Source organism: Actinocorallia sp. A-T 12471, assembly GCF_033875155.1.
Lineage (GTDB): Bacteria > Actinomycetota > Actinomycetes > Streptosporangiales > Streptosporangiaceae > Actinocorallia.
In genome coordinates, this window is the sequence record NZ_JAWZTE010000015.1 from 1 (window position 1) to 172,637 (window position 172,637).

Sequence of the window (172,637 nt, forward strand, 5' to 3'; positions counted from 1 at the left end):
TCGGCCGCCGCACCGGGTGCGGCGGGTGGGTCGCTGCGGGGGCGGACCGTGCCGATGAGCAGGATGCGCAAGGTGATCGCCGCCAACATGGTGCAGGCGCTCAACACCTCGGCGCAGCTCACCACGGTGATCGAGGTCGACGTCACCGGGATCATGCGGACGCGTGCCGAGTTCGGCGCGGCGTTCGCACAGAGCGCGGGCGTCAAGCTGTCGCCGCTGCCGTTCATCGTGCGGGCCGCCGCCGAGACGCTGCGGGCGCACCCGACCCTGAACGCGAGCATCGACGCCGAGGCGGGCACGGTCGTCTACCACGACGCCGAGCACGTCGGGATCGCGGTGGACACCGAGCGCGGCCTGATGGTCCCGGTCATCCGTGACGCGGGCGGCCTCGACGTGCGGGGTCTCGCGCTGCGGATCGCCGACCTTGCCGCGCGGACGCGGAACAACGGGATCACCCCCGACGAGCTGTCGGGCGGCACGTTCACCGTCACCAACACCGGTTCGCGGGGCGCGCTGTTCGACACCCCGATCTTCACGCCGCCGCAGGTCGCGATCCTCGGCGTGGGGGCGACGGTCCGGCGTCCCGTCGTCTGGGAGGTCCCCGGTGAGGGCCCGACGATCGCGGTGCGCGACATGGTGTACCTGTCGCTGTCCTACGACCACCGGATCGTGGACGGCGCTGACGCCGCGCGTTTCCTCGCCGACCTGCGGACCCGTATTGAGGCCGCCGGGTTCGACGGCGAGCTCGGGCTGTAGCCCGTCTTCCGGCCGCGACGTCCCTCGGGGCGTCGCGGCCCACCCGTGGAAAGGAGCCGCAGGTGTCCGCTGTGTCCCCGGACGGCAGGAGGCTGCTGCGTCTTGAGGTCCGCAACGCCCAGGTGCCGATCGAGCGCAAGCCCGCGTGGATCAAGACACGGCTGAAGATGGGCCCGCAGTATCGGGAGCTGACGCAGCTCGTCAAGGACGAGGGTCTGCACACGGTCTGTCAGGAGGCGGGCTGTCCCAACATCTTCGAGTGCTGGGAAGACCGGGAGGCCACGTTCCTGATCGGCGGAGACCAGTGCACGCGGCGCTGTGACTTCTGCCAGATCGACACCGGCAAACCCGGCCCGCTCGACCGCGACGAGCCCCGCAGGGTCGCCGCGTCGGTCAGCTCGATGGACCTGAACCACGCGACCATCACCGGCGTCGCCCGCGACGACCTTCCCGACGGCGGCGCGTGGCTGTACGCCGAGACCGTGCGCCGCATCCATGAGGCGACGGCGTCGCGTCCGGCCGGGCGCACGGGCGTCGAGCTGCTGATCCCGGACTTCAACGGGCTGCCCGACCAGCTCGCGGAGGTCTTCGCTTCGCGGCCCGAGGTGCTGGCGCACAACGTCGAGACGGTGCCGCGCCTCTTCCGGCGGATTCGTCCCGCGTTCTCCTACGAGCGGTCTCTCCGGGTGCTCGAGGAGGCGCGCGCGGCGGGCCTGGTCACCAAGTCGAACCTGATCCTCGGCATGGGCGAGACCCGTGACGAGGCCGTCAGGGCGCTGGCCGACCTGCGCGCGGCGGGCTGTGAGCTGGTGACGGTCACCCAGTACCTGCGGCCGTCGCCCAGGCACCACCCGGTCGAGCGCTGGGTGGAGCCGCAGGAGTTCGTGGAGCTCGGCGAGGAGGCCGAGCGGATGGGCTTCGCCGGCGTCATGTCGGGTCCGCTGGTCCGCTCGTCCTACCGCGCGGGACGGCTGTACCGGCTGGCGACGGAACGCCGTCAGCCGCGCTGAGCCCGGGGAGCCTTCGGGGGACTCCCCGGGCCGCCGGGGTCAGCGTGCCGCGTCGCGCCAGGTGCGGATCGACAGCGGGACGAGGAGGGCGAGCAGGAGGACGGGCCCGAGGACGGCCGCGGGCATGGCGTGCCCGGCGAGCCAGGACGCGGCCTGGGTGGGCGCGCCGAGCAGGTCGCGCAGAGCGGTGGAAGTGGCGGACAGGGGGTTGGCGTCGGCGACGACGGCGAGCCAGCCGGGCATGGTCGAGGTGTCGACGAACACGCTCGACAGGAACAGTACGGGCCACACGGCGATCTGGACGGCTTGGACGGTCTCCGGCGTCTTCGCCTTCAGCCCGAGGTGGATGCCGAGGAACAGCATCGCCAGACGCAGCAGAAGCAGCAGCCCGAGGGCGATGGCGAGGGAGCCCGCGCTCGTATCGGGCCGCCATCCGAACGCCAGTCCGGCTGCGACCACGACGGCGAGGGAGACCAGGGAGTCGAGCAGGTCGGCGGCGGCCCGCCCGCCGACGACGGCGAAACCTCCGACGGGCAGGGACCGCAGCCGGTCGGTGACGCCCTTGGACGCGTCCGCCGCCACCCCGCCCATGGTCCCCTCAAGCCCGAAGAAAACGGTCATGGTGAGGACGCCGGGCATCACGAACGCGAGGTAGTCCCCGCCCGTCCCCGCGCTGAGCGCCCCGCCGAGCAGCGCGCTGAACATGCCCATCATCAGCACGGGGAACAACCACCCGAACACCTTCAGCCCTGGCCGGTTGCGCCAGTGCAGCAGCTGCCGCCATGTCATCGTCCAGGTGTCGACGGCGACCCGCCGCACCCCCGACGGCCCTTCCGCCGCCACGGTCACCGCGCTCATCGCGCCTCCTCCTTCGCAACACGGGCCTCGGCGTCGGGTCCGACAAGCCGCAAGAACACCTCGTCAAGCGTCGGCGCGGACACCGCGAGGTCGGCGAGCACGATCCCGTCGGCGTGCACGGCGGCGGCCACCGCCGGGACGGCCAGCGCGCGGTCGGCGACGGGGACGCTGACCCGCCCGTCCCCGGTCTCGACGGGTCCCGAGGCGTGCGGTCCGGCGAGCGCGGCGAGCCGGCCGAGGTCGGCGGGGTCGCGCGGCCGCAGGTCGAGGCGGTCCGCGCCGATCCGCGCCTTGAGCGCGGCGGGGGTCCCGTCGGCGGCGATCGTGCCGCGCGCGAGCAGCCAGACGTGGTCGGCGAGTGCGTCGGCCTCCTCCAGGTACTGGGTGGTGAGCAGGACCGTCGTGCCGCCGTCGGCGAGGGCGCGGACGGTGTCCCAGACCTCGCGGCGGCCTGCCGGGTCGAGGCCGGTGGTGGGCTCGTCCACGAACAGGACCTCGGGCGCGACGAGCAGGGCGGCGGCGAGGTCGAGGCGGCGGCGCATCCCGCCCGAGTAGGTCGCCGCGCGTCTTCCCGCGGCGTCGGCGAGCCCGAACCGTTCGAGGAGTTCTGCGGCGCGCCGCCGCGCGGCGCGCCGGGACAGCCGGGACAGGCTGCCGAACAGGACGAGGTTCTGCTCGCCGGTCAGGTCCTCGTCCAGCGCGGCGTACTGGCCGACGAGCCCGATGCGGGCGCGGACCTTCCCGCCTTCGCGGACCGGGTCGTGTCCGGCGACGCGGACGACGCCGGAGTCGGGCGCGAGCAGCGTCGTCATGATCTTGACGGCCGTGGTCTTGCCCGCGCCGTTGGGGCCGAGCAGGCCGTGTACCTCGCCGCGCGGCACGTGGAGGTCGAGTCCGTCGAGCGCGGGGCCCGACGGGTAGGACTTGCGCAGTCCTTCGGCGAGGATCGCCGGGGTCATGGGCAGCTCCCAGGGTTGCGTACGGCGTAGAGTACGCCGTACGCAAGAAGACTAGGGTACGGTGTACGCAACCCGCAAGTCGATCAGGGAAGAGTCGGTTCGTTGCCTCCGCGCCCGCCCGTCCAGGACCTCGCCCGCAGCGTCTACCTGCTGTGGGGGCACCATCCCGCGCCGGGCCGCTCGGGGCTGAGCGTCCCCGGCATCGTCGCGGCGGGCCTGGAGATCGCCGACGCCGAGGGCCTCGACGCGGTCTCGATGCGCAGGGTCGCCGAGCGCCTTGGCGTGGGCGCGATGTCGCTGTACCGGCACGTTCCGGGCAAGGACGACCTCACGGCCCTGATGGTCGATTCCGTCTACGCCGAGCTGTACGGCGACGACGTCACAGTTCCGGCCGACGCGGGCGACTGGCGCGACGGCCTGCGCCTCGTCGCCGCCCGCAACTGGGACCTGTACGCCCGCCACCCGTGGCTGCTCGACCTGCGCCCGTCACGCCCGAACCTCGGCCCGCACACGAGCCGCAAGTACGAGGCGGAACTCCGCCCCCTGGACGGCATCGGCCTCACCGAGGTCGAGATGGACGCCGCCCTCACCCTCGTGCTGTCCCACGTGGACAGCTCCGCCCGCGCGGCCCGCTCGATGTCCGGCGTGGAGGCGTCCACCGGCATGTCCGACGCCGAGTGGTGGCAGGCCGTCACCCCGGCGCTCACCCAGGTCATGACCGACCCGGACCTCACGGTCTCCGCCCGCGTCGGCTCGGCCGTGGGCGCGGAGTTCAACGCCGCCTACTCCCCCGCCCACGCCTACACCTGGGGGCTGGAGACCCTCCTCGACGGCCTCGCCGCCCGCCTGCCGTAACCCCGTCAGATCTGAGGTGGGCGTGCCTCGTAGGGGGTGCTGAGGACGATGGTGGTGCGGGTGTTGACGTTGGCGGCGGAGCGGATCTGCTTGAGGAGTTCCTCGAGGGCGGCGGGGGTGGCCACGCGGACCTTGAGGATGTAGTTCTCGTCGCCGGCGACGGAGTGGCACGCCTCGATCTCGGTGAGGTGCGCGAGGCGCTCGGGGGCGTCGTCGGGGGCGGCGGGGTCGATCGGCTTGATGGAGATGAACGCCGTCAGGGGCAGGCCGATCTGGTCGGGGTCGAGCCGGGCGGTGAAGCCCTGGATCGCGCCGCGTTTCTCCAGGCGGCGCACCCGCTGGTGGACGGCGGAGACGGACAGGCCGGTCTCCTTGGCCAGGTCGGTGAAGCTCATGCGGCCGTCTTGGGCGAGCAGGAGCAGGATCTGCCGGTCGGTGTCCTCCACAGGGAGAAATCTACCGTGATCGCCCGGGTCGGGCGGAAGGAGTGACCGGACCGCAACTCGCCCTGACCATGAGTTCCGTCGGCAGGACGACGGGACGGCCCGGCCGTCTGGCGGGCGCGCGCAGGACGAGTTCGCACGCGCGCTCCCCCATCGCCCGCGCGGGCCGCGTGACGACGGTGAGGGGCGGATCGCACAGCTCAGCCCACGGCACGTCGTCCACGACGATGATCGACACGTCGGCGGGGATGCGGAGGTTGAGTTCGCGGGCGGCGAGGATGGCGGCCTCGCCGAGCCGGTGGCCGCCCGCGACGATCGCGGTGAGGTCGGGACGGCTCTGGAACAGGCCCGCGGCGGCGGCGTAGGCCGCGTCGGCCGACGGCCTCGCCCGCACGAGCAGCCCCTCGTCGGGGGCCAGGCCGTGTTCTTCGAGGGTCGCCCGGAACGCCTCGCGCCGCTCGCGCGCCCCGCCGAGGGTGGCGTCGCCGTCGAGGTGGGCGATGCGGCGGTGGCCGAGCCCGGTGAGGTAGTCGACGGCCGTGCGGACGCCGCCCGCCTCGTCGGCGAGGACGGCGGGCATGCCGGTGAGGCCCGGCGGAATCCGCCCGGCGAACACGACGGCGACGTCGATCCTCGCCAGGGCCTGCCAGATGGCGGCGTCGCCGAGCACGGGCATGGCGATGACGCCGTCGACGCGCTGCTGGGCGAACCTGTCGACGATCTCTGCCTCCAGGGCCGGGTCCTCGCCCGCCGCGTCGAGCAGCACGTGGCAGTTCTCCGACCGCGCGGTGTCGAGGACCCCTGCGACGAACTCGGCGCAGAAGGGGTCGGCGGCGTCGGGGATGATCAGCCCGATCCCGCCCGTCCGCTGGGTCTTGAGCCCGCGTCCCAGCGCGCTGGGCCGGTACCCCATGGACGCCGCGACGGCCTGGACGCGCTCGCGCGTCGCGGCGCTGACCGATCCGGTGCCCGACATGACGCGCGAGACCGTGGCGACGCCGACGCCGGCCGCGGCGGCCACGTCCTTGATGGTCACTCCGGCCACCGGCCACCTCCGAGCCCCATCCTCCCACGCACCGCCCCGACGCCAAATTGGAAACGTTTCCATATCTTCCATAGCCCCACATTCTCTTGCACAACCACCCCTGCTGGGGTTAGACATAGGGCGACAGACCGCCGCAAGCCAGCTTGGAAACGTTTCCACTCCGGGTGCGGCGACCGGACAGACGCGAGAAAGAAGGCCGCACGATGGCGCGGATCGTCCTTGACGGCATCGACAAGATCTACGCGGGCGGGGTCAAGGCCGTCGACGGGCTGTCCCTGGAGATCCAGGACGGCGAGTTCATGGTGCTCGTCGGCCCGTCGGGCTGCGGCAAGTCCACCGCGCTGCGGATGATCGCCGGCCTCGAGGACATCTCCGGCGGCACCCTGGCGATCGGCGAGAAGGTCGTCAACGACCTCGCCCCCAAGGACCGCGACATCGCGATGGTCTTCCAGAACTACGCCCTGTACCCGCACATGACGGTCGAGCAGAACATGGCGTTCGGCCTTCAGCTCCGCGGCACGCCCAAGGCCGACATCAAGAAGCGGGTCGCCGAGGCCGCCGAGATGCTGGGCCTTGAGCCGTACCTGTCGCGCAAGCCCGCCGCGCTGTCGGGCGGTCAGCGCCAGCGCGTCGCGATGGGCCGCGCGATCGTGCGCGAGCCGCAGGCGTTCCTGATGGACGAGCCGCTGTCGAACCTCGACGCGAAGCTGCGCGTGTCGATGCGCGCGTCGCTGTCACAGCTGCACAAGCGCCTCGGCGTCACCACGATCTACGTGACGCACGACCAGATCGAGGCGATGACGCTCGGCGACCGCGTCGCGGTGCTGCGCGACGGCAAGCTCCAGCAGGTGAACACCCCGCAGTACCTGTTCGAGAACCCCGTCAACCTGTTCGTGGCCGGGTTCATCGGCTCGCCGTCGATGAACTTCGTGACGGCGCGGCTCGGCCGTGACGCCTCGGGCGCGGGCAGCGTGGACTTCGCCGGGTTCCGGCTGCCGGTCCCTGCCGAGGCGTTCGCGGCCAAGGTGGGCCTCGCCGACTACGTCGGCCGCGACATCATCCTGGGCATCCGCCCGTCGGACTTCGAGGACACCGAGCACGCCAGGCCCGAGTGGCCGCGCGTGCGGGTGACCGCGAGCGTCACCGAGGAGCTCGGCTCGGAGATCAACGTGATCTTCCCGATCGACGCCGCGCCCGTCCAGCACAAGGACACCGCGGACCTCGCCAGCGACGCCACCGACGGCGAGGAGGGCGACGGCGCGCTGCCGCTGCTGGAGAACAAGACGCTGTGGACCGCGCGCGTGAACGCCCGCTCGCACGCCCGTCCCGGCGACACCCTCGAGCTTGGCATCGACTGCACCCGGCTGCACTTCTTCGACCCGGCCACCGGCCTTTCGATCGGCCACCCGGACGCGGTGGCGACCGCGGCGCGCATCGGCGTCGCCAAGGTCTGACCGACCCGTCTCGGCCCGGTCGCCTCGGGGGGCGGCCGGGCCGACGGCTTTGCTGGCCCTTACTCGATGCTGCTTATCCGTCGATGACGACGAGGTCGCGCGGGGTGAGGTTCATCCGGTCCGCGCCCGTCCCGGTGCACACGACGATGTCCTCGATGCGCGCACCGTGCGCGCCGGGGTAGATGCCGGGTTCGATGGAGAACGCCATCCCCTCGGCCAGAGGCTCGGTGTTGCCTTCGACGATGTAGGGGTGCTCGTGGGTCTCCAGGCCGATCCCGTGGCCGGTGCGGTGCAGGAAGTACTCGCCGTATCCCGCGGCGGCGATGACGTCGCGGGCGGCGGCGTCGACGGCCTCGGGCGTCACCCCCGGCCGGACGGCCTCCACGGCTGCCTCCTGGGCGTCGCGCAGGACCGCGTAGTAGTCGAGGAAGTCCTGGGGCGGCTGTCCGACGCTGTACACGCGGGTGGAGTCCGAGCAGTACCCCGACGGCATGGTGCCGCCGATGTCCACCACGACGGGCTCGCCGCGTCCGATCACCCGGTCCGACAGCTCGTGGTGCGGGCTCGCCCCGTTGGGCCCTGAGCCGACGATGGTGAAGTCGACGCTGACGTGCCCTTCGGCGAGGATCGCCTCGGCGATGTCCCGCCCGACCTCGGCCTCGGTCCGCCCCGCCTTGAGCAGCTGCGGGACGATCCGGTGCACCCGGTCGATGGCCGCGCCGGCCTGCCGCAGCGCCTCGATCTCCGCGCCGGACTTGCGCATCCGCAGCTCGCGCAGCACCCCTCCGGCGGCGGTGAGCGCCGCGCCGGGCAGCGCGTCGCGCAGCCGGAACGCCATCGCGGCCCACATGTGGTCGGCGACGGCGACGCGGGCTGCCCCGGCGAGCCGCGCGGCGACGAGCGCGAACGGGTCCTCGGTCTCCTGCCATGAGGTGATCTCCAGGCCGAGCCCCCCGGCCGGGGAAGCCTCGGCGACGGCGAGCTCAAGGCGCGGCGTCACCAGGAACGCCTCGTCTTGCGCGGGCACCACAAGGCAGGTGAGCCGTTCGGAAAGGTGCGCGTCGTAGCCGGTGACGTAGCGCAGGTCGGGGCCGGGGGTGAGGACGACCGCGTCGAGACCGGCCCTCCCCACCGCCTCGCGCACCCGGGTGATCCGCTCGGGCGGGTACAGCGCCGTCGTCGTCACGACGTTCTCGCTGGCGGCACTGTCGCGGGCGTCGTTGTCCATCCCCTTAAGGTAGCCGAGCCGATCACGCGGCCGGGCGCTGTCACCCCCCTGCACTACGCTTGGCGCATGTCCCGTCTGATGCTGCTCGACACCCCCTCGCTGTACTTCCGCGCGTACTTCGGGGTGCCGGAGTCGGTGAAGGCCCCCGACGGGACCCCGGTGAACGCGGTGCGCGGCCTGATCGACATGATCGCCCGCCTGGTGGCCGACCGGCGTCCCGAGCGGCTCGTGTGCTGTTTCGACGCCGACTGGCGGCCGGCGTTCCGGGTCGCGGCGATCCCGTCGTACAAGGCGCACCGGGTGGCCGAGGAGCGGCCGGGCGGCGACGTCGAGGAGACCCCCGACACCCTGCTGCCGCAGCTCCCGGTGATCGACGCCGTCCTCGACGCGCTCGGCCTCGCCCGCTCCTGGGCCGACGGCTACGAGGCCGACGACGTCATCGGCACGCTCGCCGCCCGTGACGCGGGCCCGGTCGACATCGTGACCGGCGACCGCGACCTGTTCCAGCTCGTGGACGACGCCCGCGAGGTCCGGGTGCTGTACACCGCGCGCGGCATCCGCAACCTCCAGGTGTTCGGCGAGCGCGAGGTGTCGGAGAAGTACGGCATTCCCGGCAGGGCCTACGCGGACTTCGCGACCCTGCGCGGCGACCCGAGCGACGGCCTGCCCGGCGTCCCCGGCGTCGGGGAGAAGACCGCGGCGGCGCTGGTGACGCGGTTCGGGTCCCTCGCGGGCATCCTCGAGGCCGTCGACTCCGGCGTCACCGAGGGGTTCCCGGCGGGCAGCCGCAAGCGGATCGAGGCCGCGCGCGCCTACCTCGGCCCGGCCGAGCTGGTGTGCCGGGTCGTCACCGACCTCCCGCTGACGGTCGAGGACGCGCTTCCCAAGGAACCGAAGGACCCCGAGGCCCTCGTGGCGCTCGCGGACCGGTGGAACCTCGCGTCACCGGTGAACCGGCTTCTCGCCGCACTGTGATCGAGATTCTCGGTCGCTGTGTCAACGGGCACACGGTGAGCGCACGAGTCGGCGCACTCTGAAGGCAAGGACGGGTGTTCCCTTTGGGGTACCCCGCCGACGCCCAATCCGGAAGGTCGCCCCCATGGCTCTCATCCACAGCCGCCCCGCCGCTCTTCCCGACCGCCCCTACTCCGACGACGAACTGTCGGCCGCCGTCCGAGCCTCCAACCATGACACGTCGCTGGCGTCGTGGACCGTGGCGATGATGGCGGTCGGCGTCCTGGTCCAGGTCGGCCTGCTGGCCTCGGCCGAACCGTCCTTCGCCCAGCTCGCGCTGACCGTGCTGCTGATTCCGCTGATGGCGGCCGGGAGCCGGATCGTGCTGCTGCTCGACCGCGCGTCGGCGGCGCTCGGCGCGGCGGCGAACGCGAGCCAGATCCTCGCCGGGCTGGAGACCCGCAGCATGTGGACCTTCCAGGCGAGGCTGTGGAGTTACGGGACGGCCGCCGCGTTCTGCCTCTGGACGGTCGGCGTCCAGTTCCTGGCCCGCTGAGGCCCCCGGCGTCCCCCGCCCTGTCGCGAGCCTGCGACGACGGAGGGACGCCGGTCTTGCCAGACCGACACGTCCTGGTTTCTCCTGGATGCTGTATCCCCCGCGCACTGGAGACCGCGCCATGGCCGAGGACTCACCCCGCCCCACGTTCTGGACGAGCCTTGACGAGCCGTCCCGGCTCGTCCTGCTGCGCGGCGGCCGCCACCGCAGGTTCCGCGCCGGCGAGCACCTGTGCCGGCAGGGCGAGGAGCCCGACCACGTCCTGGTGATCCGGGAGGGGTGGGCGAAGGTGTCGGTCACCGGCGAGGACGGCCGCGAGGTCGTCGTCGCGGTGCGCGGCCCCGGCGACCTCATCGGCGAGGCCGGCCTGATCACCGGCGCGCCGCGCTCGGCGACCGTCACCGCGCTGCACGCCCTGCAGGCCCTGTCGGTCCCGCGCGTCCGCTTCACCGCGTTCCTGCACGACGACCCCGACGGCTGGCCCACCCTGTCCTCGACGGTCGCGCTGCGCCTCGCCCAGTCCGACCACCGCTTCGCCGCGGGCGGCGGCACCCACCTGTCCGGCCGCCTCGCCGCCTTCCTGTTGCGTCAGGCCGCCGACAACGGCCGCCGCCTCCCCGACGGCGGCGTCCTCATCCCGCCCCTGTCCCAGTCGGAACTCGGCAGCTGCATCGACGCCTCCCGCGAAACCGTCGCCCGCGCCCTGCGCGACTGGCGCGCCCTCGGCCTCGTCGAAACCGGCTGGCGCCGCACCATCCTCCGCAACCCCGCCGCCCTCCACACCCACACCACCACCCCCGACCGCTAACCTTCCCCGGGTCGTCTGCCGAGCCAGTGCGCACTCGTCGGATGCCGGTAGACGTCGAGGTAAGGGTTGGCGCTACTGGAGATCCGTACGATCCAGCCGACCATCCATCCCAGGGCGAGTCTCCCGGCATCCCCTTCGGCGGGGCCGAGGACTTCGGGGATCTCCGGCCGCTCCTCGCCGGTGACGGCGAGCCCGAGAACGCCGAGCGCCGCCGAGACGCTGACACCGACGAGCACGGCAGGCGTCCGCCAGCCGAACGGTTCCAGGAACGGTCCCGGGTCCGTCGCCAGCGTCAACGCCACGAGCGCGAGGGAGCACACGGTCGCGGTGATGCTCGTCCACCGTGCGAACGGGAACAGACTGAACCTGAGACCGCGCCGCTCGTCCCGCTCGAGCGCCTCGAACCAGTGCGCGGCGTCGGCGGCCTCGAAGAACCTGCTGGGCCGCGACGGAGCGACGCCGATGTGGTGCGCCCAGGCCAGCAGGGTGACGAGGTTGTGGTCGTGCGGGAGCGCCCGGTCGAAGGGGTAGGCCCGGCGCCGCAGCTCGGTGAGGAAGGAGGGCGCATAAGCGGGCTGCCGTTCCAGCTCGGCGAAGCCGTCGGGGTCGACCGCGAGGTCGAGCAGCAGTTGGAGGATGTGCGCGACCGCCGGCTGCCGCTCGATCCCGGGGCTCGCCAGGCACTGCCACAGGATCGGGACGAGTCTGGGGTCGTCGGCCAGCCCGCCGCTGAACCTCGGCATGAGCGAGGCGATCCGCGCGGTGCTGGTCCCGGCGACGGCGCCGAGGACCCGCAGCAGGTTCTCGTCGCCGCCGAGCCAGCCGACGAGCGCGTGGTCGGGCACCCCGAGCAGCAGGCTTTCGGCGTGCGCGACCGCGCGGTCGCGCACGACCGCGCGGGGCGATCGGCACGCCTGGAGGATCGCGGTGAGCACCGGTTCGATGTCCGCCGGGCCGGCCCACTCGGGGGCGTAGGCGTCGAGGATACGGACGCCGAGGGCGTTGACGTCGTCGGTGTCGGCTCCGGCGAGGCAGCGGACGGCGAGATCGAGGTCGCGTCCGGCGAGCCGTTCCAGGAACTCCCCGATCTGCGGCTGGTCGCCCGCCGCGTAGAACAGGGTGACCAGCCGCCACGCCCGGTCGCCCGCCCGCGCCAGGAGCCGTTCTGCTCCGTCGGGGAGCCGGTGCAGCTGGACCGCCGCCAGGTACTCCTGGATGGAGCGGTGCGCGAACGTCGCGTTGGCGTCGTCGCCGACGTCGGCCAGCAGCCCCGACCTGTCGAAGATCTCCTTGACGAAGTCCTCGGCCTGCGCCTCACGCACCTCCCGCAGGGACGGCGCGAGCCGCCGCGCCGCCGCGACGAGTTCCGCGCGCGTGAAGTCCTCGAACGCCCCGTCGCGTTCGGCCATCTCCAACGCGAACTCGCGGAGGAAGCGTTCCTTGTCCCTTGCCTGGAAGCGGTTGGACTTGGCGACGGGGTCGTCGGTGAAGTCGTGCCGCTTCAGCATCTCGGCGACCATCTGCCCGTACAGTTCGAGCGTGGTGTCGGGGATGTCGAGCCTCGGCCGCCGCGAAAGGTAGAGGCCGACGGACATGGCGAGGATGAGCGGGGTGCGGTGCAGGTCGAGGGTCTCGGCGGACTCGCGGACCGCGCCGAAGAACGCCTCGGGGCTTTGCGGCTCGGCGAACAGCGGGCGGAGGTTGTCGAGGTAGCGCAGGATCTCGGTGTCGCGCAGCGGGTTGAGGGTGTGCTCGTGCGCGGCGAAGCGGGGAATCCACTCGCCCCGCCATCCGATGAGGTTCTGGCGGCGGCACGTCACGATGATCCGCGCGTTCTCGGTCGGGTTGTCGGGGTCGCCGTTCTCGGCGAACGCGTACAGGGCGTTGCGGACACGCTCGTACTTGTCGTCGGGCACCTCGTCCAGCCCGTCGGCGAGGATGAGGCAGCCGCCCTTCTTCAGGAGTTCCGCGAGGTACGCCTCGGCCTGTCCGCGCGGGAACCGTGCCCGCCGCACAAGGATCTCCTCGACGAGGAACCTGCCGAGGTCGTCGCCGCCGCGGTCGAGCGCTTCGGCGAAGCGGCGCAGCGGCACGAAGAACGGTGTTTCCTTGCCGCGCCGGATGTGCCACAGGTCCGACCGATCGGCGAGGGTGCGGGGCGGCCGGCAGATGGCGACGCCGTAGGCTTTGAGGAGCGTCGACTTGCCCGATCCCGGGTCGCCGGTGATGACCAGGCGGCGGCTGTCGGCGTCGCCCATCACCTCGGTGGCGACGCGGCGGCCGTCGGCGTCCTCACCGACGGCCGACAGCGCCACGTAGGTCGTGCCGAGGTCGAGCTCGCTGCGTTCCCGCAGGTACACGTTGTAGACGACGCGGTACTCGGCGATGAACCAGCTCCGGTAGCGCCGTCCGGACCTGCCGAGCAGCCTGTTCAGGCCGTTCCTGGCGAGCAGCATGAAGCCGAGCACCGGCCCGCCGACGGCCACGGCGACGGTCGCCACGACGCCGAGCAGTGCGAGCACGTCCTCGCGGGTCCACCCCTCCACCGCGCTCTCCCTCCGCCACGACGCAGCATCGCAAGGTTCACTGCGCTTCGACCGGAAAGTCGGAGAATCACGGGTCTATTGATGGAAGATCGAGATGTACCCGAAAACGGGGAAACGGCCGGTCCGTGGGCCGTTTCCCCGGGGGATCAGGTTACGGAGGAGTAGGCGACTACGCCTCGGCGCATGGCTTCGGCGGCTTTGCGGGCGGTGGTGCGGACTTCGCCGTCACCTGCGGCGTCGGCGATCTGGCCGAGGAGGTCCATGAGCTGTTTGACGGAGCGGACGAAGTCGCCGGCGGTCATGCCCGCCTCGCTGAGGACCTCGTCGAGGTCCTCGCCGCCGGCCCAGCGGTAGGCGGCGAAGGCGAAGCCCAGGTCGGGTTCGCGTTGGAAGGCGACGTCGTTGTCCTTCTCGACGCCCTCAAGCTCGCGCCACAGCCTGACCATCGCGGTCAGGGCGTCACGGCTGCCCGGGGGGATGCGCGGCGGGGCGGCGTCCTCGGGCTGGCGCGACTCGTACACCAGCGCCGACACGCACGCGGCGAGCTCGGCCGGCGACAGGCCCTGCCACAGGCCCTCGCGCAGCGACTCGGCCGTCAGCAGGTCGAGCTCGGAGTAGATCCGGCCGAGCCTGCGCCCGGCGTCGGTGACCGCGCCGTCCTTCAGGTAGCCGAGCTGTTCCAGCACCCCGCACACCCGGTCGAACGTCCGCGCGATGACCTGCGAGCGCGACTCGACGCGGCGGCGCAGCCCGGCCGCCTCGCGCTCGAGCCTGAAGTACCGCTCGGCCCAGCGGGCGTGGTCCTCGCGGTCGGTGCAGCCGTGGCAGGGGTGGGCGCGCAGCTGGGCGCGCAGCCGCTGGATCTCGGCGTCGTCGCCCTCGCCGGCCCCGCCGCGGCCCCTGTGCCGTTTGGCCTCGGCGTGCGGGACCTTGTTGCGCAGCGTCGCGGCCATGTCCTTGCGGTGCTGGGGGTTGCGCGGCGAGAACCACTTGGGGATCTTCACCCGCTCCACCGGCTCGGCGGGCGCGAGGAAGTCGGCGAGGGTGAGCCGTTTGACCTGGCGGCTGTCCAGCAGCACGAGCGGCGCGGGCCCGTCGGAGCGCTTGGCGATGCCGGTGTCGAGGATCAGCGCGACGCCCTGGGTCCGCCCGGACGGCACGATCACCACGTCGCCGGGCCGCAGCCGCTCAAGCGACCTGGCCACCTCGAGGCGGCGCGCGCCCGCGCGGTCGCGCGACAGCCGCGACTCGGCGTCCGACAGGGCGCGGCGCAGCGCCGCGTACTCCATGAAGTCGCCCAGGTGGCAGGTCGCGGCCTCGGCGTACCCGGCCATCGCCTCCTCGGACTTGTGCAGCTGACGGGCCAGCCCGACGACCGCACGGTCGGCCTGGAACTGCGCGAACGACTCCTCGAGCAGGGTCGCGGCGCGTTCCCTGCCGACCGCGCCGACGAGGTTCACCGCCATGTTGTACGACGGCCGGAAGGACGAGTTCAGCGGATAAGTCCGGGTTCCGGCCAGGCCCGCGACCGCGCCCGGGTCGATGCCCGGCTGGTACAGCACGACCGCGTGGCCCTCGACGTCGATGCCGCGCCGCCCGGCCCGTCCGATGAGCTGGGTGTACTCGCCGGGCGTGAGGTCGGCGTGCGCCTCGCCGTTCCACTTGTCGAGCTTCTCGATGACGACGGTGCGGGCCGGCATGTTCACGCCGAGCGCGAGGGTCTCGGTGGCGAAGACCGCGCGGATGAGGTTCTTGGCGAACAGTTCCTCCACGACCTCCTTGAACACCGGCAGCATGCCCGCGTGGTGGGCGGCGATCCCGCGCTCGAGGCCGTTCAGCCAGTCGTGGTAGCCGAGCACGACCTTGTCGGCCTCGGGGATGTCGGCGGTGCGCTCCTCGGCGATCCGCCGGATCAGCTGGGCGTCCTCACGCGAGGTCAGCCGCAGGCCCGAGTGCAGGCACTGGCTGACGGCGGCCTCACAGCCGTTGCGGGAGAAGATGAACGTGATCGCCGGGAGCAGCCCGGCCCGGTCGAGCCGCTCGATCACGTCGGGCCGCGACGGCGGGCGGAACCTGACGGGACGGTGGTCGCGGCGGCGTCCCGACCGCCGCCCGGAGTTGATCTTGGCTTTGCGGACGTCGTCAAGGGAGATCCTGCGCAGCTCGGGGTTGACCTTCGCGCGGCCCTCCCGGGAGTCCTCCACGAACAGGTCGTAAAGCCGCGTGCCGACCAGCATGTGCTGCCACAGCGGCACCGGCCGGTGCTCGTCCACGATCACCGTGGTGTCACCGCGCACGGCCTTCAGCCACTCGCCGAACTCCTCGGCGTTCGACACCGTCGCCGACAGCGCCACCACCCGCACCGAGTCGGCGAGATGGATGATCACCTCTTCCCAGACCGCGCCGCGGAACCGGTCGGCGAGGTAGTGGACCTCGTCCATGACGACGTAGCCGAGCCGATCAAGGGTCTGCGAGCCCGCGTACAGCATGTTCCGCAGGACCTCGGTGGTCATCACCACGATCGGGGCCTCGCCGTTGACCGAGTTGTCGCCCGTCAGCAGCCCGACGTTCTTGGCCCCGTACCGCCTGGCGAGGTCACCGTACTTCTGGTTCGACAGCGCCTTGATGGGGGTGGTGTAGAAGCATTTACGGCCCTCCCGCAGGGCCAGGTGGACCGCGAACTCGCCCACGACGGTCTTGCCCGATCCGGTGGGGGCCGCGACCAGGACGCCGTCGCCGGACTCCAGCGCCCGGCACGCCTCAAGCTGGAATCCGTCAAGGTCGAAGTCGTACAGGCCGCGGAACTCCCGCAGCGCGGGCCCGTTCTCGGTGACGTTCCTTTGGTGGGCCGCGTAACGCTCGGCGGGACTGCTCATGCTTCCAGCCTATGGTTTCGCGGGAGCCGATTCCCACCCGGTTTTCCGGTCGTTAACGCCGGTCCTCGATCGGCTCGGGCTCGCCGATGTCGGACGGCTCGTCGTCGATCACCGACGCCTCGTCGTCTGACAGGCCCTCGTACAGGCTGGGCTGGGTGGCGCGCCTCTTGTCGACGAGGAAGGCGATCCCGTCGGACATCGAGAACAGGATGATCACCGGGATCGCGAGCGACACCATCGTGATCGGGTCGGCGCTCGGCGTGGCGACCGCGGCGAACACGAAGATCCCGAAGATGATCCCGCGCCGCCACTTCTTGATCACCGCGTGCGGCAGCACACCCGCGAGGTTCAGGATCGACACGAACAGCGGGAGCTCGAACGCGAGGCCGAACACCAGCAGCATGGTGATCACGAACCGCAGGTACTCGTCGACGGTGATCAGGGCCGCGACGTTGTCGGGGGTGAACCCGAGGAACAGCGCGATGCCCCGCTCGACCGTCAGGTAAGCAAGGGCCGCGCCGACGAGGAAGAGCGGGAGCGCCAGCGTCAGGAACAGCAGCGTCCAGCGCTTCTCCTTGCGGTGCAGGCCCGGCGCGACGAAGGCCCACAGCTGGTACAGCCACACCGGCGAGGACAGCACCACGCCGACGAGGAACGCGATCTTCACGTTCAGGAAGAACGAGGAGAAGATCCCGTTGACGACAAGGGAGCACTCGTCGCCCTTGAGGTCGGTGGACTGCGGGACCGAACAGAACGGCTCCCGGAGGATCTGCCAGACCTCTTCCTTCAGCACCCAGCCGATGACCATGCCGACCAGCAGGCCGAGCAGCGCCTTGACCGTGCGGTTGCGCAGCTCGCGCAGATGGTCAAGGAGCGGCATGCGGCCATCGGGGTTTGCCCCGCTCATGTCCTCATCCTCGGGGTGTTGTCTGGTGACGGGGAAGGGCCGGCGCTCAGGAGGTGCGGTTCACCTGGTCGGGGCTGACCGGGACGCCGCTGATGGTGGTCCCGTCGGCCTTGGGGGCGGGGATCTCCTGCGCGGGCGCGGCCTGCGGCTGCGCGGGCACGTCGTCCTTGTCGTCGTTCACCAGGCCCTTGGTCTCGGACTTGAAGATCCGCAGCGAGCGGCCCAGGGAGCGGGCGGCGTCGGGCATCTTCTTGGTGCCGAAGAGAACCAAGACCACAACGGCGATGAGCAGGAGCTCGGGCCAACCCAAATTCGGCATGTTCTGTCCTCACTGCGGGGCAGGGCTGTGACTCCTTGATGCTACGCCCCGCATGCCGTGGTGCGTAACGGCCCAAAGAGGTGAACCCTAAGCTTTCTTACCTATTCACCAGCGGTGAACTCAGGCCACACCCTACTCTCCCCGACCCGCCCACGTCCCCCGACAGCACACCCGAAACCAGGACTTAACGGACATCCTTAACTGTCGCGGAGGCGCTCCCGCAGCCGATCGAGCTTCCGCTGAAGCCGCGACCGCTTCGGATCGAGCCGCCGCCGCGTCCGCTCCACCGCCCACGCCAGCTCCCGCACCGCGGCGAACAGACGGAACCCGGCGAACGCCACAACACACATGCCAACGGCCGTCAGCGCCACCCACGTCATCGCCCACCCCACACCCCCCAACCTACACCGCCCACCCCCCGCGACCCCGCACACCGCCCTTCCTCGCAGTCCCTTCGGGACTGCGAGAAAAAGAGCCCGACGCACCCGACAGACCGGGCACTCCCCGCGGCCCCCTTCGGGACTGCGGGGAAGAGACCAGACGCACCCGACAGGCCGGGCATTCCGCAGTCCCCTTCAGGACCGCGAAAGAGATCAGACGCACCCCACAGGCCAGGGATTCCCCGCGGCCGCCTTCGGGACTGCGAGGAAGAGGACGGATGTACCGGGCGGGCCGGGCGTTCCTCGCGGTCCCCTTCGGGACTGTGGGGGGGAGGGGGTGGGTGGGCTAGGTGTAGAGGGCCAGGGCGCGTTCGGCGTCGGCGCGGACCCCGTCGACCAGTTCGGCGGGGGCGACGAGGCGCGCCTGGTCGCCGAGGCGCAGTGCCAGCGACCGCACCCAGCGGGCGTCCGACGCGCGCAGCACGATCCGCAGCCTGCCCTCGCCGATCTCTTCGGCGCTCTCACACGGGTAGTAATCGGCCACCCACCTGCCCTGCACGGTCAGCTCGAACGTCGCAAGGACGTCCTGGGCGGTGCCCTGGTACAGGCCGCCGTCGAGATCACGGCCGCGCACGCCGGCCGGCACCGACGACGCGGCCTCCAGCACCCGCACCGCGGTGATCTGGTCCATCCGGAACAGCCGGACCGCCTCCGCGCGACGGCACCAGCCCTCAAGGTAGGTGCGGCCGTCCACGACCAGCACCCGCATCGGGTCGACCTCACGCTCGGTGTGCTCGTCGCGGCCCGCCACGTAGTAGCTGAGGAACAGCCGGCGGCCCGTCCGCAACGCCTCCTGCACCTGGCCGAGCGCGCCCGCGCGGACGTCGACCTCCACCGACACCTGACGCGCCGCCTCCGCCGCGCCGCCCGCGGCCGCCTCCAGCTTGGCCACCACGCGGCTCAGCGCGTCGCGCTCGGCCGCGCCCGGCAGCTCCGCGAGCATCCGCAACGCCACGAGCAGCGCCGCCGCCTCGTCCGCGCCCAGGCGCAGCGGACGGCTGATCGACTCGGCCTCGGCGACGGTGATGTCGCCGCCCTCGTAGCTGAGGTCGATCGGGCAGTACGGGTCGGGCGAGCGCAGCTCAAGGCACCACAGCAGGTTCAGGTCGTCGCGCAGCTGCCGTTCGGTCACCCCGAACGCCTCGGCCGCCTCCGCGACGCTGACGGTGTCGCGCGAGACCACGTAAGGCACCAGCGCCAGCAGCCGCGACAGCCGGTCCGACGACGTCGTCGTCACGACAGCACCCCCTTCAGATGCCGGATGACCGCGTCACGCAGGTCCGGCGGATCGAGCACCACGAGATCGTCGGCGAAGCGGGCGAGGCTCGAGGCGGTCCATTCGGCGTCCCAGACGCTCAGGTCGGCCTCCTCCCACTGCTCGTCCACCGGCACCACGTCCGACGCCCACCGCCGCACCCCCTGCGCGCCGCCCTTGCGCAGCCGCACCCGGGCGGTGCGCCGCTCGGCGGGCCGCTCCCCGAAGTCGAACGCCAGCGCCCGGATGTCGGTGCCCGGCGGCACCTTCACCGACCCGTCCGGGCCCGCCGACGCCACCGCGCCCGCCACCCGCGACAGCCGGAACACCCGGTGCGCGCCGCGCATCCTGTCGAAGCCCACCAGGTACCAGCGGCCGCGCCGCGAGGTCAGCCCCCACGGCTCCACGACCCGCCGCTGCGCCTGCGACCCGCCCATCTTCACGTAGTCGAACGCCACGGGACGCCCGTCCCGCACCGCCTCATACAGCGCGGGGAAGGCAGGGTCGTCGGCCGCGACCCGCGACTCCAGCACCGGCGAGCCGCCGGGATCGGCGTCGATTCCGGCCGCGCGCAGCTTGAACAGCGCGCCCGAGGCAGCCTCGGCCATCGTCGTCTGCTGCCACACCCGCGCCGCGAGGCCGAGCACGGCGACCTCGTCCGGCGTCAGATGGATGTCCGGCAGCTCGTAGGCGTGCGGCGGGATCCGGTAGCCGACCTCGTTGTCGTCGTCCGAGCCGAGCTCGAGGGGAATGCCGAGCTCACGCAGCTCGTCCTTGTCCCGCTCGAACATGCGTTTGAAAGCCTCCGGCGAGTCCGGATATCCCGGAACCGCCCTCCTGATCTGCTCCGCCGACAGATACCGCCTGGTCGCCAGCAGGCACACCACCAGATGCAGCAGCCGGTCGGTCTTGCGCCGCGACATCTCCAGCGCCACCTCCCTCGCGGTGAAACGCTACCGTCTTCCCCGTGATCCGATGGCGTAAAGGCACAGTGCAGGGCGTCCGCCGCGAATGGCCGGGCGCGGTCGAACTCGACGTGACAGTCGACGGGCAGGGGGCAAGGGCCCTGGCCTACCCCGAACTCGTCGGCAGACCCGAGCCCGGCGACACCGTCCTGCTCAACACCAACGCCCTGGCGCTCGGCCTCGGCACCGGCGGCTACGCCATGGTCGTCGCCGTCCCCGACCGGCTCCCCCCCGACCCCCAAGGGCCGGGCCACCTCGTCAAGGCCCGCTACACGCCGCTACAGGCGACGGTCCTCGGCGCGGACGAACAGGACTCGCCCCACCACGCGGCCCTCGCCGACGCCGACGACCTCGAAGGCATGCCCGTCCTCATCGCCGACCTCCACTCCGCGCTCCCCGCCCTGCTTTCCGGCCTCCTGCTCGACCGGCCGGGCACCCGAGTCGTCTACGTCATGCCCGACGGCGGGGCGCTGCCCGCCTGGTTCTCCATGTCGATCGCGCAGCTCAAGGCCGCCGGGGTGCTCGCCGCGTGCGTCACGACCGGGCAGTCCTTCGGCGGCGACCTGGAGACCGTCACCGTCCACACGGGGCTGCTTGCCGCCCGACGCGTCCTGGACGCCGACGTCGCCATCGTCGCCCAGGGCCCCGGCAACCTCGGCACCGGCACCCGCTGGGGCTTCTCCGGCGTCACCGCGGGCGAGGCCGTCAACGCCGCCGCCGCCCTCGGCGGCCGTGCCGTCGCGTCCCTGCGGGTCTCCTCCGGCGACGCCCGCGAACGCCACGTCGGCGTCTCGCACCACAGCCTCACCGCCTACGGCAGGGTCGCCCTCGCCCCCGCCGACGTGCCCGTGCCCGCGCTGCCCGGTCCGTTCGGGGCCCGCGTCGCCGAGCAGGCCGCCACCCTGCCCGACCGGCACCGGCTCCTCACCATCCCCCTCGACGGCCTCGAAGCGGCCCTCAGAGCCGACGAGAGCGCCTGGGGGGTGCGCATGTCCACCATGGGCCGCCGCCTCGACGGCGACCTCGAGTACTTCCTCACCTGCGCCGCCGCGGGCCGCCACACCGCGACCCTCCTGTGACGCCCTAGTACGCGCCGAGCACGTCGATCACGTACACCAACGTGTCCGACGCCTTGATCCCGTACTTCGGCAGGCCCTTCACCTCCATGTCCTTGGCCCCGTAAGCCATGTCCGGCGGAGCCACCACAAGGAGCCTGCTCCCGACCTTCTTGCCGACCAGCGCCTCATCCCAGCCCTTGATCACCTGCTGCTGGCCGATCACCGCCGCGTACACCTTCCCGTCCGACCACGACGAGGAGAACACCTTCCCGTCCCGCCACAGCGCCCCCACATACTGGATCGCGAGCAGATCACCCGCCTTCACCTCACGGCCAGGACCTGTCTTCACCGTCTCCACCGTCAGCTTCTTCGGCGGCGACGCCTTCGGCACCCGCACCCCCGGCACGTCACCCCCCGAAACCTCAGGCAGCCCGTCCCCGCCCGCGAACGCCGGAGCGTCCGCCACCGAAGCGCCCTTCGGATGCGACCCCCGCACATCGAGCACGTACACCAGCGAGTCAGAGGCGGCGATCCCCAACCGCTCCGACCCCTGCGTCCCATAACCGTCCTTCGGCGGAATCACCGCCACCACACGGCTGCCCGCCTTCGCCCCCACCAACGCCCGCTTCAACCCCGGCACGAGATTCCACGACGGAAAAGCCGCGGGCGTACCCCCCTGAAAACTGTTCCCGATCAACTTCGAAGCCCCACCCGAAGCCCACGTGTAACCCACATAATCGGCCACCACAAGATCACCCTCCGCCACCGCACGCCCCTCACCCTCCACCACGGTCTCCACCGCGAACTCCTCCCCCGGCGCACCCCCACGCGGGAACTCCACCGACGGCACCACCCCGAACTCCCCCGACACCTCGACCTCAGGCTCCCCCGGCCCACCCCCACACCCCGCCGACGACGAGACCACCAACACCGAGGCTGACAAAACCGCGAGAAGACGACGCATCAACAACAACCCTTAAGGACAAACGAAAAGGACGGGCGCCCACCCTACCGATCAGTAAGTCCCCGCAAAAGAGGCTACGAACCGGAAGACGGACACCCGCCCCCACCACGGACCCGACCGTCACACCACGGCCGTCACATCCCCGCGATCAACTTGTCCACCCGCTCGTCCACCGAACGGAACGGATCCTTGCACAGCACAGTGCGCTGCGCCTGATCGTTCAACTTCAGATGCACCCAGTCCACCGTGAAATCACGCCGCTTCTCCTGCGCCTTCTTGATGAACTCACCCCGCAACCGCGCCCTGGTCGTCTGCGGAGGAACCGACTTCGCCTCGAAGATCGCAAGATCCTGCGCGACCCTCTCCACCGCCCCCTTCTTCTCCAGGAGGTAGTACAGGCCACGGTTGCGATGCACATCGTGATACGCCAGATCCAACTGCGCCACCCGAGGCGACGACAGCGGCAGGTCGTACTTCTTGCGATACCGCTCGATCAACTGGTACTTCGTCACCCAGTCGATCTCCCGCGCCACCATGTCAAGATCACCGGTCTCGACCGCCGTCAGCGTCCGATCCCACAGATCCAACACCCGGCGCACCAACGGATCAGCACCACGCCGATCCATGAAATCCTTCGCCTTCGAGAAGTACTCCCGCTGAATCTCCAGCGACGAAGCCTCCCGACCGTTCGCCAGCCGCACCTTCCTACGGCCCGTCATGTCATGCGACACCTCACGGATCGCCCGAATCGGGTTCTCCAACGTCAGATCCCGCATCACCACACCGGCCTCGATCATGCGCAACACAAGATCGGTCGCCCCGACCTTCAACAACATCGTCGTCTCCGACATGTTGCTGTCACCCACGATCACATGCAGCCGACGGAACCGCTCGGCATCAGCATGCGGCTCATCCCGCGTGTTGATGATCGGACGCGACCGCGTCGTCGCCGACGACACACCCTCCCAGATGTGCTCGGCCCGCTGCGACACGCAGTACACCGCACCACGCGGCGTCTGCAACACCTTCCCGGCGCCACAGATGATCTGCCGCGTCACAAGATAAGGAATCAACACATCAGCCAACCGGCCGAACTCCCCATGCCGCCCCACGAGATAGTTCTCGTGACACCCATAGGAGTTCCCCGCGGAATCCGTGTTGTTCTTGAACAGATAGATGTCCCCGGCGATCCCCTCCTCCCGCAGCCGCCGCTCGGCGTCCACCAGAAGACCCTCGAGGATCCGCTCCCCCGCCTTGTCGTGCGTGACCAGATCGACCACGCTGTCGCACTCAGGCGTCGCATACTCAGGATGACTGCCGACGTCCAGGTAGAGCCGCGCCCCATTTCGCAGGAACACGTTGCTGCTCCGGCCCCAAGACACCACCCGGCGGAACAGATAACGCGCCACCTCATCAGGTGACAACCGCCGCTGCCCGCGGAAGGTGCAGGTGACCCCGTACTCGTTCTCGAGCCCGAAAATGCGCCTGTCCACACCATGACCCTATGCGCCCAAAGCCCCGACCAACAGTCTCCGCACCCCACGATTCTCACGATTCGTGGGCGACCCATCGCACAAAACACACAACAAGCACAACAGGGCCACCCCGAGGACTCAACCCTCGAAGCGACCCCGCTGCGAACAGCCCGGCTAACCCTCCGCAGGCGGCTCCGGCAACTCAAGCGACTCGGCCTCGCCCGACGCGGCGGCCGACCCCGCCGACTCCGCCAGCAGCGCGTCGATCCGCGACGGCACCAACCGCCGGAACAACCGCCGGTCACGGTTACGGTCCAACACCGCGACCTCGAGCTTCTCCGCCTCGAGAACCCTCTCGGAGTCCTGCTGCTGCAACGCGTGCACCGCGACACGCAACGCCTCAGAAAGAGTCTCGCCGTCGCGATACCCCTCCTTCAACGCCGTCGCCACCGCGTCCGCCGCACCGCCCATCGCCACGAACCCGTGCTCGTCGGCCACCGACCCGTCGAACGTCAACCGGTAGATCTGGTCACTCGACGCGTCATCACCGACCTCCGCCACGACCAGCTCCACCTCATAAGGCTTCGTCTGCTCCGTGAAGATCGCACCGAGGCTCTGCGCGTAAGCGTTCGCCAGACCCCGCGCCGTCACATCCGACCGGTCGTACATGTACCCGTTCACATCCGCGTACCGCACCCCGGCCAACCGAAGCTGCTCGAACTCGTTGTACTTCCCGACCGCCGCGAAAGCGATCCGGTCGTAGATCTCCGAGATCTTGTGCAGCGCCCGCGACGGATTGTCCGCCACGAACAGAATCCCGTCGTCATACTGCAGCACCACCACAGAACGACCCCGGGCGATGCCCTTGCGCGCGTAATCCGCGCGGTCCTTCATCTGCTGTTCGGGCGCCACATAAAACGGCATCGACATCGCTTGTTGACCCTTCTCCAGCCTGACCCGGGACGATTACCGCAAGGGGGCGTTCGGACCGCCCGGCGACGAATACCGCGCCTGCACGACGGCCCGGGCCACGTCACCGACCTCCTCGTCCGGCACCCGCCGGAACCCGTCATCGGTGATCGACGCCAGCACCGGGAAGATCCCACGCGTCAGATCAGGCCCGCCCGTCGCCGAGTCGTCGTCCGCCGCGTCGTACAGCGCCTGCACGCACACCACACGCGCGTCGTCCTCCGACAGGTCAGGACGCCACAACTTCTTCAACGCGCCCTTGGCGAACACCGAACCCGACCCGATCGAATGGAAGTCGTGCTCCTCGTACCTGCCGCCCGCCGCGTCGTAGGAGAAGATCCGTCCGACACCCCGCTCCAGGTCATAACCCGCGAACAGCGGCACGACCACGAGGCCCTGCATCGCCATCCCCAGGTTCCCGCGGATCAGCGTGGCCAGCCGGTTCGCCTTCCCCTCGAGGGAAAGCAGCCGACCCTCCATCTTCTCGTAATGCTCAAGCTCGACCTGGAACAGCCGCGTCATCTCCAGCCCGATCCCCGCGGTCCCGGCGATCGCCACCGCCGAGTACTCGTCCGCCGGGAACACCTTCTCGATGTCACGCTGCGCGATCACGTTCCCCGCGGTCGCCCGGCGGTCACCCGCCATGATCACACCACCCGGGAACGTCACCGCCACGATCGTCGTCGCGTGCGGGATGTTCAGATGCTCCGCGCTCCCCGACACCATCCGGCCCCCAGGGAGCAACTCGGGCCGCCAGGCCCCCAGAAAGTCAGCGAACGACGACGGTCCCGAGTTCATGAAGACCCCCGGAAGACCCCCGCCCATCGGCACAGACGCCATGCGACTCCTTCCCCAGCACGCCGGTAGAACTGTCTCGACCCTACTGACATTCGACCGTCTTCCGCATGCCGCGAGATCTTCCCTCGCTCCGCCCTCGGCGAACCCCCCACCCGCCCCCCACTTCCCCCGACCCCCAAATCGTGACCAAGCAACCCCCGCCAAACCACCCCCAACCTCCCCACCACCCCCGCACACCCCCACCCCCCGACCAGCACTCCCCCACCAACCCCCCATCCCCCACCCACCCCGACCGAACGAAGCCAACTCGTCTCCCCGCCCCAGCGGTCCCGTCTCCACCACGGCCCCCACCCAGCCCCACCCCACGACGCCCTAACCACTGATCGCACACCACATACCGCGCTCATCGAGCCTCGCCCACGGACGCGCGAACTCCGCAGTGCAATAGAACGCCGCCGACCTCACGACCTCGGGATCATCGCCGAGCATCCCCATGCCGGAGTTGCAGCCCGTGCACAGCAGGCCCCGGAACACGCCGGTCCCGTGGTCGTGGTCCACGTGCGTGATCGGCGCCTCCATACAGATCGCGCACCTGCCGTGCTGGAGCCTGGACAAGCCGTCCACCCACGGCTCGCTGACCCCGTACTTGTGCCGCAGCTTGTACTCGCGCCTGCTCTTGCTCCCCTCACCCGGCCGGTTGCGCGGGAGCAGCCGGGAAACCCCCGACACCTCGAGCTCCTCGACGACCTGGTTCAGCCACTCCACCCGACCCTCCAGGTACAGGGCGGCCTGACGGAGCCGCCACGGGTCGTCGTCGAACTGGCCGAGCGCGCCGTTGCACGTGAAGCACAGGACACCCCTGACCATCGAGGTCCAGTGACAGTGGTCCACGTGGTCGGGCTCCGGACGGCGGCAGATCGCGCAGACCCCGCCCTGCCGCGCCACGATCGACCGGACCCCCGCCGACGTGACCCCGTAGCGGCGCTTGAGGTGGAAGTCCCGGGTACTCCCGTGCCGCTTCACCACGTTCTCCCTCGAGATCCGGTTGTGGCAGGGCAGGCAGTAGGCCGTCAGGCCGGACCTCGCCGCGCGGTTCTTCCCGAAGTTGGCGACGGGCTGGATCTCCTGGCACGCGGGGCAGTACTTCTGGCCCGCGGGGACGTCGAGGTGACGCCGGAAGGGGCGGACCGTCTTGCCCGCCTTCGCCTGCCTTTCCCGGTACCGGGCGGCGTTCCTGTCGCTCATGCACACCTTGCAGTAAAGGTGGATTCGGTCCGGGGACTGTCGGTATCGGCCGAACTCGGTGATGGCCTTGGACTCGCCGCAGTCGCGGCAGCGCTTTGTCGTCATGCGGGGGGTATTAAGGCCAACACAAAAGGCTCGTCCGCAGTTCTTTAAAACCGCGTACGAGCCTTTCCTAATTGCCCGAATTTACCCCAGGAACAAATCGGACATACTATCACTCTCCGCCTTTTTGCACGTACCCACGGACAAATTCCTCAGAATTCTCTTCTAGGACATTGTCGATTTCATCGAGGATCGCGTCGACATCGTCTGAGAGCTTCTCGGTGCGCTCCTGGACGTCGGAGGAGGTCTCGGTGGTGGTCTCCTCGACCTCTTCGGTCTGTCGGGTGGTCTGCTTCTGTCCGCCGGTGTCCTTGGTGGCCATGAGGGCTCCTCCCGTATGTGCCGCGTGTACGGCGACCTTACCCGGGGCTGCTACGGGCTGGCGTAGGTGGCGTTCCGCCCTGAGCAGAGTGACCGGAGGGGTCCCTACCGTTATCGCCCTTACGCGGCTTGCCGAAACGGGGTAAAGGGCACATCAAGGTGTGGTGGGAGATCGCCTTCCCCGCAGTCCCGAAGGGACTGCGGGGTGGGGTTGGGGGGTAGGCGGCCCGGCTGCTGACGGCGGTGGCGGTCAAGGGCCCGGGGGAAGCGCCGGGGCCCCGCACACGGGTGTGTGCGGGGCCCTGAGGGGCCGTCTGGGGGCCGGGGTCAGCCCTGGCCGGCCAGGACGGCGAGGAGGTCCGCGGCGGTGCGGCAGCGGTCGAGGAGCGCGCCGACGTGGGTCTTGGTGCCGCGCAGGGGTTCGAGGGTGGGGACGCGTTGCAGTGACTCGCGGCCGGGGACGTCGAAGATGACGCTGTCCCAGCTGGCGGCGGCGACGCTGTCGGCGTACTGGGCGAGGCAGCGGCCGCGGAAGTAGGCGCGGGTGTCCTCGGGCGGGTCCTCGATGGCGCGGGTGACGTCGTCCTCGGTGAGGAGGCGGTCGAACCGGCCGAGCGCGACGAGTTTGTTGTACAGGCCGCGGTCGGGGCGGATGTCGGAGTACTGCAGGTCGACGAGTTCGAGGCGGCTGTGGCCCCAGTCGATGCCGTCGCGGGTGCGGTAGCCCTCGAGGAGTTCGAGTTTGGCGACCCAGTCGAGTTCGCGGGACAGCTGCATGGGGTCGTCGCCGAGGCGGGTGAGGACGGATTCCCAGCGGGTGAGGACGTCGAGGGTCATCTCGTCGGTGTCGGTCCCGTATTTGTCCTCGACGTATTTGCGGGCCTGCTCGAGGTATTCCATCTGGAGTTGGACGGCGGTCATCTTGCGGCCGTCCTTGAGGGTGATGAGGTGTTTGCAGCTCGGGTCGTGGGAAATGGCGCGCAGGGAGGCGACGGGGGATTCGATGCCGCGGTCGGCGGTGAGGAATCCGTCTTCGATCATGGCGAGGACGAGGGCGGTGGTGCCGGCCTTGAGGTAGGTGGAGATCTCGCTCATGTTGGCGTCGCCGATGATGACGTGCAGGCGCCGGTATTTCTCTGGGTCGGCGTGGGGTTCGTCGCGGGTGTTGATGATGGGGCGCTTGAGGGTGGTCTCCAGGCCGACCTCGACTTCGAAGAAGTCGGCGCGTTGGCTGATCTGGAAGCCGTCGCCGCGGCCGTCGACGCCGATGCCGACGCGTCCCGCGCCGCAGAAGACCTGGCGGGTGACGAAGAAGGGGGTGAGGTGCCGGACGATGTCGGAGAACGGGGTCTCGCGCTTCATCAGGTAGTTCTCGTGGCAGCCGTAGCTGGCGCCCTTGTTGTCGGTGTTGTTCTTGTAGAGCTGGATGGGGTGGGTGCCGGGGACGAGGGCGGCGCGTCCCGCGGCGTCGGCCATGACGCGTTCGCCTGCTTTGTCCCACAGGACGAGGTCGAGGGGGTTGGTGACCTCGGGGGTGGAGTATTCGGGGTGGGCGTGGTCGACGTAGAGGCGTGCGCCGTTGGTGAGGATGACGTTGGCGAGGCCGAGGTCCTCGTCGGTGAGTTGGGTGGGGTCGGCGACTTCGCGGGCGAGGTCGAAGCCGCGCGCGTCGCGCAGGGGGTTCTCCTCTTCGAAGTCCCAGCGGGCTTTGCGGGCCCGTGCCGCTGATGCCGCGAGGTACGCGTTGACGACCTGGCTCGAGGTCACCATCGCGTTGGCCCCGGGTTGTCCCGGTACGGAGATGCCGTATTCGGTTTCTGTTCCCATGACCCGCCGAACGCTCATGTGTCCGAGCCTAGTGTGCTTCTCGCGGATCTCGGTGGGCGGAGGGCGGTTCGGCGCGTTTTTGCGTTGCGCTTGTGTGAGACGGGGGTTGCCGGTGTGTGAACGCGCGAAACGGCGGGCACACTGGGTGCCCGCCGTTTCGTTCGCCGGTGTGGCGTGTGGGGTTTACAGGTATTGGCCGGTGTTGGCGACGGTGTCGATGCTGCGGCCGGATTCGGCGCCCTTGGTGCCGGAGACGAGGGTGCGGATGTACACGATCCGTTCGCCCTTCTTTCCGGAGATGCGGGCCCAGTCGTCGGGGTTGGTGGTGTTGGGCAGGTCTTCGTTCTCGGAGAACTCGTCGACGCAGGCGTCGAGGAGGTGTTGGACGCGCAGGCCCTTCTGGCCGGTGTCGAGGAACTGCTTGATGGCCATCTTCTTGGCGCGGTCGACAATGTTCTGGATCATGGCGCCGCTGTTGAAGTCCTTGAAGTAGAGGACTTCCTTGTCGCCGTTGGCGTAGGTGACCTCGAGGAAGCGGTTCTCCTCGGTCTCGGCGTACATGCGTTCCACGGTCCGCTGGATCATGGCGTCGACGGTGTGCTGGTTGTCGGCGCCGTGTTCCTTGAGGTCGTCGGGGTGCAGGGGCAGTTCGGGGATGAGGTACTTGGAGAAGATGTCCTTGGCGGCTTCGGCGTCCGGGCGCTCGATCTTGATCTTGACGTCGAGGCGGCCGGGCCGCAGGATCGCGGGGTCGATCATGTCCTCGCGGTTGGAGGCGCCGATGACGATGACGTTCTCCAGTCCCTCGACGCCGTCGATCTCGGACAGGAGCTGGGGCACGATCGTGTTCTCGACGTCTGAGGAGACGCCGGATCCGCGGGTGCGGAAGATCGAGTCCATCTCGTCGAAGAAGACGATGACGGGGGTGCCGGCGGACGCCTTCTCGCGGGCTCGTTGGAAGACGAGGCGGATGTGGCGTTCGGTTTCGCCGACGTACTTGTTGAGGAGTTCTGGGCCCTTGATGTTGAGGAAGAAGGACTTGCCTTCCTGGCCTGTCTTCTCGGCGACCTGCTTGGCGAGGCTGTTGGCGACGGCCTTGGCGATGAGGGTCTTGCCGCAGCCTGGCGGGCCGTACAGCAGGACGCCCTTCGGGGGCCGTAGCTTGTGTTCGCGGAACAGTTCGGCGTGCAGGTAGGGAAGTTCGACGGCGTCGCGGATGAGTTCGATCTGGGGGCCGAGGCCACCGATCTCCTCGTAGGCGATGTCGGGGACTTCTTCCAGGACGAGTTCTTCGACCTCGGCCTTCTGGATCTTCTCGTAGACGTAGCCGGACCTTGTGTCGAGCATCAGCGAGTCTCCGGCGCGGAGGGTGAGTCCGCGCAGGGGTTCGGCGAGCTTGACGATCCGTTCTTCGTCGGCGTGCGCCACGACAAGGGCGCGTTCGCCGTCGGCGAACACCTCCTTGAGGGCGACGACCTCACCCTGCTGCTCGAATTCGAGGGCCTCGACCACGTTGAGGGCCTCGTTGAGCATGACCTCTTGACCGACCTGGAGGTCGTCGACCTCCACCGCCGGAGAGACGTTCACCCGGAGCTTGCGGCCCCCGGTGAAGATGTCGACGGTGCCGTCCTCACGGGCACTGAGGAAGATGCCGTAGCCGGATGGCGGTTGCGCCAGCCGGTCGACCTCCTCCTTGAGAGCGATGATCTGCTCTCGTGCCTCTCTGAGTGTGGACACCAGTCGCTCGTTCTGGCCTGTCACTGTTGCCAGATTCGCCTGTGCCTCATGCAGGCGCTCTTCGAGCACCCGCGTCTGGCGGGGGGATTCCGCGAGCTTCCGACGCAGAACGGAGATCTCTTCCTCCAGGAAAGAGAGCTGCGTCTGGAGGTCACGAACCTCCCTGTCGTGCGCCTTTCGCCCTGCGGCGTCATCACGAGCGGCCACGCCCCGTCACCTCCTCACGAAGAGCCGACGACCTACTCTGACCCTACCTATCTGGCGGGGATCCGTAACCTGACTATTGCATTTCCTTACCGTGGCGGTCCAGTTACGGCGCGCGGTTCGGGCAGGTCGGGACGGTCGGGACGGCTAAAGAAACGTCGGTGAAACAGAAAAATCACGGCGTGTCGCGGCAGGCGGGGGTCGATTACGCCGGAGGCGAACCGATTTCCGATTCTCCGCCCGTAACGTTCGCGGGGCCGGCGGGGAAGGCATTCTCGTTACCGCGGGTGAGTTCGGTTTCGGGGGTTTCTGGGTAAGCGCCCTTGGCCGGGCGGCGGCGGCGCAGCGGCGGGGTGACGCCGTCGGCGAGGCGGCGCGCGGTGATGAGGAAGCCGGTGTGGCCGACCATGCGGTGGTCGGGGCGGACGGCGAGTCCTTCGACGTGCCAGGAGCGGACCATGGTCTCGAAGGCGTAGGGCTCGGCGAAGGAGCCGTGTTCGCGCAGTCCTTCGACGACGCGGGACATCTGGGTGGTGGTGGCGACGTAGGCGCAGACCAGGCCGCCGGGGACGAGTGCCTTGCCTACGGCGTCGAGGCATTCCCAGGGGGCGAGCATGTCAAGGACGACGCGGTCGACGTCGGTCTCGGTGATGGCGTCCTCGAGGGAGCCGACGGTGAGCTTCCAGGAGGGGTGGGGGCCGCCGAAGAACTTCTCGACGTTCTTGCGGGCGACTTCGGCGAAGTCCTCGCGGCGCTCGTACGACGACAGGGTGCCGTGTTCGCCGACGGCGCGCAGCAGGAAGCAGGACAGCGCGCCGGATCCGGCTCCGGCCTCGACGACGCGCGCGCCGGGGAAGATGTCGGCCATGGCGATGATCTGGCCGGCGTCCTTGGGGTAGACGACCGCCGCGCCGCGCGGCATGCGGACGGCGAAGTCCTGCAGGAGGGGGCGGAAGACGAGGTAGTCGACGCCTCCGGTGGAGCGGACGACGATGCCTTCGGGGCGGCCGATGATGTCGTCGTGCTGGAGGTAGCCCTTGTGGCCGTGCCACTGCTTGCCTGCGGCGAGGGTGAGGGTGTTGATGCGGCCCTTGGGGTCGGTGAGCTGTACCTGGTCCCCGTCGCGGAGGGTGCCGTGGGGGGTGCGGGGGCCGGGTTCGTGGGTCGCGCTCATCGGGCCAGGTTATCGGTCCTGTGGGGGTCTTCAGGCCGGTGCGCGGGGGCGGTGGGCGCGGGGGTCAGGTGTCGGTGAGGGTGCGGTGGAGGTCGGCGGTGGACAGGACGCCGTAGACGGCTCCGGCGCGGTCGAGGAGGAGGTGTTCGGTGGCTCCGGAGGTTTGGACGGCTTCGAGGAGTTCCTGGCCGGAGATGTCGGCGGACAGGGTGGTGGTGGCGTCGAGGCCGCGTGCGACTTCGCCGGCGGTGGTCCAGGGGCGGCGGGCGGGCGGGACGGCTTCGACGGCGTGTTCGCTGACGAGTGCGGTGGGGCGGCCGTGGCCGTCGACGATGACGAGTGCGCCGGCTCCCGCGCCGCGTGCCTGGTCGAGGGCGACGGCGAGGGGGGTGTCGGCGGTGACGGTGGCGGCGCGGCGGGCGAGGCGGCGTGCGGTGAGCAGGGGGAGGCGGTCGCGGAGGCGTTCGGCGCGCAGGGACTGGGTGGCGGCGATCCACATGAAGGAGGCGAGGAAGGCGGCCCAGATGACGGTGATCCAGTCGATGCCGGGGGTGCGGGTGGCGAGCCAGGTGCCGCCGAGGAGGACGCCTGCGGCCAGGACGCGGCCGGTGTGGGCGGCGACGACGGTGCCGGTGCGGTCGCGGCCGGTGATCTTCCAGACGATGGCGCGGATGAGGAATCCGCCGTCGAGGGGGAGTCCTGGCAGGAGGTTGAAGACGCCGACGATGAGGTTGGTGAGGGTGAGCGCCTGGAGGAGGAGTGCGGGGACGGGGGCGGGTTCGGTGAGGATGAGGACGGCGGCTCCCGTGCCGCCGAGGGCGAGGGACAGGGCGGGGCCTGCGGCGGCGATGAGGAAGGACGCGCCGGGGCGGGCGGCTTCGCGTTCGAGTTGGGTGACGCCGCCGAGGAGGTGCAGGACGATGGCGCGGACGGGGAGGCCGAAGGCGCGTGCGGTGGCGGCGTGGCCGACTTCGTGGAGGAAGACCGACAGGTAGAGCAGGAGGGCGAAGGAGGCGGCGAGGGCGGTGGCGGCGGGTTGGGGGGCGACGCGTTCGGCGGCGGGCAGGAAGCCGAGGGTGATGAGGAAGGCGATGGGGAACCAGCTGAGGGAGACGTACACGGGGACGCCGAGGATCTTTCCGAGGGTGATTCCTGGCGGGCGTTCTTCGTCTCTTCGCACGTTGTCGATGCTAGCCAGCGGGTGGGGCGGTTCCGTCGTACGTGTCCCCTAGTCTCTTCGCCATGACCTCCTCGACCGGTTCTGAGCCCCTGGTGATCGGTTCGTTGTCGCCCTCCCGCGCGGGCGATTTCATGACTTGTCCGTTGCTGTACAGGTTCCGGGTGATCGATCGGATCGAGGAGCGGCCGTCGCCTGCGGCGGTGCGGGGCACGCTGGTCCACGCGGTGCTCGAACGGCTGTTCGACCTTCCGGCGGAGGCGCGGACGGCGGACGCGGCGCGGGCGATGCTCGAGCCGCAGTGGGCGGATCTCGTGGCGCGTGAGCCGGAGCTCGAGGCGCTGTTCGAGGGTGAGCCGGAGGGCGAGCGTGACGCGTGGCTGGCGCGGGCGCACGAGCTCGTGGACAGCTACTTCACGCTGGAGGACCCGCGCCGTCTTGAGCCCGCCGACCGTGAGCTTTTTGTGGAGACTGTGCTGGAGTCGGGGTTGAAGCTGCGCGGTTACATCGACCGGGTGGACGTCGCGCCGTCGGGTGAGGTGCGGATCGTCGACTACAAGACGGGGTCCGCGCCGCGCGCTGATTTTGAGGCGCGGGCGCTGTTCCAGATGCGGTTCTACGCGCTGGTGCTGTGGCGGTCGCGGGGGCGGGTGCCCGCGCTGTTGCAGTTGATGTATCTGGGGAACGGGGAGGTGCTGCGGTATCAGCCGGATGAGGCTGATCTGCGGGCGACGGAGCGCAAGCTGGAGGCGCTGTGGCGGGCGATCGCGCGGGCGGCGGAGACGGGTGAGTGGCGGCCGCGTCCCGGGCGGTTGTGCGACTGGTGTGATCACAAGGAGCGGTGTCCTGAGTTCGGGGGTGTGCTGCCGCCACTGCCGGAGGGGGCGCGGGCCGCGGCGGGAGGTGGGGTGATCCCGGCGCAGCGGGATTTCTCCGACGACGTGTGAGTTTCGGTCACCGGGGGGTCGCGTCCGTTACGGTGCGGGTATGGGTGCGCCCGATCTTTATTTCTCGTGTGACGTCGAGGCCGACGGTCCGGTGCCGGGGCCGTACTCGATGTCGAGTTTCGGGCTGTCGGTGGCGGGGGTGTTCGACGGCCGGGCGTTCACGCCCTACCCGCCGGCCAAGCACACGTTCTACGCGGAGCTGAAGCCGATCAGCGCGGAGTTCGTGCCCGAGGCGGCGGCGGTGAGCGGGCTCGACCGGGAGCGGCTCGCGGTCGAGGGGCAGGACCCGCGGGCGGCGATGACGGCGGCGGGCGCGTGGGTGCGGGCGCGGGCGCGCGAGGCGGGGGCGGTGCCGGTGTTCGCGGCGTATCCGCTGGGGTTCGACTGGATGTTCATGTACTGGTACTTCCTGCGGTTCGCCGAGGCGGGGTCGCCGTTCGGGCACTCGCGGGCGCTGGACATCAAGACGCTGTACGCGGCGCGCGCGGGCGCGCAGATCCGTGACGCGGTCAAGAGTTCGATGCCGCGTCGGCTGCTGTCGGCGCGGCCGCACACGCATCACGCGCTGGACGACGCGATCGAGCAGGCCGAGTTGTTGCAGAACCTGATGGTGTGGGACGGGGTCCGCTGATCCCGCGGGGGGTCGCGGGTCAGAAGTCGCCTTCTGCGCACTGCAGGACGGTGAGGCCGAGGGCGCGCCACATGGCGACGACCTTGGCGCGGTCGTCGATGACGCCCGCGGCGGGCCCGTACGCGGGGACGACGCGGTCGCGGTACAGGTCGGACTTGACGGTCTCGTCGGGCCGGTGGTCGCCGTCGGCGCGCATGAGCAGGTCGAGGCCGGGGACGGCGATGTGGTGGGCGATCCACGCCGACGTCGCCGCGCGGGCGCGCTCGCCCCTGCCCGACATGTAGACGATCGGGTGTCCGGCGGCCGCGAGGGCCCGGACGACGGTGATGACGGGTTCGTTGGGCAGGTCGGTGCCGACGAGGGTCATGTCGTAGGGCGAGCGCGGCCTTTCCATGGCCTGGTCGCGCAGCGCGACCGTCCCGTCGAGGTCGACGAGCCAGGGGCGCGCGCCGGGCGGGGTGGGCGCGGTGTAGTGGGCGGCGCGGACGGCGTGCAGCCACGCTTCGGCGGCCTCGGTGTCGGGTGCGTCGGGCAGGGGTGAGCGGGCGGCGGCGAAGGCGTCCTCGGTCGCGGCGAGCAGCGCGCGGGCCTCGCTCGTGTCGCCGGAGGCGAACCGTTCGCCGAACGCGCGGATCGCCTCGGGGTCGGCGAGTTCGACGGTGAGGCGGCCGGTCCGGTACAGGTCGAGGCCCTGGTGGAGCAGGCGGGCGAGGTGGCGGGCGGCCTTGGCGGTGCGGGCCCCCGCCTTCCCGGCCTCCGCGCGGCGGAACTGGGCGGCGGCGTAGCCGAAGTAGGCGTCGCGGACCCTTCCCGCCGACAGGAAGGAGCCGCGCAGCGCGGTCAGGGCGTCGCCGAGCGGGGTGCGGACGTCGTAGAGCCGGTCGGGCAGCCAGAGCAGTTCGGTCGCGGTCGGGTTGGCGTCGAGGGCGAGCGCGGCGTACTTGGCGGCCTCGTGCAGGGTGACGTCGTCGCCGCCCGGCCCCGAGGTGACGTGTGAGGCGCGCCGTCCGGTGGGCGGGGTGAGGCCGTGGAACGCCGAGGTGGGGGCGGCGTATACGGCGAGCCTGTCGAGGTCGGACGACGGGGTCGCCAGCCCGTAGGCGGTCGAGCCGACGGTTCCGGCGAGCAGCACGGTACCGGGACGCATGGCACGACTCCAGGACGGGACGGGAAAGGTCCCGTCAAGGTGCCAGATCCACGCCTTCCCGGCAAACCCTTTCCCCCACCCGCACCCGAACCCCGCGCCCGCGCCCGAACCCCGCGCCCGCGCCTGCGGCCGCGCCCGAACCCCGCGCCCCGCAGCCCCGTGCCCGCACCCCACGCCCCGCGCCCGCGCCCGAACCCCGTGCCCGAACCCCGCGCCCCGCGCCCGCGACCCGCGCCCGCGCCCGAACTCCGTCGCGCGGGGCGTCAGAAGGCTGTGGCCGGGGGTGGGCCGGGCGGGAGTTCCCCGGGTCCGCGCAGGGAGCGCAGTCGGAAGGAGGCGAAGATCAGGGCGAGGCCGACGAGGATGGAGAACAGGCCGATGATCCAGATGAGGGCGAGGCCGCCCGCGCCGGGCCAGATCAGCAGGAGCAGTCCGAACACGACGGACAGGACGCCGCCCACGATGTACCACCATTCGCCGTCGATCTGGCGGCGCAGCCACACCCCGGCGATGATCTCGAAGACGCCGGTGACGATGGCCCAGCAGGCGATGACGATCAGCAGGACGAACGCGGTGATGGCGGGCCAGAACAGGGCGATGAGCCCGGCGAGGACGCCGAGCACGCCGGTGAACGCCAGCCAGCCGCGCGACTGTCCCGGGACGCCTTTGATCGCGTAGTACAGGGCGGTGATGCCGTCGACGAGCGCGTACGCGCCGAACAGGATCGCCAGCGCGAGGACGGTGATGCCGGGCCACACCCAGGCGATCACGCCGAACAGGACGGCGATGACGCCGCGCAGGAGCACAAGCCACCAGTGGCGCGCGATTGTCTCGATCATCGCCGTTCCCCCGATCTTGGGCCGTTCCTCCAGGGATGCCGCGCGCCGCCCCAAGCCAACCGGCGGTGACCGCCACGAAACGGTCAATGCGCTTCGGGCCGGGCATGGGACGGGCCCCCGGCGGCGTCGCCGGGGGCCCGTCAGGGACCCACCCGTCAGGGAACCTCTGTCACTGCGTGGCGATGGCCTTGAGGACGTCCATGCGTCCGGCGCGCCAGGCGGGCCACAGGGAGGCGAGGATGCCGACGAGCGCGGAGAACAGGGCGCAGACGCCGAGGAAGACGTAGGGGATGGACAGGATCGCCATCTCCTCTCCCCCGCTGCGTTGCAGCGCGATGCCGAACACCAGGCCCAGGCCAATGCCGAGGAATCCGCCGAACACCGCGATGACGACCGACTCCAGGCGGATCATGCGGCGGGTCTGGCGACGGCTGAGGCCGACCGCGCGCAGGAGCCCGATCTCCCTGGTCCGCTCGGTGACCGACAGGGTGATGGTGTTGACGACGCCGAAGATCGCGATGATGACGGACAGGGCGAGCATGAGGGTGAAGAAGATGAGGATGCCGTCGAGTTGCGCCATCGTCTCCTCCTTCAGGTCGGCCTGGTCGAGGACCGTCGCGCCCGGGAAGGGGTCGACGGCGGCGTCGAGGGCGTCGTGGACGGCGGCCCCGGTGGTGGTGGTGTCGATGGCGAGCAGGACGGGCAGCGCCTTGGGGGTGTGGGCGCGCCATGCCTCGGGGCCCAGGAGGTAGCTGCCGATGAACTGGCTGTCCTGGTAGACGCCGGCGACGCGCAGCGTCTCGGTCTTGCCGTCGGGGAACGCCGCGGTGAGGGTGTCGCCGGGGCTGAGCCCGTCGTCCTTGGCCTTGGTCTCCGACAGCAGGATGCCGTCGCGTCCGGTCTGCGCGGTGCCGGAGACCAGGTCGCGGTTGAGGACGCCGAGCATGCCCTGCGGCTCGCCGCTGACGTAGAAGGCGTCCTTCCCGTCGAGGGTGAAGGTCCCCTGCCCGATCTCGACGACGGAGGTGACGCCCGAGGCGTCGCGGACCGCCTTGACCGCGCCGGGCTCGAGGCCCGCCGGGCTCATGGTCTGGACGATGTAGTCCGCGCCGAACTGGCTGTCCACGACGTCGGACAGCGACGCCTTGATCGAGGACGCCAGGACGTTGACCGTGGTGACGAGCGACAGGCCGATCATGAGCGCGACGGCGGTGACGGCGGTGCGGCGCGGGTTGCGCTGCGGGTTCTGGCGGGCGAGCCGCCCCGACACCCCGAACACCTTCGGGTACCACCCGGCGAGGACCCGGATGACGGGCTTGCCGATGACGGCCGCGAGGACCGACGCGGCGAGCCAGACGAGCAGGACGCCGACGCCGATGAGCGCGAGGGTCTCCTCGGTGCCGCCCGTTCCGGCGAGGCCCGCGGCGAGCGAGCCCGCGCCGAGCGCGGCGAGGACCGTGCCGATGACCGCGCGGACCCGCAGGCCGCGCTGGGGCAGGCTGACGTCGTCGCGCATGGCGGCGACGGGCGGGATCTTGGCGGCGCGCCTGGCAGGGAAGTAGGCGGCGGCGCAGGTGACGAGGATGCCGACGGCGTAGGACCAGCCGATCGCGGCGGGGGTGAGGGACAGGCCGCTGCCGAGGTCGAGTCCCTGGGTGCCGAACACCGACTTCAGCAGCGCGGCGATGCCCGCGCCGACGAGGATGCCGAGGGTGGAGCCGACGACGCCGACGATGACCGCCTCGCCGAGGACGGCGCGGGTGATCTGGCGGCGTGACGCGCCGATGGCGCGCAGCAGCGCGAGTTCGCGGGTGCGCTGCCCGATCAGCATGGTGAAGGTGTTGACGATGTTGAACGAGCCGACGACGATCGACACGATCGCGAACGCGAGCAGGAAGTTGCGCAGGAAGCCGAGCAGCGTGTCGACCTCGCTGCGGCTCTCGTCGGCGAGCTGGTCGGCGGTGACGGCTTCAAGCCCGGCGGGCAGCAGCGGCGCGATCCTGTCGCGCATCTCGGTCTGGGTGATCCCGTCCTGGCCCTTGACGGAGATGAGGGAGTACTGGCCGGGCTCGAGCAGGAGCTTCTGGGCCGTCGCGGTGTCGAAGAACACGAAGGTGACGCCGAGGTCGTCGCCGCCCGCGAGGCCGGTGACGACGGCTTCCTCCTGCCCGCCCTGCACGGCGACGCGCACCTTGTCGCCGACGTCGGCCTTGACGCGTTCCGCGGTCTTCTCGCCGAGGACGACCTCGCCCGCCTTGGTCGGGGGCGCGCCCTTGGTGAGCGGGGTCGACGGGTCGCCGTTCCAGGCGAGGCCCATCTGGGGCGGGCCGCCGCCGCCGACGAGGTCGCCGGAGGAGTCGATGAGCGCGGCGAACCCGTTGACCTCGCCGCGCGCCTCGACGACGCCGGGCACCTTGGCGATCTCGTCCTTGAGGTTCTCGGCGATGGGCACGCCGGTGCGGACCGCCTCGTCCTGGCCGCCGACGGACGGCTCGGCCCGCACCGCGACCGTCGTGTGCTCGAAGAGGTCGTCGAACAGGTTGTCGAACGACTTGTTCGCGGTGTCGGTGAAGATGAGGGTGCCGGACACGAACGCGACGCCGAGGATCACCGACAGGGCGGTGAGGACGAGGCGGAGCTTGTGCGCGGCGAGGTTGCGGAGGGTGACGCGGGTCATGGGGGCCTTGGTCATCATCGGGCCGCGACCTCCGGCAGGTCGAAGCCCTTCATGCGCTCGAGGACGGTGTCGGCGGTCGGGTCGTCCATCGTGTCGACGATGCGGCCGTCCTGCAGGAACAGGACCTCGTCGGAGTAGGCGGCGGCCGCCGGGTCGTGGGTGACCATGACGATGGTCTGGCCCATCTCGCGGACCGAGGAGCGCAGGAACGACAGGACCTCCGCGCCGGAGCGCGAGTCGAGGTTGCCGGTCGGCTCGTCGGCGAAGATGATCTCGGGCCGGGACGCCAGGGCCCGGGCGCACGCGACGCGCTGCTGCTGGCCGCCGGACAGCTCCGACGGGCGGTGCTTGAGGCGCGGCCGCAGCCCGACGGTGTCGACCACCCGGTCGAGCCACTCCTTGTCGGCCTTGCGGCCGGCGATGTCGAGCGGGAGCGTGATGTTCTCCAGCGCGGTCAGGGTCGGCACGAGGTTGAACGCCTGGAACACGAACCCGACCTTGTCGCGGCGCAGCCGGGTGAGGGCGTTGTCGTTCATGCCGGTCAGGTCGGCGTCGCCGATGAACACCTGCCCGGACGTGACCGAGTCGAGGCCCGCCATGCAGTGCATGAGGGTCGACTTGCCCGAACCTGACGGACCCATGACGGCGGTGAACCTGCCGCGCCTGATGCCCGTGGTGACGTCGTCGAGCGCCCTGACCTCGGCGTCTCCCGAGCCGTAGGACTTGGTGACGTGCAGGACGCGCGCCGCGAGGTCCTTGGCGGGCGGGACGGGTTCGGCGGGGGTGTGCGACACGGGGATCTCCCAGAACATTATGGATGCGGTGATACGCACAACGTTAGGGAAAAGGGGTGCCTTCGCGGATCGGCCTGGGGGACGGGCTTGCCGCTCCCCCGGGCGCAGGAGGAGGGGCCCGGTGATCCTCCCCCTGAAGGAGGGGGTCCCCCGAGACGCCGCCCCCGGCTTCTCGGGGATCGCGCCCGAGGCGTCTCAGGGTCGCCTCAGCCGTTGCCGGGGCGGATCACCCCGGTCTCGTAGGCGTACACGACGGCCTGGACGCGGTCGCGCAGCCCGAGCTTGGCCAGCACGTTGCCCACATGGGTCTTGATGGTCGTCTCCGAGACGACGAGCTCACGGGCGATCTCGGCGTTCGACAGGCCGCGCGCGACCTGCCCGAGCACCTCGCGCTCCCGCTCGGTGAGGTGGTCGAGGCCCGGCGGCGGGGCCTCCTCCCGGACGGCCGGCAGGCGGGCGGCGTAGGTGTCGATGAGGCGGCGGGTGACGCTCGGCGCGATGAGCGCGTCGCCGTCGGCGACGATGCGGATCGCGGTGACGAGGTCTTCGGGCGGCGCGTCCTTCAGCAGGAAGCCGCTCGCCCCGGCCCTGACCGCCTCGATCACGTACTCGTCGAGGTCGAAGGTGGTGAGGATGAGGACGCGCGGGTCATGGGAGGCGGCCCGGTCGCGCACGATCCTGCGGGTCGCCTCGATGCCGTCGACGCCGGGCATGCGGATGTCCATCAGCACCACGTCCGGCAGGAGGGTGCGGGTCGCCTCGACCGCGGCCGCGCCGTCGGCCGCCTCGCCGACGACGGTCAGGTCGGGTTCGGCCTGGAGGATCAGCCGGAACCCGGCCCGCAGCAGCGGCTGGTCGTCCACCAGCAGGATTCGCGTGGCCGCCGTGCTCAAGTCATGCCTCCAAGGGGAACGTCGCGCGGACCCGGAAGCCGCCGCCGGTGCGTGGGCCTATCCGCAGTTCGCCACCATAGAGGGCGACGCGCTCGCGCATGCCCACCAGGCCGTGGCCGGATCCGCCCGCCGAGGCGTCGATGACGCCGCGGCCGTCGTCGCAGATCTCCACCACGAGGCTCCGGTCGCCGTAGTCGAGGCGCACCCAGGCGCGGGCGTGCGGGCCCGCGTGCTTGAGGCTGTTGGTGAGGGCCTCCTGGATGAGGCGGTAGGCGGCGAGGTCGACGCCGGTCGACAGGCGGCGCTCCCGGCCCGCGACGTCGAGCTCGACCGCAAGGCCCGTCTCGCGCACCTGCTCGATCAGGCCGGACAGGTCCTCCACGCCCGGCTGCGGGGACAGCTCCGAGCCCGGCGCGACGGCGTCGCGGTCGGTGCGCAGCACCCCGACGATCCTGCGCATCTCCGACAGCGCGGTGCGGCCGACCTGCTCGATCGTCGCGATCGACTCGCGGGCCAGGTCGGGGTCGCGGTCGATGATGCGGCGCGCCGCGCCCGCCTGCACGGTCATGACGCTGACGTGGTGGGCGACGACGTCGTGCAGCTCGCGCGCGATCCGTGAGCGCTCCTCGACGCGGGCGGCGCGGGCGTCGGCGAACCGCGCCTTCTCCAGCCGGGCCGCGCGGTCCTCCAGTTCGGCGAGGTAGGAGCGGCGCAGGCGGGTGCTGCGGCCCACCCACCACACCGTCGCCAGCAGCGCCAGGTACAGGGTGAGGGAGACCGCGTGGACGCCGGGCGTCGCGGTGGCCAGCAAGGCCGCCGACACCGCGAACGCGAGGGTCCCGGCCAGCACGCTTCTGGCCAGGGGCCGGTGCGCGGCGACGGTGTAGACGGCGATGAGCAGCGCGACGATGTCGCCCGACGGCTTCTGCCCCGCCGCGCCCAGGTAGACCTCCCCGGCCAGGACGACCGCGAGGACCCCGACGGGGAACCGCTGCCGCAGCGCCACCGCGCCCGTCACCGCGACGAGGACGGCGTAGGCGAGCGGGCCCGGCGCGGCGTACGAGGAACCGCCGCCGCCGGACACGTCGGCGAGGGTGAGCGCGGCCAACACCAGTGCGACGAGCGCGTCGAGGGCTTCCGGATGGCGGGCTGCCCGGGCTCTGAGGTCGCGGATCGGGGTGGTCACCCCCTAAAAGTAGGCCCCGTCCAGGAGTGCCCGCCCCCTCCGGGATGCCGAACCGGACCCCCTCCTTTCGGAGGAGGACACGACCCCGGCATACCCCGGAGGCGGACGGTCAGGGTCACGCGTCCGCGGCAGTCGCGGACTCAGGGGCCGGGCACGGGATCGGGCACCGGGAAGTGGCAGGCCACCGCGTGCCCCGGCGCGGTGTCGGCGAGCGGCGGGACCTCGGTGCGGCACACGTCCTGCGCCTTCCAGCAGCGCGTGTGGAACGGGCAGCCGGGCGGCGGGTTCAACGGCGAGGGCACGTCGCCGGTGAGCCTGATCCGCGCCCTGTCGTCCCGCGCCGCCGGGTCGGGGATCGGGACGGCCGACAGCAGCGCCGTCGTGTACGGGTGTTTCGGCCTGGTGTAGAGGTCGGCCTGGTCGGCGACCTCGACGATCCTGCCGAGGTACATGACGGCGACGCGGTCGGAGATGTGCCTGACCACCGAAAGGTCGTGCGCGATCACCACATAGGTGAGGCCCAGCTCGTTCTGCAGGTCCTCAAGCAGGTTCACCACCTGCGCCTGGATCGACACATCCAGCGCCGACACCGGCTCGTCGGCGACGATCAGCTTCGGCTTGAGCGCGAGGGTCCGCGCGATCCCGATGCGCTGCCGCTGGCCGCCGGAGAACTCGTGCGGGTACCGGTTGTAGTGCTCCGGGTTCAACCCGACGAGCTCCAGCAGCTCCTGAACCGCCTTCTTCACCCCCTGCGGGGTCTCTATGTTCTGGAGGTGGAACGGCGCACCCACGATCGAACCGACGGTTTTACGCGGGTTCAGCGACGAATACGGATCCTGGAAGATCATCTGGATGTCGCGGCGCAGCGGACGCATCTGCCCCGACGAAAGCCCGGAGATCTCCCGGCCCTCGAAGGAGATGCTCCCCGACGTCGGATCCTCAAGGCGCATGATCATCCGGCCGGTGGTCGTCTTGCCGCAGCCCGACTCCCCCACCAGCCCCAGCGTCTCGCCCTTGCCGACCGAGAACGACACCCCGTCGACCGCCTTGACCGTGGCGACCTGACGGCGCAGCAGACCCGCGTGCACCGGGAAGTGCTTGCGCAGATCCCGCACCTCGAGCAGCGGCCCGTCGGACGCGCCCCCGCCGGATTCACCGGCCCCGCCGGAGGCAGGTGCCTTCTTCATGTCGGTGCTCATGCTCTCCCCGCTCCCCGAGCCGTCCTTCACAGCTTCGGCCTGATCTCGGCGTCCCAGACGCGGCGGCGCTCGGCCGCGTCCAGGTGGCAGGCCGCCCGGTGCGTCGGCTCGAGCTCCACCCGCAGCTCCGGCACCTCGGTCTCGCTCAGCCCGCACGTCAGCTCCGCGTAGGCGCAGCGCGGATGGAACGCGCACCCCGACGGCAGGTTGATCAGCGACGGCGGCGCGCCCTTCACCGGCATCAGCCGCTCCGACCGCGCCCGGTCAAGACGCGGCATCGACCCGAGCAGCCCCCACGTGTAGGGGTGCAGGGGCCGGTGGAACATGTCGTCCACCCCGCCGTACTCCACGCACCTGCCGCCGTACATCACCAGGACGTCGTCGGCGAGCTCGGCGACCACCCCGAGATCGTGCGTGATCATGATGATCGCCGAGTTGAACTCGCGTTGCAGATCGCGCAGCAGGTCGAGGATCTGCGCCTGCACCGTCACGTCGAGCGCGGTCGTGGGCTCGTCGGCGATCAGCAGCTCCGGGTCGCACGACAGCGCCATCGCGATCATCGCGCGCTGCCGCATCCCGCCGGAGAACTGGTGCGGATAGTCGTCCACCCGCTTGTCGGGCGTCGGGATGCCGACCCGGCCGAGCATGTCGATCGCGTGCTTGCGCGCGACCTTCTTCGACACGTCGTTGTGAATCCGGTACGCCTCGACGATCTGCGCGCCGACCGTGAAGAACGGGTGCATGGACGACAGCGGATCCTGGAAGATCATCGCCATGTCCCGGCCGCGCAGCCGCCGCACGTCGTCGGGGTCGGCCGACACCAGCTCCTTGCCGTTCAGCCAGATCTCGCCCGACACCCGCGCGTTCTTGCGGTTGTGCAGGCCGAGGATGCCAAGGCTCGTCACCGACTTGCCCGACCCCGACTCCCCCACGATCCCGAGCGTCCTGCCGCGCTCGACCGCGAACGACAACCCGTCGACGGACTTGACGAGCCCGTCGTCGGTCGGGAAGTGGATGCGCAGGTCGGCCACCTCGAGGAACGGCCTGCGCCCCTCCTCCGGCGGACTACTCGGCTCGGGCACAGCGGGCTCCGCCTCGCTCACGACAGCCTCACTCTCGGGTCCACGACGGCATACAGGACGTCCACCAGGAAGTTCAGGAACACCACAAAACCCGTCGCGACGAGGACCACGCCGATCACCATCGGCAGGTCACCGGAGAAGATCGACTGGATGGACAGCGCGCCGAGCCCCGGCAGCCCGAACGTGCTCTCGGTGAGGACCGCGCCGCCGAGCAGCACGCCCAGGTCGAGGCCGAAGATGGTGAGGATCGGGGTCAGCGAGGAGCGCAGCGCGTGCTTGCCGATCACGGTCCGCTCCGGCAGGCCCTTGGCGCGGGCGGTGCGGATGTAGTCCTCACCCAGCGTGTCGAGCATCCCCGCCCTGGTCAGCCGCGCGTACAGGGCGGCGGTCAGGAACGCCAGGGTGACCCAGGGAAGGATGAGGTTGTAGAACCACTCACCGGGACTCTCGGTCAACGGGATGTACTTCACGCCCTTCGGCCAGAGCTTCAGACCGTAGGCGAAGATCGTCAAGGACAGCAGACCGGTGAAGTAGATCGGCAGCGACACCCCGGCCAGCGCGGTGATCATCGCGGCGCGGTCGAAGAGACTGCCGCGCCGCAGCGCCGACAGGATGCCGATGCTGACGCCGAACACCACCCAAAGGATCGACGCGCCGAGCGCGAGCGACAGGGTGACCGGCGCGCGGTCGAGCAGGGTCGGCAGGACGGGCTGCGACGTGCGGAAGGAGTAGCCGAGGCACGGCGGCGGGCAGTGGATCTCGCTCGGGCCGTTGTCGTAGTTCTGCCCCGCGACGATGCCCTTGGCGAACCGCGCGTACTGCACGACGACGGGATCGTCGAGCCCGAGGCGTTCCTTGATGTCGGCGATCACCTCCTCGGTCGCGGCCTTGCCCGCGTAGGTCGCGGCGATCTGGTCGGTCGTCTGCCCGGCGAGCTTCGGCAGGACGAAGAAGATGCCGAACGTGACCATGCTGGTGACCACGAGCATGGCGACCGCCCCGAAGAGACGGCGGATGATGAATGACAACACGGGCGGCGGCCGGGACCCGGCCCGTCCGCGAACGGACGGGCCGGGCCGTGGGGCCTTTCACCTACCTTCTAGTCCAGCGTGCGGCAGGCGGTCAGCGGACGCCGATGTTCAGGTAGTCGTACATGCCGCCGTAACCCTCGGTGATGGTGAGGTTGGTGACGTGCGGCGGGCGGACCAGCAGGATCTTGGCGTAGATCAGCGGGAGGATCGTGGCGTCCTCCATGACCAGCTCGTCGATCTTGGTGTAGATCGCCTCGCGCTGGGCGATGTCGGTGTTCTTGGCGGCGTCGTCCAGGAGCTTGTCGACCTCGGGAAGCTTGGTCTCCTGGATGTTGGTGTTGCCGGAGTCGCGGATGGTGCGGCTGTCCACGATCTGCGACAGGAAGCCGTAGCCGGACGGCCAGTCCGGCGCCCACGCCATCGACAGCAGGCCGACGTTGTTGTCACGGATCCACTTGGGCGAGCCCGCGAACTTGCCGAAGTAGTCGCCCGCAGGGACGCTCTCGATGTCGACCTCGATGCCGACGCGCGCGAGGCCCTGCTGGACGGCCTCACCGGCCGCGACTTCCTTCTCACGGTCGGAGCGGACCGAAAGGGTCGTCTTGAAGCCGTTCGGCTGCCCGCACTCGGTCAGCTCCTGCTTGGCCTTCTCCAGGTCGCCGTGGTTGTCGGCGCCCGACGGGTAGACGTTCGCCTCCTTGTAGCCGGTGACGCTCGGCGGCAGGACGGTGCTGGCGATCGAGCCGCCCGCCTCCGGGCCGCCGTGCGCGGTCTGGGTGGAGACCTTGTCGAGCGCGTACTGGACGGCCCGGCGGCAGTGCACGTTGTCGAACGGCTTCACGTTCGGGTTGACGCCCAGGTAGCGCAGGTAGCCCGCGACCGGGTTGTCGGAGTTGGCGCGGTTGGCGGAGTTGCCGAGGACCTTCGGCTGTGCGCCCTGCTGGACGCCGGTGCCGGGCAGGTCGATGTCGATCGCGCCGGACAGGAGCCGGTTGTCGAGGTCGTCGGCGTTGATCTTGAGGGTGACCTCGATGTTCTCCGGCAGCGCCTTGTTCGCGCGGACCGGGTCGGTCGCCGGGTCCCAGTGGGGGTTGCGCGACAGCTTGAGCACCTTGCCGCGCTCATAGGAGTCGATCTTGTACGGGCCGGTGGACAGGATGGACTTCTCGTAGTCCAGGCCGGTGTCCTTGGCCGCGGGGACCGGCGAGGTCTGCATGGAGACCAGGTAGTCGAACTCCGCGAACGGCTGGTTCAGGTGGAAGACGATGGTGGTGTCGTCGGGGGTCTCGATGGACTCGAGGCCCTTCTCGGACTTGTCGTCATACGGGCCCTTGTAAGGCTCCTTGTTGTCCTTCAGGTAGCCCTGGAAGTAGTGCGGGCCCTGGGTGAGCTCCTTGGTGAAGTTCGACCGCTCGACCGCGTGCTTCACGTCCTTGGACGTGACGGGGGTGCCGTCGTCGTACTTGATGCCCGGCCGGATCTTGTAGGTCCAGGTGAGGCCGTCGTCACTGACCTGGCCGAGGGACTCGGCGAGGTCGGGGACCAGCTCCTGGGTCTTGCCGGGCTCCGGCGAGAACGTCGTCAGCGCCCTGCTGTACAGGCGGCCGAAGTTCATCGAGTAGGCGTAATACGTATTGCCCATGTCCGGCGAGTCCCAGTCGTCGGAGTGGCCGAACCGCAGGGTTCCGCCCTTCGCGTCGGAGGGGTTGGCCATGCCGGTCAGCGCGAAGTCGGCAGGCGACGTGTCGAAGGAGTCGCCGTCGTCGCCTCCGCCGCACGCGGAAAGGCCCGCGGACAGCATCAGCGCCACCGCGGCGGCCGCGACGGCTGTGAACCTGGTCTTCAACCGGGTTACCTCTTCCTGATCTGGATTTTCGTGGGGGGCGGGGGGTTCGGGGGCCTCCGGCGGGTCGCCGTCAGCGGGAGCGGGGGTCGAGGGCGTCGCGCAGGCCGTCGCCGAGGAGGTTGAACGCGAGGACGGTGAGGAAGATCGTGAGGCCGGGGAACACCATGAACAGCGGGGTGTTCTCGTAGCTGCCGACGGCCTCGCTGAGCATGCCGCCGAGCGACGGCAGCGGCGGCTTCACCCCGACGCCCAGGAACGACAGGGACGCCTCGAACAGGATGTTCGTCGGGATGAGCAGCGTGGAGTACACGATGATCGGCGCGACGAGGTTCGGCAGGACTTCCTTGAAGTAGATGTAGGAGTGGCTCGCGCCGAGCGTGCGGGCGGCGTCCACGAACTCGCGCTCGCGCAGCGACAGGGTCTGGCCGCGCACGATCCTGCCGATGTAGGGGCAGTTGAAGAACCCGATGATGAAGATCAGCACGCCGATCTTGAGGGCGTTGCCTTCGATCCCGTAGACCTCGCGGGGCAGGATGCCGACGAGGGCGATCGCGAACAGCAGCAGCGGGAACGCCAGCAGCGCGTCCATGAACCTGCTGACGACGGTGTCGACGATTCCGCCGAAGTAGCCGGCGAGGCCGCCGATGACCACGCCGATCGACACCGACAGCAGGGTCGCGCCGATCGCCACGAGCAGCGAGACGCGCGCGCCGATGAGGATGCGCGACAGCAGGTCGCGGCCGCTGGTCGGCTCGACGCCGAGCAGGTGGTCCCAGCTCATGCCCGAGTGCAGCCAGCCGCCGTGCGGGCGCTGCATCGACGGGTCGATGAGGTCCTGGTTGAACAGGTTGGGGTCGGGCAGGAACCACGGCCCGACCAGGGAGGCGATCACGAGGAAGACGATCGTGAACGCCCCGGCGATCGCGACCTTGTCGCGTTTCAGGCGGATCCAGGCGATCTGCCAGAGGGATCGGCCCTCGATCGCCTTCCCCAGACCCTTGACGATCTGCTCGGGATGGGCCTCGAGGTCAGACCCGGTCACCTCGATGGGCGCGGTCACGCTCACGAACCTCCACGCAGCGCGGGGCTGCCTTGAACTCTGTCGTGAAGCACAGTCGCCGCGCGGCGGTCGGCACGCCAGACCCCGTTTCCGGATCGTGATCTCGCCGAGATGGAAAACGCATGATGCCATGACAAAGAACGGACATAAGTGGCTTTCAACCACTTATGTCCGTTCTCACTCGGCGCGCACCTCAGGCGTGCACGCCGTAACAGTTGCTCCACCGGACGACCATCGACGCAGGCCGTCCGGCTCCCACGGTAATCCTCGGGACATTCTCCTGTAACAGCAATCGGTTTTTCGCTGATGTTATGGGTTGGTGTTATGGGGCCGCGGAATACGGCCCGCGGAACCCGTCAGCTTTCCGGGAAATGGCAGGCGACGCTGCGCCCGTCGCCCCGGTCGGTGAGCGCCGGGACCTCGGTCGCGCACTTCGGCTGCGCCTTCCAGCAGCGCGGGTGGAACGGGCAGCCGGACGGCGGGTTCAGCGGCGAGGGCACGTCGCCGGTGAGCCTGATCCGCTCGCGCTCCTTGCGGGCCGCCGGGTCCGGGATCGGCACCGCCGACAGCAGCGCCTTGGTGTAGGGGTGCTGCGGGCGGGTGTACAGGTCGGCCTGGTCGGCGATCTCGACCATCCGGCCGAGGTACATCACCGCGACGCGGTCGGAGATGTGCCGGACGACCGAAAGGTCGTGCGCGATGACGACGTACGTCAGGCCGAGCTCGTTCTGCAGGTCCTCCAGCAGGTTGACGACCTGGGCCTGGATGGACACGTCGAGCGCCGAGACGGGCTCGTCGGCGACGATCAGCTTCGGCTTGAGCGCGAGCGTCCGCGCGATCCCGATGCGTTGGCGCTGCCCGCCGGAGAACTCGTGCGGGTACCGGTTGTAGTGCTCGGGGCTGAGCCCGACGAGCTCAAGCAGCTCCTGCACCGCGCGCTTGACGCCGTTCGGCGTCTGGATGTTCTGCAGGTGGAAGGGCGCGCCGACGATGGACCCGACGGTCTTGCGCGGGTTCAGCGACGAGTACGGGTCCTGGAAGATCATCTGGATGTCGCGGCGCAGCGGACGCATCTGCCCCGACGAAAGCCCGGAGATCTCCCGGCCCTCGAACTTGATGCTCCCGGCCGTCGGGTCGAGCAGCCGCATGATCATCCGGCCCGTGGTGGTCTTGCCGCAGCCCGACTCCCCCACCAGACCGAGCGTCTCGCCCTTGCCGACCGAGAACGACACCCCGTCGACCGCCTTGACGGCCGCGACCTGACGGCGCAGCAGGCCGGCGTGCACGGGGAAGTGCTTCTGGAGACCGGTGACCTCCAGCAGGGGCGTGGAAGACAAAGCGCTCACCTTCTTCAGAGGTTCGGCCTGATCTGGGTCTCCCAGATGTCCAGGCGCTGGTCGGAGGTCAGATGGCAGGCGACCCTGTGGCTCGCGTGCGCGGCCGTCGCGGTGAGTTCGGGACGCGCCGTCGTGCAGGCGCTGCCCTGGCCGAGCGTGTGGGCGCAGCGCGGGTTGAACGCGCAGCCCGACGGCAGGTTGATCAGCGACGGCGGCGAGCCCTTCACCGGCATCAGCCGGTCCGAACGCGCCCGGTCAAGACGCGGCATCGAGCCGAGCAGGCCCCACGTGTAGGGGTGCTGCGGGGAGTGGAAGATCTCCTCGACGGTGCCCTGCTCGATCGAGCGGCCCCCGTACATCACCATGATCCGGTCCGACAGCTCGGCGACCACGCCGAGGTCGTGGGTGATCATGATGATCGCGGAGTTGAACTCCTGCTGGAGGTCGCGCAGCAGGTCGAGGATCTGGGCCTGCACGGTGACGTCGAGGGCCGTGGTGGGCTCGTCGGCGATCAGCAGTTCCGGGTCGCAGGCCAGCGCCATCGCGATCATCGCGCGCTGCCGCATGCCGCCGGAGAACTGGTGCGGGTAGTCGTCGACGCGCTTGTCGGGGGTGGGGATGCCGACCCGGCCGAGCATGTCGATCGCGTGCTTGCGCGCGACCTTCTTCGACACGTCGTGGTGGATCCGGTACGCCTCCATGATCTGCGCGCCGACCGTGAAGAACGGGTGCATCGAGGACAGCGGATCCTGGAAGATCATCGCCATCCGCTTGCCGCGCAGCCGCCGGACGTCGTCCGGGTCGGCCCCGACCAGCTCCTTGCCGTCCAGCCAGATCTCGCCGGCCATCCGGGAGTTCTTCCGGTTGTGCAGGCCGAGGATGCCAAGGCTCGTCACCGACTTGCCCGAGCCGGACTCGCCCACGATCCCGAGGGTCTGGCCGCGCTCGAGCGTGAAGTCGAGGCCGTCGACGGACTTGACGAGCCCGTCGTCGGTCGGGAAGTGGATGCGCAGGTTCCGGACGTCGAGGAACGCCCGCTGCTCGGTGCTCAACTCAGCCTCACCCTCGGGTCGACGACGGCGTAAAGGATGTCCACGATCATGCTGGCCGCCACGATGAAGACCGTCGCGAGCAGCACCACGCCCATCACCATCGGCAGGTCGCCCGACAGGATCGAGTCGATCGACAGCGAGCCGAGGCCCGGAAGGCTGAACGTCTTCTCGGTCAGGACCGCGCCGCCAAGCAGCAGGCCCAGGTCGAGACCGAAGATCGTGACGATCGGGGTCAGCGAGGCGCGCAGCGCGTGCTTGCCGATCACGGTCCGCTCCGGCAGGCCCTTGGCCCGCGCGGTGCGGATGTAGTCCTCACCGAGGGTCTCCAGCATCTGCGACCGGGTGAGCCGCGCGTACGTCGCGGCGTACAGGAACGCGAGCGTCACCCAGGGCAGCAGGAGGTTCCACGCCCAGAGGCCGGGATTGGCGGTGAAGTCGCTGTAGGCCACCCCGTTGGGCCACAGCTTGAACGAGTAGACGAACACGGCCATCGACACCAGACCGGTGAAGTACACCGGGAGCGACACTCCGGCCAGGGCCGTGGCCATGGCCAGCCGGTCGAAGACCGTGCCGCGCCGCAGCGCGGAAAGGATGCCGATGCTGACGCCGGCGACGAGCCAGATGAGCGACGCGCCGATGCCGAGCGACAGCGTCACCGGCGCCCGGTCGATCAGGGTCGGGAGGACCGGCTCGTTGGTGCGGAAGGAGTAGCCGAGGCACGGCGCGGAGCAGTGCTCGACGCTCGGGCCGTTGCTGAAGTCCTGGCCGGCGACGATGCCCTTGACGAACCTGCCGTACTGCACGGCGATGGGGTCGTCGAGGCCGAGCCGTTCCTTGACGTCCGCGATGGCCTCCGCGGTGGGGGCCTTGCCGACATAGGAGGCGGCGAGCTGGTCGGTGGTCTGCCCGGCCAGCTTCGGCAGCTGGAAGAAGATGCCGAAGGTGACCATGCTGACGATCACCAGCATGACGACCGCGCCCATGAGGCGCCTGACGATGAATGCGAACACGAGGAACGGCCCGGTGGCCCCGGCCCCCGCGAGGGGGCCGGGACCACCACTCGGCCTTCACCTGCCTTCGGTGATGACGAGCGGTGTGGGGAAGCCGGCCTTACTTGAGGCCGAGGTTGACGTAGTCGTACTGACCGCCCATGAACTCCGAGACGACCACGTTCGTCAGGTTCGAGGGGCGGTACAGGAGCTGCACGGAGTACGTGAGCGGGACCACGTCGGCGTTGTCCATCGACAGGTTGTCGATCTGCGCGTAGATCTTGGAGCGCTTGTCGGCGTCACCCTCCTTGGTGGACTTGTCGAAGAGCTTGTTGATCTTCGGCAGGTCGGTGGAGGAGATGTTGGTGTTGCCGGTCGGCTTGATGCTGCGCCCGTCGAGGATCTGCTGGAGGAAGCCGAAGCCGGACGGCCAGTCGGCGGCCCACTTCATCATCGCCATGCCCACGTTGTTGTTCTTGAGGAACGACGGGGAGCCGGCGTACTTGGTGAAGTAGTCGCCCGACGGGTAGCCCTTCAGGTCGACCTTGATGCCGGCCTTGCCGAGGCTCTGCTGGATGGACTCGGCGGCCGCGACCTCCTTGGGCCGGTCGGCGCGGTAGGTCAGCTTGGTGGTGAAGCCGTTGGGCTGGCCGCACTCGGTGAGCTGCTCCTTGGCCTTGGCCACGTCGCCGGCGTTGTCGGCCGACGGGTACTTGTTGAAGTCCTCGTGGCCGACGACGGTCGGGGGCAGCACCGTGGAGGCGATGTCGCCGCCGGTGATCGGGCCGCCGATCGCGGTCTGCACCGACACCTTGTCGATCGCGTACTGGACGGCGCGACGGCAGGCGATGTTGTCGAACGGCGCGACGCGGCTGTCGATCGTCATGTAGGTCAGCGCCGAGCCGGAGGCGGCGTCGGTGTTGGCCTTCTGGGTGCCGCCGAGGGCCTTGGGCTGCGCGGCGGTCGCGAGGCCGCCCGCGGCGAGGTCCATGTCGAGCGCGCCGGACATCAGACGGTTGTCGATGTCGTCCTGGTTCTGGTTCAGCGCGACGGAGATGGTGTCCGGAAGCGCCTTGCGCAGGTCGTCGGTCGCCGGGTCCCAGTTCTCGTTCCGGGACAGCTTCATCGCCTTGCCGACCTCGTACGAGTCGATCTTGTACGGGCCGGAGGAGACGATGTTCTTCTTGTAGTTCAGACCGTTGTCGGCGGCCTTCGGCACCGGCGCGGTCTGCGGCATGACGGCCAGGTAGTCGAACTCGGCGAACGGCGTGTTCAGCTCGAACACGATCGTGTACTTGTTCGGGGTCTTGATGGACTCAAGGCCCTTGGCCGACTTGTCCTTGTAGGGGCCCTTGTAGCCGCCGGGGTTGTCCTGGAGGTACTGCTTGAAGTACTTCGGACCGCCCTGGAGCTCCTCGGTGAAGTTCGACCGCTCGACGGCGTACTTGACGTCCTGGGCGGTGATCTCGGTGCCGTCGGAGAACTTCAGACCCTTGCGGATCTTGTACGTCCAGGTCTTGTTGTTGTTGGACGGCTTGCCCAGGTCCTCGGCGAGGTCGGGGATGAGCTCCTGGCCCTCGGCGCCCGGCGCGTTCTTGTACGTGACAAGGGAGCGGGCGTAGTAGCGGGCGAAGTTCCAGGAGAACGCGTAGTACGTGTCACCCGGGTCCGGCGAGTCCCAGTCGCTGGACATGGCGTACCGCAGCTCGCCGCCCTTCTTGTCGGAAGGGTTGAGGATCGCGGTGTTCGCCGCGTTCTGGACCGCCGTGGAGGAGGAGGACGTCGCTCCCGAGTCCGAATCCCCGCCACAGGCCGTCAGGCCGGCGGCGAGCACGGCGCACGCGGCGAGCGACGCACCGATCTTGATCTTGTTCATTGTGCTGGAAGCACCCTCTCTACAGAACTGGCAGGGAACTCGAACCCACCTGACGGGGGTCACCGGGCCCGGGGGTCGAGCGCGTCGCGCAAACCGTCCCCGAGCAGGTTGAAGGCCATGACCGTCACGAAGATGGCCAGACCTGGGATGATCATGAAGAACGGGGTGTTCTGGTACGTCGGCACCGCGAGGCTGAGCATCCCGCCCCACGACGGCATCGGCGGGATGACGCCGACGCCGAGGAACGACAGGGCCGCCTCGAACAGGATGTTCGTGGGGATCAGCAGCGTCGTGTACACGATGATCGGCGCCATCAGGTTCGGCAGCAGCTCCTTGAACAGCACGTGCGCGTGGCCCGCGCCGAGGCTGCGGGAGGCGTCGACGAACTCGCGCTCACGCAGCGACAGGGTCTGGCCGCGCACGATCCTGCCGATGTAGGGCCAGGAGAAGAACCCGATGACGAACACCAGGACGCCGATGCGCAGCCCGTTGCCCTTGAGGCCGAGGACGTCGTCGGGCACGACCCCGACGAGGGCGATCGCGAACAGCAGCAGCGGGAACGCAAGGAACACGTCCATGGCCCGGCTGATGACCGTGTCGACCCAGCCGCCGAAGTAGCCGGCGACGATGCCGAGCGTGGTGCCGATCAGGACCGACAGCAGCGTCGCGCAGAACGCCACGATCAGGGAGATCCGGGCGCCCAGCACGATCCGCGACAGCATGTCGCGGCCGGTCGTCGGCTCCACGCCGAACCAGTGGTCGGCGCTGATGCCCGAGTGCCCGATGCCGTCCCACGGGCGCTGCATCGTCGGGTCGATGAGCTCCTGGTGGTAGGCGTACGGGTCCTGGAGGAACCACGGCCCGACCACCGCCAGCAGGATCAGCAGCAGGATGACGCCGGCACCGCCGATCGCGGCCTTGTCGCGCTTGAGCCGCGTCCAGGCGATCCGGCCCAGGGAACGGCCCTGGATCGCCTCGGGGCGGACGCCCTTGAGGACGTCCTCGGGGTGGGCCTCGGCCTCACCCTTCGACACTTCGATCGGCGCGGTCACGCACGTTCCTTCCTCGCCACCTGACACCGCCACTCCGCGTAGCGGTGTACGTGCCCCTTGTACCGGCGGGTGCGGCTTCCTCCGGGCACGAGGGATGGCTTGTTTCACAGAAAGTTGCCACCCCGTGACGCGTCCGCCTCGACGCCTGACCCAGGGAAGCGGAACGTTCCATGAAGTCTTCGTCAATTTCGGACGCGCGGAGAGATGTTATACGTGCATCCGATATGAACCGCACGGGTACCGACCGAGCACGCGAAGATTTACCGTTCCGAGTCCTTCGCCGCACGTCTGCACCGGTCCAAGTGGGATGCGGCCGAAGAATATGCGTACTCGCGAGTACTTCGACCGGCCCTGGAGACCTGAGGGCATACCGCTTCCCATAACCCCCGGGCTATGGGCGGGCAGCGCAAAGGGCCCGCCCCCAAGGGGACGGGCCCTGTTCCGGTCAGCGCCGCGCGGCGCGCGGGGGCGTCACAGGCCCCTGCGGCGCAGGATCTCCTCGATCTCGGCCATCTCGTCGTCGATCGGCGGCGCGGGGCGCTTGCCGCCGCCCACCGCGGGCGCCTGGGCGTTGCCCGGCACCGCCCTGGGCGCCTTGGTCCCGCCGCCGCCCGTCGCGCGCAGCCGCACCCCGGAGACGACGTACATGACCCCGGCGAGCCCCAGGACCGCCACGCCCGCCCACTTGGCCGGGCTGAACACCAGGGACGCCAGGAAGCCCGTCAGGCCCGTCAGATAGAAGCCGAGCGGCACCAGCGACCACGCCGCGCCGCGCAGCCCCGAGGCCGCGCCCCGGCTCCGCCCCACCCGCCAGCTCGCCAGCAGCCCCAGGACCGTGACGGCCATACTCACCGTGAACAGCAGCGCGTCACTCATGGCGGCCACCCCTTCTTCTTACGACGCCGGACTCGGCTCTCTTTCCATACTCACACGCCAAGGCAAGGCCCTCCTCCTCCCCGAGAAGGGTTCCCGTCCCTGAGAGCGCGCAGGGGAAAGCCCCTACCGGGCCGCGACGATCTCCCGCAGCCGCGCCAGGCTGAGGTCGGCGAGCGCGGGGACGACATGGCGGTGCGGGCCCTCGGGGATCGGGACCACGTTCGGGATCGCGATCACCACGCAGCCCGCCGCCTCAGCCGCCGCGACGCCCGTCGGGGAGTCCTCAAGGGCCACTGTGCGGGCCGGTTCTGAGCCGAGCAGGCGGCACGCCTTCAGATACGGGTCGGGATGCGGCTTGGTGTGATCGACCTCGTCGCCCGTCACCGTCACCGTGAACAGGTCACGGCCGAGCGCCTCGATCGCCACCTCGGCGAGCTCGCGGAACGTCGAGGTGACCAACGCCACGGGCACGCCCTCGGCACGCGCGTCGGTGAGGATGTCCTTGGCCCCCGCGATGATCTCCAGCTCGGTGGGCAGCCGCTCCACCATGAGATCGAGCATCCGCCGCCCCACCTCCTCCACCGGCACGTCAGCGCCCGCGAGGGAGATCATGTAGCGGGCCGTCGCGTAGAGGGAGCCGCCCACCGTGGCGTCCTGGTGCGCGGGGCCCCAGGGGCCGCCGAGCCACGCCATCACGTCGCGCTCCACCGAGTGCCAGACGGGCTCGGAGTCGATGAGGGTGCCGTCGAGGTCGAAAGCAAGAGCCTGAAGAGTCACGTGACCCAAGGCTATGCGCTCAGGCGTGGCGGGAACACCGCCCGGCCCGCTAGCGTTCCCCGGACAACTACCGACTGGTAAGGAGCACCCCCCATGACGTACCGGTCCATCCTCGTCGGCACCGACGGCTCCTCGACTTCCTTCCTGGCCGTCGACCGCGCAGCCGACCTCGCCGCGGCCACCGGCGCGCGCCTCATCCTCGTGTCGGCCTACCATCCGATGCCCGAGCGCGAGCGCAACGAGGCGTCCGACCGCCTGGGCGACCTCGCCTACAAGGTGCAGGGCTCCACCCCGGCCGAGGACGTCCTGCGCGCCGCCCGCGACCGCGCGGTGGCCGCCGGGGCGACCGACATCGACCAGGTGGCCCGCGAGGGCGACGCCGTCGACGTGCTCGCCTCGGTCGCCAGGCAGGAGTCGGTCGACCTCGTCGTCGTCGGCAACCGTGGCCTCAACAGCCTCGCCGGCCGCATCCTCGGCTCCGTCCCCGCCAACCTCTCCCACCGCTCCCCGGTCGACGTGCTGATCGTGCACACCACCGACGGGAAGTGACGTCCATGTGACGAGATCCGCACCAAGGACGGATCACCTCATCCCTACCGCACAGGGATGACCCGCCTTCGGATGGGTAGGGGTTGGCCAGGACGTAGGCTGGGCTTGACCGTGATCCTCATCCGCATCCATCGTCGTCCCCGGTAGGAGGCCGAGTGCTCGAACTCGATTCCGTGCCCGCGCTGGACCGTCCGGTGCTCGTCGCGGCGTTCGAAGGGTGGAACGACGCGGGCGAGGCCGCCAGCGCCGTCATCGCCCATCTCGCCGAGAGCTGGGGCGCCCGGCAGATCGCCGAGATCGACCCGGAGGACTATTACGACTTCCAGGTGACGCGGCCGCGCGTGGAACGCGACGGCGACGGCCGCAAGATCGTCTGGCCGACCACCCGGATCTTCGTCGCGCGCCTCGATTCCGGGCGCGACGTCGTGCTGCTGCACGGGATCGAGCCGAACATGCGGTGGCGCGGCTTCTGCCGGGAGATCACCGACTACCTCGCGCGGCTCGGCGTCCGCTCCGCGGTGCTGCTCGGCGCGCTCCTCGCCGACGCCCCGCACACCAGGCCCGTGCCGGTGTCCGGCTCGGGCGGCGGCTCGACCTTCGGCGACGACCTCTCCCTCGAACCGTCGTCCTACGAGGGGCCCACCGGCATCCTCGGCGTGCTCCAGGACCGGCTCGAGGACGGCGGCGTCGAGACCGTCGCGCTGTGGGCGCAGGTCCCGCACTACGTGTCGTCCCCGCCCAACCCCAAGGCCACCCTCGCGCTGCTGCGCCGCGTCGAGGACCTCCTCGACGTCCCCGTGCCGCTGGGCGAGCTGCCCGAGCAGTCGCGCGCGTGGGAGGACGGGGTGAACGAGCTCGCCGAGCAGGACAGCGAGGTCGCCGAGTACGTCCGCACGCTGGAGGAGGCCAAGGACGCCACCGAGCTGCCCGAGGCGACCGGCGAGTCGATCGCGCGGGAGTTCGAACGGTACCTGCGGCGGCGCGGGATGGAACCGCCCGTCTGATCGGGTTCGTCCGTCGGTAAGCTTGCGGCATGCGTTCCTGGTCAGCTCCCCGGGTCCCCCGTCTCTCCGATCTGGGCCTGGCCTCCCCAGGCCCTGCCCTGCGCCTTTACGACAGCGCCACGCGCGAGGTCAAGGCGACGGACCCGGGCCCCGTCGCCCGCATGTACGTGTGCGGCATCACCCCGTACGACGCCACCCACCTCGGCCACGCCAACACCTACCTCGCGTTCGACCTCGTCGGACGGGTCTGGCGTGATCTCGGGCACGACGTCCTGTATGTACAGAACGCCACTGACGTGGACGACCCGCTGCTCGAGCGGGCCGAGGCGACCGGCGTCGACTGGCGGGAGCTCGCCGAACGCGAGATCGAGCTGTTCCGCACCGACATGGAGGCGCTGCGGGTCATCCCGCCCGCCCACTACGTCGGCGCGGTCGAGGCGATCCCGGTGATCGTCGAGATGATCGAGGAGCTGAAGACCGCCGGGCTCACCTACGAGCTCGACGGCGACCTGTACTTCCCCGTCACCGCCGACCCGAACTTCGGCGAGGTCAGCGGGCTGTCGGCGGCCGAGATGCTGCCGCTGTTCGCCGAACGCGGCGGCGACCCGTCGCGGCCCGGCAAGAAGGACCCGCTCGACGCGCTGCTGTGGCTGGCGCACCGGCCCGGCGAGCCCGCCTGGGACTCGCCCTTCGGCAAGGGCCGCCCCGGCTGGCACATCGAGTGCTCGGCGATCTCGCTGCGCCACCTCGGCATGTCCTTCGACGTCGAGGGCGGCGGCAGCGACCTCACCTTCCCGCACCACGAGTTCAGCGCCTCCCACGCCCAGGCCGCCACCGGCGAGCACCCGCACGCCCGCGCCTACGTCCACGCCGGCATGGTCGGCCTCGACGGCGAGAAGATGTCCAAGTCGCGCGGGAACCTGGTGTTCGTCTCCAAGCTGCGCGCCTCGGGCACCGACCCCATGGCGATCCGCCTCGCGCTGCTGGCCCACCACTACCGCGCCGACTGGGAGTGGACCGCTCCGCAACTCGACGCCGCCGCCGAGCGCCTGTCCCGCTGGCGCGCCGCCGTCGAACGCCCCACCGCCGCCCCCGCCGCCCCCGTCCTGGCCGAAGTCCGCGCCGCCCTCGCCGCCGACCTCGACGCCCCCGCCGCCCTCGCCGCCATCGACCGCTGGACCACCACCGACGGCACCGACCCCGCCGCCCCCACCCACCTCCGCGCCCTAACCGACACCCTCCTAGGCATAGAACTCTGACCCCACCGCCCCGCGCCCGCCCCACCCGGGCGCGGGCGCGGGGCCATGCGGGCAGAACGCGAGCCCACGCGCCGGAGTCCCCCGGCGTGCGCAGGCGGGGCCAGACCCAGCGCACGTGATCGCCCACCCCGCGCGGGCAAGGCCGCGGGCCGCTGCCCGACTTGGCGTACCCGATCGCCCGCCCCGCGCGAGCGGGGCCTCCGGGCCGTCCGGACGCAGGTGCAAGCGGCGGAGTCCCCGGGCATGCGCAGGCGGGGCCAGACCCGGCGCACGTGATCGCCCACCCCGCGCGGGCAGGGTCGTGGGGCCGTCAGGATGCGGGTCCAAGCGGCGGGGTCGCCGGGCGGGCGGGGTCGGAGCTGGCGTACCCGATCGCGCCGCGCGCCGGTGGGGTTGTGGGGGTTAGGTGGGGAGGATTCGGGTCCAGGCGGTGGGGGTGCCGGGGGTGGCGGAGAAGTCGTAGCGGGTGGTTTCTGGGGAGAGGGCTACGAGGGAGACTGAGGTTGTGCCGAAGGTGCGGCCGTCGTCTGTGGTGTGGCGGTGGAGGAGGGCTCGGGGGTCGTCGAAGGGGAGGGAGGCGCCGTCGGCCAGGGGGAGCCAGGGGCCCCAAGCGGACGATGTGGGGGCGTCGTCGGCGGGGTTGGGGCGGGGGGTGGATTCCAGGAGGGGGCGGAAGTGGGCCAGGCGGGCGCGGATGCCCTCGAGGGCCGCTTCGGGGATTGAGGACGGGCCGGGGCATGTGGCGTCCAAGCCGGTGTTCACGACCAGGTGGACGCCGGGGTCGAGCCAGCGGTCGGTGAGGTCGAGGCCGGTCCACGTCCACAGGCGGACCTTGCCCGGCTCGGCGCAGATCAGGTGGAAAGGGTCGAAGCGGGCGGGATCGAGCGGGCCGAGGTCGCCGTGCTCGGCGGCCCGCAGCGGCAGGTCCCCGCGCGACAGGCGGCCCTCGGCCGGGGCGGCGATCCCGCAGCCGTTAAGGACGACGCCGAGCCGGTGCGCGGCGGGGTTCACCGCGAGCCAGGTGCCGCCGGCGAGGCGGTCGCGGCCGCCGATCAGGCCGGGGCTGTCGGGCCAGTGCGCGGCGGGCGGGTCCCAGGCGCGGTCGGCGTACTCGTCGCGGACGCCGACGGCCAGGACGGGGACCGGTGAGTCGGGGTCGAAGCTCAGCAGGCACGTGCACATGGCGTGGACCTCACATCGGGGGCCAGGGGACGGCGGGCCAGTCCTCCGGGGGGTAGGGGTGGACCCGGTGCTTCAACATGAGGTCTACACGATGCCGGGTCGCCTCCACCTCGGCGGGGGTGATGTGCGCGGTGAGCCGTTCGCCGAGTGACCCGTCGAGCTCGGCCCTGACCTTGGCCAGCGCCTGGAGCGCGAGCGGCTTCAGCGGCTTGCCGCGCCACTGCCACAGGACGGTGCGGAGCTTGTAGTCGGTGGAGAACGTGACGCCGTGGTCGCAGCCGTGCACGTGCCCGCCAGGCACCGGGAGCAGGTGCCCGATCTTGCGGTCGGCGTTGTTGACGACCGCGTCGAACACCGCGACCCGCCTTACCGCAGGGTCGTTGGCGCGCGACAGCGCGACGAGATCGACCTCGGGGTCGGGCTCGATCCACAGCTGCACCATGCCGGGCCCGTACGGGCCGTCCCGGTGGACGGTCGGGGGCACGATCCGCATCCCCATCGTCTGGGAGACAAGGTAGGAGGCGACCTCACGTCCGGCGAGGGTGCCGTCGGGGAAGTCCCACAGGGGCCGCTCGCCCGCGATGGGCTTGTACACGCACTTGGCCCGCACGCCGTCGAGCTCGATGTCGCAGCGCAGCGTCGCGTTGGAAGCCTGGACGATCCGCCCTTCGACGGTCATGGTCCCGCTGGTGAGCAGCCGTTCCGCGGCTTCGGCGTCCTCCGCAAGAGACCGCGTCATATTGTCCTTAGGTGTCCGTTCTGCCGGGGGCAGACGTGTCCTGTGGCGTCGAGGGGCAGACCGCACAGCGGGCACGGGGGACGGCCCGCCGCGACGAGCTTCAGCGCCCGTTCGGCGAACGCGCGGGCGTGCGCGGCGGTGATCGACACCCGCAGCGTGACGCCCGACGGGTCAACCTCGCCCGCCTCGGCGTCCTCGGCCTCGGCGGCCTCCACGATGATCCGCTCGGTCTCCGGGTCCCAGGCCAGCGACAGCGAGCCGACCCGGAACTCCTCCTCGACGGGCTGGTCGAGGGGCGAGTCGTCGTGCAGGCCCTCGGGGGTGATCGCGGGCACGTGCGCGCTGCCGCCCGACAGGCGCAGCACCTCGTCGAGCAGCTCCTCGAGGCGTTCGGCGAGCAGCCCCACCTGGAACTTCTCGAGCGCGACGCTGGTGACCCGCGCGCCCTCGCGGGCCTGGAGGTAGAACGCCCGCTGACCGGGCTGGCCGACGGTACCGGCGACGAACCGGTCCGGCATGTCGTAGGAGATGACCGGCATGATCCGACCCTACGCGCCGCCGCCGACCGCCGCGTCACCGCTCCCCGGGTTGGGCGGGACGAGGCCCTCGACCCCTCCCCCGGTGTCGTTGAGGCGGACCAGGAACGGCCGCAGCTCGGTGTAACGGATGACGGTGACCGACGCGGGGTCGACCTGGATCCGCTGGAACTGGTCGAGGTGCAGGCCGAGCGCGTCGGCGGCCAGCGCCTTGATGATGTCGCCGTGCGAGCACACCGCGTAGACGGCGTCGGGCCCGAGCTTGTCGTTCCACGCCCGGACGGCCTGGACGGCCCGGTGCTGCGCGGCCGCCAGGGACTCGCCGCCCGGGAAGGTCACCGCGCTCGGGTGCGCCTGGACGACCTTCCACAGGGGTTCCTTGGCCAGCTCGGCGAGCTTGCGCCCGGTCCAGTCCCCGTACCTGACCTCGCCGAACGCCTCGTCGGTCTCCAGGCCGAGCGCGCGGCCCTTCAGGACGGCCCGCGCGGTCTCCTCGCAGCGCTGGAGCGGGGACGACACGACGGCGTCGAGCTTCAGCGGGGCAAGGCGCGCCGCGGTCCGCTCGACCTGGGCGAGGCCGCGCGCGTCGAGGGGGACGCCCGGGGTCCAGCCGGTGAGGACCGGCCCGGTCTGCGCGGTCAAACCATGACGGATAAGAAGAACTGTCGGCACAGGCTCACCTTATGCGCCGCCGAACCCTGTGCAGGGATGGGGGATGTGCCGGATACTTGCGGCGTGATCGTCGATTGCGCGATATACCGTGACGGGTTCCGCGAGAGCGTGACGGGGGACGTCGGCTCGGCCCTTGCCTCCGTCAGGGACCAGCCAGGCGCGTTCCTGTGGGTGGGCCTGCACGAGCCCGCCGAAGGCGAGTTCGACGAGGTCGCCAGGGAGCTGAGCCTGCACCCGCTGGCGATCGAGGACGCCACCGAGGGCCACCAGCGGCCCAAGATCGAGCAGCACGGCGACAGCTTCTTCGTGGTCATCAAGACCGTCGCCTACACGCGGCCCACGTCGGTCACCCTCGGCGAGATCATGCTGTTCGTCGGGGCCGACTTCGTGATCACCGTCCGGCACGGCCCCGCCAACCCGCTCGCGCCCGCCCGCGCGCGGCTGGAGGAGGACCGCAAGCTCCTGTCCGAGGGGCCCGGAGCCGTCCTGTACACCGTGCTCGACGAGGTCGTCGACACCTACACGGTCGTCGCGCACGAGCTCGAATCGGACCTCATGGACCTCGAGCGGCGGATCTTCACCCGGCGCGGCGGCGACCACACCGAGGACATCTACACCGTCAAGCGCGAGGTCCTGGAGTTCCGGACGGCCGAGGACCCCCTCCTTCCCGTCATGCAGGAGCTGGTCAAGGGCAGGATCAGGCTGTGCGCGAACCTGTCCGACAGGTTCCGCGACGTCCAGGACCACCTGCTGCGCATGGACCAGCAGATCGACGCGCACAACGAGCTCATCACCAACGTGCTCACCGCCCATCTCGCGCTGCTCGGCCGCCAGCAGAACGAGGACGTCCGCAAGATCTCGGCGTGGGCGGCGATCCTCGCCCTCCCCACCATGATCGCGGGGATCTACGGGATGAACTTCCAGCACATGCCCGAGCTGAAGTGGCCGATCGGCTACCCGCTCGCGCTCGGCGTGATGATCGGCGCGTGCCTGATGCTGTACCGCAGGTTCAAGCGCGGCGGCTGGCTGTAGCGCGCTACATGGGCGCGGGCCTGCGCGGGTTGAGGATCGCGTCGGTGCCGCCGTCGGCGAACACCACGGAGCCGACGAGCAGTGACGCGGCGTCCGACAGCAGGAACGCGATCAGCTCGGCGATCTCCTCGGCCCTGCCGGGACGGCCCAGCGCGGTCGGGTAGGCGTCGGCGAACACGCCGAGGACGGGGTCGCGGCGCAGCGCGTCGGTCATCGCCGTCGCGATGAGGCCGGGCGCGACCGCGTTCAGCCGGACGCCCGCGCCGATCCACCGCTCGGCGATCGCCTCGCGGCGCAGCCAGTACGCGAGCGCCGCCTTCGACGCCGGATACGCCTGGACGGCCTCGACGCGCGCCGCGACAGCGCGCGCCGCGGACTCGTCGCCGGCAAGGCAGGCGTCGGCGACGGCGGCGGGCCAGCCCGGCTGGCAGCTGACCGAGTTCGACGACAGCAGCACCACCGCCGCCCCCTCGGCCCTGACGAGTTCGGGCCTCAGCCCCTCCACGAGCGCGAGCGCGCCGAAGTAGTTCACCGACACCAGCAGTTCGGGGTCGACCCCGGTGAGCCCCGCGACGCCCGCGCAAGGAACGAGCCCGTGCAGGACGGGTGCGAGCGCGCGTACGCCCTCCACAGCCGTCGTCCTGCCTTCTGCGGTCGAGAGGTCGGCGACGACGTCGGCGTCACGCAGGTCAACCGTGACGACGGTGTGTCCGAGCCCGCGCAGCAGCTCCGCGGTGGCCGCGCCGATCCCGGACGCCCCGCCGCTGACGGCGTACACGCGTGACGTGCTCATTCGACCCCCAAGCGCGGCTGGTACGGCGACAGCAACGCCGCCCACAGACGTCCGTCGGCTTCCGGGCCGAGACGGACCCGGATACGTTCGATCGTGCCCCGCGTCGGCAGCGCGAACGCGAGCACCAGCGGGTACCCGAACGCGAACGCCAGCGCCATCGGCGCGAACGAGTCCGACGCCATCGCCAGCGGCAGCCCCGCGAGCACGACGCCCTCGGTGAGCGCGAACCGCAGGAACAGCGCGCCGCGGAACGCCTCGGACACGCGCCGCTCGGCCCGTGCGCCGTCCTCGGCCGCGCGGACGTCCGCGATGAGGGCGTCGCTCTGCGGGAGCGGCAGCGGCAGGCGCGGCGCGAGCCACAGCACCGCGAGCGCGAGCACCGGCACGACGGCGGCCGACCACAGCGGCGGGGTGTCCAGGATGTGCGTCTCGATCCGGACGATGAACGGCGACAGCGCGAGCACCACCACGGGCATCGCGCTCAGCATGAGGAAGGACCTGCGGAGGTGCCCGAGCGTGGACGGGGTGCGCAGCGAGGCGAGGTACCCCGGATCGCCCTGCGGCCCGGCCGTGTGATCAACCACAGCCGAACAGTAGCCTGTGACGGGCGATATCGACAGAGACCGGACGAGAACGGACGCACCGGTTCCTGGCACGTTCCCGGCCCACAGGTACGCCCACGACCCCGCCACCCGCGCCCCACCGGACGCTATAGCCTTGAGGACTCATGGAGCATCGTCAGCTCGGCCGCAGCGGGCTCATGGTGTCCCGGCTCGGTCTTGGCACCATGACCTGGGGCGAGGGCACCGACCCCGCCGAGGCCGCGCGCCAGCTCACCGCGTTCGTCGCGGCCGGCGGCACCCTCGTCGACACCGCCGACGTGTACTGCGACGGGCTCGGCGAGCAGATCCTCGGCAGCCTGCTCGGCAGCGTGGTGGACCGCGACGAACTCGTCCTGGCCACCAAGGCCGGGTTCACCCCGCACGGCTACGACTCCTCGCGCCGACACTTGCTTTCTGCGCTCGACCGCTCCCTGGACAGGCTCGGCGTCGACCACGTCGACCTGTGGCAGGTCAGCGCCTACGACCCGGCGACCCCGTATGAGGAGACGCTCGCGGCGCTCGACGAGGCAGTCGCGTCGGGGCGGACCCGTTATGTGGGGGTGTCGAACTACAGCGGCTGGCAGCTCGCCACCGCCGCGACCTGGCAGCGGGCCTGGCCTGGCCGCTGCCCGATCGTGTCGAACCAGGTCGAGTACTCGCTGCTGCAACGCGACCCGGAGCGCGAGGTGCTTCCGGCGGCGGTCGCGGCGGGCACGTCGGTGCTCGCCTGGTCGCCGCTCGGCCGCGGCGTGCTCACCGGCAAGTACCGCAACGCGATCCCCGTCGACTCCCGCGCGGCGCGCGACCGCCTCGAGCACTTCGTGGCACCGTATCTCGGCGAGCAGAGCGCGCGGATCGTCGAGTCGGTCGCGACCGCCGCCGAGGGCCTCGGCACCACCGCGCTCGCGGTGGCGCTGGCGTGGGTCCGCGACCAGCCGGGCGTCGCCGCGCCGCTGGTCGGCGCGCGCACCACCACCCAGCTCAAGGCCGCGCTCGCCGCCGACGAACTGACCCTGCCCGATGAGATCCGCGACGCACTGGACGACGTATCCGATGTCCTCTGACTTCTCACCTGCCGAACTCGTCGCCCTGGGCGTGCCCGAGGCGCTCGCCCCGCGCGCGGCCGCCCACCTCGGCGACGACGCCGCCGCCCTGCTGCGCGGCGACCCCTGGGAGCTGCTGCGGCTGCCCGGCGTGACGCCCGCGCAGGCCGACAGGTTCGCGCTCGCCGTCCTGCCAAGGGCCGACCCGCAGGACCCGCGACGCGGCCGCGCGCTCGTCGCGCACCTGCTCGCCGAGGCCGCCCGGCGCGGCGACACCGCGCTGCCCGGCGAGAGGGTGGTGACGGCTCTGCGCGAGATGCGCGTCACCGATCCCGTCGCGGCGATCAACGCGGCGCTGGACGAGGCGCGCGTGATGCTCTTCCTCGAGGAACCGGCCGATGTGCCCGAGGACGTCGAGGACTTTCCCGATCCCGAGGAGTGGCTGGCTCTAGCGCGCTATGGGCTTGCCGAGGAGACCGTCGCGGAGGGGGTACAGCGGCTCGCGGCCACCGCGCCGCCGCTCGACGTGCCCGACGACGGGAAGCCGCCGGAGGGCGAGGCCGCGGCGCAGGCGCTGTTCCACGGCGTCAGCGTCGTCACCGGGCCGGTGGGCGTGCTGCTCACCGAACTCGCCGCGACGGGGCTCGCGGTCGCCGTCACCGCCGTCACCGCGACGGCGGCGGGCGAGCACCCCGGCGCGGTGAGCCTGCACCGGCTCCTGGAAGCGCGCGAGGGGCACGGCGGGCTCGGATACGCGCGCGGGGAGCAGTGGCCCTTGGAAGCTGACGTGGTGGTCGTGACGGGGGCCGAGGCGCTCGACGTCGAACTCGCGGCCGCGCTCTTCGAGGCGTGCCCGGACGGGGTGCACCTCGTGCTGTGCGGGGACCCCGACGGGCTCGCGTCGCTGCGGCCGGGGCGGGTGCTGGCCGACCTCGTCGCGTCCGAGGCGGTTCCGGTGACCTCGGTTCCTCCGCTGGACGGGCCGCTCAGCGAACTCGCGGAGGGTGTGCGCGGGGGGAGCCTTCCCGTGGTGAGCGCGCCGGGGCGCGAGGTCGTCGTCGTGCCCGTCGCGGACGGGCGTGAGGCCGCGCACCGGGCGGGGCAGCTGCTCACCGACTCGATCCCGCGCGCGCTGGGGATCGCCACCGGGGACGTCCAGGTGCTGACGCCCGGGCTCGCGGGGACCGCCGCCTTCAACGCGGCGCTCAAGGCCGTCGTGAACCCCGGGCCCGGGGCCTTCGGCGGATTCGACGTCGGCGACCGGGTTCTCGTGGCCGTGCCGTTCGGGGACGCGGCGGCGGGCGAGACCGGGACCGTCACCGAGGCCGACGAACAGGGCCTCACCGTCGCGTTCCCCGACGCGGAGGTCAGGGTGCCGCTCGCGCGGGCCGCGCGGCTGCGGCACGGCTGGGCGATCCCCGTCCAGCAGGCCGCGGGCACCCGCTGGCCCGCCGTCGTCGCGGTGTTCCCGTCGGCGGCCGACCTGTCCGGCGCGCTGCTGCTGACCGCCGTCACCCGGGCGCGCGCCCACCTGTCGATCGTGACGGCGGCCGGCCCCGCGCTCACCCGCGCCGCCGCCGACCTGACCCCGCCCGCCCGCAGAACCCGCCTCGTCGGACTCCTCGCCTAGAACGCGGTTCGTTTTTGTTTGTTGCGGATGCGTGACTTGGACGCCGATGATCCGTTAAATAAGTCCGGAGAGATGTGTTTTCTCCCATCCGCACCCGAGGAGGAGCATGCACCCCGGACGACGTCCCCTCCGCCGTCTCGGCACGGCGAGCGTCCTGGTGTCGACGGGCGCCCTGCTCGTCCTCTCGGCCACCCCAGCGGCGGCCGCCGAGGACGAGTGCGTCAAGGGCGTCGACCCCCAGACGACCATCGACAACATCACCTGCCAGTGGAACAACAACGTCGAGCACATCAAGGGCGAGCTCGACAAGATGCAGGGCAAGGACAAGCCGAAGGACAAGCCCAAGGACCTCACCACGGGCAAGAACGAGGCCCCCAAGCCCAAGCCGAAGCCCAAGAACACCAAGCCCGTCGCCCCGCCCGCCCCCGCCGGCGCGCCCGCCGCCCCCTCCTCCTCCCGCATCCCCGCCCCCCAGACCTACACCGACCCCCTCCCCGAGGTGGCCTCCGCGACCCTCCCCGAACCCAAGGTCGCCGACGCCCCCACCACCCTCGCCCTCCCCGAAACCCACCTCGTCTCCCCCGTCGCCGCCATGACCCCCGCCCACTCCCCCTCCACCCGCGCCCTCTGGACCGCCGCCGCCGTCTCCGCCGCCGCCGCGGCCCTCATGGCCCACTTCACCCTCCTAGGCACCCACCTCCGCCGCCAAACCCCCTGACCCCCGGACGTTTGAGCGCCCGGAGGCCCGGCCCTTCCAAGACCGGGCCCACCAGCGCTCCCGCCCGAGGACCTCAGCTAACCGAGCGGGTATTCGCCTGATAGCTCGCGTCCGGTTCCGAGATGGTCTTTGGCGTACTCGGTGACATCGCCGTGCTGGTCCCAGTAGAAGTTCGTCATCGTCAGGACGCTCGTGCCAGGCTCCACCCCGAGCACCTCGGCGACCGCGGTGGACGCCGACTCGATGGAGACGACGTCACGCCGGTGGACCGCGCGGCGCTCCGTCCTTTCCTCGATCAGCCCGAACGTCATCTTCGGCAGCGGGTCGACCGAAACGAGCTCGGGCGCGGCCGCAGCGAGTTCCCCGGGAAGCCAGGACGTCGAGAACGCAACGACGCCGTCATCGTCGCGGTAGACGCGCTGACGCCGGATCACTGACGTCCCCTCGGCCACCCCGAGCGCCTCCGCGACGTCAGCCGGAGCCGGCGTGAGAGAGGCTCCGACGATCTCCACCCGCTCCCCCGGCCGGTAGCCGCTACCGGTCGCGCGCAGGAGCTGAAGCCGGTCAGGCCCCGTCGTTTGACGAGTCGCCAACGACACGAACGTCCCCTGCGACGTCGCCCTGACCAACCCCTCGCTCTGAAGCTGCTTCAGTGCCTTGGCCGAGGTCGCCGTGGCGACCGTCCACTCCTCCGAGAGCCTGGCGACCGAGGGCAACTGCTGCCCCTCCACCAGAAGCCCCTCAAGAATCGCCTTCCGATAGTGATCAGCGATCTGCAGATACGGCGGCCGACTCCGCTCAACCCTGGGCGACATCCGACTTCCTCCTTCCCCCTCGCGTACTAGCTCGCTTCCAGCCTACCCAGCAAACACCCATTGCCAACGTGTACTAGCATGCGTACTCTTCACGTAGCAGTACACAATCTCTACGCGAGCTAGCACAACAACGCCGCTCCACTGGAGGTCCGCTTGCGCAACGACCCCTCACCAGACAAGACCGACACCAGCCACCCCCCTTCCCTCCACCCGCAGAGCGCGCCGTCCGAGACCGACGAGGCCATATCCCATCTGGCCGCGCTCGCCACGGCCCTCAGAACCTCCGAACTACGCACCCGCCCCGACTTCACCCACCTCCCACCCACCCTCACCGTCTCCAACCCCCACAGCCCCGCGACGGCCACGCACTCCGGCGTCGCGCTCAGCGAGCGGATCTCGGCCGAGAAGCGGAACGGCCGCTGGACCTGGTGTTGGTCGTGGGGAGACGAGGTCGCGCCCGTGACCGACCCTGTGAGGGCCTCCGATCGCATCCGCCACGTACTGCGCATGCCGAGTTCTGTGTGAGGTCCCGGACACCCGGTCCTGACGGCGCGGACCCGGCCCGGCACTCGATCCACCCGCGCCGAACAACAGGAGGACAGATGAGCGACCCCCTTCCCTTCGGGCTGCGTCACCAGATGCGGCTTCCCGACACGTTCGTCCGGCCGCCCGCGCTCGTGGACGCCGTCTACGACCCGAAGCTCCAGCTCAACGTGATCGGCCAGGAGCCGCTCGTCTCAGACGACGGGCTGCTCGTGACCTGCTCAGTCACCTACGGCACCACCCCAGGCAACGACAACAAGACCGACGCGGGAGGCTGACGACCATGGCGACGGTGCTCGTCATCACCAGTCGGGACGACTACAGCTCCGACCTCGTCGTCCACGAGTTGAACCGGCGCGATGTCAAGGTGGTGCGGCTCGACCCCGGCTCGGACACCTTGCATCTGGAGGCCACCCTCGCCACGGGCGGATGGCAGGGACTCATCGGTGACGAGCACCGCGCCACGACCTTGAACGAGGTGACCAGCGTCCTGTGGCGCTGGCCGACCCCCTCACGGCCTATGGCCGCGAACTCCGCCGCTGAGTGGGCCGCCAAGGAGAACGAACGCGCGCTGTACGGCATGCTGCGTTCCCTGAACGTCCGATGGGTCAACCATCCGGACCGCGCCGCGGCCGCCACATGGAAACCCGAACAGCTCAGAACCGCGCGCGGTCTCGGCGTTCCCGTCCCCGAGACGCTGATCACCACACGCGGAGAGCAGGTCCGGGCATGGGCCGCGCGGCGAGGCCCGATCCTCTACAAGGCATTCCACGCGGGCGGGCTAGGCGAGGGAGCCATGGTCCCGGCTACCTTGATCACTCCACAGGAGGTTCCGAACGAACTCGGTAGCGCCGGGATCTTCCAAGAGGTCGTCCGGGGCCACGGCATCCGCGCGACAATGATCGGCGGTGACATCTTCGCCGCACGGATCGAAGGCGAACACCCCATCGACTGGCGGATAGCGCAGGACCGCCTCGACCTCACCCCCATCGAACCGCCGAGATCAGCCGCCTACCTTCTCCGGGCGTACGTTGCCGCGTACGGTCTGGAGTACAGCGCCCTCGATCTCATCGAGGACGAAGACACGGGCACCTGGACCTTCCTGGAGAACAACCCGACGGGCCAGTACGGATTCGTCGAGATCCAAACGGGATTGCCCATCACGGCGGCCCTCGCCGACCTGCTGTGCACTCCTGGCGCGGAAACCAGCGACGGCGTTGACCGGGTGGCAAGGTGGGGACATGCCGTTCCTTTCCGTGCCGAGTCTGGACCGCCACCTGCGCATGTCGTTCCTCGCGGCCCAGCGCGAGCACGTCGCGGAGACCGGGCACACCGACGCGGGCGGCCTCTCCCTGGCGGACCTGGCCTGCGACTCGATCTGGACCGGCTACATCCGGGGTCTCCTCGAAGGAACCCTCGGCCACCCCGGCATGCGCCCCCTGACCTGCTCCGAATGGTGGTGGCTCGACCACGGCATGGACGGCCCCGAGTTCATCGCCCGCGTCACCCTCTTCCGCTCGGTCACCGGAACCCGCCTCACCTGGTCCATCCGCCCCTCCCAACGCCCCAACCACCACACCGCCCCCCTCCTCGCCGCCGTCATCCCCCTCCTCTCCGCCCAGCACATCCCCGAACTCACCCTCGAATGCCCCGCCCACGACACCCCCACCCGCACCGCCATAGAACAAACCGGCGCCCACCCCCTCCCCTCCCCCACCCCCAAAGCCCGCTACTCCCTCCCCCTCCGTGTCCGCTGATTCCCTTCGGTGAGCCCGACACCCCTGCGACCGCCGGTCATTCAGCCCGGCCTGACTACCGCCCAAGGACCCAACCCACCCGATGCACCACAAGCCCACCGTCGCCAAAGCCCTCGCCTACATCACCAACGACGCAGGCGAACTCCTCGTCATCCGCCACGTCGACTACCCCTACGAACAAGTCGGCCTGGAAGTCCCCGGCGGCACCATCCGCCCAGACGAAGACCCCGCAGCCGCCGCCCTCCGAGAAGCCCAAGAGGAAACCTCCCTCCCCAACCTCTCGCTCGCAGCCTCCCTAGGCGAAACCACCTACGACATCACCCCCCTACGCCCCGAAATCCAACACCGCCACTTCTTCCACCTCCGAACCCCCGGCCCCCACCCACCCCGCTGGCCCAGCACCGAACTCCACGACGGCCTCCAACCCCCCACCCACCTCGAATGCCTCTGGCTCCCCCTCAACCACGCCCACGCCCTCTCCCTCGGCCACGGCGCCCTGATCCACCAACTCTGCTTAGTACCTCAAAACCCCAGCCAATAGCGCTAACCCCAGATGCCGTCCAAGCTCATCAACTTCAGAGCAGACCACGCCGGCTCTATCAGGCCGTGACATATCTGGCCTTCAGTACAAACTCCGCCTCTCGCCTGCCCGCCGGCCGAAGAGTCGAGTCCGCCGCCAAGCCGCACAAGCGACAGATACCTGAGCTTGCACATCGAGTGCCGCCCTGAACAAAGCGCCGTCGCGAAGCGGCGACGAAGATTTAGGGGGTTGGGGTGTTAGGGGGTTGGGGAGCTTGAGGGCCTGGGGAGCTTGAGGGCCTGGGGAGCTTGAGGGCCTGGGGAGCTTGAGGGCCCGGGGAGCTTGAGGGCCCGGGGAGCTTGAGGGCCCGGGGAGCTTGAGGGCCCGGGGAGCTTGAGGGCCCGGGGAGCTTGAGGGCCCGGGGAGCTTGAGGGCCTGGGGTTGCGGGAGTGCTGTGGATTGGGTGGGCGCTTGGTGGCAGTGGCTGGTTTTGAGGGAGGGAGAGGCTGGGGTGAGGGTTGCGGTTTCGGGGTGGAGGTGGAGGGGGCTTGTCTGTGGGGCGGGGTGAGGGCTTGGGCTGGGGTGTTGGGGGGTGGGGTTGCGGGGGTGCGTGTGTAGTGGGCTGGTGTGGGGGTGGGAAGGGTCTGTGGGGTGGGTGGGCTGACGGGCTTGGGCTTTGGGTGAGAGGGGGGCTTCCCGGGCTAGGGGGTTTTCCGGGTGGGAGATGAGGGTGGGTGGGTTTGTGCTTTGTAGGACTAGTGGGAGTGGGGTTAGGTGGGTGGGGTTGGGATGAAGCTTCGAAGTTTGGCGGGGCTGGGCCTGGAGCTGGGGCTTTGAGGGTTAGAGGGCGGCTGCGGCCTGGGGTTTGGGGTGGAGGGGCCTGTCTGTGAGGGCGGGTGGGGGCTTGGGCCTCGGTGAGGGCTGGGCTGTTAGGGGGCTGGGGTTGCGAGGCTTCGGGTGGGGAGGGTGGGTGGGAGGAACGGTGATGGAGGGGAGGTCGGGGGGACTGGGGCTCCGGCTGGCCTAGGAGCGAGGGCAGGTGGGGGTGGGGGAAAAGGGGGAGGCCCGGCTGGTGGGCCGGGCCTCGGGAGGTGGGGGGAGGGGTGGTTAGTCGAATTGGCCGCCCATGGCGTGGACGCCGCCGTCTACGTGGAGGATTTCGGCGGTGGTGGCGGGGAACCAGTCGGACAGGAGGGCGCAGGTGGCCTTGGCGGTGGGGACCACGTCGGTTATGTCCCAGCCGAGGGGGGCGGACTTTGACCAGCCGTCGGTGATGCCCTCGAAGCCGGGGATGGACTTGGCGGCCATCGTGCGGATGGGGCCCGCGGCGACGAGGTTGAAGCGGATGCCGTCCTTGCCGAGGTAGCGGGCCAGGTAGCGGTTGGTGGATTCGAGGCCGGCCTTGGCGACGCCCATCCAGTCGTAGACGGGCCAGGCGGCCTGCGCGTCGAACGTCAGGCCGACGACGGAGCCGCCGCCCTTCATCAGCGGAAGGCACGCCATCGCCAGCGCCTTGTAGGAGAACGCCGAGATCTGGACGGCGGTCGCCACGTCTTCCCACTGGGTGTTGAGGAAGTTGCCGCCGAGCGCGTCCTGCGGGGCGAAGCCGATCGAGTGGACGACGCCGTCGATGCGGTCCCAGCCGTGCGCCTCGAGGTTGGTGACGAGGCCGTCGAGGTGCTCGGTGTTGGTGACGTCGAGCTCGATGACGGGCGGCGGGTTGTCCGGCCCGGACGGGAGCTTCTTGGCGATGCGCGCGGTCAGCGTCGGACGGGGGAACGCCGTCAGGATGACGTTCGCGCCCTCCTCCTGGGCGATGCGCGCGACGTGGAAGGCGATGGAGGCGTCGGTGAGGACGCCGGTCACGAGGATGTTCTTGCCGTCGAGGATGCCCATGTCAGTGCCCCATTCCCAGTCCGCCGTCGACCGGGATGACGGCCCCGGTGATGTAGGAGGCCGCGTCGCTGGCGAGGAACCGCACGACCGCGGCGATCTCCTCGGGCTCGGCCTGCCGCTTCAGCGGGATGTTCTGCTTGATCGTCTCCTGGAGCTTCTCGGGAAGCTCCGCGGTCATGTCGGTGTTCACGAAGCCGGGCGCGACGACGTTCGCGGTGATGTTGCGCGAGCCGAGCTCGCGGGCCATGGACCGGGCCATGCCGACCATGCCGGACTTGGACGCCGCGTAGTTCACCTGCCCGCCGGACCCGGCGAGGCCGACGACGGAGGAGATGAAGATGATGCGGCCCTTGCGCATCTTCATCATGCCCTTCACCGCGCGCTTGGCGACCCGGAAGGAGCCGGTGAGGTTGGTGTCGATGACCGAGGTGAACGCGTCCTCGCTCATCAGCGCGACGAGGGTGTCCTTGGTGACGCCCGCGTTGGCGACGACGACCTCGACGGGCCCCTGCTCGGCCTCGATCTTGGCGAAGGCCGCGTCGACGTCCTCCCAGCTCGTCACGTCGCACTTCACGCCGAACAGGCCCTCGGGGGGCTGGCCCGACCGGTAGGTGACGGCCACGGCGTCTCCGGCGGCCTGGAGTTCACGGGCGATCGCGAGGCCGATGCCGCGGTTGCCGCCGGTGACCAGGACTGAGCGCGTCATGCGCGGGACCTCCTGAAGGGGTTCGAGTGGTAGCGGACGTCACATCGCGGCCGACACTACCGGTCCCTCCCTGTCCTGATAGCTGCCGACGACGACAAGATCCGGCCCCCCGGTTTGTCCCTCCCGCGCAACGGACGGCACGGAAGGGACCGTGGCGAGGGACGCGTCAGCGCTCGCGCAGGACCCACTGTTGCGGGAGCCTGTTGGGCGTGTGGCAGACGTCGAGGATCACGCTGTCGCCCCACTGGGTGAGGCACTGCCCTGTCTTGTAGGACCTGAGCAGCGAGGGTCCGCCGGACAAGGCGAGGCCGTGGCCTGCCAGCCGTGGGTGGACGGGAACGACTGGCAGGGCGCGAGGATCACCTCGGCGGGGGGCGGGCCGGTGACCGCGAGGCAGTCGCGGGTTCCGGTGTTGTTGATGCCCATGTACAGGCAGGCGACGCCGGGAGTCCAGATACAGCCGGAGTCCCACGCCTGGGTGGGGCTCTGGTCGCAGAACGCGACGTGCACGACGCCGCCCGCGGAGTCCAGGCACTCCCAGGCCATTTTGTTGTTGATCTCCTTGTTGTGGAAGCCGGGCAGGCTGTCGCGCATGGCGCTCGCTTCAGCGGGCGCCGCGGCGGCCAGCGCCGTCAGCGCGAGCGTCAGGGCTCCGACCATCCGGGCGAGCACGCGCCCCGTCCTGGTGATCTTCTGTCTCATCGCACCTCCGAATACGTGTTTCCGGTCGGGGCGCAACGCTAGGCAAGCCCGTCCGGGACGGACAGGGAGGCATGTCCCCGCCCGCGTCCCGTACCGGTCCCGAACCCCCCGGGACGGGCACGGGACGCCCCCGGGGCGCGCGGGACGCCCTGACCGGCATGCCGGAACGCCGGGCAGTCGCTAGGTTCGGGATGTGCATGAAATTGATCCGGCATTCACCGCCATTCCGTTGCGGCGTCTCGCGGACGCCGCGCTGTCCCGGGCCAGGGAGCTCGGGGCCTCGCACGCCGATTTCCGGTTGGAGCGGATCCGCAGCCAGACGCTCAGGTTGAAGGACGCCGTGCTGGAGACCGCCCTTGACGCCGACGACGTCGGCCTGTCGGTCCGGGTCGTGAAGGACGGGACCTGGGGGTTCGCCTCGGGTATCGACCTCACGCCGGAGAACGCCGTGGCCGTCGCCGAGCAGGCCGTCGCGGTCGCGGAGGTCGCGCGGTCGATCAACCGTGAGCCCGTGGAGCTGGCGGCCGAGCCCGCGCACGGGGAGCGGGTGTGGGTGTCGGCCTACGAGGTCGATCCGTTCACCGTGCCGACCGGGGAGAAGGCCGAGCTGCTGGCCGGCTGGTCGCGGGGGCTGCTCGCGGGCGGCGTCGACCATGTCGACGCGGCGCTGCTCCAGGTGAAGGAGAACAAGTTCTTCGCTTCCCTCGACGGGACTGTCACGACGCAGCAGCGGGTCCGCGTCCATCCGCAGCTGAACGCGGTCAAGATCGTCGACGGAGCCTTCGACACGATGCGGACGCTCGCCCCTCCCGTCGGCAGGGGGTACGAGTACCTGACGGGCACCGGCTGGGACTTCGCGGCCGAACTGTCCCGCATCCCCGAACTGCTGGCCGAGAAGCTGGCCGCCCCGACGGTCGACGCCGGGACCTACGACGTCGTGGTCGACCCGTCGAACCTGTGGCTGACGATCCACGAGTCCATCGGCCACGCCACCGAACTCGACCGCGCGCTGGGCTACGAGGCGGCTTACGCGGGCACCTCCTTCGCGACGCCGGATCTGCTCGGCAACCTCCAGTACGGCTCGAAGGTCATGAACGTGACCGGCGACCGCACCGCCGAGCACGGCCTGGCGACCATCGGCTATGACGACGAGGGCGTCGCCACCCAGCGCTGGGACATCGTCACCGGCGGGGTGTTCACCGGCTACCAGACCGACCGCCGCATCGCCAGGCTCACCGGCCAGGACCGCAGCAACGGCTGCGCGTTCGCCGACTCCCCCGGCAACACCCCGATCCAGCGGATGGCGAACGTGTCGCTGGCGGCTGACCCGTCGCCGGACGCGCCGTCGACCGACGACCTGATCGCCCGGGTCGACGACGGGATCTACATCGTCGGCGACAAGTCGTGGTCGATCGACATGCAGCGGTACAACTTCCAGTTCACCGGGCAGCGGTTCTACAAGATCAAGAACGGCCGCCTGGCCGGGCAGGTGCGCGACGTCGCCTACCAGGCGACCACCACGGACTTCTGGAACTCCATGGAGGCCGTCGGAGGCGAGCAGACGTACGTGCTCGGCGGCGCGTTCAACTGCGGCAAGGGCCAGCCGGGGCAGGTCGCGCCGGTCAGCCACGGCACCCCCTCGGCGCTGTTCCGGGGCGTCAACATCCTCAACGCGCTGAAGGAGGCGGGCAAGTGAGGCCCCAGGAAGCGGTGGAGCGGGCCCTGTCCCTGTCCACGACGACCGACTGCGTCGTCATCGCCGAGGAGTCCAGCGACGCGAACCTGCGCTGGGCGGGCAACACCCTCACCACCAACGGCGTCGGCAGGTCACGGCGGCTCACCGTCGTGGCGATCCAGGACGGGGCCGTCGGCGTGGTGTCCCGGGCGGGCGCGGGACGCGACGACGTCGCCCAGATCGTCAAGGACGCCGAGGAGATCGCACGCGCGGGCGAGCCGGCCGAGGACGCGGCCCCGCTCGTCACCGGGACGCACGGCGACTGGGACGCGGAGCCGGCCGTCACCGACATCTCGGTCTTCTCCGCGTTCGCGCCCGCGCTCGGCGAGCAGTTCGCGCGCGCCGAGGAGGGCGGGAACCGGCTGTACGGGTTCGCGCACCACGAGATGTCGTCGGTGTTCGTGGGGTCGTCAGCGGGGCTGCGGGCGCGGCACGACCAGCCGACCGGCAAGCTCGAGCTGAACGCCAAGAACACCGGGAGCTCGGCGTGGGTCGGCGCGGGCACCCGCGACTTCGCCGACCTCGACGTGCCCGCGCTCGGCGCGGAGCTCGGCCGTCGGCTGGCCTGGGGCGAGCGCAGGGTCGAGCTGCCCGCAGGACGGTACGAGACACTGCTCCCGCCCAGCTCGGTCTCCGACCTGATGATCTACCTGTACTGGACGGCCGGGGCCCGCGACGCCCACGACGGCCGCACGGTCTTCAGCTCGCACCCGACAGGCACCGAGCTGTCCAAGCTCCCGCTGCGCCTGTACAGCGACCCGTCGGCCCCCGGCCTTGAGTGCACGCCGTTCGTGACGGCGCTGGCGTCCGGCTCGAACTCGTCGGTGTTCGACAACGGCCTGCCGCTCGGCCCGACCGACTGGATCAAGGACGGGAAGGTCGCGGCGCTGACCTCCACGCGTTACTCCGCGGGCCTCACCGGCGCGCAGGTCACGCCGGAGATCGACAACCTCCTGATGGAGGGCGCGCCCGGCGGGGCGTCCCTGGAGGAGATGGTCGCGCGGACCGAGCGCGGGCTCCTGCTGACCTGCCTGTGGTACATCCGCGAGGTCGACCCGCAGAACCTGCTGCTCACCGGGCTCACCCGCGACGGGGTCTACCTCGTCGAGGGCGGCGAGGTCGTCGCGGAGGTCAACAACTTCAGGTTCAACGAGAGCCCCGTCGGGCTGCTGTCCCGGGTGACCGAGACGGGCGCGGCGGTGCCGACGCTGCCGCGCGAGTGGTCGGACTACTTCACGCGGGCGTCGATGCCGCCGCTGCGGGTCGCCGACTACAACATGTCGACGGTCAGCAAGGCGTCCTAGGTCCCGTTCCGGCCGCCGCCCACGGGCGGCGGCCGGATCAGACCTCGTCCGGGTCCTCGAGCCGGAAGCCGACCTTGAGCGTCACCTGGAAGTGGGCTACCTCGCCCTCCTCGAGCTGGCCGCGCACGGTCAGGACCTCGAACCAGTCGAGATGACGCAGGGTCGCCGACGCGCGGCGCACGCCGTTGCGGATCGCGGCCTCGACGCTCTCCGGCGACGTCCCGACGATCTCGGTCACCCGGTAGGTGCGGTCGGTCATGGTGGGCTCCTCCTGTTGTCCGCCTTTCCCGCACCCCTTCCCCGAAGGGCGTCGCCGCACCCGGACGCGGCGGGGGCACCCGGATGGCGGCATCGGCGGGTCGGGCATACCGTGGAGGGGTGAGGCTCAGCAAGCGCCGCAAGGCGCCCGTCTACACCGTCACCGAGGCGGCCCGCCCCCTGTCGGAGGACGTCGCGGGCCGCGAGCGGCGCTATCTCATCTCGATGGGCATCCGGACCGTCTGCTTCATCCTCGCCGTCGTGCTGTGGCGGCACGTCCACTGGATCATCGGGGCGCTGCTGCTCGTCGGCGCGATCGTGCTGCCGTACGTCAGCGTCATCTTCGCCAACGCAGGACGCACCCCGGAGAAAGCGGTCACTCTGGAGGACGGGGTGAGCACGCGCCGGATGCTCGAGTCGGGAGATGACACAGATTCCGGGTATGACGAAGAAATGTCTCCGTGACAATCTCTTGACTCAACCCGGGGGGTTTCGGTGTACGATTTGTACTCGACGCTCCGGTCCCCCGTCGGGGCGTCCCTTGCCGGTGTTCCGGGCCCCCGTCGGAACACCGATGTGCGGCACAGGGAGGGTTGCCCCCGTATCCTCCCTGTGCCGCTTTCTCATTTGCGCACCTCACCGGCCCTGAGGGCCCAAGGTCCCGCACCGGGCGCGCCCTACGGCCCTGGCCCGCTCCCCTCCCGCGCGCAAGGCTCTGATCACGTCCGAGCCAAGGAGGATCATGGGCCCCGTCACCGTCCATCCCGGGAACCGCATCACCCCGGCGATGGCCGCGCACGCCCACGCGCGGGTCGCCGAACTCCTCGACGCCCTCCCCGAACCCGTCCTCGACGCCACGGTCCGCCTCTCGGTCCTCCCCGACCGGGCGATCCCGAGACCCGCCCGCGCCCGCGTGAGCGTCCGCCTACGGGGCCGACGAATCCGCGCCCACGCCCAGGCCGCCAACCCGCACGGCGCCGTCGAGTTGATGCGCGCCCGCCTGGCCGCCCGACTCCGCACCCTCGACACCGACCCCACCTGACCCGAATGACAATTCCCAGGGTGTTTGCACAAAATGGCGAATTCCACCCGGAGAAAATCATGACCCCCTCGCAGTCCCTTCGGGACTGCGAGGAGAGGGCTGCGCCAAGCCCGATTGCGGGGTAAGGCCGCGCACGCCACCCCGCTCGCGAGGCGAGGGCGGGCCACGCCAGCCCGATCGCGAGGCGAAGACGATCCACGCCAGCCCAACGCGCTGAGGCCGGGCCACGCCAGCGCGACTGCTCGGCGAGCGCCACGCCCGGGCGATTGCGAATCGGCCCGCAAGGTGAGCGTTACGCCGTCGGGGCCGCAGGGCGCGGCTACGCCCGCAGGGCCGCGCGGAAGCGGGCCACGCGCAAGCGAGCTGCGCGTGAGGGCTGCGCCGGGGGATTGTGGGCGGGGCTGCGGGGTGGGTACTACGCCAGCGGGACCGTGGGGTGACGGCTGCGCCGACGGAATTGTGGGCGCGGTTGAAGGGTGAGGGGCCACGTGGCAGGGGCTGCGGGCGTGCTGGGGCGGGGGGGTGGGGTTAGGGGATTATGGCTACGGGGGTGTGGGCGTGGTGGAGGGTGGCGTGGCCTACGGAGCCGAAGACGAAGTGGCCCAGGGGGCCTCGGCGGTGGGTGCCCAGGACGAGGAGGTCGGCGCGGCGGGAGGCTTCGGTGAGGGCGGCGGCCGGGTGTTCGGTGACGACCTCCTCGGCGACCTTGACGTCCGGGTTGGCCTCGCGCCACGGTTCGAGGAGCTTCGACAGCGTCTCCATCGGGTTCACGACGACCGGGGCGGACTCGGCGTAGGGGGCGAAGACCTCGCCGGTGTCCCAGGCGTGCACTGCGCGCAGCACAGCGCCGCGCCGCCGCGCCGCGTCGAACGCGAACTCGAGCGCCGCGGTCTGGTCGAGGTCGAACGCCACGGCGACGACGACCTCGCCGCGCGGCCCGTGCGCGTCGCCGCGCACGACGACGAGCGGTCCCTTGGTCGTCCCGGCGACCTTGAGGCTCGTGGAGCCGAGCAGCAGTTCGGCGAACCTGCCCCGGCCGCGCCTGCCGAGCACGAGCAGGTCGCGCGGCGTGGACAGCTCGCGCAGGACCCGGGCGACCTCGCCGAGCACGTTGTCGGTGGTCACGTCGAGGCCCGGCCGGTCGCCGACGACCCCGACGGCCTCGGCGAGGATGCGGCGGGACTCGGCCGACCTTGCCTCGTCGGCCTCGGGCGGCGGGATGTCGGGCAGCCCGAACGTCGCCGACGGCTGCACGTGCACGATCCGCAGCGGACGGCCCGACCTGACCGCCTCGTCGGCGGCCCAACGCACGGCCGCCGCGGCCTGCGCGGAACCGTCCGTCGCCGCGATGACCGCCCCGGTCGGCTGCTCGCTCATGACTCGATCATGCGTCGCGGCGCGGGGGCGCGGCAAGGCCGTGACGGGGTCGGCGCGCCGTCCTTGGCCGGCTCATGCCCTCTTCGGGCCTGCCCGTGCCCGGCCCTTGGCAGAGCGCCGGTCAGCGCAGCGGGACCCGCCAGAACAGGACGGTGCCGCCGCCGTCGCGCTCCCGGGTCTCCATCGCGCCGCCCAGCGCGCGGGCCCGCTCGGCCATGTTCCGCAGCCCGCTGCGCCGGCCGCCCTCGGGGATGCCGGACCCGTCGTCCTCGACCCGCAGGATCAGGTCGTCGCGCACGTCGAGGACGACGTCGACGCGCCGGGCCCCGGAGTGCCTGACCACGTTCGACAGCGCCTCGGTGACGACGGCGATGAGCTGTTCCCCGACGTCGGGCTCGACGGCGGTGTCCAGGAGCCCGTCGAGGCGGATCGAGGGCGCGAAGCCGAGCAGGACGGCGGCGTTGTCGACCACGGTGTGGATGCGGCTGCGCAGGCTCTCGGCGTCCGGTTCGACCTGGAGTGCGAAGATTGTCGAGCGGATCTGCCGGATCGTCTCGTCAAGGTCGTCGACCGAGCGCTGGATGCGGCGCTGCACGTCGGGCTTGTCGGCGAGCTTCACCGCGCTCATCAGCGTCATCGCGGTTGCGAACAGCCGCTGGATGACGGTGTCGTGCAGGTCCTTGGCGATGCGGTCGCGGTCCTCGAGGAGGGACAGCCGCTCAAGGTCACGGCGGCGCGCGGCAAGTTCGAGCGCGACGGCCGCCTGCGCGGCGAACGCCTCAAGGAGCCGCTGCGTCAGCTCGCCGAACTGCAGCCCGCCCGGCGCGTTGATCACCGAAAGGACCCCGCGCGCCGATCCGCCGCTGCCGAGCGGCACCTGGAGGGCGGGCCCGATCGCGACGTCGCGGGAGATCCGCGCGCGGTCCGCCGACGGACGTGCGTCGGCCAGCGATACCGACTCGCCGCTGTCGTAGACGGCCGCGCCGAACGCCTCGTCAAAGGGCATCCGCAGGTCCGAGAGCAGGTCCGCGCCATCGCCCGCGGCCGCCTCGACCAGGAACTCACCCGCGACCTCGTCGGCGGTGGCCACGACCGCGAGGTCGGCCTCGCAGATCTCGCGGGCCCGGTTGGCGACGAGCCCGACGACCTCCTCGGGCGCGGTGCCCGACAGCAGCGCCGTGGAGATCTCCGTCAGCGCCTGCTGCCAGCGCTCGCGCCGCCGCGTCTCCTCGTACAGGCGGGCGTTCTCGATCGCCACGCCCGCCGCCGTCGCCAGCGCCGAGACGACGACCTCGTCCTCCTCGTCGAAGTCGCCGCCGCCGTTCTTCTCGGTCAGGTAAAGGTTGCCGAAGACCTCGTCGCGGACCCGGATCGGCACTCCGAGGAACCTGTGCATCGGCGGATGGTTCGCCGGGAACCCGACGGACTCGGGATGCGCCGCGATGTCGTGCATCCGCAACGGCACGGGCTCCTTGATCAGCAGCCCGAGGATGCCGTGGCCGTGCGGCCAGTGCCCGATCGCGGTGATCTCCTCGTCGGTGACGCCGATCGTGACGAACTGGACTAGGTGCTCGCCGTCACCGCTGATCACGCCGAGCGCGCCATAACGGGCGTCCACAAGGGTCACCGCCGCCTCGGTGATCCGGCGCAGCACGGTCTCCAGATCGAGGTCGCTGCCGATCGACACCACGGCCTCGAGCAGCGAGTGGACCCGGTCCCTCGTGGAGCGGACGGTCTCCAACCGCGCCTGCAGCTCGGTCAGGAGGTCGTCGAGCTGCAGCTGCGGCAGGATCAGCCGGGCCCGGTCCGCCCCGGGCCTGGATTCCGTTCCCACAGTGCTTCCTCCCGTCGGACGCCGTCACCGCCTATCCTGCCGGAGCCGGGGCGTACACCGGAACCGGGTCGCGGAACGGGACCTTCGTCCCGGGGGAAACGGTCGTTCGCGGCTTGGCCGGGGCCGACCGCCCGGATACCGTCGAAAGGCACCACCAGCCCGCTCCGGGAGGATCACGATGAGCAGCGACAAAAGCGCGGAAAAGCCGATCCGCGTCTTCCTCCTCGACGACCACGAGGTCGTCCGCAAGGGGGTCGCGGCCCTGCTCGAAGCCGAGGGCGACATCGAGATCGTCGGGGAGGCCGCCTCGGCCGCCCAGGCGCTCGCCCGCATCCCGGCCGCCGCCCCGCACGTGGCGGTGCTCGACGTGCGGCTGCCCGACGGCGACGGCGTCGCGGTCTGCCGGGACATCAGGGCGCGGCACCCGGAGATCAACTGCCTGATGCTCACCTCGTTCTCCGACGAGGACGCCCTGTTCGACGCGGTCATGGCCGGTGCGTCCGGGTATGTCCTTAAGCAGATTCACGGCTCCGACCTGGTCGGCGCGGTCCGCACGGTCGCCTCGGGCCAGTCCCTGCTCGATCCGCGCTCGACCGGCCAGATGCTCCAGCGGCTGCGCGAACGCGAGACCCGCAAAGATCCTCTTGCCGCGCTGTCGGCGCAGGAACGCCAGATCCTCGAACTGATCGGCGAGGGCCTGACCAACCGCCAGATCGGCGAGCGGATGTTCCTCGCGGAGAAGACCGTCAAGAACTACGTGTCGAACCTCTTCGCCAAGCTCGACATGCGCCGCCGCACCCAGGCCGCCGCGTTCGCCGCCCGCCTCAAGGCCGACGCCGCGCACGACACGCGCGAGGGGTGAGCCGATGGCGGTCCCTTCGCACCTCGAACCGTCCTTCGAGCCCGACCCCGGCGCCCTTGAACCCCTTGACGAGGCGGTCTGCCGGGTCCTGCTGAAGAGCGTCCCGATCGGCAGGATCGTCTTCACCCACCAGGCCCTGCCGCGCATCCAGCCCGTCTCCTACGCCCTCGACGGCGACGACGTGGTGATCCGCGTCCCGGCGGCCTCCAAGGTCGCCCAGGCCGTCCAGGACGCCGTCGTGGCGTTCGAGATCGACGACTTCGACGAGCCGAGCCGCACCGGGTGGTCCGTCGTGGTCGTCGGGCACGCGCGGCGCGAGGACTCCCCCGCCGCGATCGCCGCGCTGCGCCGCCTCGGCCTGCGCTCGTGGGGCGACGGGCCCGGCGACGCGTTCATCCGCATCGTCCCCGAGATCCTGTCGGGCCGCCGCGTCCGGGACCTTCGCCCCTGACGTGCGGGTGCGCCGCGCACGAGGATGGGCGGTATGACGGGAGAGCGACGCGCGGCCGAGACGCTGACCGAGGACCAGTGCCTTGACCTGCTCGTCACGGTGCCGGTCGGCCGGGTCGCGTTCACCGACCGGGCGCTTCCGGCGATCCAGCCCGTCAACTTCGTGATGGACGGGACCGACGTGGTGCTGCGCACCGGGCGGGGGTCGAAACTCGCGATCGCGATGCGCCGGGCTGTCGTCGCGTTCGAGGCTGGGGCGTTCGACCCGGTGACGCACGCCGGGTGGACGGTGACCGTGCTCGGCGAGGCCCGCACGGTCACCGACCCGGCCGAGCTGGCGCGGCTCGCGGCGCTGCCGCTGCGGGTGTGGGCGGGCGGCAGCCGCGACCACTACATCCGCATCTCCGGCCGGTACATCTCGGGCAGGCGGCTGTGGGAGGCGGCGGCCTGAGCCGCCGCCCGTACCAGACCGCCCGCCCTAGCGGCGTTCGTGCGCGACGACCACCGGGCAGTGCGCGTGGTGCAGCATCGCCTGGCTGACCGAGCCGAGCACGAGCCCGGGGAACCCTCCCCTGCCCCGGCTGCCGAGCACGAGCAGGTCCGCGCTCGCCGACGCGCCCGACAGCGCCCGCACCGCCCTGCCCCGCACGACCTCGGAGACGACCTCGACGTCGGGGTGCCGCCCCGCCCAGCCCGCGAGCGCCTCGGCGAGCACGAGCCGTTCCTCCTCGGCGACGAGTTCCGGATCGAACACGACGGGCTGCATCTCGCCGCGTCCGGTGGAGGCCGGATGGGACCAGGCGTGCACCGCGCGCAGCCGCGCCCCGCGCGCGGCGGCCTCGGCGAACGCGAAGTCCAGCGCCGCCCGCGCGCTCTCGGCGGTGTCGACGCCGACGACCACCTCGTTGTGCGTCGGCGGCTCGGCCTGCCTGACCACCGCGACGGGGCACGCGGCGTGCGCGGCGACCTGCCCGGTGACCGAGCCGAGCAGTAGCCCGGTGATCTCGCCGTGCCCGCGTCCGCCGACGGCCAGCAGCGCGGCCCGCTCGCTCTCGCCGACGAGCGCGGCCGCCGCGCCGCCCGCGATCAGCTCGGTCTCGACGGTGACGGTCCGCGCCGTCAGCGCCGCCCTGTCCGCGCCGCGCCGCAGCGCCTGCAGGCAGCCGTCGCGCAGGTCCTGGCGGATCGTCTCCGCGCCCTGGGCCGAGGTGTGCTCGAGCAGCCGCGCGGGGACGGCGTAGACGAGCCGTAGCGGCAGCCTTCTGCGTTCGGCCTCCGCCGCCGCCCACTCCACGGCGGCGTAGCCCGGTTCCGACCCGTCGACCCCCGCGACGACGGGCGCGCGCTCACTCATCGCGGAACGGCCGCGCGACCGCGACCGTGCACGGGGCGAGGTCGATCATCGCGCCGCTGACCGACCCGAGCCGCAGGTTCGGGTGCCCGTCGTCGCCGCGGTCGCCGACGATGAGCAGCGACGCGCCCTCGGCGGCCTCCAGCAGCACCTCGCGGGCGGGCCGGTGGACGAGCCGGGTGGTCACGTCGGCCGTCGGGTGCTTGGTGCGCCACGCGGAGATCTCGCGTTGCAGCCGAGCCCCCGACTCGCGGCTGAACTCCTCGTGCGCGCCCTCGTCGGACGGCAGCTCGGCCGCGTGCACCGCGACGAGCTCGCTCCGCCGCAACGCCGCCTCCTCGAACGCCAGGGTGAGCGCCGCTCCCCCGGCCCGCGAGAGGTCGACGCCGACGACCACCGGCCCGTCGGCGACGGAATCCCGCACGACGACGACGGGGCACAGCGCGTGCCCGGCGACCTGCCGCGCCACCGACCCCGACGGCAGCTCGGGGAACCCGCCCGCGCCGCGCGACCCGACCACGAGCATCACCGAGTCGGCCGCCTCGTGCAGCAGGGTCGCCGCGGCGGGGCCGCGCAGCAGCGCCTTGCGCACCTTGACGCGCGGCGCGGTCGTCTCGGCGATGAAGACGCCCTTGCCGAGTTCGAGGTCGGCGAAGCGCCGGACCGTCTCGTAGGACGCCGCGTGCATCGGGTCGGCGTACGCCCAGTGCCAGGCGTGGCAGACCACGAGGTCCGCGCCGCGCGATGTCGCCTCGCGCGCGGCCCAGCGCACGGCGCGCTCGCTGCCCTCGGACCCGTCGAAGCCGACGACGATCTGGCTCATGCCCCACCCCGCGTCTCAGGCCGTGCCGTGACGACCGCGACGGGGCAGTCGGCGTGGTGCAGCACCCCGTGCGACACCGAGCCGAGCACCGCGCCCTTGAAGCCGCCCAGGCCCCGTGAGCCGACGACGAGGAGGTCGGCGTGGCGTGACTCGCCGGTGAGCGCCGCGACCGGGTGCTCGAACGGCATGTCGCCGGTGCACTTGACGTCGGGGAACCGCTCGGCCCACGGCTCGAGCAGCGCCTCCATCCGGTCGAGCGGCCCCGCGCTGAGAACGGCGAGGTCGGGGGTGTCCCAGGAGTGCACGGCCCGCAGTGACGCGCCCCGCGCCCGCGCCTCGGTGAACGCCAGCTCGAGCACCGCCGCGTTGTCGCGCTCGAGCTCGATCCCCGCGACGACCGCGCCGCGCGTGCCGGACACGTCGCCGCGCACGACCACGACGGGGCAGGCGGTCCGTCCCGCGACGCGCAGGCCGGTCGAGCCGAGCAGCAGCCCGGCGAACCTGCCGGTGCCGCGGTGCCCGATGACCAGCAGGGAGCAGCCGGACGCCAGGTCGATCAGGGCGGGCGCGGGATGCCCGCGCAGCTCCTCGGTGGTGGCCGGGACGCCGGGGAAAAGGCCGGTGACCGAGGCGCGGGCGGCCGCGAGGATCACCCTGCCGCGCTCGTCCGCGCCCGACTCGCCGTCCGGGACCGCCTCCCCGTACCGGGGCTGCGGCTCGCGGACGTACACGATGTGCAGCGGCAGCCGCCGCCGCGCCGCCTCCTGGGCGGCCCATCTGACCGCGGTGCCCGCCGTGGGCGACCCGTCGGTCGCGACCGCGACGGGTCCGGCGGCGCCCGCGGCGCTCGCTCCGGTGCTGTTCGGTTCCATGACCCTAGTGTCACCTTCCGTGATCGTTCTGTCACGACCGGGTACCGGTGTCGGGCGTGCGGATGCTGCGAAGGACTCCCCCGCATGGGACCTTCGCCCCTAAAGGCGAAGACCGCGCCCGGACGAGACTTGTCGGCAACCGAGGCGAGGAGCGTTATGTCCAGTGAGGCCACCAGCGGGTCGCCGGCCCCGGTGAACACGTCGCATCTCGAGTCCCTCATCGGCGATCTCGAGGAGCGCACCGCGCGGATCACCGAGTCGCTGATCGCCGTCGCCGAGGCGTTCGAGCAGGCGCCGCCCGAGGTGCGGGCCGACGCCATCAGGCTCGCCGCCGAGACGCTGCTGACGGCGGACCGCTAGCGTTCGCGGGGCGTCCTCGGGCGGGCGCCCCGCGAGCTTGCCTTGTCGCCTTGCTTAGTCGTCCTGCCTAGTCCTAGTCGTCTTCGGGCGGGTGCACGACCGTCACCGGGCTCAGCGCGTGGTGGACCGCGCCCTCGCTCGCCGACCCGAGCAGCCGCTTGCGCAGCGATCCGAGCCTGCGCGCGCCGACGACGAGGATGCGCGCCCCCTCGCTCGCGGTGATGAGCTCGGTCACCGGGTCGCCGTCCACGAACCTCGTCTGCACCTCGACGCCGGGGAACGCCTCGACGCCGTCGCGCACGAGTGCCTCGAACCGCTCACGCGAGATGTCGCGAAGGTCGGTCTCCTCCACGAACGGGGTGTCCTTGACCTCGGCGTGCGGCGGGAAGACGCACAGCGCGAGCACCCGCGCCGACCTGGCCTTGGCCTCCTCGAGCGCGACGCGCAGCACGTCGCCCGACACCGCCGACCCGTCGAGCCCGACGACGACCGGCCCGCCCGGGCTGTCCTCGCCCCGCACGACGGTGACGGCCCCGCTGCCATGGGTGGCGACCTGGCTGCCGACCGTCCCGATCAGGGCCCTGCGGAACGCGCCCATCCCGACGTTCCCGACGACGGTGAGGACCGCGTCGCGCGACTGGTCGGCGATGTTGAACGCGGGCGACCCGCTGACGGTCTTGGTGCGCACGTCGAGACCGGGATGCGCCGCCCGCGCCTTCTCCGCCGCCGCCTCGACGAGTTCGGCCGCCGACTTCTCGACCGCGTCGAGCGGCATCATCACAAAGCCCGGGTAGACGATCTGCCAGACGTGGGAGACCGTCAGGGGCAGCCGCCGCGCCGCGGCCTCGTCGGCCGCCCAGGCCAGGGCGCGCTCACCCCCTTCCGAACCGTCGTAGCCGACGAGGACACCGAGGGACTCGGCCATGTGGATCAGGCTCCCTTTCGTTGGGAAACGCTTGGGTTAAGGGCACTATCTCTGGTCTGCGGACGGCACGATGACCGCGCGTCCGGTGAGCTCGCCGGCCGCGAGCCTCCGGTAGGCCGCCACCGCGTCCTCCAGCGGGAACGTCGTGATCTCCGGGACGAGCATGCCGCGCGCGGCGAGGTCGAGGACCTCGGCCAGCTCGGGACGGCTGCCCCAGTACGTCGACTGCACCGACACCTCGTAGGCGGGTGAGCTGAACGAGACGGGAAGACCGCCGCCCCCGATGCCGACGATCGTCACGTCGCCCATCATCCGGGCGGCCGCCCCCGCGATGTCGAGGGTCGGCTGTGCGCCGACGAAGTCGAAGACCGCGTCCGCGCCGCGCCCGTCGGGGGTGTACTTGCGGATCTCGGCGGCGGTGTCCGGGCCGGACAGCAGCGTGAGGTCCGCGCCCAGCGTCTCGGCGAGCTTCAGCGCCTCCTCGCGGGTGTCGACCGCGACGACCCGCGCCGAGGTCGTGGCCTTGAGGATCTGGACGGCCATGTGGCCGAGCCCGCCGACGCCGATGACGACGGCCGTCGCGGTGGGCGTCAGCTTCGGCCACGACCTGCGGATCGCGTGGTAAGGGGTGAGGCCCGCGTCGGTGAGCGGCGCGGCGACGACGGGGTCGAGTCCGTCGGGCAGCGGCAGGAGCAGGCGCTGTGCCGGGACGAGCAGGTAGTCGGCCATGCCGCCGTCGAGGCCGAGCCCGCCGCCGCCGACGGGCACCGGGGCCTCGGCCGGCTTCTCGCAGTAGGTCTCCATCCCGACCGCGCAGCGCTCGCAGTGGCCGCACCCCCACGGCCCGTAGACCGCGACGGGCTGACCGACCTCAAGGCCCCGGACGCCGGAGCCCAGCGCGTGGACCCACCCGGCGTTCTCGTGGCCGAGGGTGAACGGCGGCCCCCACGGCAGCGCGCCCGGCTCGAAGTCGTGCATCAGGTGCAGGTCGGAGTGGCATGCCCCGGCCCCGCCGATCCGCACCACGACATGGCCGGGGCCGGGCTCCGGCTCCGGCACGTCGACGAGTTCAGGTTCGCTCTTCCAGGCCGTCAGCTTCAGTGCGCGCATGCTCCGCCCCCGTGTTCGCCGCCTTGCGTCTTCTCCCGTGGCATACCCGTGTTTGACGGATATCTCCTCTCACATCGCGTGATGCGCCTCAAGGGCCGTGTCGCGGTGCTCGGCCGCGTCGATCAGCCTGATCCGGGTCGCCTGGAGCCTGCCGAGGATCACCTGGGTGAACCTCGCGTTCAGCTCCGCGCCGAGGCTCGGGTTGGCCGCCGCGTGCGTCCGCACGAGCGCCGCGTCGAACTCGAGGGCGGTCACCGGCATCGTCGCCGTCGCGCCGAACCGCCAGGTCCGGGGCGGGAACAGCCACGACCAGCCGAGGATCGAGCCGCGTCCGAAGAAGTCCACGGGTATGTGGCCCCTACCCGGCGTGAGGAGGTCCAACCTGACCTGTCCGGACAGCAGCGCCCAGAACCTGTCGGCCGACGCGCCCTCCCGGAAGATCCGGTGGCCCTCGGGGAAGACGACGGGGGTCGCGGTCGTGGCGAGCACACTGAGGTGGCCGCCCTGCATCCCCCGGAAGAACTCGTGTCCCGCAAGCAGTTTCGCATCCACGCCCATGACCGGCCTCCCGGTTGTCTCGTCCTGCTTCCAGCCCACCACCGCGGGCCCCCGGCCGTCAGGGGCGCACGTCCCCGGCCGTGAGGACCGTTCCGGAGGCCGCAGGGACCTTCGTCCCTGGCTCGGACCGATCTCCCGGAGGACGCTGTGGGGGTGGATCGGAGCCGAGGAGGCGGGCCCGTGGCGGGGCGGTACCTGGTGCGCAGCACGTCGCCGCGGCGTTACCGGATCGTGGACCGGTACGCCGCCGCGCCCGGCGAGCTGACGCTGGTGCTCGCCCCCGAGGGGGCCGACGGCGCCGAAGGGGATGACGGGACGGCCGCGCGCGCGTCCGTCCCGTCTGCCGCCGGCCGTTTCTGGGTGCTGCACACCGCCTCGGGCCAGCGGCTGCCCGCCGCCGACGTCTCCACCCCGCGCCTGCACGCCGACGGGAGCACCGCGGAGAGCTGCCTGGTCGAAGTGCGGGCGCTGCGGCTGCCGTGCGGCCCGCGCACGTGCGCGATCGGGGACGTCGTGGGGCTGTCGGGGCCGCGCGGGAGCGGCTGGGACCTCGACGCCGCCGCGGGCCTGGCCGTCCTGGTCGTGGGCTGGGAGCGCGGGCTCGGGCTGCTGCGGCCCGTCGTGGAACGGGTCCTCGCCGACTCCGCGCGGTACCGGGAGCTCCGGGTGTGGGCGGCGGGGGCGGTGTGGTCGGCTTCCGGGGGGCCGGTGGCCGTCGCGTCGGGGCGCGTCGCGCCCGGCGGGCCGGACGCGCCGACGCTGGGGTTCGACCCTGACGGGACAGTCGCGATGCTCGCCGGGCCGCTCGAGGAGACCGCGCGGACCGCCGCCGAGCTGCACGCCCAGGGCATGCCCGCCGAGCGCATCCAGATCGCCGCGCACGAGCTGCTGCGGTGCGGCACGGGCAGGTGCGGCGGCTGCCGGGTCGAGGCCGTCTCCGGGGCCGTCAGGGTCTGCGCCGACGGGCCGGTGCTGCGCTACGACCAGACGCCGCTCAGCGTCCGTTGCCCTCGGCCGACAGCAACACCATGATCATGAACGCGAGGAGGCTGGCGAACACCAGCAGCTGGAGGCCGACGATCCGCGCGTCCGGCGACAGGCCCGTCCAGGGGCGGCCCGCCGCGACGACGACGAACAGGGCGGCGACGCCGCCGATCACGCAGGCCGCCAGCGAACCGCGCTGCCGTTTGCGCCAGATCGTCAGGTCACCGGCCGCGAACGCGCCGCGCGCGCCCGCCCACAGCAGCAGCAGCCCGGTCAGGAACCCCGCCGACAGCAGCAGCGGGAAGACCACGAGGGCGCTCGCGTCCGCGATGTCGCCGTTCTCGGACTGCTCGAGCGGATAGCCGAGCAACACGGACACACAGAGGCCGAGGACGAACGCGCCCGCCCCCAGCACCAACGCGCTCGTGCCCGCCCGCACCCACGTCACTCCGTGTCTGCCCCCTCGGGCGGCGGACTCGGCACCGCGGCCGGACCCGGCCGTTCAGGGACGGTCGGGCCTTCCAGCAGCGCGAGAACCTGGTCGATGCGCTCGTCGGTCAGGTCGGGCAGCGCGCCGTGCCCGGAGAGATAACCATCCCGCATGGACGTCAGTATGTGCGGCCCGACCTGCGCCGACGCCACCGCGACACCACACCGGACCTGCGTTTTTACTGGAATATGACGACCCCTGGAGACGGCGACGGCCCGGCGCGGGGGCGCCGGGCCGTGCTCGAGGGGCCTCGAGGGGTCTCGAGGGATTGGGTCAGACCTGGGCCTGGCCGAGGATGAGGCGCTTCAGGTACTGCGGCGCGATCAGCGTGCAGTAGTGCTGGCCCCGGAAGTTCTCCGGGAAGATCGCCCACGCCCACGGCACGTTGAGGTTGCGCGAGGGGAGGTTGAGCTTGCCGTCCCAGCCGAGGAAGGCCACGGGGAAGTCCCACAGCCAGTCCGCGCCGGTGAAGGCGGGCCAGTCGAACCCGATGACCACCTTGTTGCGCGGGTAGACCAGGCTCGCCCGCTCCTGGTCGGTGAGCGAGGCGAAGACCTGCTCGACGGTGCCCGCGTTGATGACCTTGCAGTCCTGTTCCACGCCCGCGGTGCCCGCCCCGTACACCGTCTTGATGTGGTCCGAGGTCTTGGTCTTGCAGCGGACCTGCTTCGGCTGCGTCTTGGCCGCGTCCTCGTACGTGATGTACGAGCCGATGGTCAAGGGCTGCGCCTGCGGCTTCGACTCCTTGAATGCCTCGAAGTCGGCGTAGTCCACGTTGGTGATGCTGCCGCCCGCGGCGGTGAAGGCCCCCTCGTTCAACTGCGAGGTCTGCTTCTGGGCGCGGATGCACAGATCGTCCACCCACCCCGCCGCCGCCGCGGGAGCGGGGACCGAGACGAGGGCGGACCCCGCCAGTCCCAGGGCGAGGAGTACCCGCCCCGTGCGCTGTCGCATAGACAACTCCCTATCGGGAAACAATGTTTCGGCAGAGGATACAGTTCTCCACACGAACCGGGAATGGGACGGGAGAGGCGTAATGGACTTGGAACAGGATTATGCGGCGGCCGGGTTCGGGGGGAGCCTCCCGTTCGGGAAGCGGCCCGCGGTACTGGTGGTGGACATGGTACGGGCGTACACCGTGCCCGAATCGCCGCTTTACGCCGGGGTGGAGAAGGCCGTCGAGGCGGGGGCCGGGCTCGTCGCGGCGGGCAGGGAGGCGGGCGTGCCCGTCGTGTTCACCAAGGTCGAGTACCTGCCCGGCGGTACCGACGGGGGTCTGTTCTTCCGCAAGGTGCCCGCGCTCGGGGCGTTCGTGAAGGGCGGCGAGTACGGGGCGTTCGTCCCCGAGCTCGTGCCGGAGGAGGGCGACGTCGTCGTCACCAAGCAGTACGCGAGCGCGTTCTTCGGCACGAGCCTCGCCGCGACCCTCACCGCGCTCGGGGTTGACTCGCTGCTGATCTGCGGGCTGTCGACCAGCGGGTGCGTGCGCGCGACCGGCGTCGACGCGCTCCAGCACGGCTTCGCGCCCTACGTCGTCGCCGACGCCTGCGGCGACCGCGACCCCCGCCCCCACGAGGCGGCGCTGTTCGACCTCAAGCACAAGTACGCCGAGGTCGTCTCCCTCGCCGAAGCGATCGACCTGCTCCGCGCCCTCCCCAAGGGCTGACCCCTGCGCGCTCCGGGCCTGCGAGCAGGCCCGGAGGTAAGGGTCAGGGGAGGTCTTCGAGGGTGCGGAGGATCGGGGTGAGGGAGGGGAGGGTGTGGAGGGTCTCCAGGAGGGCGGCGGCACGGCCGAGTGACGCCTTGGCGCGGATGAGGGCGTCGAGGCCGGGGTCGTCGGGGCCGCCGGACGGACGGGGCACGAAGCCCTCGTGGCGGGTGCCGTCGGCAAGGCGCAGGGTCACCCGGGCGGGCTGCTCACCGGCCGGACGGGCGTGGTCGCCGGGGCCCGGCTTGGCGGTGACCCGGGCGGCGAGCGCGCGGATGTCCGGCCTGCGGACGTCGGCGTCGCGGGTGGGGTCGGCCTTGCCGTCGACGAGGATCGCCGCGACGTTCCATGCCAGGTCGAACCGCGCCTCGTGCGGGGTGCGCGGCGGACGGCCGGTCACGAACGGGAGCGCGTCGGGGTGCAGCTCGACCTCGACCTCCTCGATCGGGACCCGCCGCAGCCCGCGCCGCACCAGGGCGGCGGCGTCGAGGGCCGCGTGGACCATCCGGCACGCCGCGTACGGCTTCACCGCGACCCGCTCGATCTCCCACACCTCGCCGAGGCCCGCGACGACCTGTGACGGGTCGGGGACCTCGCCGAGCAGGGACCGGTACAGGCCGAAGTCGCCGTCCAGGACGTCGCGCGGACCCGTCAGGCCCGCCTCGGCGAGCCGCGCCGCGACGATCCCCGACTGCGCGGCGAACCCCGCGTGTGCCTGCTCGACGGTCCCGCCGCGCACGCACTCCAGCAGGCCGCCGGCCTGGCTTCCCGCGATGCCGAGCGCGTGCCGGGTCGTGTCGGCGTCCAGCGCGTACAGGCGCGCGGCGGTGAGCGCCGCGCCGAACACCCCGCAGACGGGCGTCGCGTGCAGGCCGCGCCGGTGGAAGCCGCGCGGCACCGCGAGCGCGAGGCGGCACATCAGCTCCATGCCTGCGCCCGCCGCCGCGACGATCTCCGCCCCGGACGCCGACACCTCCTCCCCCACCGCGAACGCCACCGGCAGCACGACCGCCGCCGGATGCACCAGCGCCTCGCCGTGCACGGGGTCGCGGCCGAGCGCGTGCACCAGGACCCCGTTGGCGAACGCCGCTGCGGGCGCGGAGACCCGCGTGGGGCCGGGCAGGACCGTCGCCTCGGGCGGGCCGCCGAGCGCCCGCGCGACGGTCAGCGCGGGCTGTCCCTCGCCCGCCCGCGCGGCGGCGACCGCGCAGCCGAGCCCGTCCACGAGCAGCCGGGTGACGGCCTTGGGCGGCGGCTCGGGCGTCCATTCCGCGAACGCCCGGGAGATCATGCCGACCCCCGCCGCGCGGTGCCGATCCGATCCGATCTCACAGCGCCCCCTCACACCTTGACGGGGCCGCCTCGCGGCGACCATGCTTGCACACCAGGAATGAAACACTGTTTCTCGATACGAAACAACCGACTCGGGGAACACGGGACCGGAAACACATGAGGGAGGACCGGGTGGAGCTGTCCATCGCCGGCGGCATCAGGGAGTTCGGGGCGAGCGCCGCGCACTCCACGGCCGTCATCGACGGAGACCGGAGGCTCACCTTCGGCGAGGTGCACGACAGGTCGAGCCGCCTCGGCCAGGACCTCCTCGCCGCCGGACTCGACCCCGGCGACCGCGTCGCCGTCCTGCTCGGCAACCGCGCCGAGTGGCCGGAGATCGCGGCAGGGCTCGCCAAGGCCGGACTCGTCATGGTCCCGCTCGGCACCCGCTCCACCGCCGCCGAGAACGCCTACATCCTCGACCACGCCGACGTACGCGCCCTCATCGCCGACGCGGCGCTGCTCGGCAACATCGCCACGCCGCCGCCCGTCGTCCGGCTCATCGACGGCGGGTACGAGGACGCGCTGGCCAAGGCGTCGGCGGAGGACCCCCGGGTTCCGGTGAGCGAGCGCGACCCGTTCACCATCGTCTACACCTCAGGGACCACCGGGCGGCCCAAGGGCGTCCTCATCAGCCACCGGTCGCGCTCGCTCACCTTCTACTGCTCGGCGCTCGAATGGGGGCTCGGGCCCGGCAGGACGAGCCTCGCGGTCGCGCCGATGTACCACGGGGCAGGGTTCGCGTTCGGGTACACGCCGGTGTTCGCGGGCGGGACCGTCGCGATGCTGCGGTCGTTCGACGCGCCGGGGCTGCTGGCGGCGCTCGCGGAGAGCCGGGCACAGAGCGTCTTCCTCGTGCCTACCCACGCGCACCAGCTGCGGGCGTCGGGACTCGTCGGCGAGTACGACCTTTCGGCGCTCGACACGATCTTCTTCAACGCCGCCGCGCTGCCGACCGCGCTCAAGGACTGGGTTCTCGAGGCGTTCCCCGGGGTCGGCGTCCACGAGCTGTACGGGTCGACGGAGGGCGGGATCGTCACGGACTGCCGGCCCGCCTACGCGCGGACGAAGCCGGGATCGGTCGGGCCCGCGTGGTTCATGACCGAGATCAAGCTCCTCGATGACGCCGACGCCGAGGTCGGACCCGGCGAACCGGGCGAACTCTGCTCACGCTCGCCCTTCCTGATGAACGGGTACCTCAAGGACGAAGCGGCCACCGCCGCCGCGCTCACGTCCGACGGGTTCTACCGCTCCGGCGACATCGCCGTCCGCGACGCCGACGGGTTCGTCACCATCGTCGACCGCAAGAAGGACATGATCATCTCCGGGGGCGTCAACATCGCGCCCCGGGAGGTCGAGGAGGTCGTCAACGGCTTCCCCGGCGTCGCCGAGACCGCCGTCGTCGGACTGCCCGACGACCGGTGGGGCGAGAGCGTCACCGCCTTCGTCGTCGCGCTGCCCGGCGCGTCACCCGACCCCGACGCGATCGTCGCGCACTGCCGGACCGTGCTGTCCGGGCCCAAGGTGCCGCGCCGCGTCGAGTTCCTCCCCGTCCTGCCGCGCAACGCGGCCGGCAAGATCCTCAAGCGCGAGCTGCGAAAGGACTGAAACCGAATCATGCGGCCTCATGTCGAACTGATCCAGGAGAACGACTACGTCTGGCACGGCGCCGAGCTCCCCGGCGGCGAAGGCCGGGCCAGCGAGCGCCGGCTCTCGGTGGACGAGGAGGACGGCTCGTGCTCCCTGCGCGTCGACTTTCACACCCGGTGGGGACGCGGCCCCGGCGTCCATCACGCGAACACCGAGTTCTACGTCCTCGACGGGACCATGACCTACGGCGGACGCGAGTACGGCAAGGGCGCGTACTTGTACGTCCCCAAGGGCGTCCCGGCGGATGCGCTCGTGTTCTCCGAGGGAAGCAAGGTGCTTCACTACCGCGAGTACGGCGACGCCGGCTATGACGAGGGCGCACGCCGGTGGGACGACGCGCGTGAGGAAGTCATCGTCCTCGACACCGAGGCCATGCAGTGGGACGCGGTGCCCAACGCCGGGCCCATGCCGGGACTGTTCATCAAGTACCTGCATGTCGACCCCGTCACCGGGTTCTACACGCGGCTCGTACACGCGCAGGAGGGGTGGACCGACCACAGGCTCGCCCACCACCCGTGCTACGAGGAGGCGTACACCACGCAGGGGCACATGGAGTACAACTTCGGCACCCTCGACCTCGGCACCTACTTCTTCCGTCCCGCGCGCGTGAAGCACGGCCACTTCACCACCCAGGAGGGCGGCGCGACATGGCTGCTGCGCTCCGACGGCGAACTCATGAACTGGTACACGCAGAACGAGTGGCTGCGCTGGGGCGGCGAGGCCGTCAACTACGGACCTAATGGCGGGCGTATGGCGTGGTCGATGTCGTCGCACGACCTCGGCCCGTCGGCCCGCACCGAGAAGGACTTCGAGGAGCTGCGCGCGTCCGTCGCCTACCAGGCGTCGGTCGGCGAGATCGACGCGCCGTTCTTCCCGCACGGCACGGGCCCGGACAAGTCGCTCATCGCGATCGCCAAGGCCCTCGACGCCGCGGCCCTCCAGGGCGGCCACGACGGGCACGGCCACTCGCACTCGCACGACCACGACCACGACCACGCGCACGACCACTCGCATGACCACGAGGTGCCGGCCGTCGACTTCGGTCCCGACCCCGGCACCCTCGAGCACGCCGACGAGCGCACCGACCACCTCAGCCACAACTGGGGCGCGGGCCGCGCCTGGAAGCAGGGCGACCCCATCCCCGCCCCCATCCTGTCGACGCTCCCGGTCCGCTCCCGCTCCACCGGCCGCTGGGACGGCGAAGGCATGTAACCCCCAAAGACAAGGCCCCGAGGCGCCCGCTCGGGGCCTTCCCCTTTTCTCCCCTGCCCGACGCCCCCGCCCCATACCCTGGCTCGATGCGTCCTCTTCGCTTCTCCATCAACATCACCCTCGACGGCTGCTGCGACCACCGCGCGGTCGTCCCGGACGAGGCACTGCACCTCCACCACGCCAGGAACCTCGAACAGGCCGACGCCCTCCTGTTCGGCCGCGTCACCTACCAGATGATGGAAGAGGCATGGCGCCTCCCCGCCCCCGAGGGCGCGATGCCCGCCTGGACCGAACCCTTCGCCCGCACCATCGACGCGGCGAAGAAGTACGTCGTCTCCACCACCCTCACCTCGGTCGACTGGAACGCCGAACTCATCCGCGACGACCTCGCAGAAACCGTCACCGCCCTCAAACACCAACCCGGCAACGGCATCTTCGTCGGCGGCCTCACCCTCGCCAGAACCCTCACCGACCTCCGCCTCATCGACGAATACGAATTCGTCGTCCACCCCCGCCTCACCGGCCACGGCCCCACCCTCTTCCCCGGCCTAACTAACCCCGTAGACCTAAAGCCCACCGCCCGCCTCGACCTCCCCTCCGGCGCCATCGCCCTCCGCTACGAACTCGCCAAGTGAGCGCCGCCTCGGCCGCGGGCGCCTGAGGCAGGACCCCGGCTTGGGCGGCGGGGTCCTGCCTGGTCAGCGGTGACGGCCTCGCCGTCCGTCGAGCGTCATGTGGCAGAGGGCCGCGGCGAGCGGGGTCGCCACGGCGGCAAGGAGCAGCGCGCCCGCCAGTCCGAGGGTCACAGGGCGCGCTCCCGGTCTTCCTGCTCGCGCAGCCGGTCGATGAGGGCGTCGAGGTCGTCCTCGATGAGCGTCGTGTGCAGGTCGGCGTCGAGCTCGGCGTCGCTCAGCCTCCTGCGCCGCGTCGCCCCGACCAGCCCTCCCCCGCCCGACCGCCACAGCCGCCACTCCGGGTGCCTCTCCGCGGCCTGCTCCAAGCTCATGCGTCTCTCCGTTTCTCCCCCGATGTGGACTTTCCGTGCCCACAGCGTCACGGAAGCGGTCTAGGCTTGGGCGCGAATCCGGCGCAGTGCGCCGGACACGCCGTCGTCCGGATCTGTACGGAGGTGTACGGAGCTTTGAGCGCGAGCCGCATGACGCCCCGCTCGTTCCTCGCCCGCGAACTCCAGCGCGCCCGCGAAGCCAAGAGCCTCACCCCCGAGGCGCTGGCCAGGACCCTGTTCGTCTCAGAAAGCCTCATCCGCTCCTGGGAGAAGGGCCGCCGCCTCCCCAGACCCGACACCCTCACCCACGCAGAAAGGGTCCTCGGCACCGGCGGCATCCTCACCCGCCTGCTCGCCGACCTTGTCGACGCCGCCGTCCCCATTGAATGGTTCGGCCCCTGGAAAGAGATCGAGCAGCACACTTCCGCCTTCTGGTCCTTCGAGCCGCTGATCATCCCCGGCCACCTTCAAACGCCCGACTACGCGCGCGCGGTGCTGAAGAGCGGCAACCACGCCGCCGACCTCGACGAGATGGTCGACGACAGGATGAAACGGCAGCTCCCGCTTGCCGACGAGGACGGGCCGATGCTCGTCTGCCTGATCGCCGAATGCGCACTCCGGCACATGGTCGGAGATCCCGCGGTGATGCACGCGCAGTGCGTCCGCCTCGCGGAACACACGGCACGCGAGAACGTCATCGTCCATCTGGTCCCGGAGACGGCGGCGGTGTGCGCCGAATTCGTCAGCGGCTTCATGCTCGCCGATTCCCGCATGGGACAGTTCGCTTACGTGGACAATCAACTCACCGGCGACGTTATCGACCGCCCCGAGGATATCGCCCGGCTCCGCCGCACATTTGATATTATCCGCGCAGACGCCCTGTCAAGGGAAGAATCAGCCGCGCAGATCGCAAGGACGGTACAAAAGTGGAAAGCCCGCTCTGGCGCAGATCTTCCTACACAGGCTCAAACGGCGGCAACTGCGTAGAACTCGCCCGAGCCCCCCGCACCGTCCTGGCCCGCGACAGCAAACACCCCCACCGCGGCCACCTCACCCTCACCCCCCACACCAGCCGCTCCCTCCTCACCGCCATCAAATCCAACACCCTGAACCCCTAACCCCCGGGCCTTCACCCCACCGACAAGCGCAAGCCGTCGGGTTCTACCTCGCCCGCCTGGCGTTGCGGGATGAGGCGCGCGGCGACTGTGCCGCGTGCTAGGACAAGGCCATGACCATTGAGCAGGACACGCACGCGGCCATCGCGGAGCTGACACGTCAGGTCGCCGCGCTCCGTGACGAGCTCGCCGAGGCCATCGCCGTGACCAGACCACGCCACCGGGCGATGCCGCACCGGCTCACCGCCGAAACCGTCCGGAACACCGTGTTCGTCACCACCCGCATGAAACCCGGCTACCACGCACCCGACGTCGACGACTTCCTCGACCGCGTCGAAGCGGAGATCACCCAACTCACCCACGAACGCGACACCGCCCGCACCGAACTCGAACAGCTGCGGGAAACCACCCTCCGACCCTGACCCCGCACGCCGGTCCCGCCCAGCCCTCCCCTGACGAGCCCGGCGCGTTCGCACCCTTGTGTGGATCGAGTGCAAACCGAACGGGCAATGGGGGTTTCTGCCGGACGCCGAGGACATCGCGTTCGCGGCATTGCTTCAGGAAGGGTGATGGGCACGGCGGGTTCGGTGGAGGAGAGGGCGGTGGGGGTTGGTTGAGGAGTTGGCGAGGGGTGGCGTGTTGGAGGGTGAGGGGTGGCGGCGAGCTGTGGGGGAGGTTGCTCGGCATCGGTTTGTGCCTGGGTTCTTTGAGGTGGTGGGGGATGACGCGGAGACGGGGTTGGCGGTGTGGGAGGCCGTCAGTGAAGAGACCGATGTTGAGCGGTGGCTTCGCGGGTGTTATCGGGATGCGACGCTGGTGACGCAGTTCGACGGGGTGGAGGAGGACTGGGGGCGGGCAGGGAGACGGGTCGGGGGCGGGCCGTCGTCGTCTTCTACGTTGCCGTCGCTTGTGGTGCGGATGTGGGTGGATGCCGACCTTGAGGAAGGGCACTCGGTGCTGGAGGTCGGGACGGGGACGGGGTACTCGACGGCGCTCGCGTGCGCGTGGCTGGGGGACGCGGGGAGCGTCATGTCCGTTGATGTGGATCCGAGGCGGGTGCGGCAGGCGGGGGAAGCGCTGTACGGGGGCGGCTATCGGGCGGGGCTTGCGCACGCCGATGGGCTGTATGGGTATCTGCCTTGTGCGCCTTATGACCGGATCGTTGCTGCCTGTTCGGTGCGGGCCGTACCGGAGGCGTGGATCGCGCAGACGCGGGAGGGCGGGAAGATCCTGACCACGTTGGGCGGCTGGCTCTACGGGTTTGCGCGGGTGCTGCTCACCGTTGGGGCGGACGGGACCGCCGAGGGGCCGCTCCTGCCGGGGACCGTGTCGTTCATGTTGGCGCGGCCGCATCTGCCGCCCTCGGCGAGGAATCCGCATGACTGGGCGGAGCTGCTCGATGGGCCGGGGCGCGTCGCGCGGTACGGGGTGGAGTCGATCACCGCGACGGACGCGGAGACGTTCCACAGCACGTTCCTTGCTCAGCTCGCCGCGCCGACGGCGGTTCGGGCGGCGGCCGGGGACGGGGTTTGGCTCATCGATCCCGTCGCCGGAGCGGTTGCGTGTCTGACACCGGGTGAGAGCGGGTGGATTGTCCGGGAGGGTGGGAACGGGCGGATCTGGGAGAGGGTGGAGCGGGTGCTCGGCGCGTGGGGCGCGGTGGGGTGGCCGGGGGCTGGGAGGTTCAGGGTGCGGGTTCGGGGTGGGCTGCAGGAGGTGTTTCTGCCTGGGGGGTCTGGGCTTTCGTTCGGGCTGCTGTGAGGGGTGGGCGGCGGCCGGGGAGGAGGAGGGCGGGGAGCACCGTGAGGGCCAGGAGGGCCACGGCGAACCAGTAGGCGTGGCGGAAGTCGGAGGAGACGGCCGCGGAGGGTTGGCCGGCGGCGCGGGAGGCGAGCAGGACCGACATGAGGGCGGTGCCGGAGGCCGCGCCGACCTGGGTGAGGATGGTGAGGGTCGTGCTGCCGGAGGGGACGTCGGCGGCGGGCAGGGCGCGGGTCGCCGTGGTGTTGGCGGGCATCAGGACCATGCCCACGCCTGTGCCCATCACCATGAGGGCCGCGCACAGGCCGGGGTAGGGGGCGTCGGGGCCCAGCTGGACGGTGAACAGCGCGAGGCCCGCGGCGGCGGTGAGCGCGCCCGAGGAGATGAGCAGCCGGGGCGAGACGCGGTCGACAAGGCGTGTGGCGACCTGCATGGACACCCCGACGGCGAGGGCAAGGGGGATGCCGAGCAGTCCGGCCTGGGTGGCGGTCAGGCCGCGCACGCCCTGGAAGTACATGGGGGCGAGCAGCATCGAGCCGAAGTAGGCGCAGGGGAAGAGCGTCACCGTCGCGATGCCCGCCGCGTAGGCGCGGTCGCGGAACAGGCCGAGGCGCACGAGCGGGTACCTGGCCGTCAGTGCGCGGGCGACGAACAGCGCGACGAGCACCGCGCCCGACGCCGTCGGCACCAACGCGAGCGGCCTGACGAAGTCGCCGTCCGAGCCGCCCTCGGCGAGGCCGAACAGGAGCAGGGCGAGTCCTGGCGAGAGGGTGAGCAGGCCCGGCACGTCGAGGGGCGGCCGGTCGGCGCGGACGGCGTCGCGCGGCAGCAGCCGCAGCCCGAGCACGAGGGCGAGCGCGCCGACGGGCAGGTTCACCAGGAAGATCCACCGCCACGACGCCGCGTCGATGAGGAACCCGCCGAGCACGGGCCCGCTCGCCGGGCCGAGCAGCACCGGCAGCCCGAGCACCGCCATGACCCTGCCCATCCGCGCGCGGTCGGCCGCGCCGATGACCATCGCCATCCCGACGGGCATGAGCAGCCCGCCGCCCAGCCCCTGGACCACCCGCAGCGCGACGAGCGCGGGAATCGACGGCGCGAGCGCCGCGAGCCCCGACCCGACCGCGAACAGCACGATCGCGGTCAGGTAGACGCGCCGCGCCCCGAACCGCGCCATCGTCCACGAGGTCAGCGGCACCGCCGCCGACAGCGCGAGCGTGTACCCCGTCGCGACCCACTGGACGTCCTGGACCCGCGCGTCGAACGCCTCGGCCAGCGGGAACAGGGCGACGTTGACGATGGTCACGTCGAGCACCGCCATGACCGACCCGAGCACGACGACGGTCAGCAACCCCCCGATCCCGCGCTTCTCAGCCGCCCCTCCCCCACTGCCAACGGACATGGCCGAGCCCCCTCAGTTCGAGCGCGGACCACGGACGGCCCACCCCCGGCAAAGTACAATGATCATTGCAGAAACTGCAATACCTATTGCAGTTAGCCGCGCGCACCGGGGATGGGAGACTGCCGTGATGAGCACGCGAGACACGCGGACACCGCGCCGAGGCAGGCCGGCGAAGGTCGACGCGGTACTGCGCGCGGCCTGCGAGGTCTTCGGACGCGACGGCTACACCCGCGCGGGCATGGAGACGATCGCCGCCGAAGCCGGGGTGTCCACGCGCACCCTCTACAACCACTTCCCCGGCGGCAAGGCCGAGCTGTTCCGCACGGTGATGGCTTGGAGCTCGACCCACGTCCGCGACGCACAGCTCGCCCTGCTGCACCGTTACCTCGACCCCGAGCGCCCGCCCCGCCCGCAGGACCTCGAGCGCGACCTCGTCCTGCTCGCCCGATCCTGGACGAACCTGACCGCCGAGTTCCCCGCCCATTTCGCCATGGTCCGCCAGATCCACGCCGAGATCGGGCACATCCCCGACGACGTCCGCGAGGCATGGCAGGACACGGGCCCCCGCACGGTCACCCGCGAAACCGCCCGCGTCCTCTCAGCCCTCGCCGCCCTCGGCCTCCTCGACCTGCACGGCGACCCCGAACGCACCGCCCGCCACTTCGCCCTCCTCACCTCAGGCGAACTCGCCCAACTCACCTTCTGGGCTTACGCCCCCCTCCCCGACCCCGAAGCCGACGCCATCATCACCGCCGGCGTCCGCACCTTCCTCCGCGCCTACACCCCCGCCCCTCCCCGTCCGAACCCCGGGACAGCGAGCAGATGAACACCGAATCACCCACGCAAAACCGGGAACAAAACTCGTTCGGACATCGCCCCCGCCGAGCGGGCGGCCCGGGACGGAGCCCGGGTTCGCTCCGGCGACAGCGATTCAGGGCTCTGTTAGAGGGCCGCTTCGGTCTCTTCGATCAGCTCAGCAAGGCTGTCGAGTTGAGTCCACGCTGGTCCGAACGCCGCGAGGGTTTCCTGACCAGGAATGATCGCGGTGTTGAACCTCTTGACGTCCGCGTCCGGACCACCGGGGCCCGCGCGGGCACGTCGCGTGGTGGCGGATATTTAGGTGGGTCCGGTGGTCAGAGCCATGTCACGCGGGTCACGACGACGCGGTATTCGTCGATCTCTGAACGTCGTCGGTCTCTTTGACGTGGTGGATCACTGGGTGGTGGTGAGGCGGCGGAGGATCAGGGCTGTGGCGTCGGAGGAGGGGACGCGGGCGGGAGCGGAGAAGGCCCCGGGAGGGGTCCCGGGGCCTTTGGGTTGCTGGGTGGGGGAGTTGTTAGGTGTTGTCGGTGGGGCGGCGGCGGGGGAGGAGGAAGAGGAGGGCTGCGCCGGTGAGGACGAGGGCGGAGGCGGCGAGGGCGAAGGTGGGGATGCCGTCGGCGCTGCCGGTCTGGGGGAGGGTGCCGGGGTCGGCGTTTGTGCCGGTGCCGGTTCCCGTGCCTGTGCCGGTTCCCGTGCCCGTCCCGGTGCCGGTTCCGGTACCCGTTCCGGTGCCGGAGCCGCCGCCGAAGGTGAGGGGGACCTTGGTGATGATCTCGCTGGGGTTCATGAGGCTGGTGACGCCGATGATGCAGTTGCCGGCCTTGGCCGTGCAGTCGGTGCCGCCGACGGACTTGACAAGGGTGATCTTGTTGCCCTTGGACGGCGGCACCCACTTGCCGCTCGCGTCGGCCTTGCCGAGCAGCGAGCCGGACAGGTTGCAGTCGTTCGGGCCCTTCACCGCGGTAAGACACTGCCCGACGGCGACCGAGGCGAGGTTCGGTTCAAGGCCGGTGAGTGAGTTGATGGTGATGACCTCGCCGACGGACAGTCCCGTCGTCTTGCTCATGTTCAGCTGCGCCGCGGCGGCGGAGGCGCTCGGCGCGAAGAGGAGCACGGCCGCGCCGGTGAGCGCGGCGAGCTTGCTGATCTTCATTTGATCCTCCTGAGTGACTGGTTCCTGGCGGCGACGACGGTGACGGCCACGAGCGCGAGGAACGTGACCGCCCACAGGGGTACCGAGGGCCCGGCGACGCCGTCCGGGTCTGATGCGGCAGCGTCAGACGCGCCTGGCAGCGCCGCCTCGGTGGGGGTGAACGTCGCGCCCTCGAACATGAGGGGCACGTTCACGGTGTTGGCTTTGAGCACGCTGGAGGGGACCGCGTCGGGCAGCGGCGCGGCGCCGATGACGCACTGCTGCTTGAGGCAGTCGTACTCCTTGAACTGCGGGTGCAGCTCAAGGGTGACCTTGGGGAGGTTGCCCTTGTCGTCGGCGCTGACGAACTTGGCCCCGTGGTCGAGGTCGCAGTGGTTGAGGCCGTTGGTGTAGCCCTCGATGCAGGGTCCGACGGCGATCCCGGTGAGGCCGGGTTTGAAGCCGCTGCCCTCCACGGTGATGGTCTGGCCGTCGGTGAGCCCTTCGGTCGCGCTCACCGTCAGCTTGGCGGGCTCGGCCGCCAAGACGGGTCCGGGCAGCGCCAGCGCGGCCACGAGCGCGAGGAGCGGGATGCTTCTCATGATCGTCCTTGGTCCAGGCTCTCGGTGAGCTCTTCTTCGGTCGGCGCGACGAGTTCGGCGTCGACGCGGCCCTTCTTGAGCAGGTGGGTGCGCGCGCCGAGCGCGGCGGCGAGCGGCGCGGGCGGTTCGGCGAGCACGACGACCGCGCCCTTGGCCGCGAGGCCCGAGAAGACGGGCTTGAGCGACGGTTCGCAGTACTGGGCGTCGACGAGGACCACGCGCGGCTCACGCAGGAGCGCTTCGGCGAGCCCGAGCAGCAGCCCGGCCATCGCGTCGAGCCCTTCGACGGGTTCGTCGCGCCGCTCGGCCAGCGCCGGGAACACCTCGAGCACCTGACGGGCCCGCCACGGCTCGGTCACGTCCGCGAGCCGTTCCCCGACGGTCCGCGCGTCCCCGTTCGCGACGACCGGCGCGCGGTGCGCGAGCCCGAGGTCGACGCGCCGGGCGGCGGGCAGCCGCGTCAGGTCGGCCCCGTCGGACAGCAGCCGCCCTCCCCCGGCGGGGTTGGTCCCGGCGATGAGCCCGAGGAGCGCGCGCGACCCCTTGCCGTAGAACGCGAGCACGTCGCCGGGCCGGGCGGCGAGGCTGACGCCGTCAACAGCGCGGTCACGGTCGCTGAGCCGCCACAGCAGCAGCGGCGGCCCGTCCTGTTCGGCGGGCGGGGTGAGGCGCAGTTCGAGCAGGGCGAGCGCGAGGATCGGCAGGGCGCAGAGGGTGAGCGCGGTGCCCGATCCGGCGAACGACCGCAGCAGCGGGTCTGCCCCGTAGGCGAGCAGGCCGCCGAGCAGCGCGAACGACGCGGTGAGCGCCGCCCCCCGCCCTGCCGTCTGACGGTCGAGCCGCGCCAGCGCCGCGATCGACGCCCCGAACGTGACGGCGACGCCGACCCCGAGCAGCACGACATTGGGCCCGGTGGCGGTCAGGACGAGCCCGCCCGCCGCGAGGATCAGCAGCGAGGCGACGTCCCCGACCCACCGCCCGAACGGCCACGCGAGCGCGCACCCGACGGCGACGGCGGCGAGCAGCGCGAGGATCTGGTCGCTGCCGAACAGTTCGAACCGGAACATCCACAGCCGCAGCGCGGGCAGGATGACCGCGCCGAGCGCCCACCCGACGGCGGCGTAGGCGGGCAGCATCCGGCGCACGGGCCGCGAGTCCGAGGGCGCGGGCGGCGCGCCGGGCACGAACACCCCGGCGGCGAGCGCGAGCGCGCCCGCGACCCCGAGCCCGTTCAACGGGTCCATCGCGAAGACCGCCGCGACGACCACCGCAGCGCCCACGCCGACGAGCCCGGCGTGCCCGGCACGGCGGCCGGGAGCGCCACGCGTCAGCGCGAGCAGCGTCGGCGCGCAGGCCGCCACGACCATCGTGAACGAGGCGAAGACCGGAATCTCCGGAATGAGCGCCATCAGCAGCAGCGACGCCCCCGGCACCAGCGCGACGCCGTGCCGGAAGCCCGCCTTGTGCCTGGCCTTGAGCAGCAGCGGCGCGAGCGCCATGCCGAGCAGCAGCCCGGTCGCCGCCATGTAGCCGACGACCTGGCCGGGGATGCCGACCTCGGTGCCGAGCCCGTCGCCGAGCAGGACCAGCGAGGCGAGGCTGAGCGGGGCGACGGCCGCCGAGCCGACGAGCCGGGAGCGGCGTTCAGCGCGGCTCATCGGGGCCTCCTTCAGGGGTCGAGGGGTCGGACGGCAGCGGGAGCGGCGTGGTGTCGCCGTCGACCGCGAGGAACCTGTCGAGGGCCGCGGTGTCGAGCAGCGGCGGACCGTCGAGGTAGGTGAGCAGGGACGAGCGGTCGATCACGAGGGTGTCGCCGTCGCGCTGGGCGGCGGCGTCAAGGTGGGCGAGCAGCGCCGACCGCTGGAGGTGACGCGGGGCCGCCGGGGCTGAGGCCGGGGGCTGTGGTGCGGCGGCCCCGCGTGTCTTGGGGCGTCTGCGGCGGATCGCGGCGCGCACCCCGGCGAGCAGGGCGAGCAGCGCGAGGAGGTTCACGCCGAAGAGCAGATAGGGGTAGGTGGTGAACGCGACCTGGAACTCGGTCTGGCCCGCGAACCTGCCGCCGACGACGAAGTCGCCGTACGAGGCGGGCGGGAGCTCGACCGGCACCCGGAACGTCGCGGTCTCCCCCGGCGGGATCGTGCCGGTGGGCGGCGCGGTGATCGGCATGTCGGCGGTCGCGCCCTCGCCCCACCCGACGACGAGCGGGGCGTCCTTCACCGGGTCCGGCGCGTTGTTGCGCACGGTCAGCACGAGCGTCCGACGGGTCCGCCAGCCGAACAGCTCGCTCCACGACCCGCCGCCGCGCAGCTCGGCGTCCACGAGGTCGATCCGGACGGGCTGGGCGTCCTTCACCACCTCCGACGTCGGATGCCCGAGGACGGTGAACGGGACGTCCACGATCATCCGGTCGGCCTTGGCGGGCGTGGCCATCCGGATGACGCACGGGCAGTCGACGGGCGGCGCGCCGATGGTGAGGCCGCCCGCGACGACCCCGTCGGGGCCGACGGGCGCGGTGACCGCTCCGGCCGCGTCGCAGTCGACCGAGCCGTTGACCGCGAGCCGCCCGCACACCGCGATGTGCACCGACGTCCCTGCGGGCCAGCCCGCGCCGGTCACCTGGACGATCGTGCCCGGCGCGCCCTCGCCGGGTGCGGCGCTGCCGCCGGGTTCGGCCGAGGCCGGGGCGGCGAGGCAGGTCAGCAGCAGCGCGGCGCTCGCGGCGAGACCGGCGAGCGCGGCGAGCGGGCGGGGCAGGCGCGGCCCGGTCATGCTTTTCTCCGAGCGGTGAGGCGGCGGCGCAGCCGGACGAGCAGGAGGACTGCGAGCGCCAGGACGGAAACGGCGACGAGCGTCTGCCAGGGCAGTGTGGTGTAGCCGGTGCGGGCGACGGACTGGAGCCCGCCGCGCGTGGACAGCTCGGCGACGACGGTCACCTTGTCGGCGGGCGGCGCGCCCGCCCATGGCAGTTCGAGGTCGAGGCTCTGCCCGGGCAGCAGTTCGGGGAGGCCGCGCGCGGGGAAGTCGCGCAGCACCCTGCCGAACAGCCCGGTCGCCTTGACGTGGATCGACGGCGTCAGCCGCACGTTGCCGACGTTGGCGACCGTGTACTTGATGACCGTCCCCTTAGGGCCGCCCCACGGCAGTTCCGGCTCGGTGTTCTCCACCCGCAGCCCGTCGATCCGCACGCCGGGCACGAGGGTGCCGCTGACGCGCAGGTAGACGCGGGCCCCGACGGCGCGGCGCAGCCCGATCGTCGCGCCGCCCGCCTGCTCGGCCCGCTCGATCGCCTTGTTGGCGACGACGACGCCGCCGATGTGCTCGCCGGGCGTGGCGTTGTCGGGGATCGTGACGGTGAAGGGGACGTCGAGGGCGCGGCCAGCCGGGACGCTGATCTCGTCCTCGCCGACCTTGGTCCACAGGCCGACGCCCTTCTGGGCCTCCTCGGCGGTCCGCAGCGCGAACGCCCCGTCGCGCGGGGTGTTGTAACCGTCGGCCGGATACACCTGGAACGTCATCTTCTTGGCGGTGTGGTTCCAGACGCGGACCGTGTCGCGGATGACGTCGCCGGGACGTCCCTCGAGGGAGAAGTACAGCCGCGGCGTCAGCGTGCTGCTGGTCGTCGCGGGGCCGACGGCCCATGCGCCGTTGCCGGTCGGGCCCGGCGCGGCGAGGGCGGGAGCTCCCGGGAGCAGCGTGGCGCACAGACCGACGAGGACGGCGGCGATCACGCGGAGCATGGGTCACTCCCTTCTTGAGGTCCGGCCCCGCCGGGCGGGCGCGTTCGCCCAGCGGGGAGTCTTCGGGGGGGTCGGGGTGGGCGGGGGTCGGGAGGGGCCTTGGCGGGGGTCAGGAGAGGGTGAGCGTGAGGATCGCGTCGTACTCGCCGGCCGCCGTCGCGGCCGGGACGTTCAGCGACAGGTCCGCGCCCGCCTCGTAGGTGCCGCCGACGGGTCCCGCGGTGCTGTCGGCGGTGGAGCACAGCAGCGCCCCGCCCTCGCCGAGCGCGCCGGGACTCCCGGTGATCACCGGCGTGGAGCCCGCCTGCGCGCCGCAGCGCGGGGTCCAGCTGAGGTTCCCCGCGGCGATGACCGCGCCCGCCTGGCCGGTGAAGTCGGTGAGGGTGCCGACGAGGGTCCAGCCGGTGGACGCGCCGCGCGCGTCGGCGATGGTGACGGCGCGCAGCGCGCCGGTGGCGGTCTTGTTGGTGCCGTCGAGGGTGACCGGGGTGAGGACGACCTCACCCTGCTCCTTGGCGAGCGTGAGCGGGCCGCCGGTGACGGTCACCGTGACGTCCTGGGTGGTGCACTTGTCGGCTTCCTGGCCCTCGCAGGGGTCGACGGGCGCGACCTCGGTCTTCACCTGGATGGTGACGAGCTTGGCGGTGCGGTCGCGGATGACCTTCAGCTTGTAGGTCCCGTCGGCGGTCCCTGCCTTGACTGTGGCGGAGCCGAGGAGGTCGCCCGCGTCGTCGATGGACGCGGTGACGTCGTCGAGGTTCTCGCCGGAGCACGCCTTGCCCGCCGCGTCGCACAGGTGGATCGCGACGGGGCCCTTCTTCCAGCCCGAGCCCTTGAGCGTGATCGGGGTGCCGGGCGCGACGGTGACGGGGTCGGCCAGCAGGGTCACCGGGGCGCTCTCGCCGCGTACCTTCAGCTGGTAGATGACCGCCGCTTTCCCCTTGGGCGTGCAGTTGATGTCGACGCTGATGCCGAAGGACGTCGCGGTGATGACGAGCTTGCCGGGCCGGAACTTGACCGTGCCGCCCGTCGACAGGGGCACGTCGGCGGACAGTTCGCCGATCGGGAGCTTCTCGCCCTTGGGGACGGGTCCCTTGCGCTGACCGCCGGTCATGTCGTACGACCCGGTCTGCGAACCCGAGGCGAGGAGTTTCACCGAGGTGCTCCACGACTCGATGTCCAGGGGCGCGACGGCTGGCAGAGGAGAGAAGTCGGCCTCTATCCTTGCGGTGTCGCCCACCCCGGCAGGGGACGGCGGTCCGCTCGCCTTGATCTCCGCGGCGTACGTGAACGTCTTGTTGAAGATCTTGCACTGGTAGGTCACAGTGCCGTCCGTCGCGAGGGCCGACCCGCCGGGCGCGGCCGCCGCGACCGTGCTTGCCGCGACCGCGGTAGTCCCGGCCATGACGGCCCGCAGCGCGGCCTGTCTCTTCCTCACGGCAATGGGCTCCGATGTTTCGCTAGGGGAAACGAAGTTTCGCAAGTGCGCCTAGCGAACCGCCAGCAAGGGACCGGTGTCAAGGCCGGGGACGAAGGCGAAACGCAAACGTTTCATTCAACGAATCGCCGTTTCCCATTCGCGGGACATCCGGCTACCGTCCCACGACATGCGCACCGTCGTTCGCCTGGTCGCGGAGCTCTGTGTCACCGCCGGCCTCATCCTCGCCCTCCTCGTCGCGCACCTCCTGTGGGGCACCGACGACTACACGCGCAGGGCCCAGAAGGGCCTCAACGACGACCTCGACGCGCTGTGGCGCAAACAGACGACCGTCGCCTCCGCCCAGCAGCCAGGCAAGCCGCGCCTAGTCGAGGCCGCGCCCGACCGGGGCGACGCGTTCGCCGTCCTGCGCATCCCGCGCTTCGAGGGCTGGCGTTACGCGGCGGTCGAGGGCGTCACCAACGCCGACCTCGCCAAGGGGCCTGGCCACTACCCGGGCACCCCGATGCCGGGGCAGAAGGGGAACAGCGTCTTCTCCGGCCACCGGACCACGTACGGGGCCCCGTTCAACAAGCTCGGCGAGCTCGTGCCCGGCGACCAGATCCTCATCGACACCGCGACGCGGACCTACGTGTACCGGATGACGTCGTCAAAGATCGTGCTGCCGACCGACATGTCGGTGCTCGCCCCGGTTCCCGGCAAGCCGGGGGCCAAGGCCACCAAGGCGTATCTCACGCTGACGACCTGCCACCCGAAGTTCTCGGCGGCCTACCGGCTCATCATCTTCGCCGAGCTCGCCCGCACCGAATCCCGCGCGTCAGCCTGACGCCGAGCCGCACAGCGCGGTTTCCCCTGGCGAAACCCCCGGGGAGACGCCGCACACCTTTCCCAACGTGTTCCCCACCGTGTAACGTCGTTTCCATTCGCGACCCCGGGGTGGTTTCCCGGCGTCCACCCGCCCCGCGAGAAGGAGCCGACTGACAGTGCTGTGGAACGATCTGGCCGGCGCCACGGTCCTCGACCTGGCCCAGCCGATGCAGACGGGGATGCCGCAGTCCCCGAACCATCCCCCGTTCCGCATGCTGCTGGAACGCCGCCACGGCGACATGGTGCGGGCCGACGGCGGCTCGGCGTCGAACGAGATCATCATCACCGGCGGGCACGTCGGCACGCACGTCGACGCGCTCGCCCACGTCTCCCAGGACGGCCTCGTGCACGGCGGCTCCCCCGCCGTCGCCGACCACCGGGGCTTCGCCGAAGGCGGCATCGACTCCTTCACCCCCTATGTCGGCAGGGGCGTCCTGCTCGACGTCGCCGCCGTCCACGGCGTCCCGGTGCTGCCCGCGGGCTACGAGATCACCGTGGACGACCTGGAACGCGCCGCATCTGGGCTCACCATCAACCCCGGCGACGTGGTGCTCATCGGCACCGGCTGGTCGCGGCATTGGCACGAGCCCGAGAAGTTCATCGGCGCGCGCGACGGCGTCCCCGGACCCGGCGCGGCGGCGGGCAAGTGGCTCGCCGGGCTCGGCGTGCGCGCCGCAGGAGGCGAGACCATCGCGTTCGAGCACCTCGCCCCCGGCAAGGGCCACGCGCTCCTGCCGGTCCACCGCATCCTGCTTGTCGAGTCGGGCATCAACATCATCGAGACGATGCGCCTGCTCCCCCTCCTCGAGTCCGGCGCGCGCGAGTTCCTTCTCGTCCTGAACCCGCTGCCGATCGTCGGCGCGACCGGCGCCCCCGTCCGCCCCCTCGCGGTCCTCCCCGCGACCGCCGCGGAGAACGCGGGGGTTTCCCGATGAGTGACGCGCCGAAGACGCAGGTCCAGGCCCTCGCGGAGTTCGCGGCGGCCTGCCGGGACGAGGGCATCCCCGCCGCCGTCGCCAAGGACGTTTCCGAACGCATCCTTGACGTGGCGGGCAACTGCCTCGCCGGACGCGCGGAGGAAACGTCAGAGACCGACCCGGGAAACGCCGTCCTCAGGACCGTTTCCACGTGGGGGTCCGGCGGGGCCGCCGAGGTGCTGGGCACCGACGTGGTGCTGCCCGCGCCGAACGCGGCGCTGGTGAACGGCACCTACGCGCACGCGCTCGACTTCGACGACACCCATCTGCCCTCGGTGCTGCACCCGAGCGCGTCGGTGGTGCCCGCCGCCCTGGCCGTTGCGCAGGAGGTCGGCGCGAGCGGCCGCGACCTGCTCGCCGCCGTCGCCGCGGGCATCGAGGTGTGCAACCGGCTCGGCATGGCCTCCTATGACAAGGGCCTGCGGAACTCGACGTTCTTCGAGCGCGGCCAGCACGCCACGTCCATCTGCGGCACGCTCGGCGCGGCCACCGCCGCCGCCCTCCTTTACGGCCTTGACGCCGGGGGCGTCGCCGACGCCGTCGGCATCGCCGCGAGCATGGGCTCGGGCGTCCTCGAGGCCAACCGGACCGGCGGCACGGTCAAGCGCGTGCACTGCGGATGGGCGGCCCACGGGGGCGTCGCCGCCGCGGCGTTCGCCGCGCACGGCGTCACCGGCCCGCCGACCGTCATCGAGGGCAGGTTCGGGTTCTTCCAGGCGTGGCTGAGCGGCGTCTACGACGCGTCGGCCCTGCTCGACGGCCTGGGCGAGCGCTGGGAGACCACCCGCACGGTCTACAAGCCGTATCCGACGAACCACTTCACCCACCCGGCGATCGACTGCGCGATCGCGCTGCGCGAGCAGGGCCTCGACCCCGCCGACGTCGTCGCGATCGAGGCGGGCTTCCCCGCGCCGACGCTGCGGACCGTCGCCGAACCCCCCGAGGACAAGGCGCGGCCGCGCTCGGCCTACCACGCGAAGTTCTCCGGCCCGTTCACCGTCGCGACCGCGCTGCTCGGCGGCGGCGGCCTAGGCGTCTACCTTGACGACTTCGCCGACGGCGCGCACCAGGACCCGGCCCGCCTCGACCTCGCGGCCAAGGTGACCTGCTTCGCCGACGAGCGGGCCAGCGAGATCTTCCCCAACGCCTTCGCCGCGGTCGTCCGGGTCACCACCCGCGGCGGCTCGGTGCTCGAGCACCGCGTCGACTCCTCGCGCGGCGGCCCCGGCCACCCGCTGCCCGCCGCGGACCTGCGCGCGAAGTTCCTGCTCAACGCCGCCCGCGCGGTAGGCGAACCCGCCGCCGAGGCCCTCGCCGCGGCGGTCACCGGGCTCGGCGACGCGCCGCGCGTCGGCCCCCTCACCTCCGGAGACTGACCATGGGACCACATCCGTACGGCTGGTGGATCGTCCTGCACATCGTGCTGTTCGTGTTCTGGCTCGGCGGCGACCTCGGCGTGTACTACTCGAGCCGGTTCGTCCTGAAACCCGATCTCGCGCCCGCGTCCCGGGCGACGGCGCTGAACATCATGAGCGGGCTCGACCTCGGGCCGAAGATCACGCTCGTGCTGTTCCTGCCGTCGGGCGTCACGCTGATGGCGATGGACCCGCACGGCGCGAACATCGGCGGCCACGACATCTTCGCCTGGCCCCTTGTCGTGCTGACGTGGCTGTTCGCGTTCGGCTGGCTCGCCGCGACGATCGTGGACCACAGGACGCACGGCAGGTTCCCGTGGGTGCGCAAGACCGACTGGACGATCCGGATCACGCTGATCACCGCGCTGTTCGGCATGGCCGCGTACACGTTCTTCGCGGCCGAGCCGTTCGGCGTCACCACCGAGCCGAAGTGGCTCGCGGGCAAGGTGTTCTTCTACGCCCTGGCGATCGCGTGCGGCCTCGGCATCAGGATCGCGCTGCGGCCGTTCGGCCCCGCGTTCGCCTCGCTCATGCAGCACGGAAGCACCCCGGAGACCGAGTCGGCGCTGAAGCGCTCGATCGACGGCTGTGTGCCCTATGTGTTCGGCATCTGGGCAAGTGTCCTCATCGCTGCGGTGCTCGGCGTGCTCAAGCCGGGCGCCAACCTCTGACCGGTGCGCGCGGGCGGCGCGGCGGCGCGGGTGTCCCCGCCCGCCGCGCGAAAGCACGGCGGGCGCTCAGCGCTCGGGGAAGCCGAGTTGGGCCGACACCCGGGACGCCGCCGCGATGAGCAGGGGCGCGTACTCCTTCATGTGGCTCTTGAACCGCGTCGCGGGCCCGGAGACGCTGAGGACGGCCAGGACGCGTCCGTCGTGGTCGAACACGGGGGCGGCGATCGAGCCGGCGCCCTCCTGGCGTTCGCCCAGCGAGGTCGCGTAGCCGCGCCTGCGGATGTTGGCGAGTTCCGCGCGCAGGTACTCCTCGCTGACGATCGTCTTGTCGGTGAGCGCGTTCAGGGGGTGGCGGGCGAGATAGCCGGAGACCTCGGCCTCGTCCAGGAACGCCAGGAACGCCTTGGAGGAGCTGCCCGCGTGCAGCGGGTAGGGGATGCCGAGGCTGACCTCCATCCGCAGCTCCTGGTTGGGCACCGCCTGATCGACGTACATGCGGGTGTCGCCGCGGCGCACCGACAGCGTCGCGGTCTCGCCGGTCTGGCGCGACAGCAGCCGCAGTTCCGGGCCGACCATCGCGCGCAGGTCCATCCTTGCCATGTAGGCGCGGCCGAGCGAGATCGCGGCGTGGCCGAGCGCGTAGCGGCGGGTCACCGGGTCGACGGTGATGAGCTCCTTGCTGCGCAGCGCGGTGAGGATGCGGTGCACCGCGGCCTTGGTCAGGCCGAGCTCGGTCGCGATCTCCGTCACCCCCAGATCGGGCCGGGTACTGCGGCCGAACAGCAGCAGCACGTCCATCGCCCGCTCCACGGCGGCGATGGAGCGGCTCTGGCCCTCCGGCTCGTCGCCGGTCTTCGACGCGGTCCTCGGCACGGTTCAGCTCCTCCTCAGATGATCCGACGGAGGCAGTGTAGGACAGAACGTTTCCTTATGGGAAACGTCACGGGAAACGCGTTGACACCGACTCGCGGGCGTTGTTACCTTCTGCGGGACAGTGTTTCCATAAGCGAAACGAGGGGGGCTCAGGTGGCGGTCGACGCCGAGACCTTCAGATCCGTGCTCGGCCAGTGGCCCACCGGCGTGGTCCTGGTGACGACCACGGCAGGTGAGACCTGGCACGGCATGACCGCGAGCTCGTTCTCCAGCGTGAGCCTCGATCCGCCGCTCGTCCTCGTGTGCCTGGACAAGCGGCTGTACAGCCATCGGCTCATCTCCGAGAGCGGACTGTTCGGCATCAGCATCCTCGGCCGCGACCAGGCGGACCTCGGGCAGGCTTTCGCCGGACGCGCCGCGCCCGCCGAACGGTTCGCGGGCGGCGACTGGGCCACCGCGGTCACCGGCGCGCCCGTGCTCGGCAACGCGCTCGGCTGGCTCGACTGCCGGGTCGTACACGCCTACCCGGGGGGCGATCACACGATCTTCGTCGGCGAAGTCCTCGCCGCCGACACGCCGCGGGCCACCAGCCCGCTGCTGTTCCACTCGCGTTCCTGGGGCCAGCTCGCCGACCCGCTGCCCGCCGAGATCGGCCTCGCCGACACCGGCCTGGCCGCCGCGCTCGAGCGGCGCGGGCTGCCGTCGGCCAAGCTGCTGCGCCGGGTCCGCGAAGCGGGTCTGCGCACGCGGGTCGGCGCGGCCGATCCCGACGCGGCGGCGGCGTCCGCGCTGGTCGACGCCCTCGACGTCCCCGACGCGCTGCCCGACACCGGGACCGTCGAGTTCCTGTACCGGGACGCCGACGGCGCGGGCAGGCTCGTCACCGCCGCGCGCGCCAAGGGCGCCCAGGCCGTCGGCCGGATTCCCGACGCGTTCGCGCGGGACCGCCGCGACGCCTCCATCGGGGCGGTCGCCGATCTCGTCGCCGCGGGCTGCGACGAGATCGCCCTTGACGAGGGCGACGAGCCCGCGTCCCCGCTGAACCTGCGCGAGCTGCTGCGCGACGCCGTCTCCGTCGCCGGGGACGTGCCGGTGCGGGTGCGGCTCGCCGAACACGCCGGGCTCGGCCTGGCCAACGCGCTCACCGCCATGAAGAGCGGTGTGCGCCACTTCGACGTCACCCTCGGGGGGCTCGACGACGGCCTGTGCGCCGTCGACGTGCTCTTCCTCGCGACCCGGTTGGACGTGGCAAGCGCCGCCGACCGGGACGCCCTGGTCGCGGCAGCGGCCGACCTGGAGACGGCGTGCGGGTCTCCCCTGCCCGGCCGTACCTATCGACTCGGAAGGACCTCCTTATGACACTCATCGCCGAAAGGCTGCTCACCACCCTCACCGACGCCGAGAGGGCGCGGATGGAGAAGGTCGAGAGCGTCCTTCCCGCGCTGCGCGAGGCGGCGGCCAAGGCCGACGAGCTCGGCGAGTTCCCGATCGGCCACGTCGCGCTGATGCGCGAGGCGGGCATCCTCGGCCTGATCGTGCCCGAGGAGTTCGGCGGGCTCGGCGGCGGCCTGCGCGACCTCGCGGGGGCGACCTTCACGCTCGGCTCGGCGTGCCCGTCGACGGCGCTCGCCTACTTCTTCCACAACACGAGCGCGTCGCGCGGCCTGCTGCCGCTCGAGGCGATCGAGGCCGGGCTGTTCTCCGAGGAGGAGAACCCGGTGGTCGAGGCGTTCGCCAAGCGCGTCCTCACCTCGATGGCGGGCGGCACGTGGCTGGCGAACTTCGCCAGCGAGGAGGTCAAGAGCTCGAGCGCCAACATCGCCATCGCGACGAGCGCGGAGCCGGTCGAGGGCGGCTGGAAGCTGAACGGCGTCAAGTCCTTCGGCTGCGCGACCGGCGTCGCCGACGTCTACCTGGTGACGGCCAAGGTCGCCGGCACGACCGACGCGGGCGGCCTTTCGCTGTTCCTGGTCAAGCGCGAGTCGCCGGGCGTCGCGTCGCGCGACAAGTGGAACGGCCTCGGCATGCGCGCCTCGGCCAACGACGGCATCACCCTCACCGACGTGTTCGTCCCGGCCGAGGACGCGTTGACCGTCCCCGGCTCGTTCGTGAAGATGCTCCAGATGAGCCGCGGCAGCTTCGTCGGCAACCAGCTGGCCATCATGGCGACCTACCTTGGCGCGGCCCAGGGCGTCTACGACCACGCGCTCGAGCGGCTGACCACCAAGCGGTTCGCCGACAGCGGCAAGTCCATCGCCAGCTCCCCCATGCACCAGGTGATCATCGGCGACATGACCGAGCGCCTGGAGACCGCCTACCACTGGCTGCGCCGCCAGCTCGAACTCGAGACTTCCGAGCCGCCGCTGCTGCCCAAGTCCGACGTGTACCGTCAGTGGCGCATGGCCAAGGGGAGCATCTCCGAGGCGTGCTTCGACGTCGTCGTCGGCGCGTTCAAGGCGTGCGGCACGTCCGCCGCCACCATGGACGGGGTCATCGGCCGCGGCCTGCGCGACCTGGCGATGGCGCTGGTCATGACGTTCCCGCCCGAGCGGGGCAGGCTGGAGGCGGCTTCGATGATCACCGACGACCGGGAGAACGAGCTTTTCGCGAGCGTGAACTCGTGACCGTCACGCCCGCGCCGCTGCGCGACCTCGTCGCCGGGCGGTGGCGGGACGCCGAGGTAGAACTCGCCCTGGTCCGCGAGAACCCGCTGACCGGTGAAGCCCTCGGGCCCGCCCTCGCCACCTCCGCCGCGCGCGTCGAGGAGGCGCTTGCCGCCGCCGACGCCGTCCAGGACGCCTGGGCCGCGACCTCGCCGGAGGCGCGCGCGACCGCCCTTGAGGCCGTCGCCGCAGCCCTTGCGCCGCGCGTCGCCGAGATCGCCGCGCTCGAGTCGTTCGCGACGGGGGTGCCGATCCGGCAGACCCTCCCGCTCGGCATGATCATCACCGGGTCGTTCCTGCTGGCCGCCGGGCAGCTGCGCGAAGGCTGGCTGACCCGCAAGCTCCAGCGTGAGGACGGCCGCGAGACCGAGGTGCTGCTTCTCCCGTGGGGTCCTGCCCTGTGCCTCACCCCGTGGAACGCGCCCGCGCCGATGGGCGCGCACAAGGTCGCCAACGCGCTCGCCGCGGGCTGCCCCGCGATCCTCAAGGCAAGCGAGTACGTGCCCTACGGCAGCCAGCTCATGGCCGAGGTCATCGACGCCGCGCTGCGTGAGGCGGGCGTCCCGGACGGGGTGTTCCAGTTCGTCCAGGGCGACGCGTCGGTGGGCGGCAAGCTCACGCTCGACGCGCGGGTCCGCGCGGTGTCGTTCACCGGAGGGGCCAAGGGCGGCGCGGCCGTCGCCGCCGCGTGCGGGGCGGGGGTGAAGCCGGTCCAGCTCGAACTCGGCGGCAACAACCCCCTCGTCATCCTGCCGGGCACCGACATCGAGGTCGCCGCGCGCGCCGCCGTCGACCTGCTCACCACGCTGAACGGCCAGTGGTGCCGCGCGCTGGGCCGCCTCATCGTCCCGGCCGACGACCACGACGCGATCGTGTCCGCCGTCCTCGACAGGCTCGCCACGCTCAAGCCGGGAGACCCGCTTGACGAGTCCACCGACTACGGACCCCTCGTCCACTCCGCGCACCGCGCGCTTGTGCAGGCGCAACGGGCCGCGCTGGGCGGGACCGTCCACACCGCGCTCAAGGTGGCCGAGGAAGGCAACTTCCTGTCTCCGTCGCTCGTGACGGGGGTGCCTCCCGAGCAGGCCGTCGAGGAGATCTTCGGGCCCGTCGCGACGGTCCACGCCTACGGGACCGTCGAGGAGGCCCTGGCGCTCGCCAACGGCACCGCCTACGGACTCGAGGCTTATGTGTTCGGGCCCGACGAGGACGCGGCGCTTGCCGTCGCGCGGCGGGTCAGGGCCGGCGAGGTCAAGGTGAACGGGTCGAGCATCATGAGCCTCCACCTGTTCGCGCCGCGTCCCGCCTGGGGCCGGTCCGGCCTCGGCGAGGAGGGCACCGCCGAGACCCTGCGGTTCTTCACCAACCCCCGCGTCGTCGGGACCGAGGGCGGCTTCGCGCTGCACTCGCGGGAGGCGTGATGCGCGTCGTCATCGCCGGGGCCGGGCCCGTCGGGCTCACCGCGGCCGTCGGGCTCGCCCGGCGCGGGTTCGCCGTCACCGTCCTCGAAGCGGGGTCGGGGCTCGCGGCCGAGTCGCGCGCCTCGACCTACCACCCGCCGACGCTGGAGATGCTCGCCGAACTCGGCGCGCTCGACCGGCTGATGGAACGCGGCCTCGTGTCGCACACGTTCCAGTACCGGGAGCGGCGCGGCGGCGTCGTCGCGGAACTCGACATGCGGCTGCTCGCGGGCGACACCCCGTACCCGTACCGGGTGCAGTGCGAGCAGAGCAAGCTGACCCCGATCCTGCTCGACATGCTGCGGGCCGAGGGCGGCGACGTCGTCTTCGACGCGCCCGTCGTGGACGTCGTCCAGGACGCCGGAACCGCCACCGCCATCACCGCCGACGGGACCCGGTACACCGGCGACTGGCTGATCGGTGCCGACGGGGCGAGCTCGCGGGTGCGCAAGGCGCTGAACGTGCAGTTCGAGGGGATCACCTACCCCGAACGGTTCCTCGTCGCCTCCACCGAGGAGGACCTTGAGGCGCTGATCCACGGTATCGCCGCGGTGAACTACGTGTTCGACCCCGAGGAATGGCTCGTCCTGCTGCGCACGCCCGACCACTGGCGTGTGCTGTTCCCGACGCCCGAGGACACCCCCGACGAGGTCGAGCTGGCCAGGCTGCCCGAGCGGCTGCGCGGGGTCGTCGACGTCGAGTGGAAGGTCGCGCACTCGACCCTGTACCGGGTGCACCAGCGGGTCGCGGCCGACTTCAGGACCGGGCGGGTCGTGCTCGTCGGCGACGCCGCGCACGTCAACAACCCGCTCGGCGGGATGGGCCTGAACAGCGGAATTCATGACGCTGTAGCCGTCACCGCCGCGCTCGGGGATCTCGACGCGCTCGACGCGGCGTGCGCCAGGCGCAGGGAAGTCGCCGAGTCCTACGTACAGAAGATCACGCACTCCAACTGGGAGCAGCTGCGCGATCCGGACAGCCACAAGGCCGGGCTGCGCGAGCTGGCGGGCGACCCCGTGCGCGCGCGGGCGCATCTGCTGCGGACCTCGATGATCGCGTCGCTGCGGACGGTGGACGTGTGAGCGGGACGGTCATCGCGGTCGACAACCCCGGACGGATCGGCGAGGTCGTCGGGGAGGTCAAGACCGCCTCGCCCGACGACGTCGCCGCCGCCGTCGCCCGGGCCGACGCCGCCCAGCGCCAGTTCGCCGCGCTCCCGGTCGCCGACCGGGTCGCGGTGCTGGAGCGGGTCGCGGGCAGCCTCGAGGACGATGAAGCCCTCGCCGAGCTGCTGGCCAGGGAGAGCGGCAAGCCGCTCGGCGACTGCCGGGGCGAGATCCGCTTCGCCGGCGTCTACCTGCGGTGGGTCGCCTCCCGGGCGGCCGAGGTGCTCGCCGACGCGCACACCGACGACCCGTCCGGGCGGCTGCTGCTGCGGCGGCGGCCGTTCGGGGTGGTCGGCGCGATCACGCCGTGGAACGCGCCGGTCATCCTCACCATGCTCAAGGTCGGCCCGGCGCTCGCGGCGGGGAACACGATCGTGGTGAAGCCGTCGCCGCTCGCGCCGCTGGCGATCGCGCGCATCCTCGCGCGGTTCCCCGACGGGCTCGTCACCGTCGTGCACGGCGAGGTCGAGACCGGCACGGCGCTGGTCACCCATCCGCTGGTGCGCAAGGTCGCGTTCACCGGCGGCGAGGCCGCGGGCCGTGCGATCGGGGCGCTCGCCGGACAGGCGATCACCCCGGCCGTGCTGGAACTCGGCGGCAACGACCCGGCGGTGTTCCTCGATGACGCCGACCTTTCGGACGCGGCGATGGACCGGCTCGTCATGGGCTCGTTCCAGAGCGCGGGCCAGGTCTGCATGGCGGCCAAGCGGCTGTACGTGCCCGAGGCGAGGTACGCGGAGTTCCGCGACGCCTATGTCGCGGCGGCGGCCAGGGTCGTCGTGCTGGGCGACGCGCTCGATCCGGAGACCACGGTCGGACCCGTCATCAGCGCCGCGGCGGCCTCGCGGCTGCGGGCCCTTGCGGCGCTCGGCTCGCCGGTGCCGCTCGGGCGGGTCGCGGTGGACGTGGCACGCGGGCACTATGTGCGGCCGACGCTGCTCACCGGGCTTGACGACGCCTCGCCCGTCGTCGCGGAGGAACAGTTCGGGCCCGTCGTGCCCGTGCTGACCTACCGGGACGAAGAGGACGTCCTGGCCAGGGCCAACGCGGGCGAACTGGGCCTCGGCGCGTCGGTGTGGTCGGCCGACGAGGAGCGGGCGTTCGCGTTCGCGCGCCGGTTCGAGGCCGGGTTCACCTTCGTCAACACGCACGGCAGGACCGGCATGGCGCTGCGCGCGCCCTTCGGCGGCGTCAAGCGCTCGGGCTTCGGCCGCGAGTACGGCGACGAGGGCATCGCCGAATACACCCAGACCTGTGCCATCCATCTCCCCGCCGCGTTCCGCGCGGGCGGCGCGGGCATGGGCGCGGCCGCCTACCCCGTCTAGAAGCCTGATCGAGCACGGCCCGGCGTCTGCGGCCTCATCGCGGACGCCGGGCCGTTTCCGTCAGGCGCGGGTCAGGGTGACGGGCAGGCGGGCGAAGCCGCGCAGGGCGAGGCCCGCCGAGCGGACGGGCTCCCCGGCCGGCTCCAGGGACGGGTACGCGGCGCTGTAGAGCCGCTCAAGGACCACCTGGGCCTCCACCCTCGCCAGGTGCGCCCCGAGACAGAAGTGGACCCCCGAGGCGAACGACAGGTGCACGGGCGCGTTCCTCGTGACGTCGAGCTCGTCGGGCCGCTCGGCGATCGCCGGGTCGTGGTTGGCGGCCCCGATGACCGTCACGACGACCTGGCCGGGCAGCATCCGCGCCCCGGCGAACTCCGTCTCCTCGAGGACCGCGCGCAGGTCGATCTGGACGGGCGAGTCGAACCTGAGGAACTCGTCGACCGCCGACGGCACGAGCCCGGGGTCCGCCCGCAAGGCGGCCTCCTGGTCCGGCCGGGAGAACAGCGCGTGGACGGCGTTGCCCAGCAGGTTCGTCGTGGTGACGAACCCCGCGGTGAACAGCAGCAGCGCCGTCGAGATCATCTCGTCCCGCGTGAGCCTGACGTCCTCGGGCGCGGTCGCCAGCCGGGACAGCAGGTCGTCGCCCGGACGCGCGCTCTTGTCCTCGAGGAGCTCCCCGAAGTAGTCGCCCAGCTCCTCGCGCGCCTTCATCGCGGCCCGGAACCCGTCCATCCCCTCGTCGGGCTCCATCAGCGACATCATCCGCCGCACCTGCGCGGTGAACGTCCCACGGTTCTCCTCGGGCACCCCCAGCAGATCGGAGATGACGTTGACGGGCAGCGGCAACGCCAGCCCCTCAAGAAAGTCCGCCCCGGGCCTGCCCGCGAGCTCGGCGAGGAGCTCGTCCGCACGCCGCGCGATCTGCGGCCGCAACTCCTCGACATGCCTTGTCGTGAACGCGTTGCTGACGGCCCTGCGCAACCGCGTGTGCTCCGGCGGATTCGTGATCAGCATGGTCCGCCCATACCGCTCCCGCGCCTTGCGCACCTCCTCCCCCACCTCGGCGGCCATCGCGAACCCCAGCTGCTCGTCCCCCTTCCCGAACCCCCGATGCCGCAACGCCGCATCACACTCGGCATACCGCGACAACACCAACGCCCCATCCGAAGACCTGAGCACCGGCGCACTCTCCCGCAACCGCCGATAAGCCGAATACGGATCATCCGGCGGCGCCATGAAAACACCCTTGTACAACTCATCCGCGACCGGATCGACAACCGGCCCCACCTGCATCGTCATAACCCAAGCGTCAGTTCCCCCTCACCCACAGTCAACTAAGAAACCCCCCCACTCCCCCCAAGCTCCCGCGCGGGCGGGTCAACGCTCACTAGGCTCCGATCATGGGCGAAAAGGTGAAATATCCGTTCCGGGGTTGGCGGACCACGGTGCTCGAGGTTCCCAGGTATCCCAACGCGGCGACCATCATCGAGTTGCGCAGCGGCTTCCTCGGATACGTGCGGACCACAGGAATCGTGGACACCGCCGAGCGTTACCAGCGCGGCAACATCATCGGATTCTTCCACTCGGGGACCGCACGCTATGTGGTCGATCCCGAATACACCCACGTCGAAGTCGAGGCCAGCGTGCGCTCGGGCTCGAGCCCGGCCCGTTGGAGGGCCAGATTCCTGCCGAGCGGCGAGCTCAAGGAACTGACCGGCCCGGTCAGCGGCGAACAGGCCGACGTGGTCGTCTACCGGGGCGATCCGATGACCGCGACCTTGGAACTGCACGAGAAGAACAAGTCCTGCTGGGTGAACCAGCGCGGGTTCGACGGAAGGTGGACGGCCCAATTGCTGGAGACCGCAGCCCCTTTTCGCGGGAGCATCGAGATCCCCGGACCCGGCCTCCTTGAGATCGAAAGCCGTGGGCCCTGGTCGCTCACCCCACGCTCCCCCAGCTGAGCTCACCTCGTCGGGGCCCCGACCCTCGGTGAAGGTGCGAAGGCCGCCGCGGCACCCCACCGCGGCGGCCTTCGGCGTGAGCGGGCCCGCTCGGGCGGGCGGGCCCGTGGTCGGGGGGTCAGAAGTCGACGGTGGCGCGGGCGGCCAGGCGGGGGCGGAGCCACTGGGCGACGTCGAGGTGGGCGGGGTGGTCCTGGTAGCCCTTGAGGGCGTCGAGGTCGGCGTGCTCGGTGAGGAGGACGAGGTCCCAGGAGACGGCGGCGCGCACGACGTCGAGGCCGACGGTGAGTTTCTGGATGTGGGGGACGGCGGGTACTAGACCCTCCAGCAGCTCCTTCGCCTTGGGGGCGTCGGCGGGGTCGGTGAACTTCATCAGGACGACATGGGTCAGCACGGCGGCTCTCCGCTCTCCGGAATCTCTTCCCATCGGGTGGGACTGATTGTATGTTTTGGAAACAGCGTTTCGCTAGAGGAACCAGGAGGGTCCAAGTTGCCGGTCAAGTTGCGGGTCGCAGCAGTCCAGTTCGCCGCCGGCGAGGACGTCGAGGCCAACCTCGCGGCCTGCGTGCGCATGATCGACGCCGCCGCCGCCGAGGGCGCGGAACTCATCGTGCTACCTGAGTTTTGCAACCATTTGTCCTGGTATGAAAGCCGAGTTACGGCGCACCGTAAAGCCTGCACGCTCGACGGGCCCTTCCTCCGGGCGATCGCCGAGCGCGCCGCGCGGCACGGCGCGTACGTCAAGCTCAACGTGACCCTGGCCCGCGAGGGCGGCAGGACCACCGCGACGAGCCTGCTCTACGGCCCGGACGGGGCGCTGCTCGGCCAGTCCGACAAGCTCACGCTCATGGGCGCGGAAGGCGACCACCTCGACCCCGGCCAGGAGCCCGGGCCGATCATCGACACCGCAGTAGGCAGGATCGGCCTGTACGCGTGCATGGAGGGCGTCACCGCCGACGTCACCCGCGACCTGTCCGTCCGGGGCGCGCAGGTGCTGCTCAACAGCCTGAACTCGTTCGCCGTGGACGAGGCCAGCCTCCACATCCCCGTACGGGCCGCAGAGAACAAGGTGTGGGTGATCGCCGCCAACAAGGTCGGCTCCCTGCTCCCCGAGGAGCACCTTCCGGCGATCGCCGAGCGCCTCGGCGTCCCGCAGGAGTGGCTGCACGGCGCGGGCGAGAGCCAGATCGTCTCCCCAGACGGAACGGTGGTGGCCAAGGCCCCGCGCACCGGCGAGGCCGTCGCGGTCGCCGACATCGAGGTCGCCGCCGCCGATCTGAAGGTGCGCGCCGACGGCGTCGACGTCCTGGCCCGCCGCCGTCCCGAGCTGTACGGGCCGATCGCGTCCGCGCCGGTCGAGCGGACCGCGCCCGCCGGGGCCGAGGCCGTCAAGGTCGCCGTCGTCGCCTCCGCCGACCCCGCCTCCGGCGCCGCCGAGGCCGCGGCGGCCGGTGCCGAGCTGATCGTGCTCCCCGAACTGGCGTTCGGCGAGGCCGAGCGGGCCGAGGTCGTCGCGGAGCTCGGCAAGGCCCTTGCCGGGACCTCCGCCCACGCCGTCACCAGCGCGCGCGACGGCGACGCCCACATCGGCCTCGTGGTCTCCGCCGAAGGCGAGGCGGGGGCCCAGGTCAAGCTGCACGCCAGCCCCGCGACGCCCTGGGCGACCCGGCTCGGCGACGCCGTCGAGGTCATCACGCTGCCGTTCGGGCGGCTCGCGGTGGTCGTCGGCGATGACGCGGTGACCGTCGAGACGTTCCGGCTCGCCGCGATCGCCGACGCCGACGTGGTCGCCGTCCCGCGCAGCGCGGGCGAGCCCTGGGAGACCGAACTCGGCCTGCCCGAGCGCGCGGCCGAGAACCGGGTCAACGTCGTCGCCGCATGGTCCGAGGGCGGCCAGATCCTCGACCTGCCCGCCGACTTCACCCTCTGGACGGCCTGGGAAGGCCCGTTCACCGGACGCATCAGCCACCCGATCGTCGCCGACGCAGGCCCCGGCGTCACTTACGGTGTCGTGCACCCGGCGCAGGCCGTCAACAGGTTCGTCTCCAAGAACACCGACCTGGTCGGCGGACGCGCCTGGCGCGCCCTGTCCGGCCTGATCGCGACGCGTTCCTGACCGGCCGCCCGGCCCGACGGAAACCGCACCGTAACAGCGTGAGCGTTGACAGCTCACCCCTGCGGACCAAGAATGGAAACAGTGTTTCCCCTAGCGAATCAAACCCCATGGAACCAGGACGGACGAACCAGATGAGCGAGACCATCCAGTCCGTCGAGCAGATGCTCGACAGCCGCCCCGTCACCGACGTGACGGTGACGTTCGAGCGCTACCAGGCACTCCTCCTCGAGCTCAAGGCCAAGATCGACGCGCGGTTCGAGACGACGCGCGACCCGTCGACCCTGGAGCTCGAGTCCTACGGCACCTACCCCGAGGGTCCCGGCGGCCGCGTGTCGGCCTACTCCGGCCCCGAGGTCGACTGGATGGTGCACTCCTGGCTCGGCAACCCCGCGGCCAGCTTCGCCAACCTCCACCTGACGGTCTGGCTCGGCCCGCACATCCGCGTCCCCCACCTCGGCATCGCCCTGCTGGTGTGGCCCGAGGGCTGGTTCTACATCGACTCCGTGCCGCGCGTCTCCCTCGTCATCGACGGCGAGTACTACGACAAGTACTACGCGCCGGTGAACGAGCCGTGGTTGCGGTTCAAGGACGACAACCCCGAGTTCACCTGGTTCACCAGCCCCGCCGCGTTCATCCGGACGAGCCTGTCCCCGACCGCACAGTGCTACTCCTTCCCGCTGTCGGAGGAGAACCTGAAGGCCGTCGAGAAGTGGGCGCACGAGCACGTCGACCGCTGGCTCGCCTGGGTCGACGAGGCCGAGGAGGTGCCGGAGGACGAGCGCGCCGCGCTGCGCGAGACCGACCTCACCATCCGCCGCAACATCGCCGAGCGTGACCCCGCCAACTCCATGGGCGTCCGCTTCTTCGGCGAGGAGCTCACCGACAAGCTCGTGCGCGCCCTGTGGGGCGGCGACCGGGAACTGCCGCGCCCGTGACCACCCTCATCAGGTCCCTCTGGACGGCGGCCACCACCCACGGCGAACCGCCCTTCGACACCGCGCACCTCAAGGTCTACTACCCGGCGATCGCCGAGGGCACCGACGCCGAAAGGCTCACCGGAGTCTTCCCGCCCGCCCCCGGCAAGTTCCCCGTCGTCGTCTTCATCTCCGGCGTCAACGTCGCGCAGGACTCCTACCGGACCCTCGCCGTCGACATCGCCAAGGCCGGCTACGTCGTCGTCACGTTCGACCGGGTCGCCGAGCTGTTCGGCGGGCAGGTCGGGCTGACCCCCGGCGTCGACCTCGAGGCCGCCAAGCCCGGCGTCTACGGCACCCGGCCCACCTGCCCTGCCGTCCCCGCGATCCTCGACGCGCTCGCCGGGATCGACCTGCTCAAGGACTCGATCGACCTCGACAGGGTCGCGCTCGGCGGGCACTCCGCGGGCGGGACCGTCGCGCTGCAGTCCGCGCGGTTCTTCCCCGGCATCAAGGCGGTCTTCGGCTACGGCACCCACACCATGGTCGCGACCATGCTCGGGTGGCCCGCGGGAACCGTCCTGCCCGCCCAGGTCGACACCCCGGTCTTCCTCGCCGTCGGCACCCGCGACGGCGTCATCCTCGGCAGCAGCGACCGCTACGGGCAGGACGGCTCGGCCGACCCCGTCAGCCGGACCTTCACCGAGGCGCTCCCGGGCGACGGCCACTTCCTGGCGAGGCTCGACGGCGCCAACCACTTCGCGGTCGCCGACCCCGTCGACCCGACCGCCGCGCGGGCCTTCCTCGACCTGGAGCCCTCCCGGGAACCGGCCGAGAGCAGGAGCGACTACCTGGAAGTGCTCACCGCCTTCCTCGCCGCCCTGCTCCGGGACGACCCAGAACCGCTGGAGCGAGTGCGGAAGAACCCGCCGGGCTCCGTAGAACTGCTGGAGCGATAATGCTGAAGAACTTCTGGTACGCGGTCGAGTTCTCCGACCAGGTCACCTCGAAGCCGAAGAAGATCACCTGTCTCGGCCAGGACTTCGTCCTGTACCGCACGTCCAAGGGGCAGGTCGTCTGCCTGTCGGACCTGTGCGCGCACCGGGGCGCTGCGCTTTCGGGCGGCTGGACCAAGGACGACTGCGTGGTCTGCCCCTACCACGGCTGGGAGTTCGAGCCCGACGGCAAGTGCGTCAAGATCCCCGCCAACCTCGAAGGGCGCGGCATCCCGCGCAAGGCGCGCGTCGACTCCTACCCGACCGAGGAGCGGTACGGGTTCGTCTGGGCGTTCATGGGCGACCTGCCCGAGGAGGAGCGGCCGCCGATCCCGGTGTGGCCGGAGTTCGACGACCTGAAGAAGAACGGCGGCAAGTGGAAGCCGGTCTACGGCGACTACCTGTGGAACTCCAACTACGAGCGCATCCTGGAGAACGGCTGCGACATCTCCCACACCCCGTTCGTCCACCAGGGCGCGTTCGGCAACCCCGAACGTCCTGAGGTCGAGGAGTACGAGGTGCAGATGCCGGACGAGTGGTCGGCTTTCGCCACGGTCCGCCTGTACCCGCCCAAGCCGAAGGGCCTGTGGGGCAAGATCACCGGAGGGTCCAAGGACCTGAAGGACCGCCCGCCGGTCGAGACGAGCGCGGGCTGGATGCTGCCCAACATGATCAAGCTGCACGTGCGGCTGCCGATGGGCAACATCATCATCTACGACAGCAACGTGCCGATCAGCGAGACGCAGACGCTCGTGAAGTTCGTCGCCCTGCGCGACTTCTTCACCGCCGACTGGGCCGACGCCAACGCGCTCAAGCGCATCTACCGGATCTTCGCCCAGGACGCCCCGGTCGTGGACGGCACCCGGCCCGAGCTGCTGCCCGCCGACCTGGCCGCCGAGCTGCACGTCAAGTCCGACCTCATCGCGGTGCACTACCGCCGCCGCCGTCAGGAGCTGGCCGACAAGGGCTGGATGCTCGGCGACGAGGACCGCATCGTCGGCGACGTGCCGCGCCGCGAGGCGACCGTCATCCCCTCGCCCGCCCGCAAGAACAACCCGGCACTCGCCCGCGCCTGGGTGCACAAGGCCCGTGGCGAACACCCCCGCGTCGACGACTCCATCATCGCCGGCGACGCCGAAGCCAAGGAAGGCCAGCAGTGACCTCTCTCCCCAAGGGGCTCTTCGACCGCACCCTCGCCAAGCTCGAGGAGACAGACGACCTCAAGCTCGTCATCGGCGACGACCTCGCCGGGCCGTTCGGGCCCGACCCCGTCGGACGGCTCGAGGTGCGGACCGGGACGAAGCTCGCCAAGGTCGTCACGATCGGGCTCGTCGTGCCGCAGATCGGCATGGACAGCCACATGATCTTCGCGTTCCTGCCGGCGGACTCGCCCATCCCGCACTTCACGCTCGACTCCGTCGAGGCCGGCGGGCAGCTCGCCTTCCACCTCGACCTCGTCCCGCGCGCGGACCTCGCCTCCCACCTGGGCTACCTCGACGCCGCGTTCGAGCCGCTGACGCCGTCGTTCGACAGGTCAAAGGAGCTGTTCGGGGCCTCGCGCGCCGCGATCGGGCCGCGCCAGTACGCGATGATGTCGCCCTGGATGCTGGTGCACCGCGCCGACGCCGAGCAGTTCAAGCAGGTCGACACGTTCGTCGACGACTACTTCGGCCACTGGAAGGGCCTCGTTGAGGGCGGCCTTCCCGACGACGTCGTCGCGACCCTGCACGACACCGACCTCGCCGCCCGCGACGCCCTCAACCGCTCGTACCTGTTCAGCCCCGAGGTCGACCCGGTGTGGGCGAACGTCACGCGGCTCGTCGGCGAGGAGACCTCCGCGCGGCTGCGCGCGCACCTGATGAGCAACGAGGTCGACCTGTGAGCGAACCCAGCGAGTGGCAGGCGCGCATCGCCGGCGAGTGGCACGGACGGCCGTCGCTGTTCGACGCCCAGGGCGTCTGGTGCGGGTACGAGGACATCCGCCGCTCCTCGGTGTTCGAGGACGGCAAGACCACGTACTACATGGACGGCGGCCTCGAGGGCGGCGGCAAGCTCGCGGGCCAGTTCCGGCTCGGCGCGCCGTTCGCGTTCGGCGTCATCGACTCCGACGCCGACCGCGTCTACACCGGCCCCGACTTCTACGGCACCGGCCAGCCCTACGGCGGCTTCGTGGACGCCCACTACTACGGGCCGGGGTGGCAGGTCGACCTGAACACCTGGAACCACAACCTGCCCGACGGCGAGACCCAGGTGTACTCGTCGGTGCTGTACCAGGGGTGGACGGTCGTCGGCTGCTTCAACGGCGTCTACAAGCGGCCCACCTCGGCCGACTACGACATTCCTGGGCATCTCGCCGCCGAGACCCGTAACGGGCCTGTCCCGTTCATCCTGCCGACGAAGCAGGCGGGGGCCTACGAGGGCGTCTGCGAGCTGTGGGGGCCCGACCAGAAGCTCGTCGGGGACGTCACCGTCACCCTTGAGCTCGAGCCGATCGACCTGCTGCGCACCCGCGCGCACGTCACCTGGTCGGGGGCGATCGAGCGGTCCTACACCGTCGAGCAGCGCCGCGACGGCACCCGCATGTTCTACGAGGGCCCCGACGCGTGGGGCAACGCCCAGGCGTTCGGCCGCGCGAACTTCCCGAGCGTCCACTTCACCGACGTCACCAAGATCAAGGGCCGCGAGTTCATGATCGACGCGACGCCCGGGATGAGCGCGGGGACCACCCTCGCCGTCAACTACGAGGTGTTCGACGGCAACCGGCTGTCGGGCGTCATCCACGGGGTGCTGACATGGCGGTAGTCGTCGTCACCGGAGGCACCCGGGGCATCGGCCACGGGATGGCCAAGGAGCTGATAGCGCGCGGCGCGACCGTCGTCATCTGCGGCCGTTCCGGCGTGGACGAGGCAGCCGCCGAACTCGGCGCGACCGGGATCGTGTGCGACATGACCGACCGCGCCCAGGTCGAGGCGCTGTGGGAGAAGGCCGCCTCGCTCGGGCCGGTCGCCCACTGGGTGAACAACGCGGGCGTGACGACGTCGCGCAAGCACCTCGCCGACCTTCCCGTCGCCGAACTCGAGACAGTCGTCTCGGCGAACCTGCTCGGCGTGCTCAACGGCAGCGCCGTCGCGGTCAAGCACATGCTGGAGCAGGGCTCGGGCACCGTGTGGAACATGGAGGGCTTCGGCAGCGACGGCCGCACCATGCCCAACCTCACCGCCTACGGCGCGACCAAGCGCGCGGTCACCTACGTGACCGACAGCCTCGCCAAGGAGCTCAAGGGCACGCCCGTCAAGGCCGCGCACCTTTCGCCCGGCATGGTCCTCACCGACCTGCTGACGCACGACTACACGCCCGAGGAGCTGGAGAAGACCAAGAAGATCTTCAACATCCTCGCCGACAAGGTCGAGACCGTCACGCCGTTCCTCGCCGAAGGCATCCTCAAGGGGACCAAGAACGGCGGCCGCGTCGCGTGGCTCACCGGAGGCAAGATCGCGTTCCGGTTCGCCACCGCCGGATTCCGCAAGCGGGACCTGTTCTCGTGAGCGAGATGGAGTACCCGGTCATCCTCGCCCTCGAGGACTTCGTACCCGTCGCGTTGACCGTCACCGGGGTCCTGCTGCTCGCCAAACTCGACGACCTCGACACCCGCCTGGTCCGCACCGCGGCCGTGCTGCTCGGGCTCGGCGGGTTCGCCAAGTGCGGGTGGAAACTCCTCATCGCGAGCACCGACATCGACCTGTGGGTCATGCCGCTGCTGCTGTTCCCGCTGCTGTCGGCGGGATTCCTCACCCTCATCAAGGCGCTCGAACCCCGGCTGCCGATCGCCGCGGCGGCGGGCGTCTGGATGGCGGGCATCGCGACGTCGTTCGCGATCCAGGACACCATGCCGATGCTCGTGCTGACCATCGGCGTCAGCACCGCGGCGGCCGTCTACCTGTTCCGGCGGCACAAGCTGTTCCTGCTGTGGATCGCCGGACAGTACGCGCTCGGCCCCCTCGGCGGCCAGGAACAGACCATCACCCTCCAGTGGATCGAACAGTCGATCAACACCGCGTCCCAGGCCGTCTTCGCCTTCGCGTCCTGGCGCGTCCTCACCCTCAGCAAGCGCAAGAACCAGGAGACCCCGGCATGACCGACGCACTCGGCTGGCGCCGCAAGTTCGGCGTCATCGCGCCCTCCACCAACACCATCGTCGAGCCCGACTTCTACCGGATGGGCGTCCCCGGCGTCACGTCCCACTTCTCCCGCATCCACATCCGCGACCAGAACATGGCCGGGGACGAGGGGATGGAACGGCTCCTCGACCAGATCCGCGACGAGATCGGCGCGGCCTGCGAACGCGTCATGACGTGCGAGCCCGACTACATGGTCATGGGCATGTCCGCCGAGACGTTCTGGGGCGGCGTCGAGGGGAACCGGCAGTTCGTCAAGCAGATCCACGACCTCACCGGGCTCCAGGTCGCCACCGGGGCCGAGGCTTGTGAGCGCGCCCTCAAGCTTTACGGGGCGCGGCGGATCGGCGTCGTCACGCCCTACCAGCCCGTCGGCGACGCCAACGTCGTCACGTTCTTCTCCGAGCTCGGCTTCGAGGTCGACAAGATCATCGGCCTCAAGTGCCCGACCGCCGTGTCGATCGCGCACGTCACCGAGGACGAGCTGCGCGCGGCCATCAAGGAACTCGCCGAGGGCGACGTCGACGCCGTCATCCAGTGCGGCACCAACCTTTCGATGGTCGGCCTCGCCGACGAGGCCGAGCGCTGGCTCGGCCTGCCCGTCATCGCGATCAACGCCGCCACCTGGTGGATGGCGCTGCGCGAGAACGGCATCACCGACCGGGTCGAGGGCGCCGGGAGGCTCCTGCGTGAGCACTGAGGTCACCGTCGTCGAGGTCGGGCCGCGCGACGGGCTCCAGAACGAGGACGTCATCGTCGCGACCGACGACAAGATCGAGCTGATCTCCCGCAGCGTCGCCGCGGGGGCCCGGCGGATCGAGGCGGTGTCCTTCAGCCATCCGCGGCTCGTGCCGCAGATGGCCGACGCCGAGGCGGTCATGGCGGGGGTGCCGCGCGGGAAAGGCGTGTCATACATCGGGCTCGTCCTCAACCGGCGCGGACTCGACCGGGCCATGGCCGCCGAGGTTGACGAGGTGAACGTCGTCGTCGTGGCGACCGACACCTTCAGCAAGCGGAACCAGAACGTCACCACCGGCGAGATGCTCGACGCCTGGGAGAAGATCGCCGCCGACACCCCGGCCGGTGTGCGCAAGAGCGTCACCATCGCCGCGGCGTTCGGGTGCCCGTTCGAGGGTGAGACGCCGCCCGAGCGCGTCGCGGAGATCGCGCGGCGCGCCGCCGCGACCGGGGCCGACGAGATCGCGCTCGCCGACACCATCGGCGTCGGCGTCCCCGGCCAGGTGCGCGACCTCACCCGTCGGGTGCGGGCCGCCGCGCCTGGGGTGCCGCTGCGCTTCCACTTCCACAACACGCGCAACACCGGGTACGCCAACGCGCTCACCGCCGTCGAGGAGGGCGTCACCGTCCTGGACGCGAGCGCGGGCGGCTTCGGCGGCTGCCCGTTCGCGCCCGCCGCGACCGGCAACATCGCCACCGAGGACCTGCTGTACGCGCTGCACCGCTCCGGGCACGTCACCGGCCTCGACGAGGACGCGGTCGCCGCGACCGGCGCGTGGCTCGGCGGCGTCCTGGCCAAGCCCGTCCCCGGCCTGCGCGGCCGTGCTGGCGGCTTCCCGGCGAGAACTGAAAGGGATTCATGACCGCGCAAGCGCTGGACGACCTGCGGGTCGTCGAGATGGGCCAGCTCCTGGCCGGCCCGTTCTGCGGCCAGCTCCTCGGCGACTTCGGCGCCGAGGTCGTCAAGATCGAGCCGCCCGGCACCGGCGACCCCATGCGGGACTGGGGCCGGGAGAAGCCGCACGGCAAGTCGCTGTGGTGGCCGATCCTCGCCCGCAACAAGAAGTCCATCACCCTCAACCTGCGCGAGGCCGACGGACAGGAGCTCGCCAGGAGCGTCATCGCCAAGGCCGACGTGCTCGTGGAGAACTTCCGCCCAGGCACCCTTGAGCGCTGGGGGCTCGCGCCGGAGACGCTGTGGGAGCTGAACCCCGGGCTGATCATCACGCGGGTCACCGGGTACGGACAAAGCGGGCCGTACTCGCCGCGCGCGGGGTTCGGGTCGATCGGCGAGGCGATGGGCGGCATCCGTTACGTCACCGGAGACCCCGACTCGCCTCCCGCGCGCGCCGGAATCTCCCTCGGAGACGAACTCGCCGGGACGTTCGCCGCGCTCGGCACGCTCGTCGCGCTGCACGCGCGGCAGCGGACCGGCAAGGGACAGATCGTGGACTCCGCGCTGTACGAGGCGGTGTTCGCGCTGATGGAATCGCTCATCCCGGACTGGGAGATCGCCTCCTACCAGCGGGAGCGCACCGGGTCCGTGCTGCCGAACGTCGCGCCGAGCAACGTCTACCCGACGGCCGACGGACCCGTCCTGATCGCCGCGAACCAGGACACCGTGTTCCGTCGGCTGGCCGAGGTGATGGGCAGTCCCGAACTCGCCGACGACCCGCGTTACGCCACCCACGGAGCGCGCGGCGCGAACGCCGAGGAACTCGATGCCCTCATCGGCGAGTGGACCGCGGCCCGCAAGAGCTCCGAGGTCCTCGACCTCATGCACGGCGCGGGCATCCCCGCAGGACTCACCTACCGCGCGTCCGACATGCTCGCCGACCCGCACTTCAAGGCGCGCGAGGCCATCATCCGGCTCGCCCACCCCGAGTTCGGCGAGTTCCCCATGCAGAACGTGTTCCCGAAGCTCTCCGGCACGCCCGGCGAGGTCCGCTCCGTCGGGCCCGAACTCGGCGAGCACAACGCCGAGATCTACGGCGGCCTGCTCTCGCTGACCGAGGAGGCCATCGCCTCCTACACCGCGCGCGGCGTCATCTAGCCGCGCCCACCGACCGGCGGTGGGCAGTCCACGCCCCCCGGACGCCCACCGCCGCCCCCTTCAACGCCCCCACAGGCCGACCGGGTCGATGTCAAGCTCGCGCAGCATGTCGCGCAGGAGCACGACCGACAGGCCGAGCACGTTGTTGGCGTCACCGTCGATCCCCGCGACGAACCAGCCGCCGATCCCGTCGATGGTGAACGCCCCCGCGACCGCCGACGGCTCCCCCGACGCCACGTAGGCGCGGATCTCCTCATCCGTGGGATCGCCGAACCGTACGACGGTCTCCCCCACCGCGGTCGCCTCACGGCCGGTGCTGCCGTCGATCACGCAGTGGCCGGTGTAGAGGACGCCGCTCCTGCCCCGGCGCTCCCGCCACCACGCCGCCGCCTCCTCGGCGCTCTTCGGCTTGCCCAGCGGCCTCCCGTCGAACTCCAGCAGCGAGTCGCAGCCGATCACGACCGCGTCCCCGCACTCCTTCGCGACCGCCCGCGCCTTGCTCACCGCGAGCACTTCGACCAGCTCACGCACGCTGTCCGCCCGGACCGACTCCTCGTCCACCCCGCTCACCACGACCTCGACCTCAAGCCCGGCCTTGCGCAGGATCTCCCTGCGCGTCCCCGACGCCGACCCCAGAACCACCCGCCGCATGACACACCCCTTATCGTGGAAGTTTCGTGTCCGAACCGTCACCCAAGGTCACTAGCGTGGGCGCATGACCCCCCACCCGGTTCACCTCGGCGTCGAACTGCGTCCGGACGAAGCCGAGCATGTCATCGCGCTGCTCCGGCCGCATCTCCGCCCTGTGGAAAACGTGACCGCCCTGGTCACGACGGTGAAGGCGCTGCCGAAGTGCAGCCACCTCGCGGTCACCGACCTGCGCGTCCTTGCCCTGCGGACCGACGCCGTCGCCGCCCTGACCGTCGAGCTCCAGGCCGAGCGCGCCGCCGTCGTCTCCGCCGAGACCCGGCCGTCCTACCGGCAGCGGCTCTTCCTCGCCGTCCAGACCGCCGACCGCGGCGAACTCGACTTCGGCAACCTCCACGCAGACGACGCCCCCGCCATCCTCACCGCCCTCTCCACACCCACCACACCCGGCGTACCCGGCGTACCCGGCGTACCCGGCGTACCCGCCGTGCCGGTCACGCCCGTCGCGCCGGTCCCGCCCGCGCTCGCCACGCCCGCCGCGCCCATCGCACCCGTCGCGACCACCGCACCCATCACACCCGCCACACCCGCCACACCCGGCGCACCCGCCATACCCGCCACACCCGCCACACCCGCCACACCCGCCGCATCCATCGCACCCGCCGTATCCATCGCACCCATCACGCCCATCGCGACCGCCATACCCGGCGCACCCATCACGCCCGTCACGCCCGTCGCGCCCGTCGCGCCCGTTCGGGCTCCGGCCGTGGCGCAGCCACCCGCCGCGCCGTTCCCCCAGCTTCCGGTGCCCGCGCCGTCCGCCCCGACGGGCTGGGGCGGCCGCAGGGCCCGCATCGCCGAGCTCGAGGCCGAGAACGCGCAGCTGCGCGCGTGGGCCGACCACCTCGGCGCACAGGAGCCCCAGAGGCTGCTCCAGGAGACCGAACGGGTGCGCCGGGAACTCGCGGCCGCCCAGCAGGAGCTCGCGGCCGCACAAGCCGACCTCGCCGCCGCGCGCGCCGCCGTCGTGGAGACCCACGACATCGCCCTCCTCCAGGAGGCGGGCCTCTACCAGTACCAGCACCGGCTGGAGGAGGCCGTCGACTACAAGATCAGCCTCGACTCCCTCCAGGGCCACATCAAGGACCAGATACGCGGCCAGTACGCCGTGGAGGGCTCCACCGCCTGGCAGGTCAACGGCTCGCTCGCCGAAGGCCGCCGCATGGTCCGCGACTTCTCCAAGCTCATGCTGCGCGCCTACAACGCCGAGGCCGACCACCTCGTCCGCACCATGCGCCCCCACCGCCTCCAGTCCGCGATCAGCCGCCTGACGAAGACCGCGACCACAATCGAACGCCTCGGCCGCACGATGACCATCCGCGTCGCGCCAGGGTTCCACCAGCTCCGCGTCCAGGAACTCATGCTCACCGCCGACTACCTCGCCAAGAAGGAAGAGGAGAAGGAACGCATGCGCGCCGAGCGCGAGGCCCGGCGCGAGGAGGAGAAGGCGGCCCGCGACTTCGAGCGGGAGCGGTCCCGACTGCTCCGCGAACGCTCCCACGTCGCCTCGGCCCTCTCCCGCCTCGAAGCCCGCGACGGCGACGCCGCCGAACTCACCGAACTGCGCGCGAGACTCGCCGACGTGGACGCCGCCATCGTCGACGTCGAAGGCCGCGCCGCCAACATCCACGCCGGGCACGTGTACGTCATCTCCAACCTCGGGGCGTTCGGCGAGGGCATGGTGAAGATCGGGCTGACCCGCCGACTCGACCCGATGGACCGGGTCCGCGAACTCGGCGACGCCTCGGTGCCCTTCCGCTTCGACGTGCACACCCTCATCTTCAGCGAGGACGCCGTCACCCTCGAGGCCGCGCTGCACCGGCGGTTCGCCGACCGGCGCGTCAACCGGGTCAACCAGCGGCGTGAGTTCTTCTACGCGACACCCGCCGAGGTCCGCGCGGCGCTGCACTCACTGACGCGGGAGACGCCTTACGTGCTGGAGTACAAGGAGGCGGCCGAGGCCGTCGAGTTCCGGGCGAGCGAGCGGGCCGCCGTCGGCGCTGGGTGACAAGACGGCATCCGTCGCGAAATTCTCGGCTTAATCATCTGTTTTTGTGGCCACTCCGTCACTACGGGCGACTATCTTGGGGCCATGTCCCCCCGACAAGGTTCCCCCGACCCCGTCGCGAGCGGCGAAACGGGCATCGACGACGTCTCCGAAGACAGCCCGCACAAGGCGGCCCCCCTCACCGCGATCCAGTTCAGACCCGCCGCAGAGCCCCCCGCCGACGGCCCCGCCCGCCCCCGCGACGTCCGTCCCCCCTCAGGAACGATCCAGTTCGCCCCACTCCCCCTGCACCCCGCCACCGCCCAATACGTCCCCTACCAATCACCGCCCACCCCCTGGCCCCCACCCCCCTTCACCCCACCCCCCACAAGCGGCCCCCTCACCGGCCCCACCCCAATCCCCCACTTCGCCGCCCCTCCAGGACCGGGCGCCATCCCGCCCATCGGCCTCGCGCCGATCGCCCAGTTCGCCGCCCCTCCGGCAACAAGCGCCCTCCCGCCAAACGCCGTCCTTCCGGCAGCGAGCGTCGTCCCACCAAGCGCCGCCCCTACAGCAGCGGGCCCACTTCGGCCGCGCGCCGGACGCCGCGCCCCAGCCTGGGGCTCCCGCCGCGCCCGCATCGAGCAACTCGAAGCCGAGAACACACACCTCCGCGCCTGGGTAGCCCACCTCGGCGGCACAGAACCCCTACGCCTCCTCCTGGAAACCGACAGACTCCGCAACGAACTCGCCGCCCTCCACCACGCCCTCTCCTCCGCCCGCGCCGAACTCACCGCCACCCACGCCGCCATAACCCACAACAAATCAACCCTCTCCCCCCCACCCCCCACCCCCACCCCAAACCCCACCACCAAAACCCCTTCCCCCTTCCTCCGCCTCCCCCTCCCCACCCGCCGCCGCCCCACCCCCGACCCCTAACCCCACCCCCAACCCACCACCCGCCCAAGCCCCCGCCCGACCCACTGCCCGCCCTCGCCCCCGCCCCACCGAGAGACCGGGCGGCCGGACCCCCTCCTCCCCTCCCCGGCCGCCCCCTCCTCCCCGCACCTCCAGAACGCGCCACTCGCCAACTGCCCGCCCGACCCACCTCCCGACCCTTCCCACGCCCCGCCGACCACCTGCCCGCCAGGCCACCCCCACCTACCCTCACCCGCAAACGCGCCACTCACCGACCACCTGGCCGCCCGCCCATCCCACCCTCCGGCCCCTCCAAGCCGAGTCCCTGCACCCTATGGGCGCGTCCCTCAAGTTGCGCCTCTTGTAAGCCCACGCCCCACGGCCCTTGCGCGGTCTGCTCTCGCACGTCCCGCCGACGCGATCCCCGCGCGGCCCGCGCGCACTCACCTCGGGAAGCCGATGAAGGAGATCGCGCCGGCGCGGGCAGGGCGGGTGGGCGCGGCGAGAGGGTGGGGGTTAGTCGGGTTCGCGGTTGATGCGTTGGAGGGAGCTGACCCATGCCTCGTTGACGAGGTCGCGGCGCAGGGTCCGGAGCGAGCGGGGGAGGCGGCCCATCTCCGAGGGCGGGCGGCCGAGGCGGAGCGCCTCGATGTACTCGACCTCCCAGACGTGCGGGACCGCCGCCGACAGGGACTCGCGCAGCTGGCGCAGGTCGCGCGGCAGCCGACCGGGCGCCCAGGAGTTCAGGACGAGACCGAGCAGGTTGATCCCCGCGTTGAGCGCGGGATTCCCGCCGTGCTGGCGGGCCGCGACGTGCACGGCCCGCATGCCCGGCGCGTCCGGGTGGGCGACGAGCACCACGTTGGCGCGCCCGTTCTGTGGGACTGGCCAGCAGCGTCCCGCGTCCCGCACGCCGAGGAGCGCGGCGAGCGTCGTCGCCCCGGCCCCGCCGTGACAGCCGACGAGCCAGATCGCGGCGGGCCTGTCGTCGCTGACCCGCCGTGCGGGAAGCCCGGGGTGGGGACGCCGGACCGTTCCCCGCATCGGCGCCTTCCCGCTCCGCCCTACCGCGCCGAGCATTTACCCGTCCACCCACATGAACGACCACTCCACTTTTTGCGTTAACGCCTTTTCCGCCGTCCGGCACATCAGCATCATGCGGTAAAAGCGAACTATTCACCGCCCATGCTTCCAAAGATTCACCGGAAAGAACATCCACCCGCCATGATCTTTCCGCCCAATCCCCCCTTCCCCACCCTCCCGCGGATCCCTTTCCACCACCCCCCATTCCGCCCCGCCCCTGACAACCCTGACCCGATCTGCGAAAACACCACACCCGACGTCAAACGCACCCCTCCCCCGCCGCCACCGCACCCTCCGGACCGCCCCCGACACCCCCGTCAGAACCGGTAATCCCCCAGACACAACGGCGAACCGCCCATCACCACCCCTCCCCCCAACGCCCTTTCCCCCATCTCAAAGCCCACCACAGGAGAATGGCACAGCCACCCCCACTCCCACCTCGACGCCTACCCCAAGGACAGAACGGCATAAACTTCCCAACCAACACCTTCCCCCCGAAAGAAACCCCCACTCCGTCACCACGAAACCACTTTTCGCGACATCCCCCCCAACCCCCAGAACACCCCACCCACCCCACCCCCCGACCCCCCTTTTTCCGGACCCCACCCAACCACCCCCAGCCGGCAACCCCACACGGACACAAACGCAAACAAGCCAACAGCCCATCCATCACCTTCACCCCTAAAAGACCCTTTTATCCACTAACGCGCCCCCCGTCCCCCCACATCCCTTTCCCCAAGCCCACACAGCCACGGCAACGCGCCCTACACGGCAACCAAGCCCAAAACACCCACGGCATCACGCACACGCACACGCACACGCAACAGAATCCGGCACACCCACGGCATCACACACCCGCACACCAACCCAGCCCCCGCACGGCACCAGAATCCGGCACACCGACGACTTCGCCCACACGCGCGGCGACACAGCCCTGCGCAGCAACCGAGTCCGCCCCAGCGACGGCATCGCAAACGCACACAGCGACCGGTCACCGACCAGCTCAGCCGACGCGCTCAGCCGACCAGGTCAGCTGACGCGGTCAAAGGAAGAGCGGCCGCCCCGACCGAAGGCAGTCGGCCAGTTCATGCGCCAAAGGCCGCCCGGCCCGATCCAGAAGCCCAGGATCAAGCAACTCCCCGGCCTCCCGCACCTCCGCGACACCGAGCACAGTCGCACCCCCCGCCACAGCAACAGGACCAGCCGTCTCCCCCCGAAAATCCAACCGAAAATCCCCGGTGGCGACCGCGAGCCCGAACCCCGCATCCCCATGAACCCGCAGAAACCCCGCCCCCTCCCCCTCATGCGCCCCCACAACAACCCCCCGCACATCAAGCGCCCCCCTCACCGCGACCCCAACCCCACCGTGCAGCAGCACATTACGCACCCGCAAATCCCCAGTGACCAGGAAGAACACCCCAAACCCATCAGCCGCCCAATCAAGATCCCCCCGAACCGTCAGATCCCCATCCACCACAACATGATGAACCGGATGATCCACAAAATCCGACACAAGATCATCGTCAATCACCAAATCCCCCACAAAACACCGAACCTCCTCCCCTCTCCACCCCCCACCCAACTCCCCAAACTCAACCCCCACCCCAAACTTCCCCTCAACCTCCCAACCCCCCAAAACCTCAAACATCCACACCCCTCCCACCCCCACCGTACCCCCACCCCCTCCCCCACCCCCGCCCTCTCCCCCCACCCGCACCCCCGCACACCCCACCCACCCGCACACCCCACGTACCGGCGCACCCACACACCCACGTACCCGCGCGCACCCGCGCACCCGCACACCCCACGTACCCGCGCACACCCGCGCACCCGCACACCCCACGTACCCGCGCACCCACATACCGGCGCACCCCACGCGCCCCGCGCATCCGCCATCTGCACCGAGACCTGCTCGTACCCGAGGGAGCGCACCCCACACACCCCGCGTATCCGCCATCCGCCATCCGCATCGAGACCTGCTCGTACCCGAAGGAGCGCACCCCACGCGCCCCACACGCCCCGCGCGTCTGCGCGTCTGCGCGCGGGCGGGCACTCGTCAGCGACGACTCTGCCCGACACCGTCGCGGCCTGGTCTACGCGCGCGCGGGCGGGGCCGTGCCGCTGTTCGCCGCGAGCGGGGGCCTGCTGCTCGGTCTACGAGCGGGCGGGTGGGGGGTTCACGCTCATGCATCTGTTCGGCGCGTTGGAGTCCATCTACGCGCGCGGACGGGGACTGCGCACCCCGTGTACCCGTGCGTCGCGGCCGCCCGCCCACCCCTTTGTAGGCCGGGGGAGGGTGCTGGTGGGGGTGTGGGGTGGGTAAGCGGACGCCGGTGGGGCGGAATTGGATGCTGATGCGGGGGCCGGGGGCGGTTGTGGATTTGGGGACCGAGTGTTCCCAGGTGCGTTGGCAGGAGCCGCCCATGACGAGGAGGTCGCCGTGGGCGAGGTCGCGGCGGAGGGTGGGGCCACTGTGGTCGGCGGGGCGGAGGAGCAGGGGGCGTGGCGCGCCAAGGACGACGAGGGCGACCATGGTGTCCTCGGTCTTGCCGCGGCCTATGCGGTCGCCGTGCCAGGCGACGCTGTCGCGGCCGTCGCGGTAGTAGCACAGGCCGACGGTGCGGAACGGCTCGCCGAGTTCCGCGGCGTAGTGGGCGGACAGGCGGTCGCGCAGGTCCTCGAGGATCGGCAGCGGGAGCGGTTCGCGCTCGCCGTAGTAGCGGGTCAGCCGGGGGACGGCGACCACGCGGTCGTACATCACCCGTTCCTCGGCCTGCCATGGCACGACGGCCTCAAGCTCCTCGAACAGTGGAGCCGCGCCAGAAAGCCAGCCTGGCCGCACGTCGATCCAGGCCCCGTGGGACAGCCGCGTGCGCCGGACCGCGGGGCCCAGCTCGCCCGGACGGGGCTCGTCCGCCAGGTCGAAAAGGGAACCCTGAAGCATCATGCGACCCACAATAACCCCGAACACCAGTTCTAGCAAACACACGTTCGAACAATCTTCCCAGGTCAGCGCGCTAGAAGCCCACCCCAAGGCACCCAAGACAAGCGCGCGCTAGGAGCCCCGCGAGCCCTCGTCACAAGCACCGCCGGGCACGCGTTCAAAACACCGCCGGACGCCCGTCGGAAGCGCTGCCCGGGCAGGCGTTCAAAGCACTGCCGGACACCTGTCGGGAGCTCTTGCCGGGGCGCGCGCTCGAAGCGCTGCCGCACGCCTGCCCGGGGCGCTTTCCGGGCACGCGTTCGAAGCACGGCCGGACGCCCCGTCGGGGGCGTTGCCGGGGCACGCGTTCGAAGCACGGCCGGACGCATGTCGGGGGCGCTGCCGGGCCGCGCGGGCGAGGCGCTGCCGGACGCCCCGTCGGCAGCGCTGCCGGGGCGCTCGCTCGAAGCACGATCAGACACCTTGCCGGAAGCATTGCCGGACACCTGTCGGGGGCGCTTGCCGGGGCACGCGCTCGGAGCACTGACGGACGCTTGTCGGGGGTGCTGCCGGGGGTGTGCTCGAACATGGCCGGGTGCGTGCTGGAGGCGTTAGTGGGTGGGTGTGGGTTAGGGGGAGGTGGTGAGGCGGCGTTGTTCTTCGGCGATGAGGTTGCGGGCGAGGTCGGCGTCGGACAGGTCGACGGCCTCGGGGGCGGCGTCGGCGAGGTCGCTGCGCCGGGCGTAGGCGTCGAAGGCGGCCTCCTTGCCGGCGAGGAGGGCGAGCATGCGTTCGTCGACGGAGTCGGCGGCGAGCAGCCGGTGCACGCGGACCGTGCGGACCTGGCCCATGCGGTGCGCCCGCGCGACGGCCTGGTGTTCGAGCGCGGGCTTGACCTGCGGCTCGCACAGCACGACGACGGACGCGGCCTGGAGGTTCAGTCCGACGCCGCCCGCCTGGATCTGGGCGAGCAGGACCGCGTGCCCGTCCACGGCGGTGAAGGCGTCCACGAGTTCCTGGCGCTTCGCGGCGGCCACATCGCCGGCGATCGGGCCGAGCGTGCGCGGCACCGCACGCTGGACCGTAGCGAGCACGTCCTTGAAGAAGGAGAAGACGACGACCTTGCGCCCGCTCTCGGCGGCCTCGGCGACGATCTCCTTGAGCCGCACCAGCTTCGCCGACCCCTCCGGCGACGCGTACGCCGCGCGCCGCATCGCCATGAAGTTCCCGGCCTCGACGGCCCGCCTGTACGCGGCGAGGTCGGCGTCGCTGAACTCCTCCCACTCGTCGGTATGCAGAAGTTCGGGCAGCTCGGTGAGCACGTCCTCCTGGTTGCGCCGCAGGTACGCCGGGCCCACCGCACGCCGGAACGCCTGCGCTCCGGCGACTGCGTCTTCGGCGTCGAGGCGCAGTTCGGGTTGGAGCATCGTGACGAGGTTGCGGAACTCCGCGACGTGGTTCTCCATCGGCGTCCCGGTGAGGAAGAGCACGCGTTCCGCCTGGTCCGCCCAAGCGGCGACGGCCTTGGCCCGCCGCGTGACGGGGTTCTTGACGTAGTGCGCCTCGTCCACGACGAGCATCGCGACGGGTTCGGCGGCGAGGGCGTGCAGGCCGTCGATGGTCGTCACGGCGACTCCCCCGCTCTGCCGCCATGCCGCCAGCGCCTCGGCCCTCCCAGGCCCGTGCGCCTTGTACGGCTTCAGGGTGCTGTGCCGGGCGATCTCCCGCGTCCAGTTGATGAGGACGCTCGCCGGGCAGGCCACAAGGAACCGTTCGGCCCCTTCGGCGCGCAGGTGGGCGAGGGCCGCGATCGCCTGGACCGTCTTGCCGAGCCCCATCTCGTCGCCGAGGATGACGCGGCGTTGGGCGAGGGCGAAGCGCGCGCCGAACTCCTGGTAGCCGCGCAGGGTGACGCGGCGGAAGGCGGCGTCGAGGGGTTGGGCGTTGACGCGTTCGGCTATCTCGTGCGGAAGGAAGCCCTCGGTACGCGCGCGGTCAGGGACGGTTCCGGTGAGGTCGGCGAGGAGCGCGTAGTACGCGGGCGACTGGAGTTCGAAGTCGATCCACGCGGCCGCCGCGTCGGCGGGCTGGCGTGACAGGTCGAGGGCCGCGTCGGCGACGAGGCGTGGCGCGTCCCGGTCGGCGGCGGCCTCCGCGAGCCGGGTCAGGGCGGCGCGGGCGAGGTCGCGCCGCTGTGCTCCGGCGAAGAGCCTGCGCAGCCTTCCGCGCGCGGGGGCGGCGTCGGCGAGCGCGGCTCCCAGGTCGCGATCCAGCGCGCGGGCCGTCTCGATGGCGCGCGGCAGTCCCGGCCCCGCGGAGACGAGGCGGTGCAGGGCGGTGACGAGGGAGGTCGTGCGGGGGTCGCGCGTATCCGCGTCGATCCGTACGGCGACGCTCTCGGCGGCCGCTACCGCGACCTGCCGTGCGGCGGCGGTGATCTGCCGTTCGGTCTGCGGCCCTACGCCGGGCACCTGTTGCAGGTCGTACGCGCTCGCGTCCAGCACGTCGAGGACCGTGGCGTATCCGGCTTCCTCAAGCCCGCCGAGGCGCAGCCGCCCTTCGGTGACGTCCTTGAGCCGCGTGACGGGGATGCCGGCGAGTTCGGCCCTCGCCTTGTCCTCCCGCAGGGGCGCCAGCGCGCTGTGGATCTCGGCGAGGGCGCGGTCGTGCTCGTCGAGCAGTCCGCGCGCTATCGCGTGGGTCCGGCCCGTGGTGTCGAGGATCGCCCTGATCTCGCCCGCCGGGGGCCAGCCGTCCGCCATGGCCTTGATTATTCACATTCGCCGCACCGCTTCGGCACGCGTCCCGCCCTCCTGACCGACAAAACGGAACTTGTTACCACTGAAGAAACGCTATTCCGCATGACGAAACGTGTGGTATCCAGGTGCCGTCCCACCTCGCTCCCCCTCGGACTCCCAACGGAGGTGGCGCCTTGCGCCAGATTCGCCGTCTCGCCCTTCCGCTCGCGGTAGGGCTCGCCTGCGGCGTGGCACTCCCGGCCTCGGCCGGAGGACCCCGTCTCTCCCTCAAGCCCACCGACCCGCCCAAGCCCGCCTCCTTCACCCGGCACGTAGTGGACGGAGCCCTCCAGGGGGCCGCCTTCTCCGTAGCCGCCGACGTGTCCGGAGACCGCCGTCCCGAGATCGTCGCCACCGGCTTCGGCGCGATCGTGCAGGGCGGGCCGACGCCTTCCGGAGAGCTCGCGGTCTACAAGATGGGCCGGAACATCGACGCCTGGACCAAGGAGCGCGTCTTCGGCCCCGAAGCCGGGATCGCCTACCCCAACGAGCCCTCGGTCGCCGACTTCGACCGCGACGGCGACGCCGACATAGCCGTCCCCGGAGGGTTCTTCCAGTGCGCCCCCGCCCTGTGCGGGTCGCTCACCTGGTGGGAGAAGACCCGCAAGGGCTGGACCCGCCACGACCTCGTCGCCCCCGGCACGCAGCCGCTCTTCTACCACGGCGCGGTGCCCGTCGACTTCGACCGCGACGGCCGCCTCGACCTCGTCACGATCGGCGAGTCCTTCCCCGGCCCGGTGGCGATGCTGCCGGGCCAGGCCCCCGCCAACGCCTGGGTCCAGGTGTTCCGTGGCAAGCGCGGCGGCGGGTTCGAGGCCGAGCCCGTGACGCTCGGCGCGGGCGGCGGCGCGCTGCCCGAGGTCGCCGACGTGGACCGCGACGGCGACCTCGACGTCGCCAGCGCCCAGTACTTCCAGTCCGGCGCGTCCTACGTCTGGCTGGAGAACCTCGGACGCGGCAAGTACAAGACGCACACGATCGACGCCACGCAAGGCAAGTCGATCCAGATCAAGCTCGTACGCAACCTCAGGGGCGACCGCAAGGACGTCTGGGTGGCCTCCAACCACACCAACACCGCGTTCCCTCCCGGCTCCCCCGACCCCGCGTCCCAGGTCGTCACCTACGCCGTGCCGAAGGACCCCCGTCAGGTGTGGACGCCCACCGCGATCTCCTCCGGGATCGTCGCGCGGCCGCGTCCCGGTCAGGCGGCTCCCGGCGTCATCGGCGACGGCGACATCGACGGTGACGGCGACGTCGACATCGCGGTGTCCGGCGACGGCGACCCGCGCCTGTTCTGGCTGGAGCAGCGCCGCGACGGCTCCTTCACCACGCACGTCCTCGCCGAAGGGCACGGCCAGGCGGGCGGCGCGATCGTCGCCGACCTCGACCGCGACCTGCGCAACGACCTGACCTTCTCGGTGTTCGAGCTGAACTCCGTCGTGGTGTTCACCCGTTCGGGCGGCGGGAAGTTCCCGGCCCTGCCCTGACGCCCCCGCGACGGGCCCGCCGCACCCGGCGGCGGGGCGCGGCGGGCTCGTCGCGGAAAGTGTCAGACCCCGGTCGTAGTGTGGATTCATGGCTCGATCGAACGAGGCGGCCGCCGAGGCCCTGAACGAATACGCGGAGCTCTTCGCCCTCGACGGCGGCGACCCCTTCCGGGTGCGCAGCTACCAGAAGGCGGCGAAGGCGATCGCGGGGCATCCGCGCGACCTGCGTGAGATCTCCGTCCGCGACGTGCCGGGGGTGGGCGAGGCGATCGCCAAGAAGGTCGAGGAGTTCCTTGCGCGCGGCAGCTTCCGCCAGCTCGACGCCCTGCGCGCCAGGGTGCCCGACGGGGTGCGGCGGCTCACCCGCATCCCCTCCCTCGGCCCGAAGACCGCCCTGTTCCTGTACCGCGAACTCGGCATCGACTCCGCAGACGCCCTCGCCGAGGCGATCGCGGCGGGCCAGCTCAAGGGCGTCAAGGGCATGGGCCCCAAGACCGTCGAGAAGCTGCTCGCGGGCATCGAGCAGATGCGCGGCTCGGGCGGCAGGGTGCACCGGGGCATCGCGCTCGACCTCGCGCACGAGGTGATGGCCGCGCTCGGCGGCAACCCCTCGCCGCCTGAGCGGATGGCCTACGCGGGGTCGCTGCGCCGGATGCGCGAGACGGTCGGCGACATCGACATCCTCGCGGTCGGCTCGCCGGGCCTGATGGAGACGCTGCGCGAGCAGTCCTTCGTCGCCGAGGTCGTCGCGTCCGGCGACAAGAAGACCTCGGTGCGCACCGACCGCGGCCTCCAGGTCGACCTGCGGCTCGTGCCCGAGGAGTCGTGGGGCGCGGCGCTGGTCTACTTCACCGGCGGCAAGGACCACAACGTGCGGCTGCGCGAGATCGCGGTGCGCAAGGGCTGGAAGCTGTCGGAGTACGGCCTGTTCGACGGCGAGCGCGTCATCGCCGCCGCCACCGAGGAGGACATCTACGCAGCCCTCGGCATGCAGTGGGTGCCGCCCGCCCTACGGGAGGACATGGGCGAGGTGGAGGCAGCGCTCAAGCACGAACTCCCGGCGCTCGTGCAGGCGTCCGACCTCAAGGGCGATCTGCACACGCACACCGATCTCACCGACGGCGTCGCCTCCCTTGAGGAGATGGTCGCGGCCGCCGCCGCGCTCGGCCACGCCTACTACGCGGTCACCGACCACGCGCCCGATCTGGCGATGCAGCGGATGACGCTCGACAAGGCGCTCGAGCAGCGGGCGGCCCTCGCGGCGTTGCAGGACAAGTACCCGGCTATGCGGCTGCTGCACGGCACCGAGCTGAACATCGGCCCGGACGGCTCGGTCGACTGGCCGCTCGAGGTCCTCGAGGGCTTCGAGGTGCGGGTCGCCAGCGTCCACTCGCACTTCTCCCAGCCGCGCGCGGAGATGACGCGCAGGTTCATCGCCGCCTGCGAGAACCCCGGCGTGCAGATCATCGGCCATCCCACCACCCGCAAGATCGGCAGGCGTCCCCCGGTCGACGCCGACTGGGACGCGGTGTTCGACGCCGCCGCCCGCACCGGCACCGTGCTGGAGATCGACTCCTTCCCCGACCGCGCGGACCTCCCGTCGGATCTGGTGCGCAGGGCGAAGCACCGGGGCGTGAAGTTCTCCATCGACAGCGACGCGCACGCCGTCCCGCACCTGAGCAACCAGCACTACGGCGTGGGGATCGCCCAGCGGGCCGCGCTCACGCCCGACGACGTCGTCAACACGTGGCCGGTCGAGCGGCTGCTCGCGTATCTGGCGGCTCCCGTGTGAAGGAAAGCTGACCCGCCGTACCCGGCCGGTTGCGGAGCGCCGACTTCCCGCGGTCCTAGGATCGCCGGGCATGGCGAACTTGCATCGCACGATGCAGGCCCGGGACCCCGCCGAGGAGCACCGCGCCTCAACCCCGCTGGAACTGTTCTTCGACCTGTGCTTCGTGGTCGCCGTCGCGCAGGCCGGATCCGCGCTCCACCACGCGGTCGACGAGGGACGCGTCATGCACGGCCTCGGCGCGTACCTCATGGTCTTCTTCGCCATCTGGTGGGCGTGGATGAACTTCACATGGTTCGCCTCCGCCTACGACACCGACGACGTCCCGTACCGCTGCGCGGTCCTCGTCCAGATCGTCGGCTCGCTCATCATCGCCGCGGGGGTCGGGCGCGCGTTCACCGCCGAGGACTTCACGGTCGTGGTGATCGGGTACGGGGTGATGCGGGCGGCGCTGGTGTGCCAGTGGCTGCGGGTCGCCGTCGAGGACCCTTCCGGGCGCGCGACGGCCGTGCGCTCGGCGGTCGGCCTCGTCGCCCTGCAGTGCCTGTGGGTGGGCTTCCTGTTCGTGCCGCCCGAGCTGCGCGGCCCGGCGTGGGCGGCGTGCGCGCTGCTGGACCTCGCGGTCCCGGTCCTCGCCGCGCAGGCGCAGACGTCGTGGCATCCCGGCCACATCGCCGAGCGGTACGGGCTGTTCACGCTGATCGTGCTCGGCGAGTCGGTGGGCGCGGCGGCCCTGGCGTTCCAGGACGCGTTCGCGCTCGGCCACACCGCGCAACTCGTCGTCACCGCGCTGGGCGGGGTCCTGGTGATGACCGCCCTGTGGTGGCTGTACTTCTCGCGTGACGCCGCGGTCCTGCTGACGTCGGCGCGCGCCGCCCTCGTGTGGGGCTACGGCCACTACATGGTGTTCGCCTCGAGCGCCGCCGTGGGCGCCGGCCTGTCCATCGTCGCCTCCCGCGAGGAAGGCCAGACCGAGATCCCCGAGGCGCTGGCGTCGGCCTCGGTGACGGTCCCCGTGGCGGTCTTCCTCACCGCGCTCTGGTTCCTGCACCGCCGCTCAGGAGGAACCGCCGCCCCCGTGGCCATCACCACGGCCCTGGTCCTCGCCAGCACCTTCACCCCGGCGGCCGTCCCCCTGACGGGCCTGGCCCTTGTCGCCCTCGTCACCCTCCGCGAACTCCAGCACGCCAACACTCCCCCCACACCGGCCTAGCCGCCCCTGCCGAGGCCCGCGCGGGGGTCAGGGCGTTTCGGGGCGGCCCAGGTCGCCGGAGCGGTGGTGGCGGCGGCACAGGACGCGGTAGCGGGTCTCGGCGGTTTCGTCGGTGTCGGCTATGACGACCTGTTCGCCGGAGCGGACCAGGCGGCCGCCGACGGTGCGGGCGTTGAGCTGGCCGGGACGGCCGCACCAGCACAGGACCTCGACCTGGAGGCGGGAGACTTCATCGGCGAGCTCGAACAGGCGGCGGGCCGCGGGGAACAGTTCGGCGCGGAAGTCCGAGGCAAGCCCGAAGGCGTACACGTCGATGTCGCAGTCGTCGACGAGGTCGGCGAGCTGCTCAATCTGCGCGACAGTGTAGAACTGCACCTCGTCGCAGACGACGTAGTCGAGGCGCGGCTGGGCGCGGCGGATGAGCTCGCCGAGGTCGCAGTCGTCGCCGACCTCGTAGGCGTCGCCGTCGAGGCCGATCCGGCTCGTCACGCGCGGCCCGCCCGACCTGTCGTGCTTCGTCAGGACGAGTCCGCGCCGCCCCTGCCTGCGGTGGTTGTAGTTGATCTGAAGCGCGAGGGTGGATTTGCCGCAGTCCATCGGGCCGTAGAAGAACTTGAGCACCGCGTCGCGGTGCAGGCCGCTCACCCCCGCGGGCGGAACCGATGACAATGCCGACGAATCACTCACGGGGTGTCAGTGTATGACGCACCGTCGATGCCCGGAACTCAGGGCTCAGGCGAAACCGGGCAGATAGGCGGCCGCTTCGTCGCGGAAGGACCCGCTGCCGCCGAGCGCGCCGAGGACCGCGAGCAGGGCGGGCATGACGTGCGCGGTCTGCAGGTAGGGCTGCGGCAGGGCCAGGTGACGGGCCGCGGTCAGCATGGCCGGGGCGGTGGCCTCGCCGACGCGGTCGGCGACCCAGCGCGGGCTGAAGGCGAACGCGTCTTCGCGCACGAACGCCGTCATCGAGCGCAGGAGGGCCGCGAAGGGCCGCAGGTCGGCGTCGGTGCCGCTGGGCGCGAACCCGTGGGCGCGGGCCGCCGCGACGATCCTGGGCAGCCGCCCGCCCGCCGCCGTCCGCAGCAGGGCCCCGAGCTCCGACGGGTGCGGCGGCCCCACCGCGCCGAAGTCGAGGACGCCGAGCCGCCCGTCGGGCATGAGCCGGAAGTTCGCCGGGTCGGGATCGAGGTGGACGAGCCCGCAGCGGGCCGGCGCGGCGAGCGCGAACCTGAACAGCAGCAGCGACGCGCGGTCGCGTTCCGCACGGGTGCCGCGCCTGGCGACGGCGACGAGCGGGCTGCCGCCCAGCCACTCGGTCACCAGGCAGGCCCCCGCCTGGGCGACGACGGCCGGGATGCGGAAATCCGGATCACCCGAGAACGCCGCGGCGAACGCGCGCTGCCCCTTGGCCTCGTTGGCGTAGTCGAGTTCCCGCGCGAGCACCGCGAGCAGCCCGGACGCGACGGACCCGACGCGCGGCAGCAGCACCGCCGCCAGCGGCGACAGCCGGTCGAGCTGCCCGAGGTCGTGCGCGAGCGCCTGCCGCGCCCCCGGAAACTGGATCTTGACGGCCACCTCGCGCCCGTCGTGCCACACCGCGCGGTGCACCTGCCCGTGTGTGGCCAGGGCCACGGGCCGGTCCGCGAAGGAGCGGAACAACCCCGACCAGTCGGGCCCGAGATCGTGCGCGAGCGCCTGGTGGACCGCTCCCGGCAGCATGACGGGCGCGGCCCCCCGCAGCCTGACCAGCGCCTCCCGGTAGGACGGCCCCGCGCCGTCCGGGAGGAGCTCCTCGTACAGGGGCAGGACCCGCGCCATCCGGGTGACGCAAACGCGCAGTTCGCTCAGCACCTCGAACAGATGCCGGGTGATCCTCTCCTGAAGATCGTCATCGCGCATCGCACCGGATCGTACCCGTCTAAACTGCCCCGGACACGGACTTGCGGGAGGGCATGGCGTGCGGGAACCGACGATCGTCACCGACGTGGCCGACACACTGGCGGGCCGGATCGTCGCCGGGACGTATCCGGCGGGCGGCCTGGCCCCCTCGGTAAGGCAGCTCGCCGAGGAGTTCTCGGTGAACCGGGCGACCGCGCAACTCGTCCTTGTGCGGCTCGAGGCCGCGCGGCTCGTGGAGGCGCGGCGCGGCAGGGGCTTCGTGGTGCGTGATCTCCGCCGTGACGGCGGCCTGGACGTCTGCCGGGTCATGCTGCGGCACGCGCGGCTGCTCCCCGACACGGCCGTCGGCCTGTTCTCGGGGGTCCTTGAGCTCTACCACGACGTCCTGACGCGCTCGGCAAGGGTCGTCGCCGCGCATCCCGCAAGGCACGACCACCGTCCGGCCGTGGCGGCGCTCGGCGCGTTCGAAGAGCTGAGCGCGGTGGGCGCGGCCCCCGGGGCGCTGCTGCGCGCCGAACTCGACATCGCGCGGGCGTTCGCCGCGGCGGCCGCGCGTCCGGTGCGGATCGCGCTGCTGAACTCGGTGGCCGAGATCCTGCTCGACCTGCCGGAGGCCGCCGCCGCGCACTATCCGGCGGGCCCGACCGGGCACGTGCTGCTGTGGCGGACGCTGGTCACCGGCTGGGCGGGCGGCGTGGTGCCGACCGCGGCCGAGCTCGACCTGCTCGACGATGTGCTCGAACTGCGCCTGCGCCAGGTCGGCGACAGGTTCGCGAGGCTCCTGCGCGGCTCGCCCGGGGCCGCCCTGCGCGCCTGACGCGCGCCGGGGCGCGGACAGCGGTCCGCGCCCCGGCTCGATACGCCGCGGGTCACTCGCTCCGGTTGGCCGGCGGCATGGCGACCGGGCGGTCGTCCCTCGCCTCGCGTTTCTCCTGCTTCGCGGCGCGCGTAGCCTTGAGCGCGGCCTTCTTCGCCTTGCCGGACGTCTTGGCCGGCTTCTTCCTGTCACCCATGATGGTCCCCCGATCCTCTTGGGTCGCCTGGTTCAAGGCGCAAGGTCCACGTTGCCTCGACCGTCCGCGAAACGACATCCACAGCAGACAAAGAACGGACAAACGGTGCACAACCCCGAGATCATCTGCTCCGCGAAGGACTGCCGCGCCGAGGCCGTCTGGGCGCTGCGCTGGAACAACCCGAAGCTGCACACGCCCGAGCGGCGCAAGGTGTGGACGGCGTGCGACGAGCACCGCGCGGGCCTGGCCGACTTCCTCGGCCGCCGCGACTTCCTCAAGGACGTCGTCGCCGTGGGCGACCTCGCCCCCACCGACGGCTGAGCGTGCCCTAGCCCAGCCGCTCCTCGGCCCTGGCCAGGTCGTCGGGGGTGTCGCAGTCCGACCAGTGCGGCACCGCCGCCACCCGGACCGGCGCGAGCGGATCGAGCAGCCCGCGCAGGGAGCCGCCCCCGTACGTCTCCAGGGCCGTGCGCAGCGTGTCGGTCTGCCACGCCCCGGTCAGCCACTGGTCGCGGCCCCCTGAGTCCACCAGGACGGCGTTGGGATGGGCCAGGAGGCCAGCGACGACCGGCGCGGTGAGGAAGGGCAGGTCGGCCGCCAGCAGCACCACGCGGGGCGCGGAGACGATCTGGAGGCCCGCACGCAGCGCGGGCACCGGTCCCGACCCCGGCGGGTGCTCGTGCACGAACACCGCCTCGAGGCCAGGACGCACCGGCCCGACGACGATCGTCCGCGACGCCCCCTCCACGGCCCGCGCCACCCGCTCGATCAGCGGCACCCCCGCGACGAGCGCGCCCGGCTTGTCCTTACCGCCGAACCTCCGGGCCGCCCCTCCGGCGAGGATCACCGCGTCATAGGGCACGCCGGGGCCCGGAACGCCGTCGGTCTGCGCAGTGCTCATAACGGCTTCCCTTCCCCCCGCGCGCGGACCTCAGCCGCCGATCGCCGACATCGGGCGGTCGGGCTGCAGGAACGTGGGGTCGTCGATGCCGTGTCCCGCCTTCTTGCCGCGCACGGCGGCCGCCCAGCGCTCGGCGATCTCCGCGTCCGACGCGCCGCCGCGCAGGGCCGCCCGGAGATCGGACTCCTCCCTGGCGAACAGGCAGTTGCGGATCTGCCCGTCGGCGGTCAGCCGCACCCTGTCGCAGGCCCCGCAGAACGGCCGGGTGACCGACGCGATCACGCCGACGCGCCCGCGCAGCCCCCCGCCCTCGGCGGTGAACCGTTCGGCGGGCGCGCTCCCCCGGTCGGCCGACGGCAGCGGCGTCAGGGTGAACTCGGCGGCGAGCAGGGCGTGGATCTCCTCGGCGGTCACCATGGTCGAGCGCTGCCAGCCGTGCTGTGCGTCAAGGGGCATCTGCTCGATGAACCGCAGTTCGTACCCGTGCTGGAGGCAGTACCGCAGCAGCGGGACCGCCGCGTCCTCGTTGACGCCGCGCAGCAGCACCGCGTTGACCTTGACGGGCGCGAGCCCCGCCGACGCCGCCGCGGCCATGCCGGCGAGGACGTCGGGGAGCCTGTCGCGGTGCGCGAGCCTGCGGAAGACCTCGCGGTCGAGGGTGTCGAGGGAGACGTTCACCCTGGCCAGGCCCGCCGCGTGCAGCGGGGCGGCGACCTTGGCAAGGCCGATGCCGTTGGTGGTGAGGGAGATCTCCGGACGCGGCGCGAGCGCGCCGATCCGGGCGACGATGTCGACGATGCCGCGCCGCAGCAGCGGTTCCCCGCCGGTGAGGCGGACCTCGGTGATGCCGAGGCGTTCGACGCCGATCGTGACGAGCCTGACGACCTCGTCGTCGGTGAGCAGCTCGGGCTTGGGCAGCCAGTCGAGGCCCTCGGGCGGCATGCAGTAGGAGCAGCGCAGGTTGCACCGGTCGGTGAGCGACACCCGAAGGTCGGTGGCCCGCCGTCCGTGCCCGTCCAGCAGCAGCACCCGTCCCAGCTCCCCTCGCGCGCGAATCATCCCAGCATAGGCCGTGTGCGAGGGTCGCGCGGCGGCGGCTAGCCCGCCCGGCGACGGGCCCGGTAGGCCGCCACATGGGCGCGGTTGCCGCAGGTGCGGCTGTCGCAGAAGCGGCGGCAGCGGTTGCGCGACAGGTCGACAAGGACGCGGTCGCAGCCGTCGGCGGCGCACTGGCGGAGCCGGTCGAGCTCCCCCGCGGCGAGCACGTAGGCGAGCGCCATCCCGCAGTCGACGGCCAGGTGCTCGCCGATCCGGGAGCCGGGCGCGAAGTAGTGCACGTGCCAGCCGTGCCCGTCGTGGTCGGTCAGGTACGGCGCGGTGCTCAGCTCGGCGAGCATACCGTTGATCAGCGGGACCGCCTGCGCGACCTCGGCGGCGTCGAAGACCTCACGGAACCTGGCGCGCAGGGCCCGCACCTCGGCGAGGTCGGCGGCCGCCAGCGGCGGCACGTCGCTCGCCCCGGTGCCCTCCACGAAAGCGGCGAGCGCGGCGAGGTCGGCGAGCCCCTCGGCGTCCTCGGCCGCGCTGTTGACCAGATCCACCATGACTTCGAGGGCGTGCTCGGTGTCGTGGGGGAAAATCATGGACCGCAGTGTAGTCCGGCGGCGCGCGAAAGGCCCCCGCTCAGATCCCGTAGTGCGGATCGGCCACGACGGGGTAGGCGGCCCCCTCGTGCGGCAGCCGCATGACGAGCGCGCCCCCGTCGAGTTCAAGGCGGGCGGCCAGGGGACGGAACAGCGCGTCGCACGCCCACGGCGAGTAGAACCGGCCGACGGTAGCACCATAACGCAGGTTGACGACGTCGAAGCCGCCCGAAGGCATCGCCTCAAGGGCGAGGCCGTCGGCGAGGCCGATGGGGAACCGGAAGGACGTGGGGGCCTCGGGCCCGTGCACGACGGTGACGAGCCTGATGCCGTCCGCGGTGGTCTGCGCGACGATGTCGGTGTCGACGTCGACGCCCACGAAGACCCGCAGGCTCGGCCGCAGGACGGTGGCCGCCCGGTCGGGCGAGCAGTCGATGCCGACGTGGATGCGCTGGCGGTTCCGGGTCGGCGCCCACACCCCGTCGCGGGCGCGGGCCGCCCACTGCACGTCGGCGTTGTCGAACTCCTGTGGCTCCGCCTTGCCCCGGGCGGCAAGCACCTGGGATGCCGCGTTCATCGCGGCAGTCGCCCCGTCGCGCGCGTGCCGCATCGGCACACCCTCCTCGAACACTGAACTCACCTAACACATCACCGGTCGGCCGGCACCGGTATCGGTGGGCGCTGCACCGGTTTATCACGTGTGTTACGGCGGCGAAGAACTTTGGACCCCATGAGCACAGATTCGCGGTCGGGTGAATACTTTGAGTTATGGAAGTGGCTCCGCAGCGCGCGCGGCACCCCTCGCCGGACTCTGTCGGAGGCCGCTCGGATAATGGGTCGTCGCGCGCACGGGGATGCGCGTGCCGGGCCGAGCGCGCCGGCGGCTAGAGGGGAGCAGGCATGAGCGAGCAGGTTTCTGGCGACGGCGTGATCAAGGTGGCCGACCTTCCGGAGACCGACCGCGCCTTCATCCGCGACGAACTGCGCCGCAACACTCCCCTGCACCACCTCCTCGCGTTGGAGGTCGTGGAGATCGGGACGCGCCACGCGGTGGTGTCGATGCCCGTCCGGGAAGAGGCGTTCAACAGCACGGGCAACCTGCACGGCGGCGCGATCGCCACGCTGATCGACGTCGCGGCGGGCACCGCGGCGGCGCGCGGCAGCGGGTTCCGGCCGGGCGAGCAGAGCCTGGTGACCGCCGACCTGCACGTCAGGTACCTGGGCAGGCCGAACGGCGACACCGTCTACGCGCACGCCGAGGTGATCAAGGCGGGCCGTCAACTCGTCATCGTGGAGTGCCGGGTGAAGGACCCAGAGCACCGGATCATCGCGACCGCCGACTTCTCCATGATGATCGTTCCGCTGCGCGAGGCGCTGCGGCCGGTGGCCGACGCCAAGCCGCACGACCCCGATCTGTGACCGGCCGAAAATGGTTTGATCTCCGTCCTGTCTTTCGGCTTTGATTCTGGTCGAGGCGCCCACCGAATCGAACGAGGAAAGGAGCCGGTGATGCCATTCACTTCGCTTCCCGGCGGAGCCGTTCCCATTCGCATGTGGGGCGACCCGGAAACTGTCGAGCCGCAGGCGCTGGAACAGCTGCGGAATGTCGCTTCGCTGCCCTGGGTGCACGGCATGGCGGTCATGCCGGACGTCCATTACGGAAAGGGCGCGACGGTCGGCTCGGTCATCGCCATGCGCGGCGCGGTGTCGCCCGCCGCGGTCGGCGTCGACATCGGCTGCGGGATGACCGCCGTCAAGAGCTCACTCACCGTTGCGGACCTGCCCGACGACCTCGGGCCGCTGCGCTCGAAGGTCGAACGGGTCATGCCGGTCGGACGCGGGATGCACCGCGGCGAGGTCGACCCTTCGGGCGTTCCCGGCCTGCGCGAGCGCGGCTGGTACGACTTCTGGAAGTCCTTCGACGAGCTCCACCCGGCCGTGCGCCGGGAGACGGGCAGGGCCCGCAAGCAGATGGGCTCGCTCGGCGGCGGAAACCACTTCTGGGAGCTGTGCGCCGACGTGGACGGCGCGATCTGGGTGGTGCTGCATTCGGGTTCGCGGGGCATCGGCCACCAGCTCGCCGAAGTCCACATCGAGGCCGCGCGAAACCTGCCGCACAACCAGGATCTGCCCGATCCGGACCTCGCGGTGTTCCTTACCGGAACACCGAAGATGGCCGCTTACCGGCACGATCTGTTCTGGGCGCAGGAATACGCGCGGCGTAACCGCGCGGTCATGCTCGCGCTGACGGTGAACGCCGTCGAGACGCAGTTCCGCGGCCGCAAGGTGCGGTGGGAGGAGCCGATCTCCTGCCATCACAACTACGTCGCGGAGGAGGAGTACGACGGCGTCGAGGTGATCGTCACCCGTAAGGGGGCGATCCGGGCGGGCAAGGGCGATCTCGGCATCATTCCCGGCTCGATGGCGACCGGCACGTACATCGTGCGCGGCCTCGGCAACGACACGGCGTTCAACTCCGCGTCGCACGGCGCGGGCCGGAAGATGAGCCGCAACCAGGCGCGCAAGCGGTTCACCGTCGCGGACCTCGAGGAGCAGACCAAGGGCGTGGAGTGCCGCAAGGACTCCGGCGTGCTCGACGAGATCCCCGGGGCCTACAAGGACCTGGAGTCGGTGATGGCGGCCCAGAGCGACCTCGTGGAGGTCGTGGCGCACCTGCGCCAGCTCGTCTGCATCAAGGGCTGAGCCGGTCTCGGTACACCGACCTCGCCCTCTCCAGCAGCGCGGGGAGGGCGGGGTCTGGGTCGTTCGCGCGGGTGACGAGCAGGTCGGCGAGGCGGTCGATCCAGCTCGGCGACGATCCCGTCGGCATCGTAGATCCGGACCCGGTTGCGCGGGCCCGTCACGGCGGCGCAGACCCGCAGCCAGTAGCCCGGCTCCGCGGCGACCCTCTCCCCCGGCTCCCGACCCGCGACGTCGAGCGTCAGCCAGGGGCCGTTGGTGGCGAACGTACGCCCGGCCCCATATGGCGTCCTGGTAGGCGGCGCGTCCGACTTGCGCAGGCCGCGTTCGGGGAACCAGCCGCGCCCCTCGGGGGACGGCTCAGGAGACCGCAGCCGCAGCCGGGCCGCGCGCGCCTCCCGGACGGTCTCAGGCAGCGCCACGGCCCCTCCCGCGACGACCAGGGGCCCGCCTCGCGCGTCAAAGCGTGCCCGTCAGGCACCCGCCGGGCGCGACGGTCTCGCGGTATGCGGCGAGGGCGGCGGCCACCGCGGCGGGAAGCCCGCCGGGAATGCCGTGATCGCCGCACATGCCCCACGCTGACGGCGGCCCCGCCGGTCCCACAAGCCCGCTGGCCGGTTCCGGGCCGCTGCCCTACCAGTGGTCGGGGCTGAAAGGCTCCTCGTCGGGACGCCCGGAGGACGACAGCAGCTCAAGGTCGGACTTGACCATCATCGCCACGAGCTCCTCGAACGACACCTCGGGCTCCCAGCCGAGCTGCTCGCGCGCCTTCTTCGGGTCCGCGCACAGCAGGTCGACCTCGGCGGGCCTGGTGTAGCGGTCGTCCAGGACGACGTGCCGCTCCCAGTCGAGCCCGGCGGTCGAGAACGCCAGCTCCACGAGCTCGCGCACCGAGCGGGTGACGCCGGTGCCGATCACGTAGTCCTCGGGGGTTTCCTGGGCGAGCATCATCCGCATCGCCTTGGCGTAGTCGCCCGCGAAGCCCCAGTCGCGCCGCGCGTCGAGGTTGCCGAGGCGCAGTTCCTCGGCGAGCCCCAGCTTGATCCGCGCGACCCCGAGGCTGATCTTGCGGGTGACGAACTCGGCCCCGCGCCGCGGCGACTCGTGGTTGAACAGGATGCCGCTGACCGCGAACATCCCGTAGGACTCGCGGTAGTTCTGGGTGATGAAGTGCCCGTAGGTCTTGGCGACGCCGTAGGGGCTGCGCGGGTGGAACGGCGTCAGCTCGCTCTGCGGCGTCTCGCGGACCTGCCCGAACATCTCCGACGACGACGCCTGGTAGAACCTGATCTGCGCCCGCGGGTCGGTGGTGCGCGACGAGCTGATCCCGCTGACGACCCGGATCGCCTCGAGCACCCGGAGCGGTCCCATGCCGGTGACCTCGGCCGTCAGCTCCGCCTGCTGCCAGGACATCGGCACATAGGAGATCGCGCCGAGGTTGTAGACCTCGTCCGGCTGGACCCGCTCCACGGCGGAGATCAGCGATCCCTGGTCAAGCAGGTCACCCGTGGTGATCTTGACATCGCCGATGTGCTTGCGGAGCCGCGCCACATGGGGGTTGGCCTGGCCGCGCACCAGGCCCCAGACCTCGTACCCCTGCTCGAGCAGGTGCTCGGCGAGGTAGGACCCGTCCTGCCCGGTGATGCCGGTGATGAGCGCTCGCCTGGTCAGCGGAACCCCCCTCTGATGTGCCCTGGGGCACGGACCGTCAAGAACATGAACACTTAATGTGTGAAAGAAGAGGTTATCTACCTCCGTGTCCATCTGAGTAGTCCGGGGAGGGTTTCGCCCGAATCCGATTCGCCAGTGCCCTGCGACGTGCCGGGGAACCTAGGATGGCTCGCCGGGTGATCGCCCATTCGGGGAGAGGGGAAACCGTGACACCGCACCGGGGGACACTGCGCCTGGGCCGACGGACCCTTGACGGCCCCGCCGTCATGGCGGTGGTGAACCGCACCCCCGACTCCTTCTTCGACCGGGGCGCGACCTACGGCTTCGACGCCGCGATGGCCGCCGTGGACAGGGCCGTCGCCGACGGGGCCGACATCATCGACATCGGCGGCGTCAAGGCAGGGCCGGGTGACGACGTCGACGTCAAGGAGGAGCTGCGCCGTGTCGTCGACACCGTCGCGGCCGTCCGCGAGCGCCACGCCTCGGTGGTGATCAGCGTGGACACCTGGCGGGCCGAGGTCGGCGACGCCGTCGCGCGGGCAGGCGCGGACGTGCTGAACGACACGTGGGGCGGCCCCGATCCCGAGCTCGCCGCCGTCGCCGCCGAGCACGGCCTTGGCCTCGTGTGCGCGCACGCGGGCCGCCAGCGTCCCCGCACCCGTCCCCACCGGGTCGCCTACGACGACGTCGTCGCCGACGTCATCGCGCACGTGACGGCCGAGGCCGAACGTGCCGTAGGACTCGGCGTGCGTCCCGACGGCATCCTCATCGACCCCGCCCACGACTTCGGCAAGAACACCCGCCAGTCACTGGAGATAAGCCGCCGCCTTGGCGAGCTGACGGCCACCGGATGGCCGGTTCTGGTCGCGGTGTCGAACAAGGACTTCATCGGCGAGGCTCTCGGCCGCCCGGTGGACAAGCGCGGCGTCGGGACCATGGCGGTCCTCGGCGTCTCCGCCCACCTGGGCGCCCGTGTGTTCCGCGTGCACGACGTGGCCGGAGCGCGCCGCGCCCTCGACCACGTCGTCTCCCTGGGTCTGTCTTAGCGGTCTGTCAGCTCCCCCTCAGCTTCCGTGCTCCTTGGCGTAGGCGAGGAACTCGCGCGCCACCTGGGGCAGCGGCCGGTGCGCGTGGACCAGCCCGATGGTCCGCGTCACGGGGGGCATGAGGGAGCGCACCACGAGGCCCTCGGTGTCCTCGACCTGGTTGCGGTACCACAGCAGCGAGCCCCGGCCCGAGCGCACCCAGCCCGGCCACGCGGTGCGCTCGTCGGACTCCACCGCCACCACCACGTTCGCCCCGATCTTGGCGAGCATCGCGTCGAGCTCCGCGCGCCGGGCGGTGCCGCGCGTCGGGACGATGAGGCGCAGGCCCTCCATCGCCGACGGCGACACCGGGTCCCGCAGCTTCAGCGCGGGCGGTGAGATCAGCACGACCTCGCGCTGGTCGAACGGATGCGCCGCCAGGTCGCCCGGCACCGGAAGGTCGGTGACGGCAAGATCGGCCCGCCCCGAGCGCACCGCCGCGCCGACCGCCTCCCGGCCGTCGCAGCGGACCACCCGTACCTTCACCGCCGGCTGGTCGCGCGCGAACGACGGCAGGAGCCGGGCGGTCAGCTCCGGCTCCAGCGTCGGCGTGGCGGCGATCCGCAGCTCCGACCCCCGGCCCTGCCCCCGCGTCACCGCCTCGATCGCGTCGACCGCCTCAAGCGCGATGCGCGCCTGGCGCACCACCTGCTCGCCGGCGGCGGTCAGCACGACCCCCCGTCCGGACCTGGCGAACAGCTCTATCCCCAGTTCCCGCTCCAGCTCCCGCACGGCCCGGGAGAGAGCTGGTTGAGCGACGTAAAGCGCCTGTGCCGCCGACGTCATCGTGCCGTGGTCGGCGGTGGCCACGACGTAGCGCAACTGCCGCAGATTCATGCACTCGACGGTATGGCACCGGGGCCCGCCGGTCCCGAACATGACGGAAAGCCACCGGTTGTAACTAGTTACGCCAACGATTCACGCCCGGTCCGGCAGTTCCGCCGCGTAGGACTCCTTGACGATCTCCAGCACCTGCCACGAGTCGAGCTCCCGGACGTGGCCCGTGGCGCGGACCGCGTCGAGCACGTCGACCAGCCCTGCCGCGGAGCCCGCCTCGGCTCTGCCGAGGAGATCGAACCTGCCGAAGCCCGACGACAGGTAGCGGACGCCGTCGAGCGCGCCGATCTCCTTGGCCGCGCGCCGCACCGACCCGCCGACGACGACGCCGAACGAGGCGAGCTCCTGGCTGCCCAGGGCGGCCGGATCGGCGAGCCCGGTCACCTGGATGACCCCCGAGCGCATCAACCTGACCACGCGCGCTCTGGTGGCCGCCTGGGACAGCCCGATGATCCCGGCGAGCCTGGTGTACGGGGCGCGTCCGTCGCGCTGCAGTTCCTGAAGCAGCCTCCAGTCGATGTCGTCGAGGGCCACGTCGCCGAGGCGGCGCACCACCGAGTGGGCGTCCTTGACGACCTCGGCCGAGCGGAACACCTCCACGGCGGCGACGCCGGGGAGTTGTCGGATCTCATCGACGACGTCGGCGAGCGCGACGTCGTCGCGGGCGCGCGCCTCGGCGAGGACCGACCTCCCTCCGGTGGACAGGCCGGTGAAGCAGACCGCGGGATGTTTGGCCACCTCGTGCGCGGTCTCACGGGCGGGACCGGCGCTGGTGACGGCGAGATGACCGACTGCGCTTGCCCCGATGACGCGGGCGTGCACGATGCCGACGACACGGACGACGCCGTGTTCGAGCAGGCTCTGCACCCGGGCTCTGACCGCCGTGCGGGAGAGCCCGACGCGATCCGCGAGAGCCTGGAACGTCGCCCGGCCGTCCCGCTGGAGTTCGCGGACCAGCACGGAGTCCACTGCGTCCAGCAAGGGGAGTCCTCCTGTCGAATGGGGTTCGCAAGATCCTTACATTTTCCAGCCGGAAGTGGGAAATTTTGATCTTGCTCGTGTTTGCCCCGTTCCACCGCACAGGAACCGGCTACGCGATCCCCTGTCGTGTGCGAAAGAACGGCCGAGCCCCGGCCGCGCACGTCGGAACAGCACCTGTGATCAGCCCCATTCCTCGGTGGCGTTTCCCACTTCTGGCCGCGAGGTGAGCTCCCGGGCGAACTCCCGGGCGAAGCAGCGCACGAGACCGGGCGGGCGAAAGCCGACATGCCCGGACGGACCGGGCACGGCTTCCAGCAGTCTCGCGTCCACAAGCTCCTCAAGCGCGTCCCTGCTTTCCCGATTCTCCCGACTTTCGAGATATGACGGGTTTTCCGGGTTTTCTTGACGCGCGCGGCCCTCCCGATCGAAGGAACCGTCGGCGAGCCTGGCGAACGCGCGGCGCGCCGGCGCGGACAGCCGCGCGTGCGTGGCGGCGAGGCCGGGCCGCACGTCGAGGTCGCCGTGCGCGAGTTCGCCGAGCCGCGCGTCCTCGTCGCTGAGCCGCCGCACGAAGTCGGCGAGCCGCCAGTGCGGCTTGCCCGCCAGCCGCGCCGCGGCCGCGCGCACCGCGAGCGGAAGCCTGTCGCACAGATCGACGATCCGGGCCGCCGCGCCGGGCTCGGCGGCCACCCGCTCGGCCCCGGCGATCCGCGCGAGCAGCAGCAGCGCGTCGCCCCTCGGCAGCGGATCGAGCTCCACATGGACGGCCCCCGGCAGCGCGCTCAGGCGGGTCCGTCCGGTGACCAGCACCGCGGGGCCGTCGCCGCCCGGAAGCAGCGGCAGCACCTGGCGTTCGCCGCCCGCGCCGTCGAGGACGATCAGCAGCCGCCGTCCGTGGGTGCGCGCCCGGTACAGCTCCGCGCGCTCGGCCCTGCCGACGGGCAGCTCCGCCACCCCGAGCATCCGCAGCAGCCGCCCGAGCACCTCGACGGGATCGGCGGTGAAGTGCAGGTCGACGTACAGGCGGCCGTCGGGGAAGCGCGCGCGCATCCGGTGCGCCGCGCGCACCGCGAGCGCCGTCGCGCCCGCGCCCGGCCGCCCGCTCACCGCGACGATCGGCAGCGCGCCGCCCGGCGCGGCGAGCGCCGCCGAAACACGCGCCAACTCCGGTTCCCGACCGGTGAAATCGGCGGGATCGTGCGGCAGCGTCGTCTCGGCGGCCCCCGGGCCGGTGAGCACGTTCAGATGCGTGCGGCTCAGCTCGGGTCCCGGCTCCACGCCGAGCTCGGCCACCAGGACGCGGCGGGCCCTGCCGTAGACCTCGAGCGCCTCAGGGCGGCGGCCCGAGCGCGCCAGCGCCACCATGAGCTGCGCGTGGAACCGCTCGCGCAGCGGGTGCCCGGCGCACAGCCGGGTCAGCTCAGGGACGAGCTCGGCCGCCGCGCCGCGCGCGAGATCGACGCGGATCCGCTCCTCGAGCGCGAGCAGCCGCTGTTCCTCGAGCAGGGCGGCTTCGGCGTACAGGCCGGGCACCCCGGAGAGCGCCGGACCCTCCCAGCCGCCCAGCGCTTCGCGCAGCAGCCGCGAGGCGCGCTCGGCGTCCCCGGCCCGCTCGGCCGCGCGCGCCTCGCGCACCCGCGCGCCGAACCCGAGCGCGTCGACGGCCTCGGCCTCAAGGCGCAGCAGATAGCCGGGCGGACGGGTGACCAGCAGGTCGCGGGCCGGGCCGAGCGCCCTGCGCAGCGCCGAGACACAGCCGTGGATCTGGGTCGTGGACGTCGCCGGAGGCCGGTCCGGCCACACCGCGCCGATCAGCCGCTCGACGCTCACCGGACGGCCCGCCTCGAGCGCGAGCGCGGCGAGAACGGCGCGCGCCCGGGGCCCGACCGGCACCGCGCCGCGCTCCCCGTCGCGTAGCTCCACGGGGCCAAGGAGCCTGACCTGCATAGGTTCGTTCTCCTCCCCGCCAAGGCCCTGTGAGAAAACTTCAATGATCTAACAAAGGATGTCAAGAGGCACCGGGGGAATTTCCGCGTCACGCCCGTGGGTAGGAAGCGGGGCGGAGTTGTTCCCCTGAAGATTGGCGTCATCTTGCGGCTGCTCAACGCGGAGCGCATCGCTCACGAACTCACCTACAACGACGTCTTCATGGTCCCGTCGCGCTCGTCGGTCGGGTCGCGGCTCGGCGTCGATCTGACGGTCTCCGACGGGACCGGAACCACGATTCCGCTAGTCGTGGCGAACATGACAGCCGTTTCCGGACGCCGGATGGCCGAGACGGTCGCCCGGCGCGGCGCGATGGCGGTGATCCCGCAGGACATCCCGGCGGAGGTCGTGGCGGAAGTCAGCTCCTGGGTCAAAAAGCGGTCCCTGGTCTTCGACACCCCGATCCGGCTCGGCCCGTCCGACACCGTCGGGGAGGCGCTCAGCCTCCTGCCGAAACGCGCGCACAACGCCGTCATCGTCGAGGAGGACGGAAGGCCGCTCGGGATCGTCACCGAGGCCGACTGCCAGGGCGTCGACAGGTTCGCCCAGATGCGCGACGTGATGTCCCGCGACCTCGTGACACTGCCGGACACCGTGCTCGCCCAGGAGGCGTTCGAGGTCCTGCACACGCGCGGGCACAGGATCGCGCCCGTGGTCGACCCGCAAGGACTCCTCGTCGGGGTCCTCACAAGGACGGGCGCGCTACGGGCCACGTTGTACAGCCCGGCTGTGGACTCCGAAGGAGACCTGCGGATAGGCGCTGCCGTGGGCGTCAACGGGGATGTGGCGGGAAAGGCCAAGGCGCTGCTCGACGCGGGAGCCGACGTCCTCGTCGTGGACACCGCGCACGGCCACCAGGAGAAGATGATCAGCGCGCTGGAGGCCGTGCGGGCGCTCGATCCCGGCGTCCCGGTCGTCGCGGGCAACGTCGTCACCGCCGAGGGGGTGCGCGACCTCGTGGCCGCCGGGGCCGACATCGTCAAGGTCGGGGTCGGGCCGGGGGCCATGTGCACCACGCGGATGATGACCGGGGTCGGACGGCCCCAGTTCTCCGCGGTCCTCGAGTGCGCGGCCGAGGCGCGGCGGCTCGGCCGGCACATCTGGGCCGACGGCGGCGTCCGCCACCCGCGTGACGTGGCCCTGGCCTTGGCGGCGGGGGCGTCGAACGTCATGGTCGGCTCGTGGTTCGCCGGTACCTACGAGTCGCCAGGGGATATGCAGAAGGACGCCGACGGCAGGCTCTACAAGGAGAGCTTCGGTATGGCCTCCTCAAGGGCGGTCCGCCTGCGCACCGCGGAAGACACCCCGTTCGAACGGGCCCGCAAGGCACTGTTCGAGGAGGGCATCTCCACGTCGAAGATGTACCTCGACCCCAAACGGCCAGGCGTGGAGGACCTCATCGACGTGATCATCGCGGGCGTGCGCAGCGCGTTCACCTACGCCGGCGCGTCATCGCTCGAGGAGTTCCACGACAAGGCCGTCGTCGGGGTCCAGGGGGCCGCCGGGTACGCCGAGGGGATGCCGCTGTCCACGAGCTGGTGACGGCACGGTGATGGACCCGTTATCCGGCGGTCCGGCTACGTGATCATGGAACACGGCGCTGTGATCATGCTCGGCCATGGAGAACCACCTGCTCGGGGCCGCCCCCACCTTCCGCGCGGTGCGGCGGCCGCTCCGCGCGTCAGGGCTCGGCCCCGCGCTCCTCGCGACGGCGGTCTCGGCGCTCGTGCCCGGCCTCGCCCACCTGCGGGCGGGCCGGGTGCGCACCGGACGGCTGATCCTCCTCGGCTGGGTGTCGGCCGCCACGACGGCGCTCCTCGTGCTCGCCGCGGCCGGCCCGTCGATTGCGGAGGTCGCGGTCAGCCCCGGCTGGCTGACCGCGCTGATCTTCGCGTGCGTCCTCGTCGCGATGGCCTGGACGGGCCTCGTCATCGCCTCCTACGCGGCCGTCCGGCCGATCGCCCCTTCGGCGGGCGTACGGTTCGTCGGAGCGGTCTCGGTAGGGCTGCTGTGCGCGGCAGTCGCCACCCCGCCCCTTGCCGTCGCCCACTACGGCGACGTCCAACGCGACCTGATCACCGGCGTCTTCTCCGACTCCCCCGGCACCGGAGCCCCCGACGGATCTCCCGACGGCCAGGCCCCCGTCCCGTCCTCGGCGTCCGACGACACCCGCTGGAGAGGCCCCCGACGCCTCAACGTCCTCCTGCTCGGCGGAGACGCCGACGTGGGACGCGTCGGCGTACGCACCGACAGCATGACCCTCGCCAGCATCGACACCCTCGACGGCTCCACCGTCCTGCTCAGCCTCCCCCGCAACCTCCAACGCGTCCCGGTCTGGGACGGCTCGCGCAAGATCCCGTTCCCGAAGGGCGAGCTCCTCAACGCCGTCTACGAGTTCGGCGAGGCGCACCACGTCCCCGTCGGCGTAAGGCGGCCCGGCGCGGAACTGGTCAAGCGCACGGTCTCCCACGTGCTCGGCGTGCCCGTGCACCACTACGCCCTCATCGACATGCGCAGCTTCCGCATGATCGTCGACGCCCTGGGCGGCCTGCGCGTCTGCGTCCCCCGGGCCGTCCCCGTCCCGCGCGGGCAGATCGCCGCCGGGACCATCCCCGCAGGGTGCGCGCGCCTGAACGGCCGCGAGGCCCTGTGGTACGGGCGCTCGCGCACCGGCAGCAGCGACTACGCGCGGATGGACCGGCAGAAATGCCTGCTGTGGGAGCTGTCACGCCAGGCCACGCCGCTGAAGGTGCTGCGCGGCTTCCAGCGGCTCGCCAGGGCCTTCCGGACCTCGGTGCACACCGATCTGCCGCGCGGGCTCCTGCCGGGCCTCCTGGAGCTCGCCGGGCGCGTGCGCGGCGCGCCGGTCGCGAGCGTCCAGTTCAAGCCGCCGCTGATCGAGCCGGGTTCGCCCGACTACGGGCTGATCCGCAGGACCGCCGCCCGCGCGCTGGCCGCCGACGGTCGCGGCAGGGTCAGCGCCGTCCATGATTTGGGCACGACCTGTTCCTGACCGAGATGCCGACCGAATTCACGGGCATACCTCCCCTCGGAGTCCATGGGGCCGAGATCGGGGGAGGGTCCATGCGGCATGGGCAGGGCAGGCAGCTGGTCCGGGCGTTCGCGCTGACCCTGGCTTCGGCCCTGCTCTGGGGGGTCGCCCATCTGGCGTCCGGCCGCCGCCTGACAGGCTCCCTGCTCGCCGCCGCGTATACGGCGGTCTTCATGGGCATCGGCCTCGGCGCGACCCGCTGGCGCGGCCGCATCGCCGAACTCGCCGTCCAGCCCGACTGGCTCACCCTCATGATGGTCGGCTGCGTCGGCCTCGCCGTCTGCTGGGCCGTGGTCGTGGCGGCGTCGTGGAAGCTGGTCAGGCCCGTCGGGCTCGGCGCGCCCGCGCGGATCCTCGCCGTCAGCGCCGTCACCGGCCTGTGCCTGGTGATCGCCGCGCCGTTCGCGTTCGCCGCGCACAGCACCCTCGTCGCCCGCGACACCCTCACCGCGATCTTCGGCGAGCACGCCGACAAGGGCGACGGACGCGTCTTCGCGGGCAAGAAACGGCTCAACGTGCTGCTGCTCGGCGGCGACTCCGGCCGCAACAGGTTCGGCGTCCGCACCGACAGCGTCACCCTCGCCAGCGTCGACACCCGCACCGGCGACGTCGTCCTGCTCGGGCTGCCCCGCAACCTGGAGCGCGTTCCGCTGCCCGAAGGGCCGGCCCGCCAACGCTTCCCCGACGGGTTCACCGGCGACGGCGCGCTCACTCCGGGACTCCTGAACGAGATCTACCAGTACGCCGAGGAGCACCCGGACATGGTCCCCGGGGTCCCCGACGGAAAGCGCGGCCCAGCCCTGCTGAAGCAGACCGTCTCCGGCGTCCTCGGCCTCCCCGTCGACTACCACGTCCTCGTGGACATGAAGGGCTTCGCCCAGCTCATCGACGCCATGGGCGGCGTCTGGCTGCGCATCCCCGAGGACATCACCTTCGGCAAGTACAACGAGGGCCGTCTCGCCGCCGGATACCGGCGGCTGTCAGGCAGCGAGGCCATGTGGTACGGCAGGTCGCGCACCTACAGCAGCGACTACGTCCGCATGGCACGCCAGAAGTGCCTGATCCGCGCCATGGCACGCCAGGCCGACCCCGCCCGCGTCCTCACCCGCTTCGAGCAGCTCGCCGCCGCCACCCGGCACACCATCTCCACCGACGTCCCGCAGCGCCTGCTGCCGTCGCTGCTGAAGCTCGCGGGCAAGGTCAAGGACAAGGGCACGATCACCAGCCTCCAGTTCACGCCGCCGCTGATCGACACCTCCGCCCCCGACTGGGAACGCATCCGCCGCCTGTCCGCCGACGCCCTCCTCGCACCCGCCGCGAAGCCCCTGCGGGGCACGGAGCACGCGGACGCCGGAACCGTCGTCCAGGACGCCGCGCCTTCCCGCGCCCACGAGACGACCGGCACGGCGGCGTCCCTCGACGCCACCTGCCCGTCCTGAAACGGTGGACGGCCTACGCGTCCCTTCCCGACACTTAAGGAATGCACCCGAAACACCAGCTGAGACAGGTCGTCAACATCGTCAACCTGTCGACGCCTCTGGGCCTCGTGCTCGCACGCGTCGGAGGGCACGGCGTCGTCCGGCGCACCCCGGACGGCCTCCTTCTGGCCGACGGCTACCGCCTTCCCCTGCCCGTCGCACCCGCCTTCACCCTCGGCAACGTCATCCTCTTCCGCGACCTGCGCGCGCTGGAGGGCAGGCCAAGGCTGCTCGCCCACGAGGGGAGGCACGCCACCCAGTACGCGTGGTGCCTGGGCATCGTGATGCTCCTCCCCTACCTGGCGTGCGTCCTTACGTCACTCGCACTGTGCGGAGACCACGCGTCCTACAACCCCTTCGAACGGCTCGCAGGGCTGGAGGACGGCGGCTACCGCAAGAGAAGACTCAGAGGGGCCGGGTTCAGAGGCGCTCGATGATCGTCACGTTGGCCTGGCCGCCGCCCTCGCACATCGTCTGGAGGCCGTACCTGCCGCCGGTCCGCTCGAGCTCGCCGAGCAGTGACGTCATCAGCCGCGCCCCCGTGGCGCCCAGGGGGTGGCCCAGGGAGATCGCGCCGCCGTTCGGGTTGGTCCGCGCCGGGTCGTAGCCGGTGTCCTTCAGCCACGCGAGCACCACCGAGGCGAACGCCTCATTGATCTCCACCGAGTCGATCTGGTCCATCGACATCCCCGCCTTCTTCAGCGCGTGGAACGTCGCGGGGATCGGCGCGCTCAGCATCCGCACCGGGTCCTCGCCGCGCACGCTCAGATGGTGGATGCGCGCCCGCGGGGTGAGGCCGTGGTCGCGGACCGCCTGCGCGGAGGCGATGAGGAGCGCGGCGGACCCGTCGGAGATCTGCGAGGCGAGGGCCGCGGTGAGCCGCCCGCCCTCCACCAGCGTCTTCAGCCCGCGCATCTTCTCCAGCGTGGTGTCGCGGCGCGGCCCCTCGTCGTGCTCGACCCCGGCGAGCGGCGCGATCTCGTTCGCGAACCTGCCCTCGTCGATCGCACGGATGGCGCGCTGGTGGGAGTTGTAAGCGAACTCCTCCATCGCCTCGCGCGTAATGCCCCACTGCTCGGCGATCATCTCCGCGCCGCGGAACTGCGACACCTCCTGATCTCCGTACCGCGCCGCCCACCCCTTCGACCCCGCGAACGGACCCGCGAAGCCCAGCTGCACGCCCGCGATCATCGCGTACGCGATCGGGATCTTCGACATGTTCTGCACGCCGCCCGCCACCACGAGGTCCTGGGTGCCCGACAGGACGCCCTGAGCCGCGAAGTGGACCGCCTGCTGCGAGGACCCGCACTGGCGGTCGACCGTCGTGCCGGGGACCTCCTCGGGCATCCCCGCGGCCAGCCAGGCCGTCCTCGCGATGTCGCCCGCCTGCGGGCCTACGGTGTCGACACAGCCGAACACCACGTCGTCCACCGCCGCCGGGTCGATCCCCGTCCGCTCGATCAGCGCGCTGATCGCGTGCGCGCCCAGGTCGGCCGGGTGGACCTCCGCCAGCCCTCCGTTGCGCCGCCCGACGGGACTGCGTACCGCGTCGACTATGTACGCTTCTGCCATTGCTGCTCTCCTTCAGGGGTGCTGGCTGCTGACCGCGACGACCTCGCCCGTCATGTAGGACGAGTACTCGCCGGCCAGGAAGACGATCACGTTCGCAACCTCCCAGGGCTCGGCGTACCTGCCGAACGCCTCACGGGAGGTGAGTTCGGTGAGCAGTTCCTCGCTCGTCACCTTCACCAGATGCGGGTGCATCGCGAGGGACGGCGCGACCGCGTTGATCCGGACGCCGTACTCGGCGGCCTCAAGGGCCGCGCAGCGCGTCAACGCCATCACCCCCGCCTTGGCGGCCGCGTAGTGGCTCTGGCCCTTCTGCGCCCGCCACCCGATCACCGACGCGTTGTTGACGATCACGCCGCCGTGGCCCTGGTCCCGCATCCGGCGCAGCGCCGCCCGGGTGCAGCGCATCGTGCCGTTCAGGGTGATGTCCAGGACGCGGTCCCAGCGCTCGTCGGGCATGTCCACGAGGGAGTCCGTGCCGCCGAGGCCCGCGTTGTTCACCGCGACGTCGATCCCGCCGAACGTCACGACCGCGTGCGCGTAGAGCGCCTGGACCTGGTCCTCGTCGGTCACGTCGCACACGATCGAGGCGACGCGGTCCGCGCCGAACTCCTTGGCGAGGTCGTCGGCGGACTGGGTGAGGCGGCGCTCGTGCGCGTCGGAGACGACGACGCTCGCGCCCTCCTCAAGGCAGCGGCGGGCCGTAGCGCCGCCGATACCCGCGCCCGCGGCCGCGGTGATGACGACGACCTTGCCTTCGAGCAGGCCGCGCGGGGCCGGGTACTGGGGAACCGTCATGCGGCGAGCATACCAAGCACTTGCTTGGTTCACGAGGGGCGGGGTGGGACGTGAGATCATGGTCGGGAAGAGCACGCCGTCGAAAGGGGTGACGATGCCGTCGATCCGGGAGTTCCGGGCTTTCCGCGTCGCCCTGCACCGGGGACGGCGGCCCGAGAGCGTCCTCGTCCGCCTCACCGCGGACGACGGAACCGTCGGGTGGGGCGAATGCGCACTCCTCGACGACGACACATGGACCGACCTGCGCGAACGCATCGGCCCCGCGCTCCCCCGCCTCGAATGGGACCACCCGGAAGACCTCGGCGGCCTGCGCGCGCTGGGCGGGCCCCGCGCCACCGCCGCCACCGAGATAGCCGCCTGGGACCTGTGGGGACGCCTGCACGGCGTGCCCGTCGCGCACGCGCTCGGCGGCACCCGCACCTCGGTCGTCACCGGCGCGCGCATCCCCGTCCAGGCGACCCTCGAAATCCTGCCGACCCTCGTCAACCGGTACATCGGCGGCGGATTCAGCAGGGTCACCCTCGAGATCCGCCCCGGCTGGGACATCGAACCGCTGCGCACCGTCCGCGCCGCGTACCCGACCCTCGCCCTCCAGGTCGACGGCAACGGCTCCTACACCGGAAGCCCCGAACACCTCGCGGCACTCGAAGCGCTCGACGCCTACGACCTCGTCGCGATCGAACGGCCCTTCCCCGACCTCAACCCACACGCCGAACTCCAGCGGAACGTGCGCGCCGCGGTCGCCCCCGACATCACCGACCTCGACACCCTGCGCGCCGCGATCGACCTCGACGCGGGACGCGCCCTCAGCCTCCGCGTCGGCACCCTCGGCGGCCTCACCGCCGCCCGCGCCGCCCACGACCTGGCCTACGCCTCAGGCTGGGACATCTGGTGCGGCGGCTCGGGCGTGTTCGGCATCGGCAAAGCCGCCTCCGTCGCCCTGGCGAGCCTGCCCGGCTGCTCCCTCCCGAGCGACATCACCGAATTCGTCGGCGGCCCCGAATACCTCACCCCGCCCTTGCGCGCCACGGGCGGCGTCATCGCCGTCCCGCTCTCCCAGCCCGGCCTCGGCCACACCATCGACGGCCCCCGCCTCACCCGCCTCGCCACCGACGAACTCACCATGAAGTCCTGAGCCAACACCAGCAAAGCCCACTCCGAAAAACGCATCACTCCAGAAATGCAGAAAGGCCCCGGGATTTCTCCCAGGGCCTTCCTTACGT

At 71.3% G+C, this 172,637-nt stretch carries 168 protein-coding genes and 1 pseudogene; 76 read left to right on the plus strand and 93 right to left on the minus strand.

Features of this window, described 5'->3' with window-relative positions:
• On the plus strand, positions 1 to 756 hold a 756-nt coding region (locus R9X44_RS31020), incomplete at its 5' end, for a 2-oxo acid dehydrogenase subunit E2 (RefSeq protein ID WP_319817900.1).
• Between the two features lie 62 nt (positions 757 to 818).
• Entirely contained in the window at positions 819 to 1,766 is a 948-nt protein-coding gene (locus R9X44_RS31025) for a lipoyl synthase (protein WP_319817901.1), read from the plus strand.
• 39 nt (positions 1,767 to 1,805) lie between these two features.
• Here R9X44_RS31025 and R9X44_RS31030 read toward each other — a convergent pair whose 3' ends face one another.
• On the minus strand, positions 1,806 to 2,624 hold the full coding sequence (locus R9X44_RS31030; protein WP_319817902.1) for an ABC transporter permease: 819 nt from the start codon (positions 2,622 to 2,624) through the stop codon (positions 1,806 to 1,808).
• Positions 2,621 to 3,583: an ATP-binding cassette domain-containing protein gene (locus R9X44_RS31035; protein WP_319817903.1), complete on the minus strand. Its 963-nt coding sequence runs from the start codon at positions 3,581 to 3,583 to the stop codon at positions 2,621 to 2,623. Before R9X44_RS31035 ends, R9X44_RS31030 begins: the two co-directional genes overlap by 4 nt.
• A 102-nt stretch (positions 3,584 to 3,685) precedes the next feature.
• Here R9X44_RS31035 and R9X44_RS31040 point away from each other — a divergent pair, with 102 nt between their 5' ends.
• The gene (locus R9X44_RS31040; RefSeq protein WP_319817904.1) at positions 3,686 to 4,438 is read left to right on the plus strand and encodes a TetR/AcrR family transcriptional regulator; all 753 of its coding nucleotides are present in this window, start codon (positions 3,686 to 3,688) and stop codon (positions 4,436 to 4,438) included.
• Between the two features lie 5 nt (positions 4,439 to 4,443).
• Here the strand turns inward: R9X44_RS31040 and R9X44_RS31045 are convergent, their stop codons facing one another.
• Positions 4,444 to 4,884, minus strand: coding sequence for an Lrp/AsnC family transcriptional regulator (locus tag R9X44_RS31045; protein WP_319817905.1), 441 nt, complete (start codon positions 4,882 to 4,884; stop codon positions 4,444 to 4,446).
• A 10-nt stretch (positions 4,885 to 4,894) separates the two neighbouring features.
• Positions 4,895 to 5,926: a LacI family DNA-binding transcriptional regulator gene (locus R9X44_RS31050; RefSeq protein ID WP_319817906.1), complete on the minus strand. Its 1,032-nt coding sequence runs from the start codon at positions 5,924 to 5,926 to the stop codon at positions 4,895 to 4,897.
• Between the two features lie 203 nt (positions 5,927 to 6,129).
• Here R9X44_RS31050 and R9X44_RS31055 point away from each other — a divergent pair, with 203 nt between their 5' ends.
• Entirely contained in the window at positions 6,130 to 7,380 is a 1,251-nt protein-coding gene (locus R9X44_RS31055) for a sn-glycerol-3-phosphate ABC transporter ATP-binding protein UgpC (protein ID WP_319817907.1), read from the plus strand.
• 73 nt (positions 7,381 to 7,453) lie between these two features.
• Here the strand turns inward: R9X44_RS31055 and R9X44_RS31060 are convergent, their stop codons facing one another.
• The gene (locus tag R9X44_RS31060) at positions 7,454 to 8,608 is read right to left on the minus strand and encodes a Xaa-Pro peptidase family protein (protein WP_319817908.1); all 1,155 of its coding nucleotides are present in this window, start codon (positions 8,606 to 8,608) and stop codon (positions 7,454 to 7,456) included.
• 66 nt (positions 8,609 to 8,674) lie between these two features.
• Between R9X44_RS31060 and R9X44_RS31065 the strand changes: the two genes are divergently transcribed.
• The 3 genes from R9X44_RS31065 to R9X44_RS31075 all read left to right on the plus strand — a co-directional run bounded on the left by R9X44_RS31065 (position 8,675) and on the right by R9X44_RS31075 (position 10,926).
• Positions 8,675 to 9,583, plus strand: a complete 909-nt coding sequence (locus R9X44_RS31065) for a 5'-3' exonuclease (RefSeq protein ID WP_319817909.1) — start codon at positions 8,675 to 8,677, stop codon at positions 9,581 to 9,583.
• A gap of 124 nt (positions 9,584 to 9,707) precedes the next feature.
• Complete coding sequence (locus R9X44_RS31070; RefSeq protein WP_319817910.1) at positions 9,708 to 10,118, plus strand: hypothetical protein; 411 nt, start codon at positions 9,708 to 9,710, stop codon at positions 10,116 to 10,118.
• A gap of 121 nt (positions 10,119 to 10,239) precedes the next feature.
• Complete coding sequence (locus R9X44_RS31075; RefSeq protein WP_319817911.1) at positions 10,240 to 10,926, plus strand: Crp/Fnr family transcriptional regulator; 687 nt, start codon at positions 10,240 to 10,242, stop codon at positions 10,924 to 10,926.
• Here R9X44_RS31075 and R9X44_RS31080 read toward each other — a convergent pair.
• The 7 genes from R9X44_RS31080 to R9X44_RS31110 all read right to left on the minus strand — a co-directional run bounded on the left by R9X44_RS31080 (position 10,923) and on the right by R9X44_RS31110 (position 20,204).
• Entirely contained in the window at positions 10,923 to 13,472 is a 2,550-nt protein-coding gene (locus tag R9X44_RS31080) for a hypothetical protein (RefSeq protein ID WP_319817912.1), read from the minus strand. The two genes, R9X44_RS31075 and R9X44_RS31080, sit on opposite strands and share 4 nt — an antisense overlap.
• Positions 13,473 to 13,618: 146 nt before the next feature.
• Positions 13,619 to 16,348, minus strand: a complete 2,730-nt coding sequence (locus tag R9X44_RS31085; RefSeq protein WP_319817913.1) for a DEAD/DEAH box helicase — start codon at positions 16,346 to 16,348, stop codon at positions 13,619 to 13,621.
• 52 nt (positions 16,349 to 16,400) lie between these two features.
• Positions 16,401 to 17,255 (minus strand): twin-arginine translocase subunit TatC, encoded by an 855-nt coding sequence (gene tatC, locus R9X44_RS31090; protein ID WP_319817914.1) that lies wholly within the window; start codon positions 17,253 to 17,255, stop codon positions 16,401 to 16,403.
• A gap of 46 nt (positions 17,256 to 17,301) precedes the next feature.
• Entirely contained in the window at positions 17,302 to 17,574 is a 273-nt protein-coding gene (gene tatA / locus R9X44_RS31095) for a Sec-independent protein translocase subunit TatA (RefSeq protein WP_319817915.1), read from the minus strand.
• Positions 17,575 to 17,771: 197 nt separating this feature from the next.
• Positions 17,772 to 17,966 (minus strand): hypothetical protein, encoded by a 195-nt coding sequence (locus R9X44_RS31100; protein WP_319817916.1) that lies wholly within the window; start codon positions 17,964 to 17,966, stop codon positions 17,772 to 17,774.
• A gap of 334 nt (positions 17,967 to 18,300) precedes the next feature.
• Entirely contained in the window at positions 18,301 to 19,251 is a 951-nt protein-coding gene (locus R9X44_RS31105) for a helix-turn-helix transcriptional regulator (protein WP_319817917.1), read from the minus strand.
• A complete protein-coding gene (locus tag R9X44_RS31110; RefSeq protein WP_319817918.1) occupies positions 19,248 to 20,204 on the minus strand; it encodes a helix-turn-helix transcriptional regulator in 957 nt (318 codons plus the stop codon). Before R9X44_RS31110 ends, R9X44_RS31105 begins: the two co-directional genes overlap by 4 nt.
• A gap of 32 nt (positions 20,205 to 20,236) precedes the next feature.
• Between R9X44_RS31110 and R9X44_RS31115 the strand changes: the two genes are divergently transcribed.
• On the plus strand, positions 20,237 to 21,313 hold the full coding sequence (locus R9X44_RS31115; protein ID WP_319817919.1) for a DUF3866 family protein: 1,077 nt from the start codon (positions 20,237 to 20,239) through the stop codon (positions 21,311 to 21,313).
• A 4-nt stretch (positions 21,314 to 21,317) separates the two neighbouring features.
• Here R9X44_RS31115 and R9X44_RS31120 read toward each other — a convergent pair whose 3' ends face one another.
• The 10 genes from R9X44_RS31120 to R9X44_RS31165 form a co-directional block, all read right to left on the minus strand.
• The gene (locus tag R9X44_RS31120) at positions 21,318 to 22,256 is read right to left on the minus strand and encodes an FKBP-type peptidyl-prolyl cis-trans isomerase (protein ID WP_319817920.1); all 939 of its coding nucleotides are present in this window, start codon (positions 22,254 to 22,256) and stop codon (positions 21,318 to 21,320) included.
• A 134-nt stretch (positions 22,257 to 22,390) separates the two neighbouring features.
• Positions 22,391 to 23,749 carry a Pup--protein ligase gene (gene pafA, locus R9X44_RS31125; protein WP_319817921.1) on the minus strand — a complete coding sequence of 453 codons (1,359 nt, stop codon included), beginning with the start codon at positions 23,747 to 23,749 and terminating at the stop codon, positions 22,391 to 22,393.
• 156 nt (positions 23,750 to 23,905) lie between these two features.
• Positions 23,906 to 24,655, minus strand: a complete 750-nt coding sequence (gene prcA / locus R9X44_RS31130; RefSeq protein ID WP_319818060.1) for a proteasome subunit alpha — start codon at positions 24,653 to 24,655, stop codon at positions 23,906 to 23,908.
• A 42-nt stretch (positions 24,656 to 24,697) separates the two neighbouring features.
• On the minus strand, positions 24,698 to 25,540 hold the full coding sequence (gene prcB, locus R9X44_RS31135; RefSeq protein ID WP_319817922.1) for a proteasome subunit beta: 843 nt from the start codon (positions 25,538 to 25,540) through the stop codon (positions 24,698 to 24,700).
• 330 nt (positions 25,541 to 25,870) lie between these two features.
• Entirely contained in the window at positions 25,871 to 26,848 is a 978-nt protein-coding gene (locus R9X44_RS31140; RefSeq protein WP_319817923.1) for an endonuclease domain-containing protein, read from the minus strand.
• A gap of 109 nt (positions 26,849 to 26,957) precedes the next feature.
• Positions 26,958 to 27,167: a ubiquitin-like protein Pup gene (locus tag R9X44_RS31145; protein WP_319817924.1), complete on the minus strand. Its 210-nt coding sequence runs from the start codon at positions 27,165 to 27,167 to the stop codon at positions 26,958 to 26,960.
• 326 nt (positions 27,168 to 27,493) lie between these two features.
• On the minus strand, positions 27,494 to 29,011 hold the full coding sequence (dop, locus tag R9X44_RS31150) for a depupylase/deamidase Dop (protein WP_319817925.1): 1,518 nt from the start codon (positions 29,009 to 29,011) through the stop codon (positions 27,494 to 27,496).
• Positions 29,012 to 29,176: 165 nt separating this feature from the next.
• Positions 29,177 to 30,937 carry a proteasome ATPase gene (gene arc / locus R9X44_RS31155; RefSeq protein WP_319817926.1) on the minus strand — a complete coding sequence of 587 codons (1,761 nt, stop codon included), beginning with the start codon at positions 30,935 to 30,937 and terminating at the stop codon, positions 29,177 to 29,179.
• 202 nt (positions 30,938 to 31,139) lie between these two features.
• On the minus strand, positions 31,140 to 32,108 hold the full coding sequence (locus R9X44_RS31160) for a tRNA (adenine-N1)-methyltransferase (protein WP_319817927.1): 969 nt from the start codon (positions 32,106 to 32,108) through the stop codon (positions 31,140 to 31,142).
• Between the two features lie 64 nt (positions 32,109 to 32,172).
• Positions 32,173 to 33,288, minus strand: coding sequence for a M50 family metallopeptidase (locus tag R9X44_RS31165; protein ID WP_319817928.1), 1,116 nt, complete (start codon positions 33,286 to 33,288; stop codon positions 32,173 to 32,175).
• A gap of 62 nt (positions 33,289 to 33,350) precedes the next feature.
• Between R9X44_RS31165 and R9X44_RS31170 the strand changes: the two genes are divergently transcribed.
• Positions 33,351 to 34,232: a RecB family exonuclease gene (locus tag R9X44_RS31170; protein WP_319817929.1), complete on the plus strand. Its 882-nt coding sequence runs from the start codon at positions 33,351 to 33,353 to the stop codon at positions 34,230 to 34,232.
• Positions 34,233 to 34,272: 40 nt separating this feature from the next.
• Positions 34,273 to 34,863: an exonuclease gene (locus R9X44_RS31175; RefSeq protein WP_319817930.1), complete on the plus strand. Its 591-nt coding sequence runs from the start codon at positions 34,273 to 34,275 to the stop codon at positions 34,861 to 34,863.
• Positions 34,864 to 34,882: 19 nt separating this feature from the next.
• On the opposite strand, the gene R9X44_RS31180 is transcribed toward R9X44_RS31175, so the two are convergent.
• From R9X44_RS31180 to R9X44_RS31265, 18 genes are all read right to left on the minus strand, one after another.
• Complete coding sequence (locus tag R9X44_RS31180; protein ID WP_319817931.1) at positions 34,883 to 36,010, minus strand: DNA polymerase beta superfamily protein; 1,128 nt, start codon at positions 36,008 to 36,010, stop codon at positions 34,883 to 34,885.
• A 263-nt stretch (positions 36,011 to 36,273) separates the two neighbouring features.
• Positions 36,274 to 36,849 (minus strand): HdeD family acid-resistance protein, encoded by a 576-nt coding sequence (locus R9X44_RS31185; protein ID WP_319817932.1) that lies wholly within the window; start codon positions 36,847 to 36,849, stop codon positions 36,274 to 36,276.
• A gap of 169 nt (positions 36,850 to 37,018) precedes the next feature.
• Complete coding sequence (locus tag R9X44_RS31190; RefSeq protein WP_319817933.1) at positions 37,019 to 39,526, minus strand: ABC transporter permease; 2,508 nt, start codon at positions 39,524 to 39,526, stop codon at positions 37,019 to 37,021.
• Positions 39,527 to 39,540: 14 nt separating this feature from the next.
• Positions 39,541 to 40,338 (minus strand): ABC transporter ATP-binding protein, encoded by a 798-nt coding sequence (locus R9X44_RS31195; protein WP_413775002.1) that lies wholly within the window; start codon positions 40,336 to 40,338, stop codon positions 39,541 to 39,543.
• 188 nt (positions 40,339 to 40,526) lie between these two features.
• A complete protein-coding gene (locus R9X44_RS31200; RefSeq protein WP_319817934.1) occupies positions 40,527 to 41,213 on the minus strand; it encodes a response regulator transcription factor in 687 nt (228 codons plus the stop codon).
• A 1-nt stretch (position 41,214) separates the two neighbouring features.
• Complete coding sequence (locus tag R9X44_RS31205; RefSeq protein ID WP_319817935.1) at positions 41,215 to 42,399, minus strand: sensor histidine kinase; 1,185 nt, start codon at positions 42,397 to 42,399, stop codon at positions 41,215 to 41,217.
• A 140-nt stretch (positions 42,400 to 42,539) separates the two neighbouring features.
• Positions 42,540 to 43,586 (minus strand): dipeptide ABC transporter ATP-binding protein, encoded by a 1,047-nt coding sequence (locus tag R9X44_RS31210; protein WP_319818062.1) that lies wholly within the window; start codon positions 43,584 to 43,586, stop codon positions 42,540 to 42,542.
• A 38-nt stretch (positions 43,587 to 43,624) separates the two neighbouring features.
• The gene (locus tag R9X44_RS31215; RefSeq protein WP_319818063.1) at positions 43,625 to 44,680 is read right to left on the minus strand and encodes an ABC transporter ATP-binding protein; all 1,056 of its coding nucleotides are present in this window, start codon (positions 44,678 to 44,680) and stop codon (positions 43,625 to 43,627) included.
• Positions 44,681 to 44,697: 17 nt separating this feature from the next.
• Complete coding sequence (locus R9X44_RS31220) at positions 44,698 to 45,711, minus strand: ABC transporter permease (protein WP_319817936.1); 1,014 nt, start codon at positions 45,709 to 45,711, stop codon at positions 44,698 to 44,700.
• 91 nt (positions 45,712 to 45,802) lie between these two features.
• A complete protein-coding gene (locus tag R9X44_RS31225) occupies positions 45,803 to 47,557 on the minus strand; it encodes an ABC transporter substrate-binding protein (protein WP_319817937.1) in 1,755 nt (584 codons plus the stop codon).
• Positions 47,558 to 47,627: 70 nt separating this feature from the next.
• The gene (locus tag R9X44_RS31230) at positions 47,628 to 48,617 is read right to left on the minus strand and encodes an ABC transporter permease (protein ID WP_319817938.1); all 990 of its coding nucleotides are present in this window, start codon (positions 48,615 to 48,617) and stop codon (positions 47,628 to 47,630) included.
• 356 nt (positions 48,618 to 48,973) lie between these two features.
• The gene (locus R9X44_RS31235; protein ID WP_319817939.1) at positions 48,974 to 49,954 is read right to left on the minus strand and encodes a dipeptide ABC transporter ATP-binding protein; all 981 of its coding nucleotides are present in this window, start codon (positions 49,952 to 49,954) and stop codon (positions 48,974 to 48,976) included.
• Between the two features lie 14 nt (positions 49,955 to 49,968).
• Entirely contained in the window at positions 49,969 to 51,006 is a 1,038-nt protein-coding gene (locus R9X44_RS31240; RefSeq protein ID WP_319817940.1) for an ABC transporter ATP-binding protein, read from the minus strand.
• Complete coding sequence (locus R9X44_RS31245; protein ID WP_319817941.1) at positions 51,003 to 52,016, minus strand: ABC transporter permease; 1,014 nt, start codon at positions 52,014 to 52,016, stop codon at positions 51,003 to 51,005. The genes R9X44_RS31240 and R9X44_RS31245 overlap by 4 nt, the downstream gene beginning before the upstream one ends.
• Positions 52,017 to 52,116: 100 nt before the next feature.
• Positions 52,117 to 53,871 (minus strand): ABC transporter substrate-binding protein, encoded by a 1,755-nt coding sequence (locus tag R9X44_RS31250; protein WP_319817942.1) that lies wholly within the window; start codon positions 53,869 to 53,871, stop codon positions 52,117 to 52,119.
• Between the two features lie 59 nt (positions 53,872 to 53,930).
• Positions 53,931 to 54,923, minus strand: a complete 993-nt coding sequence (locus R9X44_RS31255; protein ID WP_319817943.1) for an ABC transporter permease — start codon at positions 54,921 to 54,923, stop codon at positions 53,931 to 53,933.
• Between the two features lie 471 nt (positions 54,924 to 55,394).
• Complete coding sequence (locus R9X44_RS31260) at positions 55,395 to 55,799, minus strand: hypothetical protein (RefSeq protein ID WP_319817944.1); 405 nt, start codon at positions 55,797 to 55,799, stop codon at positions 55,395 to 55,397.
• Between the two features lie 123 nt (positions 55,800 to 55,922).
• Positions 55,923 to 56,576, minus strand: coding sequence for an HAD family phosphatase (locus tag R9X44_RS31265; protein ID WP_319817945.1), 654 nt, complete (start codon positions 56,574 to 56,576; stop codon positions 55,923 to 55,925).
• A 93-nt stretch (positions 56,577 to 56,669) separates the two neighbouring features.
• Here R9X44_RS31265 and R9X44_RS31270 point away from each other — a divergent pair, with 93 nt between their 5' ends.
• The 3 genes from R9X44_RS31270 to mshC all read left to right on the plus strand — a co-directional run bounded on the left by R9X44_RS31270 (position 56,670) and on the right by mshC (position 59,388).
• Entirely contained in the window at positions 56,670 to 57,125 is a 456-nt protein-coding gene (locus R9X44_RS31270) for a universal stress protein (RefSeq protein ID WP_319817946.1), read from the plus strand.
• A 155-nt stretch (positions 57,126 to 57,280) separates the two neighbouring features.
• Positions 57,281 to 58,129, plus strand: coding sequence for a PAC2 family protein (locus R9X44_RS31275; protein ID WP_319817947.1), 849 nt, complete (start codon positions 57,281 to 57,283; stop codon positions 58,127 to 58,129).
• Positions 58,130 to 58,158: 29 nt separating this feature from the next.
• Positions 58,159 to 59,388 (plus strand): cysteine--1-D-myo-inosityl 2-amino-2-deoxy-alpha-D-glucopyranoside ligase, encoded by a 1,230-nt coding sequence (gene mshC / locus R9X44_RS31280; RefSeq protein ID WP_319817948.1) that lies wholly within the window; start codon positions 58,159 to 58,161, stop codon positions 59,386 to 59,388.
• A 402-nt stretch (positions 59,389 to 59,790) separates the two neighbouring features.
• Here the strand turns inward: mshC and R9X44_RS31285 are convergent, their stop codons facing one another.
• The 4 genes from R9X44_RS31285 to R9X44_RS31300 are packed head-to-tail and all read right to left on the minus strand — an operon-like array spanning position 59,791 to position 62,517.
• A complete protein-coding gene (locus R9X44_RS31285) occupies positions 59,791 to 60,570 on the minus strand; it encodes an NRDE family protein (protein WP_319817949.1) in 780 nt (259 codons plus the stop codon).
• A gap of 10 nt (positions 60,571 to 60,580) precedes the next feature.
• Positions 60,581 to 61,309, minus strand: a complete 729-nt coding sequence (locus R9X44_RS31290; RefSeq protein ID WP_319817950.1) for an SCO1664 family protein — start codon at positions 61,307 to 61,309, stop codon at positions 60,581 to 60,583.
• Positions 61,306 to 61,848: a DUF3090 domain-containing protein gene (locus R9X44_RS31295; RefSeq protein WP_319817951.1), complete on the minus strand. Its 543-nt coding sequence runs from the start codon at positions 61,846 to 61,848 to the stop codon at positions 61,306 to 61,308. The genes R9X44_RS31290 and R9X44_RS31295 overlap by 4 nt, the downstream gene beginning before the upstream one ends.
• Before the next feature lie 9 nt (positions 61,849 to 61,857).
• Complete coding sequence (locus tag R9X44_RS31300; protein ID WP_319817952.1) at positions 61,858 to 62,517, minus strand: MSMEG_4193 family putative phosphomutase; 660 nt, start codon at positions 62,515 to 62,517, stop codon at positions 61,858 to 61,860.
• Positions 62,518 to 62,580: 63 nt separating this feature from the next.
• Between R9X44_RS31300 and R9X44_RS31305 the strand changes: the two genes are divergently transcribed.
• Positions 62,581 to 63,549, plus strand: a complete 969-nt coding sequence (locus R9X44_RS31305) for a magnesium and cobalt transport protein CorA (protein ID WP_319817953.1) — start codon at positions 62,581 to 62,583, stop codon at positions 63,547 to 63,549.
• 4 nt (positions 63,550 to 63,553) lie between these two features.
• Here the strand turns inward: R9X44_RS31305 and R9X44_RS31310 are convergent, their stop codons facing one another.
• Together R9X44_RS31310 and R9X44_RS31315 are read right to left on the minus strand one after the other, a co-directional pair.
• Complete coding sequence (locus R9X44_RS31310; RefSeq protein WP_319817954.1) at positions 63,554 to 64,342, minus strand: SDR family oxidoreductase; 789 nt, start codon at positions 64,340 to 64,342, stop codon at positions 63,554 to 63,556.
• Positions 64,339 to 64,926, minus strand: coding sequence for a hypothetical protein (locus tag R9X44_RS31315; protein WP_319817955.1), 588 nt, complete (start codon positions 64,924 to 64,926; stop codon positions 64,339 to 64,341). Before R9X44_RS31315 ends, R9X44_RS31310 begins: the two co-directional genes overlap by 4 nt.
• A gap of 143 nt (positions 64,927 to 65,069) precedes the next feature.
• On the opposite strand from R9X44_RS31315, the gene R9X44_RS31320 reads away from it, so the two are divergent.
• From R9X44_RS31320 to R9X44_RS31330, 3 genes are all read left to right on the plus strand, one after another.
• On the plus strand, positions 65,070 to 66,008 hold the full coding sequence (locus tag R9X44_RS31320) for an aldo/keto reductase (protein WP_319817956.1): 939 nt from the start codon (positions 65,070 to 65,072) through the stop codon (positions 66,006 to 66,008).
• Complete coding sequence (locus R9X44_RS31325; RefSeq protein ID WP_319817957.1) at positions 65,998 to 67,617, plus strand: ATP-dependent RecD-like DNA helicase; 1,620 nt, start codon at positions 65,998 to 66,000, stop codon at positions 67,615 to 67,617. The genes R9X44_RS31320 and R9X44_RS31325 overlap by 11 nt, the downstream gene beginning before the upstream one ends.
• A 106-nt stretch (positions 67,618 to 67,723) precedes the next feature.
• On the plus strand, positions 67,724 to 68,335 hold the full coding sequence (locus R9X44_RS31330) for a hypothetical protein (RefSeq protein ID WP_319817958.1): 612 nt from the start codon (positions 67,724 to 67,726) through the stop codon (positions 68,333 to 68,335).
• Positions 68,336 to 68,412: 77 nt separating this feature from the next.
• Here the strand turns inward: R9X44_RS31330 and R9X44_RS31335 are convergent, their stop codons facing one another.
• Positions 68,413 to 69,150: a GntR family transcriptional regulator gene (locus R9X44_RS31335; RefSeq protein WP_319817959.1), complete on the minus strand. Its 738-nt coding sequence runs from the start codon at positions 69,148 to 69,150 to the stop codon at positions 68,413 to 68,415.
• Between the two features lie 153 nt (positions 69,151 to 69,303).
• Here R9X44_RS31335 and R9X44_RS31340 point away from each other — a divergent pair, with 153 nt between their 5' ends.
• The 5 genes and pseudogenes from R9X44_RS31340 to R9X44_RS31355 all read left to right on the plus strand — a co-directional run bounded on the left by R9X44_RS31340 (position 69,304) and on the right by R9X44_RS31355 (position 71,991).
• Positions 69,304 to 69,675 carry a hypothetical protein gene (locus R9X44_RS31340; RefSeq protein WP_319817960.1) on the plus strand — a complete coding sequence of 124 codons (372 nt, stop codon included), beginning with the start codon at positions 69,304 to 69,306 and terminating at the stop codon, positions 69,673 to 69,675.
• A 77-nt stretch (positions 69,676 to 69,752) separates the two neighbouring features.
• Positions 69,753 to 69,971 carry a putative ATP-grasp-modified RiPP gene (tgmA, locus tag R9X44_RS31345; protein ID WP_319817961.1) on the plus strand — a complete coding sequence of 73 codons (219 nt, stop codon included), beginning with the start codon at positions 69,753 to 69,755 and terminating at the stop codon, positions 69,969 to 69,971.
• Between the two features lie 5 nt (positions 69,972 to 69,976).
• Positions 69,977 to 70,300, plus strand: a pseudogene (locus tag R9X44_RS35850) (MvdC/MvdD family ATP grasp protein); the annotation flags it as partial.
• 634 nt (positions 70,301 to 70,934) lie between these two features.
• Positions 70,935 to 71,450 (plus strand): hypothetical protein, encoded by a 516-nt coding sequence (locus R9X44_RS31350; RefSeq protein ID WP_319817962.1) that lies wholly within the window; start codon positions 70,935 to 70,937, stop codon positions 71,448 to 71,450.
• An 82-nt stretch (positions 71,451 to 71,532) separates the two neighbouring features.
• Positions 71,533 to 71,991: an NUDIX hydrolase gene (locus R9X44_RS31355; RefSeq protein WP_319817963.1), complete on the plus strand. Its 459-nt coding sequence runs from the start codon at positions 71,533 to 71,535 to the stop codon at positions 71,989 to 71,991.
• Between the two features lie 1,086 nt (positions 71,992 to 73,077).
• Here the strand turns inward: R9X44_RS31355 and fabI are convergent.
• The 3 genes from fabI to R9X44_RS31370 all read right to left on the minus strand — a co-directional run bounded on the left by fabI (position 73,078) and on the right by R9X44_RS31370 (position 75,274).
• A complete protein-coding gene (fabI, locus tag R9X44_RS31360) occupies positions 73,078 to 73,866 on the minus strand; it encodes an enoyl-ACP reductase FabI (protein WP_319817964.1) in 789 nt (262 codons plus the stop codon).
• 1 nt (position 73,867) lies between these two features.
• Positions 73,868 to 74,572, minus strand: coding sequence for a beta-ketoacyl-ACP reductase (locus R9X44_RS31365; protein WP_123667712.1), 705 nt, complete (start codon positions 74,570 to 74,572; stop codon positions 73,868 to 73,870).
• 228 nt (positions 74,573 to 74,800) lie between these two features.
• Positions 74,801 to 75,274, minus strand: coding sequence for a hypothetical protein (locus R9X44_RS31370; RefSeq protein ID WP_319817965.1), 474 nt, complete (start codon positions 75,272 to 75,274; stop codon positions 74,801 to 74,803).
• A gap of 193 nt (positions 75,275 to 75,467) precedes the next feature.
• On the opposite strand from R9X44_RS31370, the gene R9X44_RS31375 reads away from it, so the two are divergent.
• Positions 75,468 to 76,970: a TldD/PmbA family protein gene (locus R9X44_RS31375; RefSeq protein ID WP_319817966.1), complete on the plus strand. Its 1,503-nt coding sequence runs from the start codon at positions 75,468 to 75,470 to the stop codon at positions 76,968 to 76,970.
• Entirely contained in the window at positions 76,967 to 78,313 is a 1,347-nt protein-coding gene (locus R9X44_RS31380; RefSeq protein WP_319817967.1) for a metallopeptidase TldD-related protein, read from the plus strand. Before R9X44_RS31375 ends, R9X44_RS31380 begins: the two co-directional genes overlap by 4 nt.
• Positions 78,314 to 78,350: 37 nt before the next feature.
• Here the strand turns inward: R9X44_RS31380 and R9X44_RS31385 are convergent, their stop codons facing one another.
• On the minus strand, positions 78,351 to 78,572 hold the full coding sequence (locus tag R9X44_RS31385; protein ID WP_319817968.1) for a dodecin: 222 nt from the start codon (positions 78,570 to 78,572) through the stop codon (positions 78,351 to 78,353).
• Positions 78,573 to 78,691: 119 nt separating this feature from the next.
• Between R9X44_RS31385 and R9X44_RS31390 the strand changes: the two genes are divergently transcribed.
• Both R9X44_RS31390 and R9X44_RS31395 read left to right on the plus strand, forming a co-directional pair.
• On the plus strand, positions 78,692 to 79,036 hold the full coding sequence (locus tag R9X44_RS31390; protein WP_319817969.1) for a DUF3099 domain-containing protein: 345 nt from the start codon (positions 78,692 to 78,694) through the stop codon (positions 79,034 to 79,036).
• Positions 79,037 to 79,313: 277 nt separating this feature from the next.
• Positions 79,314 to 79,613, plus strand: coding sequence for an HPF/RaiA family ribosome-associated protein (locus tag R9X44_RS31395; protein WP_319817970.1), 300 nt, complete (start codon positions 79,314 to 79,316; stop codon positions 79,611 to 79,613).
• Between the two features lie 528 nt (positions 79,614 to 80,141).
• Here R9X44_RS31395 and R9X44_RS31400 read toward each other — a convergent pair.
• Both R9X44_RS31400 and R9X44_RS31405 read right to left on the minus strand, forming a co-directional pair.
• On the minus strand, positions 80,142 to 80,990 hold the full coding sequence (locus tag R9X44_RS31400; RefSeq protein ID WP_319817971.1) for a universal stress protein: 849 nt from the start codon (positions 80,988 to 80,990) through the stop codon (positions 80,142 to 80,144).
• Between the two features lie 121 nt (positions 80,991 to 81,111).
• Entirely contained in the window at positions 81,112 to 82,824 is a 1,713-nt protein-coding gene (locus tag R9X44_RS31405) for a GAF domain-containing protein (protein WP_319817972.1), read from the minus strand.
• A gap of 178 nt (positions 82,825 to 83,002) precedes the next feature.
• Here R9X44_RS31405 and R9X44_RS31410 point away from each other — a divergent pair, with 178 nt between their 5' ends.
• The 3 genes from R9X44_RS31410 to R9X44_RS31420 are packed head-to-tail and all read left to right on the plus strand — an operon-like array spanning position 83,003 to position 84,587.
• Positions 83,003 to 83,686, plus strand: coding sequence for a response regulator transcription factor (locus R9X44_RS31410; RefSeq protein ID WP_319817973.1), 684 nt, complete (start codon positions 83,003 to 83,005; stop codon positions 83,684 to 83,686).
• Positions 83,687 to 83,690: 4 nt separating this feature from the next.
• Complete coding sequence (locus R9X44_RS31415; protein ID WP_319817974.1) at positions 83,691 to 84,137, plus strand: pyridoxamine 5'-phosphate oxidase family protein; 447 nt, start codon at positions 83,691 to 83,693, stop codon at positions 84,135 to 84,137.
• A 33-nt stretch (positions 84,138 to 84,170) separates the two neighbouring features.
• Positions 84,171 to 84,587, plus strand: coding sequence for a pyridoxamine 5'-phosphate oxidase family protein (locus tag R9X44_RS31420; RefSeq protein ID WP_319817975.1), 417 nt, complete (start codon positions 84,171 to 84,173; stop codon positions 84,585 to 84,587).
• Between the two features lie 27 nt (positions 84,588 to 84,614).
• Here the strand turns inward: R9X44_RS31420 and R9X44_RS31425 are convergent, their stop codons facing one another.
• From R9X44_RS31425 to R9X44_RS31435, 3 genes are read right to left on the minus strand one after another with little or no spacing between them, the layout of a single operon-like run.
• The gene (locus R9X44_RS31425; RefSeq protein WP_319817976.1) at positions 84,615 to 85,490 is read right to left on the minus strand and encodes a universal stress protein; all 876 of its coding nucleotides are present in this window, start codon (positions 85,488 to 85,490) and stop codon (positions 84,615 to 84,617) included.
• Positions 85,483 to 86,310, minus strand: a complete 828-nt coding sequence (locus R9X44_RS31430; RefSeq protein ID WP_319817977.1) for a universal stress protein — start codon at positions 86,308 to 86,310, stop codon at positions 85,483 to 85,485. The genes R9X44_RS31425 and R9X44_RS31430 overlap by 8 nt, the downstream gene beginning before the upstream one ends.
• A complete protein-coding gene (locus R9X44_RS31435) occupies positions 86,307 to 87,182 on the minus strand; it encodes a universal stress protein (RefSeq protein ID WP_319817978.1) in 876 nt (291 codons plus the stop codon). The genes R9X44_RS31430 and R9X44_RS31435 overlap by 4 nt, the downstream gene beginning before the upstream one ends.
• Before the next feature lie 156 nt (positions 87,183 to 87,338).
• Between R9X44_RS31435 and R9X44_RS31440 the strand changes: the two genes are divergently transcribed.
• Positions 87,339 to 87,542 carry a hypothetical protein gene (locus R9X44_RS31440; RefSeq protein ID WP_319817979.1) on the plus strand — a complete coding sequence of 68 codons (204 nt, stop codon included), beginning with the start codon at positions 87,339 to 87,341 and terminating at the stop codon, positions 87,540 to 87,542.
• A gap of 73 nt (positions 87,543 to 87,615) precedes the next feature.
• On the opposite strand, the gene R9X44_RS31445 is transcribed toward R9X44_RS31440, so the two are convergent.
• The 3 genes from R9X44_RS31445 to R9X44_RS31455 all read right to left on the minus strand — a co-directional run bounded on the left by R9X44_RS31445 (position 87,616) and on the right by R9X44_RS31455 (position 90,135).
• Positions 87,616 to 88,467 (minus strand): universal stress protein, encoded by an 852-nt coding sequence (locus tag R9X44_RS31445; protein WP_319817980.1) that lies wholly within the window; start codon positions 88,465 to 88,467, stop codon positions 87,616 to 87,618.
• Positions 88,468 to 88,512: 45 nt separating this feature from the next.
• Positions 88,513 to 89,577, minus strand: coding sequence for an NAD(P)-dependent alcohol dehydrogenase (locus R9X44_RS31450; protein WP_319817981.1), 1,065 nt, complete (start codon positions 89,575 to 89,577; stop codon positions 88,513 to 88,515).
• A 69-nt stretch (positions 89,578 to 89,646) separates the two neighbouring features.
• Entirely contained in the window at positions 89,647 to 90,135 is a 489-nt protein-coding gene (locus R9X44_RS31455) for a Crp/Fnr family transcriptional regulator (protein WP_319817982.1), read from the minus strand.
• 180 nt (positions 90,136 to 90,315) lie between these two features.
• Here R9X44_RS31455 and R9X44_RS31460 point away from each other — a divergent pair, with 180 nt between their 5' ends.
• Positions 90,316 to 91,167: a hypothetical protein gene (locus tag R9X44_RS31460; protein WP_319817983.1), complete on the plus strand. Its 852-nt coding sequence runs from the start codon at positions 90,316 to 90,318 to the stop codon at positions 91,165 to 91,167.
• On the opposite strand, the gene R9X44_RS31465 is transcribed toward R9X44_RS31460, so the two are convergent.
• From R9X44_RS31465 to R9X44_RS31475, 3 genes are all read right to left on the minus strand, one after another.
• A complete protein-coding gene (locus R9X44_RS31465; protein ID WP_319817984.1) occupies positions 91,130 to 91,567 on the minus strand; it encodes a hypothetical protein in 438 nt (145 codons plus the stop codon). The genes R9X44_RS31460 and R9X44_RS31465 overlap by 38 nt on opposite strands.
• Positions 91,564 to 91,722, minus strand: coding sequence for a hypothetical protein (locus tag R9X44_RS31470; RefSeq protein ID WP_319817985.1), 159 nt, complete (start codon positions 91,720 to 91,722; stop codon positions 91,564 to 91,566). Before R9X44_RS31470 ends, R9X44_RS31465 begins: the two co-directional genes overlap by 4 nt.
• A gap of 160 nt (positions 91,723 to 91,882) precedes the next feature.
• Entirely contained in the window at positions 91,883 to 92,563 is a 681-nt protein-coding gene (locus R9X44_RS31475; protein ID WP_319817986.1) for a hypothetical protein, read from the minus strand.
• Positions 92,564 to 92,645: 82 nt separating this feature from the next.
• Here R9X44_RS31475 and R9X44_RS31480 point away from each other — a divergent pair, with 82 nt between their 5' ends.
• Complete coding sequence (locus R9X44_RS31480; RefSeq protein WP_319817987.1) at positions 92,646 to 93,275, plus strand: isochorismatase family protein; 630 nt, start codon at positions 92,646 to 92,648, stop codon at positions 93,273 to 93,275.
• A gap of 43 nt (positions 93,276 to 93,318) precedes the next feature.
• On the opposite strand, the gene R9X44_RS31485 is transcribed toward R9X44_RS31480, so the two are convergent.
• Complete coding sequence (locus R9X44_RS31485) at positions 93,319 to 94,608, minus strand: MmgE/PrpD family protein (protein ID WP_319817988.1); 1,290 nt, start codon at positions 94,606 to 94,608, stop codon at positions 93,319 to 93,321.
• 173 nt (positions 94,609 to 94,781) lie between these two features.
• On the opposite strand from R9X44_RS31485, the gene R9X44_RS31490 reads away from it, so the two are divergent.
• The 3 genes from R9X44_RS31490 (at position 94,782) to R9X44_RS31500 (ending at position 98,146) form a co-directional block, all read left to right on the plus strand.
• The gene (locus R9X44_RS31490; RefSeq protein ID WP_319817989.1) at positions 94,782 to 96,257 is read left to right on the plus strand and encodes a class I adenylate-forming enzyme family protein; all 1,476 of its coding nucleotides are present in this window, start codon (positions 94,782 to 94,784) and stop codon (positions 96,255 to 96,257) included.
• A 9-nt stretch (positions 96,258 to 96,266) separates the two neighbouring features.
• Positions 96,267 to 97,511: a DUF4437 domain-containing protein gene (locus R9X44_RS31495; RefSeq protein WP_319817990.1), complete on the plus strand. Its 1,245-nt coding sequence runs from the start codon at positions 96,267 to 96,269 to the stop codon at positions 97,509 to 97,511.
• A gap of 86 nt (positions 97,512 to 97,597) precedes the next feature.
• Positions 97,598 to 98,146 carry a dihydrofolate reductase family protein gene (locus R9X44_RS31500; protein WP_319817991.1) on the plus strand — a complete coding sequence of 183 codons (549 nt, stop codon included), beginning with the start codon at positions 97,598 to 97,600 and terminating at the stop codon, positions 98,144 to 98,146.
• A gap of 167 nt (positions 98,147 to 98,313) precedes the next feature.
• Here R9X44_RS31500 and R9X44_RS31505 read toward each other — a convergent pair whose 3' ends face one another.
• A complete protein-coding gene (locus R9X44_RS31505) occupies positions 98,314 to 98,517 on the minus strand; it encodes a hypothetical protein (RefSeq protein WP_319817992.1) in 204 nt (67 codons plus the stop codon).
• A 135-nt stretch (positions 98,518 to 98,652) separates the two neighbouring features.
• Here R9X44_RS31505 and R9X44_RS31510 point away from each other — a divergent pair, with 135 nt between their 5' ends.
• The 4 genes from R9X44_RS31510 (at position 98,653) to R9X44_RS31525 (ending at position 101,393) form a co-directional block, all read left to right on the plus strand.
• Positions 98,653 to 99,504 carry a helix-turn-helix transcriptional regulator gene (locus tag R9X44_RS31510; RefSeq protein WP_319817993.1) on the plus strand — a complete coding sequence of 284 codons (852 nt, stop codon included), beginning with the start codon at positions 98,653 to 98,655 and terminating at the stop codon, positions 99,502 to 99,504.
• On the plus strand, positions 99,444 to 99,635 hold the full coding sequence (locus tag R9X44_RS31515; RefSeq protein WP_319817994.1) for a DUF397 domain-containing protein: 192 nt from the start codon (positions 99,444 to 99,446) through the stop codon (positions 99,633 to 99,635). The genes R9X44_RS31510 and R9X44_RS31515 overlap by 61 nt, the downstream gene beginning before the upstream one ends.
• A gap of 110 nt (positions 99,636 to 99,745) precedes the next feature.
• Positions 99,746 to 100,054, plus strand: coding sequence for a DivIVA domain-containing protein (locus R9X44_RS31520; RefSeq protein WP_319817995.1), 309 nt, complete (start codon positions 99,746 to 99,748; stop codon positions 100,052 to 100,054).
• A gap of 187 nt (positions 100,055 to 100,241) precedes the next feature.
• A complete protein-coding gene (locus R9X44_RS31525; protein WP_319817996.1) occupies positions 100,242 to 101,393 on the plus strand; it encodes an SAM-dependent methyltransferase in 1,152 nt (383 codons plus the stop codon).
• Here the strand turns inward: R9X44_RS31525 and R9X44_RS31530 are convergent.
• Positions 101,317 to 102,795, minus strand: a complete 1,479-nt coding sequence (locus R9X44_RS31530) for a DHA2 family efflux MFS transporter permease subunit (protein WP_319817997.1) — start codon at positions 102,793 to 102,795, stop codon at positions 101,317 to 101,319. The genes R9X44_RS31525 and R9X44_RS31530 overlap by 77 nt on opposite strands.
• 127 nt (positions 102,796 to 102,922) lie before the next feature.
• Here R9X44_RS31530 and R9X44_RS31535 point away from each other — a divergent pair, with 127 nt between their 5' ends.
• Positions 102,923 to 103,621 carry a TetR/AcrR family transcriptional regulator gene (locus R9X44_RS31535; RefSeq protein WP_319817998.1) on the plus strand — a complete coding sequence of 233 codons (699 nt, stop codon included), beginning with the start codon at positions 102,923 to 102,925 and terminating at the stop codon, positions 103,619 to 103,621.
• Between the two features lie 510 nt (positions 103,622 to 104,131).
• On the opposite strand, the gene R9X44_RS31540 is transcribed toward R9X44_RS31535, so the two are convergent.
• From R9X44_RS31540 to R9X44_RS31565, 6 genes are all read right to left on the minus strand, one after another.
• A complete protein-coding gene (locus R9X44_RS31540; RefSeq protein WP_319817999.1) occupies positions 104,132 to 104,770 on the minus strand; it encodes a neocarzinostatin apoprotein domain-containing protein in 639 nt (212 codons plus the stop codon).
• Positions 104,767 to 105,351 (minus strand): neocarzinostatin apoprotein domain-containing protein, encoded by a 585-nt coding sequence (locus R9X44_RS31545; RefSeq protein WP_319818000.1) that lies wholly within the window; start codon positions 105,349 to 105,351, stop codon positions 104,767 to 104,769. Before R9X44_RS31545 ends, R9X44_RS31540 begins: the two co-directional genes overlap by 4 nt.
• Positions 105,348 to 107,009 (minus strand): hypothetical protein, encoded by a 1,662-nt coding sequence (locus tag R9X44_RS31550; RefSeq protein ID WP_319818001.1) that lies wholly within the window; start codon positions 107,007 to 107,009, stop codon positions 105,348 to 105,350. The genes R9X44_RS31545 and R9X44_RS31550 overlap by 4 nt, the downstream gene beginning before the upstream one ends.
• Entirely contained in the window at positions 106,996 to 108,120 is a 1,125-nt protein-coding gene (locus R9X44_RS31555) for a hypothetical protein (RefSeq protein ID WP_319818002.1), read from the minus strand. Before R9X44_RS31555 ends, R9X44_RS31550 begins: the two co-directional genes overlap by 14 nt.
• Positions 108,117 to 109,088, minus strand: a complete 972-nt coding sequence (locus R9X44_RS31560) for a WxL protein peptidoglycan domain-containing protein (RefSeq protein ID WP_319818003.1) — start codon at positions 109,086 to 109,088, stop codon at positions 108,117 to 108,119. The genes R9X44_RS31555 and R9X44_RS31560 overlap by 4 nt, the downstream gene beginning before the upstream one ends.
• A gap of 109 nt (positions 109,089 to 109,197) precedes the next feature.
• Complete coding sequence (locus R9X44_RS31565) at positions 109,198 to 110,526, minus strand: hypothetical protein (RefSeq protein ID WP_319818004.1); 1,329 nt, start codon at positions 110,524 to 110,526, stop codon at positions 109,198 to 109,200.
• A gap of 169 nt (positions 110,527 to 110,695) precedes the next feature.
• Between R9X44_RS31565 and R9X44_RS31570 the strand changes: the two genes are divergently transcribed.
• The 4 genes from R9X44_RS31570 (at position 110,696) to R9X44_RS31585 (ending at position 114,456) form a co-directional block, all read left to right on the plus strand.
• Positions 110,696 to 111,352, plus strand: a complete 657-nt coding sequence (locus R9X44_RS31570; RefSeq protein ID WP_319818005.1) for a class E sortase — start codon at positions 110,696 to 110,698, stop codon at positions 111,350 to 111,352.
• A 157-nt stretch (positions 111,353 to 111,509) separates the two neighbouring features.
• Positions 111,510 to 112,328 (plus strand): cyclase family protein, encoded by an 819-nt coding sequence (locus tag R9X44_RS31575; protein WP_319818006.1) that lies wholly within the window; start codon positions 111,510 to 111,512, stop codon positions 112,326 to 112,328.
• The gene (locus tag R9X44_RS31580) at positions 112,325 to 113,746 is read left to right on the plus strand and encodes an MmgE/PrpD family protein (protein WP_319818007.1); all 1,422 of its coding nucleotides are present in this window, start codon (positions 112,325 to 112,327) and stop codon (positions 113,744 to 113,746) included. The genes R9X44_RS31575 and R9X44_RS31580 overlap by 4 nt, the downstream gene beginning before the upstream one ends.
• Before the next feature lie 2 nt (positions 113,747 to 113,748).
• Complete coding sequence (locus R9X44_RS31585) at positions 113,749 to 114,456, plus strand: hypothetical protein (protein ID WP_319818008.1); 708 nt, start codon at positions 113,749 to 113,751, stop codon at positions 114,454 to 114,456.
• A 66-nt stretch (positions 114,457 to 114,522) separates the two neighbouring features.
• Here the strand turns inward: R9X44_RS31585 and R9X44_RS31590 are convergent, their stop codons facing one another.
• Positions 114,523 to 115,329 carry an IclR family transcriptional regulator gene (locus tag R9X44_RS31590; RefSeq protein ID WP_319818009.1) on the minus strand — a complete coding sequence of 269 codons (807 nt, stop codon included), beginning with the start codon at positions 115,327 to 115,329 and terminating at the stop codon, positions 114,523 to 114,525.
• 153 nt (positions 115,330 to 115,482) lie between these two features.
• Between R9X44_RS31590 and R9X44_RS31595 the strand changes: the two genes are divergently transcribed.
• The 5 genes from R9X44_RS31595 to R9X44_RS31615 are packed head-to-tail and all read left to right on the plus strand — an operon-like array spanning position 115,483 to position 121,943.
• Positions 115,483 to 116,688, plus strand: coding sequence for a flavin reductase (locus tag R9X44_RS31595; RefSeq protein ID WP_319818010.1), 1,206 nt, complete (start codon positions 115,483 to 115,485; stop codon positions 116,686 to 116,688).
• Positions 116,685 to 117,953, plus strand: a complete 1,269-nt coding sequence (locus R9X44_RS31600; protein ID WP_319818011.1) for an acyl-CoA dehydrogenase family protein — start codon at positions 116,685 to 116,687, stop codon at positions 117,951 to 117,953. Before R9X44_RS31595 ends, R9X44_RS31600 begins: the two co-directional genes overlap by 4 nt.
• On the plus strand, positions 117,950 to 119,413 hold the full coding sequence (locus R9X44_RS31605) for an aldehyde dehydrogenase family protein (RefSeq protein WP_319818012.1): 1,464 nt from the start codon (positions 117,950 to 117,952) through the stop codon (positions 119,411 to 119,413). The genes R9X44_RS31600 and R9X44_RS31605 overlap by 4 nt, the downstream gene beginning before the upstream one ends.
• The gene (locus R9X44_RS31610; RefSeq protein ID WP_319818013.1) at positions 119,413 to 120,534 is read left to right on the plus strand and encodes an NAD(P)/FAD-dependent oxidoreductase; all 1,122 of its coding nucleotides are present in this window, start codon (positions 119,413 to 119,415) and stop codon (positions 120,532 to 120,534) included. Before R9X44_RS31605 ends, R9X44_RS31610 begins: the two co-directional genes overlap by 1 nt.
• Complete coding sequence (locus R9X44_RS31615) at positions 120,531 to 121,943, plus strand: aldehyde dehydrogenase family protein (protein ID WP_319818014.1); 1,413 nt, start codon at positions 120,531 to 120,533, stop codon at positions 121,941 to 121,943. The genes R9X44_RS31610 and R9X44_RS31615 overlap by 4 nt, the downstream gene beginning before the upstream one ends.
• A gap of 60 nt (positions 121,944 to 122,003) precedes the next feature.
• Here the strand turns inward: R9X44_RS31615 and R9X44_RS31620 are convergent, their stop codons facing one another.
• Positions 122,004 to 123,062, minus strand: coding sequence for a cytochrome P450 (locus tag R9X44_RS31620; RefSeq protein ID WP_319818015.1), 1,059 nt, complete (start codon positions 123,060 to 123,062; stop codon positions 122,004 to 122,006).
• A 281-nt stretch (positions 123,063 to 123,343) separates the two neighbouring features.
• On the opposite strand from R9X44_RS31620, the gene R9X44_RS31625 reads away from it, so the two are divergent.
• Positions 123,344 to 123,904 carry a hypothetical protein gene (locus tag R9X44_RS31625; RefSeq protein WP_319818016.1) on the plus strand — a complete coding sequence of 187 codons (561 nt, stop codon included), beginning with the start codon at positions 123,344 to 123,346 and terminating at the stop codon, positions 123,902 to 123,904.
• 118 nt (positions 123,905 to 124,022) lie between these two features.
• Here R9X44_RS31625 and R9X44_RS31630 read toward each other — a convergent pair whose 3' ends face one another.
• The gene (locus tag R9X44_RS31630) at positions 124,023 to 124,298 is read right to left on the minus strand and encodes a Dabb family protein (protein ID WP_319818017.1); all 276 of its coding nucleotides are present in this window, start codon (positions 124,296 to 124,298) and stop codon (positions 124,023 to 124,025) included.
• Positions 124,299 to 124,394: 96 nt separating this feature from the next.
• Here R9X44_RS31630 and R9X44_RS31635 point away from each other — a divergent pair, with 96 nt between their 5' ends.
• From R9X44_RS31635 to R9X44_RS31685, 11 genes are all read left to right on the plus strand, one after another.
• A complete protein-coding gene (locus R9X44_RS31635) occupies positions 124,395 to 126,020 on the plus strand; it encodes a nitrilase-related carbon-nitrogen hydrolase (protein WP_319818018.1) in 1,626 nt (541 codons plus the stop codon).
• A gap of 131 nt (positions 126,021 to 126,151) precedes the next feature.
• Positions 126,152 to 126,955: an oxidoreductase gene (locus R9X44_RS31640; protein WP_319818019.1), complete on the plus strand. Its 804-nt coding sequence runs from the start codon at positions 126,152 to 126,154 to the stop codon at positions 126,953 to 126,955.
• Positions 126,952 to 127,893, plus strand: coding sequence for an alpha/beta hydrolase family protein (locus R9X44_RS31645; RefSeq protein WP_319818020.1), 942 nt, complete (start codon positions 126,952 to 126,954; stop codon positions 127,891 to 127,893). Before R9X44_RS31640 ends, R9X44_RS31645 begins: the two co-directional genes overlap by 4 nt.
• Positions 127,893 to 129,089 (plus strand): aromatic ring-hydroxylating dioxygenase subunit alpha, encoded by a 1,197-nt coding sequence (locus R9X44_RS31650; RefSeq protein ID WP_319818021.1) that lies wholly within the window; start codon positions 127,893 to 127,895, stop codon positions 129,087 to 129,089. The genes R9X44_RS31645 and R9X44_RS31650 overlap by 1 nt, the downstream gene beginning before the upstream one ends.
• Positions 129,086 to 129,811: a hypothetical protein gene (locus tag R9X44_RS31655; RefSeq protein ID WP_319818022.1), complete on the plus strand. Its 726-nt coding sequence runs from the start codon at positions 129,086 to 129,088 to the stop codon at positions 129,809 to 129,811. The genes R9X44_RS31650 and R9X44_RS31655 overlap by 4 nt, the downstream gene beginning before the upstream one ends.
• Positions 129,808 to 130,731: a hypothetical protein gene (locus R9X44_RS31660; RefSeq protein WP_319818023.1), complete on the plus strand. Its 924-nt coding sequence runs from the start codon at positions 129,808 to 129,810 to the stop codon at positions 130,729 to 130,731. The genes R9X44_RS31655 and R9X44_RS31660 overlap by 4 nt, the downstream gene beginning before the upstream one ends.
• On the plus strand, positions 130,722 to 131,474 hold the full coding sequence (locus R9X44_RS31665) for an SDR family oxidoreductase (protein ID WP_319818024.1): 753 nt from the start codon (positions 130,722 to 130,724) through the stop codon (positions 131,472 to 131,474). The genes R9X44_RS31660 and R9X44_RS31665 overlap by 10 nt, the downstream gene beginning before the upstream one ends.
• Positions 131,471 to 132,064, plus strand: coding sequence for a hypothetical protein (locus tag R9X44_RS31670; protein WP_319818025.1), 594 nt, complete (start codon positions 131,471 to 131,473; stop codon positions 132,062 to 132,064). The genes R9X44_RS31665 and R9X44_RS31670 overlap by 4 nt, the downstream gene beginning before the upstream one ends.
• Positions 132,061 to 132,804, plus strand: a complete 744-nt coding sequence (locus R9X44_RS31675) for an arylmalonate decarboxylase (RefSeq protein WP_319818026.1) — start codon at positions 132,061 to 132,063, stop codon at positions 132,802 to 132,804. Before R9X44_RS31670 ends, R9X44_RS31675 begins: the two co-directional genes overlap by 4 nt.
• Positions 132,794 to 133,705, plus strand: a complete 912-nt coding sequence (locus R9X44_RS31680) for a hydroxymethylglutaryl-CoA lyase (RefSeq protein WP_319818027.1) — start codon at positions 132,794 to 132,796, stop codon at positions 133,703 to 133,705. Before R9X44_RS31675 ends, R9X44_RS31680 begins: the two co-directional genes overlap by 11 nt.
• A complete protein-coding gene (locus R9X44_RS31685; RefSeq protein ID WP_319818028.1) occupies positions 133,702 to 134,895 on the plus strand; it encodes a CoA transferase in 1,194 nt (397 codons plus the stop codon). Before R9X44_RS31680 ends, R9X44_RS31685 begins: the two co-directional genes overlap by 4 nt.
• Before the next feature lie 60 nt (positions 134,896 to 134,955).
• Here the strand turns inward: R9X44_RS31685 and R9X44_RS31690 are convergent, their stop codons facing one another.
• The gene (locus R9X44_RS31690) at positions 134,956 to 135,546 is read right to left on the minus strand and encodes a nucleoside triphosphate pyrophosphatase (protein WP_319818029.1); all 591 of its coding nucleotides are present in this window, start codon (positions 135,544 to 135,546) and stop codon (positions 134,956 to 134,958) included.
• Positions 135,547 to 135,610: 64 nt separating this feature from the next.
• On the opposite strand from R9X44_RS31690, the gene R9X44_RS31695 reads away from it, so the two are divergent.
• Positions 135,611 to 137,611, plus strand: coding sequence for a DUF4041 domain-containing protein (locus tag R9X44_RS31695; protein WP_319818030.1), 2,001 nt, complete (start codon positions 135,611 to 135,613; stop codon positions 137,609 to 137,611).
• 84 nt (positions 137,612 to 137,695) lie between these two features.
• Entirely contained in the window at positions 137,696 to 138,529 is an 834-nt protein-coding gene (locus R9X44_RS31700; RefSeq protein WP_319818031.1) for a hypothetical protein, read from the plus strand.
• A 495-nt stretch (positions 138,530 to 139,024) separates the two neighbouring features.
• Here R9X44_RS31700 and R9X44_RS31705 read toward each other — a convergent pair whose 3' ends face one another.
• From R9X44_RS31705 to R9X44_RS31720, 4 genes are all read right to left on the minus strand, one after another.
• Complete coding sequence (locus tag R9X44_RS31705) at positions 139,025 to 139,552, minus strand: DUF6668 family protein (protein ID WP_319818032.1); 528 nt, start codon at positions 139,550 to 139,552, stop codon at positions 139,025 to 139,027.
• Between the two features lie 1,081 nt (positions 139,553 to 140,633).
• A complete protein-coding gene (locus R9X44_RS31710) occupies positions 140,634 to 141,239 on the minus strand; it encodes a hypothetical protein (protein ID WP_319818033.1) in 606 nt (201 codons plus the stop codon).
• 408 nt (positions 141,240 to 141,647) lie between these two features.
• The gene (locus R9X44_RS31715) at positions 141,648 to 142,538 is read right to left on the minus strand and encodes an alpha-ketoglutarate-dependent dioxygenase AlkB (protein WP_319818034.1); all 891 of its coding nucleotides are present in this window, start codon (positions 142,536 to 142,538) and stop codon (positions 141,648 to 141,650) included.
• Between the two features lie 605 nt (positions 142,539 to 143,143).
• A complete protein-coding gene (locus tag R9X44_RS31720; protein WP_319818035.1) occupies positions 143,144 to 145,276 on the minus strand; it encodes a DEAD/DEAH box helicase in 2,133 nt (710 codons plus the stop codon).
• 170 nt (positions 145,277 to 145,446) lie between these two features.
• Here R9X44_RS31720 and R9X44_RS31725 point away from each other — a divergent pair, with 170 nt between their 5' ends.
• The 3 genes from R9X44_RS31725 (at position 145,447) to R9X44_RS31735 (ending at position 149,801) form a co-directional block, all read left to right on the plus strand.
• Positions 145,447 to 146,799, plus strand: coding sequence for a VCBS repeat-containing protein (locus tag R9X44_RS31725; protein ID WP_319818036.1), 1,353 nt, complete (start codon positions 145,447 to 145,449; stop codon positions 146,797 to 146,799).
• 88 nt (positions 146,800 to 146,887) lie between these two features.
• Positions 146,888 to 148,591 (plus strand): DNA polymerase/3'-5' exonuclease PolX, encoded by a 1,704-nt coding sequence (gene polX / locus R9X44_RS31730; protein WP_319818037.1) that lies wholly within the window; start codon positions 146,888 to 146,890, stop codon positions 148,589 to 148,591.
• A gap of 70 nt (positions 148,592 to 148,661) precedes the next feature.
• Positions 148,662 to 149,801, plus strand: a complete 1,140-nt coding sequence (locus R9X44_RS31735; protein ID WP_319818038.1) for a low temperature requirement protein A — start codon at positions 148,662 to 148,664, stop codon at positions 149,799 to 149,801.
• 27 nt (positions 149,802 to 149,828) lie between these two features.
• Here the strand turns inward: R9X44_RS31735 and R9X44_RS31740 are convergent, their stop codons facing one another.
• Both R9X44_RS31740 and R9X44_RS31745 read right to left on the minus strand, forming a co-directional pair.
• Entirely contained in the window at positions 149,829 to 150,488 is a 660-nt protein-coding gene (locus R9X44_RS31740; protein ID WP_319818039.1) for a thymidine kinase, read from the minus strand.
• 45 nt (positions 150,489 to 150,533) lie between these two features.
• Positions 150,534 to 151,700, minus strand: a complete 1,167-nt coding sequence (locus R9X44_RS31745; protein ID WP_319818040.1) for an AarF/UbiB family protein — start codon at positions 151,698 to 151,700, stop codon at positions 150,534 to 150,536.
• Between the two features lie 58 nt (positions 151,701 to 151,758).
• Between R9X44_RS31745 and R9X44_RS31750 the strand changes: the two genes are divergently transcribed.
• Positions 151,759 to 152,517, plus strand: coding sequence for a winged helix-turn-helix domain-containing protein (locus tag R9X44_RS31750; RefSeq protein ID WP_319818041.1), 759 nt, complete (start codon positions 151,759 to 151,761; stop codon positions 152,515 to 152,517).
• Positions 152,518 to 152,569: 52 nt separating this feature from the next.
• Here the strand turns inward: R9X44_RS31750 and R9X44_RS31755 are convergent, their stop codons facing one another.
• A complete protein-coding gene (locus R9X44_RS31755) occupies positions 152,570 to 152,713 on the minus strand; it encodes a hypothetical protein (RefSeq protein ID WP_319818042.1) in 144 nt (47 codons plus the stop codon).
• Between the two features lie 105 nt (positions 152,714 to 152,818).
• Between R9X44_RS31755 and R9X44_RS31760 the strand changes: the two genes are divergently transcribed.
• A complete protein-coding gene (locus tag R9X44_RS31760) occupies positions 152,819 to 153,034 on the plus strand; it encodes a hypothetical protein (protein WP_319818043.1) in 216 nt (71 codons plus the stop codon).
• Between the two features lie 7 nt (positions 153,035 to 153,041).
• On the opposite strand, the gene R9X44_RS31765 is transcribed toward R9X44_RS31760, so the two are convergent.
• The 4 genes from R9X44_RS31765 to R9X44_RS31780 all read right to left on the minus strand — a co-directional run bounded on the left by R9X44_RS31765 (position 153,042) and on the right by R9X44_RS31780 (position 155,888).
• Positions 153,042 to 153,614 (minus strand): molybdenum cofactor guanylyltransferase, encoded by a 573-nt coding sequence (locus R9X44_RS31765; protein WP_319818044.1) that lies wholly within the window; start codon positions 153,612 to 153,614, stop codon positions 153,042 to 153,044.
• 30 nt (positions 153,615 to 153,644) lie between these two features.
• Positions 153,645 to 154,640 (minus strand): GTP 3',8-cyclase MoaA, encoded by a 996-nt coding sequence (gene moaA / locus R9X44_RS31770; RefSeq protein WP_319818064.1) that lies wholly within the window; start codon positions 154,638 to 154,640, stop codon positions 153,645 to 153,647.
• Between the two features lie 71 nt (positions 154,641 to 154,711).
• The gene (locus R9X44_RS31775; RefSeq protein ID WP_319818045.1) at positions 154,712 to 155,257 is read right to left on the minus strand and encodes a CGNR zinc finger domain-containing protein; all 546 of its coding nucleotides are present in this window, start codon (positions 155,255 to 155,257) and stop codon (positions 154,712 to 154,714) included.
• A 40-nt stretch (positions 155,258 to 155,297) separates the two neighbouring features.
• Positions 155,298 to 155,888 (minus strand): hypothetical protein, encoded by a 591-nt coding sequence (locus R9X44_RS31780; protein WP_319818046.1) that lies wholly within the window; start codon positions 155,886 to 155,888, stop codon positions 155,298 to 155,300.
• A 269-nt stretch (positions 155,889 to 156,157) separates the two neighbouring features.
• On the opposite strand from R9X44_RS31780, the gene R9X44_RS31785 reads away from it, so the two are divergent.
• Both R9X44_RS31785 and R9X44_RS31790 read left to right on the plus strand, forming a co-directional pair.
• Positions 156,158 to 156,676 (plus strand): PaaI family thioesterase, encoded by a 519-nt coding sequence (locus R9X44_RS31785; protein ID WP_319818047.1) that lies wholly within the window; start codon positions 156,158 to 156,160, stop codon positions 156,674 to 156,676.
• A gap of 90 nt (positions 156,677 to 156,766) precedes the next feature.
• Positions 156,767 to 157,960 carry an RtcB family protein gene (locus R9X44_RS31790; RefSeq protein ID WP_319818048.1) on the plus strand — a complete coding sequence of 398 codons (1,194 nt, stop codon included), beginning with the start codon at positions 156,767 to 156,769 and terminating at the stop codon, positions 157,958 to 157,960.
• Here the strand turns inward: R9X44_RS31790 and R9X44_RS31795 are convergent.
• Together R9X44_RS31795 and R9X44_RS31800 are read right to left on the minus strand one after the other, a co-directional pair.
• Positions 157,950 to 158,087, minus strand: a complete 138-nt coding sequence (locus R9X44_RS31795) for a hypothetical protein (protein WP_319818049.1) — start codon at positions 158,085 to 158,087, stop codon at positions 157,950 to 157,952. The two genes, R9X44_RS31790 and R9X44_RS31795, sit on opposite strands and share 11 nt — an antisense overlap.
• A 503-nt stretch (positions 158,088 to 158,590) precedes the next feature.
• Complete coding sequence (locus R9X44_RS31800) at positions 158,591 to 159,628, minus strand: GDP-mannose 4,6-dehydratase (protein ID WP_319818065.1); 1,038 nt, start codon at positions 159,626 to 159,628, stop codon at positions 158,591 to 158,593.
• A gap of 266 nt (positions 159,629 to 159,894) precedes the next feature.
• On the opposite strand from R9X44_RS31800, the gene folP reads away from it, so the two are divergent.
• The gene (gene folP, locus R9X44_RS31805) at positions 159,895 to 160,674 is read left to right on the plus strand and encodes a dihydropteroate synthase (RefSeq protein WP_319818066.1); all 780 of its coding nucleotides are present in this window, start codon (positions 159,895 to 159,897) and stop codon (positions 160,672 to 160,674) included.
• Between the two features lie 18 nt (positions 160,675 to 160,692).
• Here folP and R9X44_RS31810 read toward each other — a convergent pair whose 3' ends face one another.
• The 3 genes from R9X44_RS31810 to R9X44_RS31820 form a co-directional block, all read right to left on the minus strand.
• On the minus strand, positions 160,693 to 161,550 hold the full coding sequence (locus R9X44_RS31810; protein ID WP_319818050.1) for a LysR family transcriptional regulator: 858 nt from the start codon (positions 161,548 to 161,550) through the stop codon (positions 160,693 to 160,695).
• Positions 161,551 to 161,631: 81 nt separating this feature from the next.
• Positions 161,632 to 162,531 (minus strand): Lrp/AsnC family transcriptional regulator, encoded by a 900-nt coding sequence (locus R9X44_RS31815; protein ID WP_319818051.1) that lies wholly within the window; start codon positions 162,529 to 162,531, stop codon positions 161,632 to 161,634.
• Positions 162,532 to 162,711: 180 nt separating this feature from the next.
• Entirely contained in the window at positions 162,712 to 164,478 is a 1,767-nt protein-coding gene (locus R9X44_RS31820; protein ID WP_319818052.1) for an AfsR/SARP family transcriptional regulator, read from the minus strand.
• Positions 164,479 to 164,622: 144 nt separating this feature from the next.
• Between R9X44_RS31820 and R9X44_RS31825 the strand changes: the two genes are divergently transcribed.
• The 4 genes from R9X44_RS31825 (at position 164,623) to R9X44_RS31840 (ending at position 169,484) form a co-directional block, all read left to right on the plus strand.
• Positions 164,623 to 166,059, plus strand: coding sequence for a GuaB1 family IMP dehydrogenase-related protein (locus tag R9X44_RS31825; RefSeq protein ID WP_319818053.1), 1,437 nt, complete (start codon positions 164,623 to 164,625; stop codon positions 166,057 to 166,059).
• Positions 166,060 to 166,135: 76 nt separating this feature from the next.
• On the plus strand, positions 166,136 to 167,530 hold the full coding sequence (locus R9X44_RS31830; protein ID WP_319818054.1) for an LCP family protein: 1,395 nt from the start codon (positions 166,136 to 166,138) through the stop codon (positions 167,528 to 167,530).
• 71 nt (positions 167,531 to 167,601) lie between these two features.
• Positions 167,602 to 169,008 (plus strand): LCP family protein, encoded by a 1,407-nt coding sequence (locus R9X44_RS31835; RefSeq protein ID WP_319818055.1) that lies wholly within the window; start codon positions 167,602 to 167,604, stop codon positions 169,006 to 169,008.
• Positions 169,009 to 169,049: 41 nt separating this feature from the next.
• A complete protein-coding gene (locus R9X44_RS31840) occupies positions 169,050 to 169,484 on the plus strand; it encodes a hypothetical protein (RefSeq protein WP_319818056.1) in 435 nt (144 codons plus the stop codon).
• On the opposite strand, the gene R9X44_RS31845 is transcribed toward R9X44_RS31840, so the two are convergent.
• Together R9X44_RS31845 and R9X44_RS31850 are read right to left on the minus strand one after the other, a co-directional pair.
• Positions 169,468 to 170,619 (minus strand): acetyl-CoA C-acetyltransferase, encoded by a 1,152-nt coding sequence (locus R9X44_RS31845; RefSeq protein ID WP_319818057.1) that lies wholly within the window; start codon positions 170,617 to 170,619, stop codon positions 169,468 to 169,470. The genes R9X44_RS31840 and R9X44_RS31845 overlap by 17 nt on opposite strands.
• A gap of 12 nt (positions 170,620 to 170,631) precedes the next feature.
• Positions 170,632 to 171,414 carry an SDR family oxidoreductase gene (locus R9X44_RS31850; RefSeq protein WP_319818058.1) on the minus strand — a complete coding sequence of 261 codons (783 nt, stop codon included), beginning with the start codon at positions 171,412 to 171,414 and terminating at the stop codon, positions 170,632 to 170,634.
• A gap of 94 nt (positions 171,415 to 171,508) precedes the next feature.
• Between R9X44_RS31850 and R9X44_RS31855 the strand changes: the two genes are divergently transcribed.
• Positions 171,509 to 172,549, plus strand: a complete 1,041-nt coding sequence (locus R9X44_RS31855) for an enolase C-terminal domain-like protein (RefSeq protein ID WP_319818059.1) — start codon at positions 171,509 to 171,511, stop codon at positions 172,547 to 172,549.
• The last annotated feature ends 88 nt before the right edge of the window (positions 172,550 to 172,637 follow it).

Excerpts from the sequence above, each read along its gene's own strand:
- R9X44_RS31350 (WP_319817962.1), top strand. The coding sequence starts at position 70,935 with ATGCCGTTCCTTTCCGTGCCGAGTCTGGACCGCCACCTGCGCATGTCG.
- R9X44_RS31070 (WP_319817910.1), top strand. The coding sequence starts at position 9,708 with ATGGCTCTCATCCACAGCCGCCCCGCCGCTCTTCCCGACCGCCCCTAC.
- R9X44_RS31625 (WP_319818016.1), top strand. The coding sequence starts at position 123,344 with ATGGGCGAAAAGGTGAAATATCCGTTCCGGGGTTGGCGGACCACGGTG.
- R9X44_RS31030 (WP_319817902.1), bottom strand. The coding sequence starts at position 2,624 with ATGAGCGCGGTGACCGTGGCGGCGGAAGGGCCGTCGGGGGTGCGGCGG.
- R9X44_RS31745 (WP_319818040.1), bottom strand. The coding sequence starts at position 151,700 with ATGCGCGATGACGATCTTCAGGAGAGGATCACCCGGCATCTGTTCGAG.
- R9X44_RS31535 (WP_319817998.1), top strand. The coding sequence starts at position 102,923 with ATGAGCACGCGAGACACGCGGACACCGCGCCGAGGCAGGCCGGCGAAG.
- R9X44_RS31710 (WP_319818033.1), bottom strand. The coding sequence starts at position 141,239 with ATGTTTGAGGTTTTGGGGGGTTGGGAGGTTGAGGGGAAGTTTGGGGTG.
- mshC (WP_319817948.1), top strand. The coding sequence starts at position 58,159 with ATGCGTTCCTGGTCAGCTCCCCGGGTCCCCCGTCTCTCCGATCTGGGC.
- R9X44_RS31555 (WP_319818002.1), bottom strand. The coding sequence starts at position 108,120 with ATGACCGGGCCGCGCCTGCCCCGCCCGCTCGCCGCGCTCGCCGGTCTC.
- R9X44_RS31185 (WP_319817932.1), bottom strand. The coding sequence starts at position 36,849 with ATGATCGAGACAATCGCGCGCCACTGGTGGCTTGTGCTCCTGCGCGGC.
- R9X44_RS31790 (WP_319818048.1), top strand. The coding sequence starts at position 156,767 with ATGCCATTCACTTCGCTTCCCGGCGGAGCCGTTCCCATTCGCATGTGG.
- R9X44_RS31835 (WP_319818055.1), top strand. The coding sequence starts at position 167,602 with ATGCGGCATGGGCAGGGCAGGCAGCTGGTCCGGGCGTTCGCGCTGACC.
- R9X44_RS31850 (WP_319818058.1), bottom strand. The coding sequence starts at position 171,414 with ATGACGGTTCCCCAGTACCCGGCCCCGCGCGGCCTGCTCGAAGGCAAG.
- R9X44_RS31365 (WP_123667712.1), bottom strand. The coding sequence starts at position 74,572 with ATGACGCGCTCAGTCCTGGTCACCGGCGGCAACCGCGGCATCGGCCTC.
- R9X44_RS31785 (WP_319818047.1), top strand. The coding sequence starts at position 156,158 with ATGAGCGAGCAGGTTTCTGGCGACGGCGTGATCAAGGTGGCCGACCTT.
- R9X44_RS31310 (WP_319817954.1), bottom strand. The coding sequence starts at position 64,342 with ATGAGCACGTCACGCGTGTACGCCGTCAGCGGCGGGGCGTCCGGGATC.
- R9X44_RS31830 (WP_319818054.1), top strand. The coding sequence starts at position 166,136 with ATGGAGAACCACCTGCTCGGGGCCGCCCCCACCTTCCGCGCGGTGCGG.
- R9X44_RS31810 (WP_319818050.1), bottom strand. The coding sequence starts at position 161,550 with ATGAATCTGCGGCAGTTGCGCTACGTCGTGGCCACCGCCGACCACGGC.
- R9X44_RS31690 (WP_319818029.1), bottom strand. The coding sequence starts at position 135,546 with ATGCGGCGGGTGGTTCTGGGGTCGGCGTCGGGGACGCGCAGGGAGATC.
- R9X44_RS31570 (WP_319818005.1), top strand. The coding sequence starts at position 110,696 with ATGCGCACCGTCGTTCGCCTGGTCGCGGAGCTCTGTGTCACCGCCGGC.
- R9X44_RS31195 (WP_413775002.1), bottom strand. The coding sequence starts at position 40,338 with ATGTTCTGGGAGATCCCCGTGTCGCACACCCCCGCCGAACCCGTCCCG.
- R9X44_RS31755 (WP_319818042.1), bottom strand. The coding sequence starts at position 152,713 with ATGGGTGACAGGAAGAAGCCGGCCAAGACGTCCGGCAAGGCGAAGAAG.
- R9X44_RS31505 (WP_319817992.1), bottom strand. The coding sequence starts at position 98,517 with ATGAGCTTGGAGCAGGCCGCGGAGAGGCACCCGGAGTGGCGGCTGTGG.
- R9X44_RS31450 (WP_319817981.1), bottom strand. The coding sequence starts at position 89,577 with ATGCGCGCACTGAAGCTGACGGCCTGGAAGAGCGAACCTGAACTCGTC.
- R9X44_RS31715 (WP_319818034.1), bottom strand. The coding sequence starts at position 142,538 with ATGATGCTTCAGGGTTCCCTTTTCGACCTGGCGGACGAGCCCCGTCCG.
- R9X44_RS31250 (WP_319817942.1), bottom strand. The coding sequence starts at position 53,871 with ATGAACAAGATCAAGATCGGTGCGTCGCTCGCCGCGTGCGCCGTGCTC.
- R9X44_RS31580 (WP_319818007.1), top strand. The coding sequence starts at position 112,325 with ATGAGTGACGCGCCGAAGACGCAGGTCCAGGCCCTCGCGGAGTTCGCG.
- R9X44_RS31430 (WP_319817977.1), bottom strand. The coding sequence starts at position 86,310 with ATGAGCCAGATCGTCGTCGGCTTCGACGGGTCCGAGGGCAGCGAGCGC.
- R9X44_RS31545 (WP_319818000.1), bottom strand. The coding sequence starts at position 105,351 with ATGAGAAGCATCCCGCTCCTCGCGCTCGTGGCCGCGCTGGCGCTGCCC.
- R9X44_RS31685 (WP_319818028.1), top strand. The coding sequence starts at position 133,702 with ATGACCGCGCAAGCGCTGGACGACCTGCGGGTCGTCGAGATGGGCCAG.
- R9X44_RS31085 (WP_319817913.1), bottom strand. The coding sequence starts at position 16,348 with ATGAGCAGTCCCGCCGAGCGTTACGCGGCCCACCAAAGGAACGTCACC.
- R9X44_RS31260 (WP_319817944.1), bottom strand. The coding sequence starts at position 55,799 with ATGAGTGACGCGCTGCTGTTCACGGTGAGTATGGCCGTCACGGTCCTG.
- tgmA (WP_319817961.1), top strand. The coding sequence starts at position 69,753 with ATGAGCGACCCCCTTCCCTTCGGGCTGCGTCACCAGATGCGGCTTCCC.
- R9X44_RS31735 (WP_319818038.1), top strand. The coding sequence starts at position 148,662 with ATGGCGAACTTGCATCGCACGATGCAGGCCCGGGACCCCGCCGAGGAG.
- R9X44_RS31410 (WP_319817973.1), top strand. The coding sequence starts at position 83,003 with ATGAGCAGCGACAAAAGCGCGGAAAAGCCGATCCGCGTCTTCCTCCTC.
- tatC (WP_319817914.1), bottom strand. The coding sequence starts at position 17,255 with ATGAGCGGGGCAAACCCCGATGGCCGCATGCCGCTCCTTGACCATCTG.
- dop (WP_319817925.1), bottom strand. The coding sequence starts at position 29,011 with ATGAGCGTTCGGCGGGTCATGGGAACAGAAACCGAATACGGCATCTCC.
- R9X44_RS31775 (WP_319818045.1), bottom strand. The coding sequence starts at position 155,257 with ATGATTTTCCCCCACGACACCGAGCACGCCCTCGAAGTCATGGTGGAT.
- R9X44_RS31840 (WP_319818056.1), top strand. The coding sequence starts at position 169,050 with ATGCACCCGAAACACCAGCTGAGACAGGTCGTCAACATCGTCAACCTG.
- polX (WP_319818037.1), top strand. The coding sequence starts at position 146,888 with ATGGCTCGATCGAACGAGGCGGCCGCCGAGGCCCTGAACGAATACGCG.
- R9X44_RS31335 (WP_319817959.1), bottom strand. The coding sequence starts at position 69,150 with ATGTCGCCCAGGGTTGAGCGGAGTCGGCCGCCGTATCTGCAGATCGCT.
- R9X44_RS31455 (WP_319817982.1), bottom strand. The coding sequence starts at position 90,135 with ATGGGCGTGGATGCGAAACTGCTTGCGGGACACGAGTTCTTCCGGGGG.
- R9X44_RS31395 (WP_319817970.1), top strand. The coding sequence starts at position 79,314 with ATGGGCCCCGTCACCGTCCATCCCGGGAACCGCATCACCCCGGCGATG.
- R9X44_RS31640 (WP_319818019.1), top strand. The coding sequence starts at position 126,152 with ATGAGCGAGACCATCCAGTCCGTCGAGCAGATGCTCGACAGCCGCCCC.
- R9X44_RS31765 (WP_319818044.1), bottom strand. The coding sequence starts at position 153,614 with ATGAGCACTGCGCAGACCGACGGCGTTCCGGGCCCCGGCGTGCCCTAT.
- R9X44_RS31065 (WP_319817909.1), top strand. The coding sequence starts at position 8,675 with ATGTCCCGTCTGATGCTGCTCGACACCCCCTCGCTGTACTTCCGCGCG.
- R9X44_RS31610 (WP_319818013.1), top strand. The coding sequence starts at position 119,413 with ATGCGCGTCGTCATCGCCGGGGCCGGGCCCGTCGGGCTCACCGCGGCC.
- R9X44_RS31585 (WP_319818008.1), top strand. The coding sequence starts at position 113,749 with ATGGGACCACATCCGTACGGCTGGTGGATCGTCCTGCACATCGTGCTG.
- fabI (WP_319817964.1), bottom strand. The coding sequence starts at position 73,866 with ATGGGCATCCTCGACGGCAAGAACATCCTCGTGACCGGCGTCCTCACC.
- R9X44_RS31700 (WP_319818031.1), top strand. The coding sequence starts at position 137,696 with ATGTCCCCCCGACAAGGTTCCCCCGACCCCGTCGCGAGCGGCGAAACG.
- R9X44_RS31355 (WP_319817963.1), top strand. The coding sequence starts at position 71,533 with ATGCACCACAAGCCCACCGTCGCCAAAGCCCTCGCCTACATCACCAAC.
- R9X44_RS31270 (WP_319817946.1), top strand. The coding sequence starts at position 56,670 with ATGACGTACCGGTCCATCCTCGTCGGCACCGACGGCTCCTCGACTTCC.
- R9X44_RS31720 (WP_319818035.1), bottom strand. The coding sequence starts at position 145,276 with ATGGCGGACGGCTGGCCCCCGGCGGGCGAGATCAGGGCGATCCTCGAC.
- R9X44_RS31325 (WP_319817957.1), top strand. The coding sequence starts at position 65,998 with ATGTCCTCTGACTTCTCACCTGCCGAACTCGTCGCCCTGGGCGTGCCC.
- R9X44_RS31075 (WP_319817911.1), top strand. The coding sequence starts at position 10,240 with ATGGCCGAGGACTCACCCCGCCCCACGTTCTGGACGAGCCTTGACGAG.
- R9X44_RS31480 (WP_319817987.1), top strand. The coding sequence starts at position 92,646 with ATGGACTTGGAACAGGATTATGCGGCGGCCGGGTTCGGGGGGAGCCTC.
- R9X44_RS31440 (WP_319817979.1), top strand. The coding sequence starts at position 87,339 with ATGTCCAGTGAGGCCACCAGCGGGTCGCCGGCCCCGGTGAACACGTCG.
- R9X44_RS31190 (WP_319817933.1), bottom strand. The coding sequence starts at position 39,526 with ATGACCCGCGTCACCCTCCGCAACCTCGCCGCGCACAAGCTCCGCCTC.
- prcA (WP_319818060.1), bottom strand. The coding sequence starts at position 24,655 with ATGCCGTTTTATGTGGCGCCCGAACAGCAGATGAAGGACCGCGCGGAT.
- R9X44_RS31285 (WP_319817949.1), bottom strand. The coding sequence starts at position 60,570 with ATGTGCACGTGCCTGCTGAGCTTCGACCCCGACTCACCGGTCCCCGTC.
- R9X44_RS31650 (WP_319818021.1), top strand. The coding sequence starts at position 127,893 with ATGCTGAAGAACTTCTGGTACGCGGTCGAGTTCTCCGACCAGGTCACC.
- R9X44_RS31290 (WP_319817950.1), bottom strand. The coding sequence starts at position 61,309 with ATGACGCGGTCTCTTGCGGAGGACGCCGAAGCCGCGGAACGGCTGCTC.
- R9X44_RS31400 (WP_319817971.1), bottom strand. The coding sequence starts at position 80,990 with ATGAGCGAGCAGCCGACCGGGGCGGTCATCGCGGCGACGGACGGTTCC.
- R9X44_RS31495 (WP_319817990.1), top strand. The coding sequence starts at position 96,267 with ATGCGGCCTCATGTCGAACTGATCCAGGAGAACGACTACGTCTGGCAC.
- R9X44_RS31500 (WP_319817991.1), top strand. The coding sequence starts at position 97,598 with ATGCGTCCTCTTCGCTTCTCCATCAACATCACCCTCGACGGCTGCTGC.
- R9X44_RS31035 (WP_319817903.1), bottom strand. The coding sequence starts at position 3,583 with ATGACCCCGGCGATCCTCGCCGAAGGACTGCGCAAGTCCTACCCGTCG.
- R9X44_RS31420 (WP_319817975.1), top strand. The coding sequence starts at position 84,171 with ATGACGGGAGAGCGACGCGCGGCCGAGACGCTGACCGAGGACCAGTGC.
- tatA (WP_319817915.1), bottom strand. The coding sequence starts at position 17,574 with ATGCCGAATTTGGGTTGGCCCGAGCTCCTGCTCATCGCCGTTGTGGTC.
- R9X44_RS31550 (WP_319818001.1), bottom strand. The coding sequence starts at position 107,009 with ATGAGCCGCGCTGAACGCCGCTCCCGGCTCGTCGGCTCGGCGGCCGTC.
- R9X44_RS31210 (WP_319818062.1), bottom strand. The coding sequence starts at position 43,586 with ATGAAGAAGGCACCTGCCTCCGGCGGGGCCGGTGAATCCGGCGGGGGC.
- R9X44_RS31530 (WP_319817997.1), bottom strand. The coding sequence starts at position 102,795 with ATGTCCGTTGGCAGTGGGGGAGGGGCGGCTGAGAAGCGCGGGATCGGG.
- R9X44_RS31175 (WP_319817930.1), top strand. The coding sequence starts at position 34,273 with ATGGGTGCGCCCGATCTTTATTTCTCGTGTGACGTCGAGGCCGACGGT.
- R9X44_RS31695 (WP_319818030.1), top strand. The coding sequence starts at position 135,611 with ATGACCCCCCACCCGGTTCACCTCGGCGTCGAACTGCGTCCGGACGAA.
- R9X44_RS31435 (WP_319817978.1), bottom strand. The coding sequence starts at position 87,182 with ATGGAACCGAACAGCACCGGAGCGAGCGCCGCGGGCGCCGCCGGACCC.
- R9X44_RS31055 (WP_319817907.1), top strand. The coding sequence starts at position 6,130 with ATGGCGCGGATCGTCCTTGACGGCATCGACAAGATCTACGCGGGCGGG.
- folP (WP_319818066.1), top strand. The coding sequence starts at position 159,895 with ATGGCGGTGGTGAACCGCACCCCCGACTCCTTCTTCGACCGGGGCGCG.
- R9X44_RS31445 (WP_319817980.1), bottom strand. The coding sequence starts at position 88,467 with ATGGCCGAGTCCCTCGGTGTCCTCGTCGGCTACGACGGTTCGGAAGGG.
- R9X44_RS31600 (WP_319818011.1), top strand. The coding sequence starts at position 116,685 with ATGACACTCATCGCCGAAAGGCTGCTCACCACCCTCACCGACGCCGAG.
- R9X44_RS31485 (WP_319817988.1), bottom strand. The coding sequence starts at position 94,608 with ATGATCTCCCGGGCGTTCGCGGAATGGACGCCCGAGCCGCCGCCCAAG.
- R9X44_RS31160 (WP_319817927.1), bottom strand. The coding sequence starts at position 32,108 with ATGAGCGCGACCCACGAACCCGGCCCCCGCACCCCCCACGGCACCCTC.
- R9X44_RS31470 (WP_319817985.1), bottom strand. The coding sequence starts at position 91,722 with ATGCGGGATGGTTATCTCTCCGGGCACGGCGCGCTGCCCGACCTGACC.
- R9X44_RS31795 (WP_319818049.1), bottom strand. The coding sequence starts at position 158,087 with ATGCCGACGGGATCGTCGCCGAGCTGGATCGACCGCCTCGCCGACCTG.
- R9X44_RS31320 (WP_319817956.1), top strand. The coding sequence starts at position 65,070 with ATGGAGCATCGTCAGCTCGGCCGCAGCGGGCTCATGGTGTCCCGGCTC.
- R9X44_RS31295 (WP_319817951.1), bottom strand. The coding sequence starts at position 61,848 with ATGCCGGTCATCTCCTACGACATGCCGGACCGGTTCGTCGCCGGTACC.
- R9X44_RS31145 (WP_319817924.1), bottom strand. The coding sequence starts at position 27,167 with ATGGCCACCAAGGACACCGGCGGACAGAAGCAGACCACCCGACAGACC.
- prcB (WP_319817922.1), bottom strand. The coding sequence starts at position 25,540 with ATGGCGTCTGTGCCGATGGGCGGGGGTCTTCCGGGGGTCTTCATGAAC.
- R9X44_RS31060 (WP_319817908.1), bottom strand. The coding sequence starts at position 8,608 with ATGGACAACGACGCCCGCGACAGTGCCGCCAGCGAGAACGTCGTGACG.
- R9X44_RS31330 (WP_319817958.1), top strand. The coding sequence starts at position 67,724 with ATGCACCCCGGACGACGTCCCCTCCGCCGTCTCGGCACGGCGAGCGTC.
- R9X44_RS31370 (WP_319817965.1), bottom strand. The coding sequence starts at position 75,274 with ATGAGACAGAAGATCACCAGGACGGGGCGCGTGCTCGCCCGGATGGTC.
- R9X44_RS31180 (WP_319817931.1), bottom strand. The coding sequence starts at position 36,010 with ATGCGTCCCGGTACCGTGCTGCTCGCCGGAACCGTCGGCTCGACCGCC.
- R9X44_RS31540 (WP_319817999.1), bottom strand. The coding sequence starts at position 104,770 with ATGAAGATCAGCAAGCTCGCCGCGCTCACCGGCGCGGCCGTGCTCCTC.
- R9X44_RS31425 (WP_319817976.1), bottom strand. The coding sequence starts at position 85,490 with ATGAGTGAGCGCGCGCCCGTCGTCGCGGGGGTCGACGGGTCGGAACCG.
- R9X44_RS31170 (WP_319817929.1), top strand. The coding sequence starts at position 33,351 with ATGACCTCCTCGACCGGTTCTGAGCCCCTGGTGATCGGTTCGTTGTCG.
- R9X44_RS31475 (WP_319817986.1), bottom strand. The coding sequence starts at position 92,563 with ATGCGACAGCGCACGGGGCGGGTACTCCTCGCCCTGGGACTGGCGGGG.
- R9X44_RS31855 (WP_319818059.1), top strand. The coding sequence starts at position 171,509 with ATGCCGTCGATCCGGGAGTTCCGGGCTTTCCGCGTCGCCCTGCACCGG.
- R9X44_RS31120 (WP_319817920.1), bottom strand. The coding sequence starts at position 22,256 with ATGCGTCGTCTTCTCGCGGTTTTGTCAGCCTCGGTGTTGGTGGTCTCG.
- R9X44_RS31820 (WP_319818052.1), bottom strand. The coding sequence starts at position 164,478 with ATGCAGGTCAGGCTCCTTGGCCCCGTGGAGCTACGCGACGGGGAGCGC.
- R9X44_RS31560 (WP_319818003.1), bottom strand. The coding sequence starts at position 109,088 with ATGCTCCGCGTGATCGCCGCCGTCCTCGTCGGTCTGTGCGCCACGCTG.
- R9X44_RS31140 (WP_319817923.1), bottom strand. The coding sequence starts at position 26,848 with ATGACGACAAAGCGCTGCCGCGACTGCGGCGAGTCCAAGGCCATCACC.
- R9X44_RS31675 (WP_319818026.1), top strand. The coding sequence starts at position 132,061 with ATGACCGACGCACTCGGCTGGCGCCGCAAGTTCGGCGTCATCGCGCCC.
- R9X44_RS31520 (WP_319817995.1), top strand. The coding sequence starts at position 99,746 with ATGACCATTGAGCAGGACACGCACGCGGCCATCGCGGAGCTGACACGT.
- R9X44_RS31845 (WP_319818057.1), bottom strand. The coding sequence starts at position 170,619 with ATGGCAGAAGCGTACATAGTCGACGCGGTACGCAGTCCCGTCGGGCGG.
- R9X44_RS31385 (WP_319817968.1), bottom strand. The coding sequence starts at position 78,572 with ATGACCGACCGCACCTACCGGGTGACCGAGATCGTCGGGACGTCGCCG.
- R9X44_RS31665 (WP_319818024.1), top strand. The coding sequence starts at position 130,722 with ATGGCGGTAGTCGTCGTCACCGGAGGCACCCGGGGCATCGGCCACGGG.
- R9X44_RS31705 (WP_319818032.1), bottom strand. The coding sequence starts at position 139,552 with ATGCGGGGAACGGTCCGGCGTCCCCACCCCGGGCTTCCCGCACGGCGG.
- R9X44_RS31415 (WP_319817974.1), top strand. The coding sequence starts at position 83,691 with ATGGCGGTCCCTTCGCACCTCGAACCGTCCTTCGAGCCCGACCCCGGC.